The organism is Pseudomonas sp. TE3910 (genome assembly GCF_056279025.1).
Genome location: NZ_JBWBQN010000001.1, coordinates 57,672 through 285,065, shown reverse-complemented (window position 1 = coordinate 285,065; position 227,394 = coordinate 57,672). Strand labels below are relative to the sequence as shown.

Annotated in this window: 208 protein-coding genes, 2 tRNA genes and 4 pseudogenes (2 of these 214 running past the window's edge); 82 read left to right on the top strand and 132 right to left on the bottom strand. The window is 60.3% G+C overall.

The features are described from left to right. Together ACZ9H3_RS01330 and ACZ9H3_RS01325 are read left to right on the top strand one after the other, a co-directional pair. Positions 1–177 carry the 3' portion of a DUF1654 domain-containing protein gene (locus ACZ9H3_RS01330; RefSeq protein ID WP_476219115.1) on the top strand. Its footprint begins 102 nt before the window's first position, so 177 of the gene's 279 nt are visible here — the last part of the coding sequence; the start codon falls outside the window, past its left edge; its stop codon occupies positions 175–177. A 6-nt stretch (positions 178–183) separates the two neighbouring features. Then, on the top strand, positions 184–873 hold the full coding sequence (locus ACZ9H3_RS01325) for an endonuclease (RefSeq protein ID WP_102053743.1): 690 nt from the start codon (positions 184–186) through the stop codon (positions 871–873). A gap of 63 nt (positions 874–936) precedes the next feature. Here ACZ9H3_RS01325 and ACZ9H3_RS01320 read toward each other — a convergent pair whose 3' ends face one another. Beyond that, the gene (locus ACZ9H3_RS01320; RefSeq protein WP_476219112.1) at positions 937–1,506 is read right to left on the bottom strand and encodes an SPOR domain-containing protein; all 570 of its coding nucleotides are present in this window, start codon (positions 1,504–1,506) and stop codon (positions 937–939) included. Between the two features lie 91 nt (positions 1,507–1,597). Between ACZ9H3_RS01320 and ACZ9H3_RS01315 the strand changes: the two genes are divergently transcribed. After that, a complete protein-coding gene (locus ACZ9H3_RS01315; RefSeq protein WP_099774102.1) occupies positions 1,598–2,062 on the top strand; it encodes an isochorismatase family protein in 465 nt (154 codons plus the stop codon). Between the two features lie 104 nt (positions 2,063–2,166). Here the strand turns inward: ACZ9H3_RS01315 and ACZ9H3_RS01310 are convergent. Beyond that, positions 2,167–2,243, bottom strand: a tRNA-Val gene (locus tag ACZ9H3_RS01310). 165 nt (positions 2,244–2,408) lie between these two features. Next, positions 2,409–2,485 (bottom strand) — tRNA-Val (locus ACZ9H3_RS01305). A 187-nt stretch (positions 2,486–2,672) separates the two neighbouring features. On the opposite strand from ACZ9H3_RS01305, the gene ACZ9H3_RS01300 reads away from it, so the two are divergent. Then, positions 2,673–3,956 carry an NAD(P)/FAD-dependent oxidoreductase gene (locus ACZ9H3_RS01300; RefSeq protein WP_065761993.1) on the top strand — a complete coding sequence of 428 codons (1,284 nt, stop codon included), beginning with the start codon at positions 2,673–2,675 and terminating at the stop codon, positions 3,954–3,956. Positions 3,957–3,974: 18 nt separating this feature from the next. Here ACZ9H3_RS01300 and ACZ9H3_RS01295 read toward each other — a convergent pair whose 3' ends face one another. Then, entirely contained in the window at positions 3,975–4,646 is a 672-nt protein-coding gene (locus ACZ9H3_RS01295) for a hypothetical protein (RefSeq protein WP_102052529.1), read from the bottom strand. Positions 4,647–4,855: 209 nt separating this feature from the next. Between ACZ9H3_RS01295 and ACZ9H3_RS01290 the strand changes: the two genes are divergently transcribed. After that, complete coding sequence (locus tag ACZ9H3_RS01290) at positions 4,856–5,029, top strand: hypothetical protein (RefSeq protein WP_176717495.1); 174 nt, start codon at positions 4,856–4,858, stop codon at positions 5,027–5,029. Positions 5,030–5,100: 71 nt separating this feature from the next. Here ACZ9H3_RS01290 and ACZ9H3_RS01285 read toward each other — a convergent pair whose 3' ends face one another. Continuing rightward, positions 5,101–5,850 carry a TerC family protein gene (locus ACZ9H3_RS01285; protein ID WP_102052530.1) on the bottom strand — a complete coding sequence of 250 codons (750 nt, stop codon included), beginning with the start codon at positions 5,848–5,850 and terminating at the stop codon, positions 5,101–5,103. Between the two features lie 31 nt (positions 5,851–5,881). After that, the gene (locus ACZ9H3_RS01280; protein ID WP_065761917.1) at positions 5,882–6,124 is read right to left on the bottom strand and encodes a hypothetical protein; all 243 of its coding nucleotides are present in this window, start codon (positions 6,122–6,124) and stop codon (positions 5,882–5,884) included. Positions 6,125–6,257: 133 nt separating this feature from the next. Between ACZ9H3_RS01280 and nhaR the strand changes: the two genes are divergently transcribed. Then, entirely contained in the window at positions 6,258–7,208 is a 951-nt protein-coding gene (gene nhaR / locus ACZ9H3_RS01275) for a transcriptional activator NhaR (RefSeq protein WP_099774100.1), read from the top strand. Here nhaR and ACZ9H3_RS01270 read toward each other — a convergent pair. Then, positions 7,144–8,299, bottom strand: a pseudogene (locus tag ACZ9H3_RS01270) (MFS transporter). The gene nhaR and the pseudogene ACZ9H3_RS01270 sit on opposite strands and share 65 nt — an antisense overlap. 213 nt (positions 8,300–8,512) lie before the next feature. Between ACZ9H3_RS01270 and sstT the strand changes: the two are divergent. Both sstT and ACZ9H3_RS01260 read left to right on the top strand, forming a co-directional pair. Beyond that, positions 8,513–9,730, top strand: coding sequence for a serine/threonine transporter SstT (sstT, locus tag ACZ9H3_RS01265; RefSeq protein ID WP_330523067.1), 1,218 nt, complete (start codon positions 8,513–8,515; stop codon positions 9,728–9,730). A gap of 95 nt (positions 9,731–9,825) precedes the next feature. Beyond that, entirely contained in the window at positions 9,826–10,470 is a 645-nt protein-coding gene (locus ACZ9H3_RS01260) for a YceH family protein (RefSeq protein ID WP_102052533.1), read from the top strand. A 52-nt stretch (positions 10,471–10,522) separates the two neighbouring features. Here the strand turns inward: ACZ9H3_RS01260 and ACZ9H3_RS01255 are convergent, their stop codons facing one another. Continuing rightward, the gene (locus ACZ9H3_RS01255; RefSeq protein WP_476219106.1) at positions 10,523–11,368 is read right to left on the bottom strand and encodes a shikimate 5-dehydrogenase; all 846 of its coding nucleotides are present in this window, start codon (positions 11,366–11,368) and stop codon (positions 10,523–10,525) included. Positions 11,369–11,697: 329 nt separating this feature from the next. Here ACZ9H3_RS01255 and pbpG point away from each other — a divergent pair, with 329 nt between their 5' ends. Next, positions 11,698–12,621 carry a D-alanyl-D-alanine endopeptidase gene (gene pbpG, locus ACZ9H3_RS01250; protein ID WP_476219104.1) on the top strand — a complete coding sequence of 308 codons (924 nt, stop codon included), beginning with the start codon at positions 11,698–11,700 and terminating at the stop codon, positions 12,619–12,621. Positions 12,622–12,672: 51 nt separating this feature from the next. Here pbpG and ACZ9H3_RS01245 read toward each other — a convergent pair whose 3' ends face one another. From ACZ9H3_RS01245 to ACZ9H3_RS01200, 10 genes are all read right to left on the bottom strand, one after another. Further along, on the bottom strand, positions 12,673–13,119 hold the full coding sequence (locus ACZ9H3_RS01245; RefSeq protein WP_099774096.1) for a hypothetical protein: 447 nt from the start codon (positions 13,117–13,119) through the stop codon (positions 12,673–12,675). 105 nt (positions 13,120–13,224) lie between these two features. Next, positions 13,225–14,307 (bottom strand): DUF1615 domain-containing protein, encoded by a 1,083-nt coding sequence (locus ACZ9H3_RS01240; RefSeq protein ID WP_476219102.1) that lies wholly within the window; start codon positions 14,305–14,307, stop codon positions 13,225–13,227. Positions 14,308–14,336: 29 nt separating this feature from the next. Beyond that, positions 14,337–15,011: a hypothetical protein gene (locus ACZ9H3_RS01235; RefSeq protein WP_476219100.1), complete on the bottom strand. Its 675-nt coding sequence runs from the start codon at positions 15,009–15,011 to the stop codon at positions 14,337–14,339. A gap of 83 nt (positions 15,012–15,094) precedes the next feature. Next, positions 15,095–15,589, bottom strand: coding sequence for a DUF1543 domain-containing protein (locus ACZ9H3_RS01230; protein ID WP_476219099.1), 495 nt, complete (start codon positions 15,587–15,589; stop codon positions 15,095–15,097). Between the two features lie 63 nt (positions 15,590–15,652). Continuing rightward, complete coding sequence (locus ACZ9H3_RS01225) at positions 15,653–16,204, bottom strand: hydrolase (protein ID WP_099774092.1); 552 nt, start codon at positions 16,202–16,204, stop codon at positions 15,653–15,655. 86 nt (positions 16,205–16,290) lie between these two features. Next, positions 16,291–16,530 (bottom strand): Pathogenicity locus, encoded by a 240-nt coding sequence (locus tag ACZ9H3_RS01220; RefSeq protein ID WP_065759514.1) that lies wholly within the window; start codon positions 16,528–16,530, stop codon positions 16,291–16,293. A 107-nt stretch (positions 16,531–16,637) separates the two neighbouring features. Continuing rightward, positions 16,638–17,996, bottom strand: a complete 1,359-nt coding sequence (locus ACZ9H3_RS01215) for an MFS transporter (RefSeq protein ID WP_099776599.1) — start codon at positions 17,994–17,996, stop codon at positions 16,638–16,640. Positions 17,997–18,092: 96 nt separating this feature from the next. Continuing rightward, positions 18,093–18,425 (bottom strand): NIPSNAP family protein, encoded by a 333-nt coding sequence (locus tag ACZ9H3_RS01210; RefSeq protein ID WP_099774091.1) that lies wholly within the window; start codon positions 18,423–18,425, stop codon positions 18,093–18,095. Next, positions 18,425–20,173, bottom strand: coding sequence for an FAD-dependent oxidoreductase (locus ACZ9H3_RS01205; RefSeq protein WP_476219096.1), 1,749 nt, complete (start codon positions 20,171–20,173; stop codon positions 18,425–18,427). Before ACZ9H3_RS01205 ends, ACZ9H3_RS01210 begins: the two co-directional genes overlap by 1 nt. Positions 20,174–20,253: 80 nt before the next feature. Next, positions 20,254–21,087, bottom strand: a complete 834-nt coding sequence (locus ACZ9H3_RS01200; RefSeq protein ID WP_476219094.1) for an SDR family NAD(P)-dependent oxidoreductase — start codon at positions 21,085–21,087, stop codon at positions 20,254–20,256. A 299-nt stretch (positions 21,088–21,386) separates the two neighbouring features. On the opposite strand from ACZ9H3_RS01200, the gene ACZ9H3_RS01195 reads away from it, so the two are divergent. Beyond that, complete coding sequence (locus ACZ9H3_RS01195; protein ID WP_476219092.1) at positions 21,387–22,277, top strand: helix-turn-helix domain-containing protein; 891 nt, start codon at positions 21,387–21,389, stop codon at positions 22,275–22,277. A 134-nt stretch (positions 22,278–22,411) separates the two neighbouring features. After that, on the top strand, positions 22,412–23,182 hold the full coding sequence (locus ACZ9H3_RS01190) for a phytanoyl-CoA dioxygenase family protein (RefSeq protein WP_102052537.1): 771 nt from the start codon (positions 22,412–22,414) through the stop codon (positions 23,180–23,182). Positions 23,183–23,217: 35 nt separating this feature from the next. Here the strand turns inward: ACZ9H3_RS01190 and ACZ9H3_RS01185 are convergent, their stop codons facing one another. Together ACZ9H3_RS01185 and ACZ9H3_RS01180 are read right to left on the bottom strand one after the other, a co-directional pair. Then, positions 23,218–25,011 carry a sensor domain-containing diguanylate cyclase gene (locus ACZ9H3_RS01185; protein ID WP_476219090.1) on the bottom strand — a complete coding sequence of 598 codons (1,794 nt, stop codon included), beginning with the start codon at positions 25,009–25,011 and terminating at the stop codon, positions 23,218–23,220. Positions 25,012–25,124: 113 nt separating this feature from the next. Further along, positions 25,125–25,526: a hypothetical protein gene (locus ACZ9H3_RS01180; protein ID WP_065759522.1), complete on the bottom strand. Its 402-nt coding sequence runs from the start codon at positions 25,524–25,526 to the stop codon at positions 25,125–25,127. 114 nt (positions 25,527–25,640) lie between these two features. Here ACZ9H3_RS01180 and mgtA point away from each other — a divergent pair, with 114 nt between their 5' ends. Further along, on the top strand, positions 25,641–28,211 hold the full coding sequence (gene mgtA / locus ACZ9H3_RS01175) for a magnesium-translocating P-type ATPase (RefSeq protein WP_476219087.1): 2,571 nt from the start codon (positions 25,641–25,643) through the stop codon (positions 28,209–28,211). Between the two features lie 12 nt (positions 28,212–28,223). Further along, complete coding sequence (locus ACZ9H3_RS01170) at positions 28,224–28,571, top strand: lysylphosphatidylglycerol synthase domain-containing protein (RefSeq protein WP_476219085.1); 348 nt, start codon at positions 28,224–28,226, stop codon at positions 28,569–28,571. Here the strand turns inward: ACZ9H3_RS01170 and ACZ9H3_RS01165 are convergent. Next, a complete protein-coding gene (locus ACZ9H3_RS01165; protein WP_476219083.1) occupies positions 28,568–29,557 on the bottom strand; it encodes an aspartate-semialdehyde dehydrogenase in 990 nt (329 codons plus the stop codon). The two genes, ACZ9H3_RS01170 and ACZ9H3_RS01165, sit on opposite strands and share 4 nt — an antisense overlap. A gap of 215 nt (positions 29,558–29,772) precedes the next feature. Here ACZ9H3_RS01165 and ftrA point away from each other — a divergent pair, with 215 nt between their 5' ends. Continuing rightward, entirely contained in the window at positions 29,773–30,756 is a 984-nt protein-coding gene (ftrA, locus tag ACZ9H3_RS01160) for a transcriptional regulator FtrA (RefSeq protein ID WP_476219081.1), read from the top strand. A gap of 35 nt (positions 30,757–30,791) precedes the next feature. On the opposite strand, the gene map is transcribed toward ftrA, so the two are convergent. Both map and ACZ9H3_RS01150 read right to left on the bottom strand, forming a co-directional pair. Beyond that, positions 30,792–31,568, bottom strand: coding sequence for a type I methionyl aminopeptidase (gene map / locus ACZ9H3_RS01155; RefSeq protein WP_476219079.1), 777 nt, complete (start codon positions 31,566–31,568; stop codon positions 30,792–30,794). Next, entirely contained in the window at positions 31,565–31,831 is a 267-nt protein-coding gene (locus tag ACZ9H3_RS01150) for a ParD-like family protein (protein ID WP_065759527.1), read from the bottom strand. The genes map and ACZ9H3_RS01150 overlap by 4 nt, the downstream gene beginning before the upstream one ends. A 468-nt stretch (positions 31,832–32,299) precedes the next feature. On the opposite strand from ACZ9H3_RS01150, the gene ppnN reads away from it, so the two are divergent. After that, positions 32,300–33,673 (top strand): nucleotide 5'-monophosphate nucleosidase PpnN, encoded by a 1,374-nt coding sequence (ppnN, locus tag ACZ9H3_RS01145; RefSeq protein WP_065759528.1) that lies wholly within the window; start codon positions 32,300–32,302, stop codon positions 33,671–33,673. A gap of 40 nt (positions 33,674–33,713) precedes the next feature. On the opposite strand, the gene ACZ9H3_RS01140 is transcribed toward ppnN, so the two are convergent. Further along, the gene (locus tag ACZ9H3_RS01140) at positions 33,714–34,610 is read right to left on the bottom strand and encodes a response regulator transcription factor (protein WP_476219076.1); all 897 of its coding nucleotides are present in this window, start codon (positions 34,608–34,610) and stop codon (positions 33,714–33,716) included. A 936-nt stretch (positions 34,611–35,546) separates the two neighbouring features. Here ACZ9H3_RS01140 and ACZ9H3_RS01135 point away from each other — a divergent pair. The 11 genes from ACZ9H3_RS01135 to ACZ9H3_RS01085 are packed head-to-tail and all read left to right on the top strand — an operon-like array spanning position 35,547 to position 45,473. Continuing rightward, complete coding sequence (locus ACZ9H3_RS01135; RefSeq protein WP_102052543.1) at positions 35,547–35,741, top strand: Flp family type IVb pilin; 195 nt, start codon at positions 35,547–35,549, stop codon at positions 35,739–35,741. Between the two features lie 58 nt (positions 35,742–35,799). Continuing rightward, positions 35,800–36,318: an A24 family peptidase gene (locus tag ACZ9H3_RS01130; protein ID WP_065759531.1), complete on the top strand. Its 519-nt coding sequence runs from the start codon at positions 35,800–35,802 to the stop codon at positions 36,316–36,318. A 14-nt stretch (positions 36,319–36,332) separates the two neighbouring features. Then, positions 36,333–37,658 carry a P-loop NTPase family protein gene (locus tag ACZ9H3_RS01125; protein WP_330523053.1) on the top strand — a complete coding sequence of 442 codons (1,326 nt, stop codon included), beginning with the start codon at positions 36,333–36,335 and terminating at the stop codon, positions 37,656–37,658. 12 nt (positions 37,659–37,670) lie between these two features. Next, on the top strand, positions 37,671–38,480 hold the full coding sequence (gene cpaB / locus ACZ9H3_RS01120; protein ID WP_099774076.1) for a Flp pilus assembly protein CpaB: 810 nt from the start codon (positions 37,671–37,673) through the stop codon (positions 38,478–38,480). Between the two features lie 37 nt (positions 38,481–38,517). Beyond that, entirely contained in the window at positions 38,518–39,858 is a 1,341-nt protein-coding gene (locus ACZ9H3_RS01115) for a TadE/TadG family type IV pilus assembly protein (protein WP_178081706.1), read from the top strand. Between the two features lie 8 nt (positions 39,859–39,866). Beyond that, positions 39,867–40,337 (top strand): TadE/TadG family type IV pilus assembly protein, encoded by a 471-nt coding sequence (locus tag ACZ9H3_RS01110; RefSeq protein ID WP_102052546.1) that lies wholly within the window; start codon positions 39,867–39,869, stop codon positions 40,335–40,337. Further along, positions 40,337–40,840, top strand: a complete 504-nt coding sequence (locus ACZ9H3_RS01105; protein WP_065759553.1) for a TadE/TadG family type IV pilus assembly protein — start codon at positions 40,337–40,339, stop codon at positions 40,838–40,840. The genes ACZ9H3_RS01110 and ACZ9H3_RS01105 overlap by 1 nt, the downstream gene beginning before the upstream one ends. Continuing rightward, entirely contained in the window at positions 40,834–42,051 is a 1,218-nt protein-coding gene (locus tag ACZ9H3_RS01100) for an AAA family ATPase (protein WP_099774074.1), read from the top strand. The genes ACZ9H3_RS01105 and ACZ9H3_RS01100 overlap by 7 nt, the downstream gene beginning before the upstream one ends. A gap of 3 nt (positions 42,052–42,054) precedes the next feature. After that, positions 42,055–43,494, top strand: a complete 1,440-nt coding sequence (locus tag ACZ9H3_RS01095; RefSeq protein ID WP_065759537.1) for a TadA family conjugal transfer-associated ATPase — start codon at positions 42,055–42,057, stop codon at positions 43,492–43,494. Beyond that, the gene (locus ACZ9H3_RS01090; protein ID WP_065759538.1) at positions 43,491–44,477 is read left to right on the top strand and encodes a type II secretion system F family protein; all 987 of its coding nucleotides are present in this window, start codon (positions 43,491–43,493) and stop codon (positions 44,475–44,477) included. Before ACZ9H3_RS01095 ends, ACZ9H3_RS01090 begins: the two co-directional genes overlap by 4 nt. A 27-nt stretch (positions 44,478–44,504) precedes the next feature. Further along, the gene (locus ACZ9H3_RS01085) at positions 44,505–45,473 is read left to right on the top strand and encodes a type II secretion system F family protein (RefSeq protein ID WP_330523051.1); all 969 of its coding nucleotides are present in this window, start codon (positions 44,505–44,507) and stop codon (positions 45,471–45,473) included. 248 nt (positions 45,474–45,721) lie between these two features. Here ACZ9H3_RS01085 and ACZ9H3_RS01080 read toward each other — a convergent pair whose 3' ends face one another. From ACZ9H3_RS01080 to ACZ9H3_RS01060, 5 genes are all read right to left on the bottom strand, one after another. Beyond that, positions 45,722–45,988, bottom strand: coding sequence for a DUF3613 domain-containing protein (locus ACZ9H3_RS01080; RefSeq protein ID WP_065759540.1), 267 nt, complete (start codon positions 45,986–45,988; stop codon positions 45,722–45,724). A 35-nt stretch (positions 45,989–46,023) separates the two neighbouring features. Further along, a complete protein-coding gene (locus ACZ9H3_RS01075; RefSeq protein ID WP_065759541.1) occupies positions 46,024–46,731 on the bottom strand; it encodes a tetratricopeptide repeat protein in 708 nt (235 codons plus the stop codon). A 110-nt stretch (positions 46,732–46,841) separates the two neighbouring features. Further along, positions 46,842–48,080, bottom strand: a complete 1,239-nt coding sequence (locus ACZ9H3_RS01070) for a type II and III secretion system protein family protein (RefSeq protein WP_065759542.1) — start codon at positions 48,078–48,080, stop codon at positions 46,842–46,844. Positions 48,081–48,466: 386 nt separating this feature from the next. Beyond that, on the bottom strand, positions 48,467–50,035 hold the full coding sequence (locus ACZ9H3_RS01065) for a methyl-accepting chemotaxis protein (RefSeq protein ID WP_476219067.1): 1,569 nt from the start codon (positions 50,033–50,035) through the stop codon (positions 48,467–48,469). A 402-nt stretch (positions 50,036–50,437) separates the two neighbouring features. Next, positions 50,438–51,904, bottom strand: a complete 1,467-nt coding sequence (locus ACZ9H3_RS01060) for a high affinity choline transporter 1 (protein WP_476219066.1) — start codon at positions 51,902–51,904, stop codon at positions 50,438–50,440. A 434-nt stretch (positions 51,905–52,338) separates the two neighbouring features. Here ACZ9H3_RS01060 and katG point away from each other — a divergent pair. After that, positions 52,339–54,538 (top strand): annotated as a pseudogene (gene katG / locus ACZ9H3_RS01055) (catalase/peroxidase HPI). A gap of 46 nt (positions 54,539–54,584) precedes the next feature. Here katG and argC read toward each other — a convergent pair. After that, positions 54,585–55,538 (bottom strand): N-acetyl-gamma-glutamyl-phosphate reductase, encoded by a 954-nt coding sequence (gene argC, locus ACZ9H3_RS01050; RefSeq protein ID WP_476219064.1) that lies wholly within the window; start codon positions 55,536–55,538, stop codon positions 54,585–54,587. A 114-nt stretch (positions 55,539–55,652) separates the two neighbouring features. Between argC and ACZ9H3_RS01045 the strand changes: the two genes are divergently transcribed. After that, positions 55,653–56,537: a LysR family transcriptional regulator gene (locus tag ACZ9H3_RS01045; protein WP_476219063.1), complete on the top strand. Its 885-nt coding sequence runs from the start codon at positions 55,653–55,655 to the stop codon at positions 56,535–56,537. Positions 56,538–56,563: 26 nt separating this feature from the next. On the opposite strand, the gene qhpR is transcribed toward ACZ9H3_RS01045, so the two are convergent. Next, on the bottom strand, positions 56,564–57,613 hold the full coding sequence (qhpR, locus tag ACZ9H3_RS01040; protein WP_476219061.1) for an AraC-like transcriptional regulator QhpR: 1,050 nt from the start codon (positions 57,611–57,613) through the stop codon (positions 56,564–56,566). 369 nt (positions 57,614–57,982) lie between these two features. On the opposite strand from qhpR, the gene eat reads away from it, so the two are divergent. From eat to eutC, 3 genes are read left to right on the top strand one after another with little or no spacing between them, the layout of a single operon-like run. Continuing rightward, positions 57,983–59,341 (top strand): ethanolamine permease, encoded by a 1,359-nt coding sequence (gene eat, locus ACZ9H3_RS01035; RefSeq protein ID WP_476219059.1) that lies wholly within the window; start codon positions 57,983–57,985, stop codon positions 59,339–59,341. 11 nt (positions 59,342–59,352) lie between these two features. Further along, positions 59,353–60,744, top strand: a complete 1,392-nt coding sequence (locus ACZ9H3_RS01030) for an ethanolamine ammonia-lyase subunit EutB (protein WP_102052554.1) — start codon at positions 59,353–59,355, stop codon at positions 60,742–60,744. 8 nt (positions 60,745–60,752) lie between these two features. After that, positions 60,753–61,553, top strand: coding sequence for an ethanolamine ammonia-lyase subunit EutC (eutC, locus tag ACZ9H3_RS01025; RefSeq protein ID WP_476219057.1), 801 nt, complete (start codon positions 60,753–60,755; stop codon positions 61,551–61,553). 2,074 nt (positions 61,554–63,627) lie between these two features. Here eutC and ACZ9H3_RS01020 read toward each other — a convergent pair. The 9 genes from ACZ9H3_RS01020 to ACZ9H3_RS00980 all read right to left on the bottom strand — a co-directional run bounded on the left by ACZ9H3_RS01020 (position 63,628) and on the right by ACZ9H3_RS00980 (position 71,471). Further along, a complete protein-coding gene (locus ACZ9H3_RS01020) occupies positions 63,628–65,682 on the bottom strand; it encodes a TonB-dependent siderophore receptor (protein ID WP_476222667.1) in 2,055 nt (684 codons plus the stop codon). A gap of 217 nt (positions 65,683–65,899) precedes the next feature. Next, positions 65,900–66,526, bottom strand: coding sequence for an urease accessory protein UreG (ureG, locus tag ACZ9H3_RS01015; protein WP_065761775.1), 627 nt, complete (start codon positions 66,524–66,526; stop codon positions 65,900–65,902). Between the two features lie 10 nt (positions 66,527–66,536). Beyond that, entirely contained in the window at positions 66,537–67,211 is a 675-nt protein-coding gene (locus tag ACZ9H3_RS01010; RefSeq protein WP_476219055.1) for an urease accessory protein UreF, read from the bottom strand. Continuing rightward, on the bottom strand, positions 67,211–67,756 hold the full coding sequence (locus ACZ9H3_RS01005; RefSeq protein WP_476219053.1) for a HupE/UreJ family protein: 546 nt from the start codon (positions 67,754–67,756) through the stop codon (positions 67,211–67,213). The genes ACZ9H3_RS01010 and ACZ9H3_RS01005 overlap by 1 nt, the downstream gene beginning before the upstream one ends. A gap of 20 nt (positions 67,757–67,776) precedes the next feature. Then, positions 67,777–68,274 (bottom strand): urease accessory protein UreE, encoded by a 498-nt coding sequence (ureE, locus tag ACZ9H3_RS01000; protein WP_476219051.1) that lies wholly within the window; start codon positions 68,272–68,274, stop codon positions 67,777–67,779. Positions 68,275–68,284: 10 nt separating this feature from the next. After that, positions 68,285–69,988, bottom strand: coding sequence for an urease subunit alpha (gene ureC / locus ACZ9H3_RS00995; RefSeq protein WP_476219049.1), 1,704 nt, complete (start codon positions 69,986–69,988; stop codon positions 68,285–68,287). Then, a complete protein-coding gene (locus ACZ9H3_RS00990; protein ID WP_065761780.1) occupies positions 69,985–70,302 on the bottom strand; it encodes an urease subunit beta in 318 nt (105 codons plus the stop codon). Before ACZ9H3_RS00990 ends, ureC begins: the two co-directional genes overlap by 4 nt. Before the next feature lie 21 nt (positions 70,303–70,323). Next, positions 70,324–70,626, bottom strand: coding sequence for an urease subunit gamma (locus tag ACZ9H3_RS00985; protein ID WP_102052562.1), 303 nt, complete (start codon positions 70,624–70,626; stop codon positions 70,324–70,326). Between the two features lie 11 nt (positions 70,627–70,637). Further along, positions 70,638–71,471, bottom strand: a complete 834-nt coding sequence (locus ACZ9H3_RS00980) for an urease accessory protein UreD (protein WP_476219046.1) — start codon at positions 71,469–71,471, stop codon at positions 70,638–70,640. 257 nt (positions 71,472–71,728) lie between these two features. On the opposite strand from ACZ9H3_RS00980, the gene ACZ9H3_RS00975 reads away from it, so the two are divergent. Both ACZ9H3_RS00975 and ACZ9H3_RS00970 read left to right on the top strand, forming a co-directional pair. Next, complete coding sequence (locus ACZ9H3_RS00975; protein WP_476219044.1) at positions 71,729–72,367, top strand: hypothetical protein; 639 nt, start codon at positions 71,729–71,731, stop codon at positions 72,365–72,367. An 88-nt stretch (positions 72,368–72,455) separates the two neighbouring features. After that, on the top strand, positions 72,456–73,028 hold the full coding sequence (locus tag ACZ9H3_RS00970; protein WP_102052565.1) for a GNAT family N-acetyltransferase: 573 nt from the start codon (positions 72,456–72,458) through the stop codon (positions 73,026–73,028). Between the two features lie 50 nt (positions 73,029–73,078). Here ACZ9H3_RS00970 and ACZ9H3_RS00965 read toward each other — a convergent pair whose 3' ends face one another. Next, positions 73,079–74,005, bottom strand: coding sequence for a universal stress protein (locus ACZ9H3_RS00965; protein WP_065759460.1), 927 nt, complete (start codon positions 74,003–74,005; stop codon positions 73,079–73,081). 275 nt (positions 74,006–74,280) lie between these two features. Between ACZ9H3_RS00965 and ACZ9H3_RS00960 the strand changes: the two genes are divergently transcribed. From ACZ9H3_RS00960 to ACZ9H3_RS00905, 12 genes are all read left to right on the top strand, one after another. Beyond that, on the top strand, positions 74,281–75,354 hold the full coding sequence (locus tag ACZ9H3_RS00960; RefSeq protein WP_476219042.1) for an NAD(P)-dependent alcohol dehydrogenase: 1,074 nt from the start codon (positions 74,281–74,283) through the stop codon (positions 75,352–75,354). An 84-nt stretch (positions 75,355–75,438) separates the two neighbouring features. Continuing rightward, positions 75,439–75,801: an Hsp20/alpha crystallin family protein gene (locus ACZ9H3_RS00955; protein ID WP_102052568.1), complete on the top strand. Its 363-nt coding sequence runs from the start codon at positions 75,439–75,441 to the stop codon at positions 75,799–75,801. Between the two features lie 30 nt (positions 75,802–75,831). Next, entirely contained in the window at positions 75,832–76,074 is a 243-nt protein-coding gene (locus ACZ9H3_RS00950) for a hypothetical protein (RefSeq protein WP_476219040.1), read from the top strand. Between the two features lie 73 nt (positions 76,075–76,147). After that, a complete protein-coding gene (locus ACZ9H3_RS00945; protein WP_476219038.1) occupies positions 76,148–76,933 on the top strand; it encodes a helix-turn-helix domain-containing protein in 786 nt (261 codons plus the stop codon). Positions 76,934–77,047: 114 nt separating this feature from the next. Then, complete coding sequence (locus tag ACZ9H3_RS00940; protein ID WP_178081707.1) at positions 77,048–78,445, top strand: MBL fold metallo-hydrolase RNA specificity domain-containing protein; 1,398 nt, start codon at positions 77,048–77,050, stop codon at positions 78,443–78,445. 94 nt (positions 78,446–78,539) lie between these two features. Then, positions 78,540–78,755: a TIGR02450 family Trp-rich protein gene (locus ACZ9H3_RS00935; protein ID WP_065759465.1), complete on the top strand. Its 216-nt coding sequence runs from the start codon at positions 78,540–78,542 to the stop codon at positions 78,753–78,755. Positions 78,756–78,864: 109 nt separating this feature from the next. Continuing rightward, a complete protein-coding gene (locus ACZ9H3_RS00930; RefSeq protein WP_102052571.1) occupies positions 78,865–79,287 on the top strand; it encodes a nuclear transport factor 2 family protein in 423 nt (140 codons plus the stop codon). Next, a complete protein-coding gene (locus ACZ9H3_RS00925; RefSeq protein ID WP_102052572.1) occupies positions 79,284–80,039 on the top strand; it encodes an SDR family NAD(P)-dependent oxidoreductase in 756 nt (251 codons plus the stop codon). Before ACZ9H3_RS00930 ends, ACZ9H3_RS00925 begins: the two co-directional genes overlap by 4 nt. A 4-nt stretch (positions 80,040–80,043) precedes the next feature. Further along, positions 80,044–81,291, top strand: a complete 1,248-nt coding sequence (locus ACZ9H3_RS00920; RefSeq protein ID WP_476219034.1) for an NAD(P)/FAD-dependent oxidoreductase — start codon at positions 80,044–80,046, stop codon at positions 81,289–81,291. Continuing rightward, complete coding sequence (locus tag ACZ9H3_RS00915; protein WP_102052574.1) at positions 81,288–82,088, top strand: DUF1365 domain-containing protein; 801 nt, start codon at positions 81,288–81,290, stop codon at positions 82,086–82,088. The genes ACZ9H3_RS00920 and ACZ9H3_RS00915 overlap by 4 nt, the downstream gene beginning before the upstream one ends. After that, positions 82,075–83,343, top strand: coding sequence for an SAM-dependent methyltransferase (locus ACZ9H3_RS00910; RefSeq protein ID WP_454241147.1), 1,269 nt, complete (start codon positions 82,075–82,077; stop codon positions 83,341–83,343). Before ACZ9H3_RS00915 ends, ACZ9H3_RS00910 begins: the two co-directional genes overlap by 14 nt. Positions 83,344–83,345: 2 nt before the next feature. Continuing rightward, entirely contained in the window at positions 83,346–83,840 is a 495-nt protein-coding gene (locus tag ACZ9H3_RS00905) for a DUF2878 domain-containing protein (protein WP_330523424.1), read from the top strand. Positions 83,841–83,886: 46 nt separating this feature from the next. Here ACZ9H3_RS00905 and ACZ9H3_RS00900 read toward each other — a convergent pair whose 3' ends face one another. The 4 genes from ACZ9H3_RS00900 to ACZ9H3_RS00885 are packed head-to-tail and all read right to left on the bottom strand — an operon-like array spanning position 83,887 to position 86,045. Further along, complete coding sequence (locus tag ACZ9H3_RS00900) at positions 83,887–84,192, bottom strand: DUF6482 family protein (protein ID WP_065759472.1); 306 nt, start codon at positions 84,190–84,192, stop codon at positions 83,887–83,889. Between the two features lie 49 nt (positions 84,193–84,241). Further along, entirely contained in the window at positions 84,242–84,928 is a 687-nt protein-coding gene (locus ACZ9H3_RS00895) for an SDR family NAD(P)-dependent oxidoreductase (protein ID WP_065759473.1), read from the bottom strand. Then, positions 84,925–85,458 (bottom strand): DUF3833 domain-containing protein, encoded by a 534-nt coding sequence (locus ACZ9H3_RS00890; RefSeq protein ID WP_476222665.1) that lies wholly within the window; start codon positions 85,456–85,458, stop codon positions 84,925–84,927. Before ACZ9H3_RS00890 ends, ACZ9H3_RS00895 begins: the two co-directional genes overlap by 4 nt. 17 nt (positions 85,459–85,475) lie before the next feature. After that, positions 85,476–86,045: a chalcone isomerase family protein gene (locus ACZ9H3_RS00885; RefSeq protein ID WP_476219030.1), complete on the bottom strand. Its 570-nt coding sequence runs from the start codon at positions 86,043–86,045 to the stop codon at positions 85,476–85,478. Between the two features lie 307 nt (positions 86,046–86,352). Here ACZ9H3_RS00885 and arsA point away from each other — a divergent pair, with 307 nt between their 5' ends. From arsA to ACZ9H3_RS00865, 4 genes are all read left to right on the top strand, one after another. Beyond that, positions 86,353–88,128, top strand: coding sequence for an arsenical pump-driving ATPase (gene arsA / locus ACZ9H3_RS00880; RefSeq protein WP_476219028.1), 1,776 nt, complete (start codon positions 86,353–86,355; stop codon positions 88,126–88,128). Between the two features lie 220 nt (positions 88,129–88,348). After that, entirely contained in the window at positions 88,349–89,368 is a 1,020-nt protein-coding gene (locus tag ACZ9H3_RS00875) for a branched-chain amino acid aminotransferase (protein ID WP_065759475.1), read from the top strand. A gap of 147 nt (positions 89,369–89,515) precedes the next feature. Further along, the gene (locus ACZ9H3_RS00870) at positions 89,516–90,196 is read left to right on the top strand and encodes a response regulator transcription factor (RefSeq protein ID WP_065759476.1); all 681 of its coding nucleotides are present in this window, start codon (positions 89,516–89,518) and stop codon (positions 90,194–90,196) included. After that, on the top strand, positions 90,174–91,550 hold the full coding sequence (locus ACZ9H3_RS00865; protein WP_476219026.1) for a sensor histidine kinase: 1,377 nt from the start codon (positions 90,174–90,176) through the stop codon (positions 91,548–91,550). The genes ACZ9H3_RS00870 and ACZ9H3_RS00865 overlap by 23 nt, the downstream gene beginning before the upstream one ends. 206 nt (positions 91,551–91,756) lie before the next feature. Here the strand turns inward: ACZ9H3_RS00865 and cysS are convergent, their stop codons facing one another. Next, positions 91,757–93,139 (bottom strand): cysteine--tRNA ligase, encoded by a 1,383-nt coding sequence (gene cysS, locus ACZ9H3_RS00860; RefSeq protein WP_476219025.1) that lies wholly within the window; start codon positions 93,137–93,139, stop codon positions 91,757–91,759. A gap of 9 nt (positions 93,140–93,148) precedes the next feature. Further along, positions 93,149–94,852: a glutamine--tRNA ligase/YqeY domain fusion protein gene (locus ACZ9H3_RS00855; RefSeq protein WP_065759479.1), complete on the bottom strand. Its 1,704-nt coding sequence runs from the start codon at positions 94,850–94,852 to the stop codon at positions 93,149–93,151. Between the two features lie 235 nt (positions 94,853–95,087). On the opposite strand from ACZ9H3_RS00855, the gene ACZ9H3_RS00850 reads away from it, so the two are divergent. Continuing rightward, complete coding sequence (locus ACZ9H3_RS00850; protein WP_065759480.1) at positions 95,088–95,591, top strand: peptidylprolyl isomerase; 504 nt, start codon at positions 95,088–95,090, stop codon at positions 95,589–95,591. Further along, on the top strand, positions 95,588–96,310 hold the full coding sequence (locus tag ACZ9H3_RS00845) for a UDP-2,3-diacylglucosamine diphosphatase (RefSeq protein WP_099774050.1): 723 nt from the start codon (positions 95,588–95,590) through the stop codon (positions 96,308–96,310). Before ACZ9H3_RS00850 ends, ACZ9H3_RS00845 begins: the two co-directional genes overlap by 4 nt. A gap of 95 nt (positions 96,311–96,405) precedes the next feature. Here the strand turns inward: ACZ9H3_RS00845 and ACZ9H3_RS00840 are convergent, their stop codons facing one another. Then, positions 96,406–97,017: a MiaE family protein gene (locus tag ACZ9H3_RS00840; protein WP_065759504.1), complete on the bottom strand. Its 612-nt coding sequence runs from the start codon at positions 97,015–97,017 to the stop codon at positions 96,406–96,408. A 153-nt stretch (positions 97,018–97,170) separates the two neighbouring features. Between ACZ9H3_RS00840 and ACZ9H3_RS00835 the strand changes: the two genes are divergently transcribed. Further along, on the top strand, positions 97,171–98,034 hold the full coding sequence (locus tag ACZ9H3_RS00835) for a universal stress protein (RefSeq protein WP_065759482.1): 864 nt from the start codon (positions 97,171–97,173) through the stop codon (positions 98,032–98,034). A gap of 40 nt (positions 98,035–98,074) precedes the next feature. On the opposite strand, the gene ACZ9H3_RS00830 is transcribed toward ACZ9H3_RS00835, so the two are convergent. Next, entirely contained in the window at positions 98,075–98,542 is a 468-nt protein-coding gene (locus ACZ9H3_RS00830; RefSeq protein ID WP_065759483.1) for a DUF1289 domain-containing protein, read from the bottom strand. Positions 98,543–98,946: 404 nt separating this feature from the next. On the opposite strand from ACZ9H3_RS00830, the gene acnB reads away from it, so the two are divergent. Beyond that, a complete protein-coding gene (gene acnB / locus ACZ9H3_RS00825) occupies positions 98,947–101,547 on the top strand; it encodes a bifunctional aconitate hydratase 2/2-methylisocitrate dehydratase (protein ID WP_065759484.1) in 2,601 nt (866 codons plus the stop codon). A gap of 292 nt (positions 101,548–101,839) precedes the next feature. Continuing rightward, entirely contained in the window at positions 101,840–102,349 is a 510-nt protein-coding gene (locus ACZ9H3_RS00820; RefSeq protein ID WP_099774049.1) for a hypothetical protein, read from the top strand. A 122-nt stretch (positions 102,350–102,471) separates the two neighbouring features. Here the strand turns inward: ACZ9H3_RS00820 and prpF are convergent, their stop codons facing one another. The 5 genes from prpF to ACZ9H3_RS00795 form a co-directional block, all read right to left on the bottom strand. After that, positions 102,472–103,662, bottom strand: a complete 1,191-nt coding sequence (gene prpF, locus ACZ9H3_RS00815; protein ID WP_102052580.1) for a 2-methylaconitate cis-trans isomerase PrpF — start codon at positions 103,660–103,662, stop codon at positions 102,472–102,474. A gap of 117 nt (positions 103,663–103,779) precedes the next feature. After that, a complete protein-coding gene (gene acnD / locus ACZ9H3_RS00810; RefSeq protein WP_476219020.1) occupies positions 103,780–106,371 on the bottom strand; it encodes a Fe/S-dependent 2-methylisocitrate dehydratase AcnD in 2,592 nt (863 codons plus the stop codon). Between the two features lie 109 nt (positions 106,372–106,480). Further along, entirely contained in the window at positions 106,481–107,608 is a 1,128-nt protein-coding gene (gene prpC, locus ACZ9H3_RS00805) for a bifunctional 2-methylcitrate synthase/citrate synthase (RefSeq protein ID WP_163934735.1), read from the bottom strand. A 64-nt stretch (positions 107,609–107,672) separates the two neighbouring features. Then, on the bottom strand, positions 107,673–108,563 hold the full coding sequence (gene prpB / locus ACZ9H3_RS00800) for a methylisocitrate lyase (RefSeq protein WP_476219017.1): 891 nt from the start codon (positions 108,561–108,563) through the stop codon (positions 107,673–107,675). Beyond that, a complete protein-coding gene (locus tag ACZ9H3_RS00795) occupies positions 108,560–109,270 on the bottom strand; it encodes a GntR family transcriptional regulator (protein WP_065759490.1) in 711 nt (236 codons plus the stop codon). Before ACZ9H3_RS00795 ends, prpB begins: the two co-directional genes overlap by 4 nt. Positions 109,271–109,557: 287 nt before the next feature. On the opposite strand from ACZ9H3_RS00795, the gene rloA reads away from it, so the two are divergent. From rloA to ACZ9H3_RS00770, 5 genes are all read left to right on the top strand, one after another. Further along, positions 109,558–110,094, top strand: a complete 537-nt coding sequence (rloA, locus tag ACZ9H3_RS00790; RefSeq protein ID WP_099776593.1) for a retropepsin-like aspartic peptidase RloA — start codon at positions 109,558–109,560, stop codon at positions 110,092–110,094. Between the two features lie 5 nt (positions 110,095–110,099). Beyond that, a complete protein-coding gene (gene rloB, locus ACZ9H3_RS00785) occupies positions 110,100–111,629 on the top strand; it encodes an osmotic stress tolerance membrane protein RloB (protein WP_099774047.1) in 1,530 nt (509 codons plus the stop codon). Then, a complete protein-coding gene (locus ACZ9H3_RS00780) occupies positions 111,629–112,609 on the top strand; it encodes an alpha-L-glutamate ligase-like protein (protein ID WP_065759493.1) in 981 nt (326 codons plus the stop codon). Before rloB ends, ACZ9H3_RS00780 begins: the two co-directional genes overlap by 1 nt. 130 nt (positions 112,610–112,739) lie before the next feature. Continuing rightward, positions 112,740–114,086: an aminodeoxychorismate synthase component I gene (gene pabB / locus ACZ9H3_RS00775; RefSeq protein WP_476219013.1), complete on the top strand. Its 1,347-nt coding sequence runs from the start codon at positions 112,740–112,742 to the stop codon at positions 114,084–114,086. A 126-nt stretch (positions 114,087–114,212) separates the two neighbouring features. Next, positions 114,213–114,947 carry a phosphoadenylyl-sulfate reductase gene (locus tag ACZ9H3_RS00770; RefSeq protein ID WP_065759495.1) on the top strand — a complete coding sequence of 245 codons (735 nt, stop codon included), beginning with the start codon at positions 114,213–114,215 and terminating at the stop codon, positions 114,945–114,947. Positions 114,948–116,099: 1,152 nt separating this feature from the next. Here the strand turns inward: ACZ9H3_RS00770 and cysB are convergent. The 4 genes from cysB to ACZ9H3_RS00750 form a co-directional block, all read right to left on the bottom strand. Then, a complete protein-coding gene (gene cysB / locus ACZ9H3_RS00765; protein ID WP_065759496.1) occupies positions 116,100–117,074 on the bottom strand; it encodes an HTH-type transcriptional regulator CysB in 975 nt (324 codons plus the stop codon). A gap of 123 nt (positions 117,075–117,197) precedes the next feature. Next, positions 117,198–117,695 (bottom strand): universal stress protein, encoded by a 498-nt coding sequence (locus ACZ9H3_RS00760; RefSeq protein ID WP_065759497.1) that lies wholly within the window; start codon positions 117,693–117,695, stop codon positions 117,198–117,200. A gap of 92 nt (positions 117,696–117,787) precedes the next feature. Continuing rightward, positions 117,788–118,696: a 5'-nucleotidase gene (locus tag ACZ9H3_RS00755; RefSeq protein WP_065759498.1), complete on the bottom strand. Its 909-nt coding sequence runs from the start codon at positions 118,694–118,696 to the stop codon at positions 117,788–117,790. Positions 118,697–118,714: 18 nt separating this feature from the next. Continuing rightward, positions 118,715–119,665 (bottom strand): putative 2-dehydropantoate 2-reductase, encoded by a 951-nt coding sequence (locus ACZ9H3_RS00750; protein ID WP_476219010.1) that lies wholly within the window; start codon positions 119,663–119,665, stop codon positions 118,715–118,717. A gap of 112 nt (positions 119,666–119,777) precedes the next feature. Between ACZ9H3_RS00750 and ACZ9H3_RS00745 the strand changes: the two genes are divergently transcribed. Together ACZ9H3_RS00745 and ACZ9H3_RS00740 are read left to right on the top strand one after the other, a co-directional pair. Further along, entirely contained in the window at positions 119,778–120,233 is a 456-nt protein-coding gene (locus tag ACZ9H3_RS00745) for a PilZ domain-containing protein (RefSeq protein ID WP_476219008.1), read from the top strand. A gap of 170 nt (positions 120,234–120,403) precedes the next feature. Further along, a complete protein-coding gene (locus ACZ9H3_RS00740; protein WP_099774042.1) occupies positions 120,404–121,480 on the top strand; it encodes a 3-deoxy-7-phosphoheptulonate synthase in 1,077 nt (358 codons plus the stop codon). Between the two features lie 69 nt (positions 121,481–121,549). Here ACZ9H3_RS00740 and ACZ9H3_RS00735 read toward each other — a convergent pair whose 3' ends face one another. Then, positions 121,550–121,831 carry a GNAT family N-acetyltransferase gene (locus ACZ9H3_RS00735; RefSeq protein WP_065762041.1) on the bottom strand — a complete coding sequence of 94 codons (282 nt, stop codon included), beginning with the start codon at positions 121,829–121,831 and terminating at the stop codon, positions 121,550–121,552. 511 nt (positions 121,832–122,342) lie between these two features. Between ACZ9H3_RS00735 and oprI the strand changes: the two genes are divergently transcribed. Beyond that, the gene (gene oprI / locus ACZ9H3_RS00730; protein WP_037058464.1) at positions 122,343–122,594 is read left to right on the top strand and encodes an outer membrane lipoprotei OprI; all 252 of its coding nucleotides are present in this window, start codon (positions 122,343–122,345) and stop codon (positions 122,592–122,594) included. A 143-nt stretch (positions 122,595–122,737) separates the two neighbouring features. Here the strand turns inward: oprI and ACZ9H3_RS00725 are convergent, their stop codons facing one another. The 4 genes from ACZ9H3_RS00725 to ACZ9H3_RS00710 form a co-directional block, all read right to left on the bottom strand. Further along, positions 122,738–124,885: a hypothetical protein gene (locus tag ACZ9H3_RS00725; protein ID WP_102052583.1), complete on the bottom strand. Its 2,148-nt coding sequence runs from the start codon at positions 124,883–124,885 to the stop codon at positions 122,738–122,740. Positions 124,886–125,305: 420 nt separating this feature from the next. Continuing rightward, a complete protein-coding gene (locus tag ACZ9H3_RS00720; RefSeq protein ID WP_102052584.1) occupies positions 125,306–126,277 on the bottom strand; it encodes a L,D-transpeptidase family protein in 972 nt (323 codons plus the stop codon). Positions 126,278–126,392: 115 nt separating this feature from the next. After that, on the bottom strand, positions 126,393–126,674 hold the full coding sequence (locus ACZ9H3_RS00715; RefSeq protein ID WP_476218999.1) for a hypothetical protein: 282 nt from the start codon (positions 126,672–126,674) through the stop codon (positions 126,393–126,395). A 56-nt stretch (positions 126,675–126,730) separates the two neighbouring features. Continuing rightward, the gene (locus ACZ9H3_RS00710) at positions 126,731–127,336 is read right to left on the bottom strand and encodes an arylesterase (protein ID WP_099774038.1); all 606 of its coding nucleotides are present in this window, start codon (positions 127,334–127,336) and stop codon (positions 126,731–126,733) included. A gap of 10 nt (positions 127,337–127,346) precedes the next feature. Between ACZ9H3_RS00710 and ACZ9H3_RS00705 the strand changes: the two genes are divergently transcribed. The 3 genes from ACZ9H3_RS00705 (at position 127,347) to greB (ending at position 131,104) form a co-directional block, all read left to right on the top strand. Next, on the top strand, positions 127,347–128,030 hold the full coding sequence (locus ACZ9H3_RS00705) for an ABC transporter ATP-binding protein (RefSeq protein ID WP_099774037.1): 684 nt from the start codon (positions 127,347–127,349) through the stop codon (positions 128,028–128,030). Further along, entirely contained in the window at positions 128,030–130,537 is a 2,508-nt protein-coding gene (locus ACZ9H3_RS00700) for an ABC transporter permease (protein WP_099774036.1), read from the top strand. The genes ACZ9H3_RS00705 and ACZ9H3_RS00700 overlap by 1 nt, the downstream gene beginning before the upstream one ends. A gap of 69 nt (positions 130,538–130,606) precedes the next feature. After that, on the top strand, positions 130,607–131,104 hold the full coding sequence (gene greB, locus ACZ9H3_RS00695) for a transcription elongation factor GreB (RefSeq protein ID WP_409277821.1): 498 nt from the start codon (positions 130,607–130,609) through the stop codon (positions 131,102–131,104). Between the two features lie 44 nt (positions 131,105–131,148). Here greB and ACZ9H3_RS00690 read toward each other — a convergent pair whose 3' ends face one another. Further along, positions 131,149–131,457, bottom strand: a complete 309-nt coding sequence (locus ACZ9H3_RS00690) for a hypothetical protein (RefSeq protein WP_476218994.1) — start codon at positions 131,455–131,457, stop codon at positions 131,149–131,151. Positions 131,458–131,827: 370 nt separating this feature from the next. Here ACZ9H3_RS00690 and ACZ9H3_RS00685 point away from each other — a divergent pair, with 370 nt between their 5' ends. The 3 genes and pseudogenes from ACZ9H3_RS00685 to ACZ9H3_RS00675 all read left to right on the top strand — a co-directional run. Continuing rightward, a complete protein-coding gene (locus tag ACZ9H3_RS00685; protein ID WP_099774034.1) occupies positions 131,828–132,634 on the top strand; it encodes a TatD family hydrolase in 807 nt (268 codons plus the stop codon). 86 nt (positions 132,635–132,720) lie between these two features. Continuing rightward, on the top strand, positions 132,721–134,199 hold the full coding sequence (locus tag ACZ9H3_RS00680; RefSeq protein ID WP_476218992.1) for a methyl-accepting chemotaxis protein: 1,479 nt from the start codon (positions 132,721–132,723) through the stop codon (positions 134,197–134,199). 83 nt (positions 134,200–134,282) lie between these two features. Beyond that, positions 134,283–134,516, top strand: a pseudogene (locus ACZ9H3_RS00675) (terminase); the annotation flags it as partial. Positions 134,517–134,539: 23 nt separating this feature from the next. Here ACZ9H3_RS00675 and ACZ9H3_RS00670 read toward each other — a convergent pair. Both ACZ9H3_RS00670 and ACZ9H3_RS00665 read right to left on the bottom strand, forming a co-directional pair. Continuing rightward, complete coding sequence (locus ACZ9H3_RS00670; RefSeq protein ID WP_476218991.1) at positions 134,540–135,307, bottom strand: CHAD domain-containing protein; 768 nt, start codon at positions 135,305–135,307, stop codon at positions 134,540–134,542. An 18-nt stretch (positions 135,308–135,325) separates the two neighbouring features. Further along, the gene (locus tag ACZ9H3_RS00665) at positions 135,326–135,604 is read right to left on the bottom strand and encodes a hypothetical protein (protein WP_099774032.1); all 279 of its coding nucleotides are present in this window, start codon (positions 135,602–135,604) and stop codon (positions 135,326–135,328) included. A gap of 162 nt (positions 135,605–135,766) precedes the next feature. On the opposite strand from ACZ9H3_RS00665, the gene ACZ9H3_RS00660 reads away from it, so the two are divergent. Next, positions 135,767–136,804, top strand: coding sequence for a patatin-like phospholipase family protein (locus ACZ9H3_RS00660; protein ID WP_065759420.1), 1,038 nt, complete (start codon positions 135,767–135,769; stop codon positions 136,802–136,804). Between the two features lie 30 nt (positions 136,805–136,834). Here the strand turns inward: ACZ9H3_RS00660 and ACZ9H3_RS00655 are convergent, their stop codons facing one another. From ACZ9H3_RS00655 to ACZ9H3_RS00590, 14 genes are all read right to left on the bottom strand, one after another. Next, positions 136,835–137,533, bottom strand: a complete 699-nt coding sequence (locus ACZ9H3_RS00655) for a response regulator (protein WP_065759421.1) — start codon at positions 137,531–137,533, stop codon at positions 136,835–136,837. Continuing rightward, positions 137,530–140,184 (bottom strand): sensor histidine kinase, encoded by a 2,655-nt coding sequence (locus ACZ9H3_RS00650; RefSeq protein ID WP_102052589.1) that lies wholly within the window; start codon positions 140,182–140,184, stop codon positions 137,530–137,532. The genes ACZ9H3_RS00655 and ACZ9H3_RS00650 overlap by 4 nt, the downstream gene beginning before the upstream one ends. 15 nt (positions 140,185–140,199) lie before the next feature. Further along, on the bottom strand, positions 140,200–140,760 hold the full coding sequence (kdpC, locus tag ACZ9H3_RS00645; RefSeq protein WP_099774030.1) for a potassium-transporting ATPase subunit KdpC: 561 nt from the start codon (positions 140,758–140,760) through the stop codon (positions 140,200–140,202). A gap of 15 nt (positions 140,761–140,775) precedes the next feature. Then, positions 140,776–142,830: a potassium-transporting ATPase subunit KdpB gene (gene kdpB / locus ACZ9H3_RS00640; RefSeq protein WP_102052590.1), complete on the bottom strand. Its 2,055-nt coding sequence runs from the start codon at positions 142,828–142,830 to the stop codon at positions 140,776–140,778. 10 nt (positions 142,831–142,840) lie between these two features. Continuing rightward, positions 142,841–144,535, bottom strand: a complete 1,695-nt coding sequence (gene kdpA, locus ACZ9H3_RS00635) for a potassium-transporting ATPase subunit KdpA (RefSeq protein WP_102052591.1) — start codon at positions 144,533–144,535, stop codon at positions 142,841–142,843. A gap of 8 nt (positions 144,536–144,543) precedes the next feature. Then, positions 144,544–144,633, bottom strand: coding sequence for a K(+)-transporting ATPase subunit F (kdpF, locus tag ACZ9H3_RS00630; RefSeq protein WP_065759426.1), 90 nt, complete (start codon positions 144,631–144,633; stop codon positions 144,544–144,546). A 130-nt stretch (positions 144,634–144,763) separates the two neighbouring features. Continuing rightward, complete coding sequence (locus ACZ9H3_RS00625) at positions 144,764–145,813, bottom strand: AI-2E family transporter (RefSeq protein WP_102052592.1); 1,050 nt, start codon at positions 145,811–145,813, stop codon at positions 144,764–144,766. 12 nt (positions 145,814–145,825) lie between these two features. Beyond that, entirely contained in the window at positions 145,826–146,614 is a 789-nt protein-coding gene (locus ACZ9H3_RS00620) for a DUF4892 domain-containing protein (protein WP_476222662.1), read from the bottom strand. Positions 146,615–146,729: 115 nt separating this feature from the next. After that, entirely contained in the window at positions 146,730–147,584 is an 855-nt protein-coding gene (locus tag ACZ9H3_RS00615) for an alpha/beta hydrolase (RefSeq protein ID WP_476218984.1), read from the bottom strand. Next, entirely contained in the window at positions 147,581–148,375 is a 795-nt protein-coding gene (locus ACZ9H3_RS00610) for an alpha/beta fold hydrolase (protein ID WP_099774025.1), read from the bottom strand. Before ACZ9H3_RS00610 ends, ACZ9H3_RS00615 begins: the two co-directional genes overlap by 4 nt. A 139-nt stretch (positions 148,376–148,514) precedes the next feature. Next, positions 148,515–148,958, bottom strand: coding sequence for a hotdog fold thioesterase (locus ACZ9H3_RS00605; protein WP_099774024.1), 444 nt, complete (start codon positions 148,956–148,958; stop codon positions 148,515–148,517). A gap of 35 nt (positions 148,959–148,993) precedes the next feature. After that, entirely contained in the window at positions 148,994–149,449 is a 456-nt protein-coding gene (sixA, locus tag ACZ9H3_RS00600) for a phosphohistidine phosphatase SixA (RefSeq protein ID WP_330523435.1), read from the bottom strand. Then, a complete protein-coding gene (locus ACZ9H3_RS00595) occupies positions 149,446–149,793 on the bottom strand; it encodes a DUF4389 domain-containing protein (RefSeq protein WP_065759433.1) in 348 nt (115 codons plus the stop codon). Before ACZ9H3_RS00595 ends, sixA begins: the two co-directional genes overlap by 4 nt. 16 nt (positions 149,794–149,809) lie before the next feature. Then, positions 149,810–150,835 carry an NAD(P)H-dependent glycerol-3-phosphate dehydrogenase gene (locus ACZ9H3_RS00590; RefSeq protein ID WP_099774022.1) on the bottom strand — a complete coding sequence of 342 codons (1,026 nt, stop codon included), beginning with the start codon at positions 150,833–150,835 and terminating at the stop codon, positions 149,810–149,812. A gap of 308 nt (positions 150,836–151,143) precedes the next feature. Between ACZ9H3_RS00590 and ACZ9H3_RS00585 the strand changes: the two genes are divergently transcribed. From ACZ9H3_RS00585 to ACZ9H3_RS00565, 5 genes are all read left to right on the top strand, one after another. Continuing rightward, positions 151,144–152,034, top strand: coding sequence for an ABC transporter substrate-binding protein (locus ACZ9H3_RS00585; protein WP_476218981.1), 891 nt, complete (start codon positions 151,144–151,146; stop codon positions 152,032–152,034). Beyond that, a complete protein-coding gene (locus ACZ9H3_RS00580) occupies positions 152,031–153,962 on the top strand; it encodes a response regulator (protein ID WP_102052597.1) in 1,932 nt (643 codons plus the stop codon). Before ACZ9H3_RS00585 ends, ACZ9H3_RS00580 begins: the two co-directional genes overlap by 4 nt. Before the next feature lie 202 nt (positions 153,963–154,164). After that, entirely contained in the window at positions 154,165–154,680 is a 516-nt protein-coding gene (gene fabA, locus ACZ9H3_RS00575) for a 3-hydroxyacyl-[acyl-carrier-protein] dehydratase FabA (protein ID WP_065759437.1), read from the top strand. Between the two features lie 11 nt (positions 154,681–154,691). Continuing rightward, positions 154,692–155,912, top strand: coding sequence for a beta-ketoacyl-ACP synthase I (gene fabB / locus ACZ9H3_RS00570; protein WP_102052598.1), 1,221 nt, complete (start codon positions 154,692–154,694; stop codon positions 155,910–155,912). A 156-nt stretch (positions 155,913–156,068) separates the two neighbouring features. Then, positions 156,069–156,929 (top strand): pirin family protein, encoded by an 861-nt coding sequence (locus ACZ9H3_RS00565; protein ID WP_099774019.1) that lies wholly within the window; start codon positions 156,069–156,071, stop codon positions 156,927–156,929. A 45-nt stretch (positions 156,930–156,974) separates the two neighbouring features. Here ACZ9H3_RS00565 and ACZ9H3_RS00560 read toward each other — a convergent pair whose 3' ends face one another. The 4 genes from ACZ9H3_RS00560 to ACZ9H3_RS00545 all read right to left on the bottom strand — a co-directional run bounded on the left by ACZ9H3_RS00560 (position 156,975) and on the right by ACZ9H3_RS00545 (position 160,718). Further along, on the bottom strand, positions 156,975–157,700 hold the full coding sequence (locus ACZ9H3_RS00560; protein ID WP_476218975.1) for a dienelactone hydrolase family protein: 726 nt from the start codon (positions 157,698–157,700) through the stop codon (positions 156,975–156,977). Between the two features lie 69 nt (positions 157,701–157,769). After that, complete coding sequence (htpG, locus tag ACZ9H3_RS00555; protein WP_099774017.1) at positions 157,770–159,674, bottom strand: molecular chaperone HtpG; 1,905 nt, start codon at positions 159,672–159,674, stop codon at positions 157,770–157,772. A 109-nt stretch (positions 159,675–159,783) separates the two neighbouring features. Then, positions 159,784–160,245 carry a PaaI family thioesterase gene (locus ACZ9H3_RS00550; protein WP_065759442.1) on the bottom strand — a complete coding sequence of 154 codons (462 nt, stop codon included), beginning with the start codon at positions 160,243–160,245 and terminating at the stop codon, positions 159,784–159,786. After that, complete coding sequence (locus ACZ9H3_RS00545; RefSeq protein WP_099774016.1) at positions 160,242–160,718, bottom strand: PaaI family thioesterase; 477 nt, start codon at positions 160,716–160,718, stop codon at positions 160,242–160,244. Before ACZ9H3_RS00545 ends, ACZ9H3_RS00550 begins: the two co-directional genes overlap by 4 nt. Before the next feature lie 156 nt (positions 160,719–160,874). Between ACZ9H3_RS00545 and ACZ9H3_RS00540 the strand changes: the two genes are divergently transcribed. Then, positions 160,875–161,147: a hypothetical protein gene (locus tag ACZ9H3_RS00540; protein ID WP_099774015.1), complete on the top strand. Its 273-nt coding sequence runs from the start codon at positions 160,875–160,877 to the stop codon at positions 161,145–161,147. A 125-nt stretch (positions 161,148–161,272) separates the two neighbouring features. Here ACZ9H3_RS00540 and ACZ9H3_RS00535 read toward each other — a convergent pair whose 3' ends face one another. The 11 genes from ACZ9H3_RS00535 to sdhC all read right to left on the bottom strand — a co-directional run bounded on the left by ACZ9H3_RS00535 (position 161,273) and on the right by sdhC (position 175,172). Continuing rightward, positions 161,273–162,013, bottom strand: a complete 741-nt coding sequence (locus tag ACZ9H3_RS00535; RefSeq protein WP_099774014.1) for a DUF599 domain-containing protein — start codon at positions 162,011–162,013, stop codon at positions 161,273–161,275. A gap of 195 nt (positions 162,014–162,208) precedes the next feature. Beyond that, positions 162,209–163,522 (bottom strand): branched-chain amino acid transport system II carrier protein, encoded by a 1,314-nt coding sequence (gene brnQ / locus ACZ9H3_RS00530; protein WP_099774013.1) that lies wholly within the window; start codon positions 163,520–163,522, stop codon positions 162,209–162,211. 315 nt (positions 163,523–163,837) lie between these two features. Further along, the gene (sucD, locus tag ACZ9H3_RS00525; protein WP_065759447.1) at positions 163,838–164,719 is read right to left on the bottom strand and encodes a succinate--CoA ligase subunit alpha; all 882 of its coding nucleotides are present in this window, start codon (positions 164,717–164,719) and stop codon (positions 163,838–163,840) included. Then, positions 164,719–165,885: an ADP-forming succinate--CoA ligase subunit beta gene (gene sucC, locus ACZ9H3_RS00520; protein ID WP_065759448.1), complete on the bottom strand. Its 1,167-nt coding sequence runs from the start codon at positions 165,883–165,885 to the stop codon at positions 164,719–164,721. The genes sucD and sucC overlap by 1 nt, the downstream gene beginning before the upstream one ends. Before the next feature lie 176 nt (positions 165,886–166,061). Continuing rightward, the gene (gene lpdA, locus ACZ9H3_RS00515) at positions 166,062–167,498 is read right to left on the bottom strand and encodes a dihydrolipoyl dehydrogenase (protein WP_065759449.1); all 1,437 of its coding nucleotides are present in this window, start codon (positions 167,496–167,498) and stop codon (positions 166,062–166,064) included. A gap of 93 nt (positions 167,499–167,591) precedes the next feature. After that, positions 167,592–168,812, bottom strand: coding sequence for a 2-oxoglutarate dehydrogenase complex dihydrolipoyllysine-residue succinyltransferase (odhB, locus tag ACZ9H3_RS00510; RefSeq protein WP_065759450.1), 1,221 nt, complete (start codon positions 168,810–168,812; stop codon positions 167,592–167,594). A gap of 42 nt (positions 168,813–168,854) precedes the next feature. After that, positions 168,855–171,686, bottom strand: a complete 2,832-nt coding sequence (locus ACZ9H3_RS00505; protein ID WP_099774012.1) for a 2-oxoglutarate dehydrogenase E1 component — start codon at positions 171,684–171,686, stop codon at positions 168,855–168,857. 245 nt (positions 171,687–171,931) lie between these two features. Next, a complete protein-coding gene (locus ACZ9H3_RS00500) occupies positions 171,932–172,636 on the bottom strand; it encodes a succinate dehydrogenase iron-sulfur subunit (RefSeq protein WP_065759452.1) in 705 nt (234 codons plus the stop codon). Positions 172,637–172,647: 11 nt separating this feature from the next. After that, positions 172,648–174,420 carry a succinate dehydrogenase flavoprotein subunit gene (sdhA, locus tag ACZ9H3_RS00495; RefSeq protein WP_476218969.1) on the bottom strand — a complete coding sequence of 591 codons (1,773 nt, stop codon included), beginning with the start codon at positions 174,418–174,420 and terminating at the stop codon, positions 172,648–172,650. 3 nt (positions 174,421–174,423) lie between these two features. Continuing rightward, a complete protein-coding gene (gene sdhD / locus ACZ9H3_RS00490) occupies positions 174,424–174,792 on the bottom strand; it encodes a succinate dehydrogenase, hydrophobic membrane anchor protein (protein WP_065759454.1) in 369 nt (122 codons plus the stop codon). After that, on the bottom strand, positions 174,786–175,172 hold the full coding sequence (gene sdhC, locus ACZ9H3_RS00485; protein WP_176717419.1) for a succinate dehydrogenase, cytochrome b556 subunit: 387 nt from the start codon (positions 175,170–175,172) through the stop codon (positions 174,786–174,788). Before sdhC ends, sdhD begins: the two co-directional genes overlap by 7 nt. Positions 175,173–175,522: 350 nt before the next feature. Here sdhC and gltA point away from each other — a divergent pair, with 350 nt between their 5' ends. Continuing rightward, entirely contained in the window at positions 175,523–176,812 is a 1,290-nt protein-coding gene (gene gltA / locus ACZ9H3_RS00480) for a citrate synthase (protein ID WP_065759455.1), read from the top strand. Between the two features lie 66 nt (positions 176,813–176,878). Here the strand turns inward: gltA and ACZ9H3_RS00475 are convergent, their stop codons facing one another. The 9 genes from ACZ9H3_RS00475 to ACZ9H3_RS00435 form a co-directional block, all read right to left on the bottom strand. Further along, on the bottom strand, positions 176,879–177,484 hold the full coding sequence (locus ACZ9H3_RS00475) for an START domain-containing protein (RefSeq protein ID WP_476218967.1): 606 nt from the start codon (positions 177,482–177,484) through the stop codon (positions 176,879–176,881). Positions 177,485–177,517: 33 nt separating this feature from the next. After that, entirely contained in the window at positions 177,518–177,772 is a 255-nt protein-coding gene (locus ACZ9H3_RS00470) for a YkgJ family cysteine cluster protein (RefSeq protein ID WP_330523444.1), read from the bottom strand. Between the two features lie 127 nt (positions 177,773–177,899). After that, positions 177,900–178,388 carry a hypothetical protein gene (locus ACZ9H3_RS00465; RefSeq protein WP_065761906.1) on the bottom strand — a complete coding sequence of 163 codons (489 nt, stop codon included), beginning with the start codon at positions 178,386–178,388 and terminating at the stop codon, positions 177,900–177,902. 66 nt (positions 178,389–178,454) lie between these two features. Beyond that, positions 178,455–179,900: an aminotransferase-like domain-containing protein gene (locus tag ACZ9H3_RS00460; protein WP_065761905.1), complete on the bottom strand. Its 1,446-nt coding sequence runs from the start codon at positions 179,898–179,900 to the stop codon at positions 178,455–178,457. 219 nt (positions 179,901–180,119) lie between these two features. Further along, entirely contained in the window at positions 180,120–180,929 is an 810-nt protein-coding gene (locus ACZ9H3_RS00455; protein ID WP_065761904.1) for an OmpA family protein, read from the bottom strand. Next, the gene (locus ACZ9H3_RS00450) at positions 180,926–181,279 is read right to left on the bottom strand and encodes a DUF4398 domain-containing protein (RefSeq protein WP_476218964.1); all 354 of its coding nucleotides are present in this window, start codon (positions 181,277–181,279) and stop codon (positions 180,926–180,928) included. The genes ACZ9H3_RS00455 and ACZ9H3_RS00450 overlap by 4 nt, the downstream gene beginning before the upstream one ends. A gap of 9 nt (positions 181,280–181,288) precedes the next feature. Continuing rightward, positions 181,289–182,095 (bottom strand): substrate-binding periplasmic protein, encoded by an 807-nt coding sequence (locus tag ACZ9H3_RS00445; RefSeq protein ID WP_330523446.1) that lies wholly within the window; start codon positions 182,093–182,095, stop codon positions 181,289–181,291. A gap of 134 nt (positions 182,096–182,229) precedes the next feature. Next, complete coding sequence (locus ACZ9H3_RS00440; RefSeq protein WP_099774008.1) at positions 182,230–183,159, bottom strand: electron transfer flavoprotein subunit alpha/FixB family protein; 930 nt, start codon at positions 183,157–183,159, stop codon at positions 182,230–182,232. Next, positions 183,160–183,909 (bottom strand): electron transfer flavoprotein subunit beta/FixA family protein, encoded by a 750-nt coding sequence (locus ACZ9H3_RS00435; RefSeq protein WP_099774007.1) that lies wholly within the window; start codon positions 183,907–183,909, stop codon positions 183,160–183,162. It lies immediately after the preceding gene. Positions 183,910–184,463: 554 nt separating this feature from the next. Here ACZ9H3_RS00435 and ACZ9H3_RS00430 point away from each other — a divergent pair. Further along, positions 184,464–186,128: an electron transfer flavoprotein-ubiquinone oxidoreductase gene (locus ACZ9H3_RS00430; RefSeq protein WP_065761841.1), complete on the top strand. Its 1,665-nt coding sequence runs from the start codon at positions 184,464–184,466 to the stop codon at positions 186,126–186,128. A 67-nt stretch (positions 186,129–186,195) separates the two neighbouring features. Here the strand turns inward: ACZ9H3_RS00430 and ACZ9H3_RS00425 are convergent, their stop codons facing one another. The 13 genes from ACZ9H3_RS00425 to ACZ9H3_RS00365 all read right to left on the bottom strand — a co-directional run bounded on the left by ACZ9H3_RS00425 (position 186,196) and on the right by ACZ9H3_RS00365 (position 202,742). After that, positions 186,196–187,506 (bottom strand): MFS transporter, encoded by a 1,311-nt coding sequence (locus tag ACZ9H3_RS00425; protein ID WP_065761842.1) that lies wholly within the window; start codon positions 187,504–187,506, stop codon positions 186,196–186,198. A 77-nt stretch (positions 187,507–187,583) separates the two neighbouring features. Next, on the bottom strand, positions 187,584–188,069 hold the full coding sequence (locus ACZ9H3_RS00420) for a histidine kinase (RefSeq protein ID WP_099776585.1): 486 nt from the start codon (positions 188,067–188,069) through the stop codon (positions 187,584–187,586). Positions 188,070–188,329: 260 nt separating this feature from the next. Further along, positions 188,330–189,196 (bottom strand): hypothetical protein, encoded by an 867-nt coding sequence (locus ACZ9H3_RS00415; RefSeq protein ID WP_145991816.1) that lies wholly within the window; start codon positions 189,194–189,196, stop codon positions 188,330–188,332. A gap of 519 nt (positions 189,197–189,715) precedes the next feature. After that, on the bottom strand, positions 189,716–190,651 hold the full coding sequence (locus tag ACZ9H3_RS00410) for a hypothetical protein (RefSeq protein ID WP_476218960.1): 936 nt from the start codon (positions 190,649–190,651) through the stop codon (positions 189,716–189,718). Beyond that, complete coding sequence (locus ACZ9H3_RS00405) at positions 190,644–191,627, bottom strand: DUF6708 domain-containing protein (protein WP_476218959.1); 984 nt, start codon at positions 191,625–191,627, stop codon at positions 190,644–190,646. The genes ACZ9H3_RS00410 and ACZ9H3_RS00405 overlap by 8 nt, the downstream gene beginning before the upstream one ends. Beyond that, positions 191,620–192,570, bottom strand: a complete 951-nt coding sequence (locus tag ACZ9H3_RS00400) for a DUF6708 domain-containing protein (protein ID WP_476222660.1) — start codon at positions 192,568–192,570, stop codon at positions 191,620–191,622. The genes ACZ9H3_RS00405 and ACZ9H3_RS00400 overlap by 8 nt, the downstream gene beginning before the upstream one ends. After that, entirely contained in the window at positions 192,567–195,908 is a 3,342-nt protein-coding gene (locus tag ACZ9H3_RS00395) for a toxin VasX (RefSeq protein WP_476218958.1), read from the bottom strand. The genes ACZ9H3_RS00400 and ACZ9H3_RS00395 overlap by 4 nt, the downstream gene beginning before the upstream one ends. Then, positions 195,905–196,756 carry a DUF4123 domain-containing protein gene (locus ACZ9H3_RS00390; RefSeq protein WP_476218956.1) on the bottom strand — a complete coding sequence of 284 codons (852 nt, stop codon included), beginning with the start codon at positions 196,754–196,756 and terminating at the stop codon, positions 195,905–195,907. Before ACZ9H3_RS00390 ends, ACZ9H3_RS00395 begins: the two co-directional genes overlap by 4 nt. Continuing rightward, positions 196,753–198,789 (bottom strand): type VI secretion system Vgr family protein, encoded by a 2,037-nt coding sequence (locus ACZ9H3_RS00385; protein WP_476218954.1) that lies wholly within the window; start codon positions 198,787–198,789, stop codon positions 196,753–196,755. The genes ACZ9H3_RS00390 and ACZ9H3_RS00385 overlap by 4 nt, the downstream gene beginning before the upstream one ends. Before the next feature lie 304 nt (positions 198,790–199,093). Then, complete coding sequence (locus tag ACZ9H3_RS00380; RefSeq protein ID WP_065761686.1) at positions 199,094–199,321, bottom strand: hypothetical protein; 228 nt, start codon at positions 199,319–199,321, stop codon at positions 199,094–199,096. A 337-nt stretch (positions 199,322–199,658) separates the two neighbouring features. Continuing rightward, the gene (locus ACZ9H3_RS00375) at positions 199,659–200,717 is read right to left on the bottom strand and encodes an RNA methyltransferase (RefSeq protein ID WP_476218952.1); all 1,059 of its coding nucleotides are present in this window, start codon (positions 200,715–200,717) and stop codon (positions 199,659–199,661) included. A 22-nt stretch (positions 200,718–200,739) separates the two neighbouring features. Continuing rightward, complete coding sequence (locus tag ACZ9H3_RS00370) at positions 200,740–202,062, bottom strand: ATP-binding protein (RefSeq protein ID WP_330523990.1); 1,323 nt, start codon at positions 202,060–202,062, stop codon at positions 200,740–200,742. After that, positions 202,059–202,742 carry a response regulator gene (locus ACZ9H3_RS00365; protein ID WP_099773997.1) on the bottom strand — a complete coding sequence of 228 codons (684 nt, stop codon included), beginning with the start codon at positions 202,740–202,742 and terminating at the stop codon, positions 202,059–202,061. The genes ACZ9H3_RS00370 and ACZ9H3_RS00365 overlap by 4 nt, the downstream gene beginning before the upstream one ends. A 189-nt stretch (positions 202,743–202,931) precedes the next feature. On the opposite strand from ACZ9H3_RS00365, the gene dsbD reads away from it, so the two are divergent. From dsbD to ACZ9H3_RS00345, 4 genes are all read left to right on the top strand, one after another. Then, positions 202,932–204,644, top strand: coding sequence for a protein-disulfide reductase DsbD (gene dsbD, locus ACZ9H3_RS00360; RefSeq protein WP_476222658.1), 1,713 nt, complete (start codon positions 202,932–202,934; stop codon positions 204,642–204,644). After that, positions 204,644–205,486: a prolipoprotein diacylglyceryl transferase family protein gene (locus tag ACZ9H3_RS00355; protein ID WP_476218949.1), complete on the top strand. Its 843-nt coding sequence runs from the start codon at positions 204,644–204,646 to the stop codon at positions 205,484–205,486. Before dsbD ends, ACZ9H3_RS00355 begins: the two co-directional genes overlap by 1 nt. Continuing rightward, entirely contained in the window at positions 205,483–206,253 is a 771-nt protein-coding gene (gene dsbG, locus ACZ9H3_RS00350) for a thiol:disulfide interchange protein DsbG (protein WP_102053636.1), read from the top strand. Before ACZ9H3_RS00355 ends, dsbG begins: the two co-directional genes overlap by 4 nt. A gap of 165 nt (positions 206,254–206,418) precedes the next feature. Next, positions 206,419–206,967, top strand: coding sequence for a L,D-transpeptidase family protein (locus tag ACZ9H3_RS00345; RefSeq protein ID WP_176717477.1), 549 nt, complete (start codon positions 206,419–206,421; stop codon positions 206,965–206,967). A gap of 80 nt (positions 206,968–207,047) precedes the next feature. Here the strand turns inward: ACZ9H3_RS00345 and pssA are convergent, their stop codons facing one another. The 6 genes from pssA to glyA form a co-directional block, all read right to left on the bottom strand. After that, positions 207,048–208,391 carry a CDP-diacylglycerol--serine O-phosphatidyltransferase gene (gene pssA, locus ACZ9H3_RS00340; RefSeq protein WP_476218938.1) on the bottom strand — a complete coding sequence of 448 codons (1,344 nt, stop codon included), beginning with the start codon at positions 208,389–208,391 and terminating at the stop codon, positions 207,048–207,050. A 107-nt stretch (positions 208,392–208,498) separates the two neighbouring features. Next, complete coding sequence (locus tag ACZ9H3_RS00335) at positions 208,499–209,131, bottom strand: sarcosine oxidase subunit gamma (RefSeq protein WP_476218936.1); 633 nt, start codon at positions 209,129–209,131, stop codon at positions 208,499–208,501. Between the two features lie 83 nt (positions 209,132–209,214). Further along, on the bottom strand, positions 209,215–212,232 hold the full coding sequence (locus ACZ9H3_RS00330; RefSeq protein WP_476218934.1) for a sarcosine oxidase subunit alpha: 3,018 nt from the start codon (positions 212,230–212,232) through the stop codon (positions 209,215–209,217). Further along, positions 212,229–212,558 (bottom strand): sarcosine oxidase subunit delta, encoded by a 330-nt coding sequence (locus ACZ9H3_RS00325; protein ID WP_099773991.1) that lies wholly within the window; start codon positions 212,556–212,558, stop codon positions 212,229–212,231. Before ACZ9H3_RS00325 ends, ACZ9H3_RS00330 begins: the two co-directional genes overlap by 4 nt. Positions 212,559–212,573: 15 nt before the next feature. Further along, positions 212,574–213,824, bottom strand: a complete 1,251-nt coding sequence (locus tag ACZ9H3_RS00320) for a sarcosine oxidase subunit beta family protein (RefSeq protein WP_099773990.1) — start codon at positions 213,822–213,824, stop codon at positions 212,574–212,576. A gap of 21 nt (positions 213,825–213,845) precedes the next feature. Continuing rightward, entirely contained in the window at positions 213,846–215,099 is a 1,254-nt protein-coding gene (gene glyA / locus ACZ9H3_RS00315) for a serine hydroxymethyltransferase (RefSeq protein ID WP_476218931.1), read from the bottom strand. 258 nt (positions 215,100–215,357) lie between these two features. Here glyA and ACZ9H3_RS00310 point away from each other — a divergent pair, with 258 nt between their 5' ends. After that, a complete protein-coding gene (locus ACZ9H3_RS00310; protein WP_065761238.1) occupies positions 215,358–216,371 on the top strand; it encodes a GlxA family transcriptional regulator in 1,014 nt (337 codons plus the stop codon). Between the two features lie 521 nt (positions 216,372–216,892). On the opposite strand, the gene ACZ9H3_RS00305 is transcribed toward ACZ9H3_RS00310, so the two are convergent. From ACZ9H3_RS00305 to ACZ9H3_RS00265, 9 genes and pseudogenes are all read right to left on the bottom strand, one after another. Continuing rightward, entirely contained in the window at positions 216,893–218,230 is a 1,338-nt protein-coding gene (locus tag ACZ9H3_RS00305) for an MFS transporter (protein WP_065761237.1), read from the bottom strand. Between the two features lie 114 nt (positions 218,231–218,344). Continuing rightward, on the bottom strand, positions 218,345–219,556 hold the full coding sequence (locus tag ACZ9H3_RS00300) for a M24 family metallopeptidase (RefSeq protein WP_065761236.1): 1,212 nt from the start codon (positions 219,554–219,556) through the stop codon (positions 218,345–218,347). A 238-nt stretch (positions 219,557–219,794) separates the two neighbouring features. Continuing rightward, a pseudogene (locus ACZ9H3_RS00295) lies at positions 219,795–220,767 on the bottom strand (GlxA family transcriptional regulator); the annotation flags it as partial. A 265-nt stretch (positions 220,768–221,032) separates the two neighbouring features. Further along, entirely contained in the window at positions 221,033–222,427 is a 1,395-nt protein-coding gene (gene gabP / locus ACZ9H3_RS00290; protein ID WP_065761235.1) for a GABA permease, read from the bottom strand. A 77-nt stretch (positions 222,428–222,504) separates the two neighbouring features. Then, a complete protein-coding gene (locus ACZ9H3_RS00285) occupies positions 222,505–223,287 on the bottom strand; it encodes a creatininase (protein WP_065761234.1) in 783 nt (260 codons plus the stop codon). Between the two features lie 147 nt (positions 223,288–223,434). After that, a complete protein-coding gene (locus ACZ9H3_RS00280; protein WP_065761233.1) occupies positions 223,435–224,523 on the bottom strand; it encodes an ABC transporter ATP-binding protein in 1,089 nt (362 codons plus the stop codon). A gap of 40 nt (positions 224,524–224,563) precedes the next feature. Then, positions 224,564–225,361: an ABC transporter permease gene (locus ACZ9H3_RS00275; protein WP_065761232.1), complete on the bottom strand. Its 798-nt coding sequence runs from the start codon at positions 225,359–225,361 to the stop codon at positions 224,564–224,566. Further along, a complete protein-coding gene (locus ACZ9H3_RS00270) occupies positions 225,358–226,275 on the bottom strand; it encodes an ABC transporter permease (RefSeq protein ID WP_476218925.1) in 918 nt (305 codons plus the stop codon). Before ACZ9H3_RS00270 ends, ACZ9H3_RS00275 begins: the two co-directional genes overlap by 4 nt. Before the next feature lie 23 nt (positions 226,276–226,298). Further along, positions 226,299–227,394, bottom strand: partial view of an extracellular solute-binding protein gene (locus ACZ9H3_RS00265; RefSeq protein WP_099773984.1) — the 3' portion only. It continues 32 nt past the right edge of the window; only the last 1,096 of its 1,128 coding nucleotides appear in the window; its start codon lies beyond the right edge, outside the window; the stop codon is at positions 226,299–226,301.

The following is a 227,394-nucleotide window of genomic DNA, read 5'->3' as shown; positions in this document are numbered from 1 at the left end:
ATCAATTCGCCGACTGCACAGAAAGCACGGTCAGCACTGATCTTTCGCCTGGAACATGAATCTCCCGACGACTGGGAAACCCTGCTCGAAGAAATTGCCGAGAACGATAACGTCACCCTCGCGCATCGCGATGATGGCGGCGTTCAGATTTTCTGGGTTGTACCGAAGGAAGACTGAGCACGCATGAGATTCAAGATTTTTGCAGTATCCTGCCTGCTGCTCAGTTTCGCCGCCCACGCCGACGCCCCGCGCACCTTCAGCGAAGCCAAGAAAGTCGCCTGGAAACTGTACGCCCCGCAATCGACCGAGTTCTATTGTGGCTGCAAGTACAACGGCAACCGTGTCGACCTCGAAGCCTGCGGCTATGTGCCACGCAAGAACGCCAACCGCGCCGCGCGAATAGAATGGGAACATATTGTGCCGGCCTGGCAGATCGGCCATCAGCGCCAGTGCTGGCAGGACGGCGGGCGCAAGAACTGCTCGCGCAATGATCAGGTCTATCAGCGCGCAGAAGCCGATCTGCACAACCTGGTACCGAGCATCGGCGAGGTCAACGGTGACCGCAGCAACTTCAGCTTTGGCTGGCTGCCCGAGCAACACGGACAATACGGTTCCTGCCTGACCCAGATCGACTTCAAGGCAAAGAAGGTGATGCCGCGCCCATCCATCCGCGGAATGATCGCACGCACCTACTTCTATATGAGCAAGCAATACAACCTGCGCCTGTCAAAACAGGATCGCCAGTTGTACGAAGCCTGGAACAAGACCTACCCACCTCAAGCCTGGGAGCTTCAGCGCAACCAGCGGGTGGCGTGCGTCATGGGCCACGGCAACGAGTTTGTCGGGCCGGTCAACATGAAGGCCTGCGGTTGACGCGCCGGGCAGCGCTTGCCCGCAGGCGCTGCCCGGCATTCACCCGCAACCGGCGCGACGCGACTATCGCGGTGCGTCGTGCTGGATCACCACCGAGTCGATCCCCAGGCGCGCCATGACATCGGCTTTCTGCGCCAGCGCTGCCGCCTTGTCGGCGTAGGGGCCCAGCAGCACCACCGGCTTACCCTCGCGGTAAACCACCGACGACGGGATGCCACGCTCGATCAGCCGCGCGGTCATATCCGTCAGCGCGCCCATGTTCGCCCCCTGAATGATTTCGACATCCCAGCCCTGAGCAGCCGGCTGGTCGGCCAGCGCTTCAGCCTTGCGCTGCAGGTCGGCGCCGCCGCAGATCTCGCGCAGGCGCAGGTTGTTACCGTCCTGATCGATGATCACTTCGTACTCGGCACCCTGCTTGATCGCCACGTAGCTGCGATAGGCCTCCACCACGCCCGACGCATCCTTGCCGCGAACCTGACCGCAAATATCGCCCTGTTCATTAATACGAACATTGGCGAACTTGGCCGTTTTCGGGTTTTGCAAATGCTCGGCGACCTTGTTGTGAGCGCGCTCTACATCATTCTCACAGCCAGCCAACGCCAGCATCGCCATTACCACCGCCACTTTGCGCACGCGCCTATCTCCTGAATGCCAGCGGCGGATTTTAGCACCTGCAAGGCAACGGCAGTTACAATCGACCCGCATTCCCCTCGAGAGGACGGCTATGCACCAGGTACTGTTGATCATTGACGTACAACCTTCCTTCAACCCACCCCAGTGGCTGGTCGAAGGCATCAACACACTCCTCGGGCGCATGCCGTCAGTCGCCACAGTAGAGCGTCACGACGAGCACCACACCCCGTTCCAACGCCAACTTGGCTGGCATCCTGCCAAAAACGAGCGCTGCCTGATCGCGGCCGACAGGGTGTTCGCCAAGTACGGTTATTGCCTCTCCAGCGAGACCCTCAACCACCTCAAGCAATTGAAACCGGACCGTGTCCTGGTATGCGGCATCCAGACGGACACCTGCGTGCTGGCGGCGGGCTTTGTGCTATTCGATGCGGGGCTGCAACCGACATTGATTACCGACCTGACCCGAGGCTCATCCCTTGATCGCTCAGGGGCACTGGGAATAAACCTGTGGCGACATCACTTCAAGCACACGGTGACAACGGCCGAACTGAAATAGCCCTACCCACACCGCACGGCTTTCAAATCTTTTTCCCCGGACAAACAAAAAGGGCGAACCTTTCGGATCGCCCTTTTTGCTACCACACTAAAGTGGATTTAATTTGGTAGGCACAATTGGACTCGAACCAACGACCCCCACCATGTCAAGGTGGTGCTCTAACCAACTGAGCTATGTGCCTGCTGTGGGGCGAATTCTACTCAGGTTTTTACAACCCGTAAATAGAAATATGCAAATAAATCAAACTTTTGCTGCATGCCCTGAACACGCAAAAAATCGCCCCAAACAAAAAAGGCGACCCTTTCGGATCGCCTTTTTTGCTGCCGCCAACAGGAGCGGTCTGATTTGGTAGGCACAATTGGACTCGAACCAACGACCCCCACCATGTCAAGGTGGTGCTCTAACCAACTGAGCTATGTGCCTGCTGTGAGGCGGCATTCTACGGAATTGACGAATGGTGTCAACTCTTTTTTTCGCGCTAACTCACTGAATATTAAAAATATTTGTGGGTTGGTCGTTTTCAGAATTTTAAACACCCCGCTAGCGGGTGTTAATTATTGTTGATAGGATCAGCTCATACGTAAAAAATATAAAACAGAGGTCCACCCCCATGGCGCACACCCCCTACCCTCAGTCCTACTACGCCGCATCGGCCAATCCTGTTCCGCAGCGCCCAGCTTTGCAGGAAGAAATTGATGTCGATGTCTGCGTGATCGGCGCCGGCTACACCGGTCTGTCCAGCGCACTGTTCCTGCTTGAAAACGGTTTCAAGGTTGCCGTCCTGGAAGCTGCCAAAGTCGGCTACGGTGCCTCTGGCCGCAACGGCGGGCAAATCGTCAACAGCTACAGCCGCGACATCGACGTCATTGAACGCACTGTCGGCCCCAAACAGGCACAACTGCTAGGGCAGATGGCGTTTGAAGGCGGCCGGATCATTCGTGAGCGCGTCGCCAAATACAACATTCAGTGCGATCTGAAAGACGGTGGCGTGTTCGCCGCCCTGACCTCCAAGCAAATGGGCCACCTGGAATCACAGAAACGCCTGTGGGAACGTTTTGGCCATAATCAGCTGGAACTGATGGACCAGCGCCGCATCCGTGAAGTCGTCGGTTGCGACAGCTACATCGGCGGCATGCTCGACATGAGCGGCGGGCACATCCATCCACTGAACCTGGCGCTGGGCGAAGCTGCCGCGGTTGAATCCCTCGGCGGCAAGATCTATGAACAGTCGCCTGCCGTGCGCATCGAACGCGGCGCCAACCCCGTGGTACACACCCCTCAGGGTAAAGTCCGCACCAAGTTCGTGATTGTCGCCGGCAATGCGTACCTGGGTAACCTGGTGCCGGAGCTGGCCGCCAAATCGATGCCATGCGGCACCCAGGTGATCACCACCGAGCCGCTGGATGCCGACCTGGCACATTCGCTGCTGCCACAGGACTACTGCGTTGAAGACTGCAACTACCTGCTCGACTACTACCGCCTGACCTCTGACAAGCGCCTGATCTTCGGCGGTGGCGTGGTGTATGGCGCACGCGACCCGGCCAATATCGAAGCGATCATTCGCCCGAAAATGCTCAAGGCTTTCCCGCAGCTCAAGGACGTGAAGATCGACTACGCCTGGACCGGCAACTTCCTGCTGACCCTGTCGCGCCTGCCTCAGGTCGGCCGTCTTGGCGACAACATCTACTATTCGCAGGGCTGCAGTGGTCACGGTGTGACCTACACCCATCTGGCAGGCAAGGTGCTGGCCGAAGCGCTGCGCGGCCAGGCAGAACGCTTTGATGCGTTTGCCGAGCTGCCGCACTATCCGTTCCCAGGCGGGCAATTGCTGCGTGTACCGTTCAGCGCCATCGGTGCCTGGTACTACAGCCTGCGCGACCGCCTCGGCGTTTAACGCCTACCGCTCAAGCCGTCACGGGCCAATGGCCTTGACGGCTTGGCGGGCAGCCTGTTCCTGGCCTGCCTGGGCCAGATCATTGGCTGCCTTGAGCCAGCGCTGCCGGTCTACCTGCGCCGGCAACTGCCCAGGTTGCTGTACCAGCACAGCCCAGGCCCCCTCCTTCTGCCAGGCAGCATTGAAGCTGTCGAAGCCCATCAGCAAGCGCCGATTATTGCCCGAGCGCAGCAACACGCGTTCCTTGTAGCGGTCGTAACCGACCAGCAAGGCATACCGCGGCTCGCCCCACAGCGCTGTCCCCTCACTGTAACGCAGCAATACCGGATTACCTGCAGCAACCTGCGTTAGCAGCGCTGGCAACTGACGGTCCAGTGGGTAAACCATCATCCCGTACTCACGCGCTACAGCCGGCATTGACTCCGGCAGCTTGTCGACGTCTTGCGGCAAATGCAGGGGGCCATCAAGCAAACCTGGCGTGATCCTCACACCCTGTTGAGACAATATCGCCGCCAAGGCCATTGAGGCACTCTGGTTCGCATTGCCACGGAAATATGGCACACCGCTCAACTCAACCCGCTGCGCCATGCCATTGAGCTGAGACGAGAATGGGCTGGCACAACCGGCCAGGCTCAGGGTTACGGCCACAGCCGCAAACAGACGACGGGATGCGATGGGAAATACAGGCATGGACTCTCGCTTGTTCTGGTGCCCGGCAGGCAGCGCCCGGCCTCGGCTGCGATCATAGGCCGGCAGCGCTTCGCGGTATAGCCCGCGTACGGCTTAGAACAAAGCAGACCAAGGTGCTAGACCATAGGTCAATGGCTTGCCATGTAACAACAGCTAGACTGTTGCATGAGGCAGGCGCAAGAGCCTGCTCGGCTTAAAAGGAGGCACACATGAGCCTGACACTGGCGATTTTCATGTTGATCGGCGCTTGGCTGAGCGTCGCGGCCGCAATGCTCTGGGGGGTACTGCGCATCACGCGTCGCCACCATCACCCTCACCTGCAACCCCGGGATATGACGGCAGGCGTGCCTCATCGCCAGCGCCGACACGCCCACGCACACTGACTCAGCCCCACAGAAACGACAACGGCCGGCCCGGGTTACCCCGGCGCCGGCCGTCACGCCTGAATCAGTAATCAGGCCGAGATTTCTTCACGCTTCATGCGAGCACGTCGCGACAGAATGTTAAGCACTTCGATCGCCGTCGAGAACGCCATGGCCGCGTAAACGTAACCTTTTGGCACGTGGACACCGAAGCCTTCAGCGATCAGGGTCATACCGATCATGATCAGGAAGCCCAGGGCCAGCATCACGACGGTCGGGTTGTCGTTGATGAAGCGCGCCAGTGGATCAGCGGCCACCATCATCACCACCACGGCACTGATAACGGCGATGATCATGATCGGCAAGTGCTCGGTCATGCCCACAGCGGTAATGATGCTGTCGATCGAGAAGACGATATCCAGCAACAGGATCTGGCCAATGGCAGCAGCAAAGCCAAGGGTAATGGTCGACGAGGCCTTGGCGTCTTCCTGTGCCACGGGATCAACACTGTGGTGAATTTCAGTGGTTGCTTTCCACAACAGGAACAGGCCACCCGCGATCAGAATCATGTCTTTCCAGGAGAAACTCTGGCCAAACACGTCAACCACCGGTTCAGTCAACTGGACGATCCAGGCAACGGTACTGAGCAGCGCCAGACGCATCACCAGCGCCATGCTGATACCCACGCGCCGCGCCTTGGAGCGGTACTGTTCAGGCAGTTTGTTGGTCAGGATGGAAATGAAGATCAGGTTATCGATACCCAGGACAATCTCCATGGCCACCAAGGTGGCCAGGGCGACCCAGGCGGTAGGGCTTGCAGCAAGTTCTAACAGGTATTCCATGAATCAGTCCTGAACGGGGGGATTGGTTGAATCAGATGTCTTGAGTGCTGTCATCGCGCTCGGTGTCAGAAGGCTTCTTCTCTGCCTGCGAACCTGTGGCTTCGCTCAAGGCTTGTTGAGCCGCTTCATTGGTCTTGTCGATGGCTTCCTTGGCCGACTGTGCGGCCTGATTGAGCACCTGCTGGGCGGACTTTTCTGCCTGTTCACAGCCGCTGATGGCAAACAACGCCAGCACCAGCACCAACGGCGTACCAATCGATTTGAAGTGAAGCATGTTTTTTTCCTCTTGTAACGGCCAGCCCTGAAGCCGGCGCTTTAGATAGCAATGCATTCTAAAGACCGAGATACATCAGGAAAATTCGTTTTTTTAAGGGTTATACTTCGGTTTTTACGAAGTGAGAACCCTCATGCTCAACTACAGGCAGCTGCACTACTTCTGGGTCGTGGCCAAAACCGGCAGCATTGTGCGCGCCTGCGAGCAACTGAACCTGACCCCGCAAACCATCAGCGGACAGATCAGCCTGCTGGAACAAACCTATGGGGTAGAACTGTTTCGCCGCGTAGGCCGTCAACTGGAACTGACCGAAACCGGTCGCCAGGCCCTGAGCTATGCCGAGCCCATGTTTCAGATCGGCGGCGAACTTGAGGCCCTGCTGCGTACACAGCCAGAAGAAAAGCAGATCCTGTTTCGGGTTGGCGTCGCGGATGTGGTGCCAAAGTCCATCGTTTACCGGCTGATTGCCCCCACCATGGAAATGAGCGACCCACTGCGCATCAGTTGCCGCGAAGACAAGCTGGAGCGCCTGCTTGCCGACCTGGCGATTCAGCGCCTGGACCTGGTCATCTCCGACAGCCCAATGCCCAGCCACCTGGACATCAAAGGCTACAGCCAGAAGCTGGGAGAATGCGGCATCAGCTTCTTTGCCACCGCCACGTTGGCCGCGCGCTACGGGGCCAACTTTCCTCAAGGGCTACAACATGCGCCACTGCTGATACCCGGGCAGGAAACCGTCGTACGCAGCCGCTTGCTGCGCTGGTTTGCCGAACAGAATGTGCAACCACGGATCATCGGTGACTTCGATGACAGCGCCTTGATGCAAGCCTTCGGGCAGTCAGGCAGCGGAATATTCATCGCCCCCAGCGTCATCGCCGACGAGGTCTGTCGACAGTACGGCGTCGAGCTGATCGGCCAGACGGATGCCGTGATCGAGTCGTTCTATGCCATCTCGGTGGAACGCAAGGTCAAACACCCCGGCATACTTGCCATCACCGAAGGCGCCCGACGCGAGCTGTTCAACTGGCCTCTGGCCGGAACCGCGCGCTCATCAACCACAGCCCCAGGATCACCGACGACGTGATCAACACAGCGGCAGACAACCCCAGGCGGGCCAAGCCCAGGGTATCAATGACCCAACCGCCAATGATCGCCCCCAGGCCGATGCCAAGATTGGCCCCGGCAATATTGAGAGAAGCCGCAAACGCCGGCGCCTTGGGGGCGGCCTTGATCAGGCGCACGTGGGAAACCAGAAACAGCGCGGCCTGGGTCGCCCCCCAAATGGCCAACGCCAACATCAGGCCCACCGTGGACTGCATGCTCGGCACCACCGCCACCAAGCCTATGACCATCACGGCGCAGAAGCCACTGGACGCCAGCAGAGGATGACGGTCCACGGCACGACCGCCCAGACTGTTGCCAACCAAACCGACCGCACCAAACCCCCATCAGGTACCAACCCACCCTGCTGCCATCGAAGCCGGCCAAGCGCTCAAGCATATCGGCCAGGTAGGTATACGCCGTGAACATGCCGCTGAACACCAGCACCGACAACAGCACATGCCCCTGCAACAAACGGCTGCGCAAGATGCCAAATTGCCCGAGCAGTGACGAGGCCGGCGTCTGACGCGGGGTGCGTGGCAGGTAGCCGTACAACAACAACGCCTTGGCCAGCGCCAGCACGGCCAGCACCGCAAAAGCCGCCCGCCATCCCAGGGCGTCGCCAATCAAGGTGCCGACCGGGATGCCAAACACCGTCGCACACACCACACCAAAGCTGATCTTGGCAATGGCGCGTCCAGCGTAAGCCGGGCCGACGATGTCCACCGCCGTTTCACTGGCCAATGCCCAGAACACCGGCAACCCGAGCGCCGGGATCAACCGAGCCAGGCCCATTACATAAATGTTCGAAGCCACCGCCGCCAGCGCATTGGAGGCCGCAAACACCAGCAAAATTCCGATAAACAGTCGTTTTCGATCGAAGCGCGCGCACCACGCGGTGAGAAACGGCCCGCAACAGGCCACGGTGAATGCGAACAAGGTCACCAGCAGCCCCGCCTGGGAAACACTGACCTGCAGGTCACGCGCAATACCCGGCAGCAGCCCGACGATAATGAATTCCGTGGTCAATACAGTGAAGCCGGCCGCAGCCAGCAACAGGATAGGCAATAACATCCACACTCCAACGCAGAAAGCACGCGGCCGCAGCCGCGCCAAAAGGGCGGGCATACTACACGCCCGCACCACGCTCCGACACCGTGCAGCGACCCTCGCCTGCACACTGTGCTAAAGTCGCGCCCTTTTTCGCGGCCCTGCCATCCAGACGCCGTCGATGCGCCACGTTTCGGCACTGCCGAAACCCTTGAACAAGACAGAGAAACACCTGCCATGACCCCCGTTCTAAACCTGTTGAATAGAACCAGCCTGGTGCTACAGATCCTGGTTGGCCTGATTGCTGGTATCGCCCTCGCGTTGATCTCACCCGAAACCGCAGCAAACCTGTCCTTTATTGGCAAGGTCTTCGTCTCCGCGCTGAAGGCTGTCGCCCCCATCCTGGTGTTCATTCTGGTCATGGCTTCTATCGCCAACCATCGCCATGGTCAGGAAACCCATATCCGCCCGATTCTGGTGCTGTACCTGCTGGGCACCTTTGCGGCTGCGGTGGTTGCGGTAGTTGCCAGCATGGCCTTCCCTTCCCACCTGGCACTGAACACCTCCGAGGCCTCGCTGAGTGCTCCGGGCGGCATTGGTGAAGTCCTGCAGAGCCTGGTGCTGAGCGCCGTAGACAACCCAGTCAAAGCCCTGATGAACGCCAACTTCATCGGTATCCTGGCCTGGGCCATCGGCCTTGGCATTGCCATCCGCCATGCCGGCCAGACGACCCGAACCGTGCTGGAAGACCTGTCCAACGGCGTGACCGTGATCGTACGAGTCGTCATTCGTTTTGCGCCGCTGGGTATCTTTGGCCTGGTCGCCTCGACCCTGGCAGAGTCCGGCCTTGATGCCCTGGTCGGCTACCTGCACCTGCTGACCGTCCTGATCGGCTGCATGCTGTTTGTCGCGCTGGTGGTCAACCCGCTGATCGTGTTCTGGAAAATCCGTCGCAACCCGTTCCCACTGGTGTTCATGTGCCTGCGTGAAAGCGGCATCACCGCCTTCTTCACCCGTAGCTCGGCCGCCAACATCCCGGTCAACCTGGCGTTGAGCAACAAGCTGGGCCTGCATGAAGACACCTACTCGGTATCGATCCCTCTGGGTGCAACCATCAACATGGCCGGTGCCGCCATCACCATTACCGTCCTGACCCTGGCAGCGGTAAATACCTTGGGCATCACCGTAGACCTGCCGACCGCCGTACTGCTCAGCGTGGTGGCGGCGGTGTGCGCCTGCGGCGCCTCCGGCGTGGCTGGAGGCTCGCTGCTGCTGATCCCGCTGGCCTGCAGCCTGTTCGGCATCCCCAGCGAAATCGCCATGCAAGTGGTGGCAGTTGGTTTCATCATCGGGGTACTGCAGGATTCGGCAGAAACTGCGCTGAACTCCTCCACCGACGTACTCTTCACCGCCGCAGCCTGCCAGGCCAAAGAGCGTCAAGCCGCTCGCGCCTGACCATGCCCCTGCAGCCGGTGCCCGGGCACCGGCTGCTTGTGTTTTACCGTCAACCGCACCTAGGCTAGAGCCTTTCCTCGAATAGAGACAGGGCCATGTCCGCCGAACACGAAACCGCTTCCCCTGCCCGCTTCACCAGCACCGAAGTCCGTATTCTCGGCTCGCTGATCGAGAAACAGGCCACCAACCCCGAAACCTACCCACTGACCCTCAACGCCCTGGTGCTGGCCTGCAACCAGAAAACCAGCCGTGAGCCGGTGATGAACCTGAGTCAAGGCCAAGTCGGCCAGAGCCTGCGCGCCCTGGAAAGCCAAGGCATGACCCGCCTGCAGATGGGCAGCCGCGCCGACCGCTGGGAACACCGTATCGACAAGGCCCTGGAGCTGGTTCCGGCACAAGTGACGTTGCTTGGCCTGATGTTTCTGCGCGGCCCGCAGACCGTCAACGAGCTGCTGACCCGCAGCAACCGCATGCACGACTTTGACGATGCCGAGCAGGTCGTGCATCAACTTGAACGCCTGATTGCACGCGGTTTTGCGCTGCACCTGCCGCGCCAGGCCGGCCAGCGGGAAGACCGGTACACCCATGCATTCGGCGATCCGGAAGACATCGAAGCCATCCTCGCAGCACGGCAGCAAGGGCCGGAACGCTCGACCGCCAGCGCGGTGTCGCTGGAACGTATCGAAGCGCTGGAAGCCCGTATCGCCGCGCTGGAAGAGCGCCTGGCGCAGCTGGAGTAACACACACGGCCTGGGTGGCCGGGCCGACAACGGCAGGCTCCCGACAATACGCCTACAACGCTGCAGGCGCCGCCAACACTGGCGATGGCATTCGTGCGTACGCCACTGCCGCGGCGACCTGCTCGTCCGTTGGCCTTACCCCGGTGTACAGCACGAACTGTTCCAGTGCTTGCAGCGCAATCACGTCCAGACCAGTGATCACCGGCTTGCCCAGCGCCTGTGCCTGCACGATCAACGGTGTCTGCTCCGGCATCGCCACCACATCGAACACCCACTGTGCAGCCGCTATCGCCTCGGGCGCGAACGCCAACTGATCCGCCTCATCGCCACCGGCCATGCCAATCGGCGTCACATTGACCAGCAACTGTGCACGCAGGTTACCAAGCTCGGCTTGCCAGCCATACCCGCACACCTGCGCCAGTCGCCGCCCCGCTGCTTCGTTGCGCGCGACCAGGGTGCCATTGGCGAAGCCGGCATCACGCAACGCACAGGCCACAGCTTTGGCCATGCCCCCACTGCCACGCAAGGCAAAGCTCATGTCCGGGTCCAGACGATGGCGCGCCAGCAGTTGGCGTACTGCCAGATAGTCGGTGTTGTAGCCTTTCAAGTGCCCAGCCGTATTGACCAGGGTGTTGACTGAGTCAATGGCCGCAGCCGATGGGTCCAGCTCGTCGATCAAGGCAATACAGGCCTCCTTGTAGGGCATCGACACACCGCAACCGCGAATGCCCAGGGCACGGATCCCGCCGATGGCTGCGGGCAGATCGGTGGTGGTCATGGCCTTGTAGTAATAATCCAGCCCCAACTGCTGATACAGGTGGTTGTGAAAACGTACGCCAAAGGTGCCAGGACGGCCTGCCAGAGACATGCACAAGACGGTGTCTTTACTGGGGGTCATGCGGATCTCCTGAAATGCGCTGAAGGCACAGTATGCCAAGCGTGAACAGGCAACGTGCCTCATGTCGCCAAACCCTTCAGATCGCCTGCCTCCGTACTACGCTCTACCTACGCACGCTGACTCAGCTCATCAGCAGGTTGGTCGGAAGTCGGGAAGCTGGAGACGCGGCTGATAGGTACACGCATGGTACAAGGTTAAATTTGTTTCATTTTTGGCCTAATGATTCCGGGGCAATCGACAGCCCCTGAGCCATACTCCTAAAATGTAACGGTTTTTTACCGAAAACCTTTGCACAGCCAACGACATACCAACATTTAGTGAGCGCCAACGTGAAAACCTCTCTTTCGATTTTAAGTCTGCTGCTATTGCTCACAGGTACCGCCGCAGTCTCGTCGAATGCTGTTGCCCAACCACCCGCGCAAGTTCAACGTGACCCTTCCAAGCTGCGCCTGGCATCCGGCAGTGCTCTGTTGATCGACGTGCAGACCAACCAGGTGCTGTACGCCAACAAGGCCGACGTCGTGCGCCCGATCGCATCGGTCACCAAGTTGATGACCGCGATGGTAGTCCTCGACGCCAAGCAGCGCATGGACGAGGTGATCCCCGTCACGATTGCGCAGACCAAGGAAATGAAGGGCGTCTTTTCCAGGGTCAAACTCGGCAGTGAGCTGAACCGTCGAGAGATGCTGCTCATTACCCTGATGTCCTCGGAAAACCGCGCGGCGGCAACCTTGGCGCACCACTACCCCGGCGGCTACGATGCGTTCATCAAGGCCATGAACAGCAAAGCCCGCGCACTGGGCATGACCCACACGCGGTATGTCGAACCGACCGGGTTGTCGATGTACAACGTGTCGACCGCACGCGACCTGAGCAAGCTGCTGCTGGCCGCGCGCAACTACCCGATGCTGAGCGAGTTGAGCACCACACGCGAGAAGACCGTGGCGTTCCGCAAACCCAACTACACCTTGGGCTTTCGTAACACCGACCACTTGGTCAACAAGAGTGATTGGGACATCAAGCTGACCAAGACCGGCTTCACCAATGAGGCGGGGCATTGCCTGGTGCTGCTGACGCGCATGGCTGACCGGCAAGTGGCCATGGTCATTCTCGACGCCTTTGGCAAATACACCCACTTTGCCGACGCCAGCCGCCTGCGCCAGTGGATGGAAACCGGCAAGGCAAGCGCAGCGCCAGCCGTGGCGATGCGCTACAAGTCAGAGCGGACCCAGAACCGGCCAGTCGCCGACTGAAGGGTTACAGGGCCTGCCTGGTGTTGTACATGGCAGGCCCCAAGGCCAGTATCAGGCGCTGGTACTGACCAGCGAACCCGAACTGCTGCCTCCGCTGGTGGTCAGGGCTTCGAGCAAGGCACTGGTCGCGACCTGAATAGCGGCCATGGTGCTTGAAACGGCGCTTTGGGCGGCCATCACCGCAGCCGCCTTGGCTGTCTCCTCCTGCTTACTGGCCATCGCTTTCTGCAATTGCTTCTGCTGTTCGGCCAACTGCTTTTGTAGCCGCTCTATCTGCTCACGCAACTGCTTGATGTGTGCTGGCTCACTGTCGCTTGTGCTGGCACCACTGGCCTTGGCCTCGCCATTCTCCCGCACCTGGGAAAGGTCGGCCTTGACGCCGCTTGTAGCTGTCGCCTCGGCAGGCGCCGCGCCATTGATACTGACGCCATTGACATTGGTTGCACTTGGGCTGCCGTTGATGCTGATGCCGGCCGCCAGCGTATTGATTCCGACCATGTGCTTATCGTCCTGATGGTATTTACGTTAGTCAGCCTATCGACCGCACTGGTCAAACCTTTAGCCCGCCTGGCTTTGCCCGTACCAACACTGGCGGTGGTCCCCCTAACCACGCTGCATGCAACGCTGGTAACGCGCTTCGACCCGGTTGGCAAACCAGGCGGTGGTCAGCGTGCGGGTAATCTTCGGGCTTTCCAGCACAATCCCCGGGAGCAGCGCACGGGGTAGTGGCTTGCCCTCGTGCTGCTCGGCAAGGGCATACACGCGTCGATAAAGACGAGTACTTTCAAATGCCAGGCTGTCGCCTTCCTCCAACTGACTGCGGATCGCTGGGTTGCGCATGCCCAGCGCATCACCCAACTGCCTCACGGCCCGCTCTGTCGCTCCCGGCAGAATCGCACCCGGGGCGATCAGGTCGCCATCGAGCGCCAGACTGACACCTGATGCCCGGCTGACGGCATGCTGAAACGCCGCATTACGGCTGGCGTACCAACCGGCATTGAAATCAGCGAAACGGTACAGTTGCCGATCATAGTTCGCCGGATAAGCGAGCAAATGAGCAATCCCGAAATACAGCCCACCACGGCGACTGAACACTTCCTGTCGGATCGTGCCGGTGTACGTGTAGGGGTAACCCTTGGCATGGCGTTCGGCAAAGGCGATGCTCACCTGCATCGGCCCGCCGGTGCGCACCGGATTGAGACCGCCAAGCAGTGTGCGCCCCATGGGCACGGTGCTGATCAGGTCATCGAAGATTGCACTCAACTGCCGCTCGCTGCGCACCGTTTCCAGGCGCTCGCTGTAGCTCTTGCCACCCGGTGAACGGGTATTGAGCGCCGCATTGACCAGAAACTGCGGGACATGCAGCCTGGCGGCACGACGGTCGATTTCTTCACGGGCGATGCGCCCCAGACCTGGCACGCTGGGGTCGGCCTGGAAGGTGGACTCCTGTTCAGTGACCGCCAGCGCAGCACACAGGTTGTCGCGGGTTGCGGCAATGCCCTGGTGGGTAAAGGCAACTTGAATATCCTTCGCCCAACCCTGGCGATCGGCGAGGTTGGCCGGCAACAGGCGAGCGATCTGAGCCCGCAACTCGGCAGGGCTGGCAGGCTGGGTGGTGCGCGGTGAGGCGCAACCGGCCAGCACGAGCAACACAGCAAGGCACAACAGCAATCGAAGTGAAGTCATGGACCACCCGCAAGGATACCGCCGTGGTTTCAGCAGCCGGGCGTGCTCAGCCCACTACCAATGGTCACGGCCGTCACCTCCACACCCTGGAAATGATGCATCGCCGCCGGGTCGAACGTACGCTCGCAGTTGAAGCGGGTATCGACCACGAAGTCGTCCCCCTTGGCCTTGCTGATCGCGTCACGCCAGTTGTAGGCCGCGTTGACCGCCTGATCACCCGCCAATACCACTTCCAGCATCACTTGCGTGAAGTTGACCGCATGTGGCCCCTCCCAAAGGGCATAGACCGACGGATCATAGGCGTTACCACACAGGTCCAGGCAGTCTGCATAAAACGCCATCGGGCCACCTGTAGAGCGGTTAAGCGCACCGAACGTCAACGGTTCATTGCCCGGCGGAGCAAAAGTACCGATAAAGCTGCTCAAGTCAGCCTTGCAGGTAGGCGACAACGCCAGGCGCAATGCACTGACCTTCCCGCCCGCTGCCGTTGCGGTAACCTCGCACCCTTGCACGCGGTAGCTGTGGGTATCGCCATCCGAAGCCTGGGCAACACCTGCAACCGATTCAAAATAGCCCAGGCTGCTGCCCAGCATCTCGCCATTGAAGACCTGAGCCACCGTTGCCTGGGCCTGTGCCTGGGCCAACAGCGCAACGCTGCTCAACGCCAGGGTCGAGCAAAAGGGAACGAGGGCACGCGTGTTCATCGGAACATCCTGTAGAAATCGAGGGTGGAAAAACGCGCACTCTAATTCAGATCAATAGGCCACAGCCATACCTCACAGGCACGTCAGGAGAGAATGATGTAATCGCTGAACTGCGCAATGGGTGCATGTTCGCCCGCGACCAACTGCACGTAGCGTCCCCCCACCTGATCAATCGCAATACAGTCATCGACATCCAGCACGGCATCGGTATGCGGCTTGAGCCAGTCTCGGTCCATCTGCAATTTGCCTTTGAGCCTGGCCTCCGCCGGACTGCACGCGACCACCAGCAGGTAGCGATGAGCCTCGCCAAAACTGCCCGGCTCATACCCCCCAAGGTTGATGAAGTACAAGCGTGGATCACCCGCAGCTGGCTGCAGGTCGGACCAGCGCAACACATACCCCTCAGCCCCATCAACCTCAAGCCAGGAGTCGATATGCAAGCCCTTGGGGCTGCCGAACCACTGCTCGCGCAATTGCGGATAAGCCGCCTCCAGGCTTGGGGCAACAGCGAAAACCACATCGTGGACTTCGATCTTGGCGCCGGGGTGCTTGCCCCCCAGCATGACAACAAACAACATGGCGTTCCCTACTCGAGAATGGCAGGTGCTATAGGCGACACCTGCAACGCAAGGGCCTCGGTTTCAGGGCTGCTCGCCCACCAGGTAGGTTTTACTGATGTGCCGGAACTGCTCGTGACCGGCGCTGCCCAGCAACTCGAACAGCACCATTTCACGGGTGACGATCTGCGCCCCGGCATCACGCATACGCTGCACACCGGCAGCCTGGCTCAGTGGGCTACGGCAGTCGCAGGCATCCTCGACGACAAACACCTGCTTACCCGCCTCGCACAGGTGCAGGACGGTTTGCAGTACGCAGATATGGGTCTCCATACCGCAGACAATGACCTGATCACGGGCGAGCAGGCTGGCCGGCAGGCAGTTGGCGGCCACGCAGGAAAAATGCAGTTTCTCGACCACCTCGGCATTGCGTGCCGCCTCCTTGAGTGCCGCCAGCGTCGAGCCCAGGCCTTTGGGGTACTGCTCGGAGAACACCACCGGCAAGCCAAGTTCACCGGTGGCAGCCAGCAACCAGCGGGTACGGGCCACGGTGCCCGCCGGGTCAGTCACCGCGCCAATGAGTTTTTCCTGAACATCGATGACCAGCAGCGTGGCCTGGGTGGCGTCGATCAACATCGTGTGAACCCTCTGTCCAATATGACCGCAAGCCTCGCGCAGGTGCGTTGCGTCGTCAATGCCTGCCCGCAAGCAGCGCAAACCGCTCAGCCCTGCACTGCCTTCGCCCGGGCTATCGCCGCTGCGATCGCCGCTCGCGCCTGCGGGCTGTTCTTCCAGCAACTGGAACCCACCAATGCCGCCGCCTGGGTAACGATATCCAGCGCGTTGGCCTCGCTCAGCTGAGCCAGCGAGTTAAAACCCAACTGCTCCAACCGGTCGACCACGGTGGGGCCAACCCCCTTTACATCCAGCAGCGCAGCGCGCTCATCGTGTGGAAACGCCATATTCACCTCCCTGTGAGTGCGCAGCCGATGGCTGCGCAGTAAACCACAAGTCTAAGCGTCTCCAAGGTGCCTGCACCAGTGGCTGAACAGCCAGTGACAGCATCGTTTCAGAGGGGCGACAGTCGCACAGCCCCGGGCCGGGCCAGAGCCGCTGCGCGCCGCCCCTGAGCATAGGTAGTCAAGGCCGTCAGCAACGCCGGAATCGCCAGTACGCTGAACACCTGCGCGAACGACCAGCCCAGGCTAAGCATCTGCGCCCCGGCAAAGGCACTGAGGATGGCACCAAAGCGACCCACACCACTCATCCAGCTGGCGCCGGTTGCGCGCGCTTCAGTCGGGTAGATCGACGCGGCCAGGGCGTTCTGGCCAACACTGCCGCCGTTGAAGCAGAACCCCGCCATCCACGCTGCGGCGCACATCAACGCAAAGTGCTGCATGGTCTGACCGATGGCGAAAATCACCAGGCCGCCGGCCAGATAGTTGAAGATCAACACCCCGTATTTGCTCCAGCGGTCCATCGCCCAACCCAGCACAAGGGAACCCACGGGGCCGCCGATCTGGAACATCGCCGTAACGATGGCTGCGTCGGCCACGCTGTAACCGCCACCCTCCTTGACCAGCGTCGGCAACCAACTGCTGAACAGGTAGACCAGAAACAGACCGAGAAAGTAACCGCTCCATAACATCAGGGTACTGAAGCGGTACTGTGCCGACAGTACGATCTGTGGAGCACTGGCATTCACGATCGCAGCCTTCGGCAGGCAGAAGGTTGAGCTGGCGCTGGCTACGCCAGGCGCCAGTTTGTCGACAATGCGACGAATGTGCGCCTGTGGTGCCTGCTTGATCACCAGGAACGTCACCGATTCTGGCAGCTTGAAGAACAGCAGCGGTGCCACCAGCAACGGCGCGACACCGCCGAGTACAAGCATGCTTTGCCAGCCGAAGTTGGGAATCATCCAGGCAGAGACAAAGCCCCCTGCGGCAGCGCCAAAGGAGAAGCCGCAGAACGCCAGGGTAATCATGAACGAGCGCTTGCGATCCGGGGCAAACTCGGAAACCAGCGTACAGGCATTGGGCATCGCTGCACCCAACCCGAGCCCCGTCAGAAAGCGCAGGATCACCATGCTGGTCAGGTCAGGGGAAAAGGCCGTGGCCAGTGTCCATAGACCGAAGAAGAACACGCTCACCACCAGCACAATCTTGCGCCCATAGCGATCAGCCAAAGGCCCGGCCACCAGCGCCCCCAATGCCAGACCAATCAGCGCGGCACTCAGTACCGGGCCCAGGTCCTGATGACTGAGGCCCCAGTCCATTTTCAATTGTGGGGCGATAAACCCCATGATCGCCACATCAAAGCCATCCAGGGCGATGATCAGGAAGCCAAGAAAAACCACCCACTTTTGATAAGCCCCGACGGGCCGGTTGTTGATCAATTCACGCACGTCTATTGCTTGAACTTTATCCACCACGTTCACCTCTATTTTTGTAGGGGTGCTCGACAGCCATGCTGCGGCACCCGCTTTTTTATTGTTGAAGCGATTCGCACGGCATTGTTGGCCTGGTTACAACAGGTTGAGGCTCTGGAAATGCACGGGCTTGATGATGCGTGTCTCCTGAGCCACGATCAGGTGCGCCGATGCCTGTAGATAAGCCGCGAACGTCTCGTCACGGTCACGCGCCGCACTACGTTTCTCGAAGTCATCCAGGCTGTCATAACCCCATAGATGCACCACTTGATTAAGCGGCCCGATGCAACTGCTGTAGAACGCCAGAGGTGCCCCCAGGTGTTTGAGCAGAACAGGCATGGCCAGACGTTCGAATACCTCGATGAACTCGGCCATACCGCGAGGCTTGATGGTGTAGATGCGGTGATCGACGATGGCTTTGTGGTTCATCATGCAACCTCCTGTTGTGAGGGTTTGTCCGCCTGCGGCCTGAAGCTCTGCGCCAGGTGCTGAGCGGTGATGTAGCCAAAGGTCATGATCGGCCCCAAGGTAATGCCTGCGCCCGGGTAGTTGCCGCCCATGATGCTCGCGCGGTCATTGCCGACGGCATACAGCCCGGGAATGGCTGCGCCTGTCTCGTTGAGCACTTCACCCACAACGCTGGTCTTGATCCCGTCAAACGTACCGAGGTCACCCATGATGACCTTCACCGCGTAGTACGGACCTTTACCGATCGGCGCCACGCACGGATTCGGCTGATGCTGTGGGTCCGCCAGGTAGCGGTTGAAGCAGGTGCTGCCGCGGCCGAACTCGCGGTCTTCGCCCTGTTCCGCGCCGAGGTTGTACTGCCTCACCGTCTGCTCCAGCCCAGCAGCTTCGATACCCGCCTGGCGGGCCAATTCAGCCAGGCTGTCCCCCTTGAGCAGGTAGCCATTGCGCAGTAGAGAGCCAAGTGGCATCGGCGCAGGTTTGGCATAACCGAGGCCATACTTGGCCATGGCGTGAGCATCACAGACCAACCACATGGCCGTTTCATGCTCGCCTGCACAGGCGCGTATGAGCGCGGCACCGACGTCATGGTAGGAATTGGACTCGTTGGTAAAGCGCTGACCGTTGCGCAGCACACCGATGACCCCAGGCTTGTAGCGATCGAGCAGGTGCGGGAACGCGGTGAACCTGCCATCGCCCATAGGTACCTTGGACACGGGCATCCAGGCGGCGGCATCCTTGAAGCGAATCTCAAGCTGGCCACCGACCGCTTCGGCCATGCGCGCACCATCGCCAGTGTTGCCACTTGGTACTGGCGAAAAGTGCTCGCTGCCACGTTTGACGTGAGGGTAGGCCTGCTTGAGGCGCTGCAGGTCATGCGAAAAGCCACCGCCAGCCAGCACCACCCCACACCGCGCATCAATACGCCACTCACCGTGCACGCTGTTAAGCAGCGCGCCACTCACCCGCCCCCGCTCCTGCAACAGTTGGCGCGCAGCAGTCTGTGTATGGATGGGTATACCCAAGTCCAGCGCGGACTTGGCCAGACGCGCCGCCAGGGCGTTGCCGCTGGTGACGTTGATGCCGCGACGGTACAACAGCAGCTCTTTGATGTGCGTTGCCAGACGCCTGGCCACATAGATGAACGAGGTCAGCGACTTGGTGGCATTGAAAAAATGCTTCAGGTCGGCGTTCGAGGAATTAAACATCATGCCAATGAACGTGATGGTCTTCAGCGGCGGACGCAATCTGGCCATGTCGGCCCCAAGCTGACGGATATCAAAAGGCGCGGCCAGGATCGAACGACCGATATCGACCCCTCCAGCCACGTCAGGGTGATAGTCCGGGTACAGCGTCGGCACGAATTTGACGGCCGTCTCACGCTCGAAAAACGACACCATGGCCGGTGCATTGTCGAGGAAGGCGTCAACCGCCTCGGCGTCAAAATAATCGCCGGTTTCATTGCGCAGGTAAGTCCGCGCAGCTTCGCGGCTATCCTGAATACCACTGGCACTGGCCTGCGGGTTACAAGGTACCCACAACACACCACCGGAAAACGCCGTGGTGCCGCCGAAGAAGGCCTCCTTCTCCACTACGATCACATCCAGGCCCTGTTTCTTGGCGACAATCGCAGTGGCCAGGCCACCCGCACCCGCGCCGATCACCAGCACATCGCAGGTCTGTGTCGCCGTCGAACTCATTCGTGTCATTGTCGTTATCTCCGTGTTCATGTCCCGCAGGCAAGCGCCCGCCGCGCACTGAGGTGCGCAACGTTGCAGGCTCGACTGGGCTAGCGGCGGGTGGCCGGGGATTCGTAACCGGGACGCGGAATCAACGCCATCAACATGCTTTCAAGGCCGCCGTCGACGGTCAGCTCGGTAGCATTGACATAGTTAGCCCGTGGGCTGGCGAGAAACAGCGCGGCATTGGCAATATCGCTGGGCTGGCCAATACGCTGATTGGCCGTCATCGCCTTACGCTGCTGCTCGACCTTGGGATCGGCATAGAACGCTGCAGACAGCGGCGTGTGAATCAGCCCTGGGCAGATCGCATTACTGCGAATACCCTGCGGCCCCCACTCGGCGGCAAGCTGCCGTGAAAGCATACTCACCCCGGCCTTCGCTGCACTGTAGGCTCCACTGTGGGTCTGCGGAAAATGAGCAGCGATCGAGGAGATATGCACGAGGCTACCCGCCTGATTGGCCAGCATCAGCCGCCCGAACGCCTGGGAGCACAACAGGTAACCGGTGAGGTTGACCTCCAGCAACCGATTCCAGCTCGCCAGGCTGATGTCTGCAAGGCTGCCGGGTTGCAGCACACTGGCATTGTTGATCAGCACGTCACAACGCCCAAAGCGCTCGCTGACCCAGTCGGCGGCACGCTGCACACTCTGCGAGTCGGCGATATCGCAGTTCAGAGCCTCCACCTCAGTGGCAGACGTTTCGGACAACGAGGCCGCCAGAGCCTGGCAGCCGTCGGCATCGCGATCGAGCAACACCACCTGGGCCTGTTGTTCCACCAATGCACTGGCGATGGCCGCGCCTATGCCGCCGGCAGCGCCGGTGATCACACAGACGGCGGACTCCAGGCCCAACCAGTTGCTCGCTTGATTATTGTTATTCATGACGCTCTCCAGCATGTCTCGAAGGCGCGGCGGCGCAGCAAGCCGCCATCGTTACGCGGCACCGGGCCGCGACTGACGCGAAAGGGAAGCCAGGCAGCTCCTTCACGTGAGCCAGAGCATAGGGGCATCAGGTGCTTGGTCAGAATGGACAAAACCCACAACCAACCAGACTTTTTCGACAATTGCGCACCCGCACCCGGCCTGATGCTGCACCTGGCAGACAGAGTTGCCTGATGCCCTGAAGGTTGGTTAGGGTAAAAGTACCGAGGACCTGACGGTCGAGAGTACTCATAACAACAATGAACAAGATCCCCAACTACGCCCTCTACGGTGAATCACCTCAGCCGGCATGGCATGAATCCTTGCATGTGGAGTCGATTTCCAAGCGCTCCGGCGCCCACGACTGGGAAATCTCAGCGCATCGCCACGAGGGTCTGCTGCAGATCCTCTACCTGCAGAGCGGCGCCGGTGAAGTCCTGCTGGACAATGTCAAAGTCAGCGTCCAGGCCCCCTGCATACTGTTCATCCCCACGCAGATCGTGCATGGTTTCTCTTGGGCCGGGGCGGTCGAGGGGCATGTTATAACGGCCGTGCAACACCCGTTGGAGAGCATCACCCGCATGCTATGCCCGACGCTGTTACCGCAACTGCTCAAACCACAGGTGATAGCCATCCCGCACTGGTCACCAGCGCAAGACCCACTCCTCCCGCTGTGCCTGGCCTTGTACGAGGAGTACCACAATCGCGCCCGCGAGCATGTCGCCTGCAGCATGTCGCTGCTGCTGGCCCTGGTGATCCAGTTCATGCGTTTCAGCGCGGTAGGCGATCCTTCACCCGCAACCGCCAACAACCGTCGCAGCCAGCAAGTGACCAGCTTTCGTGAGCTGGTAGACGTGCATTTTCGCCAGCATCGCTCGCTAAACGATTACGCCGATGAACTCGGCGTCACCGCGGCTACCCTCGGTCGACTGTGCCAGGAGCAACTGGGGATGACACCAATGACCGTAATCAATGCTCGGTTGGTGCTCGAAGCCAAACGCGAACTGGCCCACTCCAGTCAGAGCGTGAAGCAGATCGCACACGGCCTGGGCTTCACCGATGTCGGGTATTTCAGCAGGTTCTTCCGCAAACACGTCCAGTCCAGCCCCAGAGAGTTCCGCAGCCAGGCGCAGACACCGACAAGGCCGTGATGCCCCCTGCCACGCTCACAGCGCCCATCGTTCTGAATCAACGGTCATCTCAGTGTAGTGTGGATGCGCCTGGCGCAGCACCGCGCAGGGTGCCAGTATGAAGGGGTACTTTCCGCGCTACATGGGGACGCGCCATGGCCACCATCGATCGCTTGTCCACACAGACCGCCAGCCGCCTGGCAGCCTTGCACCGAGACGGCTTCGTACTGCTGCCCGGCGTGCTGAACGCTGCGCAAATCGCCACCCTGCGTGCTGCAATCGATCATCTCAAGCCCCAACACTGGGATTACAGCGGCCTGCTTGAACATTACAAATGCGTGTTCAACCGCGACCCACTGTGGTTGCCGTTTCTCGACCTGAGCGGGGTTATCGAACTGGCCGAAGCAGCATTGGGCGAGGACTGTCACATCATTGGCCAGACTGCCTGGCGCTGCCATCCTGGCTTCATCGGCGCTGCACTGCACCTGGACTACCTGGCCATGGCCCTGCCGCAAAGCCTGCTGGCCGACCCTGCGTTCGAGTTGCCAATGCAGATCTGTACCGCACACCTCTACCTGGACACGATCGATGCCGACCTCAGCCCCACACGAGTAATACCAGGAAGCCACCGCGCCGGGCGACCACCGGCAGCAGGTGAAAATGAGTGGCAAGGCCAACCGGCACAGCCGGTGCTGTGCGAGGCCGGGGACGTGCTGATGTTTCGCAGCGAGCTGTGGCACGCGGGCAGCGACAACCGCACCCTCGACCGCACCCGCTACCTGCTGCAGGTGCATTATGGCCGACGCATGGTGGCCCAGAAGTTTTCACCCTACCTGTACTGGCGCTTCAACCCTGCAGTCGTGGACGCGGCCACACCACGGCAACGGCGCCTGCTGGGCGAACATGAAGAAGCCGAGTACGACTGAGCCGCTGGCGTTTACCTGTGCAACCCGCGCATCGATCAATAGCACTCGATACGATTGCGGCCGTTTTTCTTCGCCCGGTACAACGCCTCATCGCTCCGCGACAGCGCAGCATCAGCACTGGCGTCACTGGCCATGATGGCCGAAACCCCCACGCTGACGGTCAGAGGGATGCGCTGGTCGCCAACCCGCAATGGGACCTCGGTAATACGCTGCTGCAATAGCTGAGCAAAAGCGCTCGCCTGTGCGATGTCCTTGCCACTCAGCACTACGGCGAATTCTTCACCCCCCACGCGGCCCACCAGGTCCCATTCGCTGAGCTGATCCCGCACGATGGCTGCAAAATGCCTGAGCGCCTGATCGCCGACAGCATGCCCCCATTGATCGTTGATCAATTTGAAATGATCAAGGTCACACATCAACACGGCTGAGTGACGGTCGAGGGCACGTTGCACCTTCATCAACTCAGCCTCGATCTGCATCATGAAATGCCGGCGGTTGGGCAGTTGGGTAAGAAAGTCCACGGTGGCGAACTCATGAAGCTCTGCCTCGATCCGCTTACGCTCGGTAATATCGGTGATGAATCCGTGCCAGAGGGTGCTGCCATCCACCAGCCGAACAGGCCGGGCATCACCTTGGCGCCAGCGCAAGCCTTGCCGGGGCAACCAGACGCGGTACTCGAAATGCCACGGTGTCAGGCTTGCCGCCGACACATCAAACGACATCCGGTAACCCGGAAGGTCATCGGGATGAATGAGCCGATTGACGGGCGCATCGTTGGTGGCGACCTGCTCCGGCGTCAGCTCATACATGTCCTGAATACCGGCACTGGCATAAGAGAACGACGAGTCGCCTGCGGGCGTGCGTTGGTACTGGAAGACCAGCCCGGGCACTTCATTGGTCAGGTTGGTGAGCAGGTCGACCGTCTGCTGCAACCGCTCCGACATGCCACGGATGGCTGAAATGTCAGTGGTGGTTCCGATCATTCGTAGCGGTGTACCGTCCGCGTCGCGGCTGACCACCCGGCCCCGACTGGAAATCCATTTGTAGCGGCCATCCTTGCAGCGAATACGGTGTTCGACTTCGTAGTTTGCTGTCTGTTGGTCAAAGTGCGCGCGAATGGCAGCCCTTACGTAATCGACGTCATCCGGGTGGATACGCGTGTAACTGTCTTCAATACGATTGGAAATCTCGGCATCGGTATAGCCCAGAATGGCCTTCCAGCCCGCGGAGTAATAGATTTCACCGGCCTGAATGTCACGATCCCAAATACCGGTTCCGCTACCGGCGATCGCCAGCGTCATGCGGCGCTCGCCTTCACGCAGGGTGTTGACCTCTTCTTCCAGGCGGGCCTGTGTGCCATCACGTTCGATGATCTCGGCAGCCAAACGGGCCAGGTCGCGCAGAAATGCCTGGTCCTCTTCAGTCATGTCCCGAGGGGCATCATTAAGCAGGCAAAAAAAACCAACCGACTCTGCCGCAGGGGTGATGACCCGGCAGCCGGCCAGAAAACGCACCGGCCGGTTGCAGGTATCGTGCAATGGCCTGCGAAAACGCCCGTCTGCAAGGGTATCAGGGATGACCAACACCTCATCATGCGCGGAAAAGTATCGACCCAAGGAAAACACATCAGGCAGCCCTGACAGCGCCCTGCCCTCATGCGTATCCGCCCACAACTCGCTTACCGCTTCAGGCAGGAACAAGGCATCGACAACCCCAAAATGGCCGCGGGCAATACGTAGAAGACTGTCAAAACGCTTGTCCGGCAACGTACCTGGCGCATTTGCGGGTCTGCACAGGCCAAGCGCTTGGGATTTCAGATGACTCAGCATGTTCAGCTCTGTCGATACTGCCGAAACGGCGAGCACAATTTATACCGCATATCCAAAGGAATGGCTTTTTGCTTGCACGTCTTGCCGAGCCAATTCAGTGACCCACGGGCACCTCAAGCATCACGCAGAAGGTCGTGGGCATTGAGCAACTCATAGGCAATCTCGGGTCGACGCTCCAATGCCCGGCGGATAGCGGCAGGAATCGATTGACGAGTCTTACGGCACAACCCGGTTTGCGCACCGATATGAATACCGATGCCGCGCATGGTACGCACTTCATTGAAGCCCGGGGCAATATCCAGACGGATGCCCAGTTGTTCATGCATGCGCCGCTTCATTCGCTCAAGGTCAGCGAGGCTTTCAAGGTTTTCCAGGCGCTCGAGCAGGCGCTTCTCCTCCTGGCGGGTCAGGAGCAGGATGCGCTGATCGGCACCAGGGCTGTCCAGCAACTGTTCGCGGTCACAGTCGCAGGCACCGGGTGGACAGGGTTGGCGGATCGGAAAAGAGGCTGTCATGGCGTTCAATCATAGCCATGCGCAGCTGGCTTTGCCTATGACACCTGATCGGACGCCACCCTGCTCACGCGAACTACACTGACGGCGACCCGGTTCATGACAGAGGGCACTGACATGGCGAATAGTGCGCCAAGCACAGCATGGTGGCTGGAGCCGATTCCAACTGAGGCCAGTTCGACCTTCACCTCAGGGCTTTCAGCTGCCGAAGCAAAACGCCGCCTGGCGCAATTCGGCCCCAATGCTTTTGTCAGCACACAGCAGCGGTCGATCCTGCGTCAGTACCTGAGCCGCTTCAGCAACCCGCTGGTGATCATTCTGCTGGCCGCCAGCGCCATCTCGGCCCTGAGCGGCGAGGTGGTGAATTTCGTCATCATCAGCTGCATCGTCATGCTTAGCGTGACGCTGGACTTTGTTCAGGAATACCGCGCCAATGCCGCCGCCGAGAAATTGCGCCATACCGTTGCGGTACGTACCCGCGTGCGTCGTGATGGCACGACACAGGAGATCGCGGTAACCGAGGTTGTACCGGGGGATGTCGTGGAACTTAGCGCCGGCGATCTGATTCCCGCAGATGCCCGGGTGATCGAGGCCCGCGACTTTTTCGTGAAGCAGGCCTTGTTGACCGGCGAACCCTACCCTGTTGAAAAGCACGCGCAGCTGCCACCAGCGTCGGCCACAGAACTGGCCGACGCGAGCAATGCGGTATTTATGGGCACCTCGGTCATCAGCGGGAGCGCCACGGTATGGCTGGTCAAAACGGGGGCGCAAACAGCCATCGGCGCCATTGCCGACAGCGTCTCCCGCCAGTCTGCGCCCACTGCGTTTGAGCTGGGCACACGCCACTTCGGTTTGCTGATCATGCGCCTGACGGTGCTGATGGTGTTGTTCGTGCTGCTGGTCAATGTCGCGCTGCACAAACCCCTTCTGGAATCGTTCATTTTCGCGGTCGCATTAGCCGTCGGCCTGACCCCTGAGCTGCTACCCATGGTGGTGTCAGTGACGCTTTCACGCGGCGCACTGCGCATGGCGAGCAAGGACATGATCGTCAAACGCCTCTCGGCGATCCAGGACCTGGGTTCGATGGACGTCCTGTGCACCGACAAGACCGGCACCTTGACCGAAGCGGTCATCCACCTGGAGCGGCATGTCGACCCACTGGGCCAGCCTAGCGACCGCCCGTTGATGCTGGCTTATTTCAACAGCCACTTTGAAACCGGGCTGAAAAGCCCGCTCGATGAGGCCATTCTTGCCACCAGCCACTTCGACCCGGGCACCTGGAGCAAGGTTGATGAGGTGCCCTTCGACTTTGAGCGTCGACGTGTCTCCGTACTGATCGACAACGGCCAGGAGCGATGGCTGCTGGTCAAAGGCGCACCGGACGACGTGATCGGACTGTGCACCCACTATGAAAGCGGCCCCGATGCCCAGGCCCGCACCATGAGCGAGGCCGACCGGCTAGCGATTCACACCCAGTATCACGCGTTGGAACAGGAAGGCCTGCGGGTGCTGGGGATCGCCTGGCGTACGGTAGAGCAAACCCATGCCCATGCCGTCGTAGGCGATGAGGCGCAGTTGATACTGGTCGGCTTTTGCGCCTTTATCGACCCACCGAAAGCCAGCGCAGGTGCAGCGCTGTCTGCATTGGCCAGAGTGGGTGTGTCGATCAAGATTGTGACCGGCGACAGCGACCTGGTCACACAGCATGTCTGCGAGCAGTTGAACATTCCCGTGACCGGCCTGCTGACTGGCAAGGAAATCGCACTGCTGGACGACCATGCCCTGCGTGCCCGTGTCGAAACCGCCAACCTGTTCTGCCGGGTCAATCCCGGGCAGAAAGAACGCGTGCTGCTGGCACTGCGCGCCCGGGGTCATGTCGTCGGCTACCTGGGCGACGGTATCAACGACGCGCCATCGTTGCACGCGGCCGATGTCGGCATCTCGGTGGACTCGGCGGTCGATGTTGCCAAGGAAGCCGCTGACATCATCCTGCTCAAGCCAGACCTGCATGTGCTGCTGTCCGGGGTACTGGAAGGTCGGCGTACCTTCGGCAATATCCTCAAGTACATCATGATGGGCACCAGCTCAAACTTCGGCAACATGTTCAGCATGGCCGGCGCAGCGCTGTTTCTGCCGTTTCTTCCGATGTTGCCGACACAGATCCTGCTCAACAACATCCTTTACGACATTTCCGAGGTGCCGATCCCACTGGACAAGGTCGACACCGAGGACATGCGCCACCCACAGGTGCTGGACCTGGCCTTTATCCGCAACTTCATGCTGATCATCGGGCCGATCAGCTCACTGTTCGACTTCCTGACCTTCTACGTCATGCTGCAGGTTCTAAAGGCCAATGAAGGGCTGTTCCAGACCGGCTGGTTTGTTGAGTCGCTGTGCACCCAGGTCTTGGTGATCTTTATCATCCGCACCCGTGGCAACCCCCTCAAGAGCCGCGCCAACCCGGTACTCACCGTGACCTCGCTGACGGTCGTCGCACTGGCACTGGTGCTGCCCTACTCGCCCTTGAACCACTATTTCGGCTTCGTACCGCTGCCTCCTGCCTTCTACGCCATTCTCGGGTCCATGGTGCTGGTCTATCTGATGATGGTCGAACTGGCCAAACGCTTTTTCTACCACTACATACAACGAGCAAAAGCCAGGCCTCGCCCTGCTCGCCCATTGATCTAGCCAGCGTGACACATGAGCAGCCCTGACAACCCGCACAACAGCCGCTCGTCCTCGGCCATGCGCAGTATGCGTTCGCGTGGTGTGCTGTGGAGTGCCTGGCTTTTGGGAGCCGCATCACTTGCAGGGGGCGTGGCCGACTGGAGCGGCGTGTATGCCGCCTTCATGCTGGCCAGCCTGTTGCGCAGTATCGGCATAACCCCCGGCGGGCTGGGCGTATTTGAAGGCGGCGCGGTCAGTGCCCTGCATTGGGCGGGCATTGCACTGCCGGTGGCACTCTCCGCGACGCTGCTGTTTCGCGGCCTGAGTTTCTGGGCGCCGATGCTGCCGGGCATACTGGTATCGCGTAGCGCGCTGCGCTAATCCATCACCTGCTGCATGATTTCAAATGCGTTCAGCGCGGCGCCACGTAACAACTGATCGCCACTGATAAACAGGTCCAGGCCGTATTTGCCATAGATCAGGTTGTAACGAATACGCCCCACTTCTACAGCGTGCTTGTAGGTAGACGTCATCGGCATCGGGTAACGCCCCTGCAGAGGGTCGTCCACCACCTCGACCCCGGAAGCCTCAGCCAGCATTTTCCTCACATCACTGAGCGAGCGGATCGGCTGGCGAAACTTCAGGCTCAGGCTTTCGGCATGCGAGCGCAGTGTCGGTACTCGTACTGCCGTGGTGCTGATGGCTAACTGCGGTTCGTTGAGCACCTTGCGCAGCTCCCATACCACCTTCATCTCTTCACGGGTGTAACCGTTTTCTTCAAAAACGTCGACCTGCGGTATGACGTTGAATGCCAGGTTATGGGCAAAGTTCTCGCTGCTGTTGTCTTGTCCGTAATCACTGAAGCGACGCGCCCGCTCGCGCAACTCGAGCATCGCCGGCTGCCCTGCGCCGCTGGCCGCCTGGTAGGTCGAAATGATTGCGCTCTCCATGCCAAAAGCCTGGTGCAAAGGCCCAAGCACCATCAGGGCAATGGCCGAGGAGCAATTGGGATTGGCGATCAAACGCTCCCCGGCATAACGCCCACCGTTGATTGGCGGCACCAGCAAGGGGACCTCAGCGTGATAGCGAAACGCAGAAGAGTTGTCGATGACAATGGACGCCTTCGCCAGCGTCGGCCCGTGCTCAAGGGCAAACGCTCCTGAGACACAAAGAAAGACAATGTCACAAGCAGCACAGGCGGCTACAGAAAACGGCTCGATTCGGTACTGCTGTTGGCCAACCTGCAGAGGCTTGCCCACCGAGCGTGACGACGCCATGCACACCACCTCAAAAGCGGTGTTTTGCAGCAACTCAAGCATCGTCATGCCCACAGCACCGGTACAGCCAACCACGGCAATTCTCTTCATGTCGATTCCTTGAATGAAAGGACCAGGCACCAACGAGCGACGCATGGAAAAAGACGTCATACCGTGCGCAATTGATGACCTGATGCAACGCAATTCCGTTACGCGAAACCCTTGGTGATCAACGCTACGGAGCATGTTCCAGGGCACGGATTGTAGGGAGGCAACGGACTCGGCTACAGTGCGGAAACCGACAACAACCGGAAACTTTTCGCCAAATGCATTCTCCACCTGGCATTGTCGCCATCCTGGCGTATGAAGGGCTGTGTACCTTCGAGTTCGGTATCGCGGTGGAGATCTTTGGACTGTCCCGTCCGGAACTGAACATCCCATGGTATCGACATCAGGTTGTCGCGGTAGATGACGGCCCCATGCATGCCATGGGTGGCATTCGCATCATTGCTGACGCAGGTCTGGAGCTGCTCGACAGTGCGCGGACCATCATTGTTCCAGGCTGGCGCAGCCGTCACGATCTGCCACCAGCGCCACTGCTGGAAGCCTTGCGCCAGGCTCACGGACGCGGGGCACGGCTGCTGTCGATCTGCTCGGGCGTGTTCGTGCTGGCCGCCACTGGCTTGCTGGACGGCAAACGCGCAACCACTCACTGGCAGTTCGCCGATGAACTGGCGCAACGCTTTCCGAAGATTGAAGTCGATCCGAATGTGCTTTACGTAGATGCGGGGCAACTGATCACCTCAGCCGGCAGTGCCGCAGGCATCGACGCCTGCCTGCACCTGGTGACTCGCGATCACGGCACCCATGTGGCCAACTCGGTCGCCCGACGCCTGGTGATGGCGCCGCAGCGTACGGGCGGCCAAGCCCAGTTCATTCCCACACCGGTGAGCACACTGCCACGCAACGAATTGACCCGAGTGCTGCAATGGGCACGGGAACATCTGCAAGAGCCCATCAGCATCTGTCAGATGGCAAGCCGGGTAGCCATGAGCGAGCGCACATTCCTGCGCCGCTTCAGGGAAACCACAGGCCTTGCGCCAAAAGCCTGGTTACAACAGCAACGCATCTCCCGTGCCCGGGATCTGCTGGAGAGCACGAGCCAGAACATCGCCAACATCAGCGAGGCCTGTGGTTTTGCTTCGGTAGAAAGCTTTCGCGTGGCGTTCCGCACCGTCGTGGGTGTTTCACCCTCGACCTACCGCAAGCGCTTTGGCAACCCTCGGGCGCAGACAGAACAGCCGCACTGACAAACACAATGCTGGGCGAAGCTGAGCACGATCGGTCAGCTCAGCGCACCGTCCGGCCAGGGCGTCAGCACCTCAACGCCGTTCTCGGTCACCGCAACCATGTGCTCCCACTGCGCCGACAACGAGCGGTCGGTGGTGATGACCGTCCAGCCATCGCCAAGGGTGCGCACATGCCGTTTACCAGCATTGAGCATCGGCTCGATGGTAAACACCATGCCAGGCTTGAGCGTCAGCCCCTGGCCTGGAATTCCGTAGTGCAGCACTTGAGGTTCGTCGTGATAGACCTTGCCGATACCGTGCCCGCAGTACTCGCGTACGACACTGTAGCCGGCCTGCTCGGCCACGCGCTGGATGGCATGGCCGACATCGCCCAGCGTAGCGCCCGGGCGCACGGCGCGAATGCCGGCGTACATTGCGTCATAGGTGGTGCTGACCAGACGTTCGGCTTCAGGCCGGGGCTTGCCGACGAAATACATGCGGCTGGTATCACCGAACCAACCGTCCTTGATGACTGCAATGTCGATGTTGACGATATCGCCATCTTCCAGCGGCTTGTCCGAGGGAATGCCGTGGCAGACCACATGGTTGACCGACGCACAGATGGTTTTCGGAAAGCCGTGGTAACCGACGTTGGCCGGTATGGCCTTCTGTACGTTGACAATGTAGTCATGGCACAGGCGGTCCAGCTCATTGGTCGACACGCCCGGTTTGACGTGCGGCGCAATCATCGCCAATACCTCGGCAGCCAGTGTTCCGGCCACACGCGCCATGGCAATCTCGGCAGGTGTCTTGAGGGTAATTTTCTTGCTCATTGTCCAGCCTCCACGGCGGTTTTGACGCGGGCGCCAGATGCAGCAGCGGCCAGTGCAGAAAGCTGGCCCAAATGCAGGCCACCCGCCTGTTCGGCACGAATCAGCAGGCGGCAGATTGCGCTGTGATCCAGTTCTGGGTGCAGCTCGGCCAACATGCCAATGCGCATCCAGTGCTCGGCTTGCGCATTGATCGAGCGGCTCAGTGCATTGCTGGCAAGGCGCAGGTCTTCATGCATCTGTTCTGAAATCTTGACGATACCCACGATGAGGCTCCATATATGCAACGTATACGTTTCATACACTAACAAAGGCACGGCAATTTCTGCAATGTTCCTCACTCCACGGCCTATGCTCAAATCGACGCCCCTCCCCCTCAGCCCGGCTGCACAGCACAAACGCAACCTGCCTCCTGCCCCAGCGTCAAGGGCAGTACCCGGCACGGGCGTACCAGGACACACCTTTCACGTATTTTTTCAAAGACAGGCCCCAGCGAAATGTGGCATTAGTAATGTAACCGCCTGAACACACAGTGCTTTCAGGTTACTGGCAACAGCCCGACGAGGTATCAGCCATAACCTGAACGCACATTTGACGGAGGACCAGAGAGCCGTGTTTGCGTTATCGCCCGAGCGCTTGAAAAGTACCTGCCCTGTGCGGCGACGTTCGGTGTCAACCCTCCGAATGCCACAGGCCACCCCAGGCAGGTTGGCATCGTTTAAAGGAATTACACAATGATCCCAAGAAATGTAATCAACGCGTCGGTAAGTCCCAAAGGAAGCCTGGAAACGCTGTCCCAGCGCGAAGTTCAGCAATTGAGCGAAGCCGGCTCGGGCAGCATCTACCAACTGTTCCGCCAGTGCACCCTGGCCATCCTCAACACCGGCGCCCACGTCGATAACGCCAAGACCATTCTCGACGCCTTCCAGGATTTCGAAGTTCGTATCCACCAGCAGGACCGTGGCGTGCGCCTGGAGCTGATCAACGCACCCGCCGGCGCCTTCGTCGACGGCGAAATGATTGCCAGCACCCGCGAAATGCTCTTCAGCGCCCTGCGCGACATCGTCTACACCGAAAACGAGCTGGACAGCCTGCGCATCGACTTGAGCAGTTCCCAAGGCATCACCGACTACGTCTTTCACCTGCTGCGCAACGCCCGCACTCTGCGCCCTGGGCTCGAACCGAAAATGGTCGTGTGCTGGGGCGGCCACTCGATCAGCACCGAGGAATACCAGTACACCAAGAAGGTCGGCCACGAGCTGGGCCTGCGCAAACTGGACATCTGCACCGGCTGCGGCCCCGGCGTGATGAAAGGCCCGATGAAAGGCGCCACCATTGCCCATGCCAAGCAGCGCATGAACAGCGGACGCTACCTGGGCCTGACCGAGCCCGGCATCATCGCTGCGGAAGCCCCCAACCCGATCGTCAACGAACTGGTGATCCTGCCGGACATCGAGAAGCGCCTTGAGGCCTTCGTCCGCGTCGGACACGGCATCATCATTTTCCCGGGCGGCGCCGGCACGGCCGAAGAGTTCCTCTACCTGCTCGGCATCCTCATGCACCCGGACAACCAGGACCTGCCATTCCCGGTCATCCTCACCGGGCCAAAGAGCGCCGAAGCCTACCTGCATCAACTGCATGCGTTCGTCGGCGCCACCCTGGGTGAAGCGGCACAGCGTCACTACCAGATCATCATCGACGACCCGGCCCAAGTGGCGAGGCAAATGACCGAAGGCTTGAAGACCGTCAAACAGTTCCGCCGCGAACGCAACGACGCCTTCCACTTCAACTGGCTGCTGCAGATCGACGAAGGCTTCCAACGCCCGTTCGACCCAACCCACGCCAACATGGCCAACCTGAAACTGAGCCGTGACATACCGCCGCACGAACTGGCGGCCAACCTGCGCCGCGCCTTCTCCGGCATCGTCGCGGGTAACGTGAAGGACAAAGGCATTCGTCTGATCGAAGAACACGGCCCGTATGAAATCCACGGTGACGCGGCAATCATGCAGCCGCTGGACCGCCTGCTGAAGGCCTTCGTCGAGCAACACAGGATGAAACTGCCGGGCGGAGCGGCGTATGAGCCGTGCTACCGGGTCGTGACCTGACCATCAGCGTTATCGCCGGCAATGCCGGCGATAACGCTACTCAGCACTCAGCACTCAGCGACAGGCTACCGATGACGTCCGACAGTTCGTCGTACGCTTCCTGTTTCACTTCCGGCTCTTGTACAGGCGCTGGTTTCAGGCCGCTTTGAGACGCCTGGCGGTATTCACTGGGCGTACATCCTGCGCACTGCTTGAAGGCGCGGGCGAAGTAGGATGGGTCTTTGAAGCCAACCTCGTAGCCGATGCTGGTAATGGGCATCTGGCTGTTGTGGAGCAGCTCCTTGGCGCAGTCCATGCGCTTGCTAAGGATGTACTCCATGAAACCCAGGCCATTCACTTCCTTGAATACGCGGCTGAAGCGAAAGGTGGTCATGCCGCAACGCTTGGCCAGGACTTTCTGGTCGATGCTGTCGCGAAAATGCTGGTCAATGTACAACTGCACGTCATGCAAGGCATGGTGCTTCTGGTGCTCCGCCGTCAACCGGATACTGTCCGGCAGCGATGGGCCGTGCTCAATCTGCAATACCTTGTTGCTCGCCCCGGCCTGGCGACGTACGTCGCACAGTTGCCTCAACGCATGCAGAAAACGATTGATCTCGGTGCTTGAGAGGGCAAGCACCATGTATTCCCAGACCCGCGAGCGCATGGCCCAGACCGCGAGCTCTTCAGAGTGCTGCACGGTGAACATGGTGATCGGTATGGACGGCGCCTTGCGCTTGATCTCCAACAGCAGGTTGAGCCCTGGCATGTCGGGACGGTCGTAATGCATGCAGATCATGTCCGGCTGTGGTTCGTAGTCCTTTTCGGAAAAGGAATTACCGGCTGCCAGACGACACTCACAGGCTGGCTGAAACTGCATCATCAGCGCTTCAGTCGAATGATCGTGGGTGAGATCGAACCATAAAAGGTACGGCTTTCTCGCCGCCTCGACACTCATGGCGTTAGCCTGCCCATAGGACTAACCCACTCTTTCGCCCCAAGCCATTTAGCCATCAGGCCAGAAGTATGATGGATCCAATTCTGATAAAGACTCATCATCGCGCTCTATACCGTTAGAATTGTTATTACAAAAATTTCGCTCGTCTTTCACATATATCCGTTGCCATGCACTCAGCACTTTCACATCAGCTCCATTGCACATCTTGAACCCTTCCCTTCCTTGAGTAGCCCGGTGCCATTATTAGCACTCCAGCAGTAGCAACAACAGCAAAATATCCTGATTCATCGATAATGAATGCGGACCTCCGACAGTATTCCTGACACCTGTTCCATCAGGTAACCCATTGGAACTTCGCAACTAAAACTGTTCCCAAACAACACGTCATTGTGCCCTGACCAATAGCCTGTCAGGGTCTCTGCCTGAACGAACCAGCAACGCTTGACGTCAACAAAATGGCGAAAATAGCGCACACCAAGAGCAAAACGTCAAAAAACAACACTCCATGCACCCTTTTGCTGCTTTCAGGCGTTGGCGAAATGCTTTTTCCTTCTTGAATAGTATCGTCAGCGTTACGCCAATGAGCAGATCAAGTCCTGATATCAAAACCCCTGCTTAGACCATTACGTACCACCTTGGCCTACACCACCAGCAACGGGCTGTTTTTTGGCCTGAGTGCTACAACACTTTTAAAGTGTTTGCTCTATTTACGTTAGCGCCAGCAGAAACCATTCTCATATCGATTCCACTCCATGTTTCGCCCCACTTGTTTTTCTTCCGAGTCTGCCACGCATCAATAATGGCCCTGTGACAGCAATAAAATCCTAACAGTCTGCAAAAATCTCCTAACCCCTTTCTGCGCCCCCTGACTACTGTTCAACCAGGCAGTGAAAACGCGCTGCTCTTACTACAAAGCACTTGAGCGAGGTGAACACCATGAACCTGCAATCTATCAAGACTTCGGTACTGAAGTTCATCAAAGACGAAGATGGCCTGACCATTGTGGAGTATGCAGTGGCCGGTGGGCTGATAACGCTGGGCGCTGTTGCTGCGTTCGTTACCCTGGGCACCAACGTAGACACCGCTATCGACAACCTGGGTTGCGCAGTCCAAGGCAAAGCAACCTGCTAGCGGTAATGAACCCAGCTGGCACAGACGTTTCCAGACATCTAGTTAGAGGGTTGCAGTCATGGGCAAAGAGCAGTTAGTCGCTGTCGCACTCTTGCTTGGGCTGCTCGGGATAGCGGTGGCGAGCGATATTCGCCGCCACCGCATTCCTAACCTCTTGGTGTTGTTGGGCTTGATCCTGGGGGTAGGCAGCCAGGCGTATGCCTCGGGTGCAATGGGGGCAGGTTATGGCGTGCTGGGCCTGCTGGTCGGCTTCGCCGTTTTCCTGCCGCTCTACGCGTTGGGCGGCATGGCGGCCGGCGACGTCAAACTAATGGCCATGGTCGGCTCTTTTCTCAGCCCGCAAAACGCACTCTGGGTGGCGGCACTGAGCCTGGTTGCCGGGGGCGTGTGCGCGGTATTGATTATCTTCGTGCGTGGCCAGGTGCAGCAAACCTTCGGCCGTTACTGGCTGATGCTGCGAGCCAGGGCCTATTTTGCGCCAGCATCCGATGAAGTGGCAGGCAAGCCTTTCCCGTATTCGGTCGCCGTATTGCTCGGCACCTTGGCCAGCATCTTCTGGCTACCTTTGGGCCAGTAGTTCAGGAGAACCCTATGTACGCCATCAGCAACAGCCGTATTTCGCCCCAGGAACGCAGCGCAATCCAGCGGTTGGCTCCGCAACCCCGTACGGTGCTTGAAACCGGGTTGCCGGAGAACCTGCTGGGCGATCTGGTCTGCAAGCACCTGCACGACGCCGGCGTGCTGGACATGTCGCGGCTGGTAGAGCGCCTGGCGCTGACCGGTGCGGTACTGGAAGAGATCCTGATGTTCTTGCGCAAGGATGGTCGCGTCGAAGTCCTCGGGCAGGCCGGCAACCAGGCCTTGCGCTATGGCCTGACTGAGCGCGGCCGCAGCGCGGCACGTGATGCCCTGGCGCGCAGTGGCTATATCGGCGCAGCCCCCTTTCCGGTCAGTACTTACCGTTCGCTGCTCAAGGTTCAGACCATTCACCATGGCCGCATCGGCGCAAACGACATGCGTCGCTCGTTTAGCTCGATCGTACTGGCCCCGAGCATGCTTGACCAACTGGGCGTGGCCTTGAACTCCGGGCGCGCCATCATGATCTATGGGCCGGCCGGTACCGGTAAGACCTACATCAGCAGCCGGCTGATCCGCCTGTTCAGCGAATGCATCTGGGTACCCCATGCCATCGCCATCAACGATGCCGTGATCGAAATCTTCGACCCTCAGGTACACCGTCGCCTGCAGGATGATGACGAACAGCAGAACACCTTGCTGCTCAACGAAGGCATCGACCGTCGCCTGCTGTGCTGTGAGCGCCCCCTGGTCATCACCGGCGGCGAGTTGACGATGGAGCAGTTGGATGTGCGCTACGACCCCGACTCGCGTCAGTACCAGGCGCCATTGCAACTCAAGGCCAGCAACGGAATGCTCATCATCGATGACATGGGCCGCCAGCGCATGGCCCCGGCCGAGTTGCTGAACCGCTGGATTGTCCCCATGGAGGAAAAGCGCGACTTCCTCAACCTGGGTGGCGGGCGGCACTGCGAATTGCCCTTTGACCTGGTGCTGGTGTTCTCCACCAACCTCAACCCGCTGGAGTTGGCCGACGAGGCGTTTCTGCGCCGAATTGGCTACAAGCTTCAATTCGGCTACCCGCAAGCCAGCGAGTACGAACGCATCTGGATCCAGGAAACAGAACGCTTGGGTATCCCTCACGACCCAAAGCTGCTGCGCTATGCCCTGGAGGAACTCTACGAAGCGGAAAACATGCCGCTGGTACCGTGCCATCCCCGTGACCTCCTGAGCATGGCAATCGACCGTCAGCGATACCTGGGCAATGCCGGGCCGCTATCAACATCGGAGTTGGAGTGGGCCTGGCACAACTACTTCGTTCAGCTCGACTTCATTGGCTAAGGAGTTACCAACATGAGCTCTCGTACGTTTCCCCTGATTGCCTTGTCCCTGGTCCTGGGCTTGGGTGCGGCCTGGATGGCCAACAACTGGCTGAGCGCGAAACTCAATGCCAAGGAAGACGATAACCAGCAGAGCGTGGTGGTCGCCACCACAGAGATTGCCTTCGGCCAAATGGTCGAAGCCCAACAAGTGGCCGTGGTGCGCATGCCAAAGGATGCTGTACCCGAGGATGCCTTCGACGCCCCTGACAAAGTGGTGGGCAAGATCGCCACCTTCTCCATGCTGCGCGGCGATATCCTGCGGGCTGCGCGCCTGGCCGAGCACCTCGGCGGCAGCACCCTGGCATCGCTGATCGAACCCAACAAGCGCGCCATCTCGGTACGAGTAGACGACGTAGTCGGTGTCGGCGGGTTCTTGCTACCGGGTAACCGGGTAGACGTGCTGGCAACCCGGCAGACCGGCAACAGTGGCGATGCCGAGTCCAAAACCATTCTGGAAGACTTGCGGGTGTTGGCAGTGGACCAAACAGCCAGCACCGACAAGACCCAGCCCGTGGTTGTCCGTGCCGTCACCCTGGAAATGACGCCACAGGAAGCGGAAGTGCTGGTCAAGGGCATGGCTGCCGGCAAGCTGCAACTGGCCCTGCGCAACCCCCTGGACAATCAGCCACGCCCGGCCGTCACCCAACCAGTTGCAATGGCCCAGCCACCGGCTCCAGCCCCGGTTGTCCGGCCGGTGGTACGCCGTCAAGGCACTGGCAACAGCAGCGCTGTCACCGTGATTCGTGGCATCGAAGTCAATGAAGTGAGAGCCAAGCTGTAAGTGATCCTGTTCCACATCGGCCAGACGGGAGGGCGTGATGATGAACGCGCGAATCAAACAGCCTCGCACTGCGTTTGCGCAGCGTCAGCGCGGCACGATCATTGTGATGGTGGTGATTGCCATGGCGGCGGTGCTGTTGATGGCCGCCCTGGCGCTGGACGGCAGCCACATGCTGGTGAACAAGACACGCCTGCAAAATGCGGTGGATGCGGCAGCGCTGAGTGGGGCCAAGACGCTCAACACAGTGCTTGGCGCAACCGGCGCCGCCAGCCTGGCACAAACCGCCGCGCTGGACACCCTCAGCCGCAATGCCAACGCGACAGGCAACCAGGAGCTGGCCAAGGCGGTTGGCAACAATGTCGCGAACTTCGCCAAGGTGGAACTGGCATCCAGTGTCTACGGGCCGTTCTCCTTTCCCGGCCCGGCCAATGCCAGCTACGTGCGAGTCACGGTGGCAAACTACCCGTTGACCGGTTTTTTCTGGGGGGCTTTCCAAACATTGGGCAATGGCGCAGACAAGACCAAGAGCGTCGCCGCCATCGCCACTGCCGGGCCAAGCCCAACCAGCCCCTGTGAGCTTACCCCGCTGATGGTGTGCGGCAACCCCACACAGAACAACCCCAGCGGCGGAATGTTCTGGGGGTACAGCTTCGGCGATCTGCAGGTATTGAAAACCGCTGCGAACAACAGTTCGGCGATCGGCCCAGGGAACTTTCAACTGCTTGATTTCGGCTCAGGCGGAAACACTGTCCGGGACGGCCTGGCCGGCGGCATCAATCAGTGCAACAGCATCGGATCGAACGTGACGACCAAGCCGGGCAACACCGTCGGGCCGTCCGCTCAAGGCCTCAATACGCGTTTCAACGAGTACAAGGGAGGCCTCAGTGCCGCTGACTATCCACCTGACCTGGTCGTTACGGTCAACCCCAAGTCCCTGACCTACAACGATACGTTGAAGAGGATCGAATACAACAATCAACCGGTCACTGCCGCCAACGGCAACCTGTCTACGACCGGTGGCCCCCTGTACGACTACAACGACTGGAAACAGGACTCGGCCAACTGCATTGCCGGCGCTGGGGGTGGCTGTCTGTCCAATGGCGTGCACGAACGGCGGGTACTGAAGATCGTCATCGGTGACTGCTCGGGCAAGAACGACGGTGCGTCATCGATACCGGTGCTCGGTTTTGGCTGTTTCTTCGTGATGCAGCCGGAAGCCCAAAAGGGCAACGAGTCGCAGATTTTCGGCCAATTCATTAGCCAGTGCGAGGGCGACGGCGTGCCAGGCCCCACGCCGACTGATGATGTCGGCCCGCAGATCATCCAGTTGTACAAGACCTACATCGATAACCAACAGACACCCAGTACCGATTCGTAGGGGGCTCTATGAGACGCGGTGGATTCAACGCCTCAAAGGCCCAGCGTGGCCTGGCAATGGTTGAGCTGGTGATTACCCTGCCGTTGTTGGCGCTGCTGATGCTGGCCTTCGGCGAGTTCGGCCGCATGCTGTTCCAGTACAACAGCCTGATGCAGGCCAGCCGTGACGCCGGGCGCTTTGTCGCCAGCCAGGCGTGGGACGCCAATCAGGGCAAACTCGAGCTGAGCGATGCACTGTTGTCCAAAACCAAAAACGTCGCGGTGTACGGCGTACCTGCCAACCCGAATGGTTACCCCTCGGTCGTGCCTGGGCTGACGCCTGGAAATGTCACGGTGGCTGCAGCAGGTACCGAGCACGTGCAGGTGAGCATTAACTATACCTTCGTGCCTGTGATCGGTAGCGCACTGCCGGCCCTCTATGGCAGCAGTAAACCGCTGGGCCTGACGTTGACCTCCACCGTTGTGATGAGGGCCTTATGATGAACCGCAAACGCATGCGCGGCGTGTATGTTGTCGAGTTCGCCATCACCGGCTTGGTGCTGTTCACCTTGCTGTTCGGCGTGCTGGAAATAGGCCGGTTGTACTTCACCGTCAATGCGCTGAATGAAACGGTGCGCCGGGGGGCGCGCCTGGCCGCGGTGTGCAACATCAAAGACCCGACCATTCTGCGCCGCGCAATGTTCAATGCCGCCGACAACAGCGGCGCGAGCAGCCTGATTGGCAACCTGACCAGTGCCAACCTGAACCTGATCTACCTGGACAAGGACGGTGCCGTGATCGCCAACCCTGACGACCTCACCAGCGCCAACGGTTTTCTCGCCATCCGTTATGTGCAACTGCAGGTGACGAACTTCAGTTTCAACTTGCTGATTCCTGGATTCAACGGCGCCTTCGTGCTGCCGGTGTTCAGGTCAACCATGCCGCGCGAGAGCCTCGGCAGGCAACCCGATGCAAACGTAGTACCGGAGATCACGCCATGTTAAGCACACGTGAAGCCCCCGTCGTCACCGCGACTGACCGGCAAGGCCTGCGCCTGCTGATCAGTGGCCGCGATGCGACAGCCTTGAACCAGATGAAAACCATCAGCCAGAGCCTGCCCAACCTGCAAGTCAGCACCCGCTTGGTAAGCAACGGCCATACCGACCCGCTGTATGGGCTGGACCACATGCCGGACCTGTTGCTGCTGCACGTCAGCCATTTGTGGCGCGAAGAGTTGGCCGCCCTGCTGCTGCATCCACTCAAGGAGCGCCCGCCGCTGTTGGTGTGCGGCCCCCTGGATGAACGCGAGGGCATGCGCCTGGCAATGCAGGCCGGCGCCCGTGACTTTCTTCCCGAGCCGGTGAAACCCGAAGAGCTGCAGGCGGCCCTTGGGCGCATGCAGATGGAAGCGCGGGCAGAGCGAGGAAACGAAGGCAAACTGATTGCGGTCATGAATGCCAAGGGCGGTTCAGGGGCCAGCATGCTCGCCTGCAACCTGGCCCATCAGCTCAGTAACCAGGGTGGCAGAACCCTGCTGCTGGACCTGGACCTGCAGTTCGGCAGCGTCGGCCACAGCCTGGATGTGCAATCGACACACAGCCCGATGGAGGTGCTTCAGCAGGCCGATACCCTGGACAGCATCGCCTTGCGCGGCTTTTGCAGCCACTACAGCCCGACCTTGCATGTGCTGGGCGGGCGTACCGATGAACTGTGCCTGCAGCAGGACGTGCGCCTGGAGCAACTGGAAAATCTGTTGCGCCTGGCCCGCAGTAGCTATGACTGGGTGGTGGTGGACTTGCCGCGGCAAATCGACCACCTCACCGGCATCAGCCTGGAGCAGGCCGACCGCATCTACATTGTGTTGCAGCAAAGCCTGAGCCACCTGAAGGACGGCACGCGCTTGACCCGCATCCTGCGCGACGACCTGGGCGTGTCGAGCAGTCGACTGCAGGTGGTGGTCAACCGCTACAACAAGACGTCCCCCGTCACCCTCAAGGATGTGACCGAGGCGTTGCGCTGCACGGAGGTGCACAAGCTCCCAAATGACTTTGCGGTGGTCAGCGAAAGCCTGAACACCGGGGTGCCGCTGGAACGGCATGCACCACGGTCAGCCATCAACCTTGCCCTGCGCGAACTGAGCCAGAACCTGATCGGGATCGAGGCCTGCGAACAGAGCCTGCTTAAACGTACCTTTGGCCGTTTGTTTGGAGGGTAAGCCATGCTCAGCGACTTTCGTAATCGCTTGCGTCAGCAGGCCAACAACCAGGCCACGGCAGACAAACCGGCAGCACCGGCCAACAGCCAGGACTGCACTCAGGTACTGATGGCCTGGGAGAACATTGCACCGGAAATCCTCTACGAGACCCGGAGCAAGCTCAACCCGGTGGAGAGCGAATGGAAAGAAAAGACCTACCAACAGCTGCTCAAGGTCATGGACCTGTCCTTGCTGGACACGCTGGAGGCCGCCGAAGCCGGTCGGCAGATCAAAGAGATCAGCCAGCGCTTGCTTGACGAGAACTCGGCACCGGTCAGCGCCAGTGGTCGCCAGTTGATCATCAAGCAGATCACCGACGAGGTGCTGGGCCTTGGCCCGCTTGAGCCACTGCTGGCCGACCCGAGTGTGTCCGACATCCTGGTGAACGGCCACGCCTCGGTGTACGTCGAGCGGTTTGGCAAGCTGCAAAGAACCGACGTGCGTTTTCGCGATGATCAACACCTGCTGAACATCATCGACCGCATTGTGTCCAACCTGGGCCGGCGCATTGATGAATCTTCGCCGTTGGTGGACGCACGCCTGAAAGACGGCTCGCGGGTCAACGCCATCATCCCTCCCCTGGCGATCGACGGCCCCAGCATGTCGATTCGCCGCTTCGCCGTGGACTTGCTCAATACCGAAAACCTGGTGCAGACGGGCACCCTGACGGCGGCCATCGCACTGATGCTCAAGGCTATCGTTCGCGGGCGCATGAACGTGCTGATTTCCGGCGGTACCGGCAGCGGCAAGACCACCATGCTCAACGTCCTGTCCAGCTTCATCCCGCACAACGAGCGAATCGTCACCATCGAAGACTCGGCCGAGTTGCAGTTACAACAGCCTCATGTGGTACGGCTGGAAACCCGCCCTTCGAACATCGAAGGGCGCGGCGAAGTCAATCAGCGTGAACTGGTGCGCAACAGCCTGCGGATGCGCCCGGACCGCATCGTCATTGGCGAGGTGCGGGGCGCCGAGGCACTGGACATGTTGACGGCGATGAACACCGGTCACGACGGCTCACTGACCACCATTCACGCCAACACCGCACGTGACGCCTTGGGCCGAATCGAGAACATGGTGTCGATGAGCGGTGCAACCTTCCCGATCAAGGCGCTGCGCCAGCAGATCGCCTCGGCCATCGATGTGGTCATCCAGTTGGAGCGTCAGGAGGATGGCACCCGGCGGCTGGTCAGCGTGCAAGAGATCAACGGCATGGAGGGCGACATCATCACCATGACCGAGATTTTCTCGTTCGTACGCAATGGCATCGGCGAAAAAGGCGAGGTACTGGGTGAGTTTCGCCCCACCGGCATGGTCCCGGCATTCCGTGAAACGCTGGCCAAGCGGAGTATCGAGCTGCCGCTCAGCCTGTTCCGGCAGGAATGGATGGAGGAAAAATCATGAACCAGATCCCCAGCGAGTTCGTCCTGGCCTTCCTTGGCATGGTGTTCACGGCGATCTTCCTCCTCAGCCAGGGCCTGACCGTTCCGGTGTTTGGCGAAGCGGGCAAGGTGCGCAAGCGCATCCGCAGTCGCCTGAACATGCTGGAGCGCGCCAATGACCTGCCGAACATGCAGTCGGTATTACGGCAAAAATACTTGCGGCGCCTGTCGCCACTGGAAGCGTGGTTAGAGCAACTGCCAGCGATGGAGGCCCTGGCCCAGATGATCGAACAGGCCGGGCATGAATACCGTGCCTATCGGGTACTGCTGCTTGGGCTGACGCTGGCACTGGCAAGCGGCATTGTACTGTGGTTGATCACGCGCACCTGGTGGGTGGCAGTACCTGCTGCGATGGTGGTGTTCTGGCTACCGATACTGAAGATCTCCAATGACCGCATCAAGCGCTTTGCCCGCTTCGAAGAGGGGCTGCCAGATGCGCTCGATGCCATGTGCCGGGCGCTGCGCGCCGGCCATCCGTTCAACGAGACCCTGCAACTGGTCGCCGATGAGCACAAAGGGCCGGTCGCCCATGAGTTCGGCCTGACCTTCGCCGACATCAACTATGGCAACGATGTACGCCGGGCCATGCTCGGCCTGCTGGAACGCGTACCCAGCATGACGGTCATGATGCTGGTGACCACAGTGCTGATCCACCGTGAAACAGGTGGCAACCTGACCGAAGTACTGGATCGCCTGAGCAGCCTGATTCGCGGGCGCTTTCGCTTTCAACGCAAGGTCAAGACCCTGTCCGCCGAAGGGCGTATGTCAGGTTGGATACTGGTGTCGATGCCCTTTGTGCTCGCCGCAGCGATCGTGCTGTCGAGCCCGACCTATCTGCCCCTGCTGATCAACGAGCCTCTGGGTCGAAAACTGGTCCTCGGCGCCTTTGTTGCCATGCTGATCGGGATCTACTGGATACGCAAGATCATCCGGATTCAGGTTTGAGTACCGATAGACCTAGGGAGTAAGACCATGGAGTATCTACTGAGTCTGATCAATCATTGGGTGGGCAACGAACAACTGACGCGCCTGTTGTTTGCAGCAGCCATCGGCCTGAGTGTGGTCTTTGCCATAACGACCATGACCTTGCTGGTACTGGGGCTGCAAGACCCGGTCAAACGCCGACTGATGCTGATCAAGCGCGGCCAAAGTGCAGAAATTGCCGGGCAACGGCCACCGAGCAATCTGCAATTGATGCTGGAACAGGTGGGGCAGCGCTTCAACACCGGTGAGCAAGGGCAAGCCTCGGCGACACGGGTACTGCTGACACACGCCGGTTATCGCGCTCAGTCGGCCGTACAGACCTACTGGGCGCTTCGCCTGCTGTTGCCACTGACATTGATGGGCATTGTAACCCTGGCATTACCGCTCATTCCGAAGCTGTCGCTAATGCTCGGTGTCGGTCTGCTGCTAGTGGCGCTGGGTGTGGGTTGGCTGGCGCCGGCCATCTATGTCGACAAGCGGGCGAAGTCACGGATGAACCGTCTGCTGATTGCCTTTCCTGATGCCTTGGACCTCATGGTGGTGTGCGTGGAATCGGGCCTGGCCCTGCCCCAGGCCATCGAGAGGGTGTCTGAAGAAATGGCGGTGAGCCAGCCTGACCTGGCCATGGAACTGGCCTTGGTCAACGCCGAAATCCGCGCGGGCATCCCCAGCACCGAGGCCTTGAAAAACCTTGCCGAACGCACCGGGCTGGAGGACATTCGCGGGCTAGTGAGCCTGCTGGCACAGAGCATTCGCTTCGGTACCAGTGTGGGTACCACCCTGCGCATCTATGCTGAGGAATTTCGTGACCGTCGCACGCAACTGGCCGAAGAGAAAGCCGCGAAAATCGGGACAAAACTGGTGTTCCCACTGATCCTGTGCTTGTGGCCAAGTTTTTTCCTGGTGGCCATAGGCCCTGCAATCATCGGCGTGTTCAAGGTATTCGGAAAGCTTTAACAACGAGTAGAAAAAGGCCTCGGCAGCAATGCCGAGGCCTTTTGCATGCCGCAGCCTTTTGAATGACTCAATAGGGAGGCTGCGAAACGCTGATCACCATGCGCACAAAGCAAAACGGCGGCGGGAGCCTGTTTACGCTACCCCGCCGCCGCCATGATGTGATGTCTACCCACCTGAATCACCCAACCTGCACACTGTCACCCTGCTCTTTCAACCCCGAACACTGGCGCATCCTGCGCCGTTGCAGCCTACTTCCCCTTGGATGACGAGAGACCATACTCTTTGTAAAACTCGGGTATGGGGTGCTTGTAGCTGTCCAACAGGCGCTGCAGGCTCAGTTCACGCTCAGCGGGTTTCACGGTTTGCAGGTTTGGCGAAGCCACCTGGTTACTACGCTGCAACTGCAGCCAGGTTTCGGTGACCTGCTGTTGTGGGGAAGATGGGCCAGGTTCGATGGCCTGGGCTGCAAGGGGGAGCAACGCGGCTCCCAGGCAGATGAGCATAGTCTGTTTCATCACTACCTCTGCATTGGTGGCGAGTTGGCACTCGGTTATGCCGGATCATTGACCGCTGCTACCTGATCGGCAGGCGCTGCGGTGGCCTTCTTCCTACTCTTGAGTTTTTCTGCTCGCGCCTGGGCTTCAGTGACTTGTGCCGGGCTCAGGCCGACACGGCTGACCAACTCCGAGGCCTGCTTCCAGTTCCCCTGGTAAATCATCAAGGTCACCAGGTTAACGGCCGCCAATTGATCGGACTGCTTCAACTCCATGGCCGTGATGAACTCGAAGCGGGCTTGCTTAAGGCGCCCTTGGTTAAGGTAGATCACGCCTAGGTCGTTACGGATTTTTTCGTCAGTGGGCGACATGCGTACCGCCCGTTGCAGGTGAGCCAAGGCCTTCTCGCTATCATTGCGCGCCACCGCCAGTTGCCCCAGGCCGTGTTCGCCTTCAGCCGCCAGGCAGGTACTGAGTAAACTGCGAAACAACGGTTCGGCCTCGGCCTCTCCCAATACACGGTAGATCTTGGCCTTGCGCAAACGCACGGCGGGTAGGTCCTGCGGCAGCCGCTGCAAGTTGGCCAGGCCCGCATGCAGCTTGCCCTCACGGATCATGTCGTCGGCCAGGCTCAGCGACAGCTCCTGATCGGAACTGACCTTGGCACAGCTTTCCGGGGCACTGAGTGACGACCAATCGGAGCCACCGCCCGTGGCACAGCCGCTCAGCATCACCAGGCCCAACGTTGCAATGATCACCTTCATTTTTCGCTCCCGGGAAACGCACAACGAGCGGGCGATGGCCGTAAGGCCAACCCCGCCCAGCACGGTGTCGTGGGATGTGTTCGTCAACAAAGAGGCTGCAATGGGCTGGCTCATTGTGATAACCCACTACGGTGGTCGAAGTCACCGTCTTCCAGGAAGTACATGCGGAACCAGTTCGGATCGTAATTACGCATCTGCTCGCCGGGCAGTGTAGGAAGCTGGGCATTGACCGCCAGCGGTTGCACCAGATGCGGGGTGACGATCATCAGCAGTTCTTTCTCTTCACGCTTGATCGTAGAGTCACGGAAAAAGGCACCCAGGATCGGAATGTTGCCGAGGCCAGGTAACTTGTTCACAGCAGAGGTGTTGGTCGTGCTGATCAAGCCGCTGACCACGAAGCTCTCACCGTCCGCCAGGGAAATACTGGTGTCCGTACGACGAACAACCAGTGCCGGTACAACCGTGCCGGAAATGGACACACCGTTGTTGAAATCGAGCTCACTGACCTCCGGTGCCACCTTCAGGTTGATACGGCCCGGCCCAACCACCGTTGGTGTCAGCGTCAGACGAATACCGAATTCCTTGTACTCGATTGAAATACTGTCGCTGCCAGTGCTCGGTACCGGGATGGGCACTTCACCACCGGCCAGGAAGCTCGCGCTCTGCCCACTCAGCGCCACCAGGCTGGGGCGGGCCAGGGTATAGGCAAAGCCACTGCCTTCCAGCGCATTGATCAACCCCAGTACGTTGCCGCCACCGATCCCGATGTTGAAACTGCCGTTATCCAGAGGGATGTTGGGTGCCAGGCTACCAATCTGCCCGGGCGTCACCGTCACGCCAGGCACAGTGCCCGGTGAGCCGAACAGAAAACTGCCGCCTTTGCCGAAGATCGACGTACTGGCCTCTTTCAACTTGGTGCGGCTGACTTCGACAAACCGAATATCGGTCTGAACCTGGCTGGTCAGCACCTCGTTGCCTTCAGGAAAGACTGCACTACCCAAGGAGGACGTAGCCTTGCCCTTGACGAACACCATGCTCTGGCGAGGCGCACTGGAGCATGCCGTCCAGACCATCAGGCTGGTGGTTCCGGGAGCAATACCGGTAAGCAGGTATGCATCATTGCCATTGAGGTGCACATCAGCGATTTTCGGATCGCCTATGGCCAATCGGGTAATGGCCTCAGGGGAGCGCATGGCAGTCTGCATGCCTTCACCCACCTCGACCACGGCTGGCAGTGCCGCCAGATCTGCGCAGTTTTTCCCCGCGGCCAACGTCGTCCCAGCGGGTAAACCAGCAACAATCAACGTCCACGCCACTCGTTTGAGTACTTGCGCGTAATTATTGGTCATTCTCTGCTTCCTTGTCCGGTCAGGGCAGTTTGCTAGAAGATCGGTTCAACACGACTTGCATGACCACTGCGGGTCCCCTGCCGCCACGACACGCGATCCGCGCACGCCGTGACGTCTGGAAAATCCACAGTGGGCTGGCACAGCGTGGACACACTCGCCACCGCTGCTAGAGCCCTCCAGTGATCGTCGTGCCAAACACCCCCCCTTATGTGGTTCAGCTGAAACGACCAGTCATAACGAGCCATCCGTCGGGTCTGCGAACTGCCTAACCATCCTGAAGCGAGGCCAACCCCCCGGCTGAGCACAAATAACTGTTTCGCTATTTGAAGTTAGCTCAGAAAGGTCAAATTGCTATCAGACTGTAAAAAAAATGAGTCACTGCCGAATCAGGCGTGGTGTCGCCCGGTCAGCTCAGCCAAGGTGCTGGACACATGGTGCAGATTCTTGCTGGCCCCTTCAGTACGACGCACGCTTTCCTGATTGCTCGCGGCAATCGCCACCAGCTCGCACAGGTTGCGCGAAATATCTTCCGTGACCAGCGTTTGCTCTTCAGCGGCGGTGGCGATCTGCTGACTCATGTCGCGGATGGTCTGCACCGCGCCAGTAACGCCACTGAGAATTTCGCCGGCCTGCCGCACTTGCTCGACGCCATTCTCGCTGCTGCGCTTACCACTTTCGATCGCTTGCACCGCACGCTCCGCGCCTTTTTGCACGGCATCAATAATGGTATTGATTTCTGCCGTTGACTGCGCAGTACGCTGCGCCAGATTACGCACCTCATCGGCCACGACGGCAAAACCTCGGCCTTGTTCGCCGGCTCGGGCGGCTTCGATAGCCGCGTTGAGCGCAAGCAGGTTGGTCTGCTCCGCAATACTGTGGATTACCGCCAGCACTTCGCCGATGCGCCCACTGTCGGCTTCCAGGCGATGGATAACGCTGGCCGTACCGGTAATTTCATCGCGAATGTCATTGATGCTCTTGACCATGCCGAGCATGGCCTTCTCGCCCTGCTGAGTGGCGTACTCGGCATCGTCAGCGGCACGGGCTGCCTGTGCGGTATGGCTGGCGACCTCCTGGGCCGCAGAGGCCATTTCTTGCATCGCAGTCGCCACCTGATCGGTACGCAACCCCTGATTTTCAACGCCCTGCCCCAATTGGCTGGCAATGGTCTTCAGTTCGTCGCTGGCGGTGTCCAGTTGCCGGGTGCCGTGTTTCAGGCCGGCGAAGGTGTCCGAGAGCACGTCATGCAGCGCGTCGGTCGCCTTCGCCAGACGCCCCAGCTCATCGCCCCGTTGACTGTTAATCCGCTGACCAAAATGACCTTGGCTGAGCTGGACGATAGACGCCATCAGACCACGCAGTGGTGTGATCAGGTTGCGGTTGATCAACCACATGCCAAACAGCCACGTCAGCACACTGACCATCAACAGCGCCAGGGTACCGACCCAGCCAATACGCTCGGCATGGGCATCGACCTGCCCAAGTTGGGTCTGGGTGTCTTGATAGAGCTGCTCCACCAAGGCGTTCATCTGCTCACTGACGGGTCGATCCGTACCGTTGTCCACACCGGTGGTCGCAACGGCGTTGTGACGCTCACGGTACTGATCGCCGAATACCTGATGTGCGCTGAGCAGGTCATTGACCTTGGCCTTTAGCGACAGATCCATATCCAGCGCCAGCACGTTGGCCAAGCACTCCCTGACCTTGCGTTCTTCAGCTTCAAACACCGCCAGGCCACGCTCTGCGCTACTGAACGCCTGAGATTGGCGTTTGAATGCAAGGCTGGCTTCATTGACATACTTCGATGCCTGAGCAGAGCGCGTCAGCAACGCGTTGTAGGTATTCAGGCTATTAGCGAAAAGGCTGAAACACACCAATGCTGAACACAGCACCAGCATCAGGCCGACGCCCAGCAGCGTCAGCATTTGCGTGCGCAAGGAATACTTAAAAAACATAGCATTGGCTCTCTTCATACGCTGAGGACATGAGGCGTGTGAAGCGCCATTGGCAGGCAATCGAGGATACCTCGACAGACTGGAAAGCAACGCAAGTGATGGGCATAGCAATTGGACCCTCTTATAGTTATCGAACCATACGAGGCCCCGTAAGCAATTAATGTGCCACTATTTTGGCGCTGATTTTCCGTTGTTTTCGTGCGTTTTACTCACTACTTCTCGCAGAAATGACCCATTTGCCCGGCGTTGCGACATCGACTGCAGAAATGTGTTCACAGAAGTCTTCGCCGTGTTTGAAATTCTCACGGGCAGGCGTGTCTGGTTTGCGCGCAAAAAACGGGCAGCGCTTGCGCACTGCCCGTTCATTCGTACCGTCAGCCAATCGGCTCGTTATCGCGAGGCTTACTCGACAGTGACAGCACCTGAGGCGTTGTCCACCACGCGCTCGCGAACCGGGGCGCGGGCAGTCGAGATCTGCGGCAACAGCGACCCCAGCAGCATGCCCAGCCAGCTGAACAGCAGCCCGGCCAGCTGCGGTGGCCAGAAGTCAGCATCGGTGTGGGTGTATTCCAGCCACAGCCAGGACGCCATGCCCAAACCCATCGAGGCCAGAGCCCCCTGAGTGGTGGCGCGCTTCCAGAACAGGCCTGCGAACAACGGCACCGCAGCGGCAACCAGGGTCACTTTGTAGGCATTGCCCACCATCTCGTAGATGCTGGCATTGGAGAACAGTGAGAACAGGCACGTGACCATGGCGCACACCAGGATAGTCAGGCGCATGGCCAGCAGGAACTGCTTGTCGTTCATGTCGGGCAAAAAGCGCTTGAGCACGTTCTCGGTAAAGGTCACCGACGGCGCCAGGAGTGTGCCAGAGGCCGTGGACATGATCGCCGAAAGCAGCGCACCGAAGAACATGATCTGGGCGAACAATGGGGTCCGCTCCAGGATAAGGTGCGGCAGGATCATCTGGGCATCTTCAGCCAGCCATTGCTGAACCATCGCCGGATCAATCATCGAGGCCGCGTAGGTCAGGAAAATCGGCAGCATGCAGAAGGCCAGGTAGAAACAGGCGCCTGCCATCGATGCGCGCGCTGCGATGTTTTCGGTCTTGGCCGACATGACCCGCGCATAAACGTCCTGCTGCGGAATCGAGCCGAACATCATGGTCACCGCAGCACCGATGAAGGCAACGAAGTCCTTCGGCTCGAAGCTGTGCATGAAACTGAACTTGCCTTCGTTGGCCGCATGGGAAATGACCGCGGCAGGCCCGCCCGCCATGTCACCGATCAGCCAGGTCAGATAAACCAGGCCGGCGACAATGATCAGCATCTGCATGAAGTCTGTCAGCGCAACCGACCACATACCGCCGAACAAGGTGTAAAGCAGCACGATCACCGCGCCGATCAACATGCCCTGGGTGGTGCTGATGGCGCCGTCAGAGAGCACGTTGAACACCACGCCCAGTGCGGTGAACTGTGCGGCAATCCAGCCAAGGTAGGAGAGGATGATCACAATACTGGTGATCATTTCCACGTTCGGGCCAAAGCGCTTGCGGAAGAAGTCACCGAGCGTCAGCAGGTTCATGCGGTAGAGGGGCCGGGCGAAAATCAGGCCGACCAACATCAGGCAGCCGAAGGAACCGAACGGGTCCTCGACAATGCCGGCGAAACCTTCCTGGATGAAGGTAGCAGGTATCCCCAATACGGCCTCAGAGCCGAACCAGGTGGCGAATACCATCGCGGCGACCAGCGGGAAGGACATGCTGCGACCACCGGCAGCGAAGTCCCTGGAGTTTTTCACGCGAGTGGACGCGTAGAAACCGACACCTACCGTGAGCAGCAGATAAAGCGCAACAAACCAAATCAGCATTTGTACTTTCCGTTGGCTCGTCCGACACCGGGCTGACGAGCATGGCTCGTGCAGGGGCAGCGCGACTGACTATGTTGTTTTTGTTTGCGTATCGCAGGCGGCACGACGGCTCATCTGTAACCAGCACGAGGAAATCGTAACCACTTATGACAACGGCTTTGCAGTCTGCCAAAGCCGTTAAATATGTCAAACAATTACCGCTGGGATTTGGATAAAAAAAGACGAAATGCGACGTTTTTTTGGGTAAAGCGGATTTTGGTGGCTTAAAAGACACCTTTCCCACCGCCGTCAGTCGATTATTTTAAACATCCGAAAGCGCCAGACTGTTCACCTTCCCTGTCTACTATGAATCCCATACTGAAAACCTATTGGCTGGCGCCACCGTCAGGTTCCACGCTGAGTTGACGGATAACCGGACATCACAGGAGAGCATCATGTCTAACGAAGCAACCTGCCCGTTCGCGGGCGGCGCTCGCAAACACACCACAGCCGGGGCACCCTCGAATGCCGACTGGTGGCCTGATCAACTCAACCTGAAAATCCTCCACTCGCACGCCCCCCAGGCCAATCCCCTGGGTGAAGCCTTCAACTATGCCGAGGCGTTCAAAAGCCTCGACCTGGATGCGGTGATCAAAGACCTGCATGCCCTGATGACAGACTCGCAGGCGTGGTGGCCCGCCGATTACGGCCACTATGGCCCTCTGTTCATCCGCATGGCCTGGCACAGCGCAGGCACCTACCGTATCGCTGACGGGCGCGGTGGCGCGGGAGGTGGCGCGCAACGCTTTGCGCCGCTCAATAGCTGGCCGGACAACGGCAACCTCGACAAGGCACGGCGGTTGCTCTGGCCGATCAAGCAGAAGTACGGCAACAGTCTCTCCTGGGCTGACCTGATGGTGCTCGCGGGTAACGTCGCCCTGGACTCGATGGGCCTGAAGACTTTCGGTTTCGGCGGTGGACGTGTCGATATCTGGGAGCCCGAAGACGACATCTATTGGGGGCCGGAAGGCAAGTGGTTGGCAGACGAGCGCTACAGCGGTGATCGCGAGCTCGAAAACCCGCTCGGTGCGGTTCAGATGGGCCTGATCTACGTGAACCCGGAAGGCCCGAATGGCAACCCGGACCCGCTCGCGGCAGCACGGGACATTCGTGAGACGTTCGCCCCGCATGGCCATGAATGACGAAGAGACCGTCGCCCTGATCGCCGGCGGCCATACCTTCGGCAAAGCCCACGGCGCCGCCGATCCAAGCCAGTATGTAGGCCCCGAGCCGGAAGCTGCGACGCTCGAAGAACAAGGCCTGGGCTGGAAAAATACCTTTGGCAGCGGCAACGGCGCCAACACCATCACCAGTGGGCTGGAAGGTGCCTGGACCACCAACCCGGTGAAATGGGACAACAACTACTTCGAGAACCTGTTCGGCTACGAGTGGACGCTCACCAAGAGCCCTGCCGGTGCCCACCAGTGGACGCCCAAGGAGGCCTCTGCCGCCGGTACCGTACCGGACGCACATGACCCGACGAAAACCCACGCACCGATCATGTTCACCACCGACCTTGCACTGATCATGGACCCGGTGTACGCGCCGATTTCAAAACGCTTCCACGCAGACCCTCAGGCGCTGGCCGAGGCTTTCGCCAAAGCCTGGTTCAAGCTGACCCACCGGGACATGGGGCCTGTTTCTCGCTACCTGGGCCCGCTCGTCCCCCAGGAGCCCCTGCTCTGGCAAGACCCTGTTCCAGCGGTGGATCACCCACTGATCGGGGAGCAGGACATTGCAACCCTGAAAGCCCGGCTTCTGGCATCCGGCCTTTCGATCGCGCAACTGGTTACGACGGCATGGGCATCGGCCGCCACCTTCCGCGGTAGTGACAAGCGTGGTGGTGCCAATGGGGCGCGCATTCGCCTGGCGCCGCAGAAAGACTGGGCGGTCAACCAACCTGCTGAATTGGCGAAGGTGCTACACACACTGACGGCGATCCAGCAGGACTTCAATAACGCCCAGGCCGGTAGCAAGAACGTCTCACTGGCCGACCTGATCGTGCTGGGCGGCTGCGCAGCCATAGAAGCTGCGGCGAAACGGGCTGGCCATGAGGTGACCGTGCCGTTCTCACCCGGGCGTACCGACGCATCGCAGGAACAGACTGATGTGGCGTCCTTTGCCGTGTTGGAGCCCAGCGCCGACGGTTTCCGTAACTACCTGCGCAGCGGGCTTGAAGAATCGGCAGCCGAGCTGCTGCTGGACCGGGCGAACCAACTGACGCTCAGCGCACCCGAGATGACGGTGCTGATCGGTGGCCTGCGCGCCCTGAACTGCAACGTCGGGCAGGTTGCACACGGCGTGTTCACTCAGCGGCCTGAAACACTGACCAATGATGTCTTCGTGAACCTCCTCGACATGAACACGACCTGGCAGAGATCCGCTGCAACTGAAGGTGTACTGGAGGGGCGTGATCGGTCGACGGGTGCCCTCAAATGGACAGGCACTGTCGTTGACCTGGTGTTCGGTTCAAACGCACAGCTGCGGGCCATTGCCGAGGTCTACGCCAGCCGCGATGCACAGCCGCTGTTCGTGCGTCATTTCGTGGCAGCCTGGAACAAGGTGATGAACCTTGACCGATTCGACCTTGCCTGATTGCGGCAGGGCGGCCCATGGTCGCCACGGCGTGAGCAGGCCACCCTTACCGGCGTGACGGTAAAGGGTGGCCTGCGCCTACCAGCATCAAATCCAGATTTTGCACGGCAGCGCCCGCCGCGCCCTTGCCCAGGTTATCGAACACGGCCGCCAACAGCACCTGCCCCGCAGGTTCGTTTTCCAGGACGATCAAGCGCAATTGATCGGTACCATTGAGTGCCTGCGGATCCAGGTGTGTGAGTGCCTTGGCCTCATGCATCGACATGACCTGCACGTACTGCGCACCGGCATAATGCTGCTGCAGGCACGCGTGTAACTGCCGCGCATCCGTGCCCGGAGCCAACAACCGAACCTGCAAGGGGATGGTCAACACAATGCCTTGCCGAAACGCCCCATAGGCAGGCACAAACATCGGCCGCTCACTCAGGCCGCTGTGCTGTTGAATTTCCGGTACATGCTTGTGCGCCAGCGCCAACCCATACACCTGGAATGCCGGTGCGAACGACGCGCCCTGCCCCTCATGCGCCTCCACCCCCGCGCGCCCTCTCCCGGAGTAACCCGATACGGCATGCACGCTGATCGGGTAGTCCGCGCCCACCAGCCCCGCCTCTCGCAGTGGGCGCAACAAGCCTATCGCCCCCGTAGGGTAGCAACCGGGGTTGCTGACACGCCGCGCCGTCGCAATGCGCTGCGCCTGCTCCGGGCTCATTTCCGCGAAGCCATAGGTCCAGTCCGGGTGGGTGCGGTGCGCCGAACTGGCATCAATCACCCGTACCGCGGGGTTTTCGATACTCGCTACCGCGTCACGTGCAGCGTCGTCGGGCAGGCACAGGATCGCAATGTCACAGGCATTGATGGCCTCGGCGCGATGAGTTGCATCCTTGCGGTGTTCAGCACTGAGCGTGAGCAACCGCAGGTCGGTCCGACCGCGCAAGCGCTGGTGGATCTGCAAGCCGGTGGTGCCTTGGTCGCCATCGATGAATACAAGAGGAGTGGTCATGAAGTGCTCTCGAACGTCAGAAATCAGCAGGCCTAATCTTCGATGCTGGCTTAAGATAGGAAAAGTTGAATTTCCAAACGATCACATTCAGTTTTTCTGACCAAGGAACCCGCCATGCGTGAAATCAGCCTGGACCGCCTGCGCACGCTGGTGGCGATTGCCGACCTGGGCTCATTTGCCGAAGCCGCTCGGGTGCTGAACCTTGCGCCACCCACGATCAGCTTGCATATCGCCGATCTGGAATCGCGGGTTGGCGCCCGGCTGTTGTCGCGTACACGGGGGCGCGTTCAGCCATCGGCGATTGGCGAAACACTGGTGGAGCGTGCATGGCGTTTGTTGGCCGATGCCGAGCAAGCCCTTGAGGAGGTGCAGCGTCAGGTGCAGGGGCTGGCTGGCCGCGTACGGCTGGGTGCCTCGACCGGAGCCATCGCCCAGTTGATGCCGCAGGCGCTGGAAACCCTGAGCCAGCAGCACCCGGAGATCGACGTCCAGGTCGCCGTGCTGACCTCGCAAGAGACGCTGAAGAAACTGGTCGAAGGCACGCTGGACATTGGCCTGGTCGCGCTCCCGCAAACGGCAACGAAGGGCGTGCGAATCGAACCCTGGCGACGCGACCCGGTCATGGCGTTCCTGCCTGCGCGCTGGGCGTGCCCGGAGGTCGTCACCCCCGATTGGCTGGCCACCCAGCCCTTGATACTGAATGACAACAGCACACGGCTTTCACGCTTGACGTCCGAGTGGTTCGCCAACGACGGCCACCAGCCGACACCACGCATTCAACTGAACTACAACGACGCCATCAAAAGCCTGGTCGCGGCCGGTTATGGCGCAACACTGCTGCCCCATGAAGCCGACACGCCATTGCCCGATACGCGGGTGGTCATGCGGCCACTACAGCCCTTGTTGTGGCGCCAACTGGGCATCGCCCACCGTACCGGCGACGTTGAGCGACCTACGCAACACGTACTGGACGTGCTGTGGGCATTGAAGGCAGGCTAGCGTAACGCGTGCAGGGTTGTGCGGGCCTAGTGCTTGCTGCGCCATTGGCGCGGGCTGACGCCGAACCAGCGGCGGAAGGCGCGGGAAAATGCGCTGGTTTCCGAGTAACCCAGCAGTGGTGCCAGTTCGGAGATGTTCAGGTTTTGCTGCCCCAGATGCTGCAAGGCCAGGTCCTGGCGGATCTGATCCAGCAATTGGGTAAAGCTCAGGCCCTGCTCACGCAATTTACGCTGCAGCAACCAGTGCGGCAGTTGCAGTTGATCGGCAACGCTGTCCAGGCTCGGATCACCCTGTGGCAGCAGCGTGATGATGGCCTGGCACGCCTGCTCCAACAGATCCGGACCGGCGTTGGTTTCGCCCAGTTGCCGAATCGCATCCTTGACCAGCGTGAGCAATACCGGGTCATGGCCAGGCATGGCCTTGCCGGCGATTTCGCGCTTGGGAATCAAAATGGAGTTACAGGAGCGCTCGAAATACACCGGTGCGTCGAAGACCTCACGGTGCTCATGCCAGTCTTGTGGCCGGGCGTGTTCAAAGGCGACTTCACGCGGTGCCCATTTCGGCCCAAGTACATGACGCACCAGGTTCATCGCCATGCCCATGGTCAGCTCGGCGTCCTGACGCCGCTGGCGGATAGCGCTGTGGTGGATCTGGTAATCGAAGCTGTAGCACTCGCCCTGATCAACCAGGCGGATCAAGGTACTGTGCTGGTGATAGGGAAAGGCCTGCGCAAAGTTGATCAGCGCGTCTTCCAGGGTGGCCGAACAGAGCCCCACATAGCCCAGCAGGCCAAGCGCCTGGGGTTGGAACTGCTCGCCGTAACGCAGGCCGAAATTATCGCACCCGGTCTGCTGCGCCGCCTCTTCCAATACCTGACAGTAGTTCGGCAAGGCCAGGCTCAAGGTCGGGTGCTGGAGTTGTTCCGGGTCGATACCGGCATGGCCGAACACCCGGTCCAGGTCACCGCCATGGTTGACGATAAAGGCATCCATACCAGTGGCAGCCGCCGAGAGCACACCTCGATTGTTCGCACGAGGGGCATTCAGGGGAGCCTGGGCAAGGGATGACTGGAACATGGCTGCTGTTACCGTGTAAAGAATGCGATCACCCCTTCAAGCAAATACCGTACCTTTGTGCATAAACGCTTTAGCACAGGATGTTGCCGGTGTGCCGACACCCCAAACTGCTACCCGAATACTCGGTGCAATGGGCAGTGTGTAGGCCTTGGCGCCTGCACCCGTTGCCGCTCGGTGACACTGAGCAGGGTGATTCCGACCTGCCCCAAGTGAGGGCATGATCGGTTCCGTGCGCGCCATCCGTGCGCCTTTGGCGAAAGTTGACCGAATGCAATTATGGCCGTGCCGGTCGGTCAAGTCTTGAGCGCAGGCCTGTGGTTATGCTCCCAGCCAGGCATTTTTTCGGGTACACCTTCAAGGGGACATACCATGGCCGTATCACAACTAAAACCAACATTAGGCACCCTGCACCTCTGGGGTATCGCGGTCGGGCTGGTGATCTCCGGCGAATACTTCGGCTGGAGTTATGGCTGGGGCACCGCCGGTACGCTGGGCTTCCTGGTGACCACCCTGCTGGTCGCAGTGATGTACACCTGCTTCATCTTCAGCTTCACCGAGTTGACCACCGCCATCCCTCATGCCGGCGGCCCCTTTGCCTATAGCCTGCGCGCCTTTGGTGTGACCGGGGGGATGATCGCCGGGATGGCGACGCTGATCGAATTTGTCTTTGCACCGCCTGCGATCGCCATGGCGATTGGCGCCTACCTGAATGTGCAGTACCCCAACCTTGATCCGAAGGTAGCCGCGGTGGGCGCCTACTTTGTCTTCATGACCCTCAACATTGTCGGGGTGAGCATTGCCGCTACGTTCGAGCTGGTGGTCACCATCCTCGCGGTGCTGGAACTGCTGGTGTTCATGGGCGTGGTTGCACCCGCGTTCAGCTTCAGCAGCTTTGCCCTGGGTGGCTGGGCTGGCGCCGACAACTTCAGCCTGGGCGCGCTGAGTGGCATCTTCGCCGCGATCCCCTTCGCCATCTGGTTCTTCCTGGCCATCGAAGGCGCCGCCATGGCCGCCGAGGAAGCGAAAGACCCGAAACGCACCATTCCGCGTGCCTACATCGCCGGCATCCTGACCCTGGTAAGCCTGGCCATCAGCGTCATGATCTTCGCCGGTGGTGTGGGGGACTGGCGCACACTGGCCAACATCAACGACCCGTTGCCGATGGCGATGAAGTCGGTCGTGGGCAACGATTCGACCTGGATGCACATGCTGGTGTGGATCGGCCTGTTCGGCCTGGTGGCAAGCTTTCACGGCATCATTCTGGGTTACTCGCGGCAATTCTTCGCCCTTGCCCGCGCCGGTTTCCTGCCCAAAGGGCTGGCCAAGCTGTCGCGCTTCCACACCCCGCACCGGGCGATTCTGGCCGGCGGCGTGGTCGGTATCGCAGCCATCCTGAGCGACGGCCTGATCAACCTGCAGGGCATGACCCTGACTGCGGCCATGATCACCATGTCGGTGTTCGGCGCTATCGTGATGTACATTGTCAGTATGCTCAGCCTGTTCAAACTGCGTCGCAGCGAGCCCGACCTCGAGCGCACCTTCCGTGCCCCGGGTTACCCGGTGGTACCGGCCATTGCGCTGTTGCTGGCGGTGGTCTGCCTGGTGGCGATGGTCTGGTTCAACACCTTGATCTGCGGGATCTTCATTGGCCTGATGGCGATTGGCATGCTGTTCTGCGTCGCGGTACGTAGCCAGAACGCAGGCACCGTGGCACTGGCCAGCGAGTAAGGAGACACACCATGAGCTTCGTGCATACAGTCGCCGGCACGACCTGGCGTTTTGAAAGCCTAAAGCAATTGATGGCCAAGGCCAGCCCGGCGCGCTCTGGCGACTGTCTTGCAGAGATCGCTGCCACCAGTGACGCGGAACGTGCAGCGGCACAAATGGCCTTGGCCGATGTGCCCTTGAAGCGCTTTCTCAGCGAAGCCCTGATCCCCTATGAAGAGGATGAAGTCACACGCCTGATCATCGACAGCCACGACCCTGCGGCCTTCGCACCGGTCAGCCACCTGACGGTTGGTGGCTTTCGTGACTGGCTGCTGGGTGACGAGGCCGACGAAGCCAGCCTCAAGGCACTGGCGCCCGGCTTGACTCCAGAGATGGCGGCCGCTGTTTCAAAGATCATGCGCGTTCAGGACCTGGTGCTGGTCGCGCAGAAAATCCGCGTGGTGACGCGTTTTCGCAATACCGTGGGGCTGCGTGGGCGAATGTCCACGCGGCTGCAACCCAACCACCCGACCGATGATCCTGCTGGCATCGCCGCCAGCCTGCTTGACGGCCTGCTGTACGGTAATGGCGACGCCATGATCGGCATCAACCCGGCCACCGACAGCCTCAGTGCCATCAGCGAATTGCTGAAGATGCTCGATGGGGTCATCCAGCATTACGACATTCCAACGCAATCCTGCGTGCTGACCCATGTCACCTCCTCTGTGGCCGCAATTGAACGAGGCGTGCCACTGGACCTGGTGTTTCAATCCATCGCCGGCACCCAAGCGGCCAACAGCAGTTTCGGCATCAGCCTTGGCATTCTCCAGGAAGGCTACGAGGCGGGCCTGAGCCTGAAACGCGGCACCCTGGGTAACAACCTGATGTACTTTGAAACCGGACAGGGCAGCGCCCTTTCGGCCAACGCTCACCATGGTGTCGACCAGCAGACCTGCGAAGCTCGCGCGTATGCCGTGGCCCGGCATTTCAACCCGTTCCTGGTGAACACCGTGGTCGGTTTCATCGGCCCGGAATACCTGTACAACGGCAAGCAGATCATCCGTGCCGGGCTGGAGGATCATTTCTGCGGCAAGCTGCTCGGCGTCCCCATGGGCTGCGACATCTGCTACACCAACCATGCCGAAGCCGATCAGGACGACATGGACATGCTGCTGACCTTGTTGGGTGTGGCGGGGATCAACTTCATCATGGGCATTCCAGGTTCCGATGACGTCATGCTCAACTACCAGACCACCTCATTCCACGATGCCCTGTATGCGCGCAAGGCTCTGGGCCTGCGACCGGCACCGGAGTTTGAGGAATGGCTAGCCCGCATGGACATCCTGCAGCAACGCGACGGCCAGGTACGCCTGGGCAGCGGCGTACCACCGCTGTTTCGCAACGCCCTGGCACAGTTGAAGTAGAGGTAACGATGGACGATAACGCCAAAAGCCCAGCCCAGCCCGACCCCTGGCAACAGCTGCGCAACCTGACCCCGGCACGGATTGCCTTGGGCCGAGCAGGCACCAGCTTGCCCACGGCCGCACAACTCGACTTCCAGTACGCCCATGCCCAGGCCCGTGACGCGGTGCACCTGCGTTTTGACCTGGCCGGTCTGGCAGCAGGCTGCGGGCAGAGCCTGGCCCTGCACAGCGCAGCGCCAGACCGGCACACCTACCTGCAACGCCCCGACCTGGGCCGGCGCTTGAACGAAGCGTCGGTGGTGCAACTGCGCGACTACGCCAAGGCTCAACCGGAAGGGGTCGACCTGGCCCTGGTGGTGGCTGACGGGCTGTCTGCGCTGGCGGTACACCGCCATGCCCTACCGATGCTCCAGCGCATCGGAGCACTGGCCAAGGATGAAGGCTGGAGCGTTGCGCCGATTTGCCTGGTCGAACAAGGCCGCGTGGCCGTTGCCGATGAAGTGGCTGAACGGCTCGGCGCACGCATGGTAGTGATCCTGATTGGTGAACGGCCCGGGCTCAGCTCGCCGGACAGCCTCGGGCTGTATTTCACCTATGCCCCACGGGTGGGTTTGAACGACGCATCGCGTAATTGCATCTCCAATGTGCGGCTGGAGGGGCTGAGTTACGCCATGGCCACCCACAAACTGGGTTACCTGATGCGCGAGGCCTGGCGGCGGCAGTTGTCGGGAGTGAACCTGAAGGATGAAGCGCAGATACCGGTGCTGGAAGGCACTGGTGAGGTTCGACCGGGGAATTTTCTTGTTTAGGTAACCGTCCGAGCGCTGGATCTGTGGTGCCTAGCCCACTGAATACGCGGCGCCTGCATCGCGGGCAAGCCCGGTTCCTACAGGCTGGCGCGGGCTCTGTTGGAGCTGGCTTGCCTGCGATGGCGTCGGTGGGGTGTCCGTGAGTTCGCGGCGTCTGCATCGCGGGCAAGCCTGGCTCCTACAGGCTGGCGCGGGCTCTGTTGGAGCTGGCTTGCCTGCGATGGCCTCGGTGGGGTGTCCGCGAATTCGCGGCGTCTGCATCGCGGGCAAGCCCGGTTCCTACAGCTTGCGCGGGGCCTGTTGGAGCTGGCTTGCCTGCGATGGCCTCGGTGGGGTATCCGTGAGTTCGCGGCGTCTGCATCGCGGGCAAGCCAGGCTCCTACAGGCTGCGCGGGCTTTGTTGGAGCTGGCTTGCCTGCGATGGCGTCGGTGGGGTGTCAGTGCGTTCGCGGTGTCTGCATCGCGGGCAAGCCCGGCTCCTAAAGCTGGCGCGGGCTCTGTTGGAGCTGGCTTGCCTGCGATGGCCTCGGTGGGGTGTCCGCGAATTCGCGGCGTCTGCATCGCGGGCAAGCCCGGCTCCTACAGGCTGGCGTGGGCTCTGTTGGAGCTGGCTTGCCTGCGATGGCGTCGGTGGCGTATCCGCGAGTTCGCGGCGTCTGCATCGCGGGCAAGCCCGGCTCCTACAGGCTGGCGCGAGCTCTGTTGGAGCTGGCTTGCCTGCGATGGCGTCGGTGGCGTATCCGCGAGTTCGCGGCGCCTGCATCGCGGGCAAGCCCGGCTCCTACAGGTTGCGCGTGCTCTGTTGGAGCAGGCTGGCTTGCGATGGCGTCGGTGGGGTATCCGTGAGTTCGCGGCGTTTGCATCGCGGGCAAGCCCGGCTCCTACAGGCTGCGCGGGCGCTGTTGGAGCTGGCTTGCCTGCGATGGCCTCGGTGGGGTATCCGTGAGTTCGCGGCGTCTGCATCGCGGGCAAGCCCGGCTCCTACAGGCTGCGCGGGCTCTGTTGGAGCTGGCTTGCCTGCGATGGCCTCGGTGGGGTATCCGTGAGTTCGCGGCGTTTGTATCGCGGGCAAGCCCGGCTCCTACAGGCTGGCGCGGGCGCTGTTGGAGCTGGCTTGCCTGCGATGGCCTCGGTGGGGTATCCGTGAGTTCGCGGCGTTTGTATCGCGGGCAAGCCCGGCTCCTACAGGCTGGCGCGGGCGCTGTTGGAGCTGGCTTGCCTGCGATGGCCTCGGTGGGGTATCCGTGAGTTCGCGGCGTTTGCATCGCGGTCAAGCCCGGCTCCTACAGGCTGGCGTGGGCTCTGTTGGAGCTGGCTTGCCTGCGATGGCGTCGGTGGCGTATCCGCGAGTTCGCGGCGTCTGCATCGCGGGCAAGCCCGGCTCCTACAGGCTGGCGCGAGCTCTGTTGGAGCTGGCTTGCCTGCGATGGCGTCGGTGGGGTATCCGTGAGTTCGCGGTGGCTGCATCGCGGGCAAGCCCGGTTCCTACAGGCTGGCGCGGGCTCTGTTGGAGCTGGCTTGCCTGCGATAGCGTCGGTGGCGTATCCGTGAGTTCGCGGCGTTTGCATCGCGGTCAAGCCCGGCTCCTAAAGCTGGCGCGGGCTCTGTTGGAGCTGGCTTGCCTGCGATGGCCTCGGTGGGGTATCCGTGAGTTCGCGGCGTCTGTATCGCGGGCAAGCCCGGCTCCTACAGGCTGGCGCGGGCGCTGTTGAAGCAGGCTTGCCTGCGATGGCGTCGGTGGGGTGTCCGCGAATTCGCGGCGTCTGCATCGCGGGCACAAGCCACGCGCCCACAGCTGGCGCGGGCTTTGTTGGAGCTGGCTTGCCTGCGATGGCGTCGGTGGGGTGTCCGCGAATTCGCGGCGTCTGCATCGCGGGCAAGCCCGGCTCCTACAGGTTACGCGGGCTCTGTTGGAGCTGGCTTGCCTGCGATGGCGTCGGTGGGGTATCCGCGAGTTAGCGGCGTTTGTATCGCGGGCAAGCCCGACTCCTACAGGTTGCGCGGGCTCTGTTGGAGCTGGCTTGCCTGCGATGGCGTCTGCATCGTTGGCAAGCCAACTCACACAGCGATTGCGCTAGAAGGTGACGCTGGCACTGAGCCTGGCCGTACGGGGTTCGCCCACATTGACCTGCAACGCACTGCCGGTGCTCGATGGGTAGTAGTGTTTGTCAAAGAGGTTGTCGACGTTCAGTTGCAGGCGCGTCTTGTACCCCGCCATCGGTACGTCCCAGCGCAAGAACGCATCCGCCACGGTGTAGCTGCTCATGTAGAACGTGTTTTCGTTGTTTCCGGCGCGGTCACCGACATAGCGAGCACCGCCGCCCGCATGCCAGTCACCCCACCCCGCAGGCACCTGCAAGTGGTGGCTCAGGTAGAGGCTGGCGACGTGTTCAGGCGCCTGACCCAGACGATTACCTTCATTCTTCGGGTCGTCAAGAATCTCGGTTCGGGTGTAGGCATAGGTACCGATCATGTCCCAGCGCTCGGCAATGCGCCCGGTTACATCCAGCTCCAGACCACGGGAACCCACCTTGCCCGCCGCCTCGTTGATACCGGTTACTGCCGAAGGGGTCACAACGTTTTTCTTCTCGATGTCGAACAGCGCCAGGTTCAGGTTGAGGCCAGGCGCGAGGTCATACTTGGCACCGACTTCGTAACTACGCCCCTCTTCAGGATCAAAGGTATTGCCATTGTCGTCCACATCGTCATTGGGCACGAATGAACGGCTGTAGTTACCGTAAAGCGACAGGTCGTCGTTGACCTTGAAAACCACCCCCAGCATCGGCAGGAAGGTGGCGCCATTGCTGTCACGGTTCAACTTCCGCTTGCTGCCCAGCCCCTGTTCGCTGAACTGGTCGTAATGCTGATAACGGCCACCCAAGACCAGAATCCACTGATCGTTCAGGTGCCAATTGTCTTTCAGGTAGAGCGACGTGGAGGTCAGCTGATTGCTCAGGTTGCTGTCGGCCTGGCTGATGAGGCTTGGCTTATCCATGCCACCGTAAACCGGCAAATAGATATTGAAGTCTTTGTCCACGGCATTGCGGTAGGTCTTGCCGCGGAACTTGTCGGCGTCTTCCTGCTCGGCACCGACCAGCAGGTCGTGCTGTTGCCCCAGAAATACCTGTTGGCCAATGAAGTCCAGGCTGGCATAGCGGGTTTCGTAATCGTAGAGCCCACCATTGGCCCGGCGCTGCAGTACACCACTGGCAGACAGTGCCGAGGGTTGGGCAATCGCCAGGCTGTAGCGGTCGTTATTCCAGCCATAGGTCAGGCGGGTCTTCCAGGCATCGCTCAGTTGGTACTCAAACCGCGCCGTGGCAGTTTCGCTGATCCCCTCGGTTTTTGCCCAACGCTCATCCAGCCGCTTGTCATAGTCGACGCTGGCGGGATGCCCATCGACAAACACGGTGCCACGGTCAAACGGGCTCGTGTAATCGTTGTATTCGTAGGCCAGCGTGAGGCTGGCGCGCTCACCGGTCCAGCTGAGCGATGGCGCAATGAGGGTATGCTGGTCGACCCCGTAGTTACGCCAGTAGTCCTCGCTCTGCCGCTCGGCAACCAGGCGATAGGCCAGGCCGGTATCACCCAGCGGGCCTGTGGTGTCCACCCCAAAGCTGCCACCGCCCTCGCTGAAGGCTGAGCCACTGAGGGTGCTGCTGCGCACGTATTGGGGTTGTTTGCTGATCACATTGATCACACCGCCAGGCTCCATGGCGCCATACAGCAGCGAGGCCGGCCCCTTGAGGACTTCGACACGTTCGGTGGTGGCGCTGAAGTTGTGCGAGACCACCGAGCGTACCCCGTCACGCAGGATGGAGCCGTCGTCGTTGGTGCCAAACCCGCGCTTGACCAGCGAGTCCTTGGTGTTGCCCAGGGTATTGCCCTGGCTGACACCACTGACGAACTTCATGGCATCGTCCAGCGAGCGAACGTTGTAGTCGGCAATGGTCTGCGGTGTCACCACGTTGACCGACTGTGCCTCGTCCTTGAGTGGAACGTCACTTTTGCTCGCCGTACTGGCACTGCTGGCACGGTAACCGTCTGCTGTGTCGGAAGCCTCGGCGGCGATCTGCGTCGCAGGCAGTGTGGTCTGTGCAGGTTCGGCAGCAGCCGGAACAGACAGCATGGCGCTGGTCAGCGCACAGAGCAGGAAGGGAGCGGAAGGTGAACGAGAAAACAGGTTGGATACGGCGTTCAAAGGCGATGCTCAAAGGGGTGTGAATGGCATCGATTTTAATTTGGTAATGATTCTCATGTAAATATTGCAAATGATTCAATGTGTACATCGACAGCAAACCCGGCCCCTACAACAGGGTAGAAACCAGGCTCGGCAGTACGCGCCCTCAGGCGCGAGCGGCATCCAGCATGCCTTTCTCGACGATGAAGTCGATCACGGTATGCAGCCCATGCCCGGTCTTGAGGTTGGTGAACGCCCAGGGTCGCGCAGGGCGCATGCGCTGGGTATCACGCTCCATCACTTCCAGTGAAGCCCCCACGTAGGGCGCCAGGTCGATCTTGTTGATCACCAGAAAGTCCGATTTGGTGATACCCGGGCCACCCTTGCGCGGGATTTTTTCGCCCTCGGCCACGTCGATCACGTACACCGTAAGGTCGGCCAGTTCCGGGCTGAAAGTGGCACTGAGGTTATCGCCACCACTCTCGACGAAGATCACTTCCAGGTTGCCAAACTTACGCGCCAGCTCTTCCACTGCGGCAAGGTTCATCGAAGCATCTTCGCGGATGGCGGTATGCGGACAGCCACCGGTTTCCACACCAACAATACGCTCGGGCGCCAGGGCGCCCGCTTCGGTAAGGATGCGCTGGTCTTCCTTGGTATAGATGTCGTTGGTTACCACGGCAATCTCGTAATGGTCGCGCATCGCTTTGCACAGGGCTTCGAGCAATGCGGTCTTGCCGGAGCCGACCGGACCGCCGACACCAACGCGCAGGGGTTGCTTGTAGCTTTGCATGGCAGTTTCCTCAGGAGCGGAATAATCGGGTGTATTGGGTTTCGTGACGAGCCGAGGCGATGGCCAGCAACGGCAGGCCACCCCCGAGTTGCGCGTCAGGGAGTGTCAGGGCTGTGTCCAGCACGCCAGGCAGCTCGCCGCACAGGTCGCGTAGCAGGCTCTGGGCAGCCTGTTGACCGAAGGGCACCAGCTTGACCCCCGCCATCACCGCGCCTTCCAGCCAGGCGAAGCCGTGGCCGAGGGCAAGGTCACGTAACGGGATGCCCCAGTGCGCGGCCAGCCAGGCCATGCCGCCCAGTTGGGTCAGTTCCAGGCTCGGGCGCCATGCCGGCGCCTGACACAGTTGCCAGCCATCCAGCAACCGGGCCAGAGCCATGCCACGCTGGCGCTCTTCCAGGCGCAGCTCGGCGGTTTCGCGGTTGGCCAGCAGGAACCGGCTCCAATGGGCGAACGCCGAGGCGTCATCGTCACAGCAGGCCTGATACAGGCGCGCCAGCAGTGGCCAGTCGAGGTGGCCGAGGGTGTCTTCGAGCTGCTCACGCTGCCAGGCGCGAAAGCCTTCGGCACCGCGTACCCAGCCCGCCTCCACCGCCCACTCCAGGCCTTGCGAGTAGGTGAAGCCACCCACCGGCAGGTTGGGGCTGGCCAACTGCAGCAGGCGCAGCAGCTTGAGATCGGTACTCATCAGCCGGCCAGCACCAATGCTGCACCCGCCAGCAAACCTCCACCGAAGAGGTGTTGCAGGCGGCTATGGCGACGCAGCAGGCAACCGCCGACGAAGCCCACCCACAACAGCATGGCGCTGACGGCCACGAAACCGGCACTGAATACCCAGAAGGCACCAGGGCTGGCCTCGACCCCGTGGGCCCAGCCGTGGAACAGGGCAAACAGTGGCATAGCCAGGGCCAGCAAGCGCTGACGGCCCGGCAACAGCAGTGCACCAGCCGCAACCAGCAACGAGCCAATGATCATGCTTTCCATACCCGGCACACCACCCAGCAGATGGCCCAGTACGGCGCCACCCAACATGGCGCTCAGGGTCAGCAACGGCAGTGCAAGGGTGCGGCCGGTCAATGCGGCCAATACACCGGTACCCAGCAACATCAGCAAGTGGTCAAGGCCGGTCAGCGGATGCAGCAGGCCGTCCTGCAGCGGGTGGGTGTCATGCCCCGGATGGGCGAAGGCCGGTAGCGCAATCAGCAACAGTACAAGGGCCAGGGTCTTTTTCATGGGGTGTCTCCAGGTCGAATTCAGGGGTGGGCGTGGCCGGGCACACGCACGAAGGGGTGGTCGTGGGCATGGCTATGGCTATGGCTATGCGGTGCGCTCTGGTAAGCGCCCGCCTCTGGCTCGAACGGCGCCTGCTCCTGGGCAACCTGCAAGCCCAGACCTCGCACCATGTCGTCCAGCACATGGTCGTGCTGGTAGCGCAGCAAACCGGCTTCGATCTGCAATGGCACATGGCGGTTGCCCAGGTGATAGGCCGCACGCGCCAACAGCAACGGGTCGTCGCTACGTACCGTTGACACCTGCTCGGCAGCCGACTGCACCCGAATCACTTCTGTGCCCTGCTCGTTTGCCAGCAGCTCGCCACCGCGAATCAGTTGGCCACGTTCCAGCATCAGGCCAGCCTCTCGGCCATCGTCCAGGGTGATGCGCACGCGGCTCTTGATGCGGGTGTCGAGAGCGAGGGTGACGGTGCCGCTGACTCGCGGCGCATCCGTTACCCGGTGGGTTAAGACAATCATGCTTGCTCCTTCAAAACAGGAAGTAACGCTGCGCCATGGGCAGCACACTGGCCGGTTCACACACCAGCAATTCGCCGTCGGCGCGTACTTCGTAGGTCTGTGAGTCCACCTCGATCGTTGGCTGCAGGCCGTTGTGCACCATGTCGCCCTTGCGCACACGACGACAGCCGCTCACCACGCCAATCAGGCTGCGCAGGCCCAGCGCCTGATCCACGCCAAGGCTTACCGCCGCCTGGGACAAAAAGGTCATGCGCGTGGCATGTCGGGCAGCCCCCAGGGCGCCAAACATCGGCCGGTAGTGAACCGGTTGCGGGGTCGGGATCGAACCGTTGATGTCGCCCATCGGCGCCATGGCAATCATCCCGCCCTTGATTACCAGCGACGGCTTGACGCCAAAGAACGCCGGCGACCAGAGCACCAGGTCGGCAAGCTTGCCAGCCTCGACCGAGCCCACCTCATGGGCGATGCCATGGGTGAGTGCCGGGTTGATGGTGTACTTGGCGATGTAGCGCTTGACCCGGAAGTTGTCGTTGCGGGCGGTGTCCGGTGCCAGTGGGCCGCGCCGCCGTTTCATCTGGTGGGCGACCTGCCAGGTACGCAACACCACTTCACCGACGCGACCCATGGCCTGGGAGTCGGACGACGTCATGGAGAAGGCCCCCATGTCGTGCAGGATGTCTTCGGCAGCGATGGTCTCGCGGCGAATCCGCGATTCGGCGAAGGCCACATCCTCGGGAATGCTCGGGTCAAGGTGGTGGCAGACCATCAGCATGTCGAGGTGCTCATCCACCGTGTTGACGGTGTACGGCAAAGTCGGGTTGGTCGAGGATGGCAGCACGTTGCCGAAGGCAGCGGCACGGATGATGTCCGGTGCATGTCCACCGCCCGCCCCTTCGGTATGAAAGGTATGGATGGTGCGATCACCGATGGCCGCCAGGGTGTCCTCGACGCAACCGGATTCGTTGAGGGTGTCACTGTGGATCGCCACCTGCACGTCGGTTTCTTCCGCCACGTTCAGGCAGCAATCGATGGCTGCGGGCGTCGAGCCCCAGTCTTCGTGCAGCTTGAGGCCCACGGCACCGGCCTCGATCTGCTCGCGCAGGGCTTCGGGCCGCGAGGCGTTGCCCTTGCCCAGCAGGCCGATATTGATTGGCAGCGTATCAGCGGCCTGCAACATGCGCGACAGGTACCAAGGGCCCGGCGTGCAGGTGGTGGCATTAGTGCCCGTGGCCGGCCCCGTGCCGCCTCCAATGAAGGTGGTGACGCCAGAGGTCAGCGCCTCCTCGACCTGCTGCGGGCAGATAAAGTGAATGTGCGAATCGATGCCACCGGCCGTGACAATCTTGCCCTCGGCCGCGATGACTTCAGTGCCAGGCCCTACCGGCACGGTTACCCCCGGCTGCACGTCGGGGTTGCCCGCCTTGCCGATGCGCGCGATGCGACCGTGCTTGACGCCGATGTCGGCCTTGACGATGCCCCAGTGGTCGATGATCAGCGCATTGGTCAACACCAGGTCCATTGCGTCTGCTGCGAGCATCTGGCCCTGGCCCATGCCGTCGCGGATCACCTTGCCACCGCCAAATTTCACCTCTTCACCGTAGATCGTGAAGTCCTTCTCGACTTCCACCCACAGGTCGGTGTCGGCCAGACGCACGCGGTCGCCGACGGTGGGACCAAACATGTCGGCGTAGGCCTGACGAGAAATTCGGCTCATGCGCCTGTCTCCAGCTTGCCCATCACCCGCCCCTGAAAACCGTAGACCTCGCGCTTGCCGGCATATGCCACCAGGTTGACGGTACGCGACTGGCCGGGCTCAAAGCGCACGGCTGTACCGGCGGCGATGTCCAGGCGGAAACCGCGGGTGGCTTCACGGTCGAATACCAAGGCGTTGTTGACCTCATAAAAGTGGTAGTGCGACCCGACCTGAATCGGCCGGTCGCCGTGGTTCGCGACGCTGACACGCAGCGCTTCGCGGCCTGTATTGAGTTCAAGGTCGCCGTCGGCGACCAGTACTTCTCCGGGGATCATGGCGTTCTCCAGCAGCGACAGTCAGACGATCGGGTCATGGACGGTGACCAGCTTGGTCCCATCGGGGAAGGTCGCTTCCACCTGCACGTCGTGGATCATTTCTGCGACCCCTTCCATCACCTGCTCACGACCCACGACTTCACGGCCCATGCTCATCAGCTCAGCGACCGTACGGCCATCCCGTGCCCCCTCCATTACGGCGGCACTGATCAGCGCTACGGCCTCGGGGTAGTTGAGTTTCAGCCCTCGGTCGCGGCGCCGCTCGGCGAGCAACGCCGCGGTGAACAGCAGCAACTTGTCTTTTTCTCTTGGCGTCAGTTCCATGGTGTGTTTTCTCAGGTAGCCCAGATGCGTGGCGGGCACGGCGGCAGGCCGACAACAGCCGGTCGCAAGGTGTGCCACAGCCGTTGCAGAGTGGATTGCAGGCGTTGGTTGTCGTGGTCCAGCAGACGGATCACCAGCAGTTGCCCCAGCAGGGTTGCCCCGGCGGGAGCGGCAAGGTCGTCGATCAGGGCGCGAACCTGTTCCAGCAGCTGCGGGTTAGCCGGAGCGGCGCAGAACGTCGCCAGCAGCGGGTAGCCGCCGAGTTTGCCCAGGCGCCCGCCCTCGAGGCGCAAGCGTTCATGCAGGCCAGGGTCATCAGGCATGTCGATGTGCAAGCAGCTGTCCAGCGCACCATGGCTAAAGGTCTCGCCCATCACCGGACGCCCAAGGCACAGGGTTTCCCACGCCAGCAGACGGGCACCTGGGGCCAGGCTAAAGCGGGTCTGCAACGACACACGGGCGCCAGGAAAGCAGATGCTGTCCAGAGGTAGCCACTCCAGGATGCTGTCTTCTGCCAGGTGAAAATGCTGTTTGAGGATCGAAGTCGGGCCGGCACTGCGGTAGAACTTGGTGGCTCCGGGCATGGTCATCAGCGCATGGCTGCCTGGCTCCAGATGGATATCCAGCGCCAGGCGGTCTCCCCCCACCACGCCGCCCGGCGGGTGCAGCACATACACGTGGCACGGCGCGCCCTCCGGGTAGAACGGACGTTGCACCAAAAGAGGTCCGAAGTGACGCCGCGCACCAATACAGGTCTTCGTGTCACAACGAACAAAACGCAGCATGAGCTCGGCGCTCCAGCCTGCAGGGATGCAAGCGGCGTCGAGTGGTTCAGCAACAGACATGCATCCCGCCCCGGTGAACACTGGGCACTGCGTGCCCAAAGGGCGAGCAGGCCACAGGTACAGTTAAACAACCCTCACCTCATGCACGACAACAGCGCACAACGTGTTTGACCAATCGATCAGCTATCGATGCAGGGGCCAATGCAGGTTGTGGGCCAATTCCCGACGTGCGTGGTTGTGGCGCAGCAGGTCATGCACCAAACACAGGCTGCACGGCGAACTACCCTTGAGGTGGGTAGGCGCACGAGGGCGATGCCATGAAGGTCGACAAACGACAAGCCCGATTGATCGACGCATTGGCACGGCTCGGCTTTGTCGTCGGTGGTCTTGGTTTCGTCAGCGTGCTGGCGATCATCACCGGGTTCGACGTGTTCAACCGGCTGTGGCTGGCGCTGCTGGTAGTGATTCTGATCTTTACCACGGGCTGCTGGCTGGTCGGCCTGGCTTGCGCGCGAGCGTCCAGCACCCCAGCCGATGCATCACCCAAAACGCTGGAGAGGGCCGTACCTGTGCGCCGTCGACGACCTCACGAGCTGATCCTGCTCACGCTTATCATGCTGCTTTTCGTCGGCGGTTACACCGCAACGGCCTATCTGGCAGCGCGCGCTGGCGCAGCACTTGTCGCCACCTGCGTTACCCAATTAACCAGCACCTTGGTCGCCAACGAGCAGGAACAGGCACTGGCCTACCTGGTGGGCCCGGTATGCCAGTGCATCTCCCAACGCTTTATGGAGAAAAACGGGGTTGTCCGCCTCGCCCTGCTACACAGCCAGTGGTTCAACATTGCCACCTATTCAGCAGTGACCGACGCTGAGCAAATGGCCTGCATGGAACGATTTCTGAACCGCGCCCCGCCACCCACTCACAGCCTGCCGCCCAACCGCACGAAGGACTGAAGACTTGATGTAAATCAGACGCAACGCGGCTGATCGTCGTACACCTTCCAACAGGCCTCCACCCTCCTTGCCATCTGGGAGCATCACTATGTCGACTGATCCAAGCCAGCACAAAGCCCTGTCCGCGCTATGCCAGGGTGAAACCGAAGAGCATTGGATAGAAGCCTTGAATGACGGCACCCATGTGCTGATTCGTTCGTTACAGGAGCGTGATCGCCTGCGCGAATTCCAGTTTGTCAGGCACTTGTCGGCCGAAGCCCGTCGCGCTCGCTTCATGGGCGGATTCAACCGAGAAGACCTCACCCTGCTGGACCAGCTGATGGACCTGGATGGCCACGACCGTGTCGCCTACGTCGCGCTGGCGCATGTCGACGGCGAGTTGCACGAAGTCGGTGTGAGCCGCTATGCGGCGATACCAGGGGGGAAACACTGCGAATGCGCCGTAGCGGTTGCCGATGACTGGCAACGCCGGGGTTTGGGCACGCTATTGATGGGGCACCTGATCGAGGCTGCCCGCCGCAACGGGTTCAAGCAGATGATCTCACTGGATCTGGCCAGTAACTACGGCATGCATCGGCTGGCGAAAAAGCTGGGGTTTACCAGTCGCTATGACAACGGCCAGTTCAGCGAACTGACCCATGAACTCGACCTGAGCCGCTAACCGTCCCGCACACGCCCCGGCTCACCGGGGCGCGCCAAACCGGGTGACCCTTAACCATCGAAGTCCTCAGGGGTGACCACCAGCACACTGCTGGGCATCCGGTACAAGACATCTTCCACCGTACTGCCGAAGCCTTTGCTCACCCCTCGCCGATGCACACGCCCCATGACAATGACATCGATATCGCGGGTTTCGGAAAAGCTGGACAAGACCTTTGCCGGGTTACCGACAATCATGTGCCGATTTTCAGGGGGGATACCATTGCGCTCGGCCAGCTCATTGAAGCTTTCCCCCTGAATATCGTAAACCTTCTGCGCCAGGCTTGAGGAAAACAGCATCGAACCAGTGGAAAAACCGTATTCTCCCGTTCCCATCGACGAAAGGTCATGGGCATACACCAGATGCACTTCAGCCTTGCACTGCATCGCCAGTTTCAGCGCTTCATAGATGATCCGGTCATTGAAGCCCTTGTACTGGTCGTCTGGGTGGAAGGGATCAACAGCAGCCACAATCCTGCGCGGCAACGCATTGCGGGTTTTGCACACGAAGTGCAATGGCGCCTTGCACTCGCGTAGCAAATGAACATCCAGGGTAGTGAACATCGCGCGCATGAGGCGTGACTCGTGCTCGACCTCCTTGATCACCAAGTCAATCGGCTCCTCACGCAGGTGCGCCAGAATTTCTGGCAACACCTGCTCGGCCCACACCACTTCGGTCGTGACCTCGATACCCAACTTGCGCATTGGCCGGGCCTGGTCCTCAAGCCAGGCATGGTGTCGCTCCACATAACCCTCGCGCATCTGCTGCAGTGCCTCAGCATTGACCAGTCCCGCTGTTGCGAGCCCCTCCACATAGTCGAAGGCGACAATGTGCAGCGGCTCATCCCGTGCCTTTGCCAAGGCAGAGGCTCTGTCAAAGGCCGGGCCGGCTTTCATCAACGGCGAGGACACCAACATAAGATGTTTTTGCATGGTCATGACGCACCTCTCATCAGACGGAAGTTGGCCTGCAGCCCTTCAAGCAGGAAGCGTGCTGCCCAAAGGCAATTCAAGCCCTATCCTGCGACCACCTGCCCCCTGCGGCTTGATGTGGGTCAGAGTCCGCATTTCTTTTACCGGCAAAACGACACACGGTCGCGGATCCACGATTTCAGGGCCATACTCATTGATCCAGATCAACCTTTCAGCCCCTCGCCAGGAGCAGCCTGTTGAGAGTGATCAGAACCGATGCGCTGCGCTCAGGAGACACAGCCATGGCGAAAATGAAAGCGGCAATCTTCGTTGAAAAAGGCCGTATTGTTCTGGATGAAAAGCCAATTCCAGAGATTGGACCGCTGGATGCACTGCTGCGCATTACCACCACCACGATCTGCGGCACCGATGTCCACATCCTGCGCGGTGAATACCCGGTCGCCAAAGGGCTGACCATTGGTCACGAACCCGTCGGGATCATCGAGAAACTCGGCTCACAAGTTCTGGGATTCAGCGAAGGACAGCGGGTGATCGCTGGCGCAATCACGCCCAGTGGCCATAGCTACGCCTGCCTGTGCGGCTGCGCATCCCAGGATGGCCCCGGCACACGGCATGGCTTCCGTGCTACGGGAGGCTGGAAGTTCGGCAACATCATCGATGGTTGCCAGGCCGAGTATGTGCGGGTACCGGACGCCATGGTCAACCTCTCCCCGATACCCGATACCCTCACCGATGAGCAGGTGCTGATGTGCCCCGACATCATGTCCACCGGCTTTTCCGGTGCGGAGCGTGGCGGCGTGCAAATCGGTGATACCGTTGCGGTGTTCGCCCTGGGCCCGATTGGATTATGCGCGGCGGCCGGTGCCCGGCTGATGGGAGCCACCACCGTCATCGGCGTTGACACCGTTGCTGCACGGCTGCAGGTCGCTAAACAGCTGGGCGTTACCCACACCGTCGACTTCAAGGCCGGCAATGTAGTGGATCAGATCATGGCGCTCACCGATGGACGCGGTGTCGATGTCGCCATCGAGGCACTGGGTACGCAGGCCACCTTTGAGTCGGCACTGCGGGTTCTGCGCCCCGGTGGCGTGCTTTCAAGCCTGGGCGTGTACTCGAGCGACTTGCGCATACCGGTCGATGCATTCGCTGCCGGCCTTGGCGACTACCGTATCGTTACCACCCTGTGCCCTGGCGGCAAGGAACGGATGCGCCGCCTGATGAACGTTGTCGCCAGTGGTCGCGTCGACCTCAAGCCGCTGGTCACCCATCATTTCAAACTTGACGATATCGAAGCCGCTTATGACCTGTTCGCACACCAACGTGACGGGGTCATGAAAGTCGCCATTACGCCTTGAGCAGTAGCTAAACGCATAGAGCACCAAACCGTATAGTTTCAGGCATGGAGGCTGTTCCCCCTACAGTGACCGGGAGCATGCGAAATGTTTTCAACCCTGATGAGCAAGCCACGATTACCGGACATGGCGGCCTTGCGGCGCCGCGAAGTGGAGCTGCCCTGCAACCCGGAATTGGCGGCTGCCAACAGCAGGACGAACTTTACGATTTACGCCCACCTGCAGGGTTTGAGTATTGAAAACCTGCACCTGGACCTGAGCCCCAAACACCTGGTGCTCAGTGGCTGGGCCGTTCAGCGGCGTGCCGACGCATCACTGTGCGCCGGGCCGTTTCGCTCCTCACACCGCCTTCCTGCCTCGGTATCGCTGAACAACTTCAGCCTCACCTTCAACGAAGGCCTTTTTACACTCAGGCTCTTGAAAAAAGGACATTTGAAACACGCCTTGTAACCGTCGACATCCGTCGACAGGAGAGTCGTCATGCTGATCGAACTCGAAAAGGACGCACCAACCAGCCGCTGGCTGGTTCATCTGGACACATGGGTCGTGGCCTTTCGGACCGAAGCAGAAGCCACCTGTTTCGTGCAGCGCCTGGAGGACCGAATCAAAGCACCACACGTACTGCCACATTGCGCGCCGCCCACCCGCTGGCACGGCACATCCTCCAGCCCTGCTCCCAGGCAGCGCATCACTCACCCACTGCACGTCGACTTCCAGCGATGACTCCACTGCAAGGCCTTAGTGCCCAGTGGCCTCTGCTTCAGAAGTTCACCGCTTCCCCATGGAGCAAGACGCTATGCAACCTAACAATAACGCAGTCGCTCTAGAACACGCCGAACTGCAAACCACGCCCACCGTTTCACGCACCAGGCTGTTCTCGCTAGGCGCTTCCTGTGCTCAATGCGCAGTACGCGCCTTTTGTTTGCCGGGCGGCTGCTCACATGCCGAGCGCGACACCTTCAATTCATTGATCTCACAGCGCATGCGCATCAAGAAAGGCGCTGCCCTTTACCATTCCAATGATCCGCTAACCTACCTCTACGCCGTCCGCATGGGCTGTTTCAAGATTTCCTTGATCGACGCCCACGGCCGCGGCATGGTCGCCGACTTCATGATGGCCGGTGAAGTGATGGGGCTTGATGCCATCAGCACCTCGCGTTATGCCTGCAGCGCATTGGCACTGGAAGACAGCGAAGTGTGCCCGATCCCCTATCACCAGATTGAGCAACTGGTACGCAACTGCCCTGCTCTGCAACAAACCCTGAACCGCCTGATGAGCCGGCAGATCGTCCGGGACAATGAGCGGCTGCTGATGATGTGCAACATGAACGCCGATGAGCGCTTCGCCGCTTTTCTTCTACAGTTATCCCAACGCTATGCCATGCGTGGCTATTCGGCGCTGGGTTTTGTTTTGCGTATGACCCGCGAAGACATTGCCTCATACCTGGGGTTAAGGCTCGAAACCATCTGCCGGTGCATGGCACGCCTGCGCGATTTGCAGATCGTTCGCTTTGCGGGGCGCGAGGTGGAAATTCTGGACATGCCCGCTCTCATGGCGATGGAGCATCACTGGAGTACGTGACGCGCGCCCATGCCAAGGCCCGACAACGCACTGCCGGGCGGGCACACAGGAACAACCAGCCTGGCCACAGCGCGTGGTATCAGCCTGTTGACAGGGTTGTTGAGGAGACATGCCATGCACGTCACGTTTCTCGGCGCCGCCGGTACGGTTACCGGCAGCAAGTACCTACTGGAACATAACGGTCAGCGCGTACTGGTCGACTGCGGGCTGTTTCAGGGCTACAAACATTTGCGCGTACGCAACTGGGCCCCGTTCCCCATACCACCGCGCAGCCTGGACGCCATCGTCCTGACCCATGCTCACCTGGACCACAGCGGCTACATCCCGGCACTGGTGAGGGACGGTTACCGCGGGCCCATCTACGCCACAGAGGCCACCTGCGAACTGGCCAGTATCCTGTTGCTCGACAGCGGTCGCCTGCAAGAGGAACAGGCCGAATACGCCAATCGGCGAGGCTTCTCCAAACACCATCCGGCGCTGCCGCTGTACACCGAGGACGACGCCAAGCGCGCCCTCAAGCACTTTCGCCCCATTGCCCTGCACCATCCACAAGACATCCTCGCCGACGTCCGGATACACCTGAGGTCTGCCGGTCACATCCTTGGGGCGGCAACCGTGGAGATCATCGCCGACGGTTCCACCTGGGTATTTTCCGGTGACCTGGGCCGTTTCAACGACCCGATCATGCTCGCCCCGGAGCTCATCGAAGAGGCCGACTACCTGTTCGTTGAATCCACCTACGGTGATCGCCTGCACCCACCCGAAGACACCGAAAAGCAACTGGCTGACGTCATCACCCGCACAGCCCTGCGCCATGGCATTACTCTGGTTCCGTCCTTTGCCGTGGGCCGTGCCCAGTTGCTGATGTATCACCTCTCGCGCCTTAAACAGAGCGGCGCGATTCCTGACCTGCCGATCTATTTGAACAGCCCCATGGCGACAGATGCGACGGTGCTGTATCAGCGATTTTGCAGTGAACACCGGCTGTCCCCACGCGAATGCGAGTCGATGTTTCGCGCCACCCACATCGTGCGCACCGTTGAAGAATCCAAACGCCTGGACCAACAGCGTGGCCCGGCCGTGATTATCGCCGCCAGCGGAATGGCCACCGGTGGACGGGTGCTGTTCCACCTCAAGACCCTGGCGCCCAACCCGCATAACACCCTGTTGTTTTCCGGCTATCAGGCAGGCGGCACCCGGGGAGCACAGATCATCGCCGGTGCGCCCTCCATTCGACTGCACGGCGAGGATGTTCCGGTGCGAGCCGAAGTGGTGTCCCTGGAGAGCCTGTCGGCACATGCCGACGCCGATGAAATCATGCAATGGCTGCGTGGCTTCAAGCGCCCACCCAAACACACCTATGTGGTGCATGGTGAACCGGAGGCAGCCGATACCCTGCGTCGCCGCATCAGCCTTGAGCTCGGCTGGTCCGTCTCGGTACCGGAACACCTGGAACAAGCCGAGATAGCAGCTGCGAGCCCCAACACCGCCACAGCACCCAACGCAAAATAGGCTTGTACATGAAAATATATTTGTACAATATAACTCGACAGCAATTGCGCCGACGCCCTCCCTGAACAGCACCGCGTTACCGGCAGGAGCTCCCATGAACCGCTTCAATCCACGAAAGCTGGCCTTGTCCAAATGGACAGCCTGCACACCACTCAATCGAGAGAAACACTTTCTGGTAACCGATCTGCTGCATGACGAACAAGGCACATTGCTGAAGATCGAGTTGCAAGCCATCTACAGCGGTCGTAGCGAATGGCTGGACTGGCGCGAGCTTCGCGACAGCGAGCGCTGGAGGACAGGCTGGCAATGACCCAAAATTGATACAAAAAATATCTATACAAAAAAATTGACTTGTACAGATATTGCCTTAGCCTTAACTTGTACAAATTCCTACAAATGTACAAGTTAGAGGCCTATGGATGTCGACCTTCCTGCAGCAGTTCGCCGAGCGATTCGCCGCCCTGGATCGCGACCACCTGGAGCACCTTTCAAGCCTCTACAGCACTGACGTGTGCTTTATCGACCCGCTGCATCAGATCAATGGGCTGAACGCCCTGCAGCGTTACTTTTCCGAGCTGTATGCCAATGTCGAGGACTTGAGCTTCCAGTTCCACGGCCATGACGCAGTCGCCGAAGGTTCGGGCTACCTGCGCTGGACCATGACCTACCGTCACCCCCGCCTGCGTGGTGGAGCGCCTGTCAGCGTTACCGGATGCTCCCATCTGCGCTGGGCAGACAAGGTCTACTATCACCGCGACTACTTCGATGCCGGCGCACTGCTCTATGAACACCTGCCCTTGCTGGGTAGCGTGATCCGCGGGCTCAAGCGGAGGCTGGCATGAAGCGAATCTGGCTTACCGGCGCCAGCAGCGGGATTGGCGCAGCCTTGGCCGAAGTGCTGCTTGAGCAAGGCCATCAGCTCGCACTGACCGCGCGCAGCACGGCCCCACTGCAACAACTCGCGACACGCTTCCCCGGGCAGGTACTGCTCGTGCCAGGCGACCTGCTCGACAGCAATCAGGTCAGACAAATTGGCGAGCGCATCACTCAACACTGGGGCGCGCTGGATCAAGTCATCGCCAATGCCGGTACCTGCGAATACCTCACGCCCGAGCACTTCGAGGCCGCGCTGGTGATGCGCGTGGTCCAAGCCAACCTGTTTACCGCCAGCCTGACCATCGAGACCGCGCTGCCCCTGCTGCAACGCGGCCATGAACCGCACCTGGTGGCCATAGGCAGTTCAGTGACCTTTCTGCCCCTCCCGCGAGCAGGTGCCTACGGTGCCTCCAAAGCGGCCCTGCGCTACCTGATCGACTCACTGCGGATCGACCTGGATGCCCAAGGTATCGCGGTCACGCTGGTCAGCCCGGGTTTTGTAGATACGCCCCTGACACGACGCAACGACTTCCCCATGCCGTTGCGCTGGTCGGCGGAAAAAGCCGCCCGCCACATCGCCCGAAAACTGGAGCGCCGTCCTTATGAAGTGGCGTTCCCAGCACTGTTTATCGCCTGCCTGAAGCTGCTCGGCCACCTGCCAAAACACTGGCAACTGGCACTGGGCAAGCGGCTTGCACGGCCTGGCCAGGAGTCCTGACCCCATGCGTATTGCAATCGTCGGCAGCGGAATTGCCGGCCTGACGGCAGCCTACCTGCTGCAGCGTAACCACGACATCACCGTATTCGAGGCCGAAGGGCGAGTAGGCGGCCATACCCATACCGTGAACGTTCAATTGAACGAGCAGAACTATGCGGTCGACACCGGCTTCATCGTCTTCAACAACTGGACCTACCCGAATTTCATTGCCCTGATGGACCATCTGGGCGTGACCTCACGCCCCACCGAGATGAGCTTTTCGGTACATGAGCCAAAGACCGGCCTGGAGTACAACGGCAATAACCTCAACAGCCTCTTCGCTCAACGCAGCAACCTGATTTCACCGGCGTTCTGGGGAATGCTGCGGGACATTCTGCGCTTCAATCGCGAAGCACCACTGGACCTCGACCGCCAGCACATCGACGCCAGCACGACCCTCGGCAGCTACCTGCAACAGCGTGGCTACGGCAATCGCTTCATCGAACACTACATCGTGCCGATGGGGGCGGCGATCTGGTCGATGTCACTGGCCGACATGCTCGGCTTTCCCTTGGCGTTCTTCGTACGTTTTTTTCGCAACCATGGCCTGCTCTCAGTCACCAACCGCCCGCAATGGCGGGTTATCCAGGGCGGCTCCAGTGCCTACATCAAGCCACTGACAGCCAGCTACGCCAAGCACATCCGCCTGAACTGCCCGGTGCAACGTGTACGCCGTGACACCGAGGGCGTCAGTATCACAAGCGCTGTCGGCACCGAGCGTTTCGACAAGGTGGTGTTTGCCTGTCACAGCGACCAGGCACTGGCGCTGCTGGAAACGCCTACCGAACAGGAACAACAGATACTCGGCGCCATACGCTATGCGCAGAACGATGTCGTGCTGCATACCGACACGCGCCTGCTCCCCGACCGTCGCCTGGCCTGGGCGAGCTGGAACTACCGCCTGGGTGGCCCCGAGCACAGCCCAGCGGCCGTGACCTACAACATGAACATCCTGCAAGGCCTGGACGCACCACGCACCCTCTGCGTAAGCCTCAACCAGAGTGACGCCATTGACCCGGCACAGGTGCTCGGTCGCTTTCGCTACGCGCACCCCCAGTACAGCCTCGAAGCCCTTGCGGCCCAGGCACGTCACACTGAACTGATGGGCCCGCAGCACAGCTACTACTGCGGCGCCTACTGGGCCAACGGCTTCCATGAGGATGGCGTGGTCAGTGCACTGAAGGTGGCTCAGCACTTCGGTGAACGATTATGAACAGCGCCTTGTATGAAGGCTGGGTCAGCCACCGGCGCCTGTCCCCGCGCGCGCATGCCTTTCGCTACCGCATGAGCATGTTGTACCTGGACCTGGCCGAGCAGGATGCATTGTTTGCATTAAGCCCGTTTGCCGGGCGCGAGCGGTTTTCGGCGTTCAGCTTCCGCGAACAGGATTACTTGCCACGCTACACACGCAACGGCATGGCGCTTGCCGATGCGGTCAATCTGCTGCTCGTGGAGGCCCTGGGTTACGCACCGGGTGGCGCCATACGCCTGTTGACCCAGGCGCGGAACTGGGGATTGGCCTTCAACCCGGTGAGTTTCTTCTTCTGTTTCGACGAGCATGACACGCTCGCGGCGATTCTGTGCGAAGTCACCAATACCCCCTGGCGCGAGCGCTTCCACTATGTGCTGCCGTGCAATGAACACGGCGTGCAGCAGTTCAGCGTCGCCAAAGCCTTTCACGTCTCGCCATTTTTGCCACCCGACCTGGAGTACCGCATGCGCTTCACCGCGCCAGGGCAACACCTGAACATCACCATGCAGGACTGGCATGGGCCGCAGAAGGTGTTTGAAGCCGGTCTTGGTCTGAACCGCATAGCCCTGACCCGCAGCACCTTGCACCGCCAATTGATCGCCTTTCCCTGGATGTCGGCGAAAACCGTTACTGCCATCTATTGGCAAGCCCTGCGCCTGCTGCTCAAGCGCACGCCGATCTTTTCCCATTACAACACCCAGCGGCATTTACGTGTCGCCCGTAACCGTAGCGAGGACGTTGACCATGAAGAGCCCTAACCTGGCCGTAGCCAAAAGCGGAGCCCTCGCCGCCGGTAGCACAGGCTTGCTCAAACGCCTGGTGCTGCGCCAACTGGCGCAACTGCGCAAAGGCCAACTGACCGTCGTAGTAGACGGCCAGCGCCTGATATTCGGCGAACCCCATGCCAGCCTGATGGCCGAGCTTCAGGTGCTGGATGATGCACTGTGGGGGCTGATCGCCACCAACGGTTCGATCGGCGCCGGGGAAGCTTACGTACACGGTCACTGGACCAGCCCTGACCTGACCGCCGTGGTTCGCCTGTTCGTCGCCAACCTTGACGTACTCGACGCCATGGAAGGCGGCCTGGCGCGCCTCGGGCGTCCTCTGGTTCAGGGCCTGCACTGGCTCAACCGCAACACCCGAAGGGGCTCCAAGCGCAACATTGCCGCACACTACGACCTGGGCAATGAACTGTTCGAGCACCTGCTGGACCCGACCATGATGTACTCGGCGGCAATGTTCCGCAGCTCAGAAGACAGCCTCGAACAGGCACAGTTGAACAAACTGGAGCGCATCTGTCGCAAGCTTGACCTGCAAGCCAGCGATCATTTGCTGGAAATCGGCACCGGCTGGGGCAGCATGGCGCTCTACGCCGCCATTCATTACGGCTGCCGCGTGACCACCACGACACTGTCCGAAGAGCAGTACGCCTACACCTGCAAGCGTGTTGCCGAGCAAGGCCTGCAAGCGCGCATTACTGTCCTGCGCAAGGACTACCGTGACCTTGAAGGACGCTATGACAAGCTGGTTTCGATCGAAATGATCGAAGCGGTGGGCCACCGTTTCCTGCCCAACTACTTCCAACAGTGCGCACGCCTGCTCAAGGACGATGGTCTGATGCTGTTGCAAGCCATTACCATCCGTGACCAGCGCTATGAACAGGCCAGGCGCTCGGTGGACTTCATCCAGCGCTACATTTTCCCCGGTGGCGCCCTACCCTCGCTGAGCCGCATGCTGGACGTTGCCAGCCGTAACACGGACCTGAACGTCCATCACCTGGAAGACTTCGGCCTGCATTACGCACGCACCCTGCGCCACTGGCACGAGAACCTCTGCCGGGGACGCCACGCATTGCAGCTGTTGGGCTACGACGAAACCTTTCAACGTATGTGGGAGTTCTACTTCTGCTACTGCGAGGGTGGCTTCCTGGAACGTGGTATCGGCGTGGCCCAATTGGTCCTGGCCAAACCTGATGCCCGTCCCGCGCCGCTGCTAGAGGCACTGGAAGCCTGAGGATGAACCGACGCCTGATTGGCAATGCAGTGCTGTTCCAGATCGGCTGGGCAGCCTGCATATTTGGCGCACGGCACCCGGCCTGGCTATTGCTGGCACTGGGATGCCTGGCCTTGCACGTGGCGTTGGCTCCGGTACGGGTACGCGAATGTCGCCAGCTGTTGAAAATCGCTGCCTGTGGCTGGGCACTGGACAGCCTGTTACTGAACCTGGGCGTGTTCGATTTCGGTGAGCCGCGCTGGGTACTGCCGGGCTGGCTGGCAATGCTCTGGCTGCTGTTCGCCAGCACCTTGCGCCAGAGCCTGGCCTGGACGGCATCCCGCCTCTGGCTGGCGGCACTTGTCGGCGCGTTGGGTGGGCCGTTGTCTTACTATGCCGGTGCACGCCTGGCAGACGTCGGCCTACCCTATGGGCTTTGGCCATCCTTGGCCCTGCTGGCCATACTCTGGGCGCTGTTGTTGCCCGCCTTGCACCGCGTGGCTAGAAGCCCGAAATGAGCGGTGCCAAGGGCACCGCTTCGGGCCACGCGCCGTTTCCTTGCAACTACCAGGTAGAGCGTATGGAGAACGGCAGTTTCAGCGGCGCATCAGCACTGTTACCCAGCCCGCACATTTCGTCATGCACCACCTTCTGCACCAGCAGGCAGGGGATTTCAGGTAAATGCTGCAACACCTCTCGGGCGTGCGTCGTCGAGCGCAGGCAGAGGTTGTGTCCCTGCTCGTCAAGCAACGGGTGCAGCTTTCCCTCCATCAGTGCCTGCAAGACATAGATACCGCCTTCAAGAGAAACCAGATTGAGCTCGTCAATGCGCCCGGCATCGGCAAAGCCTGACAGTTGCTGAAGGTTCATACTTGACGCTCCCAGGGGCATAGCCCCGTCTAGAGGTGCCACAGTGGAACTACCAGGGCAAACGTTCGCCCTGGTAGCTGAAAAAGCTGCCGCTGTCGGCGGCGGTGACTCCGTCAAGCACGGCCAGCATGTCCGCCACGGCGTCACGCGGAGCCCGCGCTTCCGGACGAAAAGGTCGCGACAAGGCTGAAGCAACAGTGCCAGGATGCAGCGCAACCAGGCGCTTGCCGGGCCAACGCCGCGCAGCTTCGATCGCTGCCGTTTTAAGGAGCATGTTCAACGCCGCCTTCGAGGCCCGGTAGCTGTACCAGCCACCCAGGTGATTGTCCGCGATGCTACCGACCTTGGCCGACAGTACCGCCAGCAGACCGTTGCTCCCGAGCAGGGGCAAAAAGTGCCGCAACACCAGTGCAGGGCCAATGGCATTGATCTGAAACGTTGCCAACAGTTGCGCCTGGTTCAGTGACTCCAGCGCCTTCTCCGGCATGAAGCCCTCACCGTACAGAACACCGGCAGCCAAGACGATCAGATCAAACGGTGGCTGGCCTTCATAAAACTGTGCGGCCATGGCGATGCTCTGAGGGTCGGTCAAATCCAGTACCGGGTGTGTGCCACGCCCCAGGCCATGCACGGCGGCACACCGGGGATCCTCACGCAGCGTATCAACGAAAGCACCACCGATCGCCCCACTCGCACCGATCACCAATGCCCGATAGCCCTCCGGCAGGCTGTTCATGGTTCACCCCCGCCGCGCCGGAAGAACAGGGTCACCTGCCCCAACTCCAGGCCAAACTTGGACATGAACGAGCGATTGATCAGTGTGTTGTCATCCATCAGGTACATCCAGTCATCGAACTGCACCGGATAAAACGCGCCGTCCACCTCCAGGTTGAGGGTGTAACGCCAACGCAGTGCATTACCGGCCACCTGACCTTCGGCTTCGCCGATCACGTCACCCGCCGTACCGCTCCAGCGCCCCGGCCCCTTCGGTGTCAGGCGCCAAACGCGTTGCTGACGGGTGCCATCGCTGTAAACGAAGCGCTCATCGAGGATCAGCACGCGCCCTTCCATCCGCCCCTCAATGGTCACGTGGAAACGCTTGACCACCTCACCCGAACGCTTCTGGAACATGCCCCAGGCCTGAACGGGCACCGAGAAGAACCGCGGCAAGTCCAATGCGGGCGTCTCGTTGCGGTAATGATCGACTTCGACGTTGCCGCAACTGCTCAACAGCAAGCAGCACGCCAGCAGACAGGACTTCCACATCATGCTTAACCTCATTGTCATTGCCCGCCCAGCAAGCGCTGGCGTAACTCAGGGTTACGTGTACGCGGGTCAAACCAGATATCAAAGAACGCCCGCGAAAACGCAGGGTCTGCGACCTCGTAATGCAAACGATCATCCACGTAGAACCGCGCACCGGCACCGGGCAAGAACACCCCGATGATCCGCTGCCCCGGTTCGACATCGACAAAGGCCCGCGCCATCTGTGCCTGCCACACCTTGAGTTGCGCTTCATCGACCGACCCGCCCCGTAGTCGACGTATTTCATCAACGCTGACGTCTACCAGTTGGGCACGGGTAATCGACCGGTAATAGGTCAGCTCAAGCGCAAAGGGTTGCTGATAGTCCACCTGGGCCGAAGCGCCCCACAGGCTCGCGTTGTACACACGAAAACCATAGAGCCGAAACTCGGCGCTACCGATCAGACGACCACCGGGCAGCAGCGCCTGCCAACTGGCGAAAGCACCGGGGCTGCACAACAACAGGGCGCTGAACAACAAGCCCAAGGTCCTGCGGTCGACCACGCGCGTCAGACACTGACGCAGCAGGGGAAATAGCGATCTGTCCATGGCATGGCTCTACCTTTTCTGACAACGCCGAAATGTTGGTTTCTCTGGCATTCGGTACTGCATGCACAGCGGCACTTCAAAATAGTTGTACATAAAATTGGTTTTGTACAGCTTAATGCGACGCTTCGCCGTTTTTTGTACAACTTATTGTCAAGAGGTCATGCCGATTCAAGCCCGGAGCAGGTTCCGCAGCAAGAAACCTGGGCACCCTGTGATTGCCTTGCCCTGACAGGCACTAGACTGATGCGCACGTTTATTTCCAAACACAGGTTTTGGCGATTGCCGAACCGTCGACAGGGAACACCTCATGCAGTTTCTTGAAAATGCCCCGCGCTTTCTGTTTTTCACTGGCAAAGGCGGTGTGGGCAAAACCTCGATTGCCTGCGCCACGGCATTGCAGCTCACCGCACAAGGTCAGCGCGTACTGCTAGTGAGTACCGACCCGGCGTCTAACGTTGGACAAGTGTTTGGCATCAGCATTGGCAACCACATCACCCCGGTGCCCTCAGTGGCCAATTTGTCAGCGCTCGAAATTGACCCACAGGCTGCAGCGCAGGCCTATCGAGACCGCATTGTCGGCCCTGCCCGGGGCGTGCTTGAGGCCAGTGTCGTGAAGAACATGGAAGAGCAATTGTCTGGCGCCTGCACCACGGAAATTGCGGCCTTCGACGAGTTCACAGCACTACTGGTCGGCTCCCGACAAACCGACACCTATGAACACATCATCTTTGACACCGCGCCCACCGGGCATACCATTCGCCTGCTGCAGCTCCCTGGCGCCTGGAGTGGCTTTCTTGATACCGGCAAGGGCGACGCCTCCTGCCTTGGACCGCTGGCGGGCCTCGACAAACAGCATGACCAGTACCGCAAGGCGGTTGAGGCGCTCTGCGACCCGGCACGCACGCGGCTGGTACTGGTCGCTCGGGCACAAAATGCCGCGCTACGCGAGGCGGCCCACACCCATGAAGAACTCGCCGCCCTCGGCCTTCGCGAGCAGTACCTGGTGGTCAACGGCGTGCTGCCCGGCAGTGAAGCCGAAAAAGACCCACTGGCTGCAGCGGTGTATGCGCGGGAGCAGTTGGCGCTTGCCCAAATGCCTGACGTACTCAAGCCACTTCCGCTGGATCAACTGCCGCTGAAAGCCTTCGACCTGGTCGGCATTGAAGCCCTGAAACAGTTGTTGCGTGATAAGGGTGACGCTGAAGGCCTTCAGCCCCCCGCCGTTCGCATTGAAGCGCCAAGCTTGAGCGACCTCGTCGATGACATCGCCGTGGATGGCCACGGGCTGGTCATGATCATGGGCAAAGGTGGCGTAGGTAAAACCACCCTGGCGGCGGCGGTGGCCGTGGAACTGGCTCACCGGGGCTTGCCGGTTCACCTCACCACCTCGGACCCGGCAGCGCATCTGGCCGACACCCTGAGCGGCTCAATGAGCAACCTGACCCTCAGCCGCATTGATCCGAAGGTTGAAACCCAGCGGTATCGCGATCACGTGATGGCCACCAAAGGCGCAGCCCTGGATGAGCAGGGAAAAGCCCTTTTGGCCGAAGACCTGCGCTCGCCCTGCACTGAAGAGATCGCCGTCTTCCAGGCGTTTTCCAGAGTCATTCGGGAGGCCGGCAGGCGGTTTGTGGTCATGGACACAGCCCCCACCGGGCACACCCTGTTGTTGCTGGATGCCACGGGCGCCTACCACCGCGACATCGCCCGACAAATGGAAGGCAGCAACATGCACTTCAGTACCCCGATGATGCAGTTGCAAGACCCGAAGAAAACCAAGGTATTGCTGGTAACACTGGCCGAAACGACACCGGTACTTGAAGCGGCCAACCTGCAAGCCGACCTGCGGCGTGCTGGCATTGAGCCTTGGGCATGGGTGATCAACAACAGCATCGCGGCCACCACAACCCAATCGCCCCTGCTTCGTAGACGGGCAAAGAATGAGCTCAGGGAAATCGAGCACGTGGCCAGTGAGCACGCCAGACGCTATGCCGTGATCCCCTTGATGGCCGAGGAGCCCATCGGGGTAGAACGCCTGCTCAAGCTGAGCAAGGAACAGCCCCGAGACAGGTCAGAGCAATAGGTGCATGGCTGACGAGCCTGGGACATGATCGGCGCGTCAGCCCCACGACATTAGTCGAACACCGGGCGCGGATTGCCGAGACCGTGCAGCAAGAGGCACCTACGCACGTCCAATATGCACGTCTAGGCGTTTCCGATCTGCACGGGATGTATTATCGTGGCTGCCTGCGCAAGATGCGTCGCCTGACCAACCAGGCATTTGCCAACCGATCGAGGGTGCCATGAGTAACGAAAGCATTAACTGGGACAAGCTGGGCTTCGACTACATCAAGACCGACAAGCGCTACCTGTCACACTGGCGCAACGGTGAGTGGGACCAGGGCACCCTGACCGAAGACAACACCCTGCACATCAGCGAAGGCTCCACCGCGCTGCATTACGGCCAGCAGTGTTTCGAAGGCCTGAAGGCCTACCGCTGCAAGGACGGCTCGATCAACCTGTTCCGCCCTGACCAGAACGCCCAGCGCATGCAGCGCAGCTGCGCGCGCCTGCTGATGCCGCAGGTACCGACCGAAGCCTTCATCGAAGCCTGCAAGCAAGTGGTCAAGGCCAACGAGCGCTTCATTCCGCCCTACGGCAAAGGTGCGCTGTACCTGCGCCCGTTCGTCATTGGTGTAGGCGACAACATCGGCGTGCGTACCGCGCCCGAGTTCATCTTCTCGATCTTCGCGATCCCGGTTGGCTCGTACTTCAAGGGCGGCATGAAGCCGCACAACTTCCTGATCTCCAGCTATGACCGCGCCGCGCCACAAGGCACCGGTGCCGCCAAGGTCGGTGGTAACTACGCCGCCAGCCTGATGCCAGGTGCAGAGGCCAAGAAAGCCCACTTCGCCGACTGCATCTACCTTGACCCACTGACCCACAAGAAAATCGAGGAAGTCGGCTCGGCCAACTTCTTTGGTATTACCAAGAACAACGAATTCGTCACACCGAAGTCCGCCTCGGTTCTGCCTGGCATCACCCGTCTGTCGCTGATCGAACTGGCGAAATCGCGCCTGGGCCTGAACGTGATCGAAGGCGACGTACTGATCGACGAGCTCGACCGCTTTACCGAAGCGGGCGCCTGCGGCACCGCTGCGGTGATCACCCCGATTGGTGGCATCGAGTACAACGGCAAGCTGCACGTGTTCTACAGCGAGACCGATGTCGGCCCGGTAACCCAGAAGCTCTACAATGAGCTGACCGGCATCCAGAGTGGCGATGTCGAAGCGCCGGAAGGCTGGATCGTCAAGGTCGCCTGATTCCGAACCCCGCCTCCCGGCGGGGTTTCTTTTTCTGGCCTGAAGCGCTCGGCCGTACCGGCAATCGGCTAGATGAATTTTTCTTTAACCCGAGCACCGCCTATTCTTTGGCACAATCGAGCTTCCACTCGCCGCCCAGGTAAAAGCATGCCTCGCGTACTGACTATCGAAGACGACGCTGTCACCGCCCAGGAGATCGTCGCCGAACTTTCCAGCCATGGCCTGGAGGTTGACTGGGCCAACAACGGCCGTGAAGGCCTGGCCAAGGCCATCGCCGGCAGCTATGACCTCATCACGCTGGACCGCATGCTGCCTGAGCTCGACGGCCTGACGATCGTCACCACGCTGCGCAACCTGAAGATCACCACGCCGATCCTGATGATCAGCGCCCTCTCCGATGTCGATGAGCGGGTACGTGGCCTGCGCGCCGGCGGCGACGACTACCTGACCAAACCATTTGCGTCCGATGAGATGGCCGCCAGGGTCGAAGTGCTGCTGCGCCGAAACAACACCGGCATCACACAGACTCGCCTGCAGGTCGCCGACCTGGAACTGGACCTGATCAGCCACGAAGCCCGACGCGGCGAACTGGCACTCAACCTGTTACCGACCGAGTACAAGTTGCTGGAGTTCCTCATGCGCCATGCCGGCCAGGTCATCACCCGCATGATGATTTTCGAGGAAGTCTGGGGCTACCACTTTGATCCCGGCACCAACCTGATCGACGTGCATATCGGTCGCCTGCGCAAGAAAATCGACGCCCCGGGCCAAGTGCCGCTGATTCGCACTGTGCGGGGCTCCGGCTATGCCATTGCCGAACCCGTCTAAGGGTTGGAGCTCATCCACAAGTCGCCTGCTGGCGCTGTACAGCTTCCTTTTCGTGGCCTGGAGCAGCATCCTCATGGGGGTGTTGTACTTTGAGGTGTCCGGCTACCTGAACAAACTCACCCGGCACTCGCTGCAACAACGCCAGCACCTGTTTGCACACATGAGCGGCAAACAACTGGATGATGCGCTGATTGCCAGCCAGGCCTTCGAGGAGCGCAGCTTCGATGCCTACGGCCTGTTCGATGCAGCCTTCAATCCACTCAGCGGCGAGATTCGCAAGATCCCCCCGGAGCTGGGCCTGGATGGCAGAATCCATGAGCTTGGCCGCTGCCTGGATGAAGATGCACCCCACTTGCCCAAGGACAGTTGCGATGCCGTGGCCTTGAGGGTCCCTGACGGCCGCTGGCTGGTTCTGGTACGTGACAATGGCTCGCTGTTCGTGGTCACCCAGATCATCCTGCATGCCCTGCTCTGGGGGCTTTCACTGACGATCATTCCAGGCATCGCCGGCTGGTACCTGCTGCGCCGTCGCCCGCTCAAACGCATCCGGGCGATCCAGGCCAGCGCCGAACAGATCGTCGCCGGCGACCTGACACACCGCCTGCCACTGTCCCCGCGGCGTGACGAGCTGGACATGCTGGCGGCCATCGTCAACGCCATGCTCGACCGTATCGAACGGCTGATGCACGAGGTCAAGGGTGTATGCGACAACATTGCCCACGACCTGCGTACCCCCCTCACTCGCCTGCGCGCCCAGCTGTACCGCATTCGCCAACAAGCGGGCGACGACTCCGCACAAACCCAGCAACTGGACCACGCTATCGCGGAAACCGACACGCTGATGGCGCGCTTTCGCGGCCTGCTGCGCATCAGCGAACTGGAAGACCGTCAACGCCGTGCCGGGTTCGTCGAACTGGACCCGCATGCACTGCTGCTGGAGCTGTACGACTTCTACCTTCCATTGGCTGAAGACGGCGACATCAACCTGAGCCTGCAGATACCCAACCAACTGCCCAGCCTGCACGGCGACCGCGAATTGCTGTTCGAGGCACTGGCCAACCTGCTGAGCAATGCGATCAAGTTCACCCCGGCCCACGGCCAGGTGGCACTGAGCGCCCACAGCGATGCACAGGGCGTGCATATCGAGGTACAGGACAGCGGCCCCGGCATTCCGGAAGACGAGCGCCAGGCGGTGTTAAAACGGTTTTATCGCAGCGAGGAAGGTCATCGGCACCCAGGGTTTGGCCTGGGCCTGTCGATCGTTGCAGCGATCGTCGACCTGCATGGGTTCGATCTGGAGATAGGAGAAAGCGCGCTGGGTGGCGCCAAGCTCGTGCTGCATTGTCGCCGGTAGCACTGGCGAGGGCATCGGTGGGGTACCCATGAGTTTGCGGCGCCTGCATCGCGGGCAAGACCCGCTCCTACAGCTAGCGCGGGCTCTGTTGGAGCTGGCTTGCCTGCGATGGCGTCGGAGCGGTGTCCGTGAGTGCGCGGCGTTCGCATCGCGGGCAAGACCCGCTCCCACAGTGGGAGCAGGCTTGCCTGCGAGGGCGCAGCCGGTCAGTCAGCCAGGCGCCAGGTAGTGCCGCCCTTGCTGTCTTCAAGCACCACGCCCATGGCGGTCAGCTGATCACGGATACGGTCGGACTCGGCCCAATCCTTGTTGGTCCGCGCCTGCAGACGCGCCTGGATCAGTGCTTCAACCTCGGCGGCATCGACACGACCCTCGGCGCCCGCACGCAGGAAGTCATCGGCATCCAGCTGCAACACACCCAGCAGCCCCGCCAGCTCGCGCAGGCGAGCAGCAAGACCGGCAGCGATCTGCGGCTCAGCTTCACGCACACGGTTGATCTCGCGTACCAGGTCGAACAGCACCGCGCAGGCCTCAGGCGTGCCAAAGTCGTCGTTCATCGCGACCCTGAAGCGCTCGACATACTCTTCGCCACCTTGCGCCGGAACCAGCGGCAGGCCACGCAGTGCATGATAGAAGCGCTCCAGCGCACCCTTGGACTCACGCAGGCTGTCTTCGGAGTAGTTGATCGAGCTGCGGTAGTGGCTCGATACCAGCAGGTAACGGACCACTTCCGGGTGATACTTCTCAAGCACATCGCGAATGGTGAAGAAGTTGTTCAAGGACTTGGACATCTTCTCGCCATTGATGCGAATCATCCCGCAGTGCATCCAGGCCTTGGCGTATGGCTTGCCGGTTGCCGCTTCGCTCTGGGCGATTTCGTTCTCGTGGTGCGGGAACTCCAGGTCGTTGCCGCCACCATGAATGTCGAAGCTCTCGCCCAGGCAGCAGGTGGACATCACCGAGCACTCGATGTGCCAGCCTGGACGCCCTGGGCCCCATGGCGACGGCCAGCTTGGCTCACCCGGCTTGACGCCTTTCCAGAGGACGAAGTCCAGCGGGTCCTGCTTGGCTTCGTCAACCTCGATCCGTGCGCCGATACGCAGGTCTTCGATCTTCTTGCGCGACAGCTTGCCGTAGCCGACAAACTTGCCGACCCGGTAGTACACGTCACCATTACCCGGCGCGTAGGCATAGCCCTTGTCGATCAGGGTCTGGATCATCGCGTGCATGCCGGCGATATGATCGGTGGCACGCGGTTCCTGATCTGGAGGCAGGATGTTCAGCCGGCGCTCGTCTTCGTGCATCGCGTCGATCATGCGTGCGGTCAAGGCGTCGAACGACTCGCCGTTCTCGTTGGCACGGTTGATGATCTTGTCGTCGATGTCGGTGATGTTGCGCACGTAGGTCAGGTCGTAGCCGCTATAACGCAGCCAGCGGGTGACCAGATCGAACGCGACCATGCTGCGACCATGGCCCAGGTGGCAGAAGTCGTACACGGTCATGCCGCAGACGTACATCCGTACCTTGTTGCCTTCCAGCGGGGTGAAGACTTCCTTGCTCTTGGTCAGGGTGTTGTAGATGGTAAGCACGAGGATTCCTTAGCTGCCCCACGAATCGCGCAGGGTCACGGTGCGGTTGAACACCGGGCGGCCCGGTTGGGAGTCTTTCATGTCGACGCAGAAGTAACCTTCGCGCTCGAACTGGAAGCGGTCTTCAGCCTGGGCCTTGCCCAGAGAAGGTTCCGCCCGACAACCACTCAGCACCTGCAGCGAATCGGGATTGATGTTGTCCAGGAAGCTGCCGCCCTCCTCGGTTTTCTCCGGGTTGGCGGAGCGGAACAGACGATCGTAAAGGCGTACTTCACACTCGACGCTCTCAGCCGCCGGCACCCAGTGGATGACGCCTTTGACCTTGCGGCCTTCCGGGTTCTTGCCGAGGGTGTCCGGGTCGTACGAGCAACGCAGCTCGACGATGTTGCCGTCGGCGTCCTTGATGGCCTCGTCGGCACGAATCACGTAGCTGCCACGCAGGCGCACTTCACCGGCAGGCTCCAGGCGCTTGTAACCTTTTGGCGGCTCTTCCATGAAATCGTCGCGGTCGATGTATAGCTCGCGAGCGAACGGCAGGACACGAACGCCCATGTCTTCCTTCGGATGGCATGGCAGTTCGAGCTGCTCGACCTGGCCTTCCGGGTAGTTGGTAATGACCACTTTCAGCGGGCGCAGCACGCACATCGCACGTGGCGCGGTACGGTCGAGGTCATCACGGATGCTGAATTCGAGCATGGCCATGTCGACGACACCGTCTGAACGGTTGGTACCGATCATGTCGCAGAAGTTGCGGATCGAAGCCGGGGTGTAGCCACGACGACGGAAACCGGACAGCGTCGACATGCGCGGGTCATCCCAGCCGTTGACGTGCTGCTCGTCGACCAACTGCTTGAGCTTGCGCTTGCTGGTAATGGTGTAGTTCAGGTTCAGGCGGCTGAACTCGTACTGGCGCGGCTTGGCCGGCACCGGCAGGTTGTCCAGGAACCACTCGTACAACGGGCGGTGGCCTTCGAATTCGAGGGTGCAGATCGAATGGGTAATGCCTTCGATGGCGTCGGACTGGCCGTGAGTGAAGTCATAGTTCGGGTAGATGCACCACGTGTCACCGGTCTGGTGGTGATGGGCGTGACGAATACGATAGAGGATCGGGTCGCGCATGTTCATGTTCGGCGAAGCCATGTCGATCTTGGCCCGCAGTACACGCTCGCCGTCCTTGAACTCGCCAGCCTTCATGCGGGCGAACAGGTCCAGGTTTTCCTCGACCGAACGCTCACGGAACGGGCTGTTCTTGCCTGGCTCGGTCAGGTTGCCACGGTACTCGCGGGCCTGCTCCGGGGTCAGGTCGCAGACATAGGCCTTGCCGGCCTTGATCAGCTCGACGGCCCACGCATGGAGCTGGCCGAAGTAGTCGGAGGCATAACGCACCGGACCGGTCCACTGAAAGCCCAGCCACTTGACGTCGCTCTGGATCGCATCGATGTACTCCTGGTCCTCTTTGGCCGGGTTGGTGTCATCGAAACGCAGGTGACAGGCACCACCGAACTCCTCGGCCAGGCCAAAGTTCACACAGATCGACTTGGCGTGGCCGATGTGCAGGTAACCATTGGGCTCTGGCGGGAAACGGGTGACGATGCTGCTGTGCTTGCCCGAGTCCAGGTCAGCCTGCACGATCGGTCGCAAGAAGTTCGCAGGGACAGCGGGAGCGCCTTTGGCAGCGGCGTTGGGAGCGGTGTCAGCAGTGGGCTTGCTCATAGGATCCTTGAATACGGGTACACGACCAGGGTAGGCCGACTAAATCAAAGCGCTTATCATAGCCGAAGCAGTCAAGCTGCCGACAGGTCAGCACCGACAAACAGGCGCGAATATTGACCGCCATTGCAAAAAAACAGCCGCGAACCGCGTATCGCCGCCTGTAGACTGAGCGTCAGGGTTATTACGCGATCCTGCGCAACCTATTTCAATTGCCTTGAAAAGAGCGAATTTCAGCATGTCCAAAGTCAAACTGAGCACCAACCACGGCGACATCGTCCTGCAACTGAACGCCGAAAAGGCCCCGATCACCGTGGCCAACTTCATCGAGTACGTCAACGCCGGCCACTACTCGAACACCATTTTCCACCGCGTCATCGGCAACTTCATGATCCAGGGCGGCGGTTTCGAGCCTGGCATGAAAGAAAAGAAAGACAAGCGTCCAAGCATCCAGAACGAAGCGGACAACGGCCTGAGCAACGCCAAGTACACCATCGCCATGGCCCGTACCATGGAGCCGCATTCGGCCTCGGCGCAGTTCTTCATCAACGTTGCCAACAACGATTTCCTCAACCACAGCGGCAAGAACGTGCAAGGCTGGGGCTACGCCGTGTTCGGTGAAGTGATCGAAGGCCAGGACGTCGTCGACAAGATCAAGGCCGTCCCTACCGGCTCCAAGGCTGGCCATCAGGACGTACCGAAAGACGACGTGATCATCGAGAAAGCCGAGATCATTGAGTGATACTGCTGATCTCCGATCTGCACCTGCAAGAAGAACGCCCGGACATTACCCGGGCGTTTCTTGATCTGCTTGAGGGCCGCGCCCGACAGGCCCAGGCGCTGTACATTCTTGGCGATTTTTTCGAAGCCTGGATCGGCGACGACGCCATGACGCCTTACCAGGCATCCATCTGTCAGGCCCTGCGCGCCTTGAGCGACAGTGGCACGCAGATTTTCCTGATGCATGGCAACCGCGACTTCCTGATCGGCCAGGCGTTCTGCAAGGCGGCGGGCTGCACCTTGCTGAACGATCCCTGCGTGGTCGAAATGGGTGGTGAACCGGTGTTACTGATGCACGGCGACAGCCTGTGTACCCGTGACCTGGCCTACATGAAGCTGCGCCGCTACCTGCGCAACCCGCTCAGCCTGTGGGTTCTGCGGCATTTGCCGCTGAGTACACGCCAGAAACTGGCGCGCAAGCTGCGCAGCGAAAGCCGTACGCAAACCCGCATGAAGGCCAACGACATTGTCGATGTGACGCCCGAGGAAGTGCCACGGGTCATGCAGCAGCATGGCGTGCGCACCCTGGTGCACGGGCACACCCATCGCCCGGCGATTCACAAACTGGCGCTGGGCAATACGCCAGCACGGCGTATCGTACTGGGGGACTGGGACCGTCAGGGCTGGGCTTTGCAGGTGGATGAGCAAGGCTTTCAACTGGCACCGTTCGCTTTCCGCTGAACACCTGTCGTCGGCACGCCCTGCTCGGGCAGAGGCATGCCGGTGACACCATCACCAACAAGGCCAGGGCCATGCCCCTTTTCGCGTGCGGGCCGTTACTGCCAGCTGGGAACGCCGCTATGGAAGCGGAACTCGTTGTCCGGCGCGGTGATCAGCTCCGCTTCGGCCGCCCGAACCTTCTCTACCGCCCGGTCGACATCAGCTTCTTCACCGTACTGATAGGCCAGCTTCAGGTAGCCCTGAAAATGCCGAGCCTCACTCTTGAGCAAGCCGTGATAAAACTTGCCCAGTTCCTCGTCCAGGTGCGGCACTACGGCAGCGAAACGCTCACAACTGCGCGCCTCGATAAAGGCACCGACCACCAGGGTGTCGACCAGCTTTACTGGTTCATGGTTACGCACCACCGCCCGCAAGCCCGACGCATAGCGACCTGCCGAGACCGGCCGCAAGGCGATTTTGCGCCGCTTCATCAGGCGTAACACCTGCTCATGGTGGACCAATTCTTCGCGGGCCAGGCGCGACATCATGTTGATCAGGTCAATGTGCGTATTGTATTTGGCCATCAGGCTCATGGCGGTACTGGCAGCCTTGAACTCACAATTCTTGTGGTCGATCAGCATCGTCTCCTGATCGGCCAACGCAGCCTCCACCCAGGCATCAGGGGTACGGCAGGCCAGGAACGCATCGATTTCGGGAATAAGGTGCATGGTGCTCACGGACAGGACGACGACAAAGCCGGCAATTATACGCACGCAGGCGACGATCACCACCGGCTATGCTTGATGTGTATCAACACCCGATCCATCGAGCGCCGACTATAGTCAGTCATTGGTCGCTATTGAAGAAGGGAGTTCATGCTCATGCAAGCCGTCCGCAGCATCCTGGTGGTACTTGACCCGACGCACGCCCACAGCCGGGCTCTGACCCGGGCAAAACTCATCGCCGGCGCTACAGGTGCCCGCTTGCACCTGTTGATGTGCGACAAGAAACAAGACCACAGCGCCCTGCTCAGCCTGCTGTGCAGCCAGCTTCACGACGATGGCTACAACAACGTCACCTACGAGCAGACCTGGCACGACACCCTGCACGAGTCGATCATCGACGTGCAGCAGGCCGAGGGCTGCGAACTGGTGATCAAGGAGCATCGCCCGGACAACCCGCTGAAAAAAGCCCTGCTCACGCCATCGGACTGGAAGCTTTTGCGTCTGTGCCCGTGCGCCGTCCTGATGGTCAAGCACGAAAGGCCCTGGACCAACGGCGTCATTCTGGCAGCCGTGGATGTGGGCAACCATGATGAACACCATCGCCGCTTGCACAAGCGCATCGTCGACCACAGCTATGAGATCGCCACCCTGGCCAAAGGCCAACTGCATGTCGTCAGCGCCCACCCCTCGCCCATGCTCTCGGCAGCCGACCCGATCTATCAGCTCAAGGAAACCATCGAGGCCCGCTACCGCGAAGAGTGCAAGGCGTTCCAGGCGGAGTTTGATATCAGCGACGAACGCCTGCATGTCGCCGAAGGCCCGGCCGATGTACTGATTCCTCACTACGTGAAAGAACTGGACGCCGTGCTCACCGTGATCGGCACGGTGGCCCGCACAGGCATCACCGGCGCCCTGATCGGCAATACCGCCGAGGTGGTACTCGACGCACTGGAAAGCGATGTACTGGTGCTCAAAAGCGAAGAAGCTGCCGATCACCTGGCAGAACTGGCCAAAGGCTAGCCACCGTCGGAGCCGGCATCGCCGGCTCCGACCCGCTGTATCAGCCCAGCCCGTTCTTTAAAAAGCCCGGCGCGATATAGCGCTGGTAGTGGGCCTCGGACAGCAGGAAGAATTCGCGATCAATCGCATCGCGCAACTGCGGCAATTCCCACTCACGAAACTCCGGCAGCAGAACCATGCCGTAGGCTTCCACATCGCGGATCACCCGCGCTCCTCGGGCAATCAGTTGATACGCCCAGCAATACTCCGACTGCTGCGGCACGAAGCGAATCTGTCGCTGCTCCAGTTGCTGGCGCAGGCGCGCACTATCGAAGACTTCCAGCTTGGCCGTCATCACCTGGACCAACAGTTGCTCCAGGCGCATCCAGACCGCGCGTTTTTCCTCTTCGCTGTAACCGTTCCACTGGATCACTTCATGATGAAAGCGCTTGCAGCCGCGGCACACCAGGTCGCCGTAGACAGTGGAGCAAAGGCCGACGCAAGGCGTCTTGATGGAATGATTGGGCATGGGGGATCAACAGCAAGGCGACAGGACAGGCCGCCATGTTAGCCCTTTGTCTAACGGTGGTCACCCCGCAAAGTCATTGCACTCGCCTTACCTTTGTCGACTTTTTACCGTAGAATCATCCGGCCTTTTAAAGGCGCCAATGTCCGTTAGAAGCTGTTTTCAAAGCGTCACGAGCACAGTTCATCCGGTAGAACGGCGTTGGTGCGGGAGATTCGACAGTCGAATGCCCGCGCCAGCCCTCATCAGCCTCCGTTCTACAGGCGTAAAACTTTGAAAGCAGCTTCTGTAAGGATTTCCTGTAACCCTGGCTACGCGGCCCAAAAAGCCGTATTGCGCATGGGTACCGGAATTTCTGGATGAGCGTCCCGGACACCCATTTGGGACCACTGATGAGGGTAATAACTGTGCTTGAAGCCTACCGCAAACACATCGAAGAGCGTGCCGCCCAGGGTATCGTGCCCCAGCCGCTTAACGCCGAACAAACCGCAGGCCTGGTCGAGCTGCTGAAGAATCCCCCTGCTGGCGAAGAAGCCGTCCTCGTCGACCTGATCACCAACCGCGTTCCACCAGGAGTGGACGAAGCCGCCTACGTCAAGGCCGGCTTCCTGTCTGCCGTCGCCAAGGGCGAAGCCAAGTCCCCACTGATCGACAAGAAACGCGCCGTCGAACTGCTGGGCACCATGCAAGGTGGCTACAACATCGCCACTCTGGTTGAACTGCTGGACAACGCCGAACTGGCGGCTGTTGCTGCCGAACAGCTCAAGCACACCCTGCTGATGTTCGATGCCTTCCACGACGTGGCTGAAAAAGCCAAGGCCGGCAATGTTCACGCCAAGGCCGTTCTGGAATCCTGGGCCGCCGGTGAGTGGTTCACCAGCAAGCCTGCCATCGCCGAGAAGTACAGCCTGACTGTCTTCAAGGTACCTGGCGAAACCAACACCGACGACCTGTCCCCTGCCCCGGACGCCTGGTCGCGCCCTGACATCCCGCTGCACGCCCTGGCCATGCTGAAAATGGCGCGTGACGGCATCGTGCCTGAGCAACAAGGCGCAATCGGCCCGCTCAAGCAAATCGAAGAAGTCAAAGCCAAGGGCTTCCCGGTTGCCTACGTCGGCGACGTGGTTGGCACCGGCTCGTCCCGCAAGTCCGCAACCAACTCGGTTCTGTGGTTCTTCGGCGACGACATTCCGTACGTTCCGAACAAGCGCGCTGGCGGTTTCTGCTTCGGCTCGAAAATCGCTCCGATCTTCTACAACACCATGGAAGATGCTGGCGCACTGCCAATCGAGTTCGACGTATCGAACCTGAACATGGGCGACGTGATCGACGTGTACCCACACGCCGGTAAAGTCTGCAAGCACGGCACCGACGAAGTCATCACCACCTTCGAACTGAAGACCCCGGTGCTGCTCGACGAAGTCCGCGCTGGCGGCCGTATCCCTCTGATCGTAGGCCGTGGCCTGACTGACAAGGCTCGTACCGAGCTGGGTCTGCCGGTTTCCGACCTGTTCCAGAAACCAGAGCAGCCTGTCGACACCGGCAAAGGCTACACCCTGGCACAGAAAATGGTCGGCAAGGCCTGCGGCGTGACTGGCGTTCGTCCAGGCACCTACTGCGAGCCCAAGATGACCACCGTGGGCTCCCAGGATACCACTGGCCCAATGACCCGTGACGAGCTGAAAGACCTGGCGTGCCTGGGCTTCTCCGCTGACCTGGTCATGCAGTCGTTCTGCCACACCGCGGCCTATCCGAAGCCAATCGACGTCACCACCCACCACACCCTGCCGGATTTCATCCGCACCCGTGGCGGCGTGTCCCTGCGTCCAGGCGACGGCATCATCCACAGCTGGCTGAACCGCATGCTGCTGCCTGACACCGTCGGCACCGGCGGCGACTCGCACACCCGCTTCCCGATCGGCATCTCCTTCCCGGCCGGTTCCGGCCTGGTCGCCTTCGCTGCTGCCACCGGCGTCATGCCGCTGGACATGCCAGAGTCGATCCTGGTGCGCTTCAAGGGCAAACTGCAACCTGGCATCACCCTGCGTGACCTGGTTCATGCCATCCCTTACTACGCCATCCAGAAAGGCCTGCTGACCGTCGAGAAGAAAGGCAAGATCAACGCCTTCTCCGGCCGCATCCTGGAAATCGAAGGCCTGGACGAACTGACTGTCGAGCAAGCGTTCGAACTGTCTGACGCCTCGGCTGAGCGTTCCGCTGCAGGTTGCACCATCAAGCTGCCAGAAAAAGCCATCGCCGAGTACCTGAAGTCGAACATCACCCTGCTGCGCTGGATGATCAGCGAAGGCTACGGCGATGCACGCACCATGGAACGTCGCGCCCAAGCGATGGAAGCCTGGCTGGCCAACCCAGTTCTGCTGGAAGCCGACAAGGACGCCGAATACGCCGAGATCATCGAAATCGATCTGGCCGACGTCAAAGAGCCTGTGCTCTGCGCCCCGAACGACCCGGACGACGCCCGTCTGCTCTCGACCGTACAGGGCGAGAAAATCGACGAAGTGTTCATCGGTTCGTGCATGACCAACATCGGTCACTTCCGCGCTGCCGGCAAGCTGCTGGAGAAGGTCAAAGGTTCGATCCCAACTCGCCTGTGGCTGTCGCCGCCAACCAAGATGGACGCTCACCAGCTGACCGAAGAAGGCTACTACGGCATCTACGGCAAGGCTGGCGCGCGCATGGAAATGCCGGGCTGCTCGCTGTGCATGGGTAACCAGGCTCGCGTTGCTGCGAACTCGACCGTTGTGTCGACTTCGACCCGTAACTTCCCGAACCGTCTGGGTGATGGTGCCAACGTATACCTGGCCTCCGCCGAACTGGCTGCAGTCGCGTCCATCCTGGGCAAACTGCCGACCGTCGAGGAGTACATGGCGTACGCGAAGAACATCGACAGCATGGCTGCCGACGTTTACCGCTACCTGAGCTTCGACCAGATCGCTGAGTTCCGTGAAGCCGCTGCGAACGCCAACATCCCGGTCGTTCAAGCCTAAGCTGACTTAGCCATTGCAGGCTGCGTGAAAACGCAGCTTGCAGCAGCTACAAAACAAATGCCCCGACCTGTCGGGGCATTTGTTTTTCTGAGCCCCCACAGGGCTGGCAGGCCTGCCACACAACCCTGTAGGAGCCGGGCTTGCCCGCGATGCAAGCGCCGCATACTCACTGACACCCCGCGCATAAAAGCGCTGAGGGTGTGTTTCCGACTGAATACGGCTCTTCCACTGGCTTATGTTGGCCCAGCGCCAAGGACGCGCTTAACACCACAACCAGCACAGGAAGCCTGACATGGCCGACATCAGCGGAAAATCATTTATTGCCACACTGGTGAGCACAACAGGAGAGTACCTCTACCCGGTTGGGTACCTGAAGGATAACTCTGTTGCGGGGGATGGCTGGCTTATACAGAGTGAGCAGGACGAACCCAATGTGGCCTTTCGTTTCGATTTCATCGAACACATTGAAGATCGCATCCATTACAACATCAGCGCAGCACCCGACGGCGCCTACAGTGGCGCAAAGGTCGGCGTGAGCCGCAATGGCTATCTGGGGTTCTATCAAGTGGCCGAGGTTTGCGACTTCTGGAAAGTCGAGCTTGAGGGCGACAACGACAACCCCGCAACGTTCGAGTTCGTGCTGCGCGATCAGCGCGGTTACCGCGTCTCAGCAGTGAGTGAACCAAGAGGCGGCTTCTGGAGCTCGTTTACCCCAGCAGCCCGATCTGCACAAACGCTCTTCCTGAACACGGAAACAGGGGACACTGTGCATTTTCAAGGGCGCATTCTCAAATACCTGTAACCCCATTTGAGGTTATGCCGGGCGCCGCAGTTACGCTCGCACTGAAAACAGCATCGCCGACAAGCCTTGCTCCCGCTGGGAAGCACGCCTTGTCGGCGACAGTAAAAGCACGCTAGACGCTTTTAGAAGGCGTCGCCGGGCACACGCACCCAACCTTCCATCAATACACGCGCACTGCGACTCATGATGGCCTTGGTCACTGTCCACTCGCCGTTTTCCTGAACAGCTTCAGCGCCTACCCGCAAGGTACCCGAAGGGTGACCGAAACGCACAGCGCTGCGCGCACCACCACCGGCTGCCAGGTTCACCAGCGTACCCGGAATGGCTGCAGCGGTACCGATGGCAACCGCCGCTGTGCCCATCATGGCGTGGTGCAGCTTACCCATGGACAGCGCACGAACCAGCAGGTCGACGTCTTTCGCCGCGACCGGCTTGCCACTGGAAGCGATGTAGTCAGCAGGCGCCGCAACAAACGCAACCTTCGGCGTGTGCTGACGCTTGGCAGCTTCGTCCAGGTGCTTGATGAGCCCCATACGCAGCGCACCGTAAGCACGAATGGTCTCGAACTTGGCCAATGCTGCCGGGTCGCCGTTGATTGCGTCCTGAAGCTCGGTGCCCGTGCAGCCTACGGCTTCGGCCTGAACGAAAATGGTCGGGATACCGGCGTTGATCAGGGTCGCCTTGAGCACGCCGACACCCGGCACCTCGAGGTCGTCAACCAGATTGCCGGTTGGGAACATCGAACCACCAGCGCCCTCTTCCTCGGCGGCCGGGTCGAGGAACTCAAGCTGTACTTCGGCAGCCGGGAAGGTCACACCGTCGAGCTCAAAGTCACCGGTCTCCTGAACCTCACCCTCGGTGATCGGTACATGGGCGATGATGGTCTTGCCGATATTGACCTGCCAGATGCGCACGGTCGCGATGCCGTTCTGCGGCACGCGGCTGGCATCGACCAGGCCACTGCTGATGGCAAACGAGCCGACCGCTGCCGACAGGTTGCCACAGTTGCCGCTCCAGTCGACAAATGGCTTGTCGATGGAGACCTGACCGAACAGGTAATCGACATCATGATCCGGCTTGATACTGCGCGAAAGGATGACCGTCTTGCTGGTGCTGGAGGTTGCTCCACCCATGCCATCGATCTGCTTGCCATACGGGTCCGGGCTGCCAATCACGCGAAGCAACAGCGCGTCACGCTCTGCGCCCGGGATCTGGGCGCTCTCGGGTAAATCCTGAAGGCGGAAGAACACGCCTTTGCTGGTGCCGCCACGGATGTAGGTAGCGGGAATCTTGATCTGCGGTACGTGAGCCATGGGAATCTTGTCCTGTTGGATACTGCTCGCCCGTCGCAGGGGACGGCATGGCCGCCCCCCACATAATCAGCGGTGTACCTGAAGGGGCAAACACTGCCACCCCTGCAGGCGCCTACATCACTTGGCGCCAGCCGACTCGAGGAAGTCCTGGGCAAAGCGCTGCAATACACCGCCCGCTTCGTAGATCGACACTTCTTCGCCAGTATCGAGACGGCAAGTGACCGGCACTTCGACCCGCTCGCCGTTCTTGCGGTTGATCACCAGCGTCAGCGTGGCACGCGGGGTACGCGAACCCACCACATCAAAGGTTTCAGTGCCGTCGATACCCAGGGTCTTGCGATTGACGCCCGGCTTGAACTCCAGCGGCAAGACACCCATGCCCACCAGGTTGGTACGGTGAATACGCTCGAAACCTTCGGCAACGATGGCTTCGACACCGGCCAGGCGTACGCCCTTGGCCGCCCAGTCACGGGACGAACCCTGACCGTAGTCGGCACCGGCGACGATGATCAGCGGCTGCTTGCGCTCCATGTAGGTCTCGATGGCTTCCCACATGCGAGTGACCTTGCCTTCCGGCTCGATCCGCGCCAGCGAACCTTGCTTGACCTTGCCGTTTTCCTGAACCATTTCGTTGAACAGTTTCGGGTTGGCGAAGGTCGCACGCTGGGCGGTCAGGTGGTCGCCACGGTGGGTCGCATAAGAGTTGAAGTCCTCTTCAGGCAAGCCCATCTTGGCCAGGTATTCGCCCGCAGCGCTGTCCAGCATGATGGCGTTGGATGGCGACAGGTGATCCGTGGTGATGTTGTCCGGCAGCACCGCCAGCGGGCGCATGCCCTTGAGGGTGCGCTCGCCCGCCAACGCGCCTTCCCAGTATGGCGGACGACGAATGTAGGTGCTCATTGGGCGCCAGTCATACAGTGGCTCGACTTTCGGGCCAGTGTCTTCGTGGATGGCGAACATCGGAATGTAGACCTTGCGGAACTGCTCTGGCTTCACCGACGCCTTGACCACGGCATCGATTTCTTCGTCAGTCGGCCAGATGTCTTTCAGGCGGATTTCCTTACCTTCGACCACGCCCAGCACATCTTTCTCGATATCGAAACGGATGGTACCGGCAATGGCGTAAGCAACCACCAGCGGCGGCGATGCCAGGAAGGCCTGCTTGGCATACGGGTGAATACGACCATCGAAGTTGCGGTTGCCCGAAAGCACTGCCGTGGCGTACAGGTCGCGGTCAATGATTTCCTGCTGGATTTTAGGGTCCAGTGCACCGGACATGCCGTTGCAGGTGGTGCAGGCGAACGCCACGATGCCGAAGCCCATCTGTTCCAGCTCGGACGTCAGGCCGGCTTCATCCAGGTACAGGGCTACCGCTTTGGAACCTGGCGCCAGCGAGGACTTCACCCACGGCTTACGGGTCAGGCCCAGCTTGTTCGCGTTACGCGCCAGCAGGCCGGCAGCAATAACGTTGCGCGGGTTGCTGGTGTTGGTGCAACTGGTGATGGCAGCGATAATCACAGCGCCATCGGGCATCTGGCCAGGGACTTCTTCCCACTGACCGGCAATGCCTTTGGCGGCCAGGTCGCTGGTTGCCACGCGAGCGTGCGGGTTGGATGGGCCGGCCATGTTGCGCACGACACTGGACAGGTCAAAACGCAGCACACGCTCGTACTCGGCATGCGCCAGGCTGTCGGACCACAAGCCCGCGACCTTCGCATAGGTCTCGACCAGCTTCACTTGTTCGTCTTCACGACCGGTGAGTTTCAGGTAGTCGATGGTTTGCTGGTCAATGGAGAACATCGCCGCCGTGGCGCCATACTCCGGGGCCATGTTGGAGATGGTTGCACGGTCACCCAGGGTCAGCGCACGCGCGCCCTCGCCATAGAATTCAAGGTAGGCACCCACGACCTTTTCCTTACGCAGGAATTCGGTCAGCGCCAGCACCACGTCGGTGGCGGTAATGCCTGGCTGTGGCTTGCCCGACAGCTCGACACCGATGATATCCGGCAGGCGCATCCAGGACGCACGACCCAGCATCACGTTCTCGGCCTCAAGGCCGCCAACACCAATGGCGATTACGCCCAGTGCGTCGACATGCGGGGTGTGGCTGTCAGTACCGACCAGCGTATCCGGGAAGGCCACCCCGTCTGTGCTGTGGATCACCGGCGACATCCGCTCCAGGTTGATCTGGTGCATGATGCCATTGCCTGGCGGGATCACATCGACGTTCTTGAACGCCTGCTTGGTCCAGTTGATGAAGTGAAAACGGTCTTCGTTGCGACGGTCTTCGATGGCGCGGTTCTTGGCGAAGGCGTCCGGATCGAAACCACCACACTCCACGGCCAACGAGTGGTCGACGATCAGTTGTACCGGTACTACCGGGTTGACCTTGGCCGGGTCACCGCCCATATCGGCGATGGCGTCACGCAGACCCGCCAGGTCGACCAGTGCGGTCTGGCCGAGAATGTCATGGCACACCACCCGCGCCGGGAACCAGGGGAAGTCGAGGTCGCGCTTGCGCTCGATCAACTGGCTCAACGAAGCGTTCAGGGTGGCCGGGTCGCAACGGCGAACCAGGTTTTCTGCCAGCACGCGGGAGGTGTAGGGCAGCTTGTCGTAGGCGCCGGGCTGAATTGCATCGACAGCCGCGCGGGCGTCAAAGTAATCCAGGCGGGTGCCGGGCAGGTTCTTGCGAAATGCTGTGTTCATGGCGCGGGACTCAATCACGGAAAGGTCAGCGGTAGGTAACGCTGAACAGCGCCTGCAGAAGCCGGGCTTGCCGGGGCCTGCAGGCACATCCTGTTCAGCTTCACCCTTCTCAGCGTTGCTCGATTGGCACGAACTTACGCTGTTCAACGCCGGTGTACTCGGCGCTTGGACGAATGATGCGGTTGTTGCCGCGCTGCTCGAAGACGTGAGCAGCCCAGCCGGTAAGGCGCGAACACACGAAGATCGGCGTGAACAGCTTGGTCGGAATACCCATGAAGTGGTAAGCCGAGGCATGGTAGAAGTCGGCGTTCGGGAACAGGCGCTTCTGCTCCCACATGGTCTTGTCGATGGCTTCGGATACCGGGTACAGCACGGTATCGCCCATTTCATCGGCCAATTGCTTTGCCCAGCCCTTGATCACTTCGTTACGCGGATCGGACTCTTTGTAGATCGCATGACCGAAGCCCATGATCTTGTCTTTGCGCTCCAGCATGGCCAAGGTGCCGCTGATGGCGTCCTCAGGCGTAGAGAAGCGCTCGATCATTTCCATGGCCGCTTCGTTGGCACCGCCATGCAGCGGGCCACGCAGCGAACCAATGGCTGCAGTGATGCAGGAATACAGGTCCGAAAGCGTCGAGGCACAGACACGGGCGGTGAACGTCGAGGCGTTGAACTCGTGCTCTGCATAAAGGATCAGCGAAACGTTCATCACCTTGACGTGCAGTTCGCTCGGTTTCTTGTCATGCAGCAGGTGCAGGAAGTGACCACCCAGGGTCTCTTCGTCACTGACGCAATTGATGCGTACGCCGTCGTGAGTGAAGCGGTACCAGTAGCACATGATGGCCGGGAACACCGCCAGCAGGCGATCGGTCTTTTCACGTTGCTGCTCGAACGTCAGCTCAGGCTCCAGGGTGCCCAGTACCGAGCAGCCGGTACGCATGACATCCATTGGGTGGGCGGCGGCAGGAATGCGCTCCAGCACTTCCTTCAACGCCTGCGGCAGGTCACGCAGGGTCTTAAGCTTGCTCTGATAGGCAGCCAGTTGCGCCTTGGTCGGCAGCTCTCCGTAGAGCAGCAGGTAGGCAACTTCTTCGAACAAAGCGTGCTCGGCAAGCTCGCGCACATCATAACCGCGGTAGGTCAGGCCGGCACCGGCCTGGCCTACGGTAGACAGTGCGGTTTGCCCGGCAACTTGACCGCGCAGGCCGGCACCGCTGAGTACTTTTGCTTCGGCCATTGCTTTTCTCCAATCTTGAATTTGTTATGGGAAACGTAAGCTGATTACAGGTTCAAGCCTTGATTCAGCTCCTTTTCTGAGCGAACAGGGCATCGAGCTTCTGCTCGAACACGTGGTAATCGATGGCGTCGTACAGCTCCATGCGGGTTTGCATGGTGTCGACAACATTCTTCTGGGTACCGTCGCGGCGCAGTGCGTTGTAGACGTTTTCAGCGGCCTTGTTCATGGCACGGAACGCCGACAGCGGGTACAGCGCCAGCGAAACATCGGCAGAGGCCAACTCTTCGGTGGTGTACAGCGGGGTCGCGCCGAACTCGGTGATGTTGGCCAGAATCGGCGCTTTCACCCGGGCAGCGAAGGTACGGTACATCTCAAGCTCAGTGATCGCCTCTGGGAAGATCATGTCAGCACCCGCTTCGATGCAGGCCGCTGCGCGGTCCAGGGCAGACTCCAGGCCTTCTACGGCCAGCGCGTCGGTACGCGCCATGATCACGAAGCTGTCATCGGTACGGGCGTCAACAGCGGCCTTGATGCGGTCAACCATCTCCTGCTGAGAGACGATCTCCTTGTTAGGACGGTGACCACAGCGCTTGGCACCCACCTGATCCTCGATGTGAATCGCGGCCGCGCCGAACTTGATCATCGACTTGACGGTACGCGCCACGTTGAACGCCGAAGAGCCAAAACCGGTGTCGACATCCACCAACAGCGGCAGGTCGCACACATCGGTAATACGGCGTACGTCGGTCAGCACGTCGTCCAGGCCGGTAATACCCAGGTCAGGCAGGCCGAGGGAGCCGGCCGCAACACCGCCACCGGACAGGTAGATCGCCTTGAAACCGGCACGCTTGGCCAAGAGAGCATGGTTGGCGTTGATCGCCCCTACCACTTGCAGAGGATGCTCGGTAGCGACCGCGTCGCGAAAGCGCTGGCCGGGACTGCTTTTCTGACTCATGACTCACCTCGTGGGCTGTTGGCGTCCAGGTAATGACGCTCGATATTGCGTTTGGAGGCGCCGATATGGCGGCGCATCAGGAGCTCGGCCAGTTCACCGTCACGGTCGGCGATGGCATCGAGAATACGGTGGTGCTCGGCGAACGCCTGGCGTGGCCGGTTGGGCGTTGCGGAGAACTGGATGCGGTACATGCGCACCAGTTGATACAGCTCGCCACAGAGCATCTGCACCAGGGTGCGGTTGCCACTGCCCTGGATGATTCGGTAATGGAAGTCGAAATCGCCTTCTTGCTGGTAGTAACCCAGCCCGGCCTGGAAGGTAGCGTCGCGCTCATGGGTATCAAGCACCCGGCGCAGTTCGTCGATATCGGCTACGCTCATTCGCTCGGCAGCCAGGCGACAGGCCATGCCTTCCAGGGATTCGCGAATTTCGTACAGCTCGATCAACTCGGCATGGCTGAGCGAAACCACCCGTGCGCCGACATGGGGAACTCGCACCAGCAGGCGCTGGCCCTCCAGGCGGTGAATCGCCTCACGCAATGGCCCACGGCTGATACCGTAGGTGCGCGCCAGCTCAGGCTCGGAAATTTTACTGCCCGGGGCGATCTCGCCCTTGACGATGGCCGCCTGAATGCGCCGGAAAACGTTTTCGGAAAGGGTTTCCGAGTCATCCTGCGTAACGCCGGGTGCTTGGCTTGCGTCCAGCATATTGTCGACACCTTCAAAATCAATAGGGCCAAAACTAGCCAAATAACGCTCGCCAGTCAAAGACAAAATAAACATTGTCGACAATCGTCTAATAACGAACATGGAGGTCTTCCATGTTGTCTTATGCCAGCCGCTGGCACATGCACACCAGCGTGATAGAATGCCGCCGCCTCCTTTGGGGCATGGATAGTGTGTCTGTCATCTTTTTATGGCAGATGAACGAGGAAGGTTGCGCAGTACTGCCAGTCGCCTTGACCCGAACATCGCACAGCACCGCGCCAGGATTTATGAGACTCACGCCCCTTCTACTGTTGCTCAGCCTTTCTTTATTGCCGGCGCTGAGCCAAGCCAATGACAAGACGGTCTACGGCCTTAACGAATACGCCCGCCTTGCCGACATCGACCTTGAGGTTGCCGCCAAGCTCGACACCGGCGCCAAGACCGCCTCGCTCAGCGCTCGCGACATCAAGCGCTTCAAGCGCAATGGCGAATCCTGGGTGCGCTTCTACCTGGCCATCGATGCGGCGCATTCGCATCCGATAGAACGCCCACTGGCCCGCGTCAGCAAAATCAAGCGACGGGCTGGCGACTACAACCCGGATGAAGGCAAGGCGTACACCGCTCGCCCTGTCATTGCCCTGAATATCTGCATGGGGAACGCCTTGCGCACCATTGAAGTGAACCTCACTGACCGCAGCGCGTTCCAATACCCGCTGCTGATCGGTTCCGAAGCCCTGAAACACTTCGATGCCCTGGTCGACCCAAGCCTTAAATACGCTGCCGGCAAACCCGCCTGCGCCACCGCCGCTCACACCGCAGAGTAAAACCGATGCGCTCTCTTACCCTCCACCTCAAAGTCCTGATCACCGTTCTGGTGTTGCTGGGCGTATTGGTCACGGCCTACCAGATCTTCTTCCTCGGCATCCCGGTCACCGAAGACGAGACGGACGACCTGTGGAACATCGACGCCAAGGTCGAGTTCGTCGCCAGCGCCAAAGACCCGGTCAAGGTCCAGATGTTCGTGCCACCGCTGAGCAGTGACTACGTCAGCCTCAACGAGAGCTTCATTTCCAACAACTACGGCGTCAGCGTCAACCGCGTCGATGGCAACCGCAAGGTGACCTGGTCGGCACGCCGCGCCAGCGGCAACCAGACCCTCTACTACCGCCTGGTACTGACAAAGCGCTACAGCGCCGAAAAACCCAAGGCCAAAGGTCCCACCTTCCGTGACAGCCTGCCCGTCGAAGGCCCGGAGAAGATCGCCGCCGAAGCGCTGATGGCTCCTATCCGCCAGCATTCGGCAGACGTCGAGACCTTTGTCAGCGAGACCATCAAGCGCGTCAACAACGTCAACGATGACAACGTCAAGCTGCTGCTGGCCGGCGATACCTCAAGCCTGCACAAGGCCAAGATCATCGACCTGCTGCTGTCGATTGCCCACGTACCGATTGAAAAAGTCCATACCATCCGCCTGCTGGCCGACCAACCACAAACCCCTGAACTGTGGCTGCGCAGCTTCAACGGCACCGACTGGCTGTACTTCAACCCGGACACCGGCGAACAGGGCCTGCCGAGCGACCGCCTGCTGTGGTGGACGGGCGATGACAACCTGATCACCGTCGATGGCGGCAAGAAAGCCAACGTCAGCTTCAGCCTGAACAACAGCGAGATGAACGCCATCCGCCTGGCCAAGCTGACCGACGAAAACACCGACGCCGACTTCCTGGAGTACTCACTGTACGGCCTGCCCCTGCAGACCCAACAGACATTCATGATCATGGTCATGATTCCGATTGGCGTACTGGTGATCCTGGTCCTGCGCAACCTGATCGGCCTGCAGACCCTCGGCACGTTCACCCCGGTACTGATCGCCCTGGCCTTCCGCGAAACCCAACTGGGCTTCGGCATCGTCCTGTTTACCATCATTACCGCGCTGGGCCTGTCGCTACGCTCCTACCTTGAGCACCTGAAGCTGCAGATGTTGCCACGCCTGTCGGTGGTGCTGACCTTCGTCGTGGTACTGATTGCCGCCATCAGCCTGTTCAGCCACAAGCTGGGCCTGGAGCGCGGCCTGTCGGTCGCATTGTTCCCGATGGTGATCCTGACCATGACCATCGAACGCCTGTCGATTACCTGGGAAGAGCGTGGTGGTGGCCATGCGATGAAAGTGGCCGTCGGCACCCTGTTCGCAGCCTCGCTAGCGCACTTGCTGATGAGCGTGCCGGAACTGGTGTACTTCGTCTTCACCTTCCCGGCGGTACTGCTGATTCTGGTGGGCTTCATGCTGGCAATGGGCCGTTATCGCGGCTACCGCCTGACAGAGCTGGTCCGTTTCAAAGCCTTTGTGAAGGACGCCTGATGTTCGGTCTCTGGAAAACCTGGAAAGCCCTGGAGGCCCGGGGCATCATGGGTATCAACCGGCGCAATGCGGACTATGTCCTCAAGTACAACAAGCGCCACCTGTACCCGATCGTCGATGACAAGATCATCACCAAGGAGCGCGCGATCAAGGCCGGCATTCATGTGCCGGAAATGTACGGGATCATCTCCACCGAGAAAGAGATCGAAAAGCTCGACGAGATCATCGGCGGGCGCAGTGATTTCGTGATCAAGCCGGCCCAAGGCGCTGGTGGCGACGGCATTCTGGTCATCGCCGACCGTTTCGAGAACCGCTACCGGACCGTCTCGGGCAAGATCATCAGCCACGAGGAAATCGAGCACCAGATCTCCAGCATCCTGACCGGCCTCTACTCCCTGGGCGGGCACCGCGACCGGGCACTGATCGAGTACCGGGTCACCCCCGACCAGATCTTCAAGAGCATCAGCTACGAAGGCGTACCGGACATCCGAATCATCGTGCTGATGGGCTACCCGGTCATGGCCATGCTGCGCTTGCCGACGCGCCAGTCTGGCGGCAAAGCCAACCTGCACCAGGGCGCCATTGGGGTCGGGGTCGACCTCGCCACCGGGCTCACCCTGCGCGGCACCTGGCTGAACAACATCATCAGCAAGCACCCGGACACCACCAACGCGGTAGACGGCGTACAACTGCCAAACTGGGACGGCTTCATGAAGCTGGCCGCCGGTTGTTATGAGCTGTGCGGCCTGGGTTACATCGGTGTCGACATGGTGCTGGACCAGGACAAGGGCCCGCTGATCCTTGAGCTCAACGCTCGCCCCGGCCTGAACATCCAGATCGCCAACGATTGCGGCCTGACGCAGCGCACCCACGCCATCGAGGCCCACCTGGAAGCCCTGGCGAAGAACGGCGTGAAGGAAACCGTGGAGGAGCGGGTTCGCTTCACCCAGGAGCTGTTTGGCCACGTGCCGAACAACTGATGCAACGCCCTGAGGGGATACAAACCTACCCTCAGGGCGACATCGGGTGCCTCAATTGCGCGCGCACCTCTAGGAGCAACGCCTGCGGAGGACTACAATCCGTTCCCCGCCCTGACAGCTCTTGATGCGAATGCCCACCTGCACCGTTCATCCCCTGCCCTACCAGGCCGACCCTGCCGACTACTTTGCCCGTGTCCGCCAGGCACCTGGCGCCATCCTGCTCGACAGCGCCCGCCCGAACGCCAGCCGAGGGCGTTATGACCTGCTGAGCGCCTGGCCAGTAGAGCAGTTGTCACCCCATGATGGCGAAACCGGCATTGACTATCTCCAGCGCCTGCGCGACAGCCTGAAGCGCCTCGGTACTGCAGACCTGCCCGATGAGCTGCAACTGCCCTTCGCAGGGGGCCTTATAGGCTACCTCAGCTATGACTTCGGGCGACGCCTTGAAACACTGCCAGCGCTGGCAGTGGATGACCTGGACCTGCCGGATGCCGGCCTGGGGCTGTATGCCTGGGCACTGATCAGCGACCATCAGCGCAGCACCACCCAGTTGGTGTTTCACCCAAGCCTGGCACCTGACGAAGCACAGCGCCTGCTGCGCTTGTTCCACGCACCAGCTGTCACCGACGACAAGGCCGATTTCACGCTGAAGGCGCCAATGCGCGGCGATCTTTCCCCCGAGCAGTACCGCCAGGCGTTCGAGCGCGTGCAGCACTACATCCATGCGGGCGACTGCTACCAGATCAACCTCACCCAGCGCTTCCGAGCACCGTGCCAGGGCGATCCCTGGCACGCCTATCGCGCCCTGCGCAGCGCCTGCCCTACGCCGTTCTCCGGGTTCCAGGCACTGGCAGACGGCAGCGCCCTGCTGAGCTTCTCGCCCGAGCGGTTCATCCAGGTACACGCCAGCCAGGTAGAAACACGCCCGATCAAGGGCACCCGACCGCGCAGCCAGGACACTGTCGAAGACGCCGAGAATGCCGCCCAATTGCTGGCCAGCAGCAAAGACCGTGCAGAAAACCTGATGATCGTCGACCTGCTGCGCAACGACCTGGGCCGCAGCTGTGAAATCGGTACGGTTAAAGTCCCGGAACTGTTCAGCCTGGAAAGCTATCCCAACGTCCACCACATGGTCAGCGTCGTCACCGGGCAACTCGCAGCCGACAAGGACGCGCTGGACCTGATCGCCGGCAGCTTCCCCGGCGGCTCGATCACCGGCGCGCCGAAAATCCGCGCCATGCAGATCATCGACGAACTGGAACCCAGCCGACGAGCACTGTACTGCGGCTCATTGATTTACATCGACGTGCGCGGCGAAATGGACAGTTCCATTGCGATCCGCAGCCTGCTGATCAAGGACGGCCAGGCCTGCTGCTGGGGCGGCGGCGCAGTGGTCGCCGATTCGGATTGGCAAGCCGAGTACCAAGAGTCGATCACCAAGGTAAAGGTACTGCTCGATACCTTGGGGCAACTCTGAAGCACATCTGCGTTCTTCTGACGACAGCCCGGCCAGTCATTCAATGCAAACCGTCTAGCCAGACATTTTTTGTTAAGATCAGCCTAAACGAGCGCAAAGCGCCATTCACAGACCGGAAGCCGCCTGATGAGCCAACCCTTCGACGTCGCCGCCCTGGCCGCGACCTACGCCAGCAAGTCCCCGCAAGACATCCTCAAACTTGCCTTCGAGCACTTCGGTGACGACCTGTGGATCTCCTTCAGCGGCGCCGAAGACGTGGTGCTGGTGGACATGGCCTGGAAACTGAACAAGCAGGTCAAGGTATTCAGCCTCGACACCGGTCGCCTGCACCCGGAAACCTACCGTTTCATTGATCAGGTCCGCGAGCACTACTCGCTGCCGATCGAAATCCTCTCTCCCGACCACAGCAAGCTCGAGCCCTTCGTCAAGGAAAAGGGCCTGTTCAGCTTCTACAAAGACGGTCACGGCGAATGCTGCGGTATCCGCAAGATCGAACCACTGCGCCGCAAACTGGCCACGGTAAGCGCCTGGGCCACCGGCCAGCGTCGCGATCAAAGCCCGGGCACCCGCAGCCAGGTAGCCGCGCTGGAAATCGACGGTGCCTTCTCCACAGCAGCGCACACGCTGTACAAGTTCAACCCACTGGCGCAGATGACCAGCGAAGAAGTCTGGGGCTATATCCGCATGCTCGAGCTGCCCTACAACAGCCTGCATGAACGCGGTTTTATCAGCATCGGCTGCGAGCCCTGCACCCGCCCGGTGCTGCCGAACCAGCATGAGCGCGAAGGCCGCTGGTGGTGGGAAGAGTCAACCCAGAAAGAATGCGGCCTGCATGCAGGCAACCTGATCAGCAAGGGCTGATCTGAAGGGTACCCCTTGTGGGCTTGCCTGCGATGCAAACGCCATCGCAGGCAAGCCAGCTCCAACAAAGACCGCGCAATCTGTAGGCGCCAGGCTTGCCCGCGATACAAACGCCGCGCACGTACTGACACCTCACCGACGCCATCGCAGGCAAGCCAGCTCCAACAGAGCCCCGCGCCAGCTGTAGGAGCCGGGCTTGCCCGCGATGCAGACGCCGCGAACTCACTGACACCGCGCCGACGCCATCGTAGGCAAGCCAGCTCCAACAGAGCCCGCGCCAGCTGTAGGAGCCGGGCTTGCCCGCGATGCAGACGCCGCGAACTCACGGACACCGCACCGAGGCCATCGCAGGCAAGCCAGCTCCAACAGAGCCCGCGCCAGCTGTAGGAGCCGGGCTTGCCCGCGATGCAGGCACCGCGAACTCACGGGCACCACGCCGACGCCATCGCAGGCAAGCCAGCTCCAACAGAGCCTGCGCCAGCCTGTAGGAGCCGGGCTTGCCCGCGATGCAGACGCCGCGAACTCGCGGATACCCCACCGACGCCATCGCAGGCAAGCCAGCTCCAACAGAGCCCCGCGCCAGCTGTAGGAGCCGGGCTTGCCCGCGATGCAGACGCCGCGAATTCGCGGATACGCCACCGACGCCATCGCAGGCAAGCCAGCTCCAACAGAGCCCCGCGCCAACTGTAGGAGCCGGGCTTGCCCGCGATGCAGGCACCGCGAACTCACGGACACCGCACCGACGCCATCGCAGGCAAGCCAGCTCCAACAGAGCCCGCGTAACCTGTAGGAGCCGGGCTTGCCCGCGATGCAGACGCCGCGAACTCACGGACACCCCGCCGACGCCATCGTAGGCAAGCCAGCTCCAACAGAGCCCCGCGCCAACTGTAGGAGCCGGGCTTGCCCGCGATGCAGACGCCGCGAACTCACGGACACCCCGCCGACGCCATCGCAGGCAAGCCAGTTCCAACAGAGCCCGCGCCCGCTGTAGGAGCCGGGCTTGCCCGCGATGCAGGCACCGCGCGCTTACTGACACCCCGCCGATACCACCGCAGGCGAGCCTGACACAAAAATCACATGCTCTGCGCGGCTGGCTTTCTCAGCACTGAAACCGGCACCCATGGCCGGTTTTTTTGTGGCACCACGTTGTGGTCAGTGGACCGGCAGCTCAACACCTTCAAAGAGCTCTTCCAGTTCCTGCTTGTTGTGGCACTGAATGGCCTTGGCCATTACTTCACGCGTCAGGTGCGGGGCGAACTTCTCGATGAAGTCGCACATGAACCCACGCAGGAACGTGCCGCGGCGGAAACCGATCTTGGTCACACTGGACTCGAACAACTCGCTGGCATCGAGCACCACCAAATCGCTGTCGAGCTTGGGATCAACAGCCATCTTGGCGACAATACCAACACCCAGGCCAAGGCGAACATAGGTCTTGATCACGTCAGCATCGGCAGCGGTAAAGACCACTTTCGGGGTCAGGCCACGGTGACTGAACGCTTCGTCGAGCTTTGAGCGGCCGGTAAAGCCAAAGACGTAGGTCACGATCGGATATTCCGCCAGCACTTCCAGCGTCAGTTTGGGCAGCTTGGTCAACGGATGCCCCTGCGGCACGACCACACAACGGTTCCAGCGATAGCACGGCATCATCACCAGGTCGCCGAACAGCTCCAGGGCCTCGGTGGCAATGGCGAAATCGACGGTACCATCAGCCGCCATCTCGGCAATCTGCATCGGCGAACCCTGGTGCATGTGCAGCGCTACTTCCGGGTATTGCTTGATGAAGTTACTGATCACCGGCGGCAACGCGTAACGCGCCTGGGTGTGCGTCGTTGCGATCGAAAGGGTGCCCTTTTTCTCATTGGAGAATTCCTGGGCGATTTGCTTGATGCTCTCGACCTTGCGCAGAATTTCCCCAGCCGTGGTAATAATCCGCTCACCCGCCGGCGTGACGCGCGTCAAGTGCTTGCCGCTACGAGCGAAAACCTCAACACCCAGCTCATCTTCCAACAGACGGATCTGCTTGCTGATACCAGGTTGGGAGGTATACAGGCTCTGTGCTGTCGCGGAGACGTTGAGGTCGTGGTGCGCCACTTCCCAGATGTAGCGCAATTGTTGAAGCTTCATAGGTATCCCTCAAATCAGCTGGGCGTCACCGGCAGCAGCGACGGGTTATAACTATATTAGTGGTTTGAAGAATAAATCTAGAACTATTTCACCGGTTTTCCTACAGCCTCGCTCACTTACCGCTCACCCCTTGCGCCGGCCCAGATGCTGGGCCAAGGGGACCATGTACACCGGCACTGGCGAAAGCTGCAACACACGCGCCGCGGTCCGACCCAGCGGAATCGACACCCCTGCGCCACGGGAATGGCTGCCAACAATCAGCAAATCGACACTCAGCCGCTGAGCCTGCTCCAGAATGACCTGAGCAGGATCCCCCTGACGCACCCGCACGGCACGGATCAGGGCCAGGTCCTCATGCCCACCCAATTCATCACGAAACGTATCCAGCACCCGCTGTTCGATATTGGCCATCACCGTGTTCACACCCTGGCTATGCAGTTCATCCAGGGTCTGTTCGTCCAGGTAGCTCTGCAGCAGTGATTCAGCGAACTGCCCCATCGGCTCAACCGCATGAATCACATACAATTCCGCGTTGAAGGTTCGCGCCAACGCCAGCGCATGCTGCAAGACATAAGGCGCGTACACACCGAGGTCTGTGGCATACAGCATCGAATGGATCATTTGCCCTCCTCGACTGCCGAATCGGCAGCGCACGCTTCAGCTTAGCAGCGTCAAGGTGATGCGCAGCCCCCGTCCGGCGAGCGCCGCCGGGCTCAACCGGGCGCGTGCTCGTTGCTGACACCATGAGGCACATGCCCCGTCGCGACCACACCTCGGGCGCGCTCGCAATGCCCAGCCTGATCATCGAAGAACACGTCGGCGGCGAACGCTTCAAGAAAAGCCGACTTGTCCAGGCCGCCGAGAAACAGCGACTCGTCCAGACGGATGTCCCAATCGCGCAAGGTACGGATCACCCGCTCATGGGCGGGTGCAGAACGCGCGGTAACCAGTGCCGTACGAATCGGGCAGGCGCCTTGCGGAAACTCTTTCTGCAGCACATGCAACGCGGCCAGGAACGGCTTGAACGGGCCGCCACCCAACGGCTGGCGAGCCGCCTGGCGTTCGTTGGCCTGGAAGGCTTCTAGCCCTCCTTGCTGGTAGACGCGCTCCGATTCATCGGAAAACAACACCGCGTCGCCATCAAACGCGATACGCAGTTCATCGCTGGCCGCTCGCCGGGCACCGCCAGACAGAATGGTCGCGGCGGCAAAACCGGCCTCCAGCGCACGGCGCACGTCCTCGGCATCAGTCGACAGGAACAGGTGGCAACCAAATGCCGCCAGATACGGATAAGGGCTGCGGCCGCCGACAAAGGCGGCGCGTGAAATGCCCAGGCCGTGATGTTCGATGGCACTGAACACACGCAAGCCGGTGTCGGCACTGTTACGCGACACCAGCACCACCTCCACCCGCTGCTGACCGAGACTGTCATTCAAACCCAGCAGTTTCTGCACCAGCGGGAACGCATCGCCCGGCTCCAGCAGCTCATCCTCATGGTCGATCTGGTACTGCCGGTAGGCTTCCACACCCTGCGCCAGAAACACCTGATGGCTTTCACTCAGGTCGAACAACGCCCGCGAGGAAATGGCCACCACCAGCTTGTCGACCAGACCTTTACTCATGCTGCACTCCTGGGGGTATCAATGGTTATGCCGATCGATGAAGGCCAGCGCCTGATACAGCGCTTCGATTCGCGGCAGCTGGCAACCGGCCTGACGCGCCTGCGCCAGCGGTTCAGCATAGATGGCATCCAACTCCAGCGGCCGCCCCTGAGCGTAGTCGTGGTACATGCTCGGCCAGTAATCCGGCATGTTCTCAGTGATGGCAAACAGATCCTCAGCGTACCCCTCTGGCAGGACATGGCCACAGGCACGCGCCCCGTCCACCACCTCGCACATCAACGCCTGAATCAGTGCTCGGCTGGACGCATCCGCCATCAGCGCGCTGGTGCTGGCCTTGAGCAACACCGAAAGGCCGTTGTACGGCACGTTCCACACCAACTTCTGCCAACGCGCCTGAGCCAGGTTGAGCATGCCCCGGGACTCGATACCCGCCGCATGAAACAGCGCCACAGCTGATTCCACTCGTGCCTGACGTGCCAATACATCCTGCGCCGGGCCACTGTGATAGCCAAGGTTCACTGCACCCAACGCCTGATGCCGAACCATCCCCGGCGCCGTGCGATTGAGGCAGACAAAACACAAGCCTCCGAGCAGGTGCAGGTTGCTGGGCAACAGAGGCCGCAACGCCTCTTCGACACCCAACCCGTTCTGCAACAGCACGACGCTGCCACCCGCTTTGCACGCCCGAGTGATCAAGGGTGCCAGGGCCGGGTTGCTGGTGGTCTTGGCACCGACCAGCAGCCAGTCGCAGGGTGGCATTTCAGCAGCATCGCTATAGGCCTGCACCGACGGCAGGCGTAACACCCCGTGAACATCACTGTCGATTTGCAGCCCCTGTTCACTGACCGCCGCAAACTCACTGCGCAACAGAAAATGCACGTCGAACCCGGCACGAGCCAGCATCACACCATAAAAACCACCGATGGCGCCGGTACCAATAATACCGATGCGTTGTTGCGCCCTTTCCATCACCACCCCTGGACTGATTGTTTTTTGATCAGCTTTCATACGTAAATCAACCGCTTCACTTTCCTTCACTATACTCAGCCAAACAAGGTCAAATAATCGACACGGAGTCGATATGCGTGGATTCCTGCCTCACCCCGATGACGTTCCGGTCGAATTGACCCTGCGCTCGTCACCCAGCCTGTTCCGCCAGCGACTCCACACTATCAGCCTGGGCGGCGTAGCCTGCAACCATCCACGGGCCTACCGCCGCGGCATGGCCGTTGAAATGATCATCCCTTCCCTCGGCGAAGATGCCCGCTACCCGGGTTACGTCGCCTGGTGCCAGAAGCAGGCACAAGGCTACCGGGTCGGCATCGCCTTTGTTGATGAGCAAGCGCTGTTCGGTGCACGGATGAGCGAACAGGTCTGCCAGATACAGCACTACTGCCAGCAGCATGCCGGCGATGAAGCTCAAGACATCGACCTGCAACTCCTGGCTCAGGAGTGGATCGCCCGGCACGCCACTGAGTTCTCGGAAGCCAGCCTGGAGGCGAACCGGGTGCTGCAACCACGCCCGCTGCCACTTTAGTCGCACTCGACCGGCCTTTATCCGCGTTCCCACACAGGAAAGCGGGCCTTGCCCATTGTCGAGCCACGGTGTAACGCGCTAAGGTTCGGCTCCCCCGCTGCGTTAAATCATGCTGCTCCGCCGCACGGGGATCGCTGGCGGCCGGCATCCGTGACCTGACGAGTAACACGATGGCTGATTTACCGATCGATGACCTTAACGTTGCCTCCAACGAGACCTTGATCACCCCCGATCAGCTCAAGAAGGAAATACCTCTCAGTGCCACCGCGCTGAAAACCGTGACTGCGGGCCGCGAAGTGGTGCGCAATATCCTCGACGGCAAGGACCACCGCCTGTTCGTGGTCGTCGGCCCTTGCTCGATTCACGACATCAAGGCCGCCCACGAGTACGCCGAACGCTTGAAAGTACTGGCCGCAGAGGTGTCCGACACCCTGTACCTGGTCATGCGCGTGTATTTTGAAAAGCCGCGTACCACCGTGGGCTGGAAAGGTCTGATCAACGACCCGTACCTGGATGACTCGTTCAAAATCCAGGACGGCCTGCACATCGGCCGCCAACTGCTGCTGGACCTGGCGGAAATGGGCCTGCCAACCGCAACTGAAGCACTCGACCCGATTTCGCCACAATACCTGCAGGACCTGATCAGCTGGTCGGCCATTGGTGCGCGCACCACTGAATCGCAAACCCACCGTGAAATGGCTTCGGGCCTGTCCTCGGCCGTCGGCTTCAAGAACGGTACCGACGGTGGCCTGACCGTAGCGATCAACGCCCTGCAATCGGTCTCCAGCCCTCACCGCTTCCTGGGTATCAACCAGGAAGGTGGCGTCTCCATCGTCACCACCAAAGGCAACGCCTACGGCCACGTGGTACTGCGCGGCGGTAACGGCAAGCCAAACTACGATTCAGTCAGCGTGGCACTCTGCGAACAGGCACTGACCAAGGCCAAGATCAAGCCGAACATCATGGTCGACTGCAGCCATGCCAACTCCAACAAGGACCCGGCACTGCAGCCACTGGTCATGGAGAACGTGGCCAACCAGATCCTCGAAGGCAATCAGTCGATCATTGGCTTGATGGTCGAGAGCCACCTGAACTGGGGTTGCCAGGCGATTCCGAAAAACCTTTCCGAACTGCAGTACGGCGTCTCGATCACCGATGCCTGCATCGACTGGGACACCACGGCGAACACGCTGCGCAGCATGCACGCCAAGCTCAAGGATGTACTGCCAAAGCGTCAACGGGGCTAGTAGCACGCACACAAAAACGCCGGGCAAATGCCCGGCGTTTTTGTGTTTGCCGCGGTTGCTGGCAGGTATTCAGGCTTTCGACGACTGCCGTTGATGCCGTTCCATATAGCGTTCGACATAGGAACAGGATGGAATGACCGTGTAGCCCATGGTATCGGCGTACTCAAGCGCCTTCTCGGTAAGTGCAGCCGCAATGCCGCGACCGCGCAACGCATTGGGCACGAATGTACGGTAGATATCCAGGGTCTGCTTCCCCAGATCCATGTAGGTCAGGTACGCACGATGACCGTCCACATTGGTCTCGAACTGATGACCAGCCTGGTCATGGTGGATGGACAACGCCTCGCTCATCACTACTCCTCGCGGGTCTTGTATTTGACCCCTACCTTACCGATGTTTGTCCGGCGAAGGAACCTCTACGCCACCCCGTGCCCCAGTTGGACAAGGAGAAGAGCCTGGTCGTTCTCTGGCAGCTGAGCACGTCACAAATAGTAGGCGCCCTGGGTACAGATGCTCAAGGCGCTTGATCGTAAAAATCGCGCACTAGCAGCACGCCAACGTCGTACCCTTCAATGGCACTGACAGTTACCGGATGTTCTAGTCCTGTGACGAAGGATGACCGTTAAAGTCACCTTTAGTTCAACAAAAAACAACGCCTTACACTAGATACTGCAACCTGGACCGTCTAAAGCTGAATGCTTTTCATACAGCGACTGTGTCGGTTTCGACAGAAGCGTAATTTTTTTCCAGTTCTTGCGCTGTGTCAGTTTACTTACTACAAGTAATGGGTAGTATGTACGCCGGCCAGTTTCTCTTTGTTGAGAGATGGCTCTTTAATAGAAAGTCCTTGAAGGGGAACACGATGAACAACGTTCTGAAATTCTCTGCTCTGGCTCTGGCCGCAGTTCTGGCTACCGGTTGCAGCAGCGTATCCAAAGAAACCGAAGCTCGTCTGACTGCTACCGAAGACGCAGCAGCTCGTGCACAAGCTCGTGCTGATGAAGCCTATCGTAAAGCTGACGACGCTCTGGCTGCAGCTCAAAAAGCTCAACAGACTGCTGATGAAGCTAACGAGCGCGCTCTGCGCATGCTGGAAAAAGCCAGCCGCAAATAATAATCTTTCGGGATTGTTATGAAGCCGGCCCACTTGTGGGCCGGCTTTTTTTTGGTTCATCACGGACTACCGGAAAAGGCGCTCGCAAGCTTGAATGACCGCCTCTGCCAGATGCCGCGTCATGCGAACGACGTTGACAGCTCTCAATCCCGGTTTCTCGCATCAGACTTCGAGTCATCTTTCAGGACTTGGGCGGCAACATGTGATTGAGCTTTACCCACTGCTCGGGTGGCGGCCTCCATCAGCTGCTTTTCTATTTCGCTGGCTCTGCGTCGTGCGAACATCTCCAGGCCGAAGCCGTTGGGGATAAATCGGCCTGATTGGTCGTAGGCGCCCAAAATCATGTCACCGGCAATGTTGTCTCCGAAGTTGATTTCCGTTGGGCTCAAGTTGATCTGCCGTGAGTTGGGGTATTTGGCCATGTGGTGATTGGCGTAGAGGTGGTAGCCATCCATGTCGATGGTGTCGACGACGTACGTATAGCCCCCGCGTTTCCCGCCGTAGACAAAAGCCCCCGTGTGTTCCTTGTAATAGAACACCGAAGTAGAGATGCCTTTCCCGTCAGGATCCAGTGCATTGCGGCCTCCGCCGAAGCCTCCCCGAACGCCCGTGATTTGATGAATGTCTTTCTTGATCTCCGAGATTGGCGTACGAAGCTGGAAGCCGTCTCTGAAAATGACCTCGGGGGTGCGCATATCGCCACGAAATACCTGGCCCCGGTAAATGATGAGTTTGTGATTCTCCACTGTCTTTTTCATGCACCGTGCGTATTCATAAATCATGTCCTGGGCCGCAGCTGGGCCTTGACTCAGACGTTCGAGCAGACGTCGCTTCAGGTGCATGGCGCCTAACTCCGAGGGAATTACGTTCCGGTTGATGAGCCGGATGTCGTGATAAAGAGGTGGTGTCACGCCGTCGAACCTCATGCGCTTGAGGACGTTCCCGGATATCGCGTTCTTGCTGGTGTTGGTAAGCCCTATCGAGGCTGTCTTGGGGATCATGACGGTCACGATTTCCAAGATCGCCGCGATCATCGCCGCTTTGTAGTGCTTGTCAGCGTCCTCCGGACGATCTGCCAACATACCTCTGGTCGCCTCGATACCCGCTGAACACAATCCTAGCAAGGAAGCCAACAGCATTCGGCCAGCCAGCCCTGCGCCAATTGTCGGCGCGGCCACGCCCCCGGATACGATGTTCAATACTGCGCCGAAGAGTTCAAGCCCTTGATCGACCAGACGCTCGGTGTATGTGAAGACCAGCGTATCGATGTCAGAGACCAGTCTCTCCAGATTGGTGACGTACAGATGCGAAATAATGTCGTCGCTGTCATGAAACGTCAGGGATGCGTCCCGCAGGTAATCATTGCTGCGCTTCTCGATGCCCTGATACTTCAAGTCAAACTTCTTGAACCTGAGACCGTCGTAGATCGAAAGGCGTTTGAGCACGTATTTTTCCATTAGCTCTGATGCTTCAATGACTTCCCTTCTCTTCAGCCCATCGCCGGGAAGCTCGAAGACCGCCTGATCGTCCGGCTCGCCGCAAAAAACCAGAAGGGCCGCATGAGGCTCAACGCCGGCCATGGATCCGCGAGCTTCTAGGCAGACGGCTTGGGTGACGACGTACTTGTCCCGAAAGTAAACACGTTTTGGCTGGATCTGACTGTTTTGATACGCCTTGATCAGGTTTTGGCTGCTGACTGACGTCGTGGGGAGGCCCGCATGATGCTGAAGGTGACGTTTCAGCACCTGCTCACTGAGCATCTTGTACATGTACTCCATGTCCGGGTGAGTGTAATGCTCGATCACCCGGTTCTTGTAATCGGACTGCAGGTCTACAGACTCCAGAGCGGAGATCAGATCCGATGGAAAGTCTTTCGGCCAGATGACTTTGATCATCACCTTGTCTTTAAGCGTGACGTAATGCTGGCCCGTGACGATCTGTTTCAACTCGAAGGCCTGGGTGTGTAAGGGAGAGGGGGCGATGGTGCCGACCAACCCGCCTCCTGAAGGCGCTCGCTCACGGAAAGTCACCTTGATGGGGCTGAGAATGTTCAGCCTTTCTTTGGTCGCCTGCGATGCGCTCGAGGCCTCGATCATTCGTTCTATTTCAGTATTGATGTACCTGGCAGGATCCAGCAGTTCCGGCTTCATGCAAAACCCGAGCAACTCAGCCAGTTCGCGGGCCGCCAGATCTTCGCTGCTCACAGAAGGATCAAGCCAACGCGGTATCGGCAGGCCATTTTCCGGGTCGTAGCTGATCAGGTTTTGTTCGTACAGCGGCAAATCATCCATAGGTCATTCCTTGACGGTTAGCAGCACCAGGTGCTGTCGCTTCATCCTTTGAAGCGCAAGGAATGGTGGTGTGGAATGCAGGAGCTGTCTGTAAGAGGTTGGCTGATTACAGGGTTACTTTTCGATCTGGTTTTTGGAGGGTTCAGGCTCGCTGCATCTAAGACGATTCGCAAGAGCAGCGAGCGTCTTTACATGCTGGATGCACGCGCCCACAGAGCCGTTTTACAGCTTTACGTTCAAGGACCTGCTCCACCAACGCCTTGGGTAGCAGACGCCCCATCAGTGGCAGCGCCAGGATGCAAAATCGGCTGTGAACGATAGAAACGGCGGGGCGACTCCTCCAGGCTATTGATGAGTCAGTGAGATACACGCGCAAAAAAAGGCCTGCACAATGGCAGGCCCTTGCAGCACCCTGGCGTATTACTGGATCTCGAGCGGCACGCTGGAAACCATCGGCGCGGTGGCTGCGCCCGGCACAGCGATCTCCACTGGCATGCCGTCTTCAGCAGCAACAACATCGCGCACCATGTCCCAGTTCATGCGCAGGTTATTGGCCAGATCCTGACGCTTGAGCAAGGCATTGATGACCGCAGTGTGCTTGTCGACCACCGAGGGGTTGCCCTTGTCATCCAGCGGCGTATGCGCCTCAAGATAAACCTTGCCCGCACTCATGCCGAACTTGTAAGGCTCATTGATGATGCGCACCGGAGTGCCAACCGGCACCATCTTCGACAGGGCCAGCACGTTGTTGTTGAGCATGCGGAAACACCCGTGACTGGTACGCATGCCAATCCCGAACTTCTTGTTGGAACCGTGAATCAGGTAACCCGGTACGCCCAGGGTGAACTTGAACGGCCCCAGTGGGTTGTCCGGCCCGGCCGGTACAATGCTCGGCAGAGGATCACCATCGGCCGCGTGCTCGGCCCGAATCGAAGCCGGTGGCGTCCAGGTCGGGTTTGGCGTCTTGGCAGTGATCTTGGTCTGTGCAATTGGCGAACCCCAACCTTCGCGACCAATACCCAGCGGGAAGGTATGCACCACATTCTGCCCTTTCGGGAAGTAGTACATACGGTACTCAGCCAGGTTGATCACGATACCCTCACGCGGACCTGGCGGCAGGACGTAACGGGTTGGCAGAACAATCTCGGTACCCACACCCGGCAGCCATGGGTCGACACCGGGGTTGGCAGCAACCATCTCCAGGTAACCCAGGTCATTGGCAGTGCCGATGTCGGCGAAGGTGTCTTCGTACTTGGCCTTGATAACCTGGACCTGGCCAACGACGTCTTCCCCGGGCGGCGGCAGAGGCAGCTCCAGGGCAGTGGCGGAACCTGTCGCCAGCACGGCGGCAATAGACAGGCAACGGGTGACGGCGGGAAAGCGCGACAACATCCGGAAAATCCTTCGCTAATTCAATAGGGGCAAGACAGCGATTGTACACCCGCCCCCGCCTGACCGGGAGACATCGGGGTGAACGGTTACGTGCGCATATGACAGGCAAATGCTGTCAGAGTTGCGGCCACACCGGCCGTGTGCCACGCCGCTGGGCATCGAGAATCGCCCGACATAGCGCACACAGACGCCGGTCACGGTAGATCGAACGCTCTACCCCGGACCACCGCGGCTGAGCAGGCAACAACGTACCGCACAAGGTACGGTCTGCCGAACACCCCAGCTCAAGTTGACGGGCCACCAGATGAACGCGGATCTCCTGGCAGGCGAACAGATCAAGCTGTTCGTCGGGCTCGATCAATTGATAGGCATACAGGGACCAGGCGGGACGCGGCATTGAGGGCTCCAAATCGGGGGCGCAACATTAGCCGAAAGCCGATCACTAGAAAAGCGTCAAAGCAGCGGTTTTATCACCGGCCAGGCATTATCCAGCAGCCGCTGCTGTGCTCCCTGTGCCGGATGCAGCCCATCGGCCTGCATCAGCTCGGGCACGCCGCCCACACCCTCGAGAAAAAACGGCACCAGAGGGACCTGTTTATCCTTGGCCAGATTGTCATAAACCCTGGCAAACGCTTCGGTGTAGCGAACGCCATAATTGGGTGGCAAGCGCATGCCCAGCAGAACCACCTTGGCGCCCGCAGCGCGGGAGCTGTCGATCATCGCAGCAAGGTTTTGTTGCAATTGCGCCGGCAACTGCCCGCGCAGGCCATCGTTGCCGCCCAACTCAAGCACCACCAGCGCGGGCTTGTGCTCTGCAAGCAGCGCTGGCAGGCGCGCCTGGCCCCCTGCACTGGTATCGCCACTGATTGACGCGTTAACCACCTGGCTGTCGAATCCCTCGGTTTTCAGGCGCGCCTGCAGCAACGACACCCACCCTTGACGGGTATCCAGGCCGAAACCCGCGCTGATACTATCCCCGACGATCAACACGGTACCCGCCGTGGCAAGCTGTGCCATGCACAGCAAGGCCAGACCGGCACTCAATATCCACACTCGCATCGGATTCTCCATGGGCCCCAGCATTCTCATTGCGCAGAACCTTAGCAAAGTGGTTCCCAGCGCGGAAGGCGATCTGACTATCCTGCATGAACTGTCGCTGGACCTGAAACAGGGCGACAGCCTGGCCATCGTTGGCGCCTCGGGTTCAGGCAAGTCGACCCTGCTCGGCCTGCTTGCCGGCCTTGACCTGCCCAGCGCCGGCTCTGTCACCCTGGCCGGGCATGATCTTGGCAGCCTGGACGAAGACCGACGCGCCCAGGTGCGTGCCGAACATGTCGGTTTTGTTTTCCAGTCGTTCCAGTTGCTGGACAGCCTGAGTGCACTGGAGAACGTCATGCTGCCCCTGGAGCTCGACGGCCGTCGCGACGCCCGCGAACACGCTCGCAGCCTCCTGGAACGGGTTGGCCTGGGCCAGCGCCTGAGCCATTCGCCACGCCAGCTTTCCGGGGGTGAGCAGCAGCGAGTGGCCATCGCCCGGGCCTTTGCCGCAGACCCTGCCGTGCTGTTTGCCGATGAACCGACAGGCAACCTCGATAGCCACACCGGCGAACGCATTAGCGACCTGTTGTTTGAACTGAACAAGGAACGTGGCACTACGCTGGTACTGGTCACCCACGACGAACGCCTGGCCAAACGCTGCCGTCGCCTGATCCACCTGGATGCCGGCCACCTGGTCACCCCCCTGGAGCCCTGATGGCACATCTGTCGTTTTTCCGTCTGCTGAGCCTGGCGTTCCGTCAGTTACTGCGTGATGCCCGTGCAGGCGAGCTGCGCGTGCTGTTCTTTGCCCTGGTCATTGCGGTGACCGCCAGCACCGCCATCGGCTACTTCGGCGCACGCCTGAACGGTGCCATGTTGCTACGCGCCACCGAGTTCCTGGGGGCCGACCTGGTGCTGCAAGGCAGCGCACCGGCGAGTACAGCGCAAATCAACGCCGGTATCGACCAAGGTCTCGAACATGCCCGTGTCGTTGAGTTTTCCAGTGTTATCGCTGCCGACAGCGGTATCCAGCTCTCCAGCGTCAAGGCAGTGGACAACAACTACCCGCTACGCGGCGAACTGCGCAGCGCGGCAGAGCCCTATGCCGCAGAAACACCCGGCACAGGTCCGGCACCGGGGGAGGCCTGGGTTGAGTCACGCCTGCTGGCAGCGCTGAACCTGAAAATCGGCGACAGCATTGACGTCGGCATGAAGAGCCTGCGCATGAGCCGGGTGCTGACCTACGAACCGGACCGCGCCGGCAACTTCTACAGCCTGACCCCCAGGGTACTGATCAACCTGGCCGACCTTGACGCTACCGGCGTGGTTCAGCCCGGCAGCCGGGTCACCTACCGCGACCTGTGGCGCGGCGTACCGGCCGCGCTGAGCGCTTATCAGCAGGCTATCAAACCGGCGCTGGCCGCCCACCAGCAACTGCTGAACTCACGTGACGGCAACCGCCAGATCGGCGGTGCGCTGGGCAAGGCCGAACGCTACCTGAACATGGCCAGCCTGGTGGCCGTACTCCTGGCAGGCGTGGCCGTGGCCCTGTCGGCCAGCCGTTTCGCCAGCCGGCGCTTCGATGCCAGCGCCCTGCTGCGCTGCCTGGGCCTTTCGCGGCGCCAGGCGCTCTCATTGTTCTGCCTGCAACTGGCAATACTTGGCGGCGCTGCGGCCCTCAGCGGCGCATTGCTGGGCTGGCTCGCCCAGTTTGGCCTGTTCCAGCTGCTCAAAGGCTTGCTGCCCAACGAGATTCCACCAGGCGGTATTGCCCCGGCACTGGCCGGCATTGCCACGGGGCTGGTGGCGCTGGCGGGCTTCGCCTTGCCTCCCCTTGCCGCCCTGGGCCGGGTTCCGCCGTTGCGCGTGTTGCGCCGCGACCTGCTGCCCGTCCCACCAAGCAGTTGGCTGGTGTATGGCGCAGCGCTGTTCGCCCTGGGCCTGATCATGTGGCGGCTGAGCCTGGACCTGTTGCTGACCTTTGCCCTGCTGGGCGGCGGCCTGATCGCTGCCCTGCTGCTCGGCGGCCTGTTGCTGCTTGGCTTGCGCAGCCTGCGTCGCCTGCTGGCCAACGCACCGCTGGCCTGGCGCCTGGGCCTCGGTCAACTGCTGCGCCATCCGCTGGGCGCGGCGGGCCAGTCACTGGCCTTCGGCCTGATCCTCCTGGCCATGGCGCTGATCGCCCTGCTGCGCGGCGAACTGCTCGACACTTGGCAAAACCAGTTGCCCAAAGACGCGCCGAACTACTTTGCCTTGAACATCCTGCCGGATGACAAAGCTGACTTCGCTCACCGCCTGAGCGAGTTCTCCGCCCAAGCAGCACCGCTGTACCCGGTGATTCCCGGCCGCCTGACACACATCAACGGCCAAGCGGTGCAGCAAATCGTCAGCAAGGACTCTACCGGCGATCGCGCCATCCAGCGTGACCTGAGCCTGACCTGGGCAGCCGATCTGCCACAGGGCAACGCCCTCGTTTCCGGTCAGTGGTGGCAGGCCACGCCCCCGGCAGACGCCCTGCCCGGTGTCTCAGTTGAAGCCGATCTGGCCACCAGCCTTAAGCTCAAGCTCGGTGACCACCTGACGTTCAGCATTGGCGGCATGGAACGCGAGGCGCTGGTCAGCAGCCTGCGCACCGTCAACTGGGACAGCTTCCAGCCCAACTTCTACATGATCTTCCAGCCCGGCACCCTGCAAAACCTGCCGACCACCTACCTGACCAGCTTCTACCTGGCGCCTGGCAATGACGCGCAACTCGTGGCCCTGTCCCGCGCCTTTCCGGCGGTGACCATCCTTCAGGTCGACGCCTTGCTCAATCAACTGCGCAGCATCCTTGGCCAGGTGACCCTGGCGGTGGAGTACGTGCTGTTGTTTGTTCTGGCTGCGGGGTTGGCAGTGCTGTTCGCCGGCCTGCAGGCGACACTCGACGAACGCATTCACCAAGGTGCACTGCTGCGGGCACTGGGGGCCGGTCGCCGCTTGCTGACCAAGACCCGACGTATCGAGTTCGGCTTGCTCGGTGCTGCCAGCGGCCTGCTTGCCGCACTCGGCACTGAACTGATCAGCCTGCTGCTGTACCACTATGCCTTTGACTTGAAATGGAGCCCGCATCCCTGGCTGCTGGTACTACCGGTACTGGGCGCTTTGCTGATTGGTAGCGCCGGGGTATACGGCACGCGCCGTGCGCTGAATGCCAGCCCACTGACCGTGCTGCGCGAGGGCTGATAGACTCGCGATGCTCATATCAACAGACCGCTACCTATACCAGGCAATCACCAAGAGACACCCTGCCCCATGAGTCGTTATCGCCCACCGCGCACTGCCGGCACCGCTCTGATCACGCCTGAAGGCGAAGCACGCATGCGCGCTGAGCTACATGAACTGTGGCACGTGCGCCGCCCCCAGGTCACCCAGTCCGTGAGCGAGGCGGCAGCGCAAGGCGACCGTTCGGAAAACGCGGAGTACACCTACGGCAAGAAAATGCTGCGCGAAATTGACAGCCGTGTCCGCTTCCTGACCAAACGGTTGGAGAACCTGAAGGTTGTCAGTGAGCGCCCCAGCGACCCGAACAAAGTGTATTTCGGCGCCTGGGTCACCATCGAGAACGAGGACGGGGAGCAGTCACGATACCGTATCGTCGGCCCGGACGAACTGGACCTGAAACTGGGCCTGATCAGCATCGACTCACCGCTGGCCCGAGCCCTGATCGGCAAGGCGCTGGACGCCGAAGTACGGGTGCAGACACCCACAGGTGAGCAACTCGTTTACATCGTCGAAATCGACTACCCCTGAACACCAGCGCCGCACCTTGAGGTCACGGCGCGGACAAAGGCGGGTCAGGCGCGGGTAATCAGGCCTTGGCGAGCAATACGGGTCAAATGGCCGATGACCTCTGCGGCCTCTTCAGCCGAGGGCGACTGCACCACTGCCAAATCGAAACGGTCATTAGCGAAGCTGCTCAGTGCAACGTTGTGGGCGGCAAACTGGATCAGGAAGGCCGTAGCGCGGCCTTTGCGGCGTGGCCAGCCATCGAGGTAACGCAGGAGTGTCGGTTGATGCTGGCCACCCAGCAGGATACGTGGCGTACGCGCCGCTTGGCTGGCAGGAAGAGGGCTTAGGCAAACACTGGTACGTGGGCAACTCATGGAGTATTTCTCCGCCTCGCAGATCCCGCTGGGCTGCGGTGGGAGGCGTCACCGAACCAGCGTTTTAGCGGTATTCGGTCACCCATCAGGGAGTGTCCTGCGCCCCGCAAGTAGCTGTTTAAATCGGCGCAAGTCAGCATCCTAGAGAAGCGGCGGGCGGGCTGTCAACACACTCAGAAACAAAAAACCTATGAAGCAGGCATGCCTGCTGTGGCATCGGCGGGGTGCCAAGGCGTTCAAGACAGCTGCATCGTCGGCAAGCCAACAGGGATCCGCGCAGAACACGATCAGGCATTGTTGAAAATCTTTGATTTGTTGTTATTTTTCAGCATTTTTCAGGCATATAAAGCCAATACCCCGAGGTAGGACCATGCAACTCATCGACATCGGCGTCAACCTGACCAACCCGAGCTTTGCCGGCCAGCAGGCGGCATTGCTTGAGCGTGCCCAAGCCGCCGGTGTATGTCAGATGCTGGTGACAGGTACCAGCCTGGCAGGTAGCGAACAGGCACTGGAGCTGTGCCAGCAACTTGATGAACCGGGCCTGCGCTTGTTCAGTACCGCCGGTATCCACCCACACGACGCCAGCAGTTGGACAACAGACAGTGCACGGCAACTGCGCGCACTGCTGGAGCAACCACGGGTACGTGCCGTGGGTGAATGCGGGCTGGACTTCAACCGCGACTTCTCTCCGCGCCCACAACAGGAAAAAGTCCTGGAGGAACACCTGAGCCTGGCAGTTGAGCTACAGATGCCCGTGTTCCTGCACGAACGCGATGCCAGCGAGCGTCTGCTGCAGATCCTCAAGGATTTCCGCGATCGCCTGCCTGCCGCCGTGGTGCATTGCTTCACCGGTGAGCGCACCGCGCTGTTCGGCTACCTTGACCTGGACCTGCATATCGGGATCACCGGCTGGATCTGTGACGAGCGCCGAGGCACCCACCTCCATCCACTGATGAGCAGCATTCCCCGCGGGCGACTGATGCTGGAAAGCGATGCCCCGTACCTGCTACCGCGCAGCCTGCGGCCCAAGCCGAAGAGCGGTCGCAACGAGCCGGCCTTTCTGCCCGAAGTGCTCAATGAAGTGGCGCGTCATCGCGGCGAAACCCCGGAGCAATTGGCCGCCCATACCACCGACTGCGCCCGGGCCTTCTTCAACCTGCCAGAGATTGCTTGACGCATATCAAGACTTACCCGTAAAAGCGAAGGCAAAATGATGGCACCTTGCCAAAAATATTTCCGCTCAATCAGAGAAGACCTACCATGGGTGCCTGGCTTAGCAATATCTCCCTGAAGTACAAATTCTGGGCCGTCAACGCTGTCGCCTTCGTCACAACATTGTTTCTGGTGCTGTATGCCGTGCATCTGGAACAACAGGCCCGGGCCGAGGAAGCCCAGAACAAGGCTCAGGTGGAGGCTCGCCTGCTGGCCACCTGGCCCGCCGGTCAGCCTTTGCCCCAGGACCATCGTTATCTGAGCATCAGTGCCGGGCAAACCCCGAGCTTCAATGGTGGAGCCCTACCCGCCCTGAGCGCTGCACAAGGCTGGGTCGAGCTGAACCGTTTCCCAGTGCTGGGTGACAACCCACTGATTGGCGCCCAGGTCATCAGCCGCGACGGTCAACAGGTCGCCGTGCTGGCCCAGGCCCCGAGTCTGATTCAAGTGTTCAGCGACCGCTTCGCCAACTATGCCGTGTGCGTACTGATCCTGATGCTGGCCATGCTCTGCGCCTCGCAACTGCTGATCCGGTTCCTGCTAAGCCAGCTCAACACACTCAAGGACGTGATGCTCCACGTGGAGAAAACCGGTGATCTTTCGGCCCGGGTACCCCTGGCCTGCGGTGACGAGGTCGGGCAGATGGCTTCGGCATTCAACGCCATGCAGACCACCTACCACCGTGTCGTCAACACCGTCGCGCGCACGGCAGCGCAGCTTGACTCCGGCGCCGCACGCCTGGCCACGAGCATGAGCGAGGTACGCCACGGCATGCTCGGCCAGCAAAGTGAAACCGACCAGGCCGCGACAGCGATCAACGAGATGTCCGCCACCGTGTACCACATCGCTCAGCATGCCGGCGCCACACGCGACCTGTCGCAGACTGCCGACACCCTCGCAGGCAGCGGCCAGGAAGTGGTCAGCCGGGTACAAACCTCGATCGCCGGGCTGTCCAGTGGCGTGCAGCAGACCGCTGAGATGATCCACCAGCTTGCCGAAGACAGCCAGAAGATCAACGGTGTGGTGAGCGTGATCCACAGCATCGCCGAACAAACCAACCTGCTGGCCCTCAACGCGGCCATTGAGGCCGCACGTGCTGGCGACCTGGGCCGTGGCTTCGCGGTGGTCGCCGACGAAGTGCGCAATCTGGCCAAGCGCGTACAAACCTCCACCGACGAGATCACCACCATGGTCGCCGCCTTGCAGGCCGGCACCCGCGATGCCGTGGATTTCATGCAGGAAAGCTCGTACAAGGCCGACGATTGCGTCAAGCAAGCGCAAGAAGCCGGTGAAGCCCTGGCCGAAATCACCAGTGCCGTGGCACAGATGCGTGAAAGCAACACCCAGATTGCTGTCGCGGCTGAACAGCAAAGCCAGGTGGCCGAAGAAATGAACCGCGCGGTGGTCAGTATTCGCGACGTGACCGAAGAAACCGTGCAGCAGACCGTCGACTCGGCCACCACCAGTAGCGAACTGGCGACCCTGGCCGGCGAATTGAGCAAAGCCATCGGCCAGCTCAAGCTATAACCTCAATAGAGAGGTCGCATTGGCCCCCCTTCGGGGGCCAAACTATTCTTCAGGTATGACGTAACTGCCTGAGGAGCCTTGCGATGAGCAAACGCCTACCCAACGTGCACGCCTGGCAATGGCGACACTACCACCACCATCCAACCAAACTGGCGCTCCACCTGATTGCCGTGCCGCTGTTCATCCTTGGCACGCTGATGGTGCTGGCCGGCCTGTTCAATGTGGACCTGGGCGTGCTGGCCGTGGGAGTGATCGCCCTCCTCGCCGCGCTTGCCTTGCAACGCCAGGGCACCGCCATTGACGCCAGGCAAAGCGACTCAGGCCATGGCAATTGATCGGCTTAGCGACGTCCCATGTCAGCCAGCAGTTTCGCCAGGCTCTGGTCGGCGCGGATCTCTGCGTCACGTAACTGGTTCTGCCAGTGCGTGACGCAGGGCGCCAGGTCGCCTTGCTGTTCGGCCTGTGACAACCACTGTACCAGGTCGTGCCAGTCGCCCAGATCGCCCTGTACGCCCTTGAGTTGCCGCTGAAGCCGATCACTCAGGCACTCCAGCTGCGGATAGGCCTCGGCACCATAGCGCACCCGCTTGATCAACAAGCGCAAGCGATGACGATCATGGTCAGGGTCATTGAGCGCCTTGTGCACGTCTTTCCATTGCCCCCGCAAACGCTTGTCGATGCGCTGGCTCAAGCGGCGAATCAGCTTCTGACGCTGCGCGGCACGTAAAAACATCGGAAACGCATCAATGATCGCCTGCACACGCTGCAGCTCAGCACTGACAGCTACCTGTGCGAACACCTCGCCCTCTTTCTCCAGGCGCCGCTGGGCAGCAGCATACTGACCACGCTCCAGCAGTTGAGCGGCCAGTACCTCGCGGTCGCGCAACGGGGTTGTCAGCTCGCCCAGTTTGCCAGCGGCATGCTCCAGCTGATCAACCCCGGGCAAGCCCCGCAGGGGTCTTAGCAGGCTACGCAGACGCCGTACACTGATGCGCAAATCATGCAACGCCTCGCTGTCGGTATTGGCCTCAAGGCGCGCCTGACAGGCCATCAAGCGAACCTGCAGGCTCAGCATCTGGACGATTACATGATCAAGCATTGCCGCCATGTCCTACTCCTGAGGGGGTCAACGTCCAGCGCGGGATTCACGGATATAGAAGCGGGCTTTCTCGGCTTTGTTGGTACAGCCGTCAAATGCCTCGAACTGTTGCTGGGTCTTGGCACCGGTCAACAGTGACAAAGCCTTAGAGTAGCTTACCGTGCCGGCAAAGCCTTCGGCCTTGGCCAGGTCGAGCTCTTTCCAGGCTGCGTCGAGCTGGGTGGCACAACTGTCGCGATAGGCCGTTTTACCGGCACAACCGCTCAGGGCCAGGGCAATCAGCGGCAGGGTAATCCAAGCTTTCATCAGCAATACCTCAACAAAAAGAAATCAAGTTGGAGACTTCGACGGCACAGCTGTACAAAAGTGCCGCGCTCAGCCTATCGCAGCGCATCTATCGATTGAAGCACAGCTACGATTAGGTGCATTGTTAGACCATTGACGGTCGAATGCCGCCCAGGAGCAACCATGAGTAAACGTGTAGCACTGGTGTTAGGGTCGGGTGGTGCTCGAGGTTATGCACATATCGGCGTCATCGAGGAAATCGAGCGTCGCGGTTACGATATCGCCTGCATTGCCGGCTGCTCCATGGGCGCGGTGGTTGGCGGCATCTATGCAGCGGGCAAGCTCGATGAATACCGTAACTGGATTGAAAGCCTGGACTACCTGGATGTGCTGCGTCTGGTGGATGTGAGCTTCCGTCTCGGGGCGATTCGGGGCGAAAAGGTGTTCGGCCAAATCCGCAAGATCGTCGGAGAGATCAACATCGAAGAATTGCGGATCCCCTACACCGCCGTCGCTGCTGACCTGACCAACCAGCAGGAAATCTGGTTTCAGGAAGGCTGCCTGCACCAGGCGATGCGTGCTTCGGCGGCAATTCCCAGTTTGTTCACACCTGTCGTGCAAGGCAACCGCATGCTGGTCGACGGCGGCATCCTCAATCCGTTGCCGATCATACCCGTGGTGTCGAGCCACTGCGACCTGATCATAGCGGTCAACCTCAATGCAACCAACCAGAAACACTACCAGTTACCGATCATTGAGCGCCCCCCTGCCTTCAAAATGCGCTTTGACCACCTGATCAGTTCGCTGGGTTCGCACCTGCCATTTCGGCGTAAACAGGCCGAGCACCTGATGCAACTGGATCAGGAAATCAGCCCGATCACACCAGCCCCCAACCCTTGGCTCAGCGAAGCCGCCGACCCTGAAGCGCAGCAACCGGCAGCCGCTCCAGAAATCGATGGCGCACCGAAATCCGCCAGCGGCTCCTTCATCATCGATAACGTTGGGCCCGCATCGCTGCTGGACCTGATCAACCAGAGCTTCGAGGTGATGCAGACGTCGTTGGCGCAATACAAAATCGCCGGTTACCCGCCGGATGTACTGATCAACGTTCCGAAACGGGTCTGCCGCTTCTTCGAGTTCTACAAGGCACCGGAGCTGATTGCGCTGGGACGGCAGATCGCCAGCGATACCCTGGACAACTATGAAGGGGAGCGGCGCTAAGCGCGGCTGGCACCTACAAAACCCAGGCGCTCATATCCCGTCTGGACCAATCAATCGATAGCCCACGCCGGGCTCTGTCACGATAAACCGCGGCGAGGTGGGGTCGTCACCCAGCTTCTGCCGTACATGAGCAACCACGATCCGCAGGTAGTGGCTGTCATCGACGTGGGTTGGTCCCCAGATGTCCTTGAGCAGTTGCTGCTGGGTAATCACCCGCCCCGGATGGCTGGCCAACTGCGCCAACAGCGCATACTCCTTACGCGTCAATGCCACTTCTACACCGTCGAGGGTCACCCGACGAAACGCGAGGTCAACGGTCAACGGCCCGAAACAAGGCGCCGATTCCTGGGCTACCGACCGTGGCACCTGACGCAGCAGCGCGCGAACCCGCGCCAGGAACTCCTGGATACCAAAGGGTTTGGTGACATAGTCATTGGCACCCGCATCCAGCGCCTCGACCTTCTGCACTTCGCTGGCCCGTACCGACAACACCAGCACCGGCACCTGGCTCCATTCGCGCAACTCGCGCAGTACGTGCTGCCCATCCATGTCCGGGAGCCCGAGGTCAAGTACCACCAGGTCCGGGCGGGTCAATGCCGCCTGGCTCAGCCCTTCGCTACCCGTCGCAGCCTCCACTACCTTGTAGCCTTGGGAGCTGAGACTGATGCGCAGAAATTTACGAATCTGTGGTTCGTCGTCGATGACCAGCAAGGTCGCGGTCTGGGTCATGGCGTGTCGCTGTCCAGTTCAGGTTGGGCCGGGAGCGGCAAGCATAGAGTGATACAGGTGCCCTGGCCATCAATGCCCTCGGCAACCCTTATATGCCCACCGTGGGCGCCGATCATGCCCTGGCAGATCGCCAGGCCAAGGCCGGTGCCCTGCCCGCCACGATCCCCCCGGGCGGCGGTATAGAACATGTCGAAAATCCGTTCACGTTCATTCGGTGGAATACCGGGGCCTTGGTCGCTGACAGCAAAACACAGCATCTTTTCCTCGACCGTTACACACAGTTCGAGTCGCCCGTGAGGGGGTGAAAAGCGTGCGGCGTTTTCCAGTACGTTGATCAGCGCCTGTTCGATCAGTGCCGCATGAACGTACAACAAGGGCAGGTCCGGCGGAACTTCAGCACGCAACTGAAACGGCGCCAGCACCACGCGCAGGCGGTTCAAGGCACTGCCGACGATGTCTGCCGGAGCGACCCAATCGCGGGCCAGCGTCAGCCCGCCGTGGCCCAGCCGGGTCATGTCCAACAGGTTCTGGATGTAACGGTCCAGCCGCTCGGCTTCGTCGCGGGTGCCTTCAAGCAACTCACGACGATCTTCCAGAGGGATGGCCTCGCCCAGTGCCAGCAAGCTGTCGATGCTGCCTCGCATGGCGGTGAGCGGGGTACGCAGGTCGTGGGAGACCGAGGCAAGCAAGGCGCTGCGCAGCTGCTCGGTCTCACCGTGCAGACGCGCCGCTTCCAGCTCATCGGCCAAGCGAGCACGCGCCAGCGCCTGCGCCAGTGGCTGGCTCAGGGCCTTGAGCATACGTCGTCGCTGCGGCGTCAGCGTATACCCCTCACGTGGACGTACGCCAAGCAAGGCCAACGGCCCCTCCTCTGCAGACAACGGCCACCACCACCAACGCCCATTGGGCAAGGTGTCGCTGCCAAGCCCGGCAGCCTGATCGTGCTGCCAGGCCCAATCGGCAGCGGCACGTTCATTGTCGCTGAACTGCAATGCACCTCCGCTGGCCACCCGCAGGGCGCCTTCGGCATCACGATCGAGCAGGCACACCTGCAAATCGTGCGGGCTGTCCAGGTACTGACCGGCAGCAGTGAACACCGCTTGGCGATCAGTCGCTGCCGTCAATTTACGCGACAGGCCGAGCAACTGGTTGGTCTGTTCCTGGGTCTCACGCAGCGCCTGTAGCTGCCGACGCTGACGGGCAGCCAGGTTGCCGGTCAAGGCCGCCATCAACAGGAAAAACAATGAGGTCAGGACATCCTCTTCACGTTGGATGCTGAAGGAGAATGTCGGCGGGATGAACAAGAAGTCATAGCTCAGAAACGACAGCACGGCGCAGGCCAGAGCAGGCCCCAGGCTGCTGCGTACTGCCACCAGCAGCACGGCGGCAAGAAACACCAACGAGATGTTCGGCAACGCCAATACACTGGCGACCGCCCAGGCCAGGCCGCTCGCCAACACCGTGGCCAGTAGCGCCAACAGGTAATGCCGCCAGACCCACTCCCCCCGCACAGGCAACCGCACAGGTTCGGGCTGGGTATCCCGGTTGAGCACGTTGACTTCCAGGCCATGGGCTTCGCGCAACAGCCGTGCAGCCACCCCGGCACCAAACAGGCGACGGCGCAGCCGATCACGCGACTGCCCGACTAGCACCAGGCTGGCCCGGCGCTCGGCCGCATGCTGGATCAAGGCATTGGCCACCTCGCCGGCGCGCAGCACCACCACCTCGCCCCCCAGGCGCTCGGCCAACCGCTGAGCAGCCTGCAGACGCTGACGGGCTGTTTCATCGCGCAAGCGGCCATTGTCGACATGCACCAGGCTCCAGGGCAGGTGCCGACGCTGCGCAACGCGACTGGCATGACGCACCAGCCGCTCAGCCTGCGCATCGCCATCGACACCGACCAACAACCGCCCACGCAACGCCGGCGCATCCTGCCCCAGTTTGCGGTAACCGTGTGCCAGATCGGCATCGACCTGGGCGGCAGCCGTCTGCATGGCCAGCTCGCGCAACGCGGTAAGGTTGGTCTGGGTGAAGAAGGCATCGATGGCCGCGCGGGCCTGCTCCGGCACATACACCTTGCCCTCGCGCAAGCGCTCCAGCAGCTCACGCGGCGGCAGGTCGATCAGTACCAGTTCAAAGGCTTCCTGCAGCACCCAGTCCGGCAGCGTCTCGCGCACCTGCACACCGGTGATGCCACGCACGTGGTCATTCAAGCTTTCCAGATGCTGCACGTTGACCGTGGTGTAGACGTCGATGCCAGCCGCCAACAGCTCCTGCACATCCTGCCAGCGCTTGGCGTGACGGCTGCCCGGCGCATTGCTGTGGGCCAGCTCATCCACCAGCACCAGTTGCGGAGCGGCCTTGAGCAGGCCGTCCAGGTCCATTTCCTCAAGCACTACACCACGGTATTCCGAGCGCACACGCGGCTGCTGGGGCAACCCGCCAAGCAACGCTTCAGTTTCGGCACGACCATGGGTTTCGACCACCGCCGCCACCACCTTGACCCCATGACGCAGCTGGGCGTGTGCGGCTTGCAACATTGCATAGGTCTTACCCACCCCGGGTGCAGCCCCCAGGAACACCTTCAGTCGGCCACGACCGTCACGCGGCAGTTCGGCCAACAACGCATCGGCGCGTTCGGAATCACTCATGGTTACGGCTTGTCCTTATTTCGACGCAGGTGCCAGTCGGTCCAGCGCCATATTGAGGGCCAGGATATTGACCACCGGCGGGCCAACCAGCGGCTGCAGGGTGAACTGCTCGACCAGACCTTGCAAGGCCTGCACCGAAACCTGCCGCGCCGCTGCCACCTTAGGCACTTGATAAGCCACTGCCGCCGGTGGCAGGTGCGGGTCCAGGCCGCTACCGGAGGTGGTCAGCAATGCCAGGGGCACGGGCCCCTGCTGTGCCGTGAAGACACGTGCAGCCGCCTCGCTCACACGGGTAGCCAGTGCCGGGTTGCTCGGCGCCAGGTTGCTGGCGCCACTGGCCACGGTGGCGTAATCCGCCGCCGAAGGTCGTGACTGGAACCAGGCATCACCCTGGAACGCCTGGGCAATCTGCAATGAACCGCGCACCTGCCCCTGATCGTCGCGCAGCAAACTGCCATTGGCCTGCTCGGGGAAAACCACCTGGGCGACACCGGTGACCACCAGTGGGTAAACCGCGCCGGTGATCAGCGTCATCAACAGCATCAGGCTCAAGGCCGGACGTACTAGCGTAGTCATGTTCAATTCCTCGGTTCAGACCAGTTGCAACGCATTGAGCAGCAGGTCGATCAACTTGATCCCGGCAAACGGCACGATCAGCCCGCCCAGCCCATAAATCAGCAGGTTGCGCCGCAACAAGTGAGCGGCACTGGCAGCCTTCACCCGCACCCCTCGCAGAGCCAGCGGAATCAGCACGACAATGATCAAGGCGTTGAAGACAATCGCCGACAGGATTGCGCTCTGTGGGCTGGCCAGTTGCATCAGGTTCAGCACCCCCAACTGCGGATAGATGGCAGCAAACAGGGCCGGAAGAATGGCGAAGTACTTGGCCACATCGTTGGCAATCGAGAAGGTGGTCAACGCCCCACGGGTGACCAGCAGCTCCTTGCCCACCTGCACCACATCCAGCAGCTTGGTCGGGTCACTGTCCAGGTCGACCATGTTGGCGGCTTCGCGCGCGGCCTGGGTGCCGTCATTCATGGCCATGCCAACATCTGCCTGTGCCAGTGCCGGTGCGTCGTTGGCACCGTCGCCACACATGGCGACCAGGCGCCCGTCATTCTGCTCCTGACGAATGCGCGCCAGCTTTTTCTCTGGTGTGGCTTCAGCCAGTACATCATCCACCCCGGCTTCAGCAGCGATTGCTGCAGCGGTCAGGGGGTTATCGCCCGTGACCATCACCGTGCGGATGCCCAACTGGCGCAGCTCGGCGAAACGCTCACGAATACCTGGCTTCACCACATCCTTGAGGTGGATGACGCCGAGCAGACGCTTGTCCATGCAAACCAGAAGCGGCGTGCCGCCGCTCTGGGCGATCTTGTCGACTTCCTTGGACAGCGCAACAGGCATCTCCAGACGCTGCATACCGACGAACGCCAGCACCGAGTCCACTGCACCCTTGCGGTAACGGCGTTGCTGGTAATCAACCCCCGACAAGCGTGTCTCGGCGCTGAACGGCACCACGGTCATCGCGTTGGCTTGCGGCTCGCTGAAGTCGTGCAACTGCCGCAGGTATTCGACGATCGATTTACCTTCAGCGGTGTCATCGGCCAACGAAGCGAGCAAGGCGCCTTCGCCCAGTTCACGAGCGCTCACCCCTGGCGCGGCATGCAGGGCACTGCAACGACGGTTGCCGAAGGTGATGGTGCCGGTCTTGTCGAGCATCAACACATGCACATCACCGGCGGCCTCCACTGCACGCCCGGAGCGGGCAATCACGTTCAGCCGCACCAGGCGATCCATGCCGGCGATACCGATGGCCGAGAGCAAGCCGCCAATGGTGGTCGGGATCAGGGTCACCAGCAGCGCCACCAGGAACACCAACGGAATCGCACCGCCGGCAAAATAGGCGAACGGCTGCAGGGTCACCACGACCACCAGGAAGATCAGGGTCAAGCCGATCAGCAGGATGTCCAGCGCGATCTCGTTGGGCGTCTTCTGCCGTTTGGCACCTTCGACCAAGGCAATCATTCGGTCCAGGGTCGACTCACCGGGGTTGCTGGTGATCTTGATCAACAACCAGTCAGAGACCAGCCGGGTGTTGCCGGTAACTGCCGAGCGGTCGCCGCCCGACTCACGAATCACCGGCGCAGACTCACCGGTAATGGCTGCTTCGTTGACAGCGGCGATACCTTCAAGCACCTCGCCGTCACCAGGGATCATCTCACCGGCCAGCACCTTGACCACATCACCCTTTCGCAGCGCCGTGGCCGGTATCACTTCATAGCTGCCAGCGGCGTTACGACGCCGGCAACTGAGGCCCTGGCTACCCGCCTTGAGGCTGTCGGCGCGCGCTTTGCCACGTCCCTCGGCCAACGCTTCGGCAAAGTTGGCGAAAAGCACGGTGAACCACAGCCACAGGGCGATTTGCAGCGCCACATGGGTCGGCACAGCGCTGTCGGGCAACAGGCAGAGCACGGTGGTGAAAACCGCCGTCAGCTCGACCACCAGCATCACCGGCGCACGTTTCAACTGGCGCGGATCAAGTTTGACGAACGCCTGCACCAGGGCTGGCCGCCACAGCGCAGCAAAAGTCGTCCGAGCCTGTTCGGCCGGCACCGCATTCACATCAGGAATCGGCATGTTCATGATTCGCTCCTTAGAAGCCCAGGCTCAGGTGTTCAGCGACCGGGCCCAAGGCCAGGGCCGGCAGGAAGGTCAGGCCACCGATCAACAGGATGGTGACCAACAGCAAGGTGACAAACAGCGGACCATGGGTCGGAAAGCTGTTCTGCCCTACCGGCGCGGTTTTCTTGAGCGCCAGGCTGCCGGCCAGGGCCAGTACCGGGAGAATGTAGCCAAAGCGGCCAATCAGCATGCCCAGGCCGAGCATCACGTTGTGGAACGTGGTATTCGCACCCAGCCCAGCGAAGGCAGAACCGTTGTTGGCACTGGCCGAGGTGTAGGCATACAGCAGTTGGCTGAAGCCATGAGCACCCGGGTTGCTCACCGCGCCTGCAGGGCCAGGCAAGCTGGTTGCCAGCGCACCCAGCACCAGTACCCCGAGTGGCATCACCAGCAAGGTTGCTACCAGCAATTGCACTTCACGCGCCTGCAGTTTCTTGCCCAGGTACTCCGGTGTGCGGCCAATCATCAGGCCCGCCAGAAACACAGCGATCAACACGTTCAGCAGCATGCCGTAGAGCCCGGCACCCACACCGCCAAAAATCACCTCGCCCACCATCATGTTGACCATCGCCACCATGCCGCTGATTGGGTTGAGGCTGTCGTGCATGTTGTTCACTGAGCCATTGGACGCCGCTGTAGTGGTGACCGTCCACAGCACGCTACCGGTGGTGCCGAAGCGGCTTTCCTTGCCTTCAAGCGGTGCCGTCTGTTCGACCTGAGGGTTGCTCAATGCCGGGTTGGCCTGGTACTCGGACCACAGCGCAGTCGACCCACCGATCAGGAACAGCGCCAGCATGCAGGCGATGATCGCCCGGCTCTGGCGCAGGTCTTTGACGTAATGGCCAAAGGTGAAAACCAGGGCCACCGGGATGAGGATGATTGAAGACACCTCGAAGAGGTTGCTCCAGGCACTCGGGTTCTCGAATGGATGCGCCGAGTTGACCCCGAAGAAGCCGCCGCCGTTGGTACCCAGCTGCTTGATTGCGATCTGGCTGGCGGCCGGCCCCAGCGGAATAAGCTGGTCGACGCCTTGCAGGGTGAGCGCTTTGACGTAGTCGCTGAAGGTTTGCGGCACGCCCTGCCAAACCAGCAACAACGCCAGTACCAGACACAGCGGCAGCAAGCCATAGAGGGTTGCACGGGTCATGTCGACCCAGAAATTACCCACCGTGCTCGCCGAGCGTCGGGCAATGCCACGGCACAGCGCGACCAGCACGGCAAGGCCCGTCGCGGCACTGACAAAGTTCTGCACGGTCATGCCAAGCATCTGGCTCAGGTAGCTGACTGACGCCTCACCGCTGTAGGACTGCCAGTTGGTGTTGGTCATGAAACTGACTGCAGTGTTGAATGCCAACGACCACTCTTGTCCCGGCAAATGCTGCGGGTTGAGCGGCAGGTAACCTTGCAGCAGCAGTACACCGAACACCATCAGGAAACCAGCCAGGTTGAACGCCAGCAAGGCCAGCGCGTACTTCTGCCAGCTCTGCTCGCGGCCCGGATCGACACCTGCGATGCGATAACAACCCCGCTCCACTGGCCCCAGAATCGGCGTCAGCCAGGTACGCTGCCCTTCCATCACCTTGTAATAGAAACGGCCCAGCCAAGGTGCCGGCAACAAGACGATGGCGAAAAATGCCAACAGCAACGCGTAATCGTAACTGTGCATGGCCACTCCTAGCCCCTGTCCGCGCGCAACAGCGCGGCCATCAGATAAACCCACAACGCCACTGCCAGCAGCAGTGACACCCCGTCCAGAATGCTCATCACAACTCTCCGTCTCGCAGCACAGTGCCGCTGACGGTCATTGTCGGAAGAGAGGCTGTAAAGGAACGAGAGCGAGTGCCCGATGAAGGCATAAAGAGTGCGTAAAGATCACCGGCGGTGCTGCAGCGGGTCAGGCGCGCGGCTGGTCCGGCTTGCTGTGCACCCAGTCCAGCAGCAGGCTGTAGGCCACCGCAAGCAGGGTTGGGCCAATGAACAGGCCGATGAAACCGAACGCCAACAGACCGCCAAACACACCGAGCAGGACAATCACCAGCGGCAGGTCACCGCCACGGCTGATCAGATAGGGTTTGAGCACGTTGTCGACGCCACTGATGATGAACGTGCCCCACATGCCCAGGAACACCGCCATACCGTATTCCCCCTTCCAGACCAGCCACGCGGTGGCGGGTATCCAGGCCAGTGGTGGGCCCATGGGGATAAGGCTGAGCATGAAGGTAATGATGCCCAACACCAGCGCACCCGGTACGCCTGCAATCAAGAATCCGATCAATGCCAGCAACGCCTGGGCCGCCGCCGTGCCGATCACACCATTGACCACACGCTGCACGGTGCCGGCAATCAGGTCGAGGTAGTAGCCGGCACGCTCACCGATCAGGCGGCCCAGCAAGCTCAAGACAAACGCCGCAAGACGCGGCCCGTCACGGTAGAAAAAGAACACGAACACCAGGCTCAGGGCAATTTCGAGCATACCGCTGCCAATCTGGGCACTGCGCGCCAGCAGCCAGTTCCCGACCTGACCGAAGTACGGCTTGAGATTGGCCAGCATGGCCACACCCTGCTGGTCGACAGCGACCCAGACACCCACCAGGCGTCCGCCGATCAATGGAATACTGCCCAACCAGCTCGGCGCATCAGGCAGGCCGTCAACCTGTACGTCTCGAATGAACGCCGTAGCATCGCGAACGTGGTCCACCAGGTTGAACCCCAGCCAGACCAGCGGCAAGGCCACCAGTAAAATCCACAGCGAGGTCAGGAACGCCGCTGCCAGGGTCTCTCGGTCCCCCAGCAGCCGCGTCAACAGGCGCATCAACGGCCAGCTGGCATACGCCAGGATCGCCCCCCAGAGCAACGCAGAGAAAAATGGCGCCATGACCCACAGGCCAGCCCCAAGCAATCCGAGCAGGAGGATCTGTACCAGCAGGCGGTCGTTACTCAGCATGATGTTCCCTGATCAGCGAATCAATTCAACGTGCAGGCCGCTTGCGCTGCCCTGACCAACTTCCAGCCGCGCCGCGCGCACACCGGTCTTGATCAACTGTTCGCGCCAGGCTTCAGCCTGGGCGCCAGCCAGTGTGACACGCAGGGTGCTGTCCAGGTTGAAACTTCGCCCAAGCAGGACAACCCAGTCTGCTGGCGGCTCCCCCTCAAGGTCGGGATAGTCCAGCTTGCCGGTACTGCGCAGTTCACGTAGCACCGTTGCCGGGGTTGGCAAAACGTCCGCCAGGGGCGCATTGGCAACAAACTGCTCGGCATGCAGGTAGGCCCGCTTGTTCCCACGTGTGATGCCGTACAAGGCGATCAAGGTATCCTGTGCTGGCGCAGCCAGGCGCAGGAGCACAAAGGCTTGCTGCTCGTCGGAGCCATAGAGCCGCGCGTTGCCGAACACCTCATTGGCCCACAGGTTGCTCTCACCGCAGTCACGCGCCTCACACCAGAACAGCGCATAGCCGCCCTCTGCCTGCAAGGCTTCTCGCGCTTGAGTGAACGCCTCGCTGGCGGTCCGCTCGACGGGCAGCTGCCAGGTCACCGAGCTGAGTTGGCCTCGGCCCTCAATCTTGTTCTCCATGCGCAATTGGCCGCTGATCTTGCGCAGGGCGCCCAGCGGGTAGACGCGTTCCAGTTCCGTTGCTGCGTGTTGATCAACGGCTTTGGCATCCGTTGGCACCGGCAGCTCAGCGGCAACCAGCGGCCAGGCAACGAGCAAGGCCAGAGCGGAAACAGCAGATTTCAGGCTCGTCATCATATTCATCGGCACGCCACGCCCTGAAGGGCGCCGCGAGGTGAGGCAGTGTCACACGTGGTCATGGTTGTCTCCCTGTTCAACCCGCCAAGCCTCGACAGTTGCCTGCTACAAGTCAAGGAATGGCAAAGAAGCGATTGAAACAGTCTGCGACAAGGGACGCACCCGCCTCATCGTTCAGGTGCAGGTGGTGGCCACCCGGCAGTTGTTTCTGTTCAAAGGGTAGCTGCTCAAGCAAGGCAGTGTGCCGCACCAACATACCGTCGGCGGCCACGATCAATTGTGCAGGGCATGCGATGCGGCGCACAAAGCTCTGCGCTTGCTCATCGCTCAAGCGTAGCGCTGAAGGTAACGTCAGGCGACTGTCGCTGCGCCAGGTAAAACCACCCGGGACGGCCTCCAACCCTCGCTGGGCGAGCAGCCCTGCCGCTTCGCGACTCACCGCCACCACGCCCTTCATGCGCGCCTCAACGGCCTGCTCCAGTGCCGCATACACCGGTTTGGGCTTCTTGCCGTGGCGCAGTTGCGCCTGCAGGGCCATGCCCATGCGCTCGGCAGTGTCTTCAACCCCTGCGGTCGGCGGAACAACGCCATCAATCAGGGCCAGACGAGCGATACGTTCAGGCACGGCCCCCGCCAGCACCACTGAGACAATCGCCCCCAAGGAGTGCCCCATCAGGGAAAAGCGCTCCCAGCCCAAATGTTCGGCGACCTTCAACACATCGAAGGCATAGTCCCACAAGGCATAGCTGGCCCCTGGCGGGCGGTGCCCGGACAAACCGTGCCCGGCCAGGTCCAGCGCAACGATACGCACCCCAGTCAGCTTCGGTGCCAGCCGTACAAAGCTGTTGGAATTATCCAACCAGCCATGCAACGCAATCACCGGGCGTCCATCGGCCGGGCCAAACAGCTGCGCCGCCAACTCGACATGCCCCAGGTTCAGACGCCCCTGTTCGATTGGGCCGGTCATACGCTGTGCTCCTGCCAGCGGTCGAACAGCCCCTTGAGCAGGCTGGCGGTGTCGGTCGGTCGCTCCAGTGGAAACATGTGCCCGCCCGGCACACTGTGAAACTCGCCGCGCGGCATGCGACGAACCGCATAGGCATGATGACGCTTGATCACTCGGCTATGACTGCCCCGCACCATTGCCAGCGGGATCGAAACCTGGCGGACTTGCCCTGGGCTGATATGGGGCAAGCTACGGTAGATGCTGATTTCGGTGGCCGGATCGAAGCGCAGGCGCAACGCGTCGTCCGCCTCCTGCAGCCCATGTTGCACATAGGCGTCGAGGCAGTCGGGGTCGAAGTTGCGAAACAGGCTCTTGCCTGTGAAGTAGGCCCGTGCGGTTTCTCGATCCGGAAACGCCTCACGTCGGCCCAGCGTACGCCCGGCCGGGGTAAGGCGATCAATAAAACCAAAGCGCTTGGCCGTGCGAATCAGCCACTCATCAGCGCGCGTCAGCACCGGTGAGTCCAGCATCACCACGCCGCGGTAGAACTGTGGGCAGCGCATTGCCGCATGCAGGTGCAGAACCCCGCCCAGGGAGTGCCCGACACCCCAGACCGGCGCAGGCTGTTGTTGCAGATGGTGGATCAACTCGTCGACCAGGCTCTGCCAGTTATCGTTGACCGGGAAGCGCGGGTCGTGGGCATGCTGAGGCAGGTGGCTGACCTGATAGTCCGGCGCCAGCGCAGCGAATAGCTTGCCGTAGGTGGCCGAGGGGAAACCATTGGCATGAGCGAAGAAGATCTGCTGCGACATGGCCGCCTGTCCGAGAGGAGTAATGGCGTCATTGTCCGCGCCGACTCGGCGCGGGGCAATGTCCGGAAAAGCCATCAGAGACGGCAATCAGGTCAATAGGAAGGTGATACCGGCGCAACAGCCTGAATCACCCGTGTTCTCAACGGCTGGGGGCAGCCTCGCCCAGCGCGATGACGGCTATCGTCAGCCGTGAAATGCAACTGGTCTTGCCCTCTTCGGCACTCAATCGAATGTCCCAGACGTGGGTGCTGCGCCCGATATGCACTGGCCGCGCCGTTGCCGTAACCCGACCACTGCGCAAGCCACGCAGGTGGTTGGCGTTGACTTCAAGGCCCACGCAGTAAAATTTCTGCGGATCGATACACAAATAGCTGGCCATGGAGCCGACGGTTTCGGCCAGCACCACAGAAGCACCACCATGAAGCAAACCGAACGGTTGGCGGGTACGGTGATCGACCACCATGCTGGCCGTCAGCGAATCGTCGCTGAACGACTCGAAGCGGATGTCCAGTACCTCGCCAATGGTGTTCTTTTGCTGGTGATTAAGCTGGTCGATATCAGGCTGGGTGTACCAGATGCTCATGGGCGAGTCCTTTATTATTCTGGGTTGAGCGACGCTCAAGGATGGCTCAGGCTACGCAAGGTCATCAACCCAGCCAACGGCCAGTCGCCTTCAAGCTCGGCGAGCGAGGCAGTGCTCATCGGCTGCGGATCGCGTCGATGCCCCTGTTCAAGCATCCCCACCAGCGTGCCAACCAAGGGCTGATGACTGACCAACAGCACATGCTCCAGGCCCAGCTTGTCCAACTCGGCGATCACCTGGTCGGCTTCGCTCTCTGGGGTCAACCACGGTACGGTGATCAAGGGCTTGTCGAAGGACAACGCGTCACAGACCAACTGGGCTGTCTGCTGCGCGCGCACATAAGGGCTGGCCAGGACAGCCTGCAGCGGCTGCCCGAGCAACTGCGCGGCACTGCGCAACACCTGCTCACGACCATGCGCGGTCAAGCGGCGTTCGGCATCGCTATGGGCCCGCGCCTCGGCCTCACCATGACGCAGCACCCAGAGCTTCATAGCTTCGGCTCCTCATCACGCACCGGATGCGCAGCTGCAGGTACGCTGTGAGGTGCTTCACCTTCCGGCGCACGCGGGCTTGGCCAGTCAGCAAATGGCCACGGCTTCTGGTCACTGTGGAAGCTGCCGAAACGACCGATTTGCGCAAGGTACTGGCTGAGGCTGTCGCCAAAATTCATCAGGCTGGCACTTGGCGCACCGTAGATCAGTCGATAGACCAACTGCACCAGTATCAGGCCACCCAGCAGCAGCTCGGCCAATTGCCACACAATCAGGAACACCAGCATCCAAAGGATACGCAGACCGATCGATTCGCACTGGGCCTGTTTCGGGGATTCGTTCATCTACTGCTCCTGTCGTTCAGTTGAAACCGCTGGTGGAAATGAAGTCGACATCAGTCTTCGGCTCGCCCCGCATCAACAACTCGATGACCTGATTGAGGGTACGCCCCTCGAACAGGATCGCATGAAGCCCTGCCACCAGCGGCATGTAGACCTGCAACTCCTGGGCCTTGACCTTGAGCACCTTGAGGGTATTGACGCCCTCGGCCACTTCGCCCAGTTGGCTGACTGCCTGCTCCAGGCTCAAGCCCTGGCCCAGTGCGTACCCCACCTGATAGTTGCGGCTCTTGGGCGAGGAGCAGGTGACGATCAGATCCCCCACCCCGGCAAGGCCAAGGAAGGTCATTGGGTTGGCGCCCTGGCTGACGGCGAAGCGGGTCATTTCCGCAAGTGCCCGGGTGATCAGCATGCTCTTGGTGTTCTCGCCCATACCCAGGGCCACAGCCATGCCGGCAATAATGGCATAGACGTTCTTCAAGGCCCCGCCCAGCTCGACACCGAAGCGGTCGCTGCTCGCGTAGACACGAAAGGTTCGACCATGGAGCACGGCCTGAACGCTGCGACAGAGCGCTTCATCTTCGCTGGCAACCACCGTCGCAGTGAGCGCATGCTCGGCTACTTCGCGCGCAAGGTTCGGCCCGGACAGTACGCCAATACGCGCCTGCGGGGCTATTTCCTCGAGGATCTGGCTCATGAGCTTGAAGCTCTGGGCCTCGATACCTTTGGTCAGACTGACCAGCATCTTGCCGCTAAGCAGCCCGGCATGAGGGGCCAGCACTGAGCGCAATGCACTGGAAGGCAGCGCGACAAAGATCAGCTCGCTCCCCTGCAGGGTCGCCAACAGGTCGGTAACCGGCTCTACCCCCGGGTGAAGTTTGATGCCCTTGAGGTAACGCGGATTCTCTCGATTGCAACGCATGGCCTCGGCCTGTTCGGGATCGCGCATCCACTGGCGTACCCGGACACCATTTTCGGCCAGCAGATTCGCCACCGCGGTGCCGAAACTACCGCCACCCAGAACTGCAACCGGTTGCTGTTCAGTCATATTCAATCCGTTAATGCCAAAAATGTGGCGACGTCCGCATTATACGGCGCGATAGTGCCAGAGCCAGCGCCAGATATGCGAATCATGGCCGGGGTTGCCCTCAGACAACTGGAAAATGCCGGCTACTCGGTTAACATGCCCGATTTATATCCGTAATAAGGCCGCGCCGTGTCACTTGGCCCTCTTCCTTCATGCGCTCTTATGCTGCCGACCCTCGCGGTAAGCGGTCAGCCCCTGCCTGAAAAACGCCCTCTGGGCAACCAGGTAACAGCTCAGGATCACCCTGTCGACGCGGAGCTCGCGCGCTGATGCGCAGGCTTCTGAGCGCACTGCTGCTGGCCTGGCTGTGGCCGCTGACGGCAGCGGCACACGACATCCTGCTGACGGCCGCGACAGAAAGCCCGGGCGTGCGCGCCTTTGTCCACTCACTGGAACAACGGCGCAGTGCTGACCAGGTACGTTTCCTGCCGGTGGCCGAGTTGCCTGCGCCGGGACGCATAAAGCCGACAACCCGGCTGATTCTGCTCGACACCGCCGCCCTCGACTGGCGCCTTGGTGAAACCGCCGGGCCACCGGCACTGGTGATGCGCATCAGCCGAGTGCAGGCCAACCAACGGTTTGGGCGTGTGCCCCCACACTACCTGAGCCTGCTGTGGAGCGACCCGTCGCCTGCACGCCAACTGCGCCTGATTCGCTATCTGCTGCCACATGCTCGACGGGTCGGCGTGCTCTATAGCGAGCAAAGCCGTTTCCTGCTCGATGAGCTGAACCAGAGCGCACAGCAGTTGGACCTGCACATCAACGCCCAAGCCTGGCCGGATCCTCGCGACAATCGCCCTTTGCAAGCGCTGCTGCAGGGCAGTGACGTCGTGCTCGGCCTGGACGATCCAGGCCTGTACAACCCGCGTACCGTCAAGAACCTGCTGCTCAGCAGCTACGCCCGACAGATGCCCCTGATCGGCCCCACGGCCGGGTTCGTCAAGGCCGGCGGCCTGGCCAGCACCTTCAGCAACAAGCACGACTGGCTGCGGGTGCTGGACCGCCTGCTCGACCAGGCACCGGCCAAATGGCCGCGCACCCACTACCCTGAGCGTTTTGGCGTCATCGGCAACCCTCAAGTGGCCCGCGCCCTGGGGATTGAGCCGATTGAACCGGCTGCGGCAACCAAGGTCGTCGCCGAAGGAGAGCCCACCCCATGAACCTGCGCCTGAGCCGGGACATTCATACCCGCACGCAGATGATCAGCCTTGGCCCCGCCCTGCTGCTGACCTTGCTGCTGATCGGTTTCTTTACCTTCGTGCGGATCCAGGACTTGCGCCAGGAACTCAACCACACCGGCCAGTTGATCGCCAACCAGTTGGCTCCCGCATCGGAGTACGGCGTGATCGCGGGTAACGAGGACGTGCTCGAAAGCCTGATGCGGGCCACCTTGAGCATCCCCCACGTGCGCTTTCTGGAGGTTCAGGACAGCGCCAACCATATTCTGGTGCATGTCGAGCAACCCGACGAAAACGACAAACCCACACAACCGGTTGAAGTGTTCCAGGCGCCAATACGCTTGCAACAGATCCCCTTGGACAACGACTTCCTGCATAACAGCAGCCTGCCTGCCTCGGCCCCAGGGGACGACTACCTGGGCCGGGTCATCGTCGGTATGTCCAACGACGCCTTCAGCCAACGGCAACAGGAAATCGTGATCAAGGCGGCGATACTCGCCCTGTTCGCCCTGATCTTCACCTTCCTGCTGGCCCGCCGCCTGGCCCTCAGCCTGGCCAAACCCATCAGCGACATGAGCCAGGCCGTCAAGGCGATCCAGCAAGGCGACTTCACCTCACCATTGCCGGTGCTGGACGACACCGAACTGGGCAACCTCTCCCGGCACATCAACAACCTGGCCAGCGCCATGGCCAAGGCCAGCCACGAACAGCAACAGGCCATCGCGCAACTGGTTCAGGCCCGCGAAGAAGCCGAACAGGCGAACAAGGCCAAATCAGACTTCCTGGCAATGATGAGCCATGAGCTGCGCACACCGATGAACGGCGTGCTGGGCATGCTGCAGTTACTGGAAACCACCCCACTGAGCGAAGAACAGGCCGACTATGCGGCCGTGGCCACGGAGTCAACCGGCCATTTGCTAAAGGTCATCAACGACATTCTTGATTTCTCGCGGATCGAGAGCACTACGCTTGAACTTGAACACATTACCTTCAACCTGGCCGAACTGATTGGCAGTTGCACCCAGGCGTTCCTGCACACGGCCCAGCAGCGCGACCTGGAGCTGCAACTGCGCATGCCACCCGGCATCGAGCAATTGCAGGTGGTCGGCGACCCGACGCGCATCCGCCAGGTACTGGTCAACCTGATTGGCAATGCCTTGAAGTTCACTGAACGTGGCACGGTGCAAATCGAACCGCGCTGGCAAGTGCTCGACCGCCAACTGATCTGGTTCAGTTGCGCAGTACGCGACACCGGTATCGGCATCGACAGCCAACACCTGGAAATGATGTTCGTCGCCTTCCAGCAGGCGGACAGCTCGATTTCCCGGCGTTATGGCGGTACGGGCCTGGGGCTGTCGATTGCCCGAACCCTGGCAGAGCGCATGGGCGGCAACCTGCGCGCCGAAAGCCGCGAAGGCCAGGGCTCAACCTTCACCCTTGAGATTCCCTTGACCCTCGCGGTAAAACCGCAACCCACACTGTCACCCAGCGTGCAGGTCGATGAGGACAACGGCCAGGGCCGGCGAATCCTGCTGGTGGAGGACAACCCGGTCAACCAGACGGTCATCGAAGCCATGCTGCGCAGCCTGGGCTATGAAGTGTGCGTAGCCGTCGACGGTGCTCAGGCCGTGACCCAGATCGCTCGCCAGCGCTTTGCCGCCGTGCTGATGGATTGCCGTCTACCGGTGATCGATGGCTACGAAGCCACCCGTCGAATTCGCCAGCAACCCAAGGACAAAGCCTTGCCGATCATTGCCTTGACCGCCAATGCGCTGCTGGGTGATCGCGAACGTTGCCTGGCCGCCGGAATGAACGATTACCTGACCAAACCCTTCAAACGCACAGATTTACAGCAAATTCTGCAACGTTGGTTACCCGCTGACGCAGCGGCGACTGGCGATAAATGCTAAATTGCGGCAGTCTTAGAGACTGAATCAAGGCCGATTGAGGTCTTGAAAAAAAATTTCAGTGCACAAGTGTACATCTTCGTCCCTGTGCTGTGACTTTCACTACAACGCAATAGTCTATGTGTAGGCTGCCGCCCCAGGCCCAAACGCCTTGGGTCGGCCGGGAAGATTCGCCCCTGCCGCACCGGATTATTGAGGAGCTCGCATGACCAAACAAAACGCCTTTACTCGGGAAGACCTGCTGCGCTGCAGTCGCGGTGAGCTGTTCGGCCCAGGTAACGCGCAACTGCCCGCCCCGAACATGCTGATGGTGGATCGCATCACCCATATCAGCGAAGAGGGTGGCAAGTACGGCAAAGGTGAATTGGTCGCCGAGCTGGATATCACCCCGGACCTGTGGTTCTTCGCCTGCCACTTTGAAGGTGACCCGGTGATGCCTGGCTGCCTGGGCCTTGACGCCATGTGGCAACTGGTTGGCTTCTTCCTGGGCTGGCAAGGCCTGCCAGGTCGCGGCCGCGCCCTGGGCTCGGGTGAGGTCAAGTTCTTTGGCCAGGTACTGCCGACCGCCAAGAAAGTTACCTACAACATCCACATCAAGCGCGTCCTGAAGGGCAAGCTGAACATGGCCATTGCCGATGGTTCGGTGGCAGTCGATGGCCGCGAGATTTACACCGCCGAAGGCCTTCGGGTCGGCGTATTCACCTCCACTGACAATTTCTAAGGGTTATTCGCATGCGCCGCGTCGTTATCACTGGTCTGGGCATCGTTTCGTGCCTGGGCAATGACAAAGAGACCGTCTCCGCCAACCTGCGTGCAAGCCGCCCGGGCATTCGTTTCAACCCGGAATACAAGGAAATGGGGCTGCGCAGCCAGGTTTCCGGCTCCATTGACCTCAACCTCGAAGAACTGATCGACCGCAAGGTTTACCGCTTCGTCGGCCACGCCGCTGCCTACGCCTACCTGGCGATGCAGGACGCGATCAAGGACTCCGGCCTGTCCGAAGACCAGGTCTCGAACCCGCGCACCGGCCTGATCGCAGGCTCCGGCGGCGCCTCGACCCTGAACCAGATGGAAGCACTGGACATCCTGCGCGAAAAAGGCGTCAAGCGTGTTGGCCCGTACCGCGTAACCCGCACCATGAGCAGCACCGTTTCTGCGTGCCTGGCAACACCGTTCAAGATCAAGGGTCTGAACTACTCCATCGCGTCGGCCTGCGCTACCAGCGCACACTGCATCGGCGCTGCCATGGAGCAGATCCAGATGGGCAAGCAGGACGTCGTCTTCGCCGGTGGTGGTGAAGAAGAACACTGGAGCCAGTCGTTCCTGTTCGACGCCATGGGCGCCCTGTCCAGCCAGTACAACGAAACCCCGGAGAAAGCCTCCCGTGCCTACGACGCCAAGCGTGACGGTTTCGTCATCGCCGGTGGTGGCGGCATGGTCGTGGTCGAAGAGCTGGAACACGCTCTGGCCCGTGGCGCAAAAATCTACGCGGAAATCGTTGGCTACGGCGCGACCTCCGACGGTTACGACATGGTTGCGCCTAGTGGTGAAGGCGCCATTCGCTGCATGCAGCAGGCACTGTCCACTGTCGACACCCCGATCGACTACCTGAACACCCACGGCACCTCGACACCTGTCGGCGACGTCGCAGAAATCAAGGGCGTTCGTGCAGTCTTCGGCGACAAGGCACCTGCCATCAGTTCGACCAAGAGCCTGTCGGGTCACTCCCTGGGCGCCGCAGGCGTTCACGAAGCGATCTACTGCATGCTGATGATGGAAGGCAATTTCATGGCCGGTTCCGCCAACATCGAGGAGCTGGACCCAGAAGTGGCCGACATGCCGATCCTGCGCGAAACCCGCGAAAACGCCAAGATTGACACCGTCATGAGCAACAGCTTCGGCTTTGGTGGCACCAACGCCACCCTGGTGCTCAAGCGCTGGCAAGGCAAGTAAGGCTTAACACCTTACGCAAAACGCCCCGACTGGTTCGGGGCGTTTTTGTTTCTGCTGCACCCAAAAGCCGTGTTGCATCCGTTTTTAACGCTGCCAACGGACACGCCTGCAGACACGCTATGCTGCCTAGGCTATCCGACAGCCATGGAGTACACCGTGAGCACTCCCCTTATCATTCGCCCCAAGGCCGAAGACGTCGAAGGCCAGCCCATCTTGCGCCCACTGCCATCGGCCAGGTGCCGCAGCGTCGGGCCGTTCGTGTTTTTCGACCATATGCTCAAGACCGACTACGCCCCTGGCAGCGGCATGAACATCCGCCAACACCCGCACATCGGCCTGTCCACCCTCACCTACCTGTTTGAAGGCGAGATCCTGCACAAGGACAGCCTTGGCTCAGAGCAACGGGTCAAACCTGGCGAGGTCAGCTGGATGACGGCAGGCAGCGCCGTAGCCCATATCGAGCGTACGCCTGCGGACCTGCTCGCCAGCGGCTCACGCCTGCACGGCCTGCAAGTCTGGCTGGCATCACCGAAACATGCCGAACAGGGCCCAGCGCATTACAGCCACTACACCGCCGCCAGCCTGCCAACGCATGACACCCTGGGGGTCAGCATCCGCCTGATCGCCGGCAAAGGCTTTTGCCTGGAATCTCCGGTTCCGGTGCTCTCGCCCACCCTCTATGCCGATGTGCGCATGCAGGCGGCGACCACACTGCCCCTGCCGACGGAACATGAGCAACGTGCGGTATACCTGCTTGAAGGCGAAGCGAGCCTGAATGGCGAACCGATAGAGCCCTGCAGCCTGCTGGTTCTGCCGGAAGGCGAGGAAATGACGCTGTGCGCCGAAGGCGAATGTCATCTGGTACTGATTGGCGGCGCACCGCTGGATGGGCCAAGACGGATGAACTGGAACTTCGTTGCCAGCGACCCGGCGCTGATCGAGCAGGCCCGGGCACGCTGGGCGGCCGGCGACTGGCCGACCGTACCCGGAGAGCACGAGCGCATTGCACTGCCGTAAAGCGCGCGCCAAGCCTCAGACTGTTGCCTGGCGCGTTTCCAGCGCTTACGCCTGGAACACCTCATCGAGCAGGTTATGCATGGCCTGGAACGCCCGCGTGGCGGTCCTGGCGTCATACATCATCATGCCTGGGGTATTCGCTGCCGGATCGGTGAACGAGTGCACCGCTCCACCGTAGCTGAGCAACTGCCAGTCGACCTTTGCCGCATTCATTTCAGCCTCGAATGCCGGCAACTGCTCCCTGGGCACCAACGGATCATCCGCACCATGCAAGACCAGCACCGCGCCCTTGATGTTGGCTGCATCAGCCGGGCGCGGAGTGTCCAGTGTGCCATGGAAGGAAATCGCCGCCTTCAGTGGAGCGCCATCACGGGCCAGTTCCAACGCACAGCAACCGCCGAAACAAAAGCCGAACGCCGCCAACTGCCCAGGCAGCAGCGCAGCGCGCGTCTGTTCAAGCAACTGCGCCAGCGCCGCCTGCATACGCTTGCGCAGTTCGAGCCGGTCATTTTTCAGCGGCATCATTGCCGCACCGGCCTGCTCGGCATTGCCGGGGCGTACCGCCTGCCCGTACAGGTCAGCAATCAACACCACATAACCGCGCGCCGCAACTGCACGGGCAATAGCTTCAGCGCCAGCCCCGACACCCATCCAGTTCGGGGCCATTATCAACCCCGGTTGTGCGCCACTGCCCGGCGTGTACAGCAAACGGCTCTCATAGGGTTTGCCATCAAGCTGATACACCAGCGATTCGATAACGACTGCGTTCATCACGACCTCCAAAATTGCATAGGGCGCCCATGAAAAAACCCGCCGAAGCGGGTTTTCTCTTACATCGGATTAAGCCGACAGCTCAACCAACAGCTTGTTCAAACGGCGTACATACGCCGCTGGGTCCTTCAAACTATCACCCGCGGCCAGTGCAGCCTGATCGAAGAGGATATGCGAGAAGTCGGCGAAACGGTCTTCGCTCTGCTCGTTGTCCAGTTTTTCGATCAGCGGATGGCTAGGGTTGAACTCGAAGATCGGCTTGGAGTCCGGAACCTTCTGACCACTGGCCTCGAGGATCTGACGCATCTGCAGGCCCAGGTCCTGCTCACCGATAGCCAGGATGGCTGGCGAGTCGGTCAAACGATGGGAAACCCGTACTTCGCTGACGGCGTCGCCCAGCGCACCTTTCAGGCGCTCGACCAGGCCTTCTTTTTCCTTGGCGATTTCTTCCTGAGCCTTCTTGTCCTCTTCGGAGTCCAGCTTGCCCAGGTCCAGGTCACCGCGCGCAACATCGACAAACTGCTTGCCGTCGAAATCACTGAGGTAGCTCATCAGCCACTCGTCAATACGATCGGTCAGCAGCAGCACTTCGATGCCTTTCTTGCGGAAGACTTCCAGGTGCGGGCTGTTCTTGACCTGCGCGTACGACTCGCCGGTGAGGAAGTAAATCTTGTCCTGACCTTCCTTGGCGCGTGCCAGGTAGTCGGCCAGGGAAACGCTTTGCTCGCCACTGTCGTCCTGGGTGGAAGCGAAACGCAGGAGACCGGCGATTTTTTCCTTGTTGGCGAAGTCTTCAGCCGGGCCTTCTTTCATGACCTGACCGAAATTCTTCCAGAAGCCTTTGTACTGCTCAGGCTCGTTCTTCGCCAGCTTCTCCAGCATATCCAGAACGCGCTTGGTCAGTGCCGACTTCATCGAGTCGATGATCGGGTCTTTCTGCAGGATTTCCCGCGACACGTTCAGCGACAGGTCATTGGAATCGACCACGCCCTTGATGAAGCGCAGGTACAACGGCAGGAAGGACTCCGCCTGGTCCATGATGAACACACGCTGCACGTAGAGCTTCAGGCCACGCGGCGCTTCACGCTGGTACAGATCGAACGGCGCACGGGCCGGTACGTACAGCAGCGAATTGTACTCAAGCTTGCCCTCGACCTTGTTGTGGCTCCAGGCCAGCGGGTTTTCAAAGTCGTGACCGATGTGCTTGTAGAACTCCTGGTACTCCTCGTCCTTGATTTCAGTACGCGGACGGGTCCACAGGGCGCTGGCGCGGTTGACGGTTTCCCATGCTTCGGCCGGCTTTTCCTCACCTTCGGCAACCTCGACCTGCTTGGGCAGCTCGATCGGCAAGGCGATATGGTCGGAGTACTTCTTGATGACGTTACGCAGGCGCCAGCCATCGGCGAACTCGGTCTCGTCCTTCTTCAGGTGCAGGACGATACGGGTACCACGCTCGGCCTTTTCGACAGTGGCGACTTCGAATTCGCCTTCACCTTTGGAGGACCAGTGAACACCCTCGGCAGCGGACAGGCCGGCACGACGGCTGAACACATCAACCTTGTCGGCGACGATGAATGCGGAGTAGAAGCCCACACCGAACTGACCGATCAGGTGCGAATCTTTCTTCTGGTCACCGGTGAGGTTTTTCATGAAATCGGCGGTGCCAGACTTGGCAATGGTGCCCAGGTGCGTGATCACATCCTCGCGGCTCATGCCAATACCGTTGTCCTCGAGGGTAACGGTACCTGCTTCCTTGTCGAAGCTCACACGGATTTTCAGCTCGGCGCCGCCTTCAAGCAGCTCAGGCTTGGACAGGGCTTCGAAACGTAGCTTGTCCACTGCATCGGAGGCGTTGGAAATCAATTCGCGAAGGAAAATTTCCTTGTTCGAATACAGCGAATGGATCATGAGGTGCAACAGCTGCTTCACCTCGGTCTGGAAGCCCAGGGTTTCTTTTTGAGTTTCCACACTCATGGTCTTCAAAACTCCAATCTATTGACAGTGGCCACTGACCAGGCAAGCGCGATAGGCACCCTCGCCTGGTCGTTGCAGCGGGATGAACAACAGATGGGGGCACTGCGCACTATTTCAAGGGCGGCAATAATTCTTCGATCTTGAAATGCGCGCGAGCAGTGGCGATGGGTTCGGCCTGACTGCCCTGCCAGGCGGTAATCGCGACATTGGTCACTCGTCGCCCCTGACGCCAGAGCTGACACTGGGCATAGGTATCACGGAAGTAGCCGGCCCGGAGGTAGTCGACCGAGAAGTCGATGATTTTGGGTATGGCCGCGCTTTCACTGAAAATCAGCAGATAGAGGGCGGCAGAAAGCTCCATGAACCCGGCAATCACGCCCCCATGAATGGCGGGCAACAAGGGATTGCCGATGTTGTCGGGGTTGGCAGGCAGACGAAACAACAAGTCTTCACCCTGACGGCTGCACTCGATACCGATCAACCCGGCATAGGGGATCAGATCCAGAAGTTGCGCATAGTTGCCCTCGGCATGGGCCGCGCGCAGCTGCTGATGAACCTCACGCGGAATCACAGCAGACCGTCCTTGAGTTGGCTGGCGAACCCCTGCCCGCCCTTGACGCCTTTACCCAAGCGCATAAAGGTACCCACCACCTGCGCAATCGGTCGCTGCGGATCATCCTGGTACGCCATGCCTCGGGTGAAGATCACGTCCCGGGTGACGCGATAGCACTGTGCGTAGCCGTAGATATCCTTCCCCGCTTCCGAGGGATGCATGTAGTCAATACGCAGATCAAGGGTCGGGCACACCTCGAACACCGGCAACACGCACAGCGTGGCCATGCCGCAGGTGGTATCCATCAGGGTGGTCAAGGCGCCGCCATGAATCGCACCGGTCTGTGGATTACCGACAATTTTCTGTGCGTAGGGCAGAACCAGTGTCATACCGTCAGCATCGGCACGCTCGACACGCATGTCCAGTAACTGACAATGACGCAGTGCAGAAAGAAAGCGCTGAGCCTGCGCCATTAATGGTGTCTCACTCATCTTCTTCAGTCCCGTCGTTATCTGCGCCGATGCACAAGCCTAGAAAAAAGTCTATATGGATCCAACAGTTATATATCTGTATCGTATGCGGAACTTATTCCTCAGCCTTGAACTCAAAGGGTTCAAGTAACTGTATTCCACCAGGAGAAACACCCCATGCGTAAACCTTTTGCTTATGCCCTGATGCTGGCCGCTACCCTGGGTCTGGCTGCTTGTGACAAAGCTGCAGAAACCAAAGCACCAGAAGCACCTAAGGCTGCTGAGCAAGCTGCACAGAAAGTCGAAGAAGCTCAGAATAAAGTGAACGAAGCGGCGAAAGAAACTGTCGATGCTGCTAAAGAAACCGTCGAAGCTGCCAAAGACCAAGCTGAAGCTGCTGCGCCTGCTGCCCCAGCACCAGAAGCAACGCCAGCCAAGCCTGCTAACTAAGCAGCCGCCCGGCAAAAAAAAACCCGACACTGTCGGGTTTTTTTATGCCTTTCAAAACCTGTGCCTGTCAAAACCCATGTAACGTCGACCTGAACATCAATAACAATGCACAACACACTAGCGGTTCAAACCAGAGGTTCCTTATTGACCTCAGGCATGGGTGCTTCTGTCGGGGTAAACACCATAACTTCGAGCACATCGGAATGGAATTCCCGACGGTAAAGTACCAACACAACACCTGCACTCGTCGCCATGAATAACCAGGGGTTGATGAACCAACTGAGTAAGGCCAGGCCAAAGTAGTAAGAGCGCAACCCGAAGTTGAACTGGTTGGCCGCCAGGGAAACAACCCGTGCCGCACGCGAGGCAAACGCTTTACGTTCCTGCTCACTGACATGGCGCTCGCCAATCATCGGCGCAGACCCCACCAATACGGCCGCAAAGTTGTACTGGCGCATGCACCAACTGAAGGTAAAGAAGGCATAGATAAAGACCATTGCCAGGCACAGCAACTTGATCTCGGACATGCTCTGCGACGCTTGCTGCACCAACGGCAAATCAGCCAGCAACGACAGCGCCCGGTCCGATGCACCGAGCACCGTCAGGATGCCAGCGAGGATAATCAGCGTACTGGAAGCGAAAAACGAGGCGTTACGCTCCAGGTTACCGATCACACTGGCATCGGCAATCCGGTTGTCGCGCAACAACATGCGGCGCATCCAATCTTCGCGGTACAGGTGCAGAACACTGGCCAGGCACGCCGTATCACGGCCTTTCCAGGTGGCATAACGGGTGTAGCCACCCCAGCAGACAACGAACCAGCAAACAGCCAGCAGATTAATCAGATTGCTTTGAATGAAGCTCATGGACGGTCCCGATCGAGAGGTTTCGCGCACAGTAAAGTGCGTCGATGGCCTTTCGACGCTTTATCACAAAAAAAGACACGTCACACCCCATAAACGAAAAACCCCACATCTTTATCGGATGTGGGGTTGGGCATCTGCCTAAGCTGACGCACGATGGCTTGTGGCCGGCGTCAACCTTGGGCGAACGCTATCGGCTCAGGCCAGGGCTTCGCGCGGCTTGCCGAGCAGGCGGTCGCAGACCACCGCCACGACCAGGGTCGCCACACTCGGTACCAACCAGGCCAGGCCCTGCTCGCTCAGCGGCAGGTTCGCCAGTGACTCAGGCAACCAGCTTGCCAGCGACGTGCCCTTGATGGCATCGACCAGGCCAAACAGCAGCGAGACCAGCATCACAGGTGCCAGAATACGCGCCGACGAATGCCACAGCTCTTTGCAGAAGCTCAGGCCGACCAGCACGATGCACGGCGGGTAGATGGCCGTCAGCAACGGAATCGAGAACAGGATCAACTTGGTCAGCCCCAGGTTCGACACCACCAGCGAGAACACTGCCAGAATGACCACCAGAGTACGATAGGACAGAGGCAGCACCTGGCTGAAGTACTCAGCACATGCGCACGTCAGGCCAACCGCAGTCACCAGACAGGCCAGCGCAATCAAAACGGCCAGGAACGTGCTACCGAGCGAGCCGAACGTATGCTGCACATAGGCATGCAGTACGGCGGCGCCGTTGGTGGCCCCCATGGCGATGTCGTGGCTGCCTGCGCCAAGACGGAACAGGCTGACATACACCAGCGCCAGGCCAACGCCGGCAATCAGGCCGGCGATAATGGCGTAACGGGTAATCAGCTGCGGCGACTCGACACCCCGCGAGCGGATGGCGTTGACGATGACGATACCGAACACCAACGCACCCAGGGTATCCATGGTCAGGTAACCATTGATGAAGCCCTGGGAAAACGGTGCGGCCACATAAGCGGGTTGAGCCTCGCCAATCGTGCCGGCAGGCAGCATGAATGCCGCGATGCCAAGCGCTGCCAGGGCGATAATCTTCAGCGGCGCAAGAAAGCGGCCTACGGTGTCCAGCAATTTGCCGGGGTACATCGACACAGCCAGCACGACCAGGAAATACACCAGGCTATACAGGAACAGCGCAACCGGGTTTTCACCCACCAATGGCGCGATACCCACTTCAAACGATACGGTAGCCGTACGCGGGGTCGCGAACAGCGGGCCAACAGCCAGGTAGCAGACCGCCGCCAACAGACCACCTGCGACCTTGCCGATCGGGCTGCTCAGGGCGTCCATACCGCCGCCAACCTTGGCCAGTGCAACCACGGTGATCACCGGCAAACCAACCGCGGTAACCAGGAAACCCAGCGCTGCCATCCAGACATGAGGGCCGGACTGCAAACCAACGATAGGCGGGAAAATAATATTGCCAGCTCCGACGAACAACGCGAACGTCATAAAGCCAAGCGCCAGGATGTCCTGGCCTTTCAACACTTTCATTAAGGAAATACCACACTACTGAAATCGGGATTTAGAGAGGGATTTCCCCTTGGGTGAGGGAAATGCTGTCTGACCGGATTAGCCAGACCCGTTTAGCGTGTCGTTCCCTTTTGAGGAGCGGGCACAAAATGAGTGCATAGGTTAACGAATTTACGCCGGAAACGCACGGCTGCAGGGGCGCCTGTCCGATGTGCGAATGTGCAGGTCGTCTGGAAATGCCGGGATTGATACCCCCCGCCGCTAGCGCATCACCCAGAAAGCACAAAGGCCACCCGAAGGTGGCCTTTGTGGTTGAAGCAGTCAGTCAGCCGAAGCTTACTTGACAGCCCAACCGGTCAGCTCGGCCAGGGCCTTGCCGATGTCCGCCAACGAACGGACAGTTTTCACGCCAGCGTCTTGCAGGGCAGCGAATTTCTCGTCTGCAGTGCCTTTACCGCCGGAGATGATTGCACCAGCATGGCCCATGCGCTTGCCCGGAGGAGCAGTCACACCAGCAATGTAGGAAACCACTGGCTTGGTCACGTGAGCCTTGATGTAGGCAGCAGCTTCTTCTTCAGCGGAACCGCCGATCTCACCGATCATGACGATCGCTTCGGTCTTCGGGTCTTCCTGGAACAGTTTCAGGATGTCGATGAAGTTGGAGCCTGGGATCGGGTCACCACCGATACCAACGCAGGTGGACTGACCGAAACCGGCGTCAGTAGTCTGCTTGACGGCTTCATAGGTCAGGGTGCCGGAACGGGAAACGATACCGACTTTGCCTGGCAAGTGAATGTGACCTGGCATGATGCCGATCTTGCACTCGCCCGGTGTGATAACGCCTGGGCAGTTAGGGCCGATCAGGGTAACACCCAGCTCGTCACACTTGACCTTCGCGTCCAGCATGTCCAGGGTTGGAATGCCTTCGGTGATGCAGACGATCAGCTTGATACCGCCGAACGCCGCTTCCAGGATCGAGTCCTTGCAGAAAGGCGCTGGAACGTAGATGACCGAAGCGTCGGCGCCAGTGGCAGCAACGGCTTCCTTGACGGTGTTGAACACCGGCAGGTTCAGGTGGGTAGTACCACCCTTGCCTGGGGTCACGCCGCCGACCATCTTGGTGCCGTAGGCGATGGCTTGTTCGGAGTGGAAAGTACCCTGCGAGCCAGTGAAGCCCTGGCAGATGACTTTGGTATCTTTATTGATCAGGACGCTCATTACTTGCCCTCCGCAGCTTTGACAACTTGTTGAGCAGCGTCGGTCAGGCTGGTTGCCGCGATGATGTTCAAACCGCTTTCTGCCAGTACTTTAGCGCCCAGTTCGGCGTTGTTACCTTCCAGACGAACAACGACCGGCACTTTGACGCCGACTTCTTTCACTGCGCCGATGATGCCTTCGGCAATCATGTCGCAACGAACGATACCGCCGAAGATGTTGACCAATACTGCAGCGACATTGCTGTCGGACAGGATGATCTTGAACGCTTCGGTTACGCGCTCTTTGGTTGCGCCGCCACCTACGTCGAGGAAGTTGGCTGGCTTGCCGCCGTGCAGGTTGACGATGTCCATGGTACCCATGGCCAGGCCAGCACCGTTGACCATGCAGCCGATGTTACCTTCCAGTGCCACGTAGTTCAGTTCGAACTGGGCAGCATGGGCTTCACGCGCGTCGTCTTGCGACGGGTCGTGGAAGGTCTTCAGCTTAGGCTGACGGTACATGGCGTTGGCGTCGATGTTGATCTTGGCATCGAGGCAATGCAGATCGCCGTCGGCCTTGATCACCAGCGGGTTCACTTCCAGCAGTGCCAGGTCATGGTCTTTGAACAGCTTGGCCAGACCGGTGAAAATCTTGGCGAACTGAGCAACCTGCTTGCCTTCCAGACCCAGCTGGAACGCCAGTTCACGACCCTGGAATGGCTGAGCGCCAACCAGTGGATCGATAGTAGCCTTGAGGATTTTTTCAGGGGTATCGTGAGCAATTTTCTCGATGTCCACGCCACCTTCGGTGGACGCCATGAACACGATGCGACGGCTCGAACGATCGACTACAGCGCCCAGGTACAGTTCCTTGGCGATGTCAGTGCAGGATTCGACCAGGATCTTGGTGACTGGTTGACCGTTGGCGTCAGTCTGGTAGGTCACCAGACGCTTGCCCAACCATTGTGCAGCGAACGCTTTTGCGTCTTCTTTGCTGCGAACCAGCTTAACGCCACCCGCTTTACCGCGACCGCCAGCGTGAACCTGGGCTTTTACAACCCATTCGGTACCGCCGATCTTTTCGCAAGCTTCTGCTGCAGCTTCAGGGGTATCGACTGCGAAACCCTTGGAAACTGGCAGGCCGTATTCAGCGAACAGCTGCTTACCCTGATACTCGTGAAGATTCATTCTTTTTACCGTCTTCGTTAGGTACTGCGCTTCGGCGCTGCGCCCTTTCGGGTGCCGCGCCACCTGTGACTGCTTGCCTGGAAAGTTGCCTCACCAGACTCGAGTCCGGCGAACTTTCCGCGGTGAGTCATGCAAGCAAGACTCACGACGGGCCGTCCGCCGTGGTTTCTTATTATTTAACGCTTTTTACGGTTCGCTACGTGAATGGCACCGCCATTCACAGCCAGCGCGGCTTCATGCAGCGCTTCGGACAGGGTCGGATGGGAGAAAACCATCATGCCCAGGTCTTCGGCGCTGGTGCCGAATTCCATCGCGATTGCACCCTGCTGCACCAGTTCGGCGGCGCTTGGGCCAATCACATGTACACCCAGTACGCGGTCGGTCTTGGCGTCGGCAATAACCTTGACGAAACCACCGGTATCGTTGGCAGCCATCGCACGACCACTGGCCGCGAACGGGAAGGTGCCCACGTTAACCTCAACGCCTTCAGCCTTCAAGGCTTGTTCGGTCTTGCCGACCCACGCGATTTCCGGGTGGGTGTAGATAACCGAAGGGATCAGGTCATAGTTCATCTGGGCCTTGTGACCCTTGATGCGCTCGACAACCATGATGCCCTCTTCCGACGCCTTGTGCGCCAGCATCATGCCGCGAACCACGTCACCAATGGCGTAGACGCCCGGTACGCTGGTAGCGCAGTAGTCGTCGACGAAGATGAAACCACGCTCGTCGATGGTCACGCCGCTGTCAGCTGCCAGCAGGTCAGTGGTCACTGGACGACGGCCGACCGCAACGATCAGCTTGTCGAAGGTGATTTTCTGTTCGCCGTTGGCGTCGGTGTAGGTCACTTCGACTTCTTCGCCGTTGACCTTGGAGCCAGTCACACGCGCACCCAGCTTGACGTCCAGACCTTGCTTGGTCAGGGTCTTCAGGGCTTCCTTGGAGACGGCGGTGTCGGCAGCCATCAGGAAGGTGTCCAGCGCTTCCAGAACGGTAACCTGAGCACCCAGACGCGACCAGACAGAGCCCAGTTCCAGACCGATAACGCCAGCACCGATAACACCCAGACGCTTAGGCACTGCCTGGAATTCCAGGGCGCCAGTGGAGTCGACGATGACTTTCTGATCAACCGGAGCCGGTGGAATGTCGATCGGACGCGAGCCGGAAGCCAGGATCACGTTCTCGGCTTCGATGACTTCAACGGTGCCGTCAGCCTTGGTGACTTCGACTTTCTTGCCAGCCAGCAGTTTGCCGTGGCCCTGGATCGAAGTAACGCCGTTGGCCTTGAACAGGGTAGCAACGCCGCCGGTCAGGTTCTTGACGATGTTCGCCTTGCGGCCAACCATCGCAGGAACGTCCATCTTCACTTCACCAGTGGTGATACCGTGAACGCCGAAGGCATCCTTGGCTTCGTGGTATTTCCAGGAGCTGTCCAGCAGCGCCTTGGAAGGAATGCAGCCAACGTTCAGGCAGGTACCGCCCAGGGCCAGCTTGCCTTCGCCGTCGGTGTACTTCTCGATACAGGCAGTCTTCAGACCAAGTTGTGCGGCCTTGATGGCGGCTACATAGCCGCCAGGGCCCGCACCGATAACTACTACGTCGAATTTCTGGGTCATAAAGGATTCCTTTTAGCTACAAGCCACAAGCTTCAGGCTGCAAGAAGGCCCGCTTCCGTAAGGAAGCTGGCCCCTTGCAACGTGCAGCTGTTTTTAGATATCGAGCAGCAGACGAGCCGGATCTTCCAGCAGGTTCTTGATAGTCACCAGGAAGGTCACGGCTTCTTTACCGTCGATCAAACGGTGATCGTAGGACAGCGCCAGATACATCATCGGACGGATCACGACCTGACCGTTGATTGCCATTGGGCGCTGAATGATGTTGTGCATGCCCAGAATCGCCGCCTGTGGCGGGTTAACGATCGGGGTCGACATCATCGAACCGAATGTACCACCGTTGGTGATCGTGAAGGTACCGCCGGTCATTTCTTCGATCGACAGCTTACCGTCACGGGCTTTCTTGCCGAACGTGGCGATGCCGCCTTCGATTTCAGCCAGGCTCATCAGTTCGGCGTTACGCAGAACCGGTACCACCAGACCACGGTCGCTGGACACGGCAACACCGATGTCGGCGTAGCCGTGGTAAACGATATCGCTACCGTCGATCGAGGCGTTGACCGCTGGGAAACGCTTCAGCGCTTCGGTAGCAGCCTTGACGAAGAACGACATGAAGCCCAGGCGAACGCCGTTGTGGGACTTCTCGAACAGGTCCTTGTACTTCGAACGCAGTGCCATGACTTCGGTCATGTCGACTTCGTTGAAGGTGGTCAGCATCGCCATGTTGGACTGAGCTTCAACCAGACGCTCGGCAACCTTGGCACGCAGGCGGGTCATCGGTACGCGCTTCTCGGTGCGGTCACCAGTGGCCATGACCGGTACGGCAGCGGCTGGGGCAGCAGCCTTGGCAGCTGGAGCAGCGGCCGGAGCGGCTTTCTTGGCAGCGACGGCAGCAACAACGTCTTCCTTGGTAACGCGACCACCTTTGCCAGTACCAGCAACGCTGGCCAGGTCGATGCCGTTTTCTTCGGCCAGCTTGCGTGCGGCAGGCGCAGCAATCGGGTCTTCTTCACCGGCTTCGACAGCAGCAGCGGCCTGGGCAGGCGCGGCAGCAGCGGCCGGAGCAGCAGCGGCGGCAGCACCTTCAGTGATGGAACCCAGTACTTCATCGGACAGAACGGTGTCGCCTTCGTTCTTGACGATCGCGCCCAGCACGCCGTCGGCAGTGGCCAGCACTTCCAGAACGACCTTGTCGGTCTCGATGTCAACGATCAGCTCGTCACGCTTGACGGCGTCGCCCGGTTTCTTGTGCCAGGTGGCTACGGTGCCATCGGCAACCGATTCCGGGAAAGTAGGGGCTTTGATCTCGATAGCCATTATCAATTGTTCCTTAAATTCGGTTTCTTGTGCGCGGTGGCATTAAACAGTGAAAGCATCTTGCAGCAGTTTTTCCTGCTGCTCGGCGTGCATCGAAGCGTAACCACAGGCAGGTGCTGCCGACGCGTCACGACCAGCGTACTCAAGGACCAGGTCCTTGTTGTGACGGGTCAGGATGCGACGCATGTGGTGCTGACTGCTGTACCAAGCGCCCTGGTTCATCGGCTCTTCCTGGCACCACACCACATCCTTCAGGTTGGTGTAAGGCGCGAGGATTTCGACCAGATCGTCCTCAGGGAACGGATACAGTTGCTCGATACGCACGATGGCGATGTCTTCACGACCTTCGGCACGACGTTTTTCCAGCAGATCGTAGTAGACCTTGCCGCTGCACAGAACCAGGCGGGTAACCTTTTTCGGATCGAGGGTATCGATTTCCGGGATTACAGTCTGGAACGAGCCTTCGGCCAGTTCTTCCAGCGTCGAGATGGCCAGTTTGTGGCGCAGCAGCGACTTCGGCGTCAGGACGATCAGCGGCTTACGCAGCGGACGAATGACCTGGCGACGCAGCAGGTGGTAGATCTGAGCCGGGGTGGTCGGTACGCAAACCTGAACGTTGTGCTCGGCGCACAGCTGCAGGTAACGCTCCAGACGTGCCGAGGAGTGCTCAGGCCCCTGCCCTTCATAACCGTGAGGCAGCAGCATGGTCAGACCGCACAGACGGCCCCACTTGTGCTCACCGCTGGTGATGAACTGGTCGACAACGACCTGAGCACCGTTGGCGAAGTCACCGAACTGGGCTTCCCAGATCACCAGCGCGTTAGGCGTGGTGGTCGAGTAACCGTATTCGAAGGCCAGTACCGCTTCTTCCGAGAGGAAGGAGTCGTACAGGTCAAACTTCGGCTGACCGGCATACAGGTTCTGCAGTGGCAGATAGGTGCTGGCGTCCTTCTGGTTGTGCAGCGCCGCATGGCGGTGCGAGAAGGTGCCGCGACCAACGTCCTGACCAGTGATACGCACCGGGTGACCTTCGAACAGCAAGGTCGCGTAGGCCATGGTTTCGGCGTAGCCCCAGTTGATTGGCAAGCCACCGGCCTGCATCTTCTGACGGTCTTCGTAGATCTTCGAAACCTGACGCTGAACCACAAAGCCTTCCGGCAGGTCCAGCAACTTGGCCGACAGCTCCTGCAGGGTCTTCAAGTCAAAGCGAGTGTCGTGACGCGCAGTCCAGGCATGGCCCAGGTACGGACGCCAGTCAACGAACAGTTCCTTGTTCGGCTCTTTGACCAGGCTCTTGACCACATGCAGGCCGTTATCCAGCGCATTGCGGTACTCGTCAACCTTGGCCTGTACGCGCTCGACGTCCAGACGACCGGCCTGAATCAGGCTCTCGGCATACAGTTCGCGCGTCGTGCGTTGCTTGGCGATCTGCTGGTACATCAACGGCTGAGTGCCGTTTGGTTCGTCAGCTTCGTTGTGACCACGGCGGCGGTAGCAGACCAGGTCGATGACCACGTCACGCTTGAACTGCATACGGTAGTCGACAGCCAGCTGAGTCACGAACAGGACCGCTTCCGGATCGTCACCGTTAACGTGCAGGATCGGCGCCTGAATCATCTTGGCGACGTCGGTGCAGTACTCGGTGGAACGCGAGTCCAGCGGGTTGCTGATGGTGAAACCAACCTGGTTGTTGATCACGATGTGAACAGTACCGCCGGTTTTGAAACCGCGGGTCTGCGACATCTGGAAGGTTTCCATGACCACGCCCTGACCGGCGAATGCCGCGTCACCGTGGATGGAAATTGGCAGAACCTTGTCACCAACGCTGTCGTTACGGCGATCCTGACGGGCGCGTACCGAACCTTCCACTACTGGCGAGACGATTTCCAGGTGGGATGGGTTGAACGCCATGGCCAGGTGAACTTCACCGCCGGCGGTCATTACGTTGGAGGAGAAGCCCTGGTGATACTTCACGTCACCGGAACCCAGTTCGACCTTCTTCTTGCCTTCGAACTCGTCGAACAGGTCGCGCGGGTTTTTACCGAAGGTGTTGACCAGAACGTTCAAGCGGCCACGGTGGGCCATGCCGATCACGACTTCCTTGGTGCCATAGGAACCGGAGCGCTGGATCAGCTCGTCCAGCATCGGAATCAGGCTCTCGCCGCCTTCCAGGCCGAAACGCTTGGTGCCTGGGTACTTGGTGCCCAGGTATTTTTCCAGACCTTCAGCTGCAGTGACGCGCTCGAGCAGGTGGCTCTGAACGTCTGCAGAAAAAGCTGGGCGACCACGTACGCTCTCCAGACGCTGCTGGAACCAGCTGCGCTGCTCGGAGTCGACGATGTGAGTGAACTCGGCGCCAATGGTGCGGCAATATGTCTGCTGCAAAGCGTCGAAGATTTCGCGTAGGCTCGCTTCCTCTTTGCCGATAAACAGGTCGCCGGCACGGAAAGTCGTATCAAGATCGGCATTGGTCAAGCCGTAATGATTGATCGACAAGTCTACAGGCGCAGGGCGCTGCCACAACCCCAGAGGGTCGAGCTTGGCAGCTTGGTGGCCGCGCATACGGTAGGCTTGGATCAGTCGCAGTACTTCAACCTGCTTCTTCTCGTGCTCGCTGCTCACGCTGCCGGCAGAAACCGGTTGAGCGCGGCGCTGGTTCTTTGCCAGCAGAACGAAATGGTCGCGGATTGTAGAGTGCGATACATCGGTAGCAGTGCTGCCTTCGGCGGGCAACTTCTGAAAGTAAGTGCGCCACTCTTCTGGCACAGCGTTAGGGTCGTGCAGGTAGAGTTCGTAGAGCTCTTCCACATATGCAGCGTTACCACCTGAAAGGTGGGCGCTATCCCACATGCGCTGCATCACGCTTTCTTGCATGCTTGGTCACCCTCGGTTAGGGGACAGATCGGCAAGAGCCACAGAAAGCCTGGAAAAGTCCGAGTACAGCGACCGAACCAAGCCACCGAGGATCCTACAGATTTTCCGGGTACCAGCCCGGAAGCCCCTGCTGGTCTCATATCTTCATAGGTAAAAGCTAGGGCTTTTTGGGCCTTCGCTCGGGTTTCACCTTGGTGCGGGCAATGGCCCGCACCTCGGCGTACTACGGGTACAACATTTTAAAATCAGGTGCCGCTTTGCAGCAGCATGTTACGTACGTGACCGATTGCCTTGGTCGGGTTCAGACCTTTCGGGCAAACGTTTACGCAGTTCATGATTCCGCGGCAACGGAACACGCTGAACGGGTCATCCAGGGACGCCAGACGCTCTTGGGTCTTGGTGTCACGGCTGTCAGCCAGGAAACGATAGGCTTGCAGCAGTGCAGCTGGACCGAGGAACTTGTCTGGGTTCCACCAGAACGAAGGGCAGGAAGTCGAGCAGCAAGCGCACAGGATGCACTCGTACAGACCGTCCAGCTTCTCACGCTCTTCTGGCGACTGCAGACGCTCGATGGCCGGAGCCGGCGTGTCGTTCTGCAGGTAAGGCTTCACCTTCTCGTACTGCTTGTAGAAGATGCTCATATCGACGACCAGGTCACGAATGACTGGCAGGCCAGGCAGCGGGCGAATCACCAGCTTGTTGCCCTTGACCACCGACGACAGCGGCGTAATGCACGCCAGGCCGTTCTTGCCGTTAATGTTCATGCCGTCGGAGCCGCAAACGCCCTCGCGGCAGGAGCGACGATACGAGAAACCTTCGTCCTGTTCCTTGATCAGTGCCAATACGTCCAGCACCATCAGATCCTTGCCACCGGTATCGACCTGGAACACCTGAGTTTTAGGCGCAGAGTCGGTATCAGGGTTGTAACGATAAACTTCGACTTGCAACATGGCGGCCACCCTTAGTAAGTCCGGACTTTAGGCTCGAAAGCAGGCACGGTTTTCGGCGCGAAGTTGACTGCACGCTTCTTGACACTTTTCTCACCCGGGAAGTACAGGGTGTGGCACAGCCAGTTTTCGTCGTCGCGATCTTCGAAGTCTTCACGGGCATGAGCACCGCGAGACTCTTTACGAGTTTCAGCAGCGATAGCAGTCGCTTCGGCAACTTCCAGCAGGTTCTGCAGTTCCAGCGCTTCGATACGCGCGGTGTTGAAGGCCTGGGACTTGTCGTTGATCTTGACGTTAGCGATACGCTCACGCAGATCAGCCAACTGCTGGATACCTTTCTGCATGTATTCGCCAGTACGGAATACACCGAAATAGTTCTGCATGCAGCTTTGCAGCTCGCGACGCAGGGTAGCAACGTCTTCACCGGTGTTGCGCTCATTGAGCTTGCGCAGACGGTTCAGCGCGACGTCGATGTCGGTATCGCTGGCGCTACGGTATTCGATACCCTCGCCCAGGGCTTTTTCCAGGTGCAGGCCAGCAGCGCGACCGAATACCACCAGGTCGAGCAGCGAGTTACCGCCCAGACGGTTTGCACCGTGAACCGATACGCACGCCACTTCACCGACCGCGAACAGGCCCGGGATAATGGTGTCTACACCGGCAGCGTTCATGGTGATGGCCTGGCCATGAATGTTGGTGGCAACGCCGCCCATCATGTAGTGGCAGGTTGGAACGACCGGCACCGGCGCAACCACTGGGTCAACGTGGGCGAAGGTCTTGGACAGCTCACAGATACCTGGCAGGCGGCTGTGCAGCACTTCCTCACCCAGGTGGTCGAGCTTGAGCATCACGTGGTCGCCGTTCGGACCACAGCCGTTGCCGGCGATGATCTCTTTAACCATGGAACGGGCCACAACGTCACGACCGGCAAGGTCTTTGGCGTTCGGCGCATAACGCTCCATGAAACGCTCGCCGTGCTTGTTGATGAGGTAACCACCTTCACCACGGCAACCTTCGGTAACCAGTACACCAGCGCCGGCAATACCGGTCGGGTGGAACTGCCACATTTCGATGTCCTGCACCGGCACACCGGCACGCAGCGCCATACCAACGCCGTCACCGGTATTGATCAGGGCGTTGGTGGTCGACGCGTAGATACGACCCGCACCACCAGTGGCCAGCACGGTAGCCTTGGCATGGATGTAAACGGTTTCACCGGTTTCGATGCAGATCGCGATCACACCGACGAACGCGCCGTCCTGGTTCTTGACCAGATCAACGGCATACCACTCGTTCAGGAAGGTGGTGCCTGCCTTCAGGTTGCCCTGATACAGGGTATGCAGCAGTGCGTGACCGGTACGGTCGGAAGCAGCACAGGTACGTGCAGCCTGACCACCTTTACCGAAGTCCTTGGACTGGCCACCGAACGGACGCTGGTAGATACGACCGGTTTCAGTACGGGAGAACGGCAGGCCCATGTGATCCAGTTCGAAGACCGCAGCCGGGCCTTCCTGACACATGTATTCGATAGCGTCCTGGTCACCGATGTAGTCGGAACCCTTGACGGTATCGTACATGTGCCAGCGCCAATCGTCGTTCGGGTCAGCCGAAGCGATTGCACAGGTGATACCACCCTGAGCCGATACAGTGTGCGAACGGGTCGGGAAGACCTTGGTGATTACAGCAGTCTTGTGACCACCTTGAGCCAGCTGCAGCGCAGCGCGCATGCCGGCACCGCCACCACCAATGATGATGGCGTCGAAAGAAATCGTAGGAATGTTAGCCATGAATCAGATACCCCAGAGAATCTGCACACCCCAGACGAAGTACGCGAACATCGCAACACCGCATACAGCCTGGAACAGGAAACGTATTGCAGTCGCCGACTTGCCGAACGCCATTGGCGTCAGGTAGTCCGTCGCGATGGTCCACATGCCGACCCAGGCGTGAGCGCCCAGAGCCACCAGTGCCAGCAGACTGAAAATACGCATCGCATTGTTGGAGAACAGACCGTGCCACTGGGCGTAGTCCATTCCCGGGTGCGCGACCAGGTAGCCAATCAGAAAAATGAAGTAAGCCGCGAGAACGACCGCAGAAACGCGCTGCGCCATCCAGTCATAGAGGCCCGAACGCGAGAGGTTCGTGACGTTGGTTACCATATCCACACTCCTGCCAGAACAATCACCACCACGGAGACGGCGATGACAATTTTCGAGCCCAGTTTGCCGCCTTCCAGCGTTTCACCGATGCCCATATCCATGATCAAGTGGCGCACACCGGCAACCAAGTGATACAGCAAGGCGGACAGAAGACCCCAAATCACAAGCTTGGCCAGCGGGCTGGTCAAACACGCTTTCACCTCACCGAAGCCTTCCTCGGAACCCAGGGATTTGCCCAATGCATAAAGCATGATGGCCAGGCCCAGGAAAAGGATGACACCGGAGATGCGGTGAAGAATGGACGTGTAAGCAGTGACAGGGAGTTTGATGGTCCTTAGGTCGAGGTTTACAGGTCGTTGGCTTTTCACGGCTTTTTTCACACTGAAGAGCCCCTAGCAAGCAGGGCAAAGTTGTTGGTAAGTGTACTGGTCAGGTACCCACCACCCAGGGAGTGACGACCCCAGCAACACAGGCTTCAAAGCCCCTGGCGGTCGGGTGCCGAGTATAGACAGTTAGGCTACTAATGACAACGAAAAGGCCTAGCCCAAATAGCTCATTGCCTTTACCCGACAAAAGGCGTAAATGGGCAGCAATTTCGAGGAAAAACAGCGCTCAGAGCCCTTTACAACCGTGCTTTAGGCAAATTGACATTCGAATTTATCTCACTATAGTGGTGCGGGCCCTGCGTGGGGGGTCTGTCTGATGATTTCAAGCATTAATAGGAGGCCACATGGCTGACAAAAAAGCGCAGTTGGTCATCGAGGGCGCAGCCCCCGTCGAGCTGCCCATTTTAACCGGCACCGTTGGTCCCGATGTTATCGACGTTAGAGGGTTGGGGGCCACGGGTCACTTCACTTTCGACCCCGGTTTCATGGCGACCGCATCCTGCGAGTCGAAGATCACCTATATTGATGGCGACAAGGGCATCCTGCTGCATCGCGGCTACCCTATCGAACAGCTCGCCGAGCAATCCGACTACCTGGAAACCTGCTACCTGCTGCTGAACGGCGAACTGCCGAACGCCGAGCAGAAGGCCCAGTTCGTCAGCACCGTGAAAAACCACACCATGGTTCACGAGCAACTGAAGTCGTTCTTCAACGGCTTCCGTCGCGACGCGCACCCAATGGCGGTCATGTGCGGCGTGGTTGGCGCCCTGTCGGCGTTCTATCACGACTCGCTGGACATCAATAACCCGCAGCACCGCGAAATCTCCGCGGTACGCCTGGTCGCGAAAATGCCGACCCTGGCGGCGATGGTTTACAAGTACTCCATGGGCCAACCCATGATGTACCCCCGCAACGACCTGTCGTATGCGGAAAACTTCCTGCACATGATGTTCAACACCCCGTGCGAGATCAAACCGATCAGCCCGGTACTGGCCAAGGCAATGGACCGGATCTTCATCCTCCATGCCGACCACGAGCAGAACGCTTCGACCTCCACCGTGCGCCTGGCAGGCTCCTCGGGTGCCAACCCGTTCGCCTGTATTGCCGCCGGTATCGCTGCACTGTGGGGCCCTGCCCACGGCGGCGCCAACGAGGCCGTACTGACCATGCTCGATGAAATTGGCGATGTCTCGAACATCGACAAGTTCATCGCCAAGGCCAAGGACAAGAACGATCCGTTCAAACTGATGGGCTTCGGTCACCGCGTTTACAAAAACCGCGACCCGCGCGCCACCGTGATGAAAAAGACCTGCGATGAAGTCCTGCGCGAGCTGGGCATCACCAACGATCCGCAGCTGGAACTGGCCATGCGCCTGGAAGAGATCGCCCTGACCGATCCTTACTTCATCGAGCGCTCGCTGTACCCGAACGTCGACTTCTACTCGGGGATCATCCTCAAGGCGATCGGCATTCCAACCAGCATGTTCACCGTGATCTTCGCCCTGGCACGTACCGTCGGCTGGATCTCGCACTGGAAAGAAATGCTCTCCAGCCCGTACAAGATTGGCCGTCCGCGCCAGCTGTACACCGGCTACGAAGCACGTGACATCGTCAAGCTGTCCGACCGCAAGTAAGCCCTGCCCTGCAGTGCTGAACACAAAAAGGCTGCCCTCGGGCAGCCTTTTTTGTTCGCCGTGAAGTCAGGGCTTCTCGGCTTTCTCTTTCAATGCCTTCAGCGTGTTGAACGGCGCCTCTACGACAAAACTGTTCGCCAACCAGGACGGCACGCTACCACCCGGCTCGGTGTGCACCTGATAGGTGACTTCGGTGCTGTCACCCTTAGGCTCGAACTTCCAGAAGCCCTCGACCTGAGCCACCCGCACAAAGCCTTTTTCTTCAGGCAAATAGCTGGGCAAACCTTCCAGGTTGCGCACAACACTGCCATCCGCCGCATCTTCGGTGGTTACCTTGAGAATTGAATCACGCGGCGTCACCGGCCAAGGCGTATTGAACTGGGTGTAGGTCCAGGTCTGGTTACCCTCACGCTTGAGCAACTTCTGCACCTTGCATTCATGTATCCAGGCGCAGGCCCCGACCACATCTTCGTGCAACGCACGCAGCTTGGCGACATTGGCCTTGATCAAGGTCACCCCACGGTAAGCCTTGTATTTGGACCCCGCCACTTCACTCAGGGACACCTTGATGCCCTGCTCATCCTTTGCCACCTGCCAACTTTCCGCCTGCGCCAGAGGCGCCAGCAACGCACCTACAGCACACACCAACGCCATCCGCTTAAACGATCCCATGCTCTTGTTCCTTATTGTCGAAGATCTACGTATTCAAGCTGCTGTCATCTGCTCCAGCCACCCCAGGATCCTGATCGCCTCATCGCGATCACCGCCACACACGTCCACATCCGCCATGAACGCCGAGCACACAGCTGGGCGCTCGGGCTTACCGAACAATCCACACAGGTTGACGACAGACAGATGGATACAGCGCTCGCCAGCAGGCTTGCCATTGGGCATTCCTGGTATCGGCGAACTGATGGACGGAGCAATGCAGCAGGCGCCACAGCCTTCACGACACTTCATGACGGCAGTACCTCGGAATCAAAATGGATGAACACGTCGGGATAGTAACCGCTAAAACGGTCGTTTGAAATTACCGGCGGGATGAAATATCACAGGACGAAAACAGACCAATCAGTCAGGCCCGAGCTTACTGTTTGAACTCGAATTCGATGGCCGCACCTTCGACATCCTGACGGCTGTCGTTGCGCAGTTGCAGCTGCATTTCGTTGCTGAGCAGACGACCATTGAGCTGAAACGGGCTTTCTTCCTTGGGTTTCTCACCAAACATGGCCGGCAAGAGCGGGCGATGCAACTGAGCTTCGCTTGCACTGCCCGGCTGCAGCCCGCCAACCATACTCAAAGGCAGGCTAAGGTCCAATCGAGGCGTGGGCAATGGCGCCGCAATGGCATCCGCATGCTTGCGCCTGGTGGTCTTGCCCGAAGATTTCTGAGTGGACGCAGAGCCCGCCTTGGCATGCGGCACAGCCTCTTTTGCGACAGGCTTACTCGCCACCTTGGCGGTGCCCGTCGGATGCGACGATTCCGCGACAGCGTCCGCCCTCGCCCAGGCATGCATCGGAACCAGAGAACCGGCCATCGACATCAACAACAAACCGGCACAACACAAGGCTTTCATAGGCAACAACGGACACTCGAAAAAAGGATAATGCTCTGCGTTCCCTGAAAACTGACAAACCCATCCCTAGAAGAAACTACTGCTACCCGACTCCTGGCAAAGCTGAGTGGCCAGCATCCCCAGGGTCATCAGCGCCCGCTCCGACTCACGATTCCAGGGAATCCCGCAGTTCAAACGAATGCAATGGTTGAACTGCTCGGTATTACTGAAAATCAGCCCTGGCGCAATACTGATGCCCTGCTGAAGCGCCCGCACATGCAGCTCCTGGGTATTGACCCGCCCCGGCAGGCTGACCCAGAGGATGAAGCCACCGGTAGGCCGCGTCATCTGGGTACCTTCGGGAAAGTACTGCTGCACGGCCAACTGATAGGCACTGAGGTTCTTGCGATACTCATGACGGATAAAACGCAAGTGCCGATCATACCCGCCATTTTCCAGATACGCAGCAACACCCATCTGCGTCACGCTGCAAGCTGAATGGGTAGTGAAGGTTTGCAGGCGCTGGATTTCGTCCTGGTACTTGCCGGCAATCATCCAGCCAATCCGCACACCGGGCGACAGCGTCTTGGAAAAGCTCGAACAGTAGATAACCCGCCCCAGTCGATCAAACGCCTTGAGTGCCTTGGTACGCCCCTGCTCGAACATCAGTTCGCCATAAATGTCATCTTCGATGATCTGTATATCGAAGTCCGAGGATAGCCGCAGCAATTGTTTCTGACGGTCCTCAGGAATGGTCCCACCCAATGGATTGCTCAAACGCGCAGTCAGCACCAGCGCCTTGATCGACCACTGGTTGGCGGCCAACTGCAGCGCCTCCAGACTGATACCGGTAGATGGGTCACTGGGAATCTCGATGACCTTCAGCCCCAACAGATCAGCCAACTGCAGCAACCCATAGTAAGTAGGCGACTCGGCAGCGATCAGATCACCAGGACGGGTCAACACCCGCAGACTCATCTGCAAGGCATCGACACAGCCATGCGTGACAACGACTTCGGAGGGATCGACCACTACACCCGCATCGCGCATGCGAATGGCGATCTGCCTGCGCAGCGGCTCAAAACCCGGGCTGAACATGTAGCTAAAGGCCCGCGGGCTATGGAAGCGGGTAACCTTGGCCAACTGCTGGTGCAATGCCCTCACCGGCAGGTAATCGACATGGGGTACTGCCGCACCAAGCGGAAATACCCCATCACGGCGTGCCTCTACCAGAACCTGCTGAATAATGCTGCTACGGGTAACCAACCCCGGCCGCTCGACCCTGGCGATATCCGGTGTCGGCGCCGTCAGCGCCGGCGTCTGGTGAACGTAGTAACCTGACTGCGGACGCGCCCGGATCAAACCCTGGTCTTCAAGATTGGCATACGCCTGAAGTACCGTCGCATGACTGACATTGAGCTGCGCGCTCATCTTGCGCACCGACGGCACCCGCTCACCCGGCTGATAGACACCCCGACGGATATCCTCGGCCAGTTGCTGGGCAATACGCTGGTAGAGCAACAGGTTGGTCATGGTGAACTCTCGGGCACGCGGACGATCTCGTTATTTTTAGGCGAACTCTCTGGCAAGAGAATACCGTAACAGTTGCGAAGTGTACTGGCACAGATTACAGAATAGTCAACAATACAGTTGCGTGACAGCACCTGTAACGTGCGCCCTGGCCCATCAACCACAGCCGAAAAAAAACCCGATGACGTAATCGCCACCGGGCTTTGTGCATAGCGCTCAGCTTCAGCGCTCAGCGCCGAGACGCCCCTGCTCATCGGAAAACACGATCTCGACCCGTCGATTCTGCGCCCTGCCGCGCTCCGAGGCATTAGCCTCAACCGGGTACTGGTCGCCATAACCCTCGACCTGAATGCGCTTTTCGTCCACACCCAGATCAATCAGCATGTCGGCAACCGACTGAGCGCGATCTCGCGACAGCTTCAGGTTGTCCTCAGGGGTGCCCGTGCTGTCGGTATAACCCTCGATACGTACCGTACGCTTGGGGTTGAGCTGAAGGAACTGCACCAGTTTGAGCACCGTACGATTGGCGGAGTTCTTCAGGTCGGCGCGCCCGGTATCGAACAGCACATCCCCCAGCGTCATTACCAAGCCACGATCGCTCTGCATGGTCGCCAGGCTGACAATCTGCGCCTCCAGCCATTTACCTTGCTGCTGAACACTGGCCAATTTGGCCTCGCGCAAGGCCAGTTGCAAACGCTGGCGCTCCAGTTCCAGCTTGGCCTGGCGCTCCTGATTGAGCACCAGGTTCGTGTGCTCACGCGCGATTTCACTGTAACGCTGGCTCAGGTAAGCGTAATGGCGCACGTCCGCGCCGCTCCCCCAATAACTCGACAGACGCTCTGCGCGCCCCAGCGACTCACCGGCACGAATCACATCACGCGGCGCACTGCGCAGCACGCTGGAGTCATTCTTGACCTGTTGAAAGCTGGCTGCAGCCTGCTCAAGCGACGCTTCACTGCGCTGACTGGCGCACCCCTGCAGGCCAACGGCTCCCAACACCAGCAGCGCCACCAAAGGCTTGATCGAACTCACTGCTGCTCCCCCAACTGTTTACGTAGACGATCAACACGCGACTGCAGCACCTTGAGCTGTTCTTCACTCTTGGCGTTCAACACGCGTGCTTCAGCCAAACGCGCATCAAGCTCGGCCTGCTCAGCACGAACCCGCGCGTCACGAAAGGACTCGTTGGACATATTGACCCGCGCCCGCGCCAGCTTGGCTTCGGCAAGCTTGAGTTCTGCCACCTCGTCAGTGGCGCCAACGGCCTTGGCCTGCTCCAGCGCCTGCTCGGACAAACGAAGTTGCTCATGGGGTGCCGGGTCGGCGGCGCAACCGGCCAGGGCCATGATGGCCAAGGCCGCGAATAGCGGTCGAGTTCTCACACAATCTTCCTACGGTTTGGGGGCATCGAGCGGTTGCTGCAATTGCGCTTTCCAGCGCTCGACATTGCGTTGCAGTACAGCCTGGGTTACACCAGAAACCGGCAATTCTGTCAGTTTTTTTGCCAGCTGTCCGCGCAACCAGGCATCGTTACACGCAGAGTTATGCGATACAGCCAAATAGAGCCCCGGGCGGTCGACCGGCACATCACGCGCCGTCAGGTCCTTGCCCATGCCCAACGTCTGCGCCATGGCCATGCCGGCATAACGCCCTGCCAGCACGTAGTCCACCTGACCCAGCAAGAGTTTCTGAAACGCCTGCGTCAGATTTTCCACAACCTCCAGCTTCAAGTGTGTCTTGGTAAACGCCTCAAAGGTTGGGGTCAGGCGCGCCTTCTGCGAAATCGCTCCAGGGTGCAGCGCCAGGTCTGCCAGGCTTTCATAAGCCAACGACGCATCATGGCGCGTCCAGACCAGGTATTCATTTTGCAGCAACGGAGGATGGATAAAGTCCATCGAGGTGAGCTCGGCGACCGTCAGCGGCGCATCCACGAGGATATCCATCCGGCCGCTACGCACTTCCTCAAGCGCCTGACTGCGCTTGCCGGCACTCAAAATCTCGATCTTCAGGCCCAGCTCATCCGCCACCTGCTTGAGCAGATCGGCACTGGCACCGATCAGGTGCCGTGGATCTTGTGGGTCTTGCCACAGGTACGGAGGTGCATCCGGACTACCGGTGGCAACCAGGCGCTCACACTTGCCGACTGCGAGTGCCCATGTCGGCATCAACGCAACACTCAGCGCAGTGACTGCACTCATCCGGCCAAACCACCCCATGCCACCCTCTCCTTGACTGCACCCGCCGAAAAATGAAAAGCCCGGTTATCGCGGGCTGGGCAGGATAACCTGTCCAGCCCGAAACAACCGGGCTCTTTATAAGTGAAGCCGCCGGATTAAACCAGCTTCTCCAGCTCTGGGATGGCTTCGAACAAATCCGCCACCAGGCCATAGTCGGCCACTTGGAAGATCGGCGCTTCCTCATCCTTGTTGATCGCAACGATCACCTTGGAATCTTTCATACCCGCCAGGTGCTGGATGGCACCGGAGATACCGACAGCGATATACAGCTGTGGCGCAACGATCTTGCCGGTCTGGCCGACCTGCATGTCGTTTGGCACGAAACCGGCGTCGACGGCGGCACGGGAAGCACCGACCGCAGCGCCCAGCTTGTCGGCCAGCGCATACAGGTGCTTGAAGTTGTCGCCGTTCTGCATGCCACGGCCGCCGGAAACGACGATCTTGGCAGCGGTCAGCTCAGGACGATCGGACTTGGCCAGTTCTTCACCGACAAACGCCGACTTGCCCGCGTCGTGGGCAGCGGCAACCGCTTCGACAGCCGCCGAACCGCCTTCTGCAGCAACGGCGTCAAAGCCGGTAGCACGCACGGTGATGACCTTGACCGCAGCGCTCGACTGCACGGTGGCAATGGCGTTGCCTGCGTAGATCGGACGCTTGAAGGTGTCGGCCGACTCAACCGAGATGATTTCGGAGATCTGGTCAACGTCCAGCAGTGCGGCAACCCGCGGCAGGATGTTCTTGCCGTTGGAGGTAGCAGGTGCCAGCACGTGGCTGTAGGCCTTGCCGATCTCGGCAACCAGCGGCGCAACGTTCTCTGGCAACTGGTGCGCGTAGGCAGCGTTGTCGGCGACCAGCACCTTGCTGACGCCAGCGATGTTCGCAGCGGCCTGCGCTACGGCGCCAACGCCCTGGCCAGCAACCAGTACGTGAATATCACCACCGATTTTCGCAGCAGCGGCAACAGTGTTCAGGGTGGCCGGGGCAACGGCACCGTTTTCGTGTTCAGCGATAACCAGGATAGTCATTTAGATTACCTTCGCCTCGTTCTTCAGTTTCTCGACCAGTTCAGCAACCGACTTGACCTTGATACCCGCGCTGCGTGCAGCAGGCGCTTCGACTTTCAGGGTCTTGGTGGTGGAAGCGGTGGAAACGCCCAGGGCGTCCGGGGTAACGGTTTCCAGCGGCTTCTTCTTGGCCTTCATGATATTGGGCAAGGAAGCGTAGCGTGGCTCGTTCAGGCGCAGGTCGGTGGTAACGATGGCTGGCAGGTTCAGCGCAACGGTCTGCAGGCCGCCGTCGACTTCACGGGTGACGTTGACCTTGTCACCGGCAACTTCAACCTTGGAAGCGAAGGTGCCCTGAGCGAAACCGCTCAACGCTGCCAGCATCTGGCCGGTCTGGTTGTTGTCACTGTCGATGGCCTGTTTGCCAAGGATCACCAACTGTGGCTGCTCCTTGTCGACAACCGCCTTGAGCAGTTTGGCCACGGCCAGGGAATTGAGCTCTTCAGCGGACTCGACCAGGATGGCACGGTCGGCGCCCAGCGCCAGCGCCGTACGCAGTTGCTCCTGAGCAGTGCTCGGGCCGATGGTAACGACGACGATCTCGGTCGCCACGCCTTTTTCCTTCAGGCGTACGGCCTCTTCCACAGCGATCTCGCAGAAGGGGTTCATGGACATCTTGACGTTAGCAAGGTCGACGCCGGAGTTGTCCGCCTTGACGCGAACCTTGACGTTATAGTCGACCACTCGTTTGACAGCTACAAGAACCTTCATGGATTCCTCGTTACTCTCCGGTGAAAAGAATGTCGCCTGGGGCGAGCCCGGCGATTGCGCGTGGGTACAAGGGCACCTCTAAAAACGATTTCGGGCGGGCTAAACGGAACTGACTGATCAGTCCTTTTTTGACCTTTTATTAGCAAAACCCGTGGGTCATTCTGTGTCGTGGCGTGTAAACTCCACTACAAAGCGGGTTTTGGCTTAACTGCCCTGCTTTTTGCCAGGTTTTAGGGGTGCTCCTGCATCCTACGATCAGCCTACGGCGAGCGTAAAACCGCTCGTATCTTGACCGTAACACCCAATCCGGTCAATACGGCAAACCGGCCAGCTTCAAGCCGCGCCTCTTTGATTTTACTGGCCTGCGGCAAATTCAAACAAACGTTTGTATTGGACCGCGCAAGTGGTGTAGATATAATGCGCGGCCAAGAGAAAGCGGTGTAGTCCGTCATCGCCCGAGCTACAGCGAAGGCATCGCCCCTTACGCCTGATCGGTGACCGCCTGGCACCCGCCAATAAAGAAAAAACGATGAGCCTTGAGTAGGAGAGAACCTGTGGAACGCGAATACATGGAATTCGACGTGGTCATCGTCGGCGCTGGCCCGGCAGGCCTGTCCGCCGCCTGCCGACTGAAGCAGAAGGCCGCCGAAGCCGGTAGCGAAATCAGCGTCTGCGTGGTCGAGAAAGGCTCCGAGGTCGGCGCACACATCCTCTCCGGCGCCGTATTCGAACCGCGCGCACTGAACGAGCTGTTCCCAGACTGGAAAGAACTGGGCGCCCCACTGAATACGCCGGTCAAGCGCGACGACATCTACGTGCTGAAGAACGCCGACAGCGCGGTCAAGGTACCTGACCTGTTTGTGCCGAAAACCATGCACAACGAAGGCAACTACATCATCTCGCTGGGCAACCTGTGCCGCTGGCTGGCGCAGCAGGCCGAGAACCTGGGCGTGGAAATCTACCCGGGCTTTGCCGCCCAGGAAGCGCTGTTCGACGAAAATGGCGTGGTTCGCGGCATCATCACCGGCGACCTGGGCGTCGACCGCGAAGGCAACCCGAAAGAAGGCCTGTACACCCCGGGCATGGAACTGCGCGGCAAATACACCCTGTTCGCCGAAGGCTGCCGTGGCCATATCGGCAAGCAACTGATCAAGCGTTTCAACCTGGACAGCGAAGCCGACGTGCAGCACTACGGCATCGGCCTGAAGGAAATCTGGGAAATCGACCCGGCCAAGCACCAACAAGGCCTGGTAGTTCACACCGCTGGCTGGCCGCTGGACATCATGGCGACCGAAAACACCGGCGGCTCCTTCCTCTATCACCTGGAAAACAATCAGGTGGTGGTCGGCCTGATCGTCGACCTGTCCTATGGCAACGCCTACCTGTCGCCGTTCGACGAGTTCCAGCGCCTGAAACATCACCCGGTACTCAAGCAGTACCTCGAAGGCGGCAAGCGCATCAGCTACGGCGCCCGCGCCCTGGCCAAGGGCGGCCTGAACTCGCTGCCGAAAATGGTCTTCAAGGGTGGCGCACTGATCGGCTGCGACCTGGGCACCATGAACGTTGCCAAGATCAAGGGCAGCCACACCGCGATGAAGTCCGGCATGCTCGCCGCCGACGCCGTGGCCGAAGCACTGCTGGCAGGCAAGGAAGGCGGCGATGAGCTGACCTCCTACGTCGATGCGTTCAAGGCCAGCTGGCTCTATGAAGAACTGTTCGCCAGCCGCAACTTCGGCCCGGCCATGCACAAGTTCGGCCCGCTGCTGGGCGCCGCCTTCAACTATGTCGACCAGAACTGGTTCGGCGGCAAGCTGCCGTTCACCCTGCACGACACCAAACCGGACTACGCCTGCCTCAAGCTGGCCGCCGACTCGACCAGGATCGACTACCCGAAACCAGACGGCAAACTCAGCTTCGACAAACTGAGTTCGGTGTTCCTCTCCAGCACCAACCATGAAGAAGAGCAACCGTGCCACCTGAAACTGGCGGACGCGAACATCCCGATCAAGACCAACCTGCCGCTGTACGATGAGCCCGCTCAACGCTACTGCCCTGCCGGCGTTTACGAGGTGGTCACCCAGGAAGACGGCAACAAGCGCTTCCAGATCAACGCCCAGAACTGCGTACACTGCAAGACCTGTGACATCAAGGACCCTTCGCAGAACATTACCTGGGTCGCACCGGAAGGTGCTGGCGGGCCGACTTACCCGAACATGTAAGCCGCACGCCTAAAAAAGCCCCCTCACCGTTCAGGTCGAGGGGGCTTTTTTGTTGCTCATTGCCCGCTTAACACTGCAACGCCTCGTCGGCAAACACCCCATCGTTTCTGGCGCCAAAATACACCGCCGCGGCGGCACCGACCGTACCCATGACCAGTGCAAAACCGGCACAGACCCAAGGGCTCCAAGGCATCAAGGCGATCAACATCAGCGGCGTGACACTGGCCCACAGGGCATAGGCGATGTTGTAGGTGAAGGAAATGCCCGACACGCGAATCTGAGCCGGGAACAAGCTGACCATCACCGAAGGCACGACGCCGACCACGCCACAGCTCAAGCCCGCCAAGGCGTAGGCTAACCCGGGCCAGCTCCAGCCACCGATCAGGCTGGCATACAAACCGGCGATGCCCAGCGGCAGTAATAGGCTGTAGATCGTCAAGGCGCGCCAGGCACCGATCCGATCAACCAAAAGGCCAGCCAGTACGCAGCCAATATTCAGAAAGACAATCCCGATGCTGCTCAGGGCAAAGGTATGGCCGGCCGTCATGCCAAACCGTTGCTGCATCACCGTTGGGGTGATGACCACCAGCACCACCACTGCCGAGGTCAGCACGCAGGTGAGCAGCACCGCCGGAACCAGCGCCTGGCGATGCTCACGCAATACCGTACGCAAGGGGAACGCCACTGGCTGTTCACGGCGCTCGCGCAGGGCCAGGAACACCGGCGTTTCACTCAGCCAACGACGTAGCCACACGCCGATCACCCCAAACACACCACCGAGCAGGAACGGCAGGCGCCAGGCGTAATCGAGTATTTCCTGGGGGCTGAACAGCTGCGCCAGCGCCGTTGCGGTCAGAGCGCCCAGCAGGTAGCCAAAGGTCAACCCCGCCTGCAAAAAGCCGAGGGCATAGCCACGGCGCCCGGGTGGCGCATGCTCAGCGACGAACACCCAGGCACTGGGCACCTCACCGCCGACCGCAGCCCCCTGGAAGATGCGCAAGGCCAACAGCAGCAGGGGCGCGAAGTAGCCAATCTCGGCATAGGTAGGCATCACACCGATGAGCAGGCAGGGCAGCGCCATCATCAAGATGCTCAGGCTGAACACCTTCTTGCGCCCCAGATGGTCGGCAAAGTGCGCCATCAGAATGCCGCCCAATGGACGAGCCAGATAACCGGTGACAAAGATGCCGAAACTTTGCAGCAGGCGTAGCCACTCTGGCATCTGCGGCGGGAAAAACAGCTGGCTCAGGGTCAGGGTGAAGAACACGAAAATGATGAAATCGTAGATCTCCAGCGCGCCGCCAAGGGCGGCCAGGCTGAGGGTCTTGTGGTCGCTACGCGACAGCCGCAGCGGGCTCACAGGGTGGGAGGCAGTCATGGCAGGTCCGTGGTCGAGAAACAGTCGACGCGCATCCTGGCGCGCGGGGCAGGCGCAAGAGGATAGCAAAAACAGTTTCAGGATTGCCGGGAAAAGACCGTCGGTCCCAGGCTGGAGCCACGCCCGGTATGCTTGGGCACGCTGGCACTGCCTCCAGGACCCGGCAGACGTGCGATCACCATCGGGGCGTCGATGATCGCCATGAACGCCTCCAGCGACTCGTTGTCTGGCACCCTCGGCAGCCTCACGCTCACCGCCTGGCGCTTCCCGGCGGGCACAGCGGGAATTTTCAAATGCTGCGATTCATAGAGCAAGGCGTGCTGGATCTGCGCATGAACACGGCAAAAGCGCTCCAGATCAACCCCCGCATGGCTTGCCAGGTCTATATTGCCGATCAACAGGTTGAAGGGCTGCAACGCATTCTGCACCAGGTGCTGCAACTCTTCGAAGGTGCGCACAGGCGCGATCCGGTAATAGCCCATGCCATTGAGCATCTTCTCCAATTGCAGAAGTTGCGTGGGGTGTTCATCGGCAATCAGGATTCGCAGTGCTTTGTTTGGCATCATCAACGACCAAGGTTGAGGACTGAGTGACAACTCCTTGACCATTACAGCGCCGGTGTTCAATGGCTGGCTATGGCGAGCACATCGCCAAATGATGGGTCTGTATTGATAGAAGTCGGGAAACCCGAGGAAATCAAGTCGACACCGCCCGATACCCAGTCGAGGCATCCTCCACCCCACTGGACGAGCGACAACCGATACTGTGCTAGACGATTACGGCCTGAAGACTGCCTGGGCATGAAAGCAGCGAAGATCGGGCGCTACTCCTGAGACGCGGCAAATAGCCACTCATCGGCAACGGACGCCGACGCCTCGACATAGCGTGATCGAGCCTTGGATTTGCGACTGCTGATCCTCGACATGCATGCACACTCCGGGCACCAGTGCCTGGCCCTGATGGTTGCCAGCGGGGCATGCCAGCTATGCCCGCGATCACACAGCCAATGAAGCTTGGTACTGTTGTTGACGTACGTCGTGGACAGGCATTGCCCGCCACGCGCCTGCGCCTCCCGCTGAGCATCACGAATGCTCAAGCGCTTGGCATCATGGACGCACACCGTGCACCAGGTTCCGCGAAGAAGCCGCTTACCCGTCGCACGCCACTCGTGCCCCTTTGCGCAACGCATGAGGTAGCGGGCAGCGGACCCCTCATAGCGATCGGCCAGGCAAACGCCGCCCCGCTCTGCCGCCTTGCGCTGCAACCGCGCCAGGCCATCCCGTAGACGATACTCGACCACCTTGCGCAGCCGGGCACATTCCGGACACCAGGTGCGCCTCAACACTTCATTACCCACCGACGCCCACACATGCCCCTGGGCGCAACGGAACGCGTAGGCCTGATGCCCACCCGCGTAGACCTCGGCCAGGCAGACTCCACCGTGCGAAGCAGCTACCTGCTGCAACCTGAGCAGACCATCCTTGCGGCGCATGCGCTGGCTGTGTTTCTCGTGCCCGCAGGTCGGGCAATTGGCACTGCGCAGCACGTGAGACCCCTTGCGGCGCCATTCATGCCCCTGCGGGCAACGAAAGCGGTGCATTGCATCAATGCCCAGCCACGCCGACTCCAGGCAGGTCACACCCGCGCATTCGGCCCGGGCAAACAAGCGCCGATCACGATCCTGTGCCATACACACCCGGCACCCTCCTGACCGCGGGCTCGAAATGACCAGAAGCGCCCTGCTGAACACGTGGTTGCGACTGCACCGGAACCGATACGCGGCCTCCTGGCCTCGCCACTCGCGATCCAGACACACAAGCCCCAACCGCACCATCGCCGCACGAAGGCGTGGCAAACGCTGAAGCAATGGGTTGTCATCCCACTCAGCTGCGCTGTGCTTGACCCCATCATCCAAAGCAATCCCTCCGGCAAAAAACACTTGATCCCTCACCTGGCTTTTCTGGCCGTACTTCACTCACGCCCGTATTTTTTGCGCCCCGACTGCCGCTAAAGGTCAACACCTGAAAGCCGTGCCCAAGCGATTGAAGGCCTGACCGCATCGCACGTGATGGGTGGCTGCAAACAGTCCCTGCCCTTTTTTCAGTAGCAGTAAACGGCATGCTCGCGCCTGCCGAAGCGCCTCGAATACGAAGGGTTCGAACGCTAGCAGATGGCCTTCTGGAGGGATGTAGGACGCTTCCGAAAGTTGTTACAAGGCCGATGCCGCCAGCTCCGCTTCACGCTCAGCGATAGCCGCTTCCAGCTCAGGCGAGCGCTTGGCCCACTGTTCGGGTGGCAAGGGTTTTGACCATTCGCTGATTTCGGGGTACGGAAGGTCGGGTGGGGGTGAGAGCTTCCAGCGTTCCAACACATCAATCAGCAGTGTGTTGAAAATAAACAGGCCGAAAAAACCTTCCCACAGCAGCGTCAAGAACCAGCCCTTGCGCTGTGCGGCCTCAAAACAGTCGTCAATGTATGTTGCCAGGATGCCCTTGGGGCGATGAAACCGAGCGGTACGGTCAACAACGGCGTGCGGCCCGACTTCCATGTAACTGCGCATGCACTCCCACAAGGCCATCGCCGTGGTACCGCCGCCACAGTTAAAACCCAGGCTGAAATGCTGATTACCTTCCTGTGCATCAGGATCGGGGTTGTCAAAGCCGATGATCAACAACCCCATTTCCATTCGCCCTCCTTGGCTGACGGTCGAATGCTGCACGGCCGCTGCGATCACCGATTCCCACGGCACAATCCAGTATTCACCGTCTTCGCGAGGGACGCAGACTTCGCGGCGCTGGCGATTGAAACGCAATGGCAAGGGGACTGGGCGGAACAGGCCGTGGATCATGATCAGTGCGGGGATACCCGTAATAATGCCTCCACCAATCAGCATGATTAAACTGAAGTCTGGCGCAATATTTCTAAACCCAAGCGTCAAGCCTAGATACAGCATTATCATGGGCCACAACACCATCACCCCCGCCCCTATGCTGTAGCTCCCAATATCGAGAAACACCTCATTCTTGCGCCAGATGGTGTTGAGCACATCCGCCGGTGGTTCACCCGTCGGGATCGGCAGGGGCGCCAAGTAGTCACGTTGTGAGAACAGGCGTTTTTTGGTTGTACCGGCTGCAGGTCTACTCATGCCGTTCCCGGCTCGACGCAGATGCCAACTTCGCCGCCAGCTCCGCCTCACGCTCAGCAATGGCTGCTTCGAGTTCAGGTGAGCGCTTGGCCCACTGTTCGGGTGGCAAGGGTTTTGACCATTCGCTGATTTCGGGGTACGGCAGGTCCGGTGGGGGTGAGAGCTTCCAGGTTTGCAGCATGAAGGCCAACGGCGCGCCGAACACGAACAGGGCAAACACCAGCCATAGTGCCTTGTGCATGCGCCCAGTGACGGCATACTCGCGAATGCCATCCATGTAATTGCAACATTCGCCCCAGAAGACGTTTCGCCCTTTAAGCCTTGCGCGGGCACCTGCAAAGTCGTTGGCTTCAGGTAGCGCCTGCGGCCCAACCTCCATGTAACTGCGCATGCACTCCCACAAGGCCATCGCCGTGGTACCGCCGCCACAGTTGAAACCCAGGCTGAAATGCTGGTTGCCTTCCTGTGCATCGGGATCGGGGTTGTCGAAGCCGATGAATAACAGCCCCATTTCCATTCGGCCCCCTTGGCTGACGGTCGAATGCTGCACGGCTGCTGCGGTCACCGATTCCCACGGCACAATCCAGTACTCACCGTCTTCGCGAGGGACGCAGACCTCGCGACGCTGGCGATTGAAACGCAATGGCAGGGGAACTGGACGGAACAGGCCGTGGATCATGATCAGTGCGGGGATACCCGTAATAATGCCTCCACCAATCAACATGATTAAACTGAAGTCTGGCGCAATATTTCTAAACCCAAGCGTCAAGCCTAGATACAGCATTATCATGGGCCACAAAACCATCACCCCCGCCCCTATGCTGTAGCTCCCAATATCGAGAAACACCTCATTCTTGCGCCAGATGGTGTTGAGCACATCCGCCGGCTGTTCACAGGTCGGGATCGGCAGGGGGGCCAGGTAGTCACGTTGTGAGAACAGGCGCTTTTTGGTCGTACCGGCTGCGGGTCTACTCATCATTTTCCCGGTACGAGGCAGGCACCAACTTTGCCGCCAGCTCCGCCTCACGCTCAGCAATGGCCGCTTCCAGTTCAGGTGAGCGCTTGGCCCACTGTTCGGGTGGCAAGGGTTTTGACCATTCGCTGATTTCGGGGTAAGGCAGGTCGGGTGGAGGTATCAGCTTCTTTTCCTGAAGATAAAATGCCAGTGGCGAACCCAAGAGAAACAGAAACGCACTTTCCTTCAGTGCCGTCAGCACATCGCCTTTGAGCAACGCACGAGCAATCTCCGCCAGCAAGAACAGTAGCCAGCAAAGCAGACTGCGACCTGAGCTTTCCCCCTCGAAGTTACAGCGTGGAACGGCCTGCGGTCCGACCTCCATGTAACTGCGTATGCACTCCCACAAGGCCATCGCCGTGGTGCCGCCACCGCAGTTGAAACCCAGACTGAAATGCTGGTTGTCTTCCTGTGCATCGGGGGCGGGGTTATCAAAACCGATGATCAACAGCCCCATCTCCAACCGCCCCCCTTGGCTAACGGTCGAATGCTGGACGGCCGCAGCGGTGACCGACTCCCACGGCACAATCCAGTACTCACCGTCTTCGCGAGGGACGCAGACTTCGCGACGCTGGCGATTGAAACGCAATGGCAAGGGGACTGGGCGGAACAGGCTTTGAATCAGGATGAACAGCGGAATGCCTGTGATACAGACGCCAAGCCAAAAAATATCTTCATCATTCAAAAAGTAAGCAAGTGCTAGAAACATCATCACGAGAGGCCACAGCACTCCCACTCCGGACCCAATGCTGTAGCTCCCAATATCCAGAAACACCCCATTCTTGCGCCAGATGGTGTTGAGCACATCCGCCGGCGGTTCACCGGTCGGAATCGGCAGGGGCGCGAGGTAGTCACGTTGCGAGAACAGGCGTTTCCTGGTCGTACCGGCTGCGGGTCTGCTCATTTTTGCCACGTCGGCTGCAGGTAGCGCGAGCATTGCTGCTGGTCACTCAACAGGTAATGCCGGGCACTGTCCAAACCGGGAGTAGGATCGTCACGCAGGGTGATGACCCCATCGTCTTGCGTGATGGTGAAGGCCACACCCCGCTCGCCGCCAACAAAGGCGCCGTCGCCGAGCAGTGCAGTCAGTGGCGTTCGGTAGTACACGCGCAATGAAACGCTAGCGGGCGGAAAGCTGAGGCTGCTGGACATGGAGAAGTCTCCCCGCAAACGCAGGCCTTGCCCCTCCTGGTGGGGGATCCAGGTGCATTGGCTTTTCTCCAGCCAGTATTTGCCTACCTCGGACCATAAGCGCGGCGGTTTAGCGGTGCTGTATGGGTTTCTCTTCAGTTGCTCATGCCAGGTATCGCGATCGATTGGGTCACCGATCATGGCCAGCGCCAGGTAGGTGCTGTGGGGTTCCGCACCCGGCAGGTCAAGGGTCAGTTGCTTGATCACCGAAATATTGCGGATACCGCTGGCATCGCCGGAATACACCGTGGTGTTGAGCACTTCAACACTGACCTTCGGCGCATACAGGATGCGGTACAACTGGGCGAGCTCCTGCTGCTGAGCCTCAGGGGAAACGGGCCTCAGGTCGCGCGCCCGCCGTTTGGACCAGCAGCAGTTGGCGAGAAAGGCCTGCAAGGGCTTTTGCTGGAAAAACCAGGCGATCAGGTACAGCACGCCCAGCCCGGCGATCAGGATCGTGACCGGCCCCATCCAGAGTGAAAAACCTGCAATTGCGGCATCAACGGTCATGATGCCAAAAATGGCCCGCGCGGTGTAAGTAATACCCAGTAGAGCCTGCGCGCCAAAAGCGGCCACTTGAGCCCCGACAACGGAGTGGCGCATATCAAGCCATGGATCTACAGAACCTTGGGAATTTTCCAACTGGATTTGCAGCGACTTGAACTCTTTGAGTGCTGCAGTTGCAGACAACCCACCAATAACCCCTCCAAAAAGTGTCAAAACAGGTGTCGTAAATGCTATCGGCCCTTTACCCGTAACAAACTCCTTAACCCCCAACCCCTTCCGAATCTGCATATCTACCACCGCCGTCAACGCCGCCCCGGCGTACAGAGTCGCGGAAATCGTGTCGTTGATCCGCTGCTTGTCCATCCCCTCCAGCGCACTGGCCTGGCTCAGGTAGCTATTGGCATTCCAGCTGTTGAGCAGGAGCACCATCAGGGCAATCAAGCCGCCGCTGTTTTGCACCACCTTGCTGTTGAAGATGCCCGCCGGTTGCCCCAGGCTAATGGCCCGCCCGGTCGACTGGGCCCAGCGCCACAGTTCCTCGGCCGAGTCACCAAACAGGCGCAGTACCGGTTTGCCAGCTTCCATGCCCCAGCGCGCCCCGGCCCCCGTGCCCAGCTTGATCGCCACCAGCAGGCTGTTCCAGGTCGGGCTCAGGGCCATGGCTTCCTCGCCCCTGAGCCGCAGCAAGGCCGCGCCGAGGCGTTTGACCAGGGTGTTCCATTCGCCATGGGGGGTACTGGCCCGCGCACCGATATCATCCAGGACCGCCCGGCTCAGCGGCGCCAGGGCCTTGGCCAGGGCTTCATAGGCGTTGCCGCGGTTTTCCTGGGCCAGGGCGCCGAGGATCTCGCTGTGGCGCGTGGCACTGTTCAACGCCGCTTCCAGGCTTGGGCTCCAGGCGAAGAACAGCTGGCGCAGCACACCGGGGTCGGGGCTGCGGACATAGTCGGCGTATTGCTCGGCGCCTTTGTCGTGCAGGCACTGGGCGCTGAGGCAGGCAGTGGCCAGGCGGTCGAGCCAGGCGCGGGTGCCGCTGTCGTCATAATCGACCCACCAGGTCGCACGGTGGTGACGCTTTAAATACAGGTCACGGTCGGCATACAGCAGCGCATGGCGCTCGTTGACCTGCGCGTAGTGGGCCGGTGCGGTGTGGTCGAGCCAGGTGTTCAGGGCCGGCAGGTCGATGTATTCCTCGACCCGGGCGCCCGCTCTTTGGGCCAGGTTGGTGACTTTGTCGGCGCGGTACTGGCGAACCAGGGTTTCGACTTCGTTGTACAGGTCAATCGGAATGAAGGCGCGCACCGGGGCGGTGGCCTCGGCGATCTGCTCGCGCAGCGCCCAGAGCTTTTCATCGGCCTGCCGATGGCTGTAGGCCATCCCGCGCTGCTGGTTGATCCGTGCCTCTTCCTTGAACAGCTCGTCGAGGCGCCGGTGAGCCTTGAGCAGGATGTCGCCCTGCTCGGTGCTGAACTCGATTTCCCGGCCCGGGCCGCTGTCGTTGCTCTTGTGGTAAACGTAACGCAGCCGGCCCGCCACTTCCGCGGCATCCTCGGTGATCAGGCTGCGAACAAAGCCCCCCACACTCAGGCGCAGGGTGTTGTCCTGGGTCCACTGCTCATGGCGGGTTTGCACCTGCTCCTGCTCATGGTTGATGTCGCGCAGCACGCCCAGCTCATCGTCCAGGCAGGCGAACACGCGGTACAGGGCCTTGGCCTGGGCGTGGATGGTCGCCAGCCAGTCCTTGACCTGCAAGGCGTCCCAGCGCTCGGCGCTCCATTCACCGGTGGGCGGGGTGTCGGCGCTCACCTCGGCGTACTGCTCCGCCGCCTTGGCCCGCTCCTGGTTGTGGTACATGGCATCGGTGTAGGCCTTGATACTGGCCGGTGTGGGGGCCGCGATCATCTGATCGCCGAGGATTTCGGCGTGCTGCGCGTACTCCGTGCGCTGATGCTCAATGGCCAATGCCCGCAGGTAACTCTCGGGCAGTAGCTCGGCGAGCACCTGGTCGGCGTGTTCCCAGGGCGGGCAATGCGGCGCCTGAAGGGTGTCGGCCACTTGTCGCAGGTCCAGGTGGCGCATGTGCCGGTCGCGCACCTTGCGTTCACTCAGCCGGGCACACTGTTCAGGCCCGATGGGGTGTTCGGTGAAGCTCATCCAGGCGTCGTGGTGTTTATCCAGCGCCAGGCCGACAAGGGTGCCGCTGGACACGCGGCCAGGCGCGTCGTGGAGCGCCTGCTCCAGCAACAGGCCGTTGTCGGCCACCGCATAGCGCTTGAGCGGGCCTTCTTGGTGCCACAGGTAGAGGTAACCGCAACGCAGGCGGCGCGCCGCCATGGCATGGCTTTGCGGCACAACCCCAGGGTCGCAGCATGGGTGGCTGGCCCACTCCTCGGCCAGGGCGTAGCGCACCGGAACGACAAAGATCTCGGGCTGCGAGGCTTGGCAAAGCTCGACCGGGCTGTTGATGTCGACATGGGGATGAGCCCTGGCGTCCCGCTCAGCATTGGCCAGCTGGCAGACATAGGCTTTCTTTTCGGCGCTCATTCCATGCGCTCCTTATGGTGGAGGGGGTGTTGGGACAATTCAGTCAGCAGGTTGCTCAAGCGCTGTTCAGGCAGCAGGCCTGGCTCCTTCAGGCGCTTTCGGTACACACCGTGCTCCGGGCCATCGGGAAATGCCTCGCCAAACCGGGCGTAAAGCGCGACCCAGCACATCACCTCGTCTTCCGCGCTGAACCCCTGGCGCTCGGCACTGCGGCGGCAGGCCATTGCCCACTGACGCCGGGCCGGCTCATCCAGGCCCTCGAAACAGTCGGGGAAATGGCGCAGGCCGTGCTCGACAAGCCGATGATCGAAGCCCTCCCGCTGGGCTTGAACGATATGTGCCAGTTGCTCGCTGCTCAGGTGAAGCCAGGGTGTGCTGGCGTAACGGGCACTCGGTTGTTCGGGGTTGTGCTGGGTAATCCGTAATTCGCTGCCATCGGCCTCAGGCAGTTGAACACAGCGGATCGGCCCCATTACCCGATCACGGGCGGCAGGCGTCAGGCCCGTTAGCCACAAGCGAGCGATACGCGGGTCGACGTAGCGAAAGAACGCGCTGCACCCGCCATCGAGCTGTACATGTACCAGGCTGCGCAGGTGTTCGAGCAGTTCATACTCATCCACGTCGGTTTCCAGCCAGAGGCCGGCACTGGCTCGCCAAGTCATGGCAAAGGTGCGCGCCAGGTCACTGTCGGGCACGACCGGGATCAGTATCGGGCTGCAGTCGATCAGGTCGGCATACGCCGTGTTCAGGTACAACAGGTGCATCGGGGCATCAGGCGCCAGCTGTGCGAGGCGTGTAGGCAGGTGCTGAATCTGCAGGCTGTCGAGCAACAGGTAAGCGCCGCTCATGCTTTGAGCGCCGCCAGTTTCTGGCATATGGCACAGACACCCGCCGTTTTTTGCGCCGCTCGCTGCAGCGCCTGCTGCTGTGAATCCAGTGCCATGGCTACCAATGCCTCTACCTGCTCCGCCTGTGCCAAAGCCACCGCCGTGCCCGTCACTGGCGCGCCGCCCACTTGAATCTCGCTGCTGCTGAAGATGCCGCCCGCGCCAATCACGATGTGTTGGCCACCGGCTTTCAGCGTGAGGCTTACCCCTGCGTCGAGGACCATCCTCGCGCCCGCCTTGAGGTGCACCTCCTGCCCTGCCTCTGTCGCCAGCGTCTGCCCAACCCGGGTGTGGCTGCTGGCCCCCACCTCCAGGTACTCATTGGCCTTGAGCTGCACCTTGCGATCCGCCTTGACCGTGTAGTGCTCCTCCGCCTCCAGTACCGTGATGCTGTTGCCCGCGACCCGGGCCGCGTACTCACCGCCCACCTCCAGCCGGCTGTCACGCTCGACCTTCTGCTCCAGGTCTCGCTGGGCGCGCAGGTAGATCAGTTCGTGACCTTTGCGGTCCTCCACATGCAGTTCGTTGTAGCCACCACCACCCGGTGTACTGCGGCTGCGAAACACGCTGCGGGTCTTGTTCGCCGGTAAGGCATGGGGCACCGGGTTGAGGCTATTGGGTAGGCAACCGCTGACCAGCGGACGGTCCGGGTCGCCCTCCAAAAAGACCACCAATACCTCCATGCCCACCCGTGGAATGCTGACGCTGCCGTGGCCATTGCCGGCCCAGCCCGAGGCGACCCGCAGCCAGCAACTGCTCTGGTCGTTGTGCTGGCCCTCGCGGTCCCAGTGGAACTGCACCTTGACCCGGCCATAGGCGTCGCAATAGACCTCTTCGCCTTTCGGGCCGGTGACCCGGGCCGTCTGGCTGCCCAGTACACGGGGCTTGTGGTACGCCTGCTGCGGACGGTAGAACACGTCCCAGGGGGTGGCGCTAAAGTGGTTGCGATAGCCCTGCGAGAAGCCGTCATCCGCCGCTGTGCAGTCGGCAGTCATGCTCTCCTCCAGCACTTGCGGTTGCTTGCCTTCGTGCTGAATTTCAGTCAGCAGCCACAGGTCGTTCCAGGCCTGGCACGGGTGGCCGGACAGCTCCAGCAGATGGCCCGTCACCAGGCTCGGCTGGTCGCTTCGGCCCTCGGCAACCCGGTGCTCGGCCCGGTGGCGCTCCAGGGCGCGCTGGCTGAGTCGCTTGCCCTCCCCGCCCTGCAGAAAACCACCGGGGTAGGTGTAATCCTCCGGGTTCGGCTCCGGGTAGGCCGTATCGACCTGACGCTCGGCCTCGAGCACGAAACTGGATTTCTCGAAGTCGTAGTCGCGCCAGAACGTACGCCGGGTGCGCGCTTCCACGCGCAGGTTGAAACGGCTGATTACCGGCTCGTCGGCCACCAGGCCGCTGTCCTGTTGGTAAGGGGTGGGCTGGCCGAGTTTGGGGAAAAAGGTCTGGTGGTCACTGAACACCACCGTGTGCCCGGTGCGGCTGTGCCGGAAGGTATAACTGACGCCCTCCTCGAAGCACAGGCGCTGCAGAAAGTGCAGGTCGGACTCGCCGTACTGCACGCAGTACTCCCGTGGGGTACTGGTCTTTTCCAGGTGCAATTGGTAGGCATCGCTGAGGATGCCGTGTTCCTCAAGCACCTGGGCGATGATCTGCGCCAGCGTGCGCTGCTGGAAAATCCGGTGGTTGCGGCGCAACCCGAGGTAGGCCAGTTGCGGCACCAGCCTCAGGTTGTAGCGGGTCAGGCGCTTGCCCGCATCGCCCTGCGAAACGCGGTAAACCTGCCCATGAATGCCGGCGCCCTGCGCGTTGAACGCCAGGAAAGCCTGCTTGTGCAGCAAGGTTTCAAGCTCAAGGTCTGCGCGCTCGCTGACCAAGGCCACATCAAAAGCAAAGGGTGTGCTGATGGCTTCCGTGCCGGTGAATGACAGCACCTGAAGGTCGTGCTGAAGGTCATCGATCGTCAGGCTGAAGTGCGCGTGATTGGCGGCTGAGAACATCCCTGGTCCCCCGGTGGCTGCTGCGAGGCACGGACGCTAACAAATCAAGCCACGGGATGGATGTAGGACGCTTCCGAAATTGATCGAAAGGGCCGTAAAAAGCACTCGAGGATCGAGTGATTTTGTGCACTTTTTGTGGGAAGCAGGCTTGCCAACGGTACCGAGTCGATTCCATCGCGGGCAAGCCCGCTCCTACCCCTGTGGGCGTTGGCTTGCCAACGATGCAGACGCCACGTGCTCACTGGCACCGTGTTGAGACTATCGCAGGCAAGCCCAGAGAGTGCAGCCTCCTGACAGCATTACGCTAATGCCGGAGATTTTTCAGCGAAACCTCAACCAGCTCTTTAGCCACTTCAACCTGGTGGAAGACGCCTTGAATCAATACCTCGGCCCGCGAGCCACTGTGTTCAAGGGCTTGTCGCGTGGCCGCAACCGCACACGCAAGGTGTTTGTAGGCATGCAGCAAGGCGACCTCTGAAGGAAGGTCCTGACGAACACGCAATACGGGAGGATCGGGCGTGAGCTTGATCATGGCGCAACTCCTGACTTTCAGTGGAGCTGCCACGAATCGCTGCTAAACGAGTTAGGTGGCAGCTGTACGCGGGTTAGCAGACCGGGAAGTCAGGCACCCGGCGCACCCGAGGGTGCCCCACGCACAGCCGCCATAACACGACATCGCAGGTACAAAAATACCCGCAACGGTTACAGAGACGCGATGCGCCTGACATTGAGATACGGGCGACTAAACCCGGTCGCTGAATAGGCAACGACTCGGCAAGACTAGTTCGCACCAATGACAGGCACAACGGCAAAAACGCCGGAAAAGTATGCTTGGGAAATGTCCTACTTGAAACAGCGAATTTTCACTTTCACTCACCAGCAAGCAGCAGCGACGGTGATGCATGCGCACGCTTGCGCTGCATCAGGTCTGCCGCCCGTGCCCGCAACTGGCCGCAACCACCGTCAATGTCCTGCCCCGCCGAGTTGCGTACTTTGGTCAACACGCCATTGCTGTGCAGGTAGCGCATGATCTGCTCGATGCGGTCCGCGTCAGGCCGCTGGAACTCATCGGCTTCCAGGCTGTTGTAGGGGATCACGTTCATGATCGCGTACTTGCCTTTGAGCAAGCGCAGAATCCCGTCCATTTCTTCCTGGCTGTCGTTGATGCCTTTGAGCAACGTCCACTGGTACTGAATCGGGTAGTCGATTTGCCGCGCATAGGCTTCGCCCAACTCGACCAGTTCTTCTGGGTCGATCCGCGGCGCGCGGGGCAGTAACTGCTGGCGCAGCGCCGCATTGGTGGTGTGCAGCGACAACGCCAACGCCGGCTTGACCTGCTGTTGCGGCAGGCGCTCAAACACGCGCAGGTCGCCCACGGTGGAAAACACCAGGTTACGCTGGCCGATGCCGCCTTCAGTTCCCAGCAGGTCGATAGCCTGCAGCACGTTGTCGAGGTTATGGGCGGGTTCGCCCATGCCCATGAAAACCACTTTCTTGACTGCACGGTAACGCCGGGCCAGTGCCACCTGCGCCAGGATCTCAGCGGTGCTCAATTGCCGCAGCAGGCCGCTTTTACCGGTCATGCAAAATACGCAACCCACCGCGCAGCCCACCTGGCTGGACACGCACAAACCACCGCGTGGCAGTAATACGCTTTCCACCTGCTGTCGGTCGGCCAGCTCCACCAGCAGGCGCGCCGAACCATCGCCACCGGGGTGCTCGGCACTGAGCCGCGCCAGGCCATCGAGCTCGGCGCTCAGCTGTGGCAGTGCCTGCCGCACGCTCAAGGGCAGGAAGTCTTCGGTTTTCTGGCGACGGGTGCCCGTGTCGAGCGGCGCGCCGCGCAGCCAGGCACGGGTGATACGCCCGATATGCACGGGCTTGGCGCCAAGGGCGGCGAGCCGCTGGTGGAAGTCTTGGATAGTCATGGGGCGCGCATGCTATCACCGCTTACACGCGGCGGGGAATCTGCAACAACACCCGCAAACCATCACTGCGACTGTCGAAATCCAGCGAGCCGGCACAACGCTGGACAATCGCCTGAACAATCGCCAGGCCCAAGCCACAACCATCGCTCTGGCCAGTGCGCCAGAAGCGCTGGGTCAGGTGCTCCAGGTGCTGTGCCGGAATACCCGGCCCGTGGTCCCGCACCCTGAAACCGACACGCTCACCGTCCACTTGCACCTGCAATTCCACCGGTGCACTGCCAACGGTGTGGCGCAGCGCATTTTCCAGCAGGTTGCGCAATGCCGCGACCGCCAGGGGCGATGGCATGTCCAGGTATAACTCACCCGCCCCTGGGGCCAGGTGCAGCGCAATACGCCTGGCGCCCTCCTGGCCGATGTCCTGAATCGCCTGCCGTGCGACATGTTCGGCGTTGCATTGCACGCCATCGTCGAACGACAGACTGCCCTCTACCCGCGCCAGCAGCAGTAATTGCTCCAGGGTACGGTGCATGCGGTCGGCGCCTTGCTCGGCATGCTCCAGCGCTTGCTCACGGACCGCACCATCGGTCATCCGCGCGACCTGCAAGTGGGTCTTGATCGCTGTCAGCGGGCTGCGCAACTCATGGGCGGCATCGTCGGTCAGCCTGCGCTCGCGTTCGAGGGTCTGGCCAATGCGCAGAAACAGCTGGTTCTGGGTTTCCAGCAACGGTTGCAGCTCACTGGGCATGGCCCGTAGCTGCAGGGGCTCAAGTGAATCGGGGCTGCGTTTACGCAAGGCATCGCGCATGCGGTTCAGCGGCGCCAAGCCCCTGCCCAAGCCCAGCCACAGCAGGCCCAGTGTACCGAACAAGGCCACCAGCACCGGCGCCGAAGCGGCCAGCAGGATCGAGCGATTCAAGGCTTCACGCTCTTGATGACGGTCCGCGGTGGTAATACGCACATCGCCACGGGCAAAGGTAAAGCTGCGCCAGGAGGCGCCGTCGATCATCTGATCATGAAAGCCGACCCGGTCGTCATCCAAAGGTTGCTCGCCGTGGCTGTGGTTGCGCGCCAGGATTTCACCACGCAGAGAGCTGACCTGACAGGCCATGCCATCGGGGACACTCAGCTGGTCCGCACTCAGTTGCGTGCCCTCGCCCTTGCTGGTCAACGGTTGCGGCAGCTGGTCGATCAGGCCAGCCACCATTCGCGCCGAAGCGACCAGCCGCTGATCGAGGGAAAACATCATTTGCTGGCGCAGGTCGCGCAGCATCCAGGCAGCAGCAAACGCCCAGATCACGACAAATGCCGTGCCGAGAATCAGGCTAAGGCGTAAACGCAGGCTCATCGCGCCGCCTCTTCAGGCAGTTGGGCGGGCCCCAGGCGATAGCCCAGCCCACGTACGGTTTCGACAATACCGCTGCCCAGTTTTCGCCGCAGGTGGTGGATATGCACGTTCAACGCATTGCTCTCGACTTCATCGCCGAACCCGTAGACGCTGTCCTTGAGTTGTTCGCTGGACAAGACACGGCCACGGTTATGCAACAGGGCATGGAGCAAGGCCTGCTCACGCCGGGACAGGTCCACCGGCTGCCCGCCCAGGCGGGCTTCGCGGCTGCTCGGGTCGTAACTCAAGGGGCCGTGCTCGATGATGTTCACCGCACGCCCCGCCATCCGCCGCATCAACGTATGCAGGCGTGCGGCAAGCTCACGCAGATCGAAGGGTTTGAGCAGGTAGTCATCGGAGCCGGCCTGCAGGCCATCGACCCGGTCGCTGACCGCGTCCCGTGCGGTGAGGATCAACACCGGCAAGGTCTCACCCTGCTGACGCAGACGGCGCAGTAGTTTCAACCCATCCTCATCGGGCAGGCCCAGATCGAGGACCATGACATCGAAGCTGGCGGCCTGGAGCATGGCCTGGGCCGCAGCCGCGCTGGCTACGCGGTCGACCGTCAGGCCTTGAGCGCCAAGCCCGGCGACGATACCGCTGGCGATCAGGTCATCATCCTCGCAAAGCAATACGTGCATGGTCAGTCTCGATCATAAAAGGCCCATTGGAGCGCAGGCGGATTAACCGAGGATTATGCCGCGTCAGCCTCGAACCGTCGCGCATCGGGCGACGGCCGTTTCTGCAGCCGGTTAACTTTGGGTTAATCACCCGGCGGCAAGCTGAATGAGTGATAGCGCTGACAAGGACCTGATATGCGCGTTTTTCTGATGACCCTGTTGGTACTGTTCAGCAACCTGAGCCTGGCCCAACCTTTCGCCAAGCCGTTTGCTCAACCGGACTTTCTGGCGGTCGACAAAGCCTTCGTGTTCAGCAGCGAACGGCTCGACTCTGGCCAGACGCGCCTGCACTGGCAGATCACCGACGGTTATTACCTGTATCAAAAGCGCCTGAAATTCGAGGGCTTGCCCACTGAACAACACCCCGCGCTGCCCGCGGCACAAACCCACACAGACGAGTTCTTCGGTGAAAGCCCGGTGTACCGAGGTGAACTTGAACTGATCTTGCCAGCCCATGCCAGTGGCCAACTGCGCGTCGGCTGGCAAGGCTGCGCCGACGCCGGCCTGTGCTACCCACCGCAAACCTCTACGGTGGCCCTCACCCCTGCCGATGCCGTTGACCGAGGGCGCGAACAGGCAAGCGACCAGGCCCTGGCCGGCGACCTGCAACATGGCACGCTGTTCTGGAGCCTGCTGGCCTTTCTTGGCTTGGGCGTACTGCTGGCGTTTACCCCCTGCTCCCTGCCCATGCTGCCGATCCTCGCCGGATTGGTGCTGGGTAACGGCGCCAGCGCTCGCCGTGGCTGGGCATTGGCAGCGGTGTATGTACTGAGCATGGCCCTGGTGTACGCCGGCCTGGGTGTGATCGCTGCCCTGCTGGGTGCCAACCTGCAGGCGTGGCTGCAACAACCCTGGCTGCTCGGCAGCCTGGCAGCCCTGTTCGTGGTGCTGGCCTTGCCAATGTTTGGCGCCTTCGAGTTGCAGCTACCCGCCTGGCTGCGAGATCGCCTTGAACGGGCCGGGCATAACACCCGTGGCGGCAACCTGTATGGTGCTGCGTTGCTGGGCGCCCTGTCGGGCCTGTTGATGGGGCCGTGCATGACCGCACCGCTGGCCGGTGCATTGCTCTACATCGCGCAAAGCGGCAATGCCGTGCAAGGCGCCCTGGTGCTGTTTGCCCTCGGCCTTGGCATGGGCCTGCCCTTGCTGTTGCTGGTCACCCTGGGTAACCGCTACCTGCCGCGACCGGGCGCCTGGATGGAGCGGGTGAAGGGGTTCTTCGGCTTTGTGTTCCTGGCCATGGCGCTCTACACCCTGCGGGCCGTGCTAGACCCGACGCTGTGGCTGGGCCTGGCCGGTGCCTGGCTGATCGCCCTGGGCTGGGCTGCCTGGACAACCTTGCAGGCCCAACGCCCGCTACAGGCATTGGCACTGCTGTTCGGGCTGTGGGGCAGCCTTATGGTGGTCGGTGCGGCAGCCGGTGGCAGCGATCCCTGGCGACCACTGGAGCCTTATACCAGTGCCAGCAACGCTGAAGCCCAGGCAACCCGCGCCGATGCCTTCACCACCGTCAGCGACCCGGCGAGCCTGCAGCGAGAGCTGGACGCCGCCACCGCCCAAGGGCAATGGGTGCTGCTGGACTACTACGCTGACTGGTGCGTGTCGTGCAAGGTCATGGAGAAACAGGTGTTCGCACGCGACGATGTGCTGGCAGCGCTGAACGGCGTACGCTTGCTGCGCCTGGACGTTACCGCCGACGCCCCGCCCAGCCGTGAACTGCTCAAGCGCTATGCGGTACCTGGCCCACCCAGCCTGATCTGGATCGGCCCCGAGGGCGACGAACGCCGGGCACGGCGCATCACCGGTGAAATCGATGCGCTGAACTTCCTGCAACACTGGTCTGAAACCCGGAGCCAAGGCTGATGCTGACTGTGAATATCGGGCCACTGGCTGTTGGCCTCGAGCACCTGCTGCTGTTCGGCGCACTGGCCATCGCCACTCTGGTCGGCTGGCGGGTAGCACGACGCAACGGCGACAACCCCGAGTCAACGCTGTTCAACCTGTTTTTGCTGGGTGTACTGGTAGCACGCTTGGCATTTGTCATTCACTACTGGTCGATCTACCAGGAAGACCCACTGCAAATCGTCGATATTCGCGATGGCGGCTTTCTGCTCTGGCCAGCGATTGTCGCGGTGCTGCTGGGCGCGCTCTGGCAAGGTTGGCGACAGCCACGGCTGCGCACGCCACTGGCTTGGGGGCTGTTGAGTGGCGGATTGTTCTGGGCACTGACAAGCCTCGCCAGCCACCTGTATGAACAGAACACGCAATTACCGCCCATCAGCCTGCGCGATGCACAAGGCCGTACGGTGGCGCTGAACGATTACCGTGGGCAACCGCTGGTGATCAACCTCTGGGCCACCTGGTGTCCGCCCTGCCGACGGGAAATGCCGGTGTTGCAACACGCCCAGCAAGAACGTCAGGACGTACTGTTTCTGTTCGTCAACCAAGGGGAGTCGCCACAAACCGTGAGTAACTTTCTGGCAACCACTGGCCTGAACCTGTCCCATGTACTGTTCGATTCAGGCGGTCAGTTGGGCCAGCAAGTGGGCTCCATGGCGCTGCCCACCACGTTGTTCTACACCGCCGACGGCCGCCTGCACGGTAGCCACCTGGGCGAACTGTCCAGGGCCAGCCTGAGCCACGCCCTGGAATCCTTTGAGCGCGCCAACGCCGCCTCCACTGTTTCAACAAGGAACACACCATGAAGATGCCTGCCACACTCGCCTTCAGCCTGGCCCTGGGGCTCGGCTTGCTGCCGACGTATGCCGTGCATGCCGAAACACTGCCCATGGCCATTCAGAAGATCGAGGCCAAAGGCGCAACCATCAAAGGTGAATTCGACGCGCCCAATGGCATGCGGGGTTTCGCCGCCGAGTACCAGAACCGCGGTATGGCTCTGTACCTGACGCCCGACGGCAAGCACGTGCTGGTCGGTAGCCTGTTCGATGAGCAAGGCAAGGACCTGAGCCTGGAGCCGCTGGAAAAGCTTGTATACGCACCAATGGCCAAAGCGATCTGGGCAAAACTGGACAAAACCAGCTGGATCGCCGATGGCAAGGCCGATGCCCCGCGTATCGTCTACATGTTCAGCGACCCCAACTGCCCCTACTGCAACCTGTTCTGGCAGCAGGCGCGGCCGTGGGTCGAATCCGGCAAGGTGCAGTTGCGGCACATCATGGTCGGCATCATCCGCGAAGACAGCCCGGCTAAATCCGCGGCACTGCTGGCCAGCAAAGACCCACAAAGCGCCCTGCAACAACATGAAAAGGCCGGCAAGGCCAGCACCCTCAAAGGGCTACCGAGCATCCCGGCCGAGGTACAGGCCAAGCTCGACGCCAACATGGCCCTGATGGATGAACTGGGGCTGTCAGCCACCCCGGCGATTTTCTACCTCGACGACAATCAGCAACTGCAGCAACAACAAGGTGCACCAGCGCCCGAGATGCTCGGCAAGATCTTCGGCAAGCGCTGAGTCGCAAGCCGGGGGCCGTGCAGCGGCCACAGGTTTGCGTCACGGCCCAACCCTCGGCAGAATGCGCCCCGGCCGGAATCAACCGGTCAGGGCCAGGGTACCGATGCAACACCCGTGGCCCATGGAGCCAGCATCTCAGGATGCTTCACACGGAGTGTTTACCCTATGCGTTCCCTGCTGTTGAAAAGCCTTGTCGTTGTCAGTGTGCTCGCGGTGGCGGCCTACGGTTACACCCGCTACGCCATGCGCTATGGCTCCGGCACTGCGCCTGACATGGCGACAGCAAGCGAGCAGGCCGACACCCTGATGGTCTACAAGGCGCAAAAACGCATGCAGTTGCTCAAAGACGGCGTGGTGCTCAAGGAATACAACATTTCCCTGGGCAAGAACCCGGTCGGCCACAAGCAGGCCGAAGGCGACGAGCGCACCCCTGAAGGCCGCTACACCATCGACTGGCGCAACGAGCAATCGATTGCCCACCTGAGCCTGCACATTTCCTATCCGAATGCCGAAGACAAGCAACGGGCTGCCGCGGCCAATGTCGAGCCGGGTGGCAACATCATGATCCACGGCCTGCTCAATGGCTGGGGCGGGATCGGCGAGTGGCATCGACGCTGGGACTGGACCAACGGCTGCATCGCCGTCACCAACGAAGAAGTGCGGGAGATCTGGTCACGGGTACCGAATGGCACGCCGATTGTGATCGCGCCATAACCCAGGCGGACATGCTGCAGCCACATCAACGGCACGCGATGTGGCTGTACATGTGCGAACCGATGGGTTGGGGCCGACGTTCAAAGCATGCCATACAACAACCGTCCAATCCGGGCATACCTGACTCGCCGCAACAACGTACGCACCTTCGGCGGATAATCGGTGAGGGAGTCCAATGCCGAGTAGCTATCAACCCGTGTGGTATGGCGTGAGAGCTGTGCAAGCTCTTCATCACGCTGCATGGCCCATTCAGCCTTGGGGTCGTCGATAAGCAAGGCATTTTCCAGGTCCAGCCGGAACCCACGGGGGTTCAGGTTATTGCCGGTCAAGAGGGTATAGCGTTGGTCTACCCACACCCCTTTCAAATGAAAACTGTGATTGCCGTCTTTCCACAATTGCAGATTCAACTGATGACGGGCAATGGCCTCATGATGCTTGCGGGCGAAACCACGCAGTTTGCTTTCGTAAAAGTAAGGCAGCGCAGCGCTCAACGTGAACGGCTCTTCGGGTGGGACAAAAAAATCATTGGCGGTCTTGTCGCCGATGATGATGTCAATGGTGACACCACGCTTGAGCGCACGTTCGATTTCGCGCGTCAGCACCGGCGCAAGGTTGAAATAAGGGGTACAGAGTGTGAGGCGCTTTTGGCTGGTGGCCACCAACTGGCACAGGGCTCGGTTCAGGGGGTTGTTCCTGCCAACACCCAGCAGCGGAATCACCCGCAGCCCACCATGCTCGCTGCTCCCTGCCGACGTATCATAGGCGGCACGCTTGAGGCGACTTCGGAAAGCCCTGATGGCCCGATGCAAAGTGCGCGATCTGGGTGGCGCGGGCACATCCAGTCGATGCGTCGCTTTGGAGCCCAGCAAGGCGTTTTGAATCAACGTCTGCACTGAGTCGGCCAGCGGTTTGTTGCGGAGTACGTGATAGCGATCCAGGCGGTACTTGTCGAACTTGTGCAGGTAGACGTTACTGATGCTGGCACCGCTGTAGATCACGCAGTCATCGATGATGCTGCCTTTCAAATGCAGCACGCCGAAGAGTTCTCGGGTTTGGATGGGCACGCCATAGACCGGCACGTCCACCTCGCGACGCATTCGTTCGGCGCGGTACCAGGCCGCGTTGCCTGGTTGCTTGCCTGCACCGAGCAAACCCCGCTGCGCGCGAAACCAGTCGACCACCACAACGATATCCAGCGTTGGACGGGCCGCCTTGGCTTGATAGAGGGCGTCGATGATTTCCTGACCGGACTCGTCCTGCTGCAGGTACAAGGCGGTGATGTAGATGCGTTGCTGAGCAGAGGCAATATGTTCAAGCAGACAACGTCGATAGTCGGCAGCCGTTGGCAGTATCGTGATCGCGTCGGCCGATAGATCAAAACCACGTAGCGCTGCAAGCCCAGTTTTTGGAGAGTAGAACCGCATAAGCCTCTCAAGATCGAAGTACTACGATGGTGTAGCTTTTTCAGATAAACGCCCTCCTGCAGGGATTTTGAAATGCCCTGCAGGAGCGACGTTAATCCACGAAACCATCACTCTATAACGTTTAGACCGAACTCGTTCGCTGCATCCTGCAACCACAGCCACCAGTAATCGGAGAAGCTGCGACGAATCAGCAGTTCCCAGGTGTCTTCGCTGCTGCGACGGATGACCAGTTGCGACTTGGCGAACACCGTACTGACCGCTTTGCCGACCGGGAAATTGTTCGGGTGCACGTCGTAGCTGGTGGACTTCATCAGCACTTCGCGCACGTTCGGGCCGCTCAGTTCCAGCAGGGTCTGGCCACCGCTGACGTTGACCACCTGAATGTGCTGGTCCTTGAGGGTGTCGCGCAGTTTCTGCTCGACGGCGAACTCCTGGCCACCGGGGACGATCAACAGCCACTCATCCGGGCCAAGCCACTGCAGCGACATGTCGCCGTTGGCGACCACGGTCAGGGCCACTGGCAACTCAAGGCCGATGGCCTTGAACACACCACCGGCGAAGGCCGGGTCGTGGCCGTTGCCACGAATAGTCAGGTGGCCCAGCAACTTCTTCTCGCGCAGGGTGACACCGGCGTTCTTGCGCCCCTTGCCAACTAGGCTCGGCAAGTCGGCGTGGGCCAGCGGCGATTGCGCCTTGGCGGCATTGCCTGGGTGTTGCTGGTAAACGTTGATTGCGCTCATTTCAAACCTGCCTGAAATATCAAATGCTGTAGGGCGATCCGTGTGGGGACGGCCGCGCCGGACCCACACGTGCGCGTCAATCCTTAAACGTTCTGCCGTTCGCCTTGCGGGTCGAAGAACACCGCTGAACAGATCTCCGCTTCGATCACGCTGCCATCGGCCTGCGGCGAGAACACGCGCTCGCCCATGCGCTTGAGGCCACCCTTGACCACACCCATCGCGAACGAATAGCCCAGCGAGTTGGCGGCGTAGCTGGAGGTCACGTGGCCGACCATGTCCATCGGGATCGGTTGCTTCGGATCGAACACCAGTTGCGCACCCTCAGGCAGCCACTGGGTCGGATTGACCGGCTTGAGGCCGACCAGTTGTTTGCGGTTTTCCCGTACGCAGTCCGCACGGTTCATGCCGCGACGGCCGATCCAGGAGAACGGCTTGGTCCGCCCGACACACCAACCCATGTTCAGGTCGTCCGGGGTCATCGAGCCGTCGGTGTCCTGGCCGACAATGATGAAGCCCTTCTCGGCCCGCAGTACGTGCATGGTTTCGGTGCCGTACGGGGTCAGGTTGTAGGGCTTGCCCGCTTCGACGATCTGCTCCAGCACGCCCATGGCGTAGTTGGCCTGGATGTTGATTTCGTACGACAGTTCACCGGTAAAGGAGATCCGGAAGACCCGCGCCGGTACCCCGCCCACCTTGCCTTCCTTCCAGCTCATGAACGGGAAGGCGTCTTTGTCCAGGTCGATATCGGTGACCTGCGACAGCAGTTTGCGGCTGTTCGGCCCGGACAGGGTCAGGGTCGCCCAGTGGTCGGTAACCGAGGTGAAGTACACCTTCAGGTCTGGCCATTCGGTTTGCTGATAGATCTCCAGCCACTGCAGTACGCGTGCCGCGCCGCCGGTGGTGGTGGTCATGACAAAGTGGTTCTCACCCAGGCACGCCGTGACACCGTCGTCGAAGACCATGCCGTCTTCTTTGCACATCAGGCCGTAACGGGCCTTGCCCACGTCCAGCTTGGTCCAGGCGTTGGTGTAGATGCGGTTGAGGAACTCACGGGCATCCGGGCCCTGGATATCGATCTTGCCCAGGGTCGAGGCGTCGAGCAGGCCGACGCTGTCACGCACCGCCTTGCACTCACGGGCAACGGCGGCATGGATATCTTCGCCTTTGCGCGGGAAGTACCACGGCCGTTTCCACTGGCCGACGTCTTCAAACTCGGCACCGTTTTTCACGTGCCAGGCATGCAGCGCGGTGAAGCGCACCGGTTCGAACAGGTGACCGCAATGCCGGCCCGCCACTGCACCGAAGGTGATCGGCGTGTAGTTCGGGCGGAACATGGTGGTGCCCATTTGCGCCACACCAATGCCCAGCGAACGGGCGGCGATGGCCAGGCCGTTGATGTTGCCGAGCTTGCCCTGGTCGGTACCAAAGCCCAGCGCGGTATAGCGTTTAACGTGCTCGACCGACTCAAAACCTTCGCGGGTGGCCAACTCGATAGCCGCGGCCGTCACGTCGTTCTGTTGGTCGACGAACTGCTTCGGTGCCCGTGCCGTGGGTTTGTCATGCGGCACCTGGAACAGCGGCACAGTGGCTTCTTCATGGCGCGCCAGCACCTTGGGCAGTACCCCGGTGACCGCCTTGAAACCGGCTTCGGTTGCAGCCCGTACACCGCCTTCAAAACCATCGGCCAGGGTATCGCCGAGGCTGTAGACACCGTTCACACCGCCGACGCAGACGCGTCTCTGCGGGGCATCGCCCGGCACGAAGCCGAGGATGTCTTCACGCCAGACCGGCTTGCCACCCAGGTGCGAAGCCAGGTGAACCACCGGGCTGTAGCCGCCCGAGCTGGCCACCAGGTCGCACTCGAGCCACTCGCCTGGGCTGGTCACGCTAAAGGCTCTCGCATTAATGGCCGCAACACGCGCCGAGGTGACCCGTTTGCTGCCTCGCGTCTCTATGACGGCACTGGACGTCAGGATACGAACCCCCCGTGCCCTCACCTCCTCTACCAACGCACCGCGCGGTGTATGACGGGCATCGGCCACGGCCACGACGGTCAGCCCGGCATCAAGCCAATCCAGCGCAACGCGGTAAGCGTGGTCGTTGTTGGTCGAAAGCACCAGTTTCTTGCCCGGTGCTACGCCGTAACGGCGTACGTAAGTCGATACGGCGCCAGCCAGCATGTTGCCCGGCACGTCGTTGTTGCCATACACCAGCGGACGCTCGTGGGCGCCTGTGGCCAGCACCACCTGCCGTGCACGCACGCGGTGGATACGCTGACGCACCTGCCCCAGTGGCGCGCGATCGCCCAGGTGGTCGGTCAGGCGCTCGTGGATGGTCAGGAAGTTGTGGTCGTGGTAGCCGTTCACGGTGGCCCGTGGCAGCAAGGTCACTTCGCGCATGCCCTTGAGTTCGGCCACGGCGGCCGCCACCCACTCCGCGGCAGGCTTGCCGTCGAGGCTTTCGCGGGTGTCGAGCAGGCTGCCGCCAAACTCTTCCTGCTCATCGGCAAGGATCACCCGGGCGCCGCTGCGGCCAGCCGCCAAGGCCGCTGCCAGGCCAGCCGGGCCGCCGCCAACCACCAGCACGTCACAGTGCTGGTTCATGTAATCGTAGGTGTCCGGGTCGTTTTCCAGCGGCGAACGGCCCAGGCCGGCCGCTTTGCGGATGTACTTCTCGTAGGTCATCCAGAACGACTGCGGGTACATGAAGGTCTTGTAGTAGAAGCCCGGGGGCATCAGCTTGCCACCGACCTTGCCCAGGATCCCCATCACGTCGTTGTTCACGCTCGGCCAGCCATTGGTGCTGGTGGCCACTAGGCCGGCATACAGTGCCTGCTGGGTAGCGCGCACGTTCGGCACCTGGGTGGCTTCGGTGGCACCGATCTGCAGGATCGCGTTCGGCTCTTCGGCACCGGCGGCGATGATCCCGCGAGGGCGCGAGTACTTGAAGCTGCGCCCGACGATGTCCACGCCGTTGGCCAGCAACGCGGCCGCCAGGGTGTCACCGGCATAGCCCTGATAGCTCTGGCCATTGAAGGTGAAGTTCAAGACTTTGCTGCGGTCGATACGACCGCCGTTGGACAGGCGATTGACCTGGCTCATACCTTTTCTCCCTGACCACTGACTGCCAACTGCGGGCTGGTGTTTTTGCCGGTCACTTGTGGCTTGGCGCCAATTGGATAGGTTTCCAGAATTTCGTAGGTCACCGTGTCACGGGTGGCATTGAAGTACTGGCGGCAACCGGCGGCGTGAATCCACAGTTCGTGGTGCAGGCCGCGTGGATTGTCGCGGAAGAACATGTAGGTGCCCCATTCCTCATCGGTGCAGGCATCCGGGTCGAGCGGGCGCGGGATGTGCGCCTGGCCAGCGGCGTGGAATTCCTCTTCGGAGCGCAGCTCGCCACAGTGGGGACAGAAGATGTGCAACATGGTCAGGTTCTCCTGTTAGTGGGCGACAGCGGCAGCGCCGTGTTCGTCGATCAGGGCGCCGTTGTAGAAACGGTCGATGGAAAAAGGCGCAGCCAGCGGGTGCATTTCACCCTTGGCCAGGCTGGCGGCAAAGACGTTGCCTGAACCCGGCGTGGCCTTGAAGCCACCGGTGCCCCAACCGCAGTTGAAGAACAGGTTCTTGACCGGGGTCTTGGAAATGATCGGGCAGGCATCCGGCGAGGTATCGACGATGCCGCCCCACTGCCGGTTCATGCGCACACGGGACAGGATCGGGAACATCTCGACGATGGCCTGCAGGGTGTGTTCGATCACCGGGTACGAGCCGCGCTGGCCGTAGCCAACCCAACCGTCGATACCGGCGCCGATCACCAGGTCGCCCTTGTCCGACTGGCTGATGTAGCCGTGCACGGCGTTGGACATGATCACACTGTCGATGATCGGTTTGATCGGCTCGGACACCAGTGCTTGCAGCGGGTGCGACTCCAGCGGCAGGCGGAAGCCGGCGAGCTTGGCCATGTGCCCGGAGTTGCCGGCGGTGACCACACCGACCCGCTTGGCGCCAATGAAGCCCTTGCTGGTTTCAACCCCGATGACCACGCCATTTTCCTTGCGGAAACCGGTGACTTCGGTTTGCTGAATCAGGTCCACGCCCAAGGCATCGGCGGCGCGGGCAAAGCCCCAGGCCACGGCGTCGTGACGGGCAACCCCGCCGCGGCGCTGCACGGTGGCACCGATGATCGGGTAGCGGGTGTTCTTCGAGCAGTCCAGGTACGGAATCTCGTCGGCCACTTGCTGGGCGTTGAGCAGTTCGCCGTCCACACCGTTGAGCCGGTTGGCACTGACCCGACGCTCCGAATCGCGCATGTCCTGCAGGGTGTGGCACAGGTTGTAGACGCCGCGCTGGGAGAACATCACGTTGTAGTTGATGTCTTGCGACAGGCCTTCCCAGAGTTTCATGGCGTGTTCGTAGAGGTGCGCCGACTCGTCCCACAGGTAGTTGGAACGCACGATGGTGGTGTTACGGGCGGTGTTGCCACCGCCCAACCAGCCCTTCTCGACCACCGCAACGTTGGTGATGCCGTGTTCTTTGGCCAGGTAGTAGGCCGTGGCCAGGCCATGCCCGCCGCCGCCGACGATCACCACGTCGTAGACCTTTTTCGGGGTCGGCGTGCGCCACATGCGCTGCCAGTTTTCATGGTGGCTCAGCGAGTGCTTGAAAAGGCCGAAGCCCGAGTAGCGTTGCATAGTCAGTTACTCCTCAACCACTCAGCGGTAAACCGGAAAGTCTGCACACAGTGCCGACACGTTTTTCGCCACATCGGCCTCGACATCGGCATCGCCAAGGTTGTCGAGAATGTCGCAGATCCAGCCGGCCAGTGCGGTGCACTGGCTGACCTTGAAGCCGCGCGTGGTCACCGCCGGGGTGCCAATGCGCAGGCCGGACGTGACGAACGGCGACTGTGGGTCATTCGGTACGGCGTTCTTGTTCACCGTGATATGGGCACGGCCCAGGGCAGCATCGGCCTCTTTGCCGGTCAGGCCCTGACGGATCAGGCTGACCAGGAACAGGTGGTTATCGGTGCCGCCGGACACTACATCGTAGCCGCGGTCGATGAACACGCCAGCCATGGCCTGGGCGTTGTCGATCACTTGCTGCTGATACGCCTTGAAGCTCGGTTCCAGGGCTTCCTTGAAGCACACGGCCTTGGCCGCGATGACGTGCATCAGGGGCCCGCCCTGGCCGCCGGGGAACACCGCAGCGTTGAGTTTCTTCTCCAGTTCTTCGTTGGCCTTGGCCAGAATCAGGCCGCCACGTGGGCCGCGCAGGGTCTTGTGGGTGGTGGTGGTGACCACGTCGGCGTACGGCAGCGGGTTCGGGTACAGCCCGGCCGCGACCAGACCGGCCACGTGCGCCATGTCGACGAAGAGGTAAGCGCCCACTTTGTCAGCGATCTGACGGAAGCGTGGGAAATCGAGGGTTTTCGAGTAGGCCGAAAAACCGGCGATGATCATTTTCGGCTTGTGCTCCAACGCCAGGCGCTCGACTTCGTCGTAGTCGATCAGGCCGGTGGCAGTGTCGATGCCGTATTGCACCGCGTTGTAGAGCTTGCCGGAGAAGCTGACCTTGGCGCCGTGGGTCAGGTGGCCGCCGTGGGCCAGGCTCATGCCCAGCACCGTGTCACCGGCCTGCAGCAGGGCGAGGAACACCGCCGCGTTGGCCTGGCTGCCGGAGTGCGGCTGAACGTTGGCGTAGTCGGCACCGAACAGTTGCTTGGCACGGTCAATCGCCAGTTGCTCGACCTTGTCCACGTGCTCACAACCGCCGTAGTAACGCTTGCCCGGATAGCCTTCGGCGTACTTGTTGGTCAGGCCGCTGCCCTGGGCCTGCATCACGCGCTTGCTGGTGTAGTTCTCCGAGGCGATCAGTTCGATGTGATCTTCCTGACGCTGCTCTTCGGCATTCATCGCCGCCAGCAGTGCATCGTCATAACCCTGGAGTTGATCGTTTTTACTGAACATGCTCTCTCCTCATGACGGAGACCTTCCGTCGCTGTTTTTTTTGTTGAGCCGATTGTGCAAAAACGACAGGTGTCATGTTTGTCTGATATCGACATCCAAATGCCCGGCAATCCCTCCAAGGGTCAGGCACCACGCCCCCACAAGGTGTACTATCCGAACGCCTGGAAGCAGGCAGGGACAACAAGAAAAATAACCCGTACTGCGATGTCTCGATGCTAATGCCGGAGAACGCATTACCGATGCATAAGAGGAAAGAACATGGCCCAGACATTGAAGGGCACAGCCGCTGCGGATCATTTGGCCAAGGCGCAAAAGCCGGTCAAGACCATCGGTTTTCTGGTGCTGCCGAACTTCACTACCATCGGTTTCGCGTCGGCCGTGGAAACCCTGCGCATCGCCAACATGGCCGCGCATCAAATCTTGTACCGGACCGTCATCATTGCTGCCAATCACGACCCGGTGACCGCCAGTAACGGCATGCGCGTGCTGCCAGACTACGCCATCGAAGACGCACCCGACCTCGACATTCTTTTCGTCGTAGGCGCCAACCCTATCGTTTCCGACCACAGCAGCCGACCACTGCTCAATTGGCTGCGCAAGCTGGCCCATCAACACATCCCATTGGGAGGGATCTGTACCGGAAGCCACCTGCTGGCCCGCGCTGACCTGCTCAAAGGCTACCGTTGCACCATTCACTGGGAAGACATCGAAGCACTCAAGGATCGTTTCCCCGGGATCATCATTTCCAATCAGTTGTTCGAACTGGACCGCGACCGTTACACCTGTTCAGGCGGCGTCGCCGCCATGGACATGATCCTGCAACTGGTCGCCCGCGAACCCAACGGCTCAGAGATCGCCGCGCGGGCTGCCGAGCTGCTGTTGTGTGACCGGGTGCGCGGCGCGCGCGAGCAGCAACGGGTACCGTTGCGCAGCAAGCTGGGCACGTCTCAACCCAAGCTCAGCCAGGTGGTGGCCATCATGGAAGCCAATCTTGAGGAGCCAGTAGGGCTGGATGAACTGGCCGCCTTGAACGATGTGTCGGTGCGGCAACTGGAGCGTTTGTTTAACAAGTACCTGCAACGTACCCCGAGCCAGTACTACTTGGAATTGCGCTTGTCGAGGGCACGTCAGTTGCTGCTGCGCAGTGAGTCCCAGGTACGCGATATCGCCCTGGCCTGCGGTTTCGCCTCGCCTGCGCACTTCTCCAAGTGTTACAGCCGATTCTTTGGCCTGTCCCCCATGGGCGAGCGCAAAAAAGGCGCATTGCAGTAACGTCTTTGGAACGCAGTCTTGAACTGCAATGGCATCCTTCGCAGTGCTTGCATCGCAGGCAAGCCTGCTCCAACGAAAACCGAGCCGCCTGTAGGAGCCGGGCTTGCCCGCGATGGCATCGGTGTGGTGCCAGTGCCTTCGCAGTGCTTGCATCACAGGCAAGCCTGCTCCAACGAAGACCGAGCCGCCTGTAGGAGCCGGGCTTGCCCGCGATCGTATCGCTGTGGTGCCAGTGCCTTCGCGGTGCTTGCATCGCAGGCAAGCCTGCTCCAACGAAGACCAAGCCGCCTGTAGGAGCCGGGCTTGCCCGCGATGGCATCGCTGTGGTGCCAGTGCCTTCGCGGTGCTTGCATCGCAGGCAAGCCTGCTCCAACAGAGCCCGCGCCAGCTGTAGGAGCCGGGCTTGCCCGCGATGGCATCGCTGTGGTGCCAGTACCTTCGCGGTGTTTGCATCGCAGGCAAGCCTGCTCCAACAGGACTGTAGTTCAATCGTGTGGCTGCAGGCCTGCCTGGCGAATCAGTCAATCCCGCAGCGCTGCATGCGCTGTTTCCCGCACCGACAGCATCGCCACCAGCGCGACCAAGGCTGCCGCCAACAAGTACCAGGCAGGCGCCATCTTGTTGCCCGTCAGTTGGATCAACCACGTGGCGATAAACGGCGCAGTACCACCAAACAAGGCGTTGGCGATGTTGAAGCTGAAGGCAAAGCCGCTGAAGCGCACCCGGGTCGGGAAAATCTCTGCGAGAAAACTCGGCAAGGTACCGTCGTTCATGGCCAGCATGGCGCCGAAGATGATCTGGATCATCAGAATGACCACCAATGGCTGATGATCCAGCATGCCGAACAATGGGAACGTCAGTAACAGGAACAACACCGACGCCATGACCAGCATGGTCTTGCGACCGAAGAAGTCGGACAGTTTGCCCATGAGGAAAATCAGGCCGATGTAGGTCGCCAGTGAGACGGTCGAGGCAATGAAGGAGTCGCTCTCACTCATCCCCATTTCCGTCGACAGGTAGGTCGGCATGTAACTGAGCAACAGGTAAAAGGCCACAGCGTTGAGGCAGGTGACGCCGATACCGATGATGACGCTGCGACGATGCACGGTCAGCAATTCGCGGATCGGCGCTGCTGTTGCACATTCCTTGTTTTCCAGGCGCTGCTCCATTTCCAGGAACTTGGGGGTGTCCTGCAGGCTCATGCGGATGTAACGGCCGACCAGGCCAAAAGGTGCTGCCAACAAGAACGGCACGCGCCAACCCCAGCTTTGCATGTCTTCGCTGCTCAACAGGCCATGCAGGCCCGCAACGAAGGCCGCGCCGAACAGCAACCCTGCGGCAGTACTCGCCGGCACGATGCTGGTGTACAGCCCTCGCTTGCCTTGTGGCGCATACTCAGCAAGAAATGCCGAAGCACCGGCGTACTCACCGGAAGCAGAAAAACCCTGGACCAGTCGGATAAGCAATAGCAACGCCGGTGCCCACAAGCCGATGTGCCCATAGGTGGGCAGGACACCGATGCAAAACGTCGAAATGGACATGATCAGGATGGAATAGGACAACGCATTTCGACGCCCATACTTGTCACCGAAGTGCCCCCATACCAATCCGCCCAGAGGGCGAACGATAAAGGACAAAGCGAACACGGCAAAGGTTGCAAGCAAACCCGTGGCTTTATCGGTTTGCGGGAAAAAGGTGGCGGCGATGACTGTGGCCAGATAGCCGTAGGCGGCGTAATCGAACCATTCGACGAAGTTACCCATGAAACTGGCACGCGCTGCCTTGCGCAGTGCCTGCCGTTCAGCATCTTGCTCGCGTGAATGAAACCGGGCTGACGTCAGCGTGGAGGTGGTAGACATGACAAGTACCCTTTTTATTGTTATTTCCGGCGAAATGTAGGGCTGGCTCGCTTCTCCCCTGGCAACGTTGACCAGGGAAAAAAAAGCCGCACATCCCTGTGCGGCGTATCACGTTTACTTCTTGATGATGTTCTTCTCTGGCCCGTAAGGGAACTTGGTGATGTTCTCCGAACCCTGCTCGTTGACGATCAGGATGTCGTGTTCGCGATAGCCACCAGCACCCGGCATGCCTTCAGGCAGCATGATCATCGGCTCGATCGACACCACCATGCCTGGCTCGAGTACTGTATCGATATCCTCGCGCAACTCCAGGCCCGCCTCGCGGCCGTAGTAGTGGCTGAGGGTGCCGAATGAATGCCCGTAACCGAAGGTACGGTACTGCAACAGGTCGTGCTGAAGGTAGATCTCGTTCAGCTCTCGAGCGATGTCGCTGCAACGCATGCCAGGCTTGATCAGCTTCAGGCCCGCTTCATGGACCTGGACGTTGACGTTCCACAAGCGCAGGTGCTCGTCGGAGCAGTGATCGAGGAACAGGGTGCGCTCAAGGGCGGTGTAATAACCGGCGATCATCGGGAAGCAGTTGAGACTCAGAATATCCCCTTTGTTGACCTTGCGACTGGTCACTGGGTTATGGGCGCCATCGGTGTTGATGCCCGACTGAAACCAGGTCCAGGTGTCCATCAGCTCGCCTTCAGGGAAGCTGCGGGCGATCTCGCGCACCATCGCCTGAGTAGCGTGCAATGCCACTTCGTATTCAGGTACCTGGTCACGCAATGCTTCGACTACCGCCGCACCGCCGATGTCGGCGATGCGCGCGCCATGACGAATCATGACGTGTTCTTCTGCGGACTTGATCATGCGCATACGCATGCAGGGTGCGGCGATGTCGACCAATTGCGCCTGCGGATAACGCGCAGCGAGCTTCGCATGGTTCTGCAGGTTCAGATGGTCGAACTCGATACCGATGCGGCCCGCTTTGGGAAGCGCTTGTTCGATGGCGACGAAGAAGTTGTCACGCTGCCAGTCGGTGTAGACGATGTTGTCGGTGCCCACGGTACGACGCCATGGCTGACCACCGTCAATGTTGGCGCTGATCGACACCACCTTGTCCTGGGTCACGACCAACGCGTAAGGGCGGCCGAAGGAGCAGTAAATGAAATCGCTGTAGTAGTTGACGTTGTGGTAGGAAGTGAACACCGCCGCATCGATATCCTGGGCCGCCATATAAGCACGCAGCTTGGCCTGGCGATCGGCATATTCCTGCTCGGAAAAGGTCGATTGGACTTTATCGCCGTTGCGGATCTGGATTGTTTTTGGCATTTGCATCGTCTGTGTTCCTTGTCATTGTTAGCGATTCGGTACACCGCTTTTGGCCGGGTCCGTGAGGAGCATTGCAGCAGATACCCGGGGGCATCTTTTGTACGTGCCCGACCCGAAATTGGTTAGATCCGAATCGTGGACACCACGGCCAAAAAAAACCGGCCCCGAGAAATCTCGGGGCCGGACAGGTATCGCGCCAGTAATGCCCTCAATGCAGCGGCGGGGAACTCATGCGACGACGATGCACGCGCTCATCCTTGGGCGGAACGCCATAATGTTCGCGGTAGCGCTTGGAGAAATGCTGAGTTGAAATGAAGCCGCACTCAGTCGCGACCTGCATCACCGGCAGCGCCGTCTGCCGGAGCAGCTGCCGTGCCCGCATCAACCTCAACTTCTGGTAATAGCGCATGGGGGTACTGTAGAGATACTTCAGAAACAACCGCTCCAACTGCCGCCTGGAAACACTCAGGTAGCTGGCCAGTTCATCGAGGCTAAGCGGTTCGCGCAGGTTGCTTCTCCATCAGCGCCACGACTTCCTGCAGTTTCGGCTGCGCATGCCCCAGCATGTGCTTGAGTGGCAAGCGCTGATGGCCCTGTTCGTTGCGCCGGTGATCGAAGGCCAGGGTCTCACAGATCTGCGCCACCAGTTCTGCCCCATGCCCCGCGCCAATCAACCGCAACATCATGTCCAGGGAAGCGGTACCGCCCGAGGCCGTGTAACGATCGCGGTCAATCACAAACAATTGCGCGCTTAGGGTGACCCCTGGGAAACCCTCCTGCATGTCCATCAGGTAGGGCCAGTCGACACTGCAATCGTAACCATCAAGCAGGCCGGCTGCGGCCAAGGCCCAGCTCCCGGAGCACACACCGCCCAAGTGCAGCCCCTGTTCGGACTGTGACTTGAGCCAGGACGCCTGTTCAGCGGTACAACTGCGCTCAATGCCTTTGCCGCCACACACAAACAGTGCGTCCATTGCTGGTGCATTACTGGCAGCCGCGTTGGGAGATATCTGCAGGCCATTGCTGGCCCATACCGGGCGACCATCCAGGGTCAAGGTGTGCCAACGGTAGAGCTCCTGCCCCGACAACTGATTGGCCAGGCGCAGCGGCTCAACGGCGCAAGACATGGCCATCAGGGAGAAGTTGTTGACCAGCAAAAAGCCCACCGACTCAAGTACGCGCTCATGCGGACCGTGCTGTTTATCGTCGATTGCCATAGTGGTATTTGTCATCAAAACCTGCCACCTCTGCGCAAGAATTAAGCGCGCTTGGGTGGATTATCAGATCTACAACACCGCCGACATTGTCTGAATTCGACCCTCGATTGTTTACATTCGGCGCCCACCTGGCGTGGGTCCATATCGTTTCGAAGGGGAAGCAGGCGCGCCAGAAGCACTGGCGGCGGGGGAAGGAAAAAGCCGGCCTGCTCTGAGAGCAGGCCGTATACAGGTCAGTGATAGAGGGCGCCAGCGAGGTCTGGCGTCAAACGCTTTCCGTCGAAGCGACCTTAATGGTTTGCACAGCAGTCTTCCTGGCGTTGAAGATTGAGCCCATGCAGACGATGCACAGCGTGAGCGCACCGGTAGCAATCACTTCCATACGATGCTCTGGCAACATCAACATAACGGTCAGGATGCTCAAGATACAGAAAATGACCAGGTAGCTGAGCCATGGGTAAAACCACATCTTGAATGCAATGTGCTGCCCCGACTCATTCAATTTCTTGCGAAGTTTGAGCTGAGAAACCGCAATCACGAGGTACACCAGCAGTGCGACAGCGCCCGAACTGGCAAGCAGGAACGAGAACACTTCATCGGGCGCGAAGTAATTGAGCGCGGTCGTCAGAAAGCCGACGGCGGTGCTCGTCAGTACCGCCACATAGGGCACACCCGACGATGTAGTTTTCTGCAGCACTTGCGGGCCATCTCCACGCTTGCTCAGGGAGTAGACCATGCGCGAGGCCGTATAGATGGCTGAGTTGAGGCAGCTGGCCACCGCTATCAGTACCACAATATCGACAATCATCTTCGCCTGCGGAACGTTCATCAGCTCAAGCGCTCGCTGATAAGAACCCACCTCCCGAAGCATGGGGTCATTCCAGGGAACAATGGAGATGATGAGGAAGACCGAGACAATGTAGAAAATACCCATGCGCCAGACGACCGAGTTTGTCGCGCGGGTAATCTGCTTGGCCGGGTTCTGGGATTCAGCCGCTGCAATCGTGACGATTTCCGTGCCCATGAAACTGAATACGGTGGTAAGCATCGCGCCGATGACAGCGGTCATGCCATTAGGCATGAAGCCACCAAACGTCTTGCTCAGCTCCATGACGCCACTCACCTCTCTACCGGGCAATGCGCCTGCCAGGGCCAGCCCACCAATGGCGATGAAGCCCAATACCGCAATGACTTTGAGCATGGCGAACCAGAACTCGAACTCGCCATAACGCGCCACGCTGAACAGGTTGGTTACCGTCAGCAGCGCGGTAACCGCAATTGCAAACTCCCACGTCTGCACCGCAGGGAACCAGGCGTGCAGAATAGCAGCGGCGGCAATGGCTTCGATTGGAATCACCAACACCCAGAACCACCAGTACAACCAGCCGATGGTAAAGCCTGCGCTACGTCCCATCGCCCGCTCGGCATAGGTGGAGAATGATCCGGTATCCGGTGAGGCTACTGCCATTTCGCCCAGCATACGCATGACCAGAACGACCAGCGTGCCGGAAAAAATGTAAGCCAGAATCGCCGCGGGGCCGGCAGACGCGATGGCATGCCCTGAGCCGATGAACAGGCCGGCACCAATGGCACCGGCGATGGAGAGCATGGTGACATGACGCTGCTTGAGGCCTGGGGCCAGAGTGGAGCTGTTGGACATGATATTTACCCTTTTTATTCTATTTAGGAGGGTGAAGAATCAGCTGCAGGTTGTTGTTTCGGCGCTCACGGGTGCTCTTATGTTGTCAGATCAAACGCCTCCCGCACTGCGGCGCTGATACCGGAGACACAGACACTCAGGATCAACTCGCCTTTCTCGCGGCTGGAGCCTTTAGGGGAAGACAGGGTTCCACATGCCGGCGTGCGCTCTGGGATGATGGGAAAGACGTCATACGGCGGGAAGGTGGCCGGGGGATGGTCGACAGCACGGCTCAGATCGACCTTGTCGGGGTGCAGGGCCAGCATCAGCGACGTCTCGAAGACACCGCCATGTTCGATATCCCAACCGAGGAAACCTTCGGGATAAAGCTGTTCAATCACGGCCGGGTCGTTAATGAAGTCCCAGTAGGACAGCACCACCACTTTGAAATCGTTGATGCCGCCATAACGGAGTTCGCGAAGGGCAAGGTCAATACCTTCGACAATGAACATCGAGTTTTCGTAATGCCCATTCATCAACACCAGCTTGCGCGCACCATGACGTGCCAGCTCTCGAATGATGTCCTGAACGGTATGGGTCAGCGTGGCGCCATCAAGGCTCGTCGTTCCGGGAAAATGGTTGCCGCCTCCCGATTTTTGCTGAGACTTGTACCCATAGGCCAGCGCAGGCAAAACCAGGCCATCGACATTGAACGCTACCGCCTTGCAGACCGCTGTCGGCAACAGGACATCGACCTCCATGCACATGTGATGGCCATGCTGCTCCAATGCGCCGACGGGCAGGAATATCGGGCAACCGTCGGCCACCTTCTGCGCATATTCCGGCCAGGTGAGTTCGCCGATCACTACGCTGTTGTTCATGCACACACCCTCTGTAAGTGTCTTATTATCTTCATGTTTTTCAAGCGCCGAACCGCGCGCCACTATAGTTACTGCCGTGGTACAGCGGTAGCCTTGTTTTGTGCACTGCCCCGTTGGGGAACATGCACGCCGTGCGTGCCCCGATGCTCAATCGCCGCGCAGGATCAACGCACACGCGCCGTCCCATTCGGCAACGATGTCTTGTCCATTGCGCAGGCCAAGTCGGTTGTAATCGGCATGCGGTTTCTGCACCTGCAGTTCAAGCCCATCGCCGGCATCAAGGTAGATATTCACCATCGAGCCAATGAACTCTTCACCGACCACGGTACAGGCCAGGCGGTTGGACCGGCTGGGGTGCAGGGTCAGGTTGATATGCTCGGCGCTCAGGCAGACAGTGACCTGCTCGCCAGGAGCGATCGCCTTGCCCTCCGGTCGCCGCGCAAGAAACTCACCGTGCTGCGAGCTGACACAAACCAGCCCCCTCTCGTCGAAACCTGTGACCGTGCCGCAGAGAATATTCTTGCCACCGATGAACTCGGCGACGAAGCGGTTGTGCGGCTCCAGGAAAACGTCCTTCGGCGAGCCTATCTGCTCTACCCTGCCCCGACTCATGATCACCACACGGTCGGCCATGGCGAAGGCTTCGGACTGACTGTGCGTGACGTAGACGAAGGTAATGCCAAGGTCCTTCTGCAGCCCGGTCAGCACGCCCTGCATGCGCACGCTCAAATGAGCATCGAGTGCGCTCAGCGGTTCATCGAGCAACAGGATTGATGGCTCGGTGACCAGCGAGCGTGCCAGCGCCACACGCTGACGCTGGCCGCCGGAGAGCAGGCTGATGTCACGCATGGCAAACTCTTCCAAGCCAAGCCGCTCAAGCCATTGCAGCGCCTTCTTGCGTCGCTCGGCCTTCGCCATGCCGCGCATCCGCAGGCCAAACTCGACGTTCTCGACCACATTGAGGAACGGGAACAGCGCCAGGTTCTGCCAAACCAGCGGCGTCTCCCGCTCCCAGGAATACAGGTCGTTGATCCGTTCGCCGTTGAGACGTATCTCGCCTTCAGTCGGCTTGTCGAGCCCGGCGAGCATGCGCAGCGTCGTGGTCTTGCCGCAGCCGCTCGAGCCCATGATCGCAACAAACTCGCCCTTGTAAATTTCAAGGTTCATGCGCTCGACAGCATGGTAACTGCCGAAATTCTTGACCACGTTATCGAATACCACCAGCGGTTGAGTCATGGCTGAAATCCTTCGGGTCCAGTTATGTACCAGGGTGACATCAAACCGTTGCAGGCTTGTTTCGCCGCATCAGCAGCAGTTGTGCGAGGATCACCAACGTCATCGTCGTGATGAAGACAATCGTGCCGATCGCATTGATGGTCGGGCTCACCTGCCCCTGCAACGTATTCAGGATGCGTACCGGAACCGTTTCGTTGAGCCCGGACACGAACCAGGCGACGGCGAACTCATCGAAAGAAACAGCCATGGTCACGAACAGCGCAGCGAAGATGCTTGGGGCGGTGAACGGCAGGATTACAAAGCGCATGGCCTTCCATTGATTGGCACCGAGGTTCCAAGCCGCCGCCTCGATGTTCGGATCCATCTGCGCAAGGCGCATCCGGATCACCGCCATCGCGAACGGTGCACACATCACCACGTGACTGATCATCACCGCGTAGATCTCGCCGGAAAGCCCGACCCGCGACAGGAAAGCCAGCATGGCCAACCCCATGATCACCACCGGAATGGTTGGCGGCAGCAACGCCAGCGCCATGTAGATCGACTTGCCGAAGAACTGATAGCGGTAGTCGGTATAGGCCGCGGTGAAGCCCAGCACGGTCGACACCAGGGACACCACCACACCCACCATCAGGCTGTTCCTGAATGCCTGCCACACCGCTGGGTCGGCGGCGATGGTCTCGTACCAGTGCAGACTGAAACCACCCAATGGCAAGGACGGGAAACGGTCGATGTTGAATGAGAACACGACGCTGCCGGCAATCGGCGTGAAGATGAAGACAAACACCAGCGCCACGTAACTGCGCAGCACCAGGTTGATCAGACGATGCTCGTTCATGCACGCCTCCGATAAGCGAAGCGAACCGCTGCGAAAGCCGTGATCAACAACGTAACGATCATCATCGTTGCGATCACCGCCGCACGTGGCCATTGCTGGCCGGACTTGGTGGTATCAGTGATCAGCGTGCTCAAGGTCGGCGGCTGGCCACCGCCCAGATAGAGCGGGCTGACGAAGTCACCGAACGTCAGGATGAAGCAGAACAGCGCCGCGACGACGATACCGATTCGTGCCGCCGGCACCACCACCAGAAACACCGTGCGTATCCGCCCGCAACCCAGATTGTGCGCGGCCTCTATCAGCGAACGGTCGATGTACATCAGGCTGAACAACTGCAGCAACACCACCAGCGGCAGGCACAGCGTGAAGTAACCGACATAGGTTGCAAACGCAGTGTTCAGCATTGTCAGGGGTTCCAGCCCGAACTGGCCCAGCGCGGCATTGAGGATGCCGTTATCGCTGAGGAACACCTGCCATGAATAGGTGCGCACCAGGTAGCTGGTGAAGAACGGTGTGATCAGCAACAGCACGATCAACTGTTTTACCGACTCACGAAACTTGAACGCGATGGTGTAAGCGCAGGGAAACGCCACCACACTGATCAGCACTGCCGCCCCCGCAGCCATCGCCAGGGTATGGGCATAGGCGTCCCAGAAGAACCCGCGGCTGAGCATGTAGCTCCAGTTCAGCCACTCGAACGTCGGCACCATCCGGAAGTTGCGTACGACCCAAAAACTGATCGCTACCAGAAACGCCAGCGGGAATACGAAGAAGACCGACTGCCAGATCAGAATCGGCATCGAGAAGCTGAGGCCGTACCCGGGCAAGCGCAAGCCCCTTCTGCCGCCACGCGGCTGCACCGTGCTGCCGTTGGTTACCACAGGCGGCGAAATCTTTAACTTGTTTGACATCATTGCGACCACCTCCGCACGCTTCGTCAAGCACCCTTGTATTCGGACCAGAAGTCGTTCCAGTCCTCCAGGCTCTGCTGGACCGGAAGCTCGCGGTACTTGATGCGACCCGCTCGGATGTCATCCATGACGTTGTGCTGACCGAGCACCATGCCTTGACGCTTGGCTTCGGCGGGATCGGTCTTGTTCAGCAGCTCCCACCCCCGCTTGTTGGGGATGAGTGCGGGATAGGCGGCCATTTTCGCCGACTTGACCTGGCCTTCCGGCGAGGTGATGTATTGGATGAACTTCTTCGCCAGCTCCGGGCTGTGAGCATTCTTGGCAATGCAGTAGGACTCCGTCCATTGCAACCCACCCTCCTCCGGCACCACGGTTTTCAGCGGCGCGCCGGAGCGCTGCAACACACCCGTGATCCAGTCGCCGATGCCGCACATCGCATGGATCTGACCGTTCTTGAGCGACGAGAAGGTTCCGCCATAATCGAAGAACCCGCCGATCTGCGGGCGCAGGGTCATCATCTTCTGCTTGACGCTTTGCCAGTGCGCAGGATCGATGTCGTAGGGCCGCGCATTAGCATTGGCCAAACTGATCTGCCCCAGGTTGGGCAAGTGCCAATCGAAGTGCCCGACCTTGCCCTTGAGGCTGTCGTCCCAGAACACGCTGTAGCTGCGCACCTTGGCTTCAGGAACAAGCAAGGTGTTGTAGGCGATGCCGAGAAAGCCGAAGCGGATCAAGACCGAGTACAGTTCATCGCCTTTCCAGTGCCCGGGGAAGTGCTGGAATTCGGGGTAGAAATCATCGAAGGGGTAGTCGGCGGGATCGAGCCGCTCAATGTATTCAGCGGCATTGAGTTGCTGCACGTACTCGGCATCAGACAGGATCAGGTCGAAGGTGCCGGGCGGGGACTGTGATATCAACCCGAGCATGTTATCCCCGCCGGTATAGTACTTGGCCCGGACCTTGACCCCATACTGGCGCTCAAAATCGGCAACGATATCCGGTTCTGCGTGCCCGGCCCATGCCAGGATAACCAGCTCTTTTTCCGCTGCCGCGAAACTTCTCATCGGGAGGAAGCTGGAAAGCGCGGCGGTGCCCGCCAGGATACTGCTAGTTTTGATGAAT

What these genes read in the sequence shown, in the direction of transcription:
- ACZ9H3_RS01325 (WP_102053743.1), top strand. Translation starts at nt 184, where the DNA reads ATGAGATTCAAGATTTTTGCAGTATCCTGCCTGCTGCTCAGTTTCGCC.
- ACZ9H3_RS01315 (WP_099774102.1), top strand. Translation starts at nt 1,598, where the DNA reads ATGCACCAGGTACTGTTGATCATTGACGTACAACCTTCCTTCAACCCA.
- ACZ9H3_RS01300 (WP_065761993.1), top strand. Translation starts at nt 2,673, where the DNA reads ATGGCGCACACCCCCTACCCTCAGTCCTACTACGCCGCATCGGCCAAT.
- ACZ9H3_RS01295 (WP_102052529.1), bottom strand. Translation starts at nt 4,646, where the DNA reads ATGCCTGTATTTCCCATCGCATCCCGTCGTCTGTTTGCGGCTGTGGCC.
- ACZ9H3_RS01290 (WP_176717495.1), top strand. Translation starts at nt 4,856, where the DNA reads ATGAGCCTGACACTGGCGATTTTCATGTTGATCGGCGCTTGGCTGAGC.
- ACZ9H3_RS01285 (WP_102052530.1), bottom strand. Translation starts at nt 5,850, where the DNA reads ATGGAATACCTGTTAGAACTTGCTGCAAGCCCTACCGCCTGGGTCGCC.
- ACZ9H3_RS01280 (WP_065761917.1), bottom strand. Translation starts at nt 6,124, where the DNA reads ATGCTTCACTTCAAATCGATTGGTACGCCGTTGGTGCTGGTGCTGGCG.
- nhaR (WP_099774100.1), top strand. Translation starts at nt 6,258, where the DNA reads ATGCTCAACTACAGGCAGCTGCACTACTTCTGGGTCGTGGCCAAAACC.
- sstT (WP_330523067.1), top strand. Translation starts at nt 8,513, where the DNA reads ATGACCCCCGTTCTAAACCTGTTGAATAGAACCAGCCTGGTGCTACAG.
- ACZ9H3_RS01260 (WP_102052533.1), top strand. Translation starts at nt 9,826, where the DNA reads ATGTCCGCCGAACACGAAACCGCTTCCCCTGCCCGCTTCACCAGCACC.
- ACZ9H3_RS01255 (WP_476219106.1), bottom strand. Translation starts at nt 11,368, where the DNA reads ATGACCCCCAGTAAAGACACCGTCTTGTGCATGTCTCTGGCAGGCCGT.
- ACZ9H3_RS01245 (WP_099774096.1), bottom strand. Translation starts at nt 13,119, where the DNA reads ATGGTCGGAATCAATACGCTGGCGGCCGGCATCAGCATCAACGGCAGC.
- ACZ9H3_RS01240 (WP_476219102.1), bottom strand. Translation starts at nt 14,307, where the DNA reads ATGACTTCACTTCGATTGCTGTTGTGCCTTGCTGTGTTGCTCGTGCTG.
- ACZ9H3_RS01235 (WP_476219100.1), bottom strand. Translation starts at nt 15,011, where the DNA reads ATGAACACGCGTGCCCTCGTTCCCTTTTGCTCGACCCTGGCGTTGAGC.
- ACZ9H3_RS01230 (WP_476219099.1), bottom strand. Translation starts at nt 15,589, where the DNA reads ATGTTGTTTGTTGTCATGCTGGGGGGCAAGCACCCCGGCGCCAAGATC.
- ACZ9H3_RS01225 (WP_099774092.1), bottom strand. Translation starts at nt 16,204, where the DNA reads ATGTTGATCGACGCCACCCAGGCCACGCTGCTGGTCATCGATGTTCAG.
- ACZ9H3_RS01220 (WP_065759514.1), bottom strand. Translation starts at nt 16,530, where the DNA reads ATGGCGTTTCCACACGATGAGCGCGCTGCGCTGCTGGATGTAAAGGGG.
- ACZ9H3_RS01210 (WP_099774091.1), bottom strand. Translation starts at nt 18,425, where the DNA reads ATGAACCACAAAGCCATCGTCGATCACCGCATCTACACCATCAAGCCT.
- ACZ9H3_RS01205 (WP_476219096.1), bottom strand. Translation starts at nt 20,173, where the DNA reads ATGACACGAATGAGTTCGACGGCGACACAGACCTGCGATGTGCTGGTG.
- ACZ9H3_RS01200 (WP_476219094.1), bottom strand. Translation starts at nt 21,087, where the DNA reads ATGAATAACAATAATCAAGCGAGCAACTGGTTGGGCCTGGAGTCCGCC.
- ACZ9H3_RS01195 (WP_476219092.1), top strand. Translation starts at nt 21,387, where the DNA reads ATGAACAAGATCCCCAACTACGCCCTCTACGGTGAATCACCTCAGCCG.
- ACZ9H3_RS01190 (WP_102052537.1), top strand. Translation starts at nt 22,412, where the DNA reads ATGGCCACCATCGATCGCTTGTCCACACAGACCGCCAGCCGCCTGGCA.
- ACZ9H3_RS01185 (WP_476219090.1), bottom strand. Translation starts at nt 25,011, where the DNA reads ATGCTGAGTCATCTGAAATCCCAAGCGCTTGGCCTGTGCAGACCCGCA.
- ACZ9H3_RS01180 (WP_065759522.1), bottom strand. Translation starts at nt 25,526, where the DNA reads ATGACAGCCTCTTTTCCGATCCGCCAACCCTGTCCACCCGGTGCCTGC.
- mgtA (WP_476219087.1), top strand. Translation starts at nt 25,641, where the DNA reads ATGGCGAATAGTGCGCCAAGCACAGCATGGTGGCTGGAGCCGATTCCA.
- ACZ9H3_RS01170 (WP_476219085.1), top strand. Translation starts at nt 28,224, where the DNA reads ATGAGCAGCCCTGACAACCCGCACAACAGCCGCTCGTCCTCGGCCATG.
- ACZ9H3_RS01165 (WP_476219083.1), bottom strand. Translation starts at nt 29,557, where the DNA reads ATGAAGAGAATTGCCGTGGTTGGCTGTACCGGTGCTGTGGGCATGACG.
- ftrA (WP_476219081.1), top strand. Translation starts at nt 29,773, where the DNA reads ATGCATTCTCCACCTGGCATTGTCGCCATCCTGGCGTATGAAGGGCTG.
- map (WP_476219079.1), bottom strand. Translation starts at nt 31,568, where the DNA reads ATGAGCAAGAAAATTACCCTCAAGACACCTGCCGAGATTGCCATGGCG.
- ppnN (WP_065759528.1), top strand. Translation starts at nt 32,300, where the DNA reads ATGATCCCAAGAAATGTAATCAACGCGTCGGTAAGTCCCAAAGGAAGC.
- ACZ9H3_RS01140 (WP_476219076.1), bottom strand. Translation starts at nt 34,610, where the DNA reads ATGAGTGTCGAGGCGGCGAGAAAGCCGTACCTTTTATGGTTCGATCTC.
- ACZ9H3_RS01135 (WP_102052543.1), top strand. Translation starts at nt 35,547, where the DNA reads ATGAACCTGCAATCTATCAAGACTTCGGTACTGAAGTTCATCAAAGAC.
- ACZ9H3_RS01130 (WP_065759531.1), top strand. Translation starts at nt 35,800, where the DNA reads ATGGGCAAAGAGCAGTTAGTCGCTGTCGCACTCTTGCTTGGGCTGCTC.
- ACZ9H3_RS01125 (WP_330523053.1), top strand. Translation starts at nt 36,333, where the DNA reads ATGTACGCCATCAGCAACAGCCGTATTTCGCCCCAGGAACGCAGCGCA.
- cpaB (WP_099774076.1), top strand. Translation starts at nt 37,671, where the DNA reads ATGAGCTCTCGTACGTTTCCCCTGATTGCCTTGTCCCTGGTCCTGGGC.
- ACZ9H3_RS01115 (WP_178081706.1), top strand. Translation starts at nt 38,518, where the DNA reads ATGATGAACGCGCGAATCAAACAGCCTCGCACTGCGTTTGCGCAGCGT.
- ACZ9H3_RS01110 (WP_102052546.1), top strand. Translation starts at nt 39,867, where the DNA reads ATGAGACGCGGTGGATTCAACGCCTCAAAGGCCCAGCGTGGCCTGGCA.
- ACZ9H3_RS01105 (WP_065759553.1), top strand. Translation starts at nt 40,337, where the DNA reads ATGAACCGCAAACGCATGCGCGGCGTGTATGTTGTCGAGTTCGCCATC.
- ACZ9H3_RS01100 (WP_099774074.1), top strand. Translation starts at nt 40,834, where the DNA reads ATGTTAAGCACACGTGAAGCCCCCGTCGTCACCGCGACTGACCGGCAA.
- ACZ9H3_RS01095 (WP_065759537.1), top strand. Translation starts at nt 42,055, where the DNA reads ATGCTCAGCGACTTTCGTAATCGCTTGCGTCAGCAGGCCAACAACCAG.
- ACZ9H3_RS01090 (WP_065759538.1), top strand. Translation starts at nt 43,491, where the DNA reads ATGAACCAGATCCCCAGCGAGTTCGTCCTGGCCTTCCTTGGCATGGTG.
- ACZ9H3_RS01085 (WP_330523051.1), top strand. Translation starts at nt 44,505, where the DNA reads ATGGAGTATCTACTGAGTCTGATCAATCATTGGGTGGGCAACGAACAA.
- ACZ9H3_RS01080 (WP_065759540.1), bottom strand. Translation starts at nt 45,988, where the DNA reads ATGAAACAGACTATGCTCATCTGCCTGGGAGCCGCGTTGCTCCCCCTT.
- ACZ9H3_RS01075 (WP_065759541.1), bottom strand. Translation starts at nt 46,731, where the DNA reads ATGAAGGTGATCATTGCAACGTTGGGCCTGGTGATGCTGAGCGGCTGT.
- ACZ9H3_RS01070 (WP_065759542.1), bottom strand. Translation starts at nt 48,080, where the DNA reads ATGACCAATAATTACGCGCAAGTACTCAAACGAGTGGCGTGGACGTTG.
- ACZ9H3_RS01065 (WP_476219067.1), bottom strand. Translation starts at nt 50,035, where the DNA reads ATGTTTTTTAAGTATTCCTTGCGCACGCAAATGCTGACGCTGCTGGGC.
- ACZ9H3_RS01060 (WP_476219066.1), bottom strand. Translation starts at nt 51,904, where the DNA reads ATGCTGATTTGGTTTGTTGCGCTTTATCTGCTGCTCACGGTAGGTGTC.
- argC (WP_476219064.1), bottom strand. Translation starts at nt 55,538, where the DNA reads ATGACCACTCCTCTTGTATTCATCGATGGCGACCAAGGCACCACCGGC.
- ACZ9H3_RS01045 (WP_476219063.1), top strand. Translation starts at nt 55,653, where the DNA reads ATGCGTGAAATCAGCCTGGACCGCCTGCGCACGCTGGTGGCGATTGCC.
- qhpR (WP_476219061.1), bottom strand. Translation starts at nt 57,613, where the DNA reads ATGTTCCAGTCATCCCTTGCCCAGGCTCCCCTGAATGCCCCTCGTGCG.
- eat (WP_476219059.1), top strand. Translation starts at nt 57,983, where the DNA reads ATGGCCGTATCACAACTAAAACCAACATTAGGCACCCTGCACCTCTGG.
- ACZ9H3_RS01030 (WP_102052554.1), top strand. Translation starts at nt 59,353, where the DNA reads ATGAGCTTCGTGCATACAGTCGCCGGCACGACCTGGCGTTTTGAAAGC.
- eutC (WP_476219057.1), top strand. Translation starts at nt 60,753, where the DNA reads ATGGACGATAACGCCAAAAGCCCAGCCCAGCCCGACCCCTGGCAACAG.
- ACZ9H3_RS01020 (WP_476222667.1), bottom strand. Translation starts at nt 65,682, where the DNA reads ATGCTGTCTGTTCCGGCTGCTGCCGAACCTGCACAGACCACACTGCCT.
- ureG (WP_065761775.1), bottom strand. Translation starts at nt 66,526, where the DNA reads ATGCAAAGCTACAAGCAACCCCTGCGCGTTGGTGTCGGCGGTCCGGTC.
- ACZ9H3_RS01010 (WP_476219055.1), bottom strand. Translation starts at nt 67,211, where the DNA reads ATGAGTACCGATCTCAAGCTGCTGCGCCTGCTGCAGTTGGCCAGCCCC.
- ACZ9H3_RS01005 (WP_476219053.1), bottom strand. Translation starts at nt 67,756, where the DNA reads ATGAAAAAGACCCTGGCCCTTGTACTGTTGCTGATTGCGCTACCGGCC.
- ureE (WP_476219051.1), bottom strand. Translation starts at nt 68,274, where the DNA reads ATGATTGTCTTAACCCACCGGGTAACGGATGCGCCGCGAGTCAGCGGC.
- ureC (WP_476219049.1), bottom strand. Translation starts at nt 69,988, where the DNA reads ATGAGCCGAATTTCTCGTCAGGCCTACGCCGACATGTTTGGTCCCACC.
- ACZ9H3_RS00990 (WP_065761780.1), bottom strand. Translation starts at nt 70,302, where the DNA reads ATGATCCCCGGAGAAGTACTGGTCGCCGACGGCGACCTTGAACTCAAT.
- ACZ9H3_RS00985 (WP_102052562.1), bottom strand. Translation starts at nt 70,626, where the DNA reads ATGGAACTGACGCCAAGAGAAAAAGACAAGTTGCTGCTGTTCACCGCG.
- ACZ9H3_RS00980 (WP_476219046.1), bottom strand. Translation starts at nt 71,471, where the DNA reads ATGTCTGTTGCTGAACCACTCGACGCCGCTTGCATCCCTGCAGGCTGG.
- ACZ9H3_RS00975 (WP_476219044.1), top strand. Translation starts at nt 71,729, where the DNA reads ATGAAGGTCGACAAACGACAAGCCCGATTGATCGACGCATTGGCACGG.
- ACZ9H3_RS00970 (WP_102052565.1), top strand. Translation starts at nt 72,456, where the DNA reads ATGTCGACTGATCCAAGCCAGCACAAAGCCCTGTCCGCGCTATGCCAG.
- ACZ9H3_RS00965 (WP_065759460.1), bottom strand. Translation starts at nt 74,005, where the DNA reads ATGACCATGCAAAAACATCTTATGTTGGTGTCCTCGCCGTTGATGAAA.
- ACZ9H3_RS00960 (WP_476219042.1), top strand. Translation starts at nt 74,281, where the DNA reads ATGGCGAAAATGAAAGCGGCAATCTTCGTTGAAAAAGGCCGTATTGTT.
- ACZ9H3_RS00955 (WP_102052568.1), top strand. Translation starts at nt 75,439, where the DNA reads ATGTTTTCAACCCTGATGAGCAAGCCACGATTACCGGACATGGCGGCC.
- ACZ9H3_RS00950 (WP_476219040.1), top strand. Translation starts at nt 75,832, where the DNA reads ATGCTGATCGAACTCGAAAAGGACGCACCAACCAGCCGCTGGCTGGTT.
- ACZ9H3_RS00945 (WP_476219038.1), top strand. Translation starts at nt 76,148, where the DNA reads ATGCAACCTAACAATAACGCAGTCGCTCTAGAACACGCCGAACTGCAA.
- ACZ9H3_RS00940 (WP_178081707.1), top strand. Translation starts at nt 77,048, where the DNA reads ATGCACGTCACGTTTCTCGGCGCCGCCGGTACGGTTACCGGCAGCAAG.
- ACZ9H3_RS00935 (WP_065759465.1), top strand. Translation starts at nt 78,540, where the DNA reads ATGAACCGCTTCAATCCACGAAAGCTGGCCTTGTCCAAATGGACAGCC.
- ACZ9H3_RS00930 (WP_102052571.1), top strand. Translation starts at nt 78,865, where the DNA reads ATGTCGACCTTCCTGCAGCAGTTCGCCGAGCGATTCGCCGCCCTGGAT.
- ACZ9H3_RS00925 (WP_102052572.1), top strand. Translation starts at nt 79,284, where the DNA reads ATGAAGCGAATCTGGCTTACCGGCGCCAGCAGCGGGATTGGCGCAGCC.
- ACZ9H3_RS00920 (WP_476219034.1), top strand. Translation starts at nt 80,044, where the DNA reads ATGCGTATTGCAATCGTCGGCAGCGGAATTGCCGGCCTGACGGCAGCC.
- ACZ9H3_RS00915 (WP_102052574.1), top strand. Translation starts at nt 81,288, where the DNA reads ATGAACAGCGCCTTGTATGAAGGCTGGGTCAGCCACCGGCGCCTGTCC.
- ACZ9H3_RS00910 (WP_454241147.1), top strand. Translation starts at nt 82,075, where the DNA reads ATGAAGAGCCCTAACCTGGCCGTAGCCAAAAGCGGAGCCCTCGCCGCC.
- ACZ9H3_RS00905 (WP_330523424.1), top strand. Translation starts at nt 83,346, where the DNA reads ATGAACCGACGCCTGATTGGCAATGCAGTGCTGTTCCAGATCGGCTGG.
- ACZ9H3_RS00900 (WP_065759472.1), bottom strand. Translation starts at nt 84,192, where the DNA reads ATGAACCTTCAGCAACTGTCAGGCTTTGCCGATGCCGGGCGCATTGAC.
- ACZ9H3_RS00895 (WP_065759473.1), bottom strand. Translation starts at nt 84,928, where the DNA reads ATGAACAGCCTGCCGGAGGGCTATCGGGCATTGGTGATCGGTGCGAGT.
- ACZ9H3_RS00890 (WP_476222665.1), bottom strand. Translation starts at nt 85,458, where the DNA reads ATGTGGAAGTCCTGTCTGCTGGCGTGCTGCTTGCTGTTGAGCAGTTGC.
- ACZ9H3_RS00885 (WP_476219030.1), bottom strand. Translation starts at nt 86,045, where the DNA reads ATGGACAGATCGCTATTTCCCCTGCTGCGTCAGTGTCTGACGCGCGTG.
- arsA (WP_476219028.1), top strand. Translation starts at nt 86,353, where the DNA reads ATGCAGTTTCTTGAAAATGCCCCGCGCTTTCTGTTTTTCACTGGCAAA.
- ACZ9H3_RS00875 (WP_065759475.1), top strand. Translation starts at nt 88,349, where the DNA reads ATGAGTAACGAAAGCATTAACTGGGACAAGCTGGGCTTCGACTACATC.
- ACZ9H3_RS00870 (WP_065759476.1), top strand. Translation starts at nt 89,516, where the DNA reads ATGCCTCGCGTACTGACTATCGAAGACGACGCTGTCACCGCCCAGGAG.
- ACZ9H3_RS00865 (WP_476219026.1), top strand. Translation starts at nt 90,174, where the DNA reads ATGCCATTGCCGAACCCGTCTAAGGGTTGGAGCTCATCCACAAGTCGC.
- ACZ9H3_RS00855 (WP_065759479.1), bottom strand. Translation starts at nt 94,852, where the DNA reads ATGAGCAAGCCCACTGCTGACACCGCTCCCAACGCCGCTGCCAAAGGC.
- ACZ9H3_RS00850 (WP_065759480.1), top strand. Translation starts at nt 95,088, where the DNA reads ATGTCCAAAGTCAAACTGAGCACCAACCACGGCGACATCGTCCTGCAA.
- ACZ9H3_RS00840 (WP_065759504.1), bottom strand. Translation starts at nt 97,017, where the DNA reads ATGCACCTTATTCCCGAAATCGATGCGTTCCTGGCCTGCCGTACCCCT.
- ACZ9H3_RS00835 (WP_065759482.1), top strand. Translation starts at nt 97,171, where the DNA reads ATGCAAGCCGTCCGCAGCATCCTGGTGGTACTTGACCCGACGCACGCC.
- ACZ9H3_RS00830 (WP_065759483.1), bottom strand. Translation starts at nt 98,542, where the DNA reads ATGCCCAATCATTCCATCAAGACGCCTTGCGTCGGCCTTTGCTCCACT.
- ACZ9H3_RS00820 (WP_099774049.1), top strand. Translation starts at nt 101,840, where the DNA reads ATGGCCGACATCAGCGGAAAATCATTTATTGCCACACTGGTGAGCACA.
- prpF (WP_102052580.1), bottom strand. Translation starts at nt 103,662, where the DNA reads ATGGCTCACGTACCGCAGATCAAGATTCCCGCTACCTACATCCGTGGC.
- acnD (WP_476219020.1), bottom strand. Translation starts at nt 106,371, where the DNA reads ATGAACACAGCATTTCGCAAGAACCTGCCCGGCACCCGCCTGGATTAC.
- prpC (WP_163934735.1), bottom strand. Translation starts at nt 107,608, where the DNA reads ATGGCCGAAGCAAAAGTACTCAGCGGTGCCGGCCTGCGCGGTCAAGTT.
- prpB (WP_476219017.1), bottom strand. Translation starts at nt 108,563, where the DNA reads ATGAGTCAGAAAAGCAGTCCCGGCCAGCGCTTTCGCGACGCGGTCGCT.
- ACZ9H3_RS00795 (WP_065759490.1), bottom strand. Translation starts at nt 109,270, where the DNA reads ATGCTGGACGCAAGCCAAGCACCCGGCGTTACGCAGGATGACTCGGAA.
- rloA (WP_099776593.1), top strand. Translation starts at nt 109,558, where the DNA reads ATGAGACTCACGCCCCTTCTACTGTTGCTCAGCCTTTCTTTATTGCCG.
- rloB (WP_099774047.1), top strand. Translation starts at nt 110,100, where the DNA reads ATGCGCTCTCTTACCCTCCACCTCAAAGTCCTGATCACCGTTCTGGTG.
- ACZ9H3_RS00780 (WP_065759493.1), top strand. Translation starts at nt 111,629, where the DNA reads ATGTTCGGTCTCTGGAAAACCTGGAAAGCCCTGGAGGCCCGGGGCATC.
- pabB (WP_476219013.1), top strand. Translation starts at nt 112,740, where the DNA reads ATGCCCACCTGCACCGTTCATCCCCTGCCCTACCAGGCCGACCCTGCC.
- ACZ9H3_RS00770 (WP_065759495.1), top strand. Translation starts at nt 114,213, where the DNA reads ATGAGCCAACCCTTCGACGTCGCCGCCCTGGCCGCGACCTACGCCAGC.
- cysB (WP_065759496.1), bottom strand. Translation starts at nt 117,074, where the DNA reads ATGAAGCTTCAACAATTGCGCTACATCTGGGAAGTGGCGCACCACGAC.
- ACZ9H3_RS00760 (WP_065759497.1), bottom strand. Translation starts at nt 117,695, where the DNA reads ATGATCCATTCGATGCTGTATGCCACAGACCTCGGTGTGTACGCGCCT.
- ACZ9H3_RS00755 (WP_065759498.1), bottom strand. Translation starts at nt 118,696, where the DNA reads ATGAGTAAAGGTCTGGTCGACAAGCTGGTGGTGGCCATTTCCTCGCGG.
- ACZ9H3_RS00750 (WP_476219010.1), bottom strand. Translation starts at nt 119,665, where the DNA reads ATGGAAAGGGCGCAACAACGCATCGGTATTATTGGTACCGGCGCCATC.
- ACZ9H3_RS00745 (WP_476219008.1), top strand. Translation starts at nt 119,778, where the DNA reads ATGCGTGGATTCCTGCCTCACCCCGATGACGTTCCGGTCGAATTGACC.
- ACZ9H3_RS00740 (WP_099774042.1), top strand. Translation starts at nt 120,404, where the DNA reads ATGGCTGATTTACCGATCGATGACCTTAACGTTGCCTCCAACGAGACC.
- ACZ9H3_RS00735 (WP_065762041.1), bottom strand. Translation starts at nt 121,831, where the DNA reads ATGAGCGAGGCGTTGTCCATCCACCATGACCAGGCTGGTCATCAGTTC.
- oprI (WP_037058464.1), top strand. Translation starts at nt 122,343, where the DNA reads ATGAACAACGTTCTGAAATTCTCTGCTCTGGCTCTGGCCGCAGTTCTG.
- ACZ9H3_RS00725 (WP_102052583.1), bottom strand. Translation starts at nt 124,885, where the DNA reads ATGGATGATTTGCCGCTGTACGAACAAAACCTGATCAGCTACGACCCG.
- ACZ9H3_RS00720 (WP_102052584.1), bottom strand. Translation starts at nt 126,277, where the DNA reads ATGTTGTCGCGCTTTCCCGCCGTCACCCGTTGCCTGTCTATTGCCGCC.
- ACZ9H3_RS00715 (WP_476218999.1), bottom strand. Translation starts at nt 126,674, where the DNA reads ATGCCGCGTCCCGCCTGGTCCCTGTATGCCTATCAATTGATCGAGCCC.
- ACZ9H3_RS00710 (WP_099774038.1), bottom strand. Translation starts at nt 127,336, where the DNA reads ATGCGAGTGTGGATATTGAGTGCCGGTCTGGCCTTGCTGTGCATGGCA.
- ACZ9H3_RS00705 (WP_099774037.1), top strand. Translation starts at nt 127,347, where the DNA reads ATGGGCCCCAGCATTCTCATTGCGCAGAACCTTAGCAAAGTGGTTCCC.
- ACZ9H3_RS00700 (WP_099774036.1), top strand. Translation starts at nt 128,030, where the DNA reads ATGGCACATCTGTCGTTTTTCCGTCTGCTGAGCCTGGCGTTCCGTCAG.
- greB (WP_409277821.1), top strand. Translation starts at nt 130,607, where the DNA reads ATGAGTCGTTATCGCCCACCGCGCACTGCCGGCACCGCTCTGATCACG.
- ACZ9H3_RS00690 (WP_476218994.1), bottom strand. Translation starts at nt 131,457, where the DNA reads ATGAGTTGCCCACGTACCAGTGTTTGCCTAAGCCCTCTTCCTGCCAGC.
- ACZ9H3_RS00685 (WP_099774034.1), top strand. Translation starts at nt 131,828, where the DNA reads ATGCAACTCATCGACATCGGCGTCAACCTGACCAACCCGAGCTTTGCC.
- ACZ9H3_RS00680 (WP_476218992.1), top strand. Translation starts at nt 132,721, where the DNA reads ATGGGTGCCTGGCTTAGCAATATCTCCCTGAAGTACAAATTCTGGGCC.
- ACZ9H3_RS00670 (WP_476218991.1), bottom strand. Translation starts at nt 135,307, where the DNA reads ATGGCGGCAATGCTTGATCATGTAATCGTCCAGATGCTGAGCCTGCAG.
- ACZ9H3_RS00665 (WP_099774032.1), bottom strand. Translation starts at nt 135,604, where the DNA reads ATGAAAGCTTGGATTACCCTGCCGCTGATTGCCCTGGCCCTGAGCGGT.
- ACZ9H3_RS00660 (WP_065759420.1), top strand. Translation starts at nt 135,767, where the DNA reads ATGAGTAAACGTGTAGCACTGGTGTTAGGGTCGGGTGGTGCTCGAGGT.
- ACZ9H3_RS00655 (WP_065759421.1), bottom strand. Translation starts at nt 137,533, where the DNA reads ATGACCCAGACCGCGACCTTGCTGGTCATCGACGACGAACCACAGATT.
- ACZ9H3_RS00650 (WP_102052589.1), bottom strand. Translation starts at nt 140,184, where the DNA reads ATGAGTGATTCCGAACGCGCCGATGCGTTGTTGGCCGAACTGCCGCGT.
- kdpC (WP_099774030.1), bottom strand. Translation starts at nt 140,760, where the DNA reads ATGACTACGCTAGTACGTCCGGCCTTGAGCCTGATGCTGTTGATGACG.
- kdpB (WP_102052590.1), bottom strand. Translation starts at nt 142,830, where the DNA reads ATGAACATGCCGATTCCTGATGTGAATGCGGTGCCGGCCGAACAGGCT.
- kdpA (WP_102052591.1), bottom strand. Translation starts at nt 144,535, where the DNA reads ATGCACAGTTACGATTACGCGTTGCTGTTGGCATTTTTCGCCATCGTC.
- kdpF (WP_065759426.1), bottom strand. Translation starts at nt 144,633, where the DNA reads ATGAGCATTCTGGACGGGGTGTCACTGCTGCTGGCAGTGGCGTTGTGG.
- ACZ9H3_RS00625 (WP_102052592.1), bottom strand. Translation starts at nt 145,813, where the DNA reads ATGCTGAGTAACGACCGCCTGCTGGTACAGATCCTCCTGCTCGGATTG.
- ACZ9H3_RS00620 (WP_476222662.1), bottom strand. Translation starts at nt 146,614, where the DNA reads ATGACGAGCCTGAAATCTGCTGTTTCCGCTCTGGCCTTGCTCGTTGCC.
- ACZ9H3_RS00615 (WP_476218984.1), bottom strand. Translation starts at nt 147,584, where the DNA reads ATGACCGGCCCAATCGAACAGGGGCGTCTGAACCTGGGGCATGTCGAG.
- ACZ9H3_RS00610 (WP_099774025.1), bottom strand. Translation starts at nt 148,375, where the DNA reads ATGTCGCAGCAGATCTTCTTCGCTCATGCCAATGGTTTCCCCTCGGCC.
- ACZ9H3_RS00605 (WP_099774024.1), bottom strand. Translation starts at nt 148,958, where the DNA reads ATGAGCATCTGGTACACCCAGCCTGATATCGACCAGCTTAATCACCAG.
- sixA (WP_330523435.1), bottom strand. Translation starts at nt 149,449, where the DNA reads ATGAAGCTCTGGGTGCTGCGTCATGGTGAGGCCGAGGCGCGGGCCCAT.
- ACZ9H3_RS00595 (WP_065759433.1), bottom strand. Translation starts at nt 149,793, where the DNA reads ATGAACGAATCCCCGAAACAGGCCCAGTGCGAATCGATCGGTCTGCGT.
- ACZ9H3_RS00590 (WP_099774022.1), bottom strand. Translation starts at nt 150,835, where the DNA reads ATGACTGAACAGCAACCGGTTGCAGTTCTGGGTGGCGGTAGTTTCGGC.
- ACZ9H3_RS00585 (WP_476218981.1), top strand. Translation starts at nt 151,144, where the DNA reads ATGCGCAGGCTTCTGAGCGCACTGCTGCTGGCCTGGCTGTGGCCGCTG.
- ACZ9H3_RS00580 (WP_102052597.1), top strand. Translation starts at nt 152,031, where the DNA reads ATGAACCTGCGCCTGAGCCGGGACATTCATACCCGCACGCAGATGATC.
- fabA (WP_065759437.1), top strand. Translation starts at nt 154,165, where the DNA reads ATGACCAAACAAAACGCCTTTACTCGGGAAGACCTGCTGCGCTGCAGT.
- fabB (WP_102052598.1), top strand. Translation starts at nt 154,692, where the DNA reads ATGCGCCGCGTCGTTATCACTGGTCTGGGCATCGTTTCGTGCCTGGGC.
- ACZ9H3_RS00560 (WP_476218975.1), bottom strand. Translation starts at nt 157,700, where the DNA reads ATGAACGCAGTCGTTATCGAATCGCTGGTGTATCAGCTTGATGGCAAA.
- htpG (WP_099774017.1), bottom strand. Translation starts at nt 159,674, where the DNA reads ATGAGTGTGGAAACTCAAAAAGAAACCCTGGGCTTCCAGACCGAGGTG.
- ACZ9H3_RS00545 (WP_099774016.1), bottom strand. Translation starts at nt 160,718, where the DNA reads ATGAGTGAGACACCATTAATGGCGCAGGCTCAGCGCTTTCTTTCTGCA.
- ACZ9H3_RS00540 (WP_099774015.1), top strand. Translation starts at nt 160,875, where the DNA reads ATGCGTAAACCTTTTGCTTATGCCCTGATGCTGGCCGCTACCCTGGGT.
- ACZ9H3_RS00535 (WP_099774014.1), bottom strand. Translation starts at nt 162,013, where the DNA reads ATGAGCTTCATTCAAAGCAATCTGATTAATCTGCTGGCTGTTTGCTGG.
- brnQ (WP_099774013.1), bottom strand. Translation starts at nt 163,522, where the DNA reads ATGAAAGTGTTGAAAGGCCAGGACATCCTGGCGCTTGGCTTTATGACG.
- sucD (WP_065759447.1), bottom strand. Translation starts at nt 164,719, where the DNA reads ATGAGCGTCCTGATCAATAAAGATACCAAAGTCATCTGCCAGGGCTTC.
- sucC (WP_065759448.1), bottom strand. Translation starts at nt 165,885, where the DNA reads ATGAATCTTCACGAGTATCAGGGTAAGCAGCTGTTCGCTGAATACGGC.
- lpdA (WP_065759449.1), bottom strand. Translation starts at nt 167,498, where the DNA reads ATGACCCAGAAATTCGACGTAGTAGTTATCGGTGCGGGCCCTGGCGGC.
- odhB (WP_065759450.1), bottom strand. Translation starts at nt 168,812, where the DNA reads ATGGCTATCGAGATCAAAGCCCCTACTTTCCCGGAATCGGTTGCCGAT.
- ACZ9H3_RS00505 (WP_099774012.1), bottom strand. Translation starts at nt 171,686, where the DNA reads ATGCAAGAAAGCGTGATGCAGCGCATGTGGGATAGCGCCCACCTTTCA.
- ACZ9H3_RS00500 (WP_065759452.1), bottom strand. Translation starts at nt 172,636, where the DNA reads ATGTTGCAAGTCGAAGTTTATCGTTACAACCCTGATACCGACTCTGCG.
- sdhA (WP_476218969.1), bottom strand. Translation starts at nt 174,420, where the DNA reads ATGGCTAACATTCCTACGATTTCTTTCGACGCCATCATCATTGGTGGT.
- sdhD (WP_065759454.1), bottom strand. Translation starts at nt 174,792, where the DNA reads ATGGTAACCAACGTCACGAACCTCTCGCGTTCGGGCCTCTATGACTGG.
- gltA (WP_065759455.1), top strand. Translation starts at nt 175,523, where the DNA reads ATGGCTGACAAAAAAGCGCAGTTGGTCATCGAGGGCGCAGCCCCCGTC.
- ACZ9H3_RS00475 (WP_476218967.1), bottom strand. Translation starts at nt 177,484, where the DNA reads ATGGGATCGTTTAAGCGGATGGCGTTGGTGTGTGCTGTAGGTGCGTTG.
- ACZ9H3_RS00470 (WP_330523444.1), bottom strand. Translation starts at nt 177,772, where the DNA reads ATGAAGTGTCGTGAAGGCTGTGGCGCCTGCTGCATTGCTCCGTCCATC.
- ACZ9H3_RS00465 (WP_065761906.1), bottom strand. Translation starts at nt 178,388, where the DNA reads ATGAAAGCCTTGTGTTGTGCCGGTTTGTTGTTGATGTCGATGGCCGGT.
- ACZ9H3_RS00460 (WP_065761905.1), bottom strand. Translation starts at nt 179,900, where the DNA reads ATGACCAACCTGTTGCTCTACCAGCGTATTGCCCAGCAACTGGCCGAG.
- ACZ9H3_RS00445 (WP_330523446.1), bottom strand. Translation starts at nt 182,095, where the DNA reads ATGAGTGCAGTCACTGCGCTGAGTGTTGCGTTGATGCCGACATGGGCA.
- ACZ9H3_RS00440 (WP_099774008.1), bottom strand. Translation starts at nt 183,159, where the DNA reads ATGACTATCCTGGTTATCGCTGAACACGAAAACGGTGCCGTTGCCCCG.
- ACZ9H3_RS00435 (WP_099774007.1), bottom strand. Translation starts at nt 183,909, where the DNA reads ATGAAGGTTCTTGTAGCTGTCAAACGAGTGGTCGACTATAACGTCAAG.
- ACZ9H3_RS00425 (WP_065761842.1), bottom strand. Translation starts at nt 187,506, where the DNA reads ATGACTGCCTCCCACCCTGTGAGCCCGCTGCGGCTGTCGCGTAGCGAC.
- ACZ9H3_RS00420 (WP_099776585.1), bottom strand. Translation starts at nt 188,069, where the DNA reads ATGCCAAACAAAGCACTGCGAATCCTGATTGCCGATGAACACCCCACG.
- ACZ9H3_RS00415 (WP_145991816.1), bottom strand. Translation starts at nt 189,196, where the DNA reads ATGGCACAGGATCGTGATCGGCGCTTGTTTGCCCGGGCCGAATGCGCG.
- ACZ9H3_RS00410 (WP_476218960.1), bottom strand. Translation starts at nt 190,651, where the DNA reads ATGAGTAGACCTGCAGCCGGTACAACCAAAAAACGCCTGTTCTCACAA.
- ACZ9H3_RS00405 (WP_476218959.1), bottom strand. Translation starts at nt 191,627, where the DNA reads ATGAGTAGACCCGCAGCCGGTACGACCAAAAAGCGCCTGTTCTCACAA.
- ACZ9H3_RS00400 (WP_476222660.1), bottom strand. Translation starts at nt 192,570, where the DNA reads ATGAGCAGACCCGCAGCCGGTACGACCAGGAAACGCCTGTTCTCGCAA.
- ACZ9H3_RS00395 (WP_476218958.1), bottom strand. Translation starts at nt 195,908, where the DNA reads ATGAGCGCCGAAAAGAAAGCCTATGTCTGCCAGCTGGCCAATGCTGAG.
- ACZ9H3_RS00390 (WP_476218956.1), bottom strand. Translation starts at nt 196,756, where the DNA reads ATGAGCGGCGCTTACCTGTTGCTCGACAGCCTGCAGATTCAGCACCTG.
- ACZ9H3_RS00385 (WP_476218954.1), bottom strand. Translation starts at nt 198,789, where the DNA reads ATGTTCTCAGCCGCCAATCACGCGCACTTCAGCCTGACGATCGATGAC.
- ACZ9H3_RS00380 (WP_065761686.1), bottom strand. Translation starts at nt 199,321, where the DNA reads ATGATCAAGCTCACGCCCGATCCTCCCGTATTGCGTGTTCGTCAGGAC.
- ACZ9H3_RS00375 (WP_476218952.1), bottom strand. Translation starts at nt 200,717, where the DNA reads ATGACTATCCAAGACTTCCACCAGCGGCTCGCCGCCCTTGGCGCCAAG.
- ACZ9H3_RS00370 (WP_330523990.1), bottom strand. Translation starts at nt 202,062, where the DNA reads ATGAGCCTGCGTTTACGCCTTAGCCTGATTCTCGGCACGGCATTTGTC.
- ACZ9H3_RS00365 (WP_099773997.1), bottom strand. Translation starts at nt 202,742, where the DNA reads ATGCACGTATTGCTTTGCGAGGATGATGACCTGATCGCCAGCGGTATC.
- dsbD (WP_476222658.1), top strand. Translation starts at nt 202,932, where the DNA reads ATGACCCTGTTGGTACTGTTCAGCAACCTGAGCCTGGCCCAACCTTTC.
- ACZ9H3_RS00355 (WP_476218949.1), top strand. Translation starts at nt 204,644, where the DNA reads ATGCTGACTGTGAATATCGGGCCACTGGCTGTTGGCCTCGAGCACCTG.
- dsbG (WP_102053636.1), top strand. Translation starts at nt 205,483, where the DNA reads ATGAAGATGCCTGCCACACTCGCCTTCAGCCTGGCCCTGGGGCTCGGC.
- ACZ9H3_RS00345 (WP_176717477.1), top strand. Translation starts at nt 206,419, where the DNA reads ATGCGTTCCCTGCTGTTGAAAAGCCTTGTCGTTGTCAGTGTGCTCGCG.
- pssA (WP_476218938.1), bottom strand. Translation starts at nt 208,391, where the DNA reads ATGCGGTTCTACTCTCCAAAAACTGGGCTTGCAGCGCTACGTGGTTTT.
- ACZ9H3_RS00335 (WP_476218936.1), bottom strand. Translation starts at nt 209,131, where the DNA reads ATGAGCGCAATCAACGTTTACCAGCAACACCCAGGCAATGCCGCCAAG.
- ACZ9H3_RS00330 (WP_476218934.1), bottom strand. Translation starts at nt 212,232, where the DNA reads ATGAGCCAGGTCAATCGCCTGTCCAACGGCGGTCGTATCGACCGCAGC.
- ACZ9H3_RS00325 (WP_099773991.1), bottom strand. Translation starts at nt 212,558, where the DNA reads ATGTTGCACATCTTCTGTCCCCACTGTGGCGAGCTGCGCTCCGAAGAG.
- ACZ9H3_RS00320 (WP_099773990.1), bottom strand. Translation starts at nt 213,824, where the DNA reads ATGCAACGCTACTCGGGCTTCGGCCTTTTCAAGCACTCGCTGAGCCAC.
- glyA (WP_476218931.1), bottom strand. Translation starts at nt 215,099, where the DNA reads ATGTTCAGTAAAAACGATCAACTCCAGGGTTATGACGATGCACTGCTG.
- ACZ9H3_RS00310 (WP_065761238.1), top strand. Translation starts at nt 215,358, where the DNA reads ATGGCCCAGACATTGAAGGGCACAGCCGCTGCGGATCATTTGGCCAAG.
- ACZ9H3_RS00305 (WP_065761237.1), bottom strand. Translation starts at nt 218,230, where the DNA reads ATGTCTACCACCTCCACGCTGACGTCAGCCCGGTTTCATTCACGCGAG.
- ACZ9H3_RS00300 (WP_065761236.1), bottom strand. Translation starts at nt 219,556, where the DNA reads ATGCAAATGCCAAAAACAATCCAGATCCGCAACGGCGATAAAGTCCAA.
- gabP (WP_065761235.1), bottom strand. Translation starts at nt 222,427, where the DNA reads ATGTCCAACAGCTCCACTCTGGCCCCAGGCCTCAAGCAGCGTCATGTC.
- ACZ9H3_RS00285 (WP_065761234.1), bottom strand. Translation starts at nt 223,287, where the DNA reads ATGAACAACAGCGTAGTGATCGGCGAACTCACCTGGCCGGAATATGCG.
- ACZ9H3_RS00280 (WP_065761233.1), bottom strand. Translation starts at nt 224,523, where the DNA reads ATGACTCAACCGCTGGTGGTATTCGATAACGTGGTCAAGAATTTCGGC.
- ACZ9H3_RS00275 (WP_065761232.1), bottom strand. Translation starts at nt 225,361, where the DNA reads ATGAACGAGCATCGTCTGATCAACCTGGTGCTGCGCAGTTACGTGGCG.
- ACZ9H3_RS00270 (WP_476218925.1), bottom strand. Translation starts at nt 226,275, where the DNA reads ATGATGTCAAACAAGTTAAAGATTTCGCCGCCTGTGGTAACCAACGGC.